At 42.5% G+C, this 208,193-nt stretch carries 153 protein-coding genes and 1 pseudogene (1 of these 154 only partly in view); 55 read left to right on the forward strand and 99 right to left on the reverse strand.

Going from position 1 to position 208,193, the window contains the following annotated elements; all coding sequences use genetic code 11:
* The 5 genes from B5Y40_RS22710 to B5Y40_RS22730 form a co-directional block, all read right to left on the reverse strand.
* Positions 1 to 1,383 carry the 5' portion of a glycoside hydrolase family 97 protein gene (locus tag B5Y40_RS22710; RefSeq protein WP_079689122.1) on the reverse strand. Its footprint begins 531 nt before the window's first position, so 1,383 of the gene's 1,914 nt are visible here — the first part of the coding sequence; its start codon is at positions 1,381 to 1,383; its stop codon lies off the left edge, out of view.
* A gap of 23 nt (positions 1,384 to 1,406) precedes the next feature.
* The gene (locus B5Y40_RS22715; RefSeq protein ID WP_079689123.1) at positions 1,407 to 3,962 is read right to left on the reverse strand and encodes a glycoside hydrolase family 95 protein; all 2,556 of its coding nucleotides are present in this window, start codon (positions 3,960 to 3,962) and stop codon (positions 1,407 to 1,409) included.
* A gap of 153 nt (positions 3,963 to 4,115) precedes the next feature.
* The gene (locus B5Y40_RS22720; protein WP_079689124.1) at positions 4,116 to 5,609 is read right to left on the reverse strand and encodes a RagB/SusD family nutrient uptake outer membrane protein; all 1,494 of its coding nucleotides are present in this window, start codon (positions 5,607 to 5,609) and stop codon (positions 4,116 to 4,118) included.
* 9 nt (positions 5,610 to 5,618) lie between these two features.
* Positions 5,619 to 8,792 carry a SusC/RagA family TonB-linked outer membrane protein gene (locus B5Y40_RS22725; protein ID WP_159453782.1) on the reverse strand — a complete coding sequence of 1,058 codons (3,174 nt, stop codon included), beginning with the start codon at positions 8,790 to 8,792 and terminating at the stop codon, positions 5,619 to 5,621.
* Between the two features lie 379 nt (positions 8,793 to 9,171).
* Positions 9,172 to 11,652: a glycoside hydrolase family 2 protein gene (locus tag B5Y40_RS22730; RefSeq protein ID WP_079689126.1), complete on the reverse strand. Its 2,481-nt coding sequence runs from the start codon at positions 11,650 to 11,652 to the stop codon at positions 9,172 to 9,174.
* 559 nt (positions 11,653 to 12,211) lie between these two features.
* On the opposite strand from B5Y40_RS22730, the gene B5Y40_RS22735 reads away from it, so the two are divergent.
* Entirely contained in the window at positions 12,212 to 16,342 is a 4,131-nt protein-coding gene (locus B5Y40_RS22735) for a hybrid sensor histidine kinase/response regulator transcription factor (RefSeq protein ID WP_079689127.1), read from the forward strand.
* Positions 16,335 to 16,661, forward strand: a complete 327-nt coding sequence (locus tag B5Y40_RS29455; RefSeq protein ID WP_143785887.1) for a hypothetical protein — start codon at positions 16,335 to 16,337, stop codon at positions 16,659 to 16,661. Before B5Y40_RS22735 ends, B5Y40_RS29455 begins: the two co-directional genes overlap by 8 nt.
* Before the next feature lie 81 nt (positions 16,662 to 16,742).
* Here B5Y40_RS29455 and B5Y40_RS22740 read toward each other — a convergent pair whose 3' ends face one another.
* Positions 16,743 to 17,219, reverse strand: a complete 477-nt coding sequence (locus tag B5Y40_RS22740) for a PepSY-like domain-containing protein (RefSeq protein ID WP_079689128.1) — start codon at positions 17,217 to 17,219, stop codon at positions 16,743 to 16,745.
* A gap of 214 nt (positions 17,220 to 17,433) precedes the next feature.
* On the opposite strand from B5Y40_RS22740, the gene B5Y40_RS22745 reads away from it, so the two are divergent.
* The 4 genes from B5Y40_RS22745 to B5Y40_RS22755 all read left to right on the forward strand — a co-directional run bounded on the left by B5Y40_RS22745 (position 17,434) and on the right by B5Y40_RS22755 (position 21,419).
* Positions 17,434 to 19,920, forward strand: a complete 2,487-nt coding sequence (locus tag B5Y40_RS22745) for an ABC transporter permease (protein WP_079689129.1) — start codon at positions 17,434 to 17,436, stop codon at positions 19,918 to 19,920.
* 373 nt (positions 19,921 to 20,293) lie between these two features.
* Entirely contained in the window at positions 20,294 to 20,512 is a 219-nt protein-coding gene (locus B5Y40_RS29460; RefSeq protein WP_143785888.1) for a hypothetical protein, read from the forward strand.
* Entirely contained in the window at positions 20,454 to 20,807 is a 354-nt protein-coding gene (locus tag B5Y40_RS22750; protein ID WP_079689130.1) for a hypothetical protein, read from the forward strand. The genes B5Y40_RS29460 and B5Y40_RS22750 overlap by 59 nt, the downstream gene beginning before the upstream one ends.
* 219 nt (positions 20,808 to 21,026) lie before the next feature.
* A complete protein-coding gene (locus B5Y40_RS22755; protein ID WP_079689131.1) occupies positions 21,027 to 21,419 on the forward strand; it encodes an SWIB/MDM2 domain-containing protein in 393 nt (130 codons plus the stop codon).
* Positions 21,420 to 21,506: 87 nt separating this feature from the next.
* On the opposite strand, the gene B5Y40_RS22760 is transcribed toward B5Y40_RS22755, so the two are convergent.
* From B5Y40_RS22760 to B5Y40_RS22795, 8 genes are all read right to left on the reverse strand, one after another.
* Positions 21,507 to 24,032 (reverse strand): leucine-rich repeat domain-containing protein, encoded by a 2,526-nt coding sequence (locus B5Y40_RS22760; protein WP_159453784.1) that lies wholly within the window; start codon positions 24,030 to 24,032, stop codon positions 21,507 to 21,509.
* The gene (locus B5Y40_RS22765) at positions 24,019 to 24,855 is read right to left on the reverse strand and encodes a hypothetical protein (protein WP_079689133.1); all 837 of its coding nucleotides are present in this window, start codon (positions 24,853 to 24,855) and stop codon (positions 24,019 to 24,021) included. Before B5Y40_RS22765 ends, B5Y40_RS22760 begins: the two co-directional genes overlap by 14 nt.
* On the reverse strand, positions 24,852 to 25,430 hold the full coding sequence (locus B5Y40_RS22770) for a hypothetical protein (protein ID WP_079689134.1): 579 nt from the start codon (positions 25,428 to 25,430) through the stop codon (positions 24,852 to 24,854). Before B5Y40_RS22770 ends, B5Y40_RS22765 begins: the two co-directional genes overlap by 4 nt.
* Positions 25,431 to 25,452: 22 nt before the next feature.
* Entirely contained in the window at positions 25,453 to 25,983 is a 531-nt protein-coding gene (locus B5Y40_RS22775) for a nucleoid-structuring protein H-NS (protein WP_245840713.1), read from the reverse strand.
* A 459-nt stretch (positions 25,984 to 26,442) separates the two neighbouring features.
* Positions 26,443 to 27,960: a calcineurin-like phosphoesterase C-terminal domain-containing protein gene (locus B5Y40_RS22780; RefSeq protein ID WP_079689135.1), complete on the reverse strand. Its 1,518-nt coding sequence runs from the start codon at positions 27,958 to 27,960 to the stop codon at positions 26,443 to 26,445.
* A 59-nt stretch (positions 27,961 to 28,019) separates the two neighbouring features.
* Positions 28,020 to 29,483: a SusD/RagB family nutrient-binding outer membrane lipoprotein gene (locus B5Y40_RS22785; RefSeq protein ID WP_079689136.1), complete on the reverse strand. Its 1,464-nt coding sequence runs from the start codon at positions 29,481 to 29,483 to the stop codon at positions 28,020 to 28,022.
* A 63-nt stretch (positions 29,484 to 29,546) separates the two neighbouring features.
* Positions 29,547 to 32,735 carry a SusC/RagA family TonB-linked outer membrane protein gene (locus B5Y40_RS22790; protein WP_079689137.1) on the reverse strand — a complete coding sequence of 1,063 codons (3,189 nt, stop codon included), beginning with the start codon at positions 32,733 to 32,735 and terminating at the stop codon, positions 29,547 to 29,549.
* A 280-nt stretch (positions 32,736 to 33,015) separates the two neighbouring features.
* On the reverse strand, positions 33,016 to 33,408 hold the full coding sequence (locus B5Y40_RS22795) for a response regulator (protein WP_079689138.1): 393 nt from the start codon (positions 33,406 to 33,408) through the stop codon (positions 33,016 to 33,018).
* Between the two features lie 421 nt (positions 33,409 to 33,829).
* Between B5Y40_RS22795 and B5Y40_RS22800 the strand changes: the two genes are divergently transcribed.
* Together B5Y40_RS22800 and trxA are read left to right on the forward strand one after the other, a co-directional pair.
* Complete coding sequence (locus B5Y40_RS22800; RefSeq protein WP_079689139.1) at positions 33,830 to 34,171, forward strand: hypothetical protein; 342 nt, start codon at positions 33,830 to 33,832, stop codon at positions 34,169 to 34,171.
* 90 nt (positions 34,172 to 34,261) lie between these two features.
* Positions 34,262 to 34,564 (forward strand): thioredoxin, encoded by a 303-nt coding sequence (trxA, locus tag B5Y40_RS22805; RefSeq protein ID WP_079689140.1) that lies wholly within the window; start codon positions 34,262 to 34,264, stop codon positions 34,562 to 34,564.
* Between the two features lie 7 nt (positions 34,565 to 34,571).
* Here trxA and B5Y40_RS22810 read toward each other — a convergent pair whose 3' ends face one another.
* The 8 genes from B5Y40_RS22810 to B5Y40_RS22845 form a co-directional block, all read right to left on the reverse strand.
* Positions 34,572 to 35,807, reverse strand: a complete 1,236-nt coding sequence (locus B5Y40_RS22810) for a metallophosphoesterase (protein WP_079689141.1) — start codon at positions 35,805 to 35,807, stop codon at positions 34,572 to 34,574.
* A 28-nt stretch (positions 35,808 to 35,835) separates the two neighbouring features.
* Positions 35,836 to 37,911, reverse strand: coding sequence for a polyphosphate kinase 1 (gene ppk1 / locus B5Y40_RS22815; protein WP_245840715.1), 2,076 nt, complete (start codon positions 37,909 to 37,911; stop codon positions 35,836 to 35,838).
* 110 nt (positions 37,912 to 38,021) lie between these two features.
* On the reverse strand, positions 38,022 to 38,375 hold the full coding sequence (locus B5Y40_RS22820; protein WP_079689142.1) for a cupin domain-containing protein: 354 nt from the start codon (positions 38,373 to 38,375) through the stop codon (positions 38,022 to 38,024).
* Between the two features lie 2 nt (positions 38,376 to 38,377).
* A complete protein-coding gene (locus tag B5Y40_RS22825; protein ID WP_079689143.1) occupies positions 38,378 to 38,998 on the reverse strand; it encodes an alpha/beta hydrolase in 621 nt (206 codons plus the stop codon).
* A 2-nt stretch (positions 38,999 to 39,000) separates the two neighbouring features.
* On the reverse strand, positions 39,001 to 39,954 hold the full coding sequence (locus tag B5Y40_RS22830; protein ID WP_079689144.1) for a ring-cleaving dioxygenase: 954 nt from the start codon (positions 39,952 to 39,954) through the stop codon (positions 39,001 to 39,003).
* 24 nt (positions 39,955 to 39,978) lie between these two features.
* Positions 39,979 to 40,914, reverse strand: a complete 936-nt coding sequence (locus tag B5Y40_RS22835) for a ring-cleaving dioxygenase (protein ID WP_079689313.1) — start codon at positions 40,912 to 40,914, stop codon at positions 39,979 to 39,981.
* Positions 40,915 to 41,076: 162 nt separating this feature from the next.
* The gene (locus B5Y40_RS22840) at positions 41,077 to 41,520 is read right to left on the reverse strand and encodes a DMT family transporter (protein WP_079689145.1); all 444 of its coding nucleotides are present in this window, start codon (positions 41,518 to 41,520) and stop codon (positions 41,077 to 41,079) included.
* An 81-nt stretch (positions 41,521 to 41,601) separates the two neighbouring features.
* Entirely contained in the window at positions 41,602 to 42,477 is an 876-nt protein-coding gene (locus B5Y40_RS22845; protein ID WP_079689146.1) for an AraC family transcriptional regulator, read from the reverse strand.
* A gap of 226 nt (positions 42,478 to 42,703) precedes the next feature.
* Here B5Y40_RS22845 and B5Y40_RS22850 point away from each other — a divergent pair, with 226 nt between their 5' ends.
* Both B5Y40_RS22850 and B5Y40_RS22855 read left to right on the forward strand, forming a co-directional pair.
* Entirely contained in the window at positions 42,704 to 43,414 is a 711-nt protein-coding gene (locus B5Y40_RS22850; RefSeq protein ID WP_079689147.1) for a pirin family protein, read from the forward strand.
* An 87-nt stretch (positions 43,415 to 43,501) separates the two neighbouring features.
* The gene (locus tag B5Y40_RS22855; RefSeq protein WP_079689148.1) at positions 43,502 to 44,068 is read left to right on the forward strand and encodes an NADPH-dependent FMN reductase; all 567 of its coding nucleotides are present in this window, start codon (positions 43,502 to 43,504) and stop codon (positions 44,066 to 44,068) included.
* Here the strand turns inward: B5Y40_RS22855 and B5Y40_RS22860 are convergent, their stop codons facing one another.
* The 3 genes from B5Y40_RS22860 to B5Y40_RS22870 form a co-directional block, all read right to left on the reverse strand.
* A complete protein-coding gene (locus B5Y40_RS22860) occupies positions 44,069 to 44,611 on the reverse strand; it encodes a YceI family protein (protein WP_079689149.1) in 543 nt (180 codons plus the stop codon).
* A gap of 67 nt (positions 44,612 to 44,678) precedes the next feature.
* A complete protein-coding gene (locus tag B5Y40_RS22865) occupies positions 44,679 to 45,296 on the reverse strand; it encodes an HD domain-containing protein (protein WP_079689150.1) in 618 nt (205 codons plus the stop codon).
* Between the two features lie 13 nt (positions 45,297 to 45,309).
* Complete coding sequence (locus tag B5Y40_RS22870) at positions 45,310 to 47,661, reverse strand: GAF domain-containing protein (protein WP_143785889.1); 2,352 nt, start codon at positions 47,659 to 47,661, stop codon at positions 45,310 to 45,312.
* A gap of 432 nt (positions 47,662 to 48,093) precedes the next feature.
* Between B5Y40_RS22870 and B5Y40_RS22875 the strand changes: the two genes are divergently transcribed.
* From B5Y40_RS22875 to B5Y40_RS22910, 8 genes are all read left to right on the forward strand, one after another.
* A complete protein-coding gene (locus B5Y40_RS22875) occupies positions 48,094 to 48,708 on the forward strand; it encodes a TetR/AcrR family transcriptional regulator (RefSeq protein ID WP_079689152.1) in 615 nt (204 codons plus the stop codon).
* A gap of 45 nt (positions 48,709 to 48,753) precedes the next feature.
* A complete protein-coding gene (locus tag B5Y40_RS22880) occupies positions 48,754 to 50,037 on the forward strand; it encodes a TolC family protein (RefSeq protein WP_079689153.1) in 1,284 nt (427 codons plus the stop codon).
* A gap of 11 nt (positions 50,038 to 50,048) precedes the next feature.
* On the forward strand, positions 50,049 to 50,948 hold the full coding sequence (locus B5Y40_RS22885; RefSeq protein WP_079689154.1) for an HlyD family secretion protein: 900 nt from the start codon (positions 50,049 to 50,051) through the stop codon (positions 50,946 to 50,948).
* 39 nt (positions 50,949 to 50,987) lie between these two features.
* Positions 50,988 to 51,911: an ABC transporter ATP-binding protein gene (locus tag B5Y40_RS22890; RefSeq protein WP_079689155.1), complete on the forward strand. Its 924-nt coding sequence runs from the start codon at positions 50,988 to 50,990 to the stop codon at positions 51,909 to 51,911.
* A complete protein-coding gene (locus B5Y40_RS22895) occupies positions 51,908 to 52,648 on the forward strand; it encodes an ABC transporter ATP-binding protein (protein ID WP_079689156.1) in 741 nt (246 codons plus the stop codon). The genes B5Y40_RS22890 and B5Y40_RS22895 overlap by 4 nt, the downstream gene beginning before the upstream one ends.
* A gap of 15 nt (positions 52,649 to 52,663) precedes the next feature.
* A complete protein-coding gene (locus B5Y40_RS22900) occupies positions 52,664 to 53,770 on the forward strand; it encodes an ABC transporter permease (protein WP_079689157.1) in 1,107 nt (368 codons plus the stop codon).
* Positions 53,767 to 54,885: an ABC transporter permease gene (locus B5Y40_RS22905; RefSeq protein WP_079689158.1), complete on the forward strand. Its 1,119-nt coding sequence runs from the start codon at positions 53,767 to 53,769 to the stop codon at positions 54,883 to 54,885. Before B5Y40_RS22900 ends, B5Y40_RS22905 begins: the two co-directional genes overlap by 4 nt.
* 266 nt (positions 54,886 to 55,151) lie before the next feature.
* A complete protein-coding gene (locus B5Y40_RS22910) occupies positions 55,152 to 55,637 on the forward strand; it encodes a retropepsin-like aspartic protease (protein WP_159453785.1) in 486 nt (161 codons plus the stop codon).
* A 15-nt stretch (positions 55,638 to 55,652) separates the two neighbouring features.
* On the opposite strand, the gene acnA is transcribed toward B5Y40_RS22910, so the two are convergent.
* A complete protein-coding gene (gene acnA / locus B5Y40_RS22915; RefSeq protein WP_079689160.1) occupies positions 55,653 to 58,409 on the reverse strand; it encodes an aconitate hydratase AcnA in 2,757 nt (918 codons plus the stop codon).
* Positions 58,410 to 58,632: 223 nt separating this feature from the next.
* Positions 58,633 to 58,860: a hypothetical protein gene (locus B5Y40_RS22920; RefSeq protein WP_143785890.1), complete on the reverse strand. Its 228-nt coding sequence runs from the start codon at positions 58,858 to 58,860 to the stop codon at positions 58,633 to 58,635.
* 370 nt (positions 58,861 to 59,230) lie between these two features.
* On the opposite strand from B5Y40_RS22920, the gene egtB reads away from it, so the two are divergent.
* Genes egtB through B5Y40_RS22945 form a run of 5 tightly spaced genes read left to right on the forward strand, consistent with a single transcriptional unit; the run spans position 59,231 to position 64,751 of the window.
* A complete protein-coding gene (egtB, locus tag B5Y40_RS22925; RefSeq protein ID WP_079689162.1) occupies positions 59,231 to 60,373 on the forward strand; it encodes an ergothioneine biosynthesis protein EgtB in 1,143 nt (380 codons plus the stop codon).
* A gap of 3 nt (positions 60,374 to 60,376) precedes the next feature.
* Positions 60,377 to 61,345 carry an L-histidine N(alpha)-methyltransferase gene (locus B5Y40_RS22930; protein ID WP_079689163.1) on the forward strand — a complete coding sequence of 323 codons (969 nt, stop codon included), beginning with the start codon at positions 60,377 to 60,379 and terminating at the stop codon, positions 61,343 to 61,345.
* Positions 61,346 to 61,386: 41 nt separating this feature from the next.
* On the forward strand, positions 61,387 to 62,781 hold the full coding sequence (locus tag B5Y40_RS22935) for an ATP-binding protein (RefSeq protein ID WP_079689164.1): 1,395 nt from the start codon (positions 61,387 to 61,389) through the stop codon (positions 62,779 to 62,781).
* Positions 62,782 to 62,802: 21 nt separating this feature from the next.
* A complete protein-coding gene (locus B5Y40_RS22940) occupies positions 62,803 to 64,461 on the forward strand; it encodes a response regulator (RefSeq protein ID WP_079689165.1) in 1,659 nt (552 codons plus the stop codon).
* 11 nt (positions 64,462 to 64,472) lie between these two features.
* Positions 64,473 to 64,751 carry a UBP-type zinc finger domain-containing protein gene (locus B5Y40_RS22945; RefSeq protein WP_079689166.1) on the forward strand — a complete coding sequence of 93 codons (279 nt, stop codon included), beginning with the start codon at positions 64,473 to 64,475 and terminating at the stop codon, positions 64,749 to 64,751.
* A 277-nt stretch (positions 64,752 to 65,028) separates the two neighbouring features.
* Here the strand turns inward: B5Y40_RS22945 and B5Y40_RS22950 are convergent, their stop codons facing one another.
* Both B5Y40_RS22950 and B5Y40_RS22955 read right to left on the reverse strand, forming a co-directional pair.
* Positions 65,029 to 66,522, reverse strand: a complete 1,494-nt coding sequence (locus B5Y40_RS22950) for a glycine betaine ABC transporter substrate-binding protein (RefSeq protein ID WP_079689167.1) — start codon at positions 66,520 to 66,522, stop codon at positions 65,029 to 65,031.
* Positions 66,519 to 67,304, reverse strand: coding sequence for an ABC transporter ATP-binding protein (locus B5Y40_RS22955; RefSeq protein ID WP_079689168.1), 786 nt, complete (start codon positions 67,302 to 67,304; stop codon positions 66,519 to 66,521). The genes B5Y40_RS22950 and B5Y40_RS22955 overlap by 4 nt, the downstream gene beginning before the upstream one ends.
* A gap of 135 nt (positions 67,305 to 67,439) precedes the next feature.
* Between B5Y40_RS22955 and B5Y40_RS22960 the strand changes: the two genes are divergently transcribed.
* Positions 67,440 to 68,768 carry an amidohydrolase gene (locus tag B5Y40_RS22960; protein WP_079689169.1) on the forward strand — a complete coding sequence of 443 codons (1,329 nt, stop codon included), beginning with the start codon at positions 67,440 to 67,442 and terminating at the stop codon, positions 68,766 to 68,768.
* A gap of 22 nt (positions 68,769 to 68,790) precedes the next feature.
* Here B5Y40_RS22960 and B5Y40_RS22965 read toward each other — a convergent pair whose 3' ends face one another.
* From B5Y40_RS22965 to B5Y40_RS23000, 8 genes are all read right to left on the reverse strand, one after another.
* Positions 68,791 to 69,096, reverse strand: coding sequence for an antibiotic biosynthesis monooxygenase (locus B5Y40_RS22965; protein WP_079689170.1), 306 nt, complete (start codon positions 69,094 to 69,096; stop codon positions 68,791 to 68,793).
* A 102-nt stretch (positions 69,097 to 69,198) separates the two neighbouring features.
* Complete coding sequence (locus B5Y40_RS22970) at positions 69,199 to 70,623, reverse strand: phytoene desaturase family protein (protein ID WP_079689171.1); 1,425 nt, start codon at positions 70,621 to 70,623, stop codon at positions 69,199 to 69,201.
* Positions 70,624 to 70,831: 208 nt separating this feature from the next.
* Positions 70,832 to 72,145 carry a TolC family protein gene (locus tag B5Y40_RS22975; RefSeq protein WP_221408978.1) on the reverse strand — a complete coding sequence of 438 codons (1,314 nt, stop codon included), beginning with the start codon at positions 72,143 to 72,145 and terminating at the stop codon, positions 70,832 to 70,834.
* 37 nt (positions 72,146 to 72,182) lie between these two features.
* On the reverse strand, positions 72,183 to 75,314 hold the full coding sequence (locus B5Y40_RS22980; protein WP_079689173.1) for an efflux RND transporter permease subunit: 3,132 nt from the start codon (positions 75,312 to 75,314) through the stop codon (positions 72,183 to 72,185).
* A 51-nt stretch (positions 75,315 to 75,365) separates the two neighbouring features.
* Positions 75,366 to 76,448 carry an efflux RND transporter periplasmic adaptor subunit gene (locus B5Y40_RS22985; protein ID WP_079689314.1) on the reverse strand — a complete coding sequence of 361 codons (1,083 nt, stop codon included), beginning with the start codon at positions 76,446 to 76,448 and terminating at the stop codon, positions 75,366 to 75,368.
* Positions 76,449 to 76,589: 141 nt separating this feature from the next.
* Positions 76,590 to 76,868, reverse strand: coding sequence for an ArsR/SmtB family transcription factor (locus B5Y40_RS22990; protein ID WP_079689315.1), 279 nt, complete (start codon positions 76,866 to 76,868; stop codon positions 76,590 to 76,592).
* 303 nt (positions 76,869 to 77,171) lie between these two features.
* Positions 77,172 to 78,263 carry an oxidoreductase gene (locus tag B5Y40_RS22995; RefSeq protein ID WP_079689174.1) on the reverse strand — a complete coding sequence of 364 codons (1,092 nt, stop codon included), beginning with the start codon at positions 78,261 to 78,263 and terminating at the stop codon, positions 77,172 to 77,174.
* An 82-nt stretch (positions 78,264 to 78,345) separates the two neighbouring features.
* Complete coding sequence (locus tag B5Y40_RS23000) at positions 78,346 to 79,248, reverse strand: helix-turn-helix domain-containing protein (RefSeq protein WP_079689175.1); 903 nt, start codon at positions 79,246 to 79,248, stop codon at positions 78,346 to 78,348.
* 98 nt (positions 79,249 to 79,346) lie between these two features.
* Here B5Y40_RS23000 and B5Y40_RS23005 point away from each other — a divergent pair, with 98 nt between their 5' ends.
* The 8 genes from B5Y40_RS23005 to B5Y40_RS23040 all read left to right on the forward strand — a co-directional run bounded on the left by B5Y40_RS23005 (position 79,347) and on the right by B5Y40_RS23040 (position 89,915).
* Positions 79,347 to 82,259, forward strand: a complete 2,913-nt coding sequence (locus tag B5Y40_RS23005; RefSeq protein WP_079689176.1) for a glycosyl hydrolase — start codon at positions 79,347 to 79,349, stop codon at positions 82,257 to 82,259.
* Positions 82,260 to 82,438: 179 nt separating this feature from the next.
* Positions 82,439 to 83,182, forward strand: a complete 744-nt coding sequence (locus B5Y40_RS23010; RefSeq protein WP_079689177.1) for an EcsC family protein — start codon at positions 82,439 to 82,441, stop codon at positions 83,180 to 83,182.
* A gap of 137 nt (positions 83,183 to 83,319) precedes the next feature.
* A complete protein-coding gene (locus tag B5Y40_RS23015) occupies positions 83,320 to 83,994 on the forward strand; it encodes a response regulator transcription factor (RefSeq protein WP_079689178.1) in 675 nt (224 codons plus the stop codon).
* Positions 83,991 to 85,259: a sensor histidine kinase gene (porY, locus tag B5Y40_RS23020; RefSeq protein WP_079689179.1), complete on the forward strand. Its 1,269-nt coding sequence runs from the start codon at positions 83,991 to 83,993 to the stop codon at positions 85,257 to 85,259. Before B5Y40_RS23015 ends, porY begins: the two co-directional genes overlap by 4 nt.
* A gap of 235 nt (positions 85,260 to 85,494) precedes the next feature.
* On the forward strand, positions 85,495 to 87,432 hold the full coding sequence (locus B5Y40_RS23025; protein ID WP_079689180.1) for an LTA synthase family protein: 1,938 nt from the start codon (positions 85,495 to 85,497) through the stop codon (positions 87,430 to 87,432).
* Positions 87,433 to 87,492: 60 nt separating this feature from the next.
* Positions 87,493 to 88,257, forward strand: a complete 765-nt coding sequence (locus tag B5Y40_RS23030; RefSeq protein ID WP_079689181.1) for a phosphatase PAP2 family protein — start codon at positions 87,493 to 87,495, stop codon at positions 88,255 to 88,257.
* A gap of 252 nt (positions 88,258 to 88,509) precedes the next feature.
* Positions 88,510 to 89,277: a phosphatase PAP2 family protein gene (locus B5Y40_RS23035; RefSeq protein ID WP_143785891.1), complete on the forward strand. Its 768-nt coding sequence runs from the start codon at positions 88,510 to 88,512 to the stop codon at positions 89,275 to 89,277.
* Positions 89,278 to 89,522: 245 nt separating this feature from the next.
* Positions 89,523 to 89,915 carry a response regulator gene (locus B5Y40_RS23040; protein ID WP_079689183.1) on the forward strand — a complete coding sequence of 131 codons (393 nt, stop codon included), beginning with the start codon at positions 89,523 to 89,525 and terminating at the stop codon, positions 89,913 to 89,915.
* A gap of 33 nt (positions 89,916 to 89,948) precedes the next feature.
* Here the strand turns inward: B5Y40_RS23040 and B5Y40_RS23045 are convergent, their stop codons facing one another.
* On the reverse strand, positions 89,949 to 92,525 hold the full coding sequence (locus B5Y40_RS23045) for an ATP-binding protein (RefSeq protein WP_079689184.1): 2,577 nt from the start codon (positions 92,523 to 92,525) through the stop codon (positions 89,949 to 89,951).
* A 72-nt stretch (positions 92,526 to 92,597) separates the two neighbouring features.
* Here B5Y40_RS23045 and B5Y40_RS23050 point away from each other — a divergent pair, with 72 nt between their 5' ends.
* From B5Y40_RS23050 to B5Y40_RS23070, 5 genes are read left to right on the forward strand one after another with little or no spacing between them, the layout of a single operon-like run.
* Positions 92,598 to 92,963 carry a response regulator transcription factor gene (locus B5Y40_RS23050; RefSeq protein WP_245840717.1) on the forward strand — a complete coding sequence of 122 codons (366 nt, stop codon included), beginning with the start codon at positions 92,598 to 92,600 and terminating at the stop codon, positions 92,961 to 92,963.
* Positions 92,964 to 92,966: 3 nt separating this feature from the next.
* On the forward strand, positions 92,967 to 94,091 hold the full coding sequence (locus B5Y40_RS23055; protein ID WP_079689185.1) for a HEAT repeat domain-containing protein: 1,125 nt from the start codon (positions 92,967 to 92,969) through the stop codon (positions 94,089 to 94,091).
* Between the two features lie 17 nt (positions 94,092 to 94,108).
* Positions 94,109 to 95,536, forward strand: coding sequence for a glycosyltransferase family 2 protein (locus B5Y40_RS23060; protein WP_143785892.1), 1,428 nt, complete (start codon positions 94,109 to 94,111; stop codon positions 95,534 to 95,536).
* 4 nt (positions 95,537 to 95,540) lie between these two features.
* On the forward strand, positions 95,541 to 97,970 hold the full coding sequence (locus tag B5Y40_RS23065) for an LTA synthase family protein (RefSeq protein WP_143785893.1): 2,430 nt from the start codon (positions 95,541 to 95,543) through the stop codon (positions 97,968 to 97,970).
* 1 nt (position 97,971) lies between these two features.
* Positions 97,972 to 99,237 carry a YaiO family outer membrane beta-barrel protein gene (locus B5Y40_RS23070; protein ID WP_079689187.1) on the forward strand — a complete coding sequence of 422 codons (1,266 nt, stop codon included), beginning with the start codon at positions 97,972 to 97,974 and terminating at the stop codon, positions 99,235 to 99,237.
* Between the two features lie 206 nt (positions 99,238 to 99,443).
* On the opposite strand, the gene B5Y40_RS23075 is transcribed toward B5Y40_RS23070, so the two are convergent.
* Complete coding sequence (locus tag B5Y40_RS23075) at positions 99,444 to 101,096, reverse strand: glycoside hydrolase family 140 protein (RefSeq protein WP_079689188.1); 1,653 nt, start codon at positions 101,094 to 101,096, stop codon at positions 99,444 to 99,446.
* 173 nt (positions 101,097 to 101,269) lie between these two features.
* On the opposite strand from B5Y40_RS23075, the gene B5Y40_RS23080 reads away from it, so the two are divergent.
* Positions 101,270 to 101,461, forward strand: a complete 192-nt coding sequence (locus B5Y40_RS23080; protein ID WP_143785894.1) for a hypothetical protein — start codon at positions 101,270 to 101,272, stop codon at positions 101,459 to 101,461.
* A gap of 125 nt (positions 101,462 to 101,586) precedes the next feature.
* Here B5Y40_RS23080 and B5Y40_RS29705 read toward each other — a convergent pair whose 3' ends face one another.
* Entirely contained in the window at positions 101,587 to 101,754 is a 168-nt protein-coding gene (locus tag B5Y40_RS29705; protein WP_159453786.1) for a hypothetical protein, read from the reverse strand.
* Between the two features lie 73 nt (positions 101,755 to 101,827).
* Complete coding sequence (locus B5Y40_RS23085; RefSeq protein WP_079689190.1) at positions 101,828 to 102,172, reverse strand: hypothetical protein; 345 nt, start codon at positions 102,170 to 102,172, stop codon at positions 101,828 to 101,830.
* A 316-nt stretch (positions 102,173 to 102,488) separates the two neighbouring features.
* Here B5Y40_RS23085 and B5Y40_RS23090 point away from each other — a divergent pair, with 316 nt between their 5' ends.
* On the forward strand, positions 102,489 to 103,886 hold the full coding sequence (locus B5Y40_RS23090) for a sugar MFS transporter (RefSeq protein WP_079689317.1): 1,398 nt from the start codon (positions 102,489 to 102,491) through the stop codon (positions 103,884 to 103,886).
* 98 nt (positions 103,887 to 103,984) lie between these two features.
* On the opposite strand, the gene B5Y40_RS23095 is transcribed toward B5Y40_RS23090, so the two are convergent.
* From B5Y40_RS23095 to B5Y40_RS23225, 27 genes are all read right to left on the reverse strand, one after another.
* Complete coding sequence (locus tag B5Y40_RS23095; RefSeq protein ID WP_079689191.1) at positions 103,985 to 104,971, reverse strand: glycoside hydrolase family 43 protein; 987 nt, start codon at positions 104,969 to 104,971, stop codon at positions 103,985 to 103,987.
* 32 nt (positions 104,972 to 105,003) lie between these two features.
* Entirely contained in the window at positions 105,004 to 105,378 is a 375-nt protein-coding gene (locus tag B5Y40_RS23100) for a hypothetical protein (protein WP_079689192.1), read from the reverse strand.
* A gap of 36 nt (positions 105,379 to 105,414) precedes the next feature.
* Positions 105,415 to 105,876: a GNAT family N-acetyltransferase gene (locus tag B5Y40_RS23105; protein WP_079689193.1), complete on the reverse strand. Its 462-nt coding sequence runs from the start codon at positions 105,874 to 105,876 to the stop codon at positions 105,415 to 105,417.
* Between the two features lie 127 nt (positions 105,877 to 106,003).
* The gene (locus B5Y40_RS23110; protein WP_159453787.1) at positions 106,004 to 107,449 is read right to left on the reverse strand and encodes a S41 family peptidase; all 1,446 of its coding nucleotides are present in this window, start codon (positions 107,447 to 107,449) and stop codon (positions 106,004 to 106,006) included.
* A gap of 155 nt (positions 107,450 to 107,604) precedes the next feature.
* Entirely contained in the window at positions 107,605 to 108,867 is a 1,263-nt protein-coding gene (locus B5Y40_RS23115; protein ID WP_079689195.1) for an Hsp70 family protein, read from the reverse strand.
* Between the two features lie 164 nt (positions 108,868 to 109,031).
* Positions 109,032 to 110,114, reverse strand: a complete 1,083-nt coding sequence (locus B5Y40_RS23120) for a glycoside hydrolase family 88/105 protein (RefSeq protein ID WP_079689196.1) — start codon at positions 110,112 to 110,114, stop codon at positions 109,032 to 109,034.
* A gap of 126 nt (positions 110,115 to 110,240) precedes the next feature.
* Positions 110,241 to 110,573 carry a sensor histidine kinase gene (locus B5Y40_RS23125; RefSeq protein ID WP_079689197.1) on the reverse strand — a complete coding sequence of 111 codons (333 nt, stop codon included), beginning with the start codon at positions 110,571 to 110,573 and terminating at the stop codon, positions 110,241 to 110,243.
* Positions 110,574 to 110,948: 375 nt separating this feature from the next.
* Positions 110,949 to 112,697, reverse strand: a complete 1,749-nt coding sequence (locus tag B5Y40_RS23130; RefSeq protein ID WP_079689198.1) for a PAS domain S-box protein — start codon at positions 112,695 to 112,697, stop codon at positions 110,949 to 110,951.
* On the reverse strand, positions 112,694 to 113,323 hold the full coding sequence (locus tag B5Y40_RS23135; protein ID WP_079689199.1) for a DUF6436 domain-containing protein: 630 nt from the start codon (positions 113,321 to 113,323) through the stop codon (positions 112,694 to 112,696). The genes B5Y40_RS23130 and B5Y40_RS23135 overlap by 4 nt, the downstream gene beginning before the upstream one ends.
* A gap of 481 nt (positions 113,324 to 113,804) precedes the next feature.
* The gene (locus B5Y40_RS23140; protein ID WP_079689200.1) at positions 113,805 to 114,317 is read right to left on the reverse strand and encodes a hypothetical protein; all 513 of its coding nucleotides are present in this window, start codon (positions 114,315 to 114,317) and stop codon (positions 113,805 to 113,807) included.
* Positions 114,318 to 114,339: 22 nt separating this feature from the next.
* Complete coding sequence (locus tag B5Y40_RS23145; protein WP_079689201.1) at positions 114,340 to 114,915, reverse strand: hypothetical protein; 576 nt, start codon at positions 114,913 to 114,915, stop codon at positions 114,340 to 114,342.
* A gap of 173 nt (positions 114,916 to 115,088) precedes the next feature.
* Positions 115,089 to 115,697: a hypothetical protein gene (locus B5Y40_RS23150; RefSeq protein ID WP_143785896.1), complete on the reverse strand. Its 609-nt coding sequence runs from the start codon at positions 115,695 to 115,697 to the stop codon at positions 115,089 to 115,091.
* 10 nt (positions 115,698 to 115,707) lie between these two features.
* Entirely contained in the window at positions 115,708 to 117,126 is a 1,419-nt protein-coding gene (locus B5Y40_RS23155) for a hypothetical protein (protein ID WP_079689203.1), read from the reverse strand.
* Positions 117,127 to 117,541: 415 nt separating this feature from the next.
* Positions 117,542 to 120,163, reverse strand: a complete 2,622-nt coding sequence (locus tag B5Y40_RS23160; RefSeq protein ID WP_079689204.1) for an MGH1-like glycoside hydrolase domain-containing protein — start codon at positions 120,161 to 120,163, stop codon at positions 117,542 to 117,544.
* A 60-nt stretch (positions 120,164 to 120,223) separates the two neighbouring features.
* Positions 120,224 to 121,036, reverse strand: coding sequence for an SDR family oxidoreductase (locus B5Y40_RS23165; protein ID WP_079689205.1), 813 nt, complete (start codon positions 121,034 to 121,036; stop codon positions 120,224 to 120,226).
* Between the two features lie 178 nt (positions 121,037 to 121,214).
* Complete coding sequence (locus B5Y40_RS23170) at positions 121,215 to 124,250, reverse strand: efflux RND transporter permease subunit (RefSeq protein ID WP_079689206.1); 3,036 nt, start codon at positions 124,248 to 124,250, stop codon at positions 121,215 to 121,217.
* A gap of 5 nt (positions 124,251 to 124,255) precedes the next feature.
* Positions 124,256 to 125,323, reverse strand: coding sequence for an efflux RND transporter periplasmic adaptor subunit (locus tag B5Y40_RS23175; RefSeq protein ID WP_079689207.1), 1,068 nt, complete (start codon positions 125,321 to 125,323; stop codon positions 124,256 to 124,258).
* 12 nt (positions 125,324 to 125,335) lie between these two features.
* Positions 125,336 to 126,709 carry a TolC family protein gene (locus tag B5Y40_RS23180; protein WP_079689208.1) on the reverse strand — a complete coding sequence of 458 codons (1,374 nt, stop codon included), beginning with the start codon at positions 126,707 to 126,709 and terminating at the stop codon, positions 125,336 to 125,338.
* 42 nt (positions 126,710 to 126,751) lie between these two features.
* The gene (locus B5Y40_RS23185; protein ID WP_079689209.1) at positions 126,752 to 127,384 is read right to left on the reverse strand and encodes a TetR/AcrR family transcriptional regulator; all 633 of its coding nucleotides are present in this window, start codon (positions 127,382 to 127,384) and stop codon (positions 126,752 to 126,754) included.
* Between the two features lie 138 nt (positions 127,385 to 127,522).
* Positions 127,523 to 129,199 carry a sodium:solute symporter family protein gene (locus B5Y40_RS23190; protein ID WP_079689210.1) on the reverse strand — a complete coding sequence of 559 codons (1,677 nt, stop codon included), beginning with the start codon at positions 129,197 to 129,199 and terminating at the stop codon, positions 127,523 to 127,525.
* Between the two features lie 44 nt (positions 129,200 to 129,243).
* Positions 129,244 to 131,814, reverse strand: coding sequence for a glycerophosphoryl diester phosphodiesterase (locus tag B5Y40_RS23195; protein WP_143785897.1), 2,571 nt, complete (start codon positions 131,812 to 131,814; stop codon positions 129,244 to 129,246).
* 13 nt (positions 131,815 to 131,827) lie between these two features.
* Positions 131,828 to 134,107, reverse strand: coding sequence for an FAD-dependent oxidoreductase (locus B5Y40_RS23200; RefSeq protein ID WP_079689212.1), 2,280 nt, complete (start codon positions 134,105 to 134,107; stop codon positions 131,828 to 131,830).
* Position 134,108: 1 nt separating this feature from the next.
* On the reverse strand, positions 134,109 to 136,103 hold the full coding sequence (locus B5Y40_RS23205; RefSeq protein WP_079689213.1) for a sialate O-acetylesterase: 1,995 nt from the start codon (positions 136,101 to 136,103) through the stop codon (positions 134,109 to 134,111).
* 2 nt (positions 136,104 to 136,105) lie between these two features.
* The gene (locus tag B5Y40_RS23210) at positions 136,106 to 138,124 is read right to left on the reverse strand and encodes a glycoside hydrolase family 2 protein (protein WP_079689214.1); all 2,019 of its coding nucleotides are present in this window, start codon (positions 138,122 to 138,124) and stop codon (positions 136,106 to 136,108) included.
* Between the two features lie 16 nt (positions 138,125 to 138,140).
* Entirely contained in the window at positions 138,141 to 138,986 is an 846-nt protein-coding gene (locus B5Y40_RS23215; RefSeq protein ID WP_079689215.1) for a sialate O-acetylesterase, read from the reverse strand.
* 42 nt (positions 138,987 to 139,028) lie between these two features.
* Complete coding sequence (locus B5Y40_RS23220; protein ID WP_185145743.1) at positions 139,029 to 140,516, reverse strand: RagB/SusD family nutrient uptake outer membrane protein; 1,488 nt, start codon at positions 140,514 to 140,516, stop codon at positions 139,029 to 139,031.
* 30 nt (positions 140,517 to 140,546) lie between these two features.
* Positions 140,547 to 143,579, reverse strand: a complete 3,033-nt coding sequence (locus B5Y40_RS23225; protein ID WP_079689217.1) for a SusC/RagA family TonB-linked outer membrane protein — start codon at positions 143,577 to 143,579, stop codon at positions 140,547 to 140,549.
* 196 nt (positions 143,580 to 143,775) lie between these two features.
* Here B5Y40_RS23225 and B5Y40_RS23230 point away from each other — a divergent pair, with 196 nt between their 5' ends.
* Positions 143,776 to 144,945: a LacI family DNA-binding transcriptional regulator gene (locus B5Y40_RS23230; protein WP_079689218.1), complete on the forward strand. Its 1,170-nt coding sequence runs from the start codon at positions 143,776 to 143,778 to the stop codon at positions 144,943 to 144,945.
* Between the two features lie 18 nt (positions 144,946 to 144,963).
* Here B5Y40_RS23230 and B5Y40_RS23235 read toward each other — a convergent pair whose 3' ends face one another.
* From B5Y40_RS23235 to B5Y40_RS23300, 14 genes and pseudogenes are all read right to left on the reverse strand, one after another.
* Positions 144,964 to 145,419, reverse strand: a complete 456-nt coding sequence (locus B5Y40_RS23235) for a hypothetical protein (RefSeq protein WP_079689219.1) — start codon at positions 145,417 to 145,419, stop codon at positions 144,964 to 144,966.
* A gap of 82 nt (positions 145,420 to 145,501) precedes the next feature.
* On the reverse strand, positions 145,502 to 146,890 hold the full coding sequence (locus tag B5Y40_RS23240; RefSeq protein WP_159453788.1) for a DUF4302 domain-containing protein: 1,389 nt from the start codon (positions 146,888 to 146,890) through the stop codon (positions 145,502 to 145,504).
* A 1-nt stretch (position 146,891) separates the two neighbouring features.
* The gene (locus tag B5Y40_RS23245; RefSeq protein WP_159453789.1) at positions 146,892 to 148,256 is read right to left on the reverse strand and encodes a zinc-binding metallopeptidase; all 1,365 of its coding nucleotides are present in this window, start codon (positions 148,254 to 148,256) and stop codon (positions 146,892 to 146,894) included.
* A gap of 22 nt (positions 148,257 to 148,278) precedes the next feature.
* Entirely contained in the window at positions 148,279 to 149,751 is a 1,473-nt protein-coding gene (locus tag B5Y40_RS23250) for a RagB/SusD family nutrient uptake outer membrane protein (RefSeq protein WP_079689318.1), read from the reverse strand.
* A gap of 16 nt (positions 149,752 to 149,767) precedes the next feature.
* Positions 149,768 to 153,340, reverse strand: a complete 3,573-nt coding sequence (locus B5Y40_RS23255) for a SusC/RagA family TonB-linked outer membrane protein (protein ID WP_221408979.1) — start codon at positions 153,338 to 153,340, stop codon at positions 149,768 to 149,770.
* Between the two features lie 264 nt (positions 153,341 to 153,604).
* Positions 153,605 to 154,687 carry a FecR family protein gene (locus tag B5Y40_RS23260; RefSeq protein WP_079689223.1) on the reverse strand — a complete coding sequence of 361 codons (1,083 nt, stop codon included), beginning with the start codon at positions 154,685 to 154,687 and terminating at the stop codon, positions 153,605 to 153,607.
* A 47-nt stretch (positions 154,688 to 154,734) separates the two neighbouring features.
* Positions 154,735 to 156,579, reverse strand: a complete 1,845-nt coding sequence (locus B5Y40_RS23265) for a T9SS-dependent choice-of-anchor J family protein (RefSeq protein WP_079689224.1) — start codon at positions 156,577 to 156,579, stop codon at positions 154,735 to 154,737.
* Positions 156,580 to 156,669: 90 nt separating this feature from the next.
* Positions 156,670 to 157,227 (reverse strand): RNA polymerase sigma-70 factor, encoded by a 558-nt coding sequence (locus tag B5Y40_RS23270; RefSeq protein WP_159453790.1) that lies wholly within the window; start codon positions 157,225 to 157,227, stop codon positions 156,670 to 156,672.
* A 271-nt stretch (positions 157,228 to 157,498) separates the two neighbouring features.
* Entirely contained in the window at positions 157,499 to 158,260 is a 762-nt protein-coding gene (gene cysQ / locus B5Y40_RS23275; RefSeq protein WP_079689226.1) for a 3'(2'),5'-bisphosphate nucleotidase CysQ, read from the reverse strand.
* Positions 158,261 to 158,274: 14 nt separating this feature from the next.
* Complete coding sequence (gene cysN / locus B5Y40_RS23280) at positions 158,275 to 159,534, reverse strand: sulfate adenylyltransferase subunit CysN (protein ID WP_079689227.1); 1,260 nt, start codon at positions 159,532 to 159,534, stop codon at positions 158,275 to 158,277.
* Positions 159,535 to 159,564: 30 nt separating this feature from the next.
* Positions 159,565 to 160,476: pseudogene (cysD, locus tag B5Y40_RS23285) on the reverse strand (sulfate adenylyltransferase subunit CysD); the annotation flags it as partial.
* A gap of 30 nt (positions 160,477 to 160,506) precedes the next feature.
* On the reverse strand, positions 160,507 to 161,103 hold the full coding sequence (gene cysC / locus B5Y40_RS23290) for an adenylyl-sulfate kinase (protein WP_317043570.1): 597 nt from the start codon (positions 161,101 to 161,103) through the stop codon (positions 160,507 to 160,509).
* A 548-nt stretch (positions 161,104 to 161,651) separates the two neighbouring features.
* Complete coding sequence (kdsA, locus tag B5Y40_RS23295; protein ID WP_079689230.1) at positions 161,652 to 162,473, reverse strand: 3-deoxy-8-phosphooctulonate synthase; 822 nt, start codon at positions 162,471 to 162,473, stop codon at positions 161,652 to 161,654.
* Between the two features lie 9 nt (positions 162,474 to 162,482).
* Positions 162,483 to 163,022 carry a KdsC family phosphatase gene (locus B5Y40_RS23300; protein WP_079689319.1) on the reverse strand — a complete coding sequence of 180 codons (540 nt, stop codon included), beginning with the start codon at positions 163,020 to 163,022 and terminating at the stop codon, positions 162,483 to 162,485.
* 88 nt (positions 163,023 to 163,110) lie between these two features.
* Here B5Y40_RS23300 and B5Y40_RS23305 point away from each other — a divergent pair, with 88 nt between their 5' ends.
* The 3 genes from B5Y40_RS23305 to B5Y40_RS23315 all read left to right on the forward strand — a co-directional run bounded on the left by B5Y40_RS23305 (position 163,111) and on the right by B5Y40_RS23315 (position 166,343).
* Complete coding sequence (locus B5Y40_RS23305; RefSeq protein ID WP_159453791.1) at positions 163,111 to 165,588, forward strand: penicillin acylase family protein; 2,478 nt, start codon at positions 163,111 to 163,113, stop codon at positions 165,586 to 165,588.
* Positions 165,585 to 165,935 carry a hypothetical protein gene (locus B5Y40_RS23310; RefSeq protein ID WP_079689232.1) on the forward strand — a complete coding sequence of 117 codons (351 nt, stop codon included), beginning with the start codon at positions 165,585 to 165,587 and terminating at the stop codon, positions 165,933 to 165,935. The genes B5Y40_RS23305 and B5Y40_RS23310 overlap by 4 nt, the downstream gene beginning before the upstream one ends.
* Positions 165,936 to 166,031: 96 nt before the next feature.
* Positions 166,032 to 166,343, forward strand: a complete 312-nt coding sequence (locus tag B5Y40_RS23315) for a hypothetical protein (RefSeq protein WP_079689233.1) — start codon at positions 166,032 to 166,034, stop codon at positions 166,341 to 166,343.
* A gap of 218 nt (positions 166,344 to 166,561) precedes the next feature.
* Here the strand turns inward: B5Y40_RS23315 and B5Y40_RS23320 are convergent, their stop codons facing one another.
* The 4 genes from B5Y40_RS23320 to B5Y40_RS23335 all read right to left on the reverse strand — a co-directional run bounded on the left by B5Y40_RS23320 (position 166,562) and on the right by B5Y40_RS23335 (position 172,695).
* On the reverse strand, positions 166,562 to 169,195 hold the full coding sequence (locus B5Y40_RS23320; protein WP_079689234.1) for an FtsX-like permease family protein: 2,634 nt from the start codon (positions 169,193 to 169,195) through the stop codon (positions 166,562 to 166,564).
* Positions 169,195 to 169,536, reverse strand: a complete 342-nt coding sequence (locus B5Y40_RS23325; protein ID WP_079689235.1) for a PadR family transcriptional regulator — start codon at positions 169,534 to 169,536, stop codon at positions 169,195 to 169,197. The genes B5Y40_RS23320 and B5Y40_RS23325 overlap by 1 nt, the downstream gene beginning before the upstream one ends.
* Positions 169,537 to 169,734: 198 nt before the next feature.
* Positions 169,735 to 171,144, reverse strand: a complete 1,410-nt coding sequence (gene ligD, locus B5Y40_RS23330; RefSeq protein WP_079689236.1) for a non-homologous end-joining DNA ligase LigD — start codon at positions 171,142 to 171,144, stop codon at positions 169,735 to 169,737.
* Positions 171,145 to 171,255: 111 nt separating this feature from the next.
* Complete coding sequence (locus B5Y40_RS23335) at positions 171,256 to 172,695, reverse strand: serine hydrolase domain-containing protein (protein WP_159453792.1); 1,440 nt, start codon at positions 172,693 to 172,695, stop codon at positions 171,256 to 171,258.
* 320 nt (positions 172,696 to 173,015) lie between these two features.
* On the opposite strand from B5Y40_RS23335, the gene B5Y40_RS23340 reads away from it, so the two are divergent.
* The 3 genes from B5Y40_RS23340 (at position 173,016) to B5Y40_RS23350 (ending at position 177,132) form a co-directional block, all read left to right on the forward strand.
* A complete protein-coding gene (locus B5Y40_RS23340; RefSeq protein WP_143785898.1) occupies positions 173,016 to 173,411 on the forward strand; it encodes a hypothetical protein in 396 nt (131 codons plus the stop codon).
* 281 nt (positions 173,412 to 173,692) lie between these two features.
* Positions 173,693 to 176,065 (forward strand): ABC transporter permease, encoded by a 2,373-nt coding sequence (locus B5Y40_RS23345; protein ID WP_079689239.1) that lies wholly within the window; start codon positions 173,693 to 173,695, stop codon positions 176,063 to 176,065.
* Positions 176,066 to 176,316: 251 nt separating this feature from the next.
* Complete coding sequence (locus B5Y40_RS23350) at positions 176,317 to 177,132, forward strand: DUF1206 domain-containing protein (protein WP_079689240.1); 816 nt, start codon at positions 176,317 to 176,319, stop codon at positions 177,130 to 177,132.
* Positions 177,133 to 177,255: 123 nt separating this feature from the next.
* Here the strand turns inward: B5Y40_RS23350 and B5Y40_RS23355 are convergent, their stop codons facing one another.
* From B5Y40_RS23355 to B5Y40_RS23405, 11 genes are all read right to left on the reverse strand, one after another.
* Complete coding sequence (locus B5Y40_RS23355; RefSeq protein ID WP_079689241.1) at positions 177,256 to 181,638, reverse strand: hypothetical protein; 4,383 nt, start codon at positions 181,636 to 181,638, stop codon at positions 177,256 to 177,258.
* A gap of 39 nt (positions 181,639 to 181,677) precedes the next feature.
* Complete coding sequence (locus tag B5Y40_RS23360) at positions 181,678 to 183,768, reverse strand: fibronectin type III domain-containing protein (RefSeq protein ID WP_143785899.1); 2,091 nt, start codon at positions 183,766 to 183,768, stop codon at positions 181,678 to 181,680.
* Complete coding sequence (locus B5Y40_RS23365; RefSeq protein WP_143785900.1) at positions 183,734 to 188,308, reverse strand: hypothetical protein; 4,575 nt, start codon at positions 188,306 to 188,308, stop codon at positions 183,734 to 183,736. The genes B5Y40_RS23360 and B5Y40_RS23365 overlap by 35 nt, the downstream gene beginning before the upstream one ends.
* A gap of 31 nt (positions 188,309 to 188,339) precedes the next feature.
* Complete coding sequence (locus B5Y40_RS23370; RefSeq protein WP_143785901.1) at positions 188,340 to 189,275, reverse strand: hypothetical protein; 936 nt, start codon at positions 189,273 to 189,275, stop codon at positions 188,340 to 188,342.
* Positions 189,276 to 189,282: 7 nt separating this feature from the next.
* On the reverse strand, positions 189,283 to 190,890 hold the full coding sequence (locus B5Y40_RS23375) for a tetratricopeptide repeat protein (RefSeq protein ID WP_143785902.1): 1,608 nt from the start codon (positions 190,888 to 190,890) through the stop codon (positions 189,283 to 189,285).
* A 117-nt stretch (positions 190,891 to 191,007) separates the two neighbouring features.
* Positions 191,008 to 191,208, reverse strand: coding sequence for a bacteriocin immunity protein (locus B5Y40_RS23380; protein WP_079689246.1), 201 nt, complete (start codon positions 191,206 to 191,208; stop codon positions 191,008 to 191,010).
* 271 nt (positions 191,209 to 191,479) lie between these two features.
* The gene (locus tag B5Y40_RS23385) at positions 191,480 to 191,821 is read right to left on the reverse strand and encodes a hypothetical protein (RefSeq protein WP_079689247.1); all 342 of its coding nucleotides are present in this window, start codon (positions 191,819 to 191,821) and stop codon (positions 191,480 to 191,482) included.
* A gap of 187 nt (positions 191,822 to 192,008) precedes the next feature.
* Positions 192,009 to 192,692 (reverse strand): hypothetical protein, encoded by a 684-nt coding sequence (locus B5Y40_RS23390; RefSeq protein ID WP_079689248.1) that lies wholly within the window; start codon positions 192,690 to 192,692, stop codon positions 192,009 to 192,011.
* Entirely contained in the window at positions 192,689 to 197,518 is a 4,830-nt protein-coding gene (locus B5Y40_RS23395; protein ID WP_159453793.1) for a fibronectin type III domain-containing protein, read from the reverse strand. Before B5Y40_RS23395 ends, B5Y40_RS23390 begins: the two co-directional genes overlap by 4 nt.
* A gap of 8 nt (positions 197,519 to 197,526) precedes the next feature.
* Positions 197,527 to 199,257 (reverse strand): porin family protein, encoded by a 1,731-nt coding sequence (locus B5Y40_RS23400; protein WP_079689250.1) that lies wholly within the window; start codon positions 199,255 to 199,257, stop codon positions 197,527 to 197,529.
* A gap of 475 nt (positions 199,258 to 199,732) precedes the next feature.
* Positions 199,733 to 200,059, reverse strand: a complete 327-nt coding sequence (locus B5Y40_RS23405; RefSeq protein ID WP_221408980.1) for a DUF2200 domain-containing protein — start codon at positions 200,057 to 200,059, stop codon at positions 199,733 to 199,735.
* 476 nt (positions 200,060 to 200,535) lie between these two features.
* Between B5Y40_RS23405 and B5Y40_RS23410 the strand changes: the two genes are divergently transcribed.
* Positions 200,536 to 200,748 (forward strand): hypothetical protein, encoded by a 213-nt coding sequence (locus tag B5Y40_RS23410; RefSeq protein WP_079689252.1) that lies wholly within the window; start codon positions 200,536 to 200,538, stop codon positions 200,746 to 200,748.
* 100 nt (positions 200,749 to 200,848) lie between these two features.
* Positions 200,849 to 201,391 (forward strand): hypothetical protein, encoded by a 543-nt coding sequence (locus tag B5Y40_RS23415; protein ID WP_079689253.1) that lies wholly within the window; start codon positions 200,849 to 200,851, stop codon positions 201,389 to 201,391.
* Positions 201,392 to 201,443: 52 nt separating this feature from the next.
* Here B5Y40_RS23415 and ltrA read toward each other — a convergent pair whose 3' ends face one another.
* Positions 201,444 to 202,760, reverse strand: coding sequence for a group II intron reverse transcriptase/maturase (gene ltrA, locus B5Y40_RS23420; protein ID WP_079689254.1), 1,317 nt, complete (start codon positions 202,758 to 202,760; stop codon positions 201,444 to 201,446).
* A 656-nt stretch (positions 202,761 to 203,416) separates the two neighbouring features.
* Between ltrA and B5Y40_RS23425 the strand changes: the two genes are divergently transcribed.
* The 7 genes from B5Y40_RS23425 (at position 203,417) to B5Y40_RS23460 (ending at position 207,730) form a co-directional block, all read left to right on the forward strand.
* Complete coding sequence (locus tag B5Y40_RS23425; protein WP_079689255.1) at positions 203,417 to 203,770, forward strand: hypothetical protein; 354 nt, start codon at positions 203,417 to 203,419, stop codon at positions 203,768 to 203,770.
* Positions 203,754 to 203,996 (forward strand): hypothetical protein, encoded by a 243-nt coding sequence (locus B5Y40_RS23430; RefSeq protein WP_143785904.1) that lies wholly within the window; start codon positions 203,754 to 203,756, stop codon positions 203,994 to 203,996. The genes B5Y40_RS23425 and B5Y40_RS23430 overlap by 17 nt, the downstream gene beginning before the upstream one ends.
* Before the next feature lie 99 nt (positions 203,997 to 204,095).
* Positions 204,096 to 204,635 carry a hypothetical protein gene (locus tag B5Y40_RS23435; protein ID WP_079689257.1) on the forward strand — a complete coding sequence of 180 codons (540 nt, stop codon included), beginning with the start codon at positions 204,096 to 204,098 and terminating at the stop codon, positions 204,633 to 204,635.
* 121 nt (positions 204,636 to 204,756) lie between these two features.
* Complete coding sequence (locus B5Y40_RS23440) at positions 204,757 to 205,194, forward strand: hypothetical protein (protein WP_079689258.1); 438 nt, start codon at positions 204,757 to 204,759, stop codon at positions 205,192 to 205,194.
* 398 nt (positions 205,195 to 205,592) lie between these two features.
* Positions 205,593 to 206,033, forward strand: coding sequence for a hypothetical protein (locus B5Y40_RS29855; RefSeq protein WP_143785905.1), 441 nt, complete (start codon positions 205,593 to 205,595; stop codon positions 206,031 to 206,033).
* A 798-nt stretch (positions 206,034 to 206,831) separates the two neighbouring features.
* Complete coding sequence (locus tag B5Y40_RS23455) at positions 206,832 to 207,347, forward strand: hypothetical protein (RefSeq protein ID WP_079689261.1); 516 nt, start codon at positions 206,832 to 206,834, stop codon at positions 207,345 to 207,347.
* Positions 207,348 to 207,403: 56 nt separating this feature from the next.
* Entirely contained in the window at positions 207,404 to 207,730 is a 327-nt protein-coding gene (locus B5Y40_RS23460) for a hypothetical protein (protein ID WP_079689262.1), read from the forward strand.
* A gap of 27 nt (positions 207,731 to 207,757) precedes the next feature.
* Here B5Y40_RS23460 and B5Y40_RS23465 read toward each other — a convergent pair.
* Positions 207,758 to 208,193, reverse strand: a 436-nt coding sequence (locus tag B5Y40_RS23465) for an integrase core domain-containing protein (protein WP_159453795.1), incomplete at its 5' end; no start/stop codon positions are given.

The following is a 208,193-nucleotide window of genomic DNA, read 5'->3' on the forward strand; positions in this document are numbered from 1 at the left end:
GCCTTCGGCTCCCTTGACAGATTCCATCGACACTACATGCGGATAGGTGCGCTCCCATCCTCTTGGCAATGTTGACCCATGAAAGTTCACCATGATCTTGTGATCAGCGGCATCGCGAAGTATATCATAATAACGCTGGATCACCGGTTGTTTATCGCTATCAAAAAAATCGACTTTTATACCTTTCACTCCCCACGCCTGGATCTTTTGAAATTCCTTTTTTCGTTCTTCGGGAAAGGCCATCAGGTTTGCATAGCTCAGTGTGTCTTTTTCGCGGCCCATGCCAGAATGATACCATAACACGATGCCTACATTTTTAGAATTTGCATACTTCACGAGATCCTCCATGCTACCACCTTTCATATCCGGCCAGCCTGCATCAATGAGTACATATTCCCACGTCATATCTGCTGTGAAATCTATATACTCTTTCTGTACATTGAAATCTCTTGTAGTACCGCCTGCTGACCACCAGCTCCAGCTTGATCTTCCTGGTTTAACCCATGAAGCATCTTCTATAACTGAAGGCGGATTCAGATTAGCTACCAACGAAGTTTCCTGGATCGTTGCCAATGAAGTACCAATCACAACAGCACGCCACGGTGTCGTCCAGGGTAATTGTGATGTTGGCTCGGGATCAGCACTACTGGTGGCTTCCTCCTTTTCAGGAAATCGTATAGTATATATAGCATTTCCGTTTTTATCTTCAAGGTGTGTACCGGGATAATGCTCATCAAGCGCTGCTTCCGTAATCAACAACCATAGGTTATTTACATTGAAGAGTGCCGGGAATGCCCACCCCGCAGGATTCGGAGAAGGACGGCCAACAGCGATTCCATTTTCATAAAATGCCTCATAGCAAGGTTTACTACGAACGTTGAGATCGTACGGCTGTATCCACGCCTTTGCTGTCTTCGGAACAGCGAACCCGGATTCTTCCTTCATGATCTTATGTATACCATCCGCAGCACCCGGAAAATGATAGCGGTATGCCATACCATCGTTGTATGCGCGCAAGATGATATATACTTGCTTTTTATTTTCATTCTCAAAGGTGAGCGTAAGTTCATTGGCATGATTGTGACACTGTAGTCTTCGTCCAACACTTAAGGTATATTTTTCATCTATTGTATTTTCCTTTTTGGAGACGAATTTCAGATTCGATGAAAACTGTTGATCATCACGTACAATGCCCAGCGGTGAAGACTCCAACGCAACACGTTTTTCGTAGCTAACGGTATAGTGTAACTGGTTCGATTTACTCGAAACGGTTACACAAACTTTCTTATCAGGAGACAACAGGTTCCACTCTTCGTTCTGAAACGCATCAGCATGCGCAGACATGAAGACCAGAAAGAAACATGCAATAGTTCGTATAAACATAGTATATAGTTTAGTAGGTATATTTATTGTGGTACAATTGTGTAACGCTTTCCTTTTTCAGTTTCAATATCAATTACATATCCCTTGGTGAACTCCAGCGCAGGAATTGTAGCAGCTTCACTTTTTTTATAGGCTGGTACTTTGGCTGCCTGTGTCAATGGATTCGGATTTATACCAACACTATTCTTTGTAGTCGTTTCAACAACCTTCACGGGAATGGAAGTACGTATGCGGCAAGTCCCTCCCAGCGTTGATGTAATAATAGCTTCCTGAAGCTTTCGCTCTTTCCAGCGAATGCTGACTTCAAAAGCTCCTCTTGCCCGAAGTCCTGTTACGCTTCCGTCAGGCCATGCATCCGGGAGCGCGGGCAGTATATTTACTTCGCCATCATGACTTTGAAGTAACATCTCTGTTATACCGGCCGTTGCACCAAAGTTTCCATCAATCTGAAAAGGCGGATGCGCATCAAACAGATTCGGATAGGTACCACCACCTCCCATTGTATCCTTCTGTAATTTGGGATCTATATAGGTAAGACCATCCTTGAAAATCGCGTACGCATGATTACCATCACGCAGTCGCGCCCACCAGTTTATCTTCCATGCCATCGACCACCCTGTACTTACATCACCACGGTGGATTAAAGACTGCTTTGCTGCTGCTGCCAATTCAGGAGTATATATAGGGGAAATCTGATTGCCTGGATGCAGTCCAAAAAGATGTGACAAGTGGCGGTGTTTATCATTTGGATCATCCCAATCTTTAAACCACTCTTGCAGCTGTCCATGTTGTCCTATATGATAGGGATATAGCTTCGCCAAAGCAGCCTCAACCCTCGCAGTGAAATCATCGTTAACGCCTAAAGTCTTTGAAGCACTCAGGCAATTTTCAAAGAGTTGTCGCGTGATGGCCATATCCATTGTTGTAGCCATGCTGATCTGAAATTCCTTACCACCGATTTTAAAAACATTTTCCGGAGACGTTGAAGGATTCGTTACCAAATATCCATCGAGTCCTTCTACAAGCCAGGCGAGTAAAAATTGTGCTGCACCTTTCATCAATGGCCATGCTTTATCCTTGAGATATAGCGTATCACCTGTAAATATATAGTGCTCCCATAAATGTGTACTGAGCCATGCACCACTCATAGGCCAACACGCCCAGCGGGCACGACTACGAGGATCCCATTCATAACCGCCCGGAGGAGAAGTCTTGGCCCACACATCAGCATTGTGATGGGCACACCAGCCTTCCGCAATTCCATAATTGATCTTGGCAGTCTGCGCACCGTTCACCGAAAGCTGGTATATAAAATCCAATAATGGTGTGTGGCATTCGGATAGATTGGTAGATTCCGCGAGCCAGTAATTCATCTCTGTGTTGATGTTAGTGGTGTAATTGCTTCCCCACGGTGGTTTGACATAATCGTTCCATATACCTTGAAGATTAGCAGGTATACCTCCAGGCCGCGAACTTGAAATCAACAGGTATCTTCCGAATTGATAGTATAAAGTTTGAAGTTGGGGATCAGGTTTACCTTCATTGAAACGCAGCATGCGTTTATCTGTGGGAAGCTTCAGCGCATCAGGATCCGCACCCAGATCAAGCGACACGCGGTTGAATAAATTCTGATAATCTGCAAGGTGTGATGCCTTCAACTGTGCAAATGACTTCTTCGTTACAGCATCAAGATTCGCCTTCGCTTCTATAGCAGGATCTTTACCCTCATGACCAGGTGATTTATTAAAACCATTAAAACTCGTAGCTTCCGTAATATATAGTGTAACCACATCTGCATTGGTGACAGCAAGCGAAGAATCCTGCTTCGTTACTATACCGCCTTCAGCTTTTACTTTCAGGTGTAATTCGAAATTCATTCCTTCACCCTGCCAGTCATCGTAAACAACTTGAAGGGGCTCTGCCTCCCGATTGGCTACATATAACGGAGCTTTTCCGTGAAGTACCAGGAGGTCATTCGCTATAGCACCGGTGGTATATTTTAATTTGCTCTGGAGTGACGCTTTGAATGTGATGCTCTTCTTCTTGTTTGCAGACAAACGAATTACCAACGTTTTATCCGGGTGGCTGATAAAAGATTCACGTGTATAGGTTACCCCTCCCGTTGTAAATGTGACCGACGCAATCGCTTTTGTCAGGTCAAGACTCCTTCGATAGTTTCGGACAACGGTATCTTTCAATGAAAAATCCAGAAAGAGATTTGCCATGTGCAGGTACCGTGCCGAGTATGGGCCTTGCATTTTCTTCCAGTATGTTTCTGCGGCAGCATAATCGCCCTCGTTTACCGCTCGCCTTACAAGTGGTAAATATTTTATACCATTCGGATTATTCCCCGGATCCGGATAACCTGACCAAAGTGTATTGTCATTAAGCTGAAATCTTTCGCGTATCACACCACCGAAGATCATCGCGCCAGTTTTTCCATTGCCCAAGGGTAACGCTTCCTCCCATGCAGTGGCGGGCTGCCTATACCAGATCGTAAGGAGATCCGGTACAGGCTGCGCCAAAGCAGTATATACCCAAGCATATATGAATACCAAACAAATCAATAGTCGTCTCATAGTAAAGATTCTCTCCTATGGACTATAAAATTCAACAGCTCCCTTACTCTCACTTCGTATTTATTTGTGTTTTTATACTATATGTTAAAAATGTACCCAGACGGTCAATGTATACTTATTCAATGGATAGATATTTACCGATAGCACTCCGTATTATTGCCAAGGCTCATTATTCTGCCAAACGCCTTGCATAATATCCATTTGAGATTGTGGTATAGGCCACAGGTATCCATCAAACTTGCGCTTGCTTCCATTCTGATGATACTGGATTGTTGGGATTACTTGTTCTGCGATTCCCCAACGAATCAGATCATTATAGCGAATGCCCTCATAAGCAAGTTCAACGCGTCTTTCATTGCGAATATTCTCTTGTGTCAATTCCGTTTTAGCAGGCATCTCCACACCGGGCCGTGCACGTACATCGTTCAATGCTTTCAACGCACGTTCATCTGTACCCTGACCGCTTTCAAACATAGCCTCAGCGTATAGCAGCAGTAAATCTGCGTATCTCATTTTTACTATATCCTGATCGCTCAGGTTTGATGAGTTAGCCGTGCGCAAGTTTGGGTCAATCCACTTTTTAAAAGCCATATTCGTAAAAGGTATAGCCCCTTCTGATACACGACCATCATTGGAGAAAGTCCCTGTCTTTGTATTGTTAACCCATGGATCACCGATTTGAAATATAGTCATCTTCAAACGCGGGTCCTTCTCTCCTGTATTCGGATCCTTTACTTCGTATGCGTCTCTCAACTGTGGCGTTGGGAAGACAGACATTCTGCTGCTCACATATTGATCGAGTTGATGATAATCATCCGGTGCAGCATATATAACCGAGAACATGATCTCCGGATTATTCTTTTGCTCATTGAAAAATATACCAGGATAATTTGTGTGCAGTCTGAATGGATTTTGTGGATCGCCAATTAAACTCCATGCCGTCTCCGCTGCCTCGCTGTAGCGTTGATTGTTCATAAGTATCCTAACCTTTAGCATGATGGCGCTACCGCGTACTGCGTGTCCATCCGTATAGGCAGCATTTGGCAAACCGGCTATCGCTATATCTATATCCTGTAAAAGTTGCTCTACAACCTCTGCTTTGGAAGTACGCGGTGTATTCATGTAATCGCTGTTCATATCCTGTGATGTCAACACCAGGGGAACAGCGCCATACAACTGAACCAGTTCATTATAAAAGTAACAACGGTTGAACAGAGCCTCACCTTTATACTTGTTATAGTTAGTTTCTGTTAATATACCTTTTACCTGGTCTATATTGTCCAGGAAATAATTACACTTGGCTATACCGTTGTAACAATCCGACCAGAACTGATTGATCGCACCACCGGTACTGGGGTTTATACCACCCTGCATAATTCCCTGGAACCCGACAAAACTCGATGTTATGATGGCATTGTCGGAGAGACTTTCAATATCAAACGCTATACCACCGGCACCGCGGGCGGACCCAAAAACACTGGTGCGATGCGCAGAGTACGTTGCTGTTAGTGCAGTTTGTGCATCCTGTTCCGTTTTCCAAAACGTTTCCGTACTCAACTGAGTCAAGGGTTCTTTATCCAGAAGATCACTACAAGCTGTGGACAATGTAGCCAAAGCAAAAGCTATATATGCTATTTTATTTTTCATTGATGTCAATTATAAAGTTGCTCTTACGCCAAATGAATATATAGTAGCTTGCGGATAAATAGCCGCACGTGCTGAATTCGTAGCAGTGCGTTCCGGATCTAATCCCTGGAAGAACTTTGTAAATGTCGCCAGGTTGTCGGCAGCCGTATATACTCGCAAGCTTTGTATTTTCACTTTCTGACTCCACGCTGCCGGGAACGTATAGCCCAGCTGTATATTCTTGATGCGCAGGTAAGAAGAGTTGCCTAACCAGAATGTTGAGTTTTGTGAATTGGGAGTATATCCGCTATCAACATATACATGCGGAATGGAGTTTGAAGTTCCTTCACCATCCCACGCGTCAGTCTTCCACCACGTTGGCGGTGCCGATGCCTGATTGAATGGCGAAACGCCCCAACCTGTAACATAAGTCTTTCGTCCATATACACCTTGCACGAAAACACTCAGGTCGAAATTTTTATAGCTGGCGGAAAGATTCATCCCGTAATTAAATTTCGGGAATACTCCTTCTACAGGGCTTCGGTCATAGGTGAGATCGATCCTGCCATCCGGAACACCATCAGGTCCGCTGATATCTTTATACTTCAAGTCACCGGGCTTCGGAGCTATGCTGGTATAGGATGGAACCGGACCACCATCAATCTCTGCCTGATTCTGATATACTCCATCCTGAAGCAGTACATAATAGGTGTTATAGGGAAGTCCTTCCTGGCGGATGTTGACACCGCTTATTTCGCGCGCACCAAAACGAATCAGTTTGTTTCTATACGTTTCGAGATTGGCATTTATGCTATATCCGAAATCGCCAATCTTATTTCTATGTCCTACACTGAATTCCCATCCTGTATTTTGCAATATACCATCATTTATAGTGGGAGCATTTACACCAATGTGATCCGGCACCTGAAGACTTCTCAGAATATCTTTGGTCGTTTTCTTATACCAGTCAACTGAACCAAAAAGTCTTGAGTTGAAAAACGCGAAGTCTAAACCAAAATCCGTAACGGTGGTAGTCTCCCATTTTATATTAGCATTGTTGATTGAACGCCTGCTGATTCCCTGTGACAATGTACCACCGAAGTTATAATCGAGCACTTCATCATCGGGCCCCATGGATATATAGAGTATATCCTGGTATGGATAGTTCCCTATATTCTGATTTCCGAGTTGTCCCCACGATCCGCGAAACTTTAATTCATCCAGCCAAGATATATCTTGCATAAACGCTTCTTCCGATATCCGCCAACCTGCAGATACTGAAGGGAACAATCCCCACCGATTTGATTTCGGAAAACGTGACGATGCATCATATCGGAAACTTGCTTCGAGAAGATATTTACCGGCATAGTCATAATTTACTCTGCCAAAAAAAGATTGAATGCCCCACTCGTAAGCATTGCTGCCGGTAGTTTGACTCGCCGCTGGCGCAGAGGCCAATTCCCAAAGTTCTTTCGATGGAAGTTTTGTACGATATGCATCCAGCCGATCATAGCGATAACTCTCCTGCTGATAACCGAGCAATGCACTTACATTATGAACGGTGGAAAAAGTCTTTTTATAGTTTAACGTTCCAAACAATGTATACTGGTTCTCGCGTGTATTTCGCTGCGCCAGTGATATAGCGCCACCATTCCATATAGCGGCCTGGTTATATACACCATTTGCATCCGGGAAAAATTCATATCCCACAGATGAAACAACCAATGCCTTGGCCATCTCTTCCTCAAAACGCACAGAACCCTTTACCTCTGCTGTGAGTTCATCAAGAATCTTTACATTTATATAGGGACTGAATAACAAATAGCTGTTGACAAATTCTTTGCCACCACCATCGGTAGCGATAGCAATCGGGTTTTTATTGCCTCCTTTATTCTGAAAAGCATACGCGGTAAATCTTCCGCTTCCATCAGCCAGCGTCGGTGTACTGGTTGGTGGCGCTGCATAAGCCGACAACATTTGATCTTCCGAAGTGTTCGCATCGATTAACTGCGGACCTGTATTTCCGGTTGTGATTGCTGTATCATGGCGCTTGCCTCGTGCCATAGAAATATTACTTCCGAATGTTACTCTTCCACCCAAGTTCGTTTTAAAATTAACCTGCGTGTCATATCGTTTATAGTCCGTGGCTAATAACAATCCGGTTTCATCCAGTACGCCTAAACCAACGTTAAACGTAGTGCCCGCTTTACCTCCATTTATACTTAGAAAATGTTTATGGATTGGAGCGCGTCTGATCAAATAAGAAGTCCAGTCTGCGCTGGGATATTGCGCAGGATTGTTTATAGCACCTTGGCGGTATAGTTCAATCTGTTCATCGGTATATCTCCATTGCGTTTGTCTTCCGGAATGATCGATTGCTTTATTCATTAATTCCATATACTCTACGGAATTTGTAACGCGGTCAATTTTTATTGACGGATCCTGTGATGAATAATTATAATTATAGTCTATACTTAATCTTCCCTCTTTACCTTTTTTTGTAGTAACCAGAATTACCCCATTGGCCGCACGTGAACCATATATAGCAGCGGAAGCAGCGTCTTTCAGTACTGATATATCTTCAATTACATTGGGGTTCAATAATTCGAGTTTACCCTCTATACCATCAATCAACACCAATGGATTACTTCCGGCAGAACTAAATGTACCCTGTCCGCGAATACGGATTTGATTACTTTCATCACCCGGCAACCCAGAGTTTTGTGTAATCTGAAGTCCAGGCGTTCTTCCCTGTAAAAGTGAAATTGTACTGGGTGCCTGTCTGCTGGTAATTTCCTCACCTGAAACCGTTGATACAGCAGCGGTCATATTTACTTTCTTCTGTGTGCCGTATCCAACTACAACCACTTCATTCAGGGTTTGTACATCTGCATGTAGTGTAACGTTGATAAAAGTCTTGTTGTCCACAGGAATCTTCTCGGTTTTATAGCCGATGAATGAAAACACCAACGTAGCATTGGGGTTATCTATAGTGAGTGAAAAATCACCATTAGCATCCGTTGAGGTTCCGGTCGCGGTTCCTTCTATCATTATACTCACACCAGGCAACGACTCACCTTCTTCAGAGATGATTTTCCCTGTGACCTGTTGTGCCCACGTGGCGTTACAAAAGAGAAGCAATACTACTCCGATTCCCAGAGAAGTATACATGCGGTCTTTAATCTTGCGTAATAGTTTATTCATACTCTTACTTGTTTTGGTTAGGGGCCGAGGTTCCGGTTTCAAAAATGCTGATGATTGCATCGTTTGAACCATGGCTCAATTTTGCACCGAAACGAGGATTATGAGGGTATAAAAACTGTTCAAATACAGGCAGAAATCGTTCGCAAAACGCTTTTATGAAGATTTTCGGATTGCTGCACACTGAAATGAATAGGATGTAAAACAGGTTTCGCGAAGATGGAAACGCAACCACTTACCATTTCACAATTGATTGGAGTTGGCGAGAAAGACACAAGCACAGATGGGACAATAGACTATATTATATAGTATCTGCATATAGTCATCGCATCCTAAAATCATTATTCGGGACGGCAAGTATAGGCGAGCAAAAAGGTATATATCAGGGAGTAGCTTTCTTTTTGTCTGTCAGATCAAGAAAAACTGTTTGAAGGCCTGGTGATTGGACACAAATTATGTTCTTACCAGAATTTGCTTTTAAGCGGATAATGGCTCTGCCGTTATACGCCTGCACTTTACGTGAGCCAGATGAAGTGCCGAGGTTATCAAACAATTTACCATCGCCCGTCAATGAAAAGTGAATCCACTGATTTGCGTCCAGGCACGGTATATTATTCTCGTCCACTAATTTTGCCTGCACCGTAGCGATATCATTATCATCCTCTATCTTCTCGACAACAAGTTTTGCAGGATTGGTCCACTTTTCCGTTTGATAACGTTGTGTGATCTGATCTTCAACTATCGTTTTGCCTCTACGCGCTACCACCCGAAGTGTATTATTACCTTCTGAAAATGGAACCTTCCATCGCAATCCGGCAGCGGGAAAATCCTGGCTGTTTCTTTTCTTGACTCCATAACTTTTACCGTTTACGAACAACTCCGCTTCTTCACAATTGGAATATACCTTCACCAGTTTTTGTTCTCCGGCTTCACCCCAACGCACGGGCCACGTGTGACTATAGATATATACCATGGGCTTCTCTGACCAATATGATTGAAAGACGTAATAGGATGATTTCGGAGTAAAGTCCCGCTCCACTACACCTTTTTGATTTACATATGGAACCGGGTTTTCAGGACGCACGGGTGTTGAAAAATCTTTGAAGGGCCAGTATGCAGTCCCGGTTAACCAGGGCATGGTCTCTTGTTCTTTTAAATGCCAGTCGATGAGATCGCAAATATAGGTCTCACTCCAGTCACCGTCTTTTGACACACGCGCACTACCACCGTGTAGTGAAGCATCGCCTTTGCGCTCATCTGCGCCAAGCCCGGTATTTATTTTCTTGACTACAGCTTCCGCTTCTTCTGCATGCCTGCCTGCATGACTATCCCCTCCCCACTCTACGTGCAGGAAATGATTTACAGCCTCGAATTCTTTTTTCGATACATCTTTATACTCAGTATAGCGTCCCCTATACCAACCGGCCCAGATCGAGGGCGAGTAAACATCCACTATATCTTTACAGAAATCACACCTGCGAATGGCAGTCTTTCGTGACGAATCCAACGTATGGGCTAATGTATTCAGCTCCTTCATGAAGGTCCGTATCTTCTCTTTATCGAACTCCTCGAAATCACCGGGCCAATCGTTCTCATTTCCCAATCCCCATATAATAACGGATGGGTGATTGTAATGCTGCTCGATCATATTCCGAAGCATTCTGCGTGCTTGTCCTTTATATATATCATTTCCCAAGCCACCGCGGCACCAGGGAATTTCCTCCCAAACAAATATACCCAGGCTATCACACAGGTTCAGCACAATACGCGATTGCTGATAGTGTCCCAGGCGAATAAAGTTTACCCCCATCTGCTTCATTATGATCATTTCCTTGCGGATCATAGACTCAGTCATTGCACCACCCGTACCTGCATGATCTTCATGACGATGCGTTCCTCGTAATAAAAGTCGTTTGCCATTTAAGGTGAAAGGACCATGATCTTCAAATACGAAGGTCCGTATACCTATATTTTCTTCCCGCACATGTATACCTGAAGCAGATATCAGCTTCATCTTGATTTTGTAAAGTGAAGGCTGCGATGGAGACCATAGCGTTGGCTTTTTTAAAGAGGAAGTCCACTCGTATACCGAATCCTTAAAGTCAACGGGAGCTTTATACTGCTGCACTATTTTTCCGGAAGGGTCTACCACTTGTATTTCCAGGTCAGCGTTTGGGAGACGGCTGGGATTGTAAAAGTCAGTTTTCACTTTCAGTGTAGCACTACCTTTATCGTTTACCTGAGATGATACATGAAGCTTATTTATGGAAACGGAAGGTATATATACCAGATTAAGATACCGTATGATCCCTCCGTATAGATTGAAGTCAGAGAGATCAGAAGGAATCATTTGCAGATCTCGCGAATTATCGCAACGAATCACCAAAGGGATTTTTCCGTTGAACGGTTTCCGGAAGGCTTCTTTCTTTTTGAATTCTGCTACGGCATCTGTGATATCAACAGTCCACTCATCGTAGCCTCCCACATGGCTTCCTACCTTCGTAGTATAGATATATACATCAGTCTTCTGCGCGGCCCCTTCAAAATGCAACAGAATTCGTCCTTGTTGATAACGAGGCTCCATGGCGAGTGTAGTGCGATACCACCCTGCACCCTGGTAATAATTTTTATCCGGATCAACCGCGTCTTCTGCGTTAAAGCAATGTGGTAACGTTACTTTTTCCCAATGAGGAACACTTTCGGGAGCGCCTTCAGCGCCAGACCGTACGGCTTCCCAAATGCCACCCAGGTCTCCTTTAAAAAATTCCCAACCGTTATTGAGGCGCGTACTATATTGTTCCTGGGCGAGTACCGGGATACTGGTTAAAAAAAATAATACAATACCGATAATACTTTTCTTCATGCTCTTACACGTCCGTCTCACTATATATACTTCATGTATTCAAATCAAAAACGATTTTAAAGACTAATGATAACCAGTACCATCAGCATTAATACCAGCAAAATCATAGAAACAATTTCTCGGATCTTTGCATCGCGTATCAGCTTATTTTCTTTCCTTTTGATGTACGGCATACCAACGGTTAATTATCACAGGGCAATATTCACTTTCATAATCACTTGGGGGTGGTGTAATTATTCGTTGAGGTAAATAAAACGTTCTAAAGGCTTTTATGCTCCTGTGGTTAGACGAAGATTGACACCTGACACCCTGATCAAATTGTTCACCTTCAAAAAATATTATCCTCCCGCACGAAGTCTCTACTATATATAGCAGTTCGCATAAACACTTTGCTGTCATTCATTTCCGCCATGATGCAGGTGGATAAATTGCTCTACGAGGTGCAAAATCCGTTCGCTCTGCCTCTTTTTAATCCTTTAGCCACTAACTGTGCTTTGCAAATTGACTATCCGGGTAAATATGGCTATTTTCGGTTGCGGCAACGTTTGATCTAACGGACATGAACAAAATCACCACCCATTTCATAGCTCTTTTCTTCCTGTTTTTCTTATCAGGAACAAGTTTGATTCGCGCACAAGGCGTGAACGAATTTACGTTCGATCACCTGACCATTGAAGAAGGACTTTCGCAAAGCACAGTGTTCGCCATTACAAAAGACGCGGATGGCTTTATGTGGTTTGGCACCCGTGATGGTTTGAATCGATATGACTCCAGGACACTTAAGATATATAATCACAACGGTAAGGATACGCGCAGTCTTTCAGGAAGTAGTGTCCATTGCCTGCTGATGGATAGCCAGAAACAACTTTGGGTGGGCACGAACGAAGGACTTAATATATACCACGCTGTAACGGACAACTTTACCAGAAGCAAACTCAACCCGGATTCACATGAAGGCCTTCACAACAATCACGTAGCCGCTATATTAGAAGATAAAAAAGGCGCCATCTGGATTGGTACACATGGTGGCTTGTCCAAAGTTATTTCGAAGGAACCGCTTCAGTTCCAGCATTTCAAACACGATGATTCCGATCCTGCCAGCCTATTGAATGATGAAATTCGTGCACTTTATACGGATCGTCAAGGATTCTTATGGGTAGGCACTACCAAAGGAGTATGCAAAGTTATAGAAGTTGCTCCGGGGAAATATAGCTTTAAAAATTATCCCTTATACTCCACACATATACAAGGAAAAAGCTGGATCAATTGTATTGCCGAAGATGACGGTGGGAATTTATTGATCGGCACCGAGCAGAACGGTATAAAACAACTAAACTTGAAAACAGGTATCATGTCCTCTTTTGAGTTAAAGAACAATACGGGTCGTGCCATCGAAACTGTTCGTGTGATGCAACGGGACGGGCGTACGCTGTTGATAGGAACACTGGAAGGATTATATATCTATAATCTCCATGATGATGCATTTCAACTGTATAAAAACGATCCGGATGATAACTTGTCATTAAGCGATAATTCGATCCGTTCTATCTATAAGGACGAATGGGGTTCGTATTGGATCGGTACATTTTACGGAGGCGTTAATTACTATAGTCCCTTGGCCCGCCAATTTGTAAAAATTAATTTAACCGACCAGCGTAATCAAAAGGTATATAAAATTGCCGGAGCCATGCTAACGGATCCTCACCGTAACCTATGGATCAGTACGGACGGAAACGGTTTGTTTTGTATTAACAGCAAGGGTGAAACCGTAAAACAATTTGTGCATCAGGCGAACAATTCCAATTCGTTAAGTCACAATAAAATTAAATGTTTATTGCTGGATGATGATAAAGGACTATGGATTGGTACAATCAATGGTCTCAACTATTATGATTTTAAAAGTGGAAAATTCGAGCGCTACTTTCATGACGCGAATGATCCGTATTCCCTTCCAGACGATCGCATTTACGACTTGAAGAAAGATTCGCAGGGAAACATGTGGATCGCCAGCTATAGGGGTGGCTTGTGCCTGTTGAACAAAAAGACCAGACGTTTTGAAAAGTTTACCTACAGCCCAAGTGACCCTTCTTCCTTGAGTTCGGATGGGATTACCTATATATATGAAGATTCCGGAAACAACCTGTGGGTTGGTACAGTGTCGGGACTGAACAAAAAACCAAAAGGTTTGAATACATTCGAGCGATTTGTGAACTCCGACAATCAAAACAACATGTACGTGTTGTGTATATATGAAGACAAGCAGAAACGGTTGTGGATAGGTACACGTGATACAGGTCTTAAACTAAAAGTAAAGGGAAGCAACGAATTCAAAACTTTCACAACTGCCAATGGATTGGCGGGTAATTCAGTCAATGGTATACTTGAAGATTCGCGAGGTGTTTTATGGGTGAGTACAGAGAAGGGTCTTTCCAGAGTGGATCCATCTACTTTTGCTATTAAGAACTACAATAAAAATGATGGTCTCATTTGCAATGAGTTTAATTTCAATTCCTTTCATAAAGACACGGATGGCTTCATGTACTTTGGCGGCTACAACGGCATTGTTAAATTTCACCCGGATAGTATTCGGGAAAATACAGCAGTGCCATTGTTGACATTTACCAAGCTGAAGGTATTTAATAAAGAAGTATATATTGATTCATCTGAGAACAGCATTTTGCGTCAAAGTCTCATAAAAACCAACAACCTTGAATTTGCCTATGCGCAAAACGTTTTCTCGGTGGAATTCGCTTCGCTGAATTTTATTCACCCTTCCAAGAATAAATATGCGTATAAATTAAGTGGCTTCGAAGATCAGTGGAATTATGTAAATGAACCAGTGGCCACCTATATGAATCTCAGTCCGGGCACCTATACTCTGCTGGCGAAAGGTTCTAACAATGATGGTATATGGAATGAAGAACCTATACAATTAACCATAACGATCTTACCGCCTATATGGAAGACATGGTGGGCCTATTGCATATATTGTATGATCATACTCGGCTTGGTATATGCGCTGCTGCTCTTCAATAAAATTCGATGGAGGCTGACCCACGATCTGAAGATCGAGCAACTGGAAAAAGAACAGCAGGAAAAATTACATAAGGCCAAGCTCAATTTCTTCACCAACATTGCGCACGAAATCAGAACACCGCTTACCTTGATTGTAAGTCCGCTGGAATTGGCAACAATGCCTGGTGTCAGCGAAACATTCCTACAGAAGCAACTTCAAATTGTAAAATCCAATACCGGCAGACTTACGCGGCTAATCAATCAGCTGCTGGATTTTCAAAAACAGGAATCCGGCAATCTGAAACTCAAACGCACAACGGGAAATATAGTGCAACTGCTGAAAGAAATTGCGTTCTCATTTTCGGAGTATGCTAACGCGCGCAACATTCAACTAGACTTCAATACCGACCTTGACACGATACAACTTAATTATGACCGTGACGAGTTGGAAAAAGTATTTTATAATTTACTATACAATGCTTTCAAGTTTACACCGGGCGGTGGCAAAGTATCAGTTATGGTCTCTGTAACAGGAGGAAAATACTCTCAAGACGGAAAAGAATATGTAAACATTATACTGGAAGATAATGGTATAGGTATATCGGAAGCCGACCTTCCCAAAATCTTTAACCGATTTTACCAGGTTGAAAATACAGGCATACGTGAATCGGGATTTGGTATCGGGCTTGCGTTAACGAAAGGAATTATAGACTTGCATGGTGGTACTATAGCTGTTGACAGTCGTGAAGCAATGCTTAGACAATCAGGGTATACAAGGTTCTCCATTACCTTGCCGATTGAACATCACGCATTCGTGGAAGAACCTTTGATCCATCACCAAGTTATAGCTGAGACCGTTGACCATTCATTTTTACCCTATCACGTTTCCGAAGAACCGGAGAAACAGAAACATGATCATCGCTATTCAATTTTACTGGTAGAAGATAATGAAGAGATCCGGAATTGTCTTAAAAATATAGTATCACCGTATTACTCTATTCTGGAGGCAGGTGATGGCGCAGAAGCTTTAGCCCTTGCAAACCGGTATCTTCCGGATATTGTGATCAGTGATATAGCGATGCCGTTAATGGATGGATTGGACTTTACACGACAGCTTAAGGGTGACGAACGCACGCATCACATCCCGGTTATACTGGTTACTGCACGCGGTGCTACCGAGCACCACATAGAAGGTATTGATACCGGTGCGGATGACTATATTACCAAACCATTTCATAGCCAGATACTGTTATTGAAAATCCGGAATCTGCTTGCTATGCGTGAGCGGTTGAAAAGCAAATATCAAAAGCTCGTTACCCTGGAGCCACGGCATGAAGAAGTAGAAGATCCGGATCATAAGTTCCTGCAGCGTCTGATGAACTTGCTGGATGCAAACATGAATGATCCAGAGTTTAATGTAGCCAAGCTTGTTACAGAAATCGGCATGAGCCGACCCGTGCTCTTTCGTAAGGTAAAAATGCTAACCGGTTTATCTGTTATTGATCTTATCCGTTCAACCCGCTTGAAAAAAGCGGAGATGCTCTTACGACAGAAGAAGATGACTATATCTGAAGTTGCTTTTACGGTGGGCTTTAATGATCCAAAGTATTTCAGCAAGTCATTCCATGCGCAGTTTGGGACAACACCTTCGAAATATATGGAGTCTATTGAATAAGCAGTCGCTATATAATACTATATATAGGAACAAAAATCAATTGTCGGCAGTGTGGCAATGCCTCCGGAGCTTCTACATCAAGTCTTGCCTACCAAGCCTCCTGTTCACTCGCACAGATCACAGACCGGTTGTTGTCCCTTGTGTTTTTTCTACGCTTGCCTTCATCGGCATCGACTTTTACTATGCACTCAGCGATACTATATCAGATATATACATGGCGGATGGTATTTTTACAAATCTGCTCCTGATCGGGTGGATTTACGTTGTGCTTGCAAATAGCAACGAGTTGAAATTGCCAGCCGAGCATGTATATAAATAAAAGCGACTACAGATTGGAAGATGACTAACAATACTGTTTTACCGAAATATCATTAGTCATCTTTATATAGTATAGGCAAGACTAAGAGCTTGCTTTCTTTTTAGCGGCTTTAGCAGGCTTATCAGACTTCTTCTTCTTTACAACTTTTCCGTCACCGCCAAAAACAGTCTCCCATTTTTCCGTATCATTCTTCAAGTCCATTTCATAAGTTATGGTATTGCCCTCCTGTACCTTGTTCACACCGGACACCTTGTAATTGCTATACTCTTTCTTCAGCGTTGCTGTAACAGCAGCAGGAAGCTCACTTTCCTTTATATCAGTTTTATGCTTTACGATTTTCCCTGCATTGTCAAGCCATGCTTTGTGGTCAACGGCACCTATATCAAACTTCACCGTATACGCATCTTGTTTTTTCTCCCACTTTACATCCGTTGCATTCGCAAATTCTTTTTTGAATGAACTCACTATCGCGGGAGGAACTTGTGCTTCCGGAATATCCTGTGCAAAAGATGTTACTGCCCATAGTAACATAGCGGTTATTAATGTTGCTTTTTTCATTAGTATTTCGATTATCAATATACTTCAAAGTAACTGCGCGATTTCCACAAATAAAAATACTATACGTCCGAAAACGACATGTTTCGTTGCGTAAGCGGACGGACTTATACTTAGTATAGATACACAACAAGTGTTTTTAGCTTTAGAACCATGATTTGGATTGTGGCACATATATTGGAAACGCGTTGTTCATCACCTCCCAAATCTTTATTCCATGCTAAAGAATTATCTCACTATTGCGATCCGGAATCTGATTCGAAATAAAGTCTTTTCATTGATCAACATTAGCGGTCTCGCCGTGGGTATGGCCATGTGCTTCGTGATCTATCAATATGTACAATTCGAGCAAAGCTATGATCGCTTTCATGCGCATGCAGACCGCATCTACCGAGTACCCATCGAATATTCCGGAAGCTTTTCATCACAGCCGATCACCGTTACCAACCACCCCGCTATAGGACCCGCGCTGAAAGCCGACTTTCCTGAAGTAGAAGAGTTTGCAAGGCTTGTGAGATTGAATCTCTTTATGAATGCTGCATCGTTGTCCTATGAAAGAAATGCAGAAGATATAGTCGCCTTTAATGAAAGCAAAATATATGTTGCCGATCCATCCTTTCTTACCATGTTCTCTTTCCCTATGAAAGAAGGCTCCGCAGCGACAGCATTAAAAGAACCTCAGTCAGTTGTGCTTACTGCCAGCACAGCCCGTAAATATTTTGGTGATCAATCTGCACTCGGCAAAGAGCTAAAACTCAACGGACAGAATGTATTGAAAGTTACCGGTGTACTGCAAGACCTTCCACAGAATTCACATTTACAATTTGATATCATAATATCCTTTGTCACCATGGGCGAAAAATGGGGCTATGATATCTGGGGATGGCCGGAATTCTATAACTATATCATGCTTACTGAAAATGCAGACCGTAAGCAAGTAGAAGCAAAGTTGCCCGCCTTTACAGAAAAATACCTGGGCGACATCATGAAACAGTATAACTTCAAGTCCATTTTTTTCCTTCAGCCACTCACAGATATACATCTGAAATCGGATTACTCGATGGAGCAGAGTATAAATGGAAGCGAACGCACGGTATATTTCATGAGCCTCCTGGCTATTTTTATATTGGTGATTGCGTGGATCAATTACATTAACCTCTCTACTGCGAAATCCCTTGAACGCTCCAAGGAAGTGGGCTTACGCAAAGTGGTGGGCGCGCATAAGTATCAACTGATTTCACAGTTCTTCTTTGATGCATTCCTGGTAAATCTCCTTGCGCTCTTTATAGCCATGGCGATTATTCCATTCAGCTTATCATTATTAGGTGACGTTGTTGGTAAAGATATATCCAGCTTTGTATACACTTCCGGATGGTGGTACAGCCCTACATTCTGGATGATTGTGCCGGGCGTTTTACTACTGGGTGTATTGCTCGTTGGATTATACCCTGCTATCGTCTTCTCGTCCTTCAGGCCTGCCGTTGTATTGAAAGGTAAATTCTACAAATCGGCTTCCGGCATTATGATCCGTAAATATATGGTGGCATTTCAATATGTACTGTCTATATTCCTTATCGCAGGCACCATTACCATCTACCGCCAATTATCCTACATGGAAAAAACGGACATGGGCTATGCGAAAGATCAGATCCTGGTACTAAAAGCACCGGCTATATTTGATTCTACGTTCAACTCAAAACTACAATACCTGAAGAATGAACTGAAACAATCCCCTTCGATCCGCCAGGTAACGGTGTCTTCAGATATACCCGGCAGTGCTATTACAGACCGGAACAAAATGCGCAAAACCAGTCAGGAATCGAAAGACGGATTCATCACCTATATACAAGGCGTAGATGCCGATTTTGTTTCTACGTTCGATGTACCACTGATCGCAGGCCGCACGTTCACCGAGGGTGAATCGATGAATCCTATATTTCGCCGCAGTGATGGACCGCCCAAGTCGATCAAAGTATTGATTAACGAAGTGGTTGCTGAAAACATGGGCTTCGAAAATGCAGAAGATGCCCTGCATGAAAAGATAGCTTTTGCCTATGGCCAGGGTGAGCATGAAGCCGAGGTGATCGGTATTGTGAAGAATTATCATCAAACGTCTCTCAAAGAAAAATATAAATCGATCCTGTATATCTATCCGGGCGATGTAACCTGGAAATATATAGCGGTCCGTGTCAACACTCAGGACCTGGCCAGTACCATTGCCGCTGTTGAGAAAACTTATCTGCAAACATTTCCGGGTGGTGTATTCGATTACTTCTTTCTGAACGATCACTTTGACCAGCAATATAAAGCCGATCGTCAATTCGCGACCATCTTTACAACGTTTACCCTACTGGCCATTTTTGTTGCTTGCCTCGGGTTGCTGGGACTATCTGTTTTTGCTGCAACACAGCGCACGAAGGAAATCGGAATCAGAAAAGTATTAGGCGCATCATTCACAACCATTCTCCTTTTGTTTTCAAAAGACTCTACACGCATCCTGGTTATATCCTATCTAATAGCGATCCCTGCAGTATATTTTGCTGCGAACAACTGGCTGAACAATTTTGCTTTCCATGTCGGTATGGGTTGGGAGATCTATGCATTGCCGCCTCTTTTCCTGTTGGTGATCTCGGTTGGTACCATCTGTGCTGTATGTTTACGAACGGCCTTCATGAGCCCTTCGCTTTCACTTCGTCAGGAATAACAAGATAATACCGTTGTTGATTATGGTTTAATGGTTATAAAAAACAGCCGGCTTATTTCCCCAAGTAAGCCGGCTTGTCTCGCATGCTGCCAGTGCGTTCCATGCATCGCTCTATGAAAAACAGCGGTCATGACATTGGATGGTCGTTGAAGAGTTGCCACAACTTCACATTATCTCTCACTCATTGGACAGGTAAATATGCCGCATTCATTGGGATTATTGTGTAAACAAGTAACCCCCTACCTAGGCTTCCTGCGCTATATAAAGACAAATCACCCAACGTGTGAAGCGGAAACATACGTGGTCATGTTTATCGCTGGTGGAATTTTCGGAATTATAGGGGTGCTTTATTGGAATATATACGAAGCAGTACATGAATATTGTTTTATTGGTGTCAGTCCATATAGTAACCGGTATCTCCACGGCAGGCATTAACCACATCGGGTTGAAGCTTGCACCGAAAGAATCGGCTATCGTTTACCTGACATGCAAGAATATCATAACTTCAATATTCTCCTCCATTGCTCCTATCCATGCTTGCCGATTTCTTTACGCATCGTTCATTGGAAATAGTGGCTACCTGGAAGAGTGATGCGTTCACCAAGTTCTTCAGACTTGCACTTCTTCACGAATGGAGTTTCCTTTTTTTGATCGCTGCTTTCCTTGCTTTCATTGCTGTCGAACTACTGTTACAGGTTACAGAAGTAGGCGAAGTTCATAAGGATCTGGTTGTAAAAATTATGAGAAGCAATCTTCGAAACAACCTGAAAGATCATTTTCTCATAGGGAATATGATCACTTGGCCAAAACATTTTTGGACGTTGATCAAGAAGCGATCAACACGAAAAAAACTAATTCATCATCATACGCATCACTCTCTCGAATAGCTTGAAACATGCGTCTTGCCTATAATTTCACGTTTTTTCATAGGGGAAATCAATTTTCTCATAGGAGAAATTGATGTTTTTTTCTTTTTTTCTTCCCTCAGATATGTAGTGATTTTGCTTTGCTTACAGAGGGGAAATGTATAGACATTAGGATAATTTAAACTACCTCTGTATTTTCGAAAAGTTAAGTTTAACTATTAACTACAAATTAAAAACGCTATGGCAAAAAAAGCGAAGAAGGCAGCAAAGAAAACTGCTACAAAATCACCTAAGAAAGCTGCTAAAAAAGTAGCTCCGAAGAAGGCTGCTAAAAAGGCGGCTCCTAAGAAAGCTGCTAAGAAGGCAGCCAAGAAATCTGCTCGTAAACCGAACGCAGCATTCATGGCACCTCTTACTCCTAGCCCAGCATTGGCAGAAGTAATCGGTACTAAACCAGTACCAAGAACTGAGATCATTAAAAAGATCTGGGACTACATCAAGAAGAACAAACTTCAAGATGCAAAGAACAGAAGAATGATCAACGCTGATGCTAAACTGAAAACAGTTTTCGCAGGCAAAGGTCAAATTTCAATGTTTGAATTAGCTAAGGTGATTAACAAGCACGTAAAGTAATTCATACCTTGCTGCAAAGTATAAAAGGTCATTTGTCTACGACAAATGACCTTTTGCTTTTGGATGATATATATACTGATCGCAGTGTCAGTAATATACTACATTACAATCCGGTTTCTTTTTCTTAAAGCTTTCAACACTTTTCTTCGAGACCTTGGTATTGTAGCACTTTAACGTTTTTATAGGCTGGTTCTCCAGCGAACTGATTTTCTTCACTCCTGTATTTGAACAATCTACAAATTCAATTGTCTGTAGCTTCTCCAAAGCATCCAGGTCATCAACCTGTGTTCCCGAACAATTCAGTTTTTTTAGATTGGATAGACTTCCTAATACCTTCAGCTCTTCCACCGGTGTATTCGATATGTCGAGGTCTTCTATACCATTGAGTTGCCCGAGTGGTTCTAATTTACGAACGGGGCTATTGGTAACGTGTAAAGATCGCAAGGTCTTCAAGGTGGTGAGTGGCGCCAGATCGCTTACCGTTGTTCCTGAGAAATGTAATTCCTTCAGACTTACAAATTCCTGCAAGGCAGAGAGATCGCTGATGGCAACGTCATTAAAGTGCAGTGCCTCCAACTCTACCAAGCGGTGAAGGTCATCGCGTCTTGACTTCGCCTGTATAGATACCTGCGTTTTAAAGATCCCCTTCCAGTCTTCGCTAAGACCCGTCCACCACCTTTCGAGGCTGTCGGTTTTATATACCACCAGGCACTGCGGATTCTTACTTAAGAAATCCTGCACATGAAGGTTATTTATACTGGTGCCCTCTACATAAAGCTTTTTAAGTGACGTGTTATCCGCAAGTGTTGTGATGTTTTGAACTTTACTATTATCGGCACGCAGCACTTGTAGCTTCTGGAAATGATCCAATGTAGAAAGGTCTTCCACCGGTGTATCGCTTATATCGAGAACACGAACCGATTTAAGTTCTTTGATTGGCGACAAGTCTCTTACGCCCGTTTTATTGGCGATGATCACTTGTAATTTCTGAAGCTTTCGTAACGGCTCAAGGTCGCGGATCTGACTATTGCCCGCAAAGTTTACAGAATCCAGGTTGGTAACTTTTGCCAGTTCCTCCTTGGAAGGATTCGATCCGGTTTTGATAGCCGCACTTAATATACTCTTCCATTTGTCTGAAAGTGTATCCCACCAGTTCTTCAAATCTTCGGAGTCAAAAATCACCAACACTCCCGGGTTCGCTGCCATAAATGCATCTGCAAGTGATCGGTCAATCTGTGTATGATCACAGTAAACTCTTTCCAATGCTGTAAGATTCTGCAGCGCATTGAGATTGCCGATCAATGTATAGTTTGCATAGAGAACTTTTAATTTCTCCACACCTGCCAGGGGCGCTATATCAGCTATCCGTGTACTGTCTATATGGAGTGTCTCCAACATCTTGCAGGTAGCGATCGGATTTATATCCGTGATCATGGTTCCCGAAACATCGAGTGTATTCAACTTGGCAAGTGTAGCGATGGGTGTGAGCGTTGTAATTTTAGTATCACGTACATTCAGGAGTTGCAACTCCGTAAGATTGCCGAGCGGTGTAAAATCAGCTATACCTGTTTTCTCTACCTCCAACTGCTCAAGCTTCGACATCTTTTCGATCACCGCTATATCTGTCACGGCTGTGTTATTGATGTTGAACTTTACCAGTTTATCAGAATAGCGCAGGGCAGATATATCGGAGACCTTTGTCCCTGACAAATTCAATTCCTGCAGTTCGGTAAGATTTCTCACCGGACTTAGATCTGTTATGGCTGTATTGGAAAGATTGAGCACGCGCAAGTTCGAAAGCTGGCCAAGCGCTTCTATATCCTGTATATATTTGTTATGGCTGAGGTCTAACGTCTCAATGGCAGTGATGTCTTGTATAGCGTCCAGCGTTACACTATCACGGATGTTCAGCTGCCTTTCGAAAATAGATTGCCACTCGTACGAGAGCTGGTTCCACCATTGTGTGAGCGCTTCTGTTTGGTTAAATTGTCTGGTATATATACTCACGATTTTAAGATCCTGGGCCTCCGGATCGTAGTTCACCTCTATATATCGTGGCATTGTATTGTTGATAGGCTTTCCTTCAGCAGTTGTGCCCTTCATGTTTCGCAGCAGCGATACTTTATAAAAAAGTTTATTATTCGAGTTTGTCTTTTCCTGTATATCCTGAATGGTGAATTCAAACTTTACGTTTTCAAAAAAGAAGTCTACATCTTTCAAATAGGCCTGTACATCTTTGTTCGTGATAACATTTCGCTTTTCGGCGAGATCATCCTCGATCTGTACTTTAGCATCACGAAAAATTTTGGTATAGCTTTCCGTAATCAACACATCCTTGTCACGTGAAGATGTACTGTTGCTCCCCAAGGTATTCAATACGAATTCCAGGAACGCAACCATGTCCTTTACTTTCTGCTGATGTTGTTGATTGGGATCAGAGGACGTAGAGGTTTGCGTAGTCTTCGACTGAGTTTGTGTAGTCTTCGGCTGCGTCTGCGTCTTTGCAGGTGTCTTCGACTTCGTTTTGGTTTTAGACTTTGCCTGCCCGTAGGCGCCTGAGGTATACAGGCAAAGCAAAAAGATTGTAACAAGCCACAGCTTACTTTCTTTCATAGTAGAGAAACTTTCTGAGAAGATTTTTTTCAGTCTCATTATTTACTTTCACAAGATTTGAAATAAGCCATCCTGTATTATAGCCAGGCCTGTTAAATTGAGAGAGCTCAAAATACCAGCCGTTGATCTGAAAGAAATGGAACTTCACTTCCTCCACAGTCTTAAATTTCAGATTTCCCCTCTTAATTTCATATAGAAATAATGAAAGATGATCCGGTATATATCGCTTGCTTGCAAACTGAACTACACTGTCACTATTCGCAAACGCCTTCCGGAGATTCATAAAATCAAGCTCATGACTCAATGGATGTATAAATTTACCGACTTTGGAAGTATCTCGTTTAAAATACGGATCAAACATATCAGCATGCACGCGGCTAATCACCCACTTGCTGCCAAGATGATCTTTCTCAAGTTCCATGAACAGAATCACCGTCTGGTTCTTTCCATTCATCGTAAAGGTAGTATGTACTTCCGAGAACCAGTTGCCACCGTGAAAATCCAGTATAGCAGGTTGCGCTTTGTCAAGTACATCTTTAGCGAATTGAACTTTCAGATCGTTGTTGATGCCGTTGTTACTGGCATCGAACAATATACCCAGATATTTCTTCCGAAGCTTCTCGTTCCGGTATAGCTTGTCTTTGGGATAGTAGCGATCGCCTTTCTCATCTTCTTCGCCATTGAATCGCCTGATAAACTGATTTACCTGCTTGGTCTGAGCGTAGAGCTTGCTCTCATCATCTTTATCACCTACAAGCTGTGCCTGCAGGTGATACGATGATATACATAATACGATAAAGGCAAATATACCGGTGATTCTCATGCACTCGTCTCCGTCACTTTGATATCGCCTAACAACACATCCCAGAATTCAACGATTCTCCCTTGGATCTGTGTCTTCTTCCTTTCGACATATATAGTTATATCTTTCTTTGTGGTGTCTTTATATTTTAAACCATCATCCGTTTGTCCTTCAAAGTGCTGATAGATGGTAACAACACCAACGTAGCGTCCATCCGGTTGGCGTTCCAGATCACTGATGTAATGTATATTATACCAGGTGATCGACACACGGTCATAATTCAACGCCATGAGGCGCTCAAAGTATTTCCGCACTTTATAGTAATTTACTTCCTTTCTGTTGAGTGAAGACACTCCCATCTCGCTATCCGGAGAAAAAAGTTCTTCTGCCCGATCCATCACGCGGTTAGCTTCCGAGAAGGGTGTCTTCTTGTTACCGATGATACTTATATACTTGCTGAGATCGCGTACTTTCTCCAGGGCCAGAGAATCAATCGCCTGTTTTCTTTCAGGACTTATATCTGCATTCTGTGCAGCTATATTTCCAATGGTAAACAAGCTGAAGAGTAACGCCACTACATATTTATGATGAGTCATGGTTCTTTGATTTTAATTTAAACTATTTCTGTTTGATCAATTCTAGTTCAGTAATTTTTCCGGAACTGTCGAATTGAAGATTTCCAATCTTGTTAAAATTTTTCTTTTGGTCTTTCAGATAATTGAGATAATCACGAATGGTAGTAGGCCGGTCATAATCTTTTTGTCCACCTGATTCGCTGATGACAATCAACACCGGAGTATCTGCGGAAGCAAACAATGACAACGCTTCGTTGATGCTGTTGTTCGCTGAAGATACATTGGAGGAGTTTGCTATAGCACCGAAATATTGTTCGAGTCTTGCCTTCGGCTCACGTGCCTTTGCTTCCGATTCTCTTCGTGCACGTTCTTCTTCCGCAAGTGCTCGTCTCCGCTCCTCTTCTTCCTTCTGCTTTCGAAGTGCTGCCTCTTGTTCTTGTTTTACTTTTTCCAGGGAAGCGGTGTTACTTGCCTCCATGGCTTTCTTTTTACTTTTACAACCTACTCCAGCCATCATAAGAATGAGGATGGCTGCCATGATCAATCTTGACGAATTTTTGATTTGAAGCATCATTTTCTTTTTTCTTGGTTTATGAGGAATCTTTTCCAAAGTATTCAGCAACCTAAAATACTATGCCAATTTTGGTTTGGGATTCAAAATATTTCAACCTAAACGCATAGTATGTTTCGATTATTATTTGAACACTTTTATATGGACGATGTGTAGAGAAACCCTACACTGTTGTGTATTGTTACGGAAGAAACCGTTTGGACAGAACGAATTACCGGTGAAAATTCGACAGTAGTATATATAACAGCGTTTAACCGCTGATCTGACCAGATAAAAATTCAATGACTTCAACTACACATTCACCGCAATCAAACCTGTAAACTCTTTTATACCTGATCTATACTATTTAGTATAGTTTATAGTTGATTTACCATAAATTAATTTATTGCCAGAAAAGAAAAGCCCTTCGGATTGATCAACAATCCGAAGGGCTTTAAATTATAGTTAATCCTGATAAGAAGTTCAGGACTGCAACTTCAACTCCGATAAACGGATCTCCTTCTTGTATACATTTTTAAACCGGTCGGTAGCTTGTACTATAATTTTATCCGCATTCGCGGATGGCTTTCCGAAAAACATGTGGTCCGTTAATACAGGATCAACCCAACCGCGCTTGGAAGGTTTCTCTGCACCTTCGTGCAACGCGACAGAAAGCGGATCGAATGTGATCTCCTGCTGAAGTTCACCCATACTCTTTCCATCTTCAAACCATTCTACTTTCCATTGCGGATCCCAATTCCAAACGTTCACAGAAAAATAATCAGGTTTGTCTTTCACCGCGCCTACCGGATAAATTCGCAGCTGGTAATCTTTCTCATGCCCAACAGCTTTGTGATACCATTGTATCTCACTGCCGTTCACTTCGTATACTGCATAACCATTAGGTGTTCCGTCATAACAGATCGGTCCTGTCCACCACGCTCCGCATACTGTACCATGCACGTGCTCTATCGTTCCTTCGTGAATTACTTTTTCATTGAAGTGCGTATGTCCTGACATGATGTGTGCTTTAAAAGGCTTGAGTAACCGGTATAGCTCTTTCCGGTTGGACACCACACCTCCGATCGGTTCTTCATCAAGTTTATTGCGTCTCTTCGCTCCTGTATTCACGGGTATATGCAGCGATACCACGACTGTAGCACCGGGTTTAACCTGCGCGAGATCCTGCTCGAGCCACGCAAACTGCTGCTCCGATATATACCCTATATACTTCTTGGAAGCACCTAAAAAGAATACATCGTCCAATGTAACATAGTGAACATCGCCACGGTTATACGAGTAATACGAAGGACCGAAATGTTCCTTGAATGTTTTGGATGAATAGTCATCGGTGCGCGCATCAATATCCATATCATGATTTCCAATCACTTGAAAAAATGGGATCCCTGTTTTCTTGACCGCTTCTTTATAGTCTGCAAACAACTCGAACTTGTCCCACACCAGGTCACCACATCCAATGCCATGGAAGAGCGTTTCTTTCGGATAACTATTCACCAGCTTAAATGTATCCGGAGCGGACTGTGAATTCAGCAATGCGGCATCTTCTGCATTTTGTATTTGAGGATCGGCCCACACGATGAAGTTATGTCGCGTATCGTCAACTGTCAATTTTTGTAAATCGAAATCTGCCTTAAAACTTCCCTTTGCATTTTCGATGCGCTTGTAAAAGCCGGTTATACCATGTTGATGATTAAACGCATATCCTTTCGGAGCTGATATATATACAAATTCGGCGACAGCGTTACTGTTCAGTATATAATTACCTTTTGCATCGGTATAAGTAATATTAATACCATCGGTTACTGCGACACCCGCCACTCCCTTTGCATTTGCACGCACCACTCCTGTGAGTTTAATCGCAGAAAGATCTTTGCGCACACCCTTACCAGCGGGTTTACCTTGCGCCATTGTTACGCTTATTCCCAGGCCTACTCCGCTTAAACCTAATGCGCGCAGGAATGCTCTTCTGTTTAATGCCATTATATGCTATTTAAAATTGAATATACTTACTAAAGTTATGAGACATGGTATATGCTATACTATTTTTCCCACCATACTTTGGTATTGATCTCATCTCCACCCATGGACTCTACCGCGCGGGCATAGTTCTCGGGATTGTTTGTCTGCACAACAATCGGGTATTCAAAACGTACTGGTACATTCTGGTCGTTTAGCATCGCGTCCGTCTTCGGTAATACCGGGAAGCCAGTACGTCTATATTCAAACCACTGTTGATAATCATTAAAGTATAGGGCATAATATTTCTGCAACATAATACGCTCCAGTGTGCCATCGTAGGCCGTTGCTTCATTTTCAAAATAACCTGCAGGCAGTACAGCATTCCACTGTTCGATGGCAGCTTTCACACCATTCTGATAATGTGTTTTGGCATCCGAACCAAGTATACCACGTTGCGCGAGCTCTGCTTTTATAAACTCCACCTCAGCGTACGTCATGATAACGGAAACCATAGGAGCTGTTACCAAGGCAATATTCAGGTTAGACGGTTGGTAGTCGAATTGAGAATCGCTTCCGGTATAGGCGCTTGGTATACCTTTATATCCGATCGTTGTCTTTCCATCTTTCGATTTCGCCTGTGTGTTGAACACAGCTCTGCGCGGATCATTAAAAGCATTCAGGTTATCGATGAAGAATGCAGCACCGGCACGAAACGTTGTGAAATCTATAGCGCGACCCCAAGGAGAAACATTGGCACCTACACCCGAAATCTTAATGATCGCAGATTCATCATTCTTTGTAAACACAGGGTACTTCACCGGGTCGTTGATCATCTCGGTCATCTTAGCAAATGAGTTCATCTCTGTACGCTTCGATACGCGCAACAGTAACCGAAGATGAAGGGAATTACAGAACATTCTCCACTTCTTTATATTTTTGCCATCTTTCACGTCATCGGCTGTATTGCTATAGAGTAAATCGGAGCCGAAGATCATTGGCTTGGTAGGATCGAACAGTGTGTTAGCACGGTCAAGGTCTGCCAGAATCTTAGTATATATCTCCTGTTGTGTATTGAAGGCTGGTTGAAATATACCTTCATCGCCACGCACAGCTTCATCCATCGGCACATCTCCAAAGCAATCTGTGAGTTGTGAATAGATCCACGCATTCAACGTAATGGCTACCGCCTCATAATTTACATCCGATGCGGCAATCGCAGCGGCCTTCATTTCCTTTACGTTATTAAGCCAACGGTAATAATTATTCCAGGTCGAGTTACCTGCCGTCTCACTGATATCATACCGGTGTACGCCACCCGAAACACTCGGATATGGCAGCGCTACCTGCATGATGTTAAAAGTAAAGTCGTCACTTTTCGTTGTATTAAAAGTAGACACTGAATAGAGTATAGGGTTCAGCAATGTACCCGGGCTGATCTTTTCAATCTTGTTAGGGTCCGTATTTACCTCTTCAAAACCATCGGTACAGGAGAAGCTAACCGCTCCCATAAGTATAAATGCTATTGATATTTTCTTGATGTTCATCCTCGTATATTATGTTTTAGGAACAATGGTTGTTACATGCTATATCTACATACCGTAAAGTGATTATAATTTAAGCGTGATGTTCATGCCGTACGTTCTGGGTGTAGGCATCTGTCCTATTTCAACACCGGGTAAAATGGTAGAACCATTTAATGCCGCAGTTTCAGGATCGAACATCGGGAAGTCTGTGATCATCGCCAGGTCGCGACCATAGAGTGCTATACTCGCTTTATTAATTGGTGTTCTGCTCAGCAACTTCGCAGGAAGATTATACTCGAGCCTCACTTCGCGAAGCTTTACATAAGAAGCATCAAATGAATTTGACTCCACATTCGCTCTTCTATAGTAATCGGCATAAAAGTCAGGAAGTGTTACCTGCTTTGTATTTGGGGAATACGTACCATCACCATTATCTACTACACCTTCGCCAATGATAAACCCGTCTTCACGTCCGCGTAGTGTATGTTCAAGCTTACCCTGCTCTGACATCTTGTGATGCGTCTGCGAATATACTATACCGCCATATTGGCCATCGATCAGGAAGCTGAATCTGAAATTCTTATAGCTGAACTCATTTAATAAACCACCCTTCCAGTCAGCATACGCGTTGCCTATATATTGAATAGCGTCTGGTCTTGCAGGAAGCCCATCCTTGGTATAGATGATCTGTCCGTCTGGGGCACGCTTGAATCCAAATCCATATATATCTCCGGTAGTACCACCTACGGTTGCTGCGATGGTAGCATTACCGCCATAGCCTATATCCATTCTGCCGCCAAGTTCTTCCGGCAGTGATATAACTTTGTTATAGTTCTTCGCCCACGTAAGCGTAGTATTCCATTTAAATGCAGTGGTGCTGATCGGGCTTCCATTCAGTACAAGTTCAACACCCTGGTTCCTTACCTTTCCTGCATTTAACACTGCGCTACTATAGCCGGTGGTAGGATCAACGGGTACATCTACAATGTGGTTGGTAGTGAGGTTCCGGTATAGGGTTATGTTCATGCCGACTCTGCGGTTAAAGAGTATATATTCAAGACCTGCCTCGTAGTTGGTATTGAGCTCCGGTTTAAAATCAGCATTGAACAACGTAGTGGATACACTACCGGAGCCCGGGAACTCGCTGGTTCCATAGTACTTCTTTGTTTTATAGGGATCGGTATCTCCACCCACGGCAGCAGCCGCAAGCCTGATCTTGGCAAAAGATATAGCCGTGGGCAAATTGAATACTTCGCTTAGTATAACGCTTGAACTTACTGATGGATAAAAATAAGAATTGTTCTTGGATGGCAACGTGCTGGCCCAATCGTTACGCGCAGTTACATCCAAAAATATTTTGTCATCGTAGGATAGCGAAGCCAATGCATACAGACTGTTGATCTTCTTGTCTTCATCATTGATCGATGTCATGGGACTACTTACACCGTTCGATAATTTATATACTCCGGGAATGACAAGTCCATCCACATATGAATTCGTCTGGTCGAGATTCCGCTCCATTCTGTTTCCACCTGCAGAAACACGAACATCGAAGCGTTCAGAGATCTTGTCTTTATAGGTAATTAAGAAATCTGTATTGATTTCGGAGTATCCTATATTTTGCAATTTGAAATATCCTTTCTGAAAATTAGCCGTGCTGAACGGTCTGCGTTGTTCACGCTCTTCCTGATTCAACGTAATTCCAGAACGAACCATCACTTCAAATTTCTTCGAGAGTTCATAGGTAGCGGAAAGATTTCCAACGAGAGAATTACTCTTCACCGAGTTCGTCATCTCATACGCAATCAGGTAAGGATTATCAATGAACGAACTAAACGGATGAATCTGATCAATTTGATCTTTACCATTTTTCCAACGCGGCTCATACCATTTCAAATCAACGTTTGGATTCTGGAAGATCATAAAATATGAAATCGACTGATTGTTATATCCAGTGGCTGGAAGGTTATCGCTTTGCTTGTTGGTATAATTTACTTTGCTGGCGATCTTGATCTTATCCGAAACTTTATGATTTACACTGAAGGCAGCAGTGAGTCTTTCATACCCGGTATTCGGCATGATCCATTCATTCTTGGTATGCGTGATGGATGCACGTGCTGAACTTTTATCGTTACCACCTTCTATAGATATATTGTTTGTGAAGGTTGAACCCGTGCGCCAGAATCCTTTGATATTATCTTTATACGGTTGCCACAACACACGCTCGGGTGAAGTTCCTTGTACGGTTGGATCGTATTGATAGTATAGTTGTCCATTGAACTTCGGACCGAATGCACTGCTGGTTCCACCTGTGCTTGCACCATCGGCCGTTGCTCCATACGAATAATATAGCTGTCCATCTGCATTGAAGGCCTTGCCTGTTCCCTGACCATATTCATATTGATAATCAGGCCACTTCAATACATCGTTAAAACTTAAATTTGAATTTATAGTTACACCCAACCCTTTGCCTGCACGCGAACCTGACTTGGTGGTAATGATGATCGCACCATTACCTCCGCGACTTCCATATAGGGCTGCTGCGCTCGCACCTTTCAACACGGTTATACTTTCAATGTCATCGGGGTTGATGTCTGCTATACCATTACCAAAATCGATTGGCACATCATTTCCTGAACCAGCACCGTATGCGTTGCTCACACCGGAACTTGCCATGCCTGTATTCATAGGCACTCCATCCAATACGATGAGCGCTGTATTTTTATTTGTCAGAAATGAATTATCGCCTCTGAGTTTTATGCGCGTTGAATTAAGCGGACCGGAACCTGACGAGAGAAGGCTTAGTCCTGCTACTTTACCGGAAAGTGCAGCAGACCAGTTATTGGAACGTGCATCATTTACAGCACTTTCATTTAACACTTGCGTGGAATACCCAAGTGCTTTTTCCTCACGCTTTATACCAAGGGCAGTAACAATTACCTCATTGAGCAACGCTTTATCTTCCCGAAGCTGAACGTCAATTTTTGTATTGTCGTTGAGTGCTACCTCTTGTGTTTTGAATCCTATAAAACTAAACACCAGCACACTGTTGTTGTCCAGTACCTGGTCCGTTGTAAGTATATACGTACCATTCGCGTTGGTTACTGTACCTATATTCGTTCCTTTTACTAGAACGTTTACACCGGGTAGCGGAGCGTTCGTACTGTCTGATACAATACCTGAAATTGTTTGTGCGCTGATGAAACTGCAACACATTAACAAGATCAACACGCTTAAAACTATTGATTTTTTGCGGGTAGAATTTTCTCTCATCGTTTGGTTTCGTTTTTTTTTGAAAACACAAACGTAAAAGCAGAGACATACTTTTAGTGTCGCGAGTCTATTATCAAATAATTAACTTATTATTAATTAGACTACAATAGCTTATAATAACCCAAAATAAGGTATTTGCAACATTTTACAAGTAGAGGCAGGGCAGATTGATGACGCGTATCGGGGCGGGTACCCCTGGCGTTGTGAATCAAAAACGAGTTCGTAAGAATGCTATACTTCTGTATGCGGATCACGAACGATCCGCATACAGAAAGCATAGTTACTGTAGAATTTCCTTCAACGTATCGGGAGATAGCGGCTTGCTGATATAGTCTTCAACTCCATAGGATTTAACTTTCGCTATATCCGATGGATTCTCTGAAGAGGATACAACAATAATTTTGATATCCTCCTTCTGGTCTCTTGGAAGTTTACTGAACTCTTCGAGAAATGAAAAGCCATTCATGATCGGCATGTTCAGATCTAGAAAAATATGTGAAGGTATATTATGCAATCCCTGAAATGATTCTTGCAAAAGTTTCATCGCCTCTCGCCCATTGAATACACTATATACCTCCTTCACCAGGTTTACTCTTTTCAATAGGCTCTCCGTTATAAAATTGAAAACGGGCTCATCATCGACTAACAATACTGTATGTGAATGTGCTACCATGTGTTTATATATTTAATTAGGACAATGTGTGCAAAGGATAATATTATCAAACAACCTACTACATACCAAGCGCTTATCGATATTTTATCATGGCATGAATTTTTACCACGGTAAAAAAAATGCTAACTGTAGAATAAATCTTCAGGACAACGACCATTTCTGCTGTCCAATTACAAAACACAGGTTGATTGAAAATGTTTTCAGCATTCCAAAGAAGAGAACATCTTTGCTGTCCTAAAGGCGTTATTGGACATCTTTTTTTAAAGAAAAAATTCAAATCAAGGAAACCCACGCTGCTGTGTATCGTTCAAATTCTTCGGATACCTCTTAAGATCATATTAAAATGTTTTAAATTTTCCAAGCGGTAAAATCGTATTGTCTTAATTTTTTTCAGCGTATAATTGAGAGAGTTCTATTGTCTATGCAAAACACCGATGCGGAGTTGTTATTGGCCAAATTATCTACTGAAAAGATAATTGAATTGGTGCGAGTTACGCGTAATAATTACATATTAGAATTCCTGGAAGGCGATGCGATACAGCAGTTTTTCACTGAGCACTATCACATGCCACAGCTCAGCACTATTAAAATCGAATTCCTGAAACGCGATCTTAAAATGTTACTGGGATCTTCCGTTGATCTCGTTCATTATGCGTCCGTTATCAAAGAAATTAAAGACTCCAATGTTCTGGAGGTAGCTCAACATCATCAGTTATTCTTCAATCGTGAATTTGAAGGGATCTTTAAAAAGTATATCTTCTAATACTGTCCAATCTCTAGTTTCTACAGAACTCTCTGCCAATTCTATTTGTTTTGGAATGCGTAGTGATGTCTCACATTATCAATATGCAGTATGGCAAAAGCAACATTTTCAGATTTAATCAGCAGTGATAAGCCCACTTTCGTGGATTTCTCAGCAGAATGGTGTGGACCGTGTAAAATGATGGCACCTATCCTCGAAGATTTAAAATCGCAGATAGGCGATAAAGCCAAGATCATTAAAATTGATATCGATCGCAACCCACAAGCAGCCGCTGCTTACCAGGTGCAAAGTGTTCCTACGCTTGTACTCTTTAAAAAAGGAAATATAGTTTGGCGTCAGTCAGGCGTGGTTCCAACAGAATACCTGAAGCGTGTGATCGATCAACACGCATAATATATTGCTACTCTTTTGTGATTCTGAAAAAATCAAACACGGAACCATCTTTCGTGTCTATAGCCTCAGCCCAAAGTTGTTTTCCTGACACATGAATTTGCATGAATGCCCACAAGTGTTTTGTAAATGCCACCAGGTTAGGATGCACACATTGAGAGGGGTTCGGTGTATAGGCAGTGGGATCTGATCCAAAGCCACGCAACTTTCCTCCGCTTCCTGCTGTGATGCTGATAAACCCTTCAGGGTTCCGGTATATATTACCTGCCCCTATATATTTTTTAATGGGCAGGCCTTTATCATTCATTGGGTTCAATCGCTCATAAGTATGTGCGTGACCGTTTAAAACAACATCAACTTTATATTTTGTAAACAGCGGATATAGTTCGACTACCTTTTTATTGTCGTCCTTATAGGTACAGGTTTTACCGTTGTGATGCAGAAAGACTATCAACCAATCATATTTACCTTGCGCTTTTTCCAGGTCTTCTATTAACCAGGCCCGTTGTTTCTCAAATTCATGGAAGTCACCGTTCTTCGAATCAAGTCCTACAAAATGAGTATTCCCGTAATCAAAGCTATAGTAATGCCCGTTGTTTGGTAGCTTCCATTCTTTCAAAAAGTTTTCTTCCGGATCTACAACCCAATCATGATTACCCAGCACAGCAAAGGTTGGTATGTTCGAAAAGACATCCTTAAAATACGGAAACAAATGTTTATCATATCCTTCACTCTCTCCATTGGGATATACTATATCTCCCAGCAACAAACCAAAATGAGGTTGCTGTTTTAGTTCCATAATTCCTACCGCCATTTTATCTGGCTTCCCTCCTTCACCAATGGGTTCTCCTATATCTCCAGCTGTAAAAAAAGTAAATGCTTCTGTGGCATCAACGGGAGCTCTGAAAAAAAGTGAATCCGATTTCAACAACTCTATATCATTTGTAAAAATCTTATACTGATAGCGCATTCCCTTTCTCAAACCATGAACGGTTACTGTGCTGCCATACCCGGCTCTTGCCTTTGTCACTCTACCTGAGATCGTTTGCCATACAGTATCATTCAGTACACGCACCATTGCTTTACAGGTTGTGGCTACATCCGTTTTCCAAAGAATACTGATGCTGTCGGCTATAGCAGTCTGCAGATAGGGCGCGCGAATAAGCTGAGGTATACCTTCCTGCTGACCTCTTGATGTATAAGCGCTTAATACCAGGATCGTTATGAAAAGAATTCTAGAATGCATGCTTGATTTCCGTTAGGGCAAATATATTTTAATAAATGTCATTCTGATTCTGTGCTATCAAACTACAAATCGCTTCCTGCGAACGAAGTGGTTTATCGCTCGTTACCGGTATATTATTCAAGTCGCTGTCGATGCGCACAGCCTGCAAAGTATCGGCTACCTGCAACGATAATATCTCAATCAATTCAGATTTTAATTGTGGATCATATACCGGGAAACACACTTCAATACGCCTGTATATATTGCGGTTCATCCAGTCGGCCGAGCCAAGGTATACTTCAGGGTTTCCATTATTCCCAAACAAAAATATTCTGCCATGCTCCAGGTAGCGATCAACAATACGGGTTACGTGAATGTTCTCACTCATGCCTGCGACACCCGGTACAAGACAACATATACTTCTTACGATAAGATTAATCTTTACACCAGCCTGCGATGCCTCATATAGTTTTGAAATCAATACCTGGTCTTCCAGATTATTGAGTTTGATCATTAGCGATGCCTGTACATTATTTTTAGCATATTGAATCTCACGCTCAATCAATCCGATGAATCGTTGCTGTAGATTGAACTGACCTACCAGCAGGTGCTCGAATTTCATTTCGTCTGAAGCCTTCGGTCTTCGTCTTTTCTTAAGGAATAAAAAAAGATCTTCAGCCTCTCTCAACATGGGTTGATGCGCGGTGAATAAAACATGATCGGTATAAAATCGCGCTGTGCTTTCATTGAAATTTCCCGTTGCCAACAGGCCGTTGTATTCATACCCTTTCGCACATTTCTTTTTAATCACCGCCAGCTTGGCGTGGACTTTCAGCGCAGGTATACTATCGATGATGGTGACCCCCGAACTCTTCATTCTTTTTGCCCACTTGATGTTGTTCGCTTCATCGAACCTCGCTTTAAGTTCTACAAATACCATCACCTTCTTTCCGTTGCGGGCCGCATTGATGAGTGCGTTGACGATGCGTGAATCGCTGGCTACACGATATAGCGTAACGTAGATCCGGGTAACATGAACATCAATAGCGGCTTCATTGAAAAAACGAAGAACCGTCTCATAGGAATGATACGGGGCGTGAAGAATGATATCTCTTTTTGTTATATCATCAAGCAGGCAATCCTTGTCGCTTGTTATAGTATATTTCTTTAGCGGATAGGGATTATATAGCAGCTGTGGATTGTGAATCTGTATCGATGACAGGTCTTTTAAATTATGATATACTCCACCCTTTATAAAATCAGCGCCTTTCAGACCAAACCGATTGCGGAGTAAATCTATAGTTTGTTGCTTCATCGCTGGCTCGTAAAGGAAACGCGTTGCCAGGCCGGAGTCTCGCTGTGCTATTTTCTTTTCGATCTTCTTGGCAATGTTTCCCTCAAATTCATCTTCAAGGTCAAGCTCGGCATCGCGGGTGATCTTAAAACTCTTGCATGACAATACCGGTTGATTATAAAACAATTTCCCAATGAACATCTTCATGATGTCATCGAGGAATACAATATAATGCGTGCCGTCATGCTGAACATTATAGAACCGTGGCAGGCTTTCTGATGGAACGTTGATCACAAAACTCGTCTCCTCTCCTTTTGTCGTGGCAACCGTGGCAGCCAGGTATATCCTGTTGTTCTCCGGAAAGAAATCTGTTGGTGACGAAATGTTTACAATGTGGATATAGGCGGCCACTACATTCATAAAGTAATCTTGCAGAAAACGTTCGATCGTTTCTGGTACAGGTTCGTTATATACCAGGTGAATGTTATGTTGCCGGAGTGCGGGAAGAATTTGCTCGCGGATGATCGAACCAAAAAATGTCTGTTGCTTCATCACAACACGATTGATCGTATCTACCTGTGAATCGTTTTCAGTATTTTTTTTATCGCGCGTTAACTTATGCAATGCCTTGAGAGCAGGAATGCGTACGCGGTAGAACTCGTCCAGGTTGGATGAATAAATTGCAAGGAACTTGATTCGTTCCATAAGAGGAACGGTATCGCGCGAAGCCTCTGTCAGCACCCGTTCATTGAAGGATAGCCAACTAAGATCACGATCAAAGAATGTATACTTAACTGCCTTGCCTTTTTTCTTCGCCTCTTGCATGTTCATAATATCTATCCTGAATAGCCGGTAAGATATAGTTCAAAGGGCTGGGCAACAACAAGGAATCTAAAAAAATTAACGGATTATGTGAACATTAACATTGGAGTAATATAAGTTCAAGGCAACACAATAAAAATGGATTTGCGTTTTTCTGGCAGAAGATTCCTGGTTTTATGTCCTTTACCCAAAGTATCTTCCACTAGTAAAACGTGTCCTGCGCTGAATGTTCTTGTATCACCCAACGATGTTTGTATCTCGATCGATCCGTCCAGCAGAATGATATACTGTCGCTGTGGGGCCGTATGAAAATCCCAATCATAAGAAGGCTCGACTTCGCGGAAGATGATTCCTTTTGTTGCAATCATCTCTGACAAGCTACCCACCATACCCGACTCCGTCAAGGGAATGGCTATATCTTCGAAATGGCTTTCGCCCGCTGCGTCACTATATATGCGTGTTACAGTAAACATGATCAGTTTACAAATACAAGTTTGTTTGCCTGATCGATCTCATCCTGGCTCACCGTATGTCCCATATTCTGATATACCTTTTCTGTTACAGCAGCATGCATGTTTTTCAGAACACCTGTTGTAGCCTGCACACGTTCTACCGGCACGTGCGGGTCCGGATTGCTAGTGCCTATAAATACAGGAGTGCCCGCAAAGTTCCCGGTATAGTTCTGGGTATATAGCTTATCGCCAATCAATCCTCCGGTAAACGCTACAATGCCTCCCCACTTCTTTGCGTTACGGGCTGTAAACTCCAGGGTAAGGCACGCGCCTTGTGAGAAGCCCGCAAAGTATATATTCTCCGAGGTAATACCAGCCGCATTCAAATCTTTAACGATATCACCCACCAACTGCAAGGCCGATGAAAGCCAGGGTTCATTGTGATCCGGATTCGCCATGAATGAATACGGATACCAGGTATAGTTTGTCGCCTGCGGCGCTACAAGCGCATACTCCTTTACATTCAAATGTGTTGCAAGCGAAAGTATATCTGACGCCTCTGCACCGCGTCCGTGTAACATGATCAACGCCTTCTTCGCTTCTTTTATATTTTTTCCTGCGGTAACTATTTCTTTTTTATGCATGACTATTTATACTTTTCAAGGTTAACCTTAACAGGTACTAATTCTTTTTCAATTTGTGCACGGTTGTGCTCATACCACGGCGGAAGTTTCAATGCTTCGCCAAGATGTTTCTCATCTTCATCTACTGAAAATCCCGGGCCAGCCGTTGCTATTTCAAAGAGAACGCCTCCCGGCTCACGGAAATATATAGATGTAAAATATTGTCTGTCCAGCACCGGTGTAGGATTCAGCGAACGCTGTACGATCTTCTCGCGCACCAGCAACTGCGTCTCTTTTGTCGGAGTACTAAACGCGAGGTGATGCACTGTACCGCTACCACTGAGTCCTTTGAGACTATCCGGTGAACAAAGTATATCTATATAATTGCCGGGCGAATTCTGCGCCGCGAACCTGAACCGGTTTCCCTTCTCAGCGATCAACACATGGTCGAGTTGCCCGGTTAATATAGCCGCGGTACGCTCATACCCTTCCTCCCATATTTCCACACTATAAAAACCTTTGATGGCATGCTCCAGGGGAATCAATCCATAGGTAAAACCGGGCCTTGTATCGATGTCGTTAAAGACAAGCTCCAAGCCGAGGCCGTCCATGTCCTCCAGGTATACCACGACTTCTTTCTCAAAACGTTCCTGCGGTTCCTGGAATTTAATATCAAAGCGTTTCAAGCGGTCGAGCCAAAAATCAAGGGCGCTATACGGAACGGAGAAAGCCGTTGTATTCAGAAATCCCTTTCCGTGACGGCCTTTTACCAAACCGCTATAGGGAAAGAACGTAAGGATGCTTCCCGGATTTCCCTGTTCATCACCATAGTATATATGATATACACCCTGTGCATCAAAGTTCACCGTCTTTTTAACAAGGCGAACGCCTAATATGCCTGTATAAAAATCTATATTCTCTTGTGCGCCTGACGCTATGGCGGTTACGTGGTGTATACCGGTGATGAGTTTTTCCATGGGAAGATCCTTACGTTTGTTTATTTATACTAATGCCGGAAGTACTTTTTCAATGGCTGCACGGTCGGCTTCATATTGTGCAGGTAGTTTCAAATTCTTACCTAATTCATTTACAGGTTCATCTACTGAAAATCCAGGATTGTCGGTAGCAAGCTCAAATAATACTCCTCCCGGTTCTCTGAAATATAGTGAGAAGAAATAGTTACGGTCGATTTTCTGTGTAATGTTAAATCCTTTCTTCACGACCTTATCACGGAAGTGCATTAATATAGCTTCATCTTTTACACGGAACGCAACGTGGTGAATGGTTCCGCTACCCCCTACTGAATTTACATCGGCAGTTGCTTCGATCAGGTCTACCACCGAGGCATTTTCAATGGCGTTGGTAGTATAGCGATAACGGTTGCCATCTTGTGCTTGCAATGTATAGTCAAATATATCTGTCAGCACTGCAGCAGTCGCCTTTACGTTACGCAACGTGAGGGTTATGCTATGAAATCCTTTGGTAGCAACATTTGCTTTTACATCCTGCGTTTCCCAAGGCTTACGCGAGTCTGCTTGTTTGGGCACGATCAATGCAAGCTTTAATCCGTCCGGGTCTTCGAATGATAAATACTGTTCGCCGAATCGTTCACCACTGCCGGTAACTTTCACGCTATACTGCTCAAAGCGTCTCTTCCAGAAATCAAAACTTCCTTCCGGAACAGCGTAGCCAATTTCAGTAGCCATACCCGGTCCTGTCTTACCAGTTGTTATACCCTCCCAAGGAAAGAAAGTCAGGATCGTTCCCGGTGAACCGATCTCATCACCAAAATAAAAATGATATGTACCCGGGTCGTCAAAGTTAACAGTCTTCTTTACCATGCGCAGACCGAGCACCGTGGTATAAAATTCATAATTACGTTTCGCATTGCCAGCGATGGCCGTTATGTGATGGATTCCTAATACCTTGTTTTCCATAAATTTCAGTTTGTTAAAACTTTTTGATTGATGATAGTAAAACGTTTTTACAGAATAAAAATCTGTGAAAACGTGGTCCATTATATGTACAATTGTCGGGATTGATTGTACAAATTATGGCAGATGCCTGAACAGTGGTAAAAACTGATAACGCTAACACTTTCAGAACTTACGAATAATGATTACACCGGTAACAATGAGTACGATACCGAGTATCCTCCAAAGGTTAATCGGGTGTTGTTGCGCCACTAATATATTGAAGTGATCGAGGGCTACAGCAATTACCATTTGTCCTGCTACTACAAGTCCGAAGGTCATAGCCGGACCAATACGCGGAAAAGAAAGAATGATCGCAGTAACGTAGAAGGCTCCTAATATACCACCCGTCCATGCATAGTACGGAGCGGTACGCATACTTGCCAGCGAAACTGATTCGCGGGTAAAAAGTATATATAGGATAATAGCCGTTGCGCCTACAACAAACGATATCATGGATGCAAACACAGGGCTCTCCAGCGACTTGCCCAGCTTCGTATTTAATCCGGCTTGTATCGGCAGAAACGCTCCCGACAGAAAAGCAATGCTAAACCAAATAATTTTATTCATGGGATTTTTTTACAATAATACTATAGATGCTATATAAATCAATAACCGTTGTAGAGTAATGATAATCCCCCGGCTAAGGTTCTATTCTAAATGATTGGCAACTTCCTTTTTATAGTCCGTAAAATTTATACCGGATCCATTTTTAAAATACTTGCTGAAATGTGCGAGATCATCAAAGCCGAGGTCGAATGCAATCTCTTTCATACTCGTATCAGTATATATAGCGTGTCGCTTGGCTTCCAGGATAATCCGTTGCTTAATGTGGTCACTCGCAGGTAGACTGGTAATCTTCTTTACGGTCTCATTTAAATGATTCGGTGTAACGGATAATGCATCGGCATAGTAACTCACCGTCTTTTGTTTTATAAAGCTCTTCTCTAGCAGATCGAGAAAATTTTTAACAAGCTCCATACTCTTCATATGCAGCGCATTTATATCAGACTTATGATATTGTCTCGTCAGGTAGATCAGGAATATTTTCAGAAAGCCTCTTAATATTTCGCTTCTCAGCAGGAAAAAATTGCTATACTCCTTCATCATTTTCTGAGTAACCTCAAGCATCTCAGCACTCATTTCTTCTGTTACGCGAATACCAGAGCCCGGCAATTTATAGAACAACCCGGTGTTGAAAAGCAGATCGTAATTATCTTCCGTGAGACAAAAAAATTCTGAAGTAAAGGAAATTACATAGCCTTCTATCGCTGCGTCTGCCTTTAGTAAATGCACTTGTCCTGGAGTAAGACAATAGACAGTATCGTCATGAATTTCAAATTTGTCAAGATCGATCAAATGTGTTCCCGAACCTTTTCGAATCCAAAGAATAACAAAGTAGTTATGTTTGTGAGGTACTGAATTTTGTTCTGCGCGATTCTTTTCTATCCACTCCATCGTATGGATTTCAAACGGAGTATTTTTTACCGGATCACCAAGCTCTAATATTGGAGTTGTTTGTTGCATATACTTTCAGACGCAATGTTAAATTACAACAGCTTTCAAATTTACATCTTTTATGATAGTCGGTAACATCAAGAGGCAGAAAACGGTCTCCCCGCATTCATTTCTTAACCTAGTTCAACGTCACTACCGTACCAAGGGCTGTAGTTTTACGATCTATATAGAGCTATAGCTTTTGTTCGTTCATAAGCACGGCTTTTTTTAAAAACAACATAACGGAAAGAACAACATGCACTATCAAATTTATAAACCAGCCGAACGTGGCGTGAAAGACATTGGCTGGCTGCAAAGTAATTTTACATTCAGCTTTTCAAATCACTACGACCCTATACGCAGTGGCTTCGGACTATTGCGCGTTTTTAATGATGACTTTGTTAAACCTGAAAATGGTTTCGGTCTGCATGCCCATACAAACATGGAGATCATTTCCATTATGCTCAGCGGCTCAATGAATCATATAGATTCTCTCGGCTATAAAGAGGTGGTAACAAAGGACTGGGTACAGATCATGAGTGCGGGAAGCGGCTTGCGCCATGAAGAGCATAACGTTGGTACGGATGACGTAAACTTTCTGCAGATCTGGATTGAACCCAAAGTTCAAAATATAGCACCGCGTTATCAGCGGAGATATTTCCCGGAAGAAAAAAGATTGAATAAACTGGTGACGGTAGTGAGTTCTGAAGAAGGACAAGGCCACTGCTGGATCAATCAGAATGCAAAGCTATCGCTCGGCCTTTTTGAAAAAGGACTCGAGGTGAAGTATACATTCAACCCGGTCAATAAAGCTGTATTTATATTTGTGATCAGTGGTTCCATTCAGGCTAATTCACAACCGGTAGGCGAACGACATGGTATAGGAATCTGGGATGCTGATACAATCAACCTGAATTTTTTATCAGAGAGCAGAATTATTATCATTGAAACTCCGATCAATCCATAAGTATATAATGTTGACCTCTATAAGTATATCTTTTGGTCGACCTTAAATTGGATGCTTAAACTAAAAAGAAGCTTTTAGCTATATATCATGTACAAACTTAGAATTATTACCTCGACCACACGCCCTGGCAGAAAAGGAGAATCTATTGCAGAATGGACACAAGAAATTGCAAAATCGCATCAGGACTTTGATACCCGTATACTGGATCTTGCCGAGATAAATTTACCATTCATGGATGAAGCAGCACATCCACGCTTGCAACAGTATGAACATGAGCACACTAAAAAATGGAGTGCACAGATTGAAGAGGCTGATGCTTTTATCATTGTATTGGCAGAGTATAATTATGGCTTCCCTGCTCCTATTAAAAATGCACTTGACTTTCTGCACAATGAATGGGCCTATAAGCCTGTTGGTTTTGTTAGCTATGGAGGACTCTCCGGTGGAACGCGTTCGGTACAGATGCTAAAAGAAGTGGTTACTACACTTAAACTCGTTCCACTCACCGAAGCTGTAACAATACCTTTTTTCTCTAAGTATTTTGATGATCAGGATACTTTTAAAGGGGATGAATCGCTGCAGAAATCAGCACATATACTCTTTACTGAACTTGCCCGCTGGACGAAAGCACTGGCAACCTTGCGCACAAAGTAACTAAGTGTTTACTTTTAAGAGTTGAACATCGCAGGCCACCGTCACCATATCATCTATCAGAACACCTTGTTTATCAAAGAAAGTATTCCAGGTGATATTAAAGTCCTTTCGGTTCAACACCAGGTTGAACCGAAAGCCTGCTTTCAGATTTCCCATCGGGTCTTGTGTAATGCCCGCGAATTCAACCGGTAGGGATACCGTTGCTTCTGTCCCTTTGATACGCAGACTCCCTTCTACCATTAAGCGGGTGTTATCTTGTTGTACTTTACCTGAATGAAATACAATGGTAGGAAACCGATTTGCATCCAAAAAATCTGCAGATCGTAAATGAGCATCGCGCTCGTTGTTCCCAGTAAAAACAGAATGTGAATAGATCGTTATGTCGATCTCGCACTCCCGGAAATCATCATGCTCTGTGATCACAGAACCTTCGAATTCCAGGAACCATCCTGAAACAAAAGTCAAAAGCAAATATTTTGTTTCGAACCTGATCTTCGAGTGAACAGGATCCACAATCCATTTCTTTATAGTTGAATCGGTCATGGCTGTTTCTCCGGTTGAAATTTATTCCAACGAATATATATTTATTCAGGATAAATTCAGGCGGTTCCTATTGTTTTAGTTTAGCACGAAGCCAGGCTATATTCTTTTCTTTACCACCTTGCTGTTGTACCTGAGCATACGTTGTATGAAATGTATGGCTGGACAACAATGCGAGCGATTTACTCCGCCATGCATCCTTACTGATTTTTTTCTTATAAAGAATCTGATACTCCTTGCGCATCAGTTTACTTCGATCCTTGAACTCTTTGGTGCCAAAGTGAAACAGATCAGCATCACATAAAATCTGTTCCAACAGATCATGAGGCCGCTGCGGCAGGCGTGTAGCCAGTATACAACTTTTAACACGGGCTATATTTACAGGGTCAACTTGTTTTGCTGCAAGAAATCCCTCTACGCGGAGTGCTCCCTTTTCTTCATGGTGAAAGGGATCATCAAAATAACCAATATCGTGAAACCAGGCCGCGGTAATCAATATAGTATAATCTTCATCACTCAACTTGTAATGTTCTGCAATTCGCTTCGCGGCTTTTACAACGGACTTTGTATGATACAGGTCGTGATACTGCAAAATCGATTTGTCATGAAATTTACCAAAGATAGTCTTGACATACTTCTTCGATGATTCTATAATACTGGAATCAACAGAAAGACTCTTGGTCTTCATACGTATAGAAATTTTAGTGATATTTAACTCCCACACGTAACGCCTTCAGGCGGTTTACGCCTTGCAGTTCTTCGAGATCAAGGTATTCAATATGATCTTCGAGTAAACCCGTTTTCTGCAGCTCTTGTATATAGCCTACATATTCCTGCGCTTCCTGCTGACTAAAATATACCATCGCGATCTTGCCAGGCTGGGTCAGGCGTTCTTTCGTGTTCTTGATCAATACCTTGTCGATCCGCTTTTTGATCACCTCATATCGTATGTTGTACGCTCCTTCTACATCGAAACGTCTTTCATCATTCCGAAAACTTATATCGATCGGGTTGGCATGTATAAAGATCAATTGTGTAGTGTGCAGTTGCCGGCTCATCTGAGGCAACAACCGTTGTGTGAGTCGCGCAATCTCAGCCATAGATTGTAATTGCCACCTGCGGAGTTGCTTCAGGAAATCATGTTCAAAATGTTTATCAGGCGCAATCGACTGGCCTATGTATATATCGTACTCTATACCGTCTGTTCGGAATTTCTCGAAGTAAAAAGGATATATAGTTTGAAGTTCTTTCTGAGCATTGTCGAAGTACTGATTTACCTTCGTGTTTATAAGCTGTAAAGAAGTTTCCAACTCCCATCGGTTTTTAAAAGCAGAGCCTTCACGCTCATCAATTGCAGTAAAATATGTATCTATAGCATCACTTGTTTGAGGATACGTCTTTTTCATTTCCAGCAGATACGGATTCACTTCGGACTCGAGGAAGTGATTCAACGCTACTTCATCCTTCGAATTGAAATAACCATCTATATGTTCCGACCACCGTCTACATTCATCACTCAAGGCACCATCCGTATGGTTGGCCTTAGCATTCTGAATGGTTTCCAACGTGGCTGACAACACTGTGAGTTGATTTTTGATGTCTTCATGAATAGCACGGTTTCGTTCCGAAGTAGAGTTCCGAACATCGATTGCCCCATACAATGGGTATACGTCTTCGAACCGTACCGTTTCTATTCCAGGATTACTCAGGTCACTATAATTCTTACGCAAATGCTTCCAGGCAGCTTCATTGAATTTCCATTGAACCGATGGCTGCAATGAGGTAAACTTGTCACGGATAATATTTTCGATCTTTGCATTAAACTCATCGCGGCTAAACTTCAGCAGCTGGGCAATCAACGGCAGGGCCGACTGTACTTTGGAGAACAGACGTTCATCAAACAACACCCGATGCATCGAGTATATCTCCAGTACACCGGTTAATTGATTATGATAAAATACAGGAAGCAACGCATACGAATCAACACCGGTCGGCTTCAACAGTAAAAGCAAAGGATCGTTCGAATCATTTTCTTGTGATATAGCATTGTATGCCACCACCTTTGGATTCTCCTGATACTCCTTCAGCATCGCGCTTAAGGATTCTTCCGTGCGGCCGGAAGCGATTAATGCATTAATGAGTATACTTTGAATATTCTCATCGTTGGCAGCAAAGATAGATTTGCCATTTACACCTACAATGGGCGCAAGACGGAACTCGATCATTGCATTGCCTGCTATATTTTTAAGCGTCTGCGCGATCTGCAGGTACTGATCATTGCTATAGGAATGCTGTACCATCACATCACGGATGTTCTGCAGAGAGTGTTGAAGCGTTACATCGGTTAACGTAACAACCGTAAATCCATCGAAGGTGAATTTATCAAGCGGCAACATTTTCTTTAACCGGCAAGCCAGTGCTTCAGACTCCGTGCCATCGTGTAGATATATAGCCAGCAGGTCGTAGTCCAATACGGGAAGCTCGCCCTCAACCTGTATATCGATGAACTGCGTGTCTACATGTACTTTGTAAAACTTCGAAAGTTTTGTTTTTGAATCTTTGTATGAATACACTATATCATTCTTGACCAAAGACGAAATGTTGTAAAATCGCTCGAGTACAAGTCCATACATAAACTGCGTTTCCTTGCCAACACCACAGCTGTCATTGGAGGGGCGTTTTTGTTCCTTGCTTGTATTGTTATCAGCCAGGAATTTTGAAAGACTTTCAGTGCTAAAGAACAGTGAACCCGGAAGAGGCGTGCTTAGTCCCCAGAAGGTCTCACGCTCGTCCGCGACCAGCGGAGTCATCACAAAGTATACAATTTCAAAAAGCTCCTTGTATTGGGAAATATCTTTGACTGCCAGGCTTGAACTCCAGGACGGATTATTTTCAAAGCGGTCAATTATATACCGGTAGTATTCAGTTTTAACCGTACGTTCGGTTTGAAGACGGTTTCGTAGATATTGTAAAAAAGGCCTAAAAGACAACGTGACCTGCGCCTGTTGGGAGACTAGGTCGAATTCATCAATGGGGACTAAAGTAGTTTGCATAGTAGCTTTCTCATCATTCTGTACGTTTAAACTGATGAACGGCTAACTTTAATTCCCGTATGGCGATAATAATTTGTATAGCGCTGATTTTCATTGGAAAAAATGCCTTGCGCACTTCATGATTGCTATTTACAAAACTGAACACACGGACAATATTTTCCATGCATTTGCTATTCTGCGCATAGCTTGCAAGTTGATTTCATTCGTTGCCAATGCCCCAATATAGATCTGGATGGCTCTTGCTTGATCGATGAGACCTCAGGCTTATGAAGCACCATAGATTTATGGGAACCATTTCATTACCAGCAAGTCCTTCGCCTATAGCCTAAAAAATGTACCGTCATTAAGTCAAAAATTAATCATTTGATTAAATCTTTTGATTAACATGTAACATTTCTATCTTTACACCCGTACTTGAAGGTATTACCGAACATGGCAAAAAAGAAAGTTGTAGAGGCTGATAAGACGACAGAAGAAAAAATAAAGGAAGCTGCCCGTACGGTATTTATGAAGAAAGGATATGCTGGCACGCGCACACGTGACATTGCAGAAGAGGCCGGTTTAAACCTCGCCTTGCTCAACTACTATTTCCGTAGCAAGGAGAAGTTGTTTGAAATTGTTATGATGGAAAAGATGCAAAAGCTCTTTGGCATTATTGCACCCATTCTGAATGACAGTACGACCACGCTTGAAAAGAAAGTAGAGCTTGCTGCTGATACCTATATACATATGCTATTGGAAAATCCTGACCTGCCCATCTTTGTTCTTAGTGAGATTAGAAATAATCCGGAGCGATTTGCCAGCAAGGTACAAGCAGGCAAGCTGATTCAGGATTCACATTTTGTAAAGCAGATCAAAGAAAAAAGACCGGATATGAATCCGCTGCATTTTGTGACGAGCTTTTTAGCACTGATTGTGTTTCCATTTATAGCAAAGCCTGTTTTACAGGATGCGGCTAACCTCAGCCCGAAAATATTCAACGCTATGATGGAAGAGCGGAAGGCATTGATTCCGCTTTGGTTCAAGGCGCTGATGAAGGCCAAGTAATTTTTTTGAACATTATTTAATCAAATGATTAAAACAAATAATTAAATGAACGCTATACATTCAATCACACTTACCATAGGGATGTTGTGGGGCACAGTGCTTCCCTCCTTTGCACAATCCCCGAAAGTCCTGACCATTGAGGAGTGTTATGCGCTGGCCGAACAGCACTATCCGCTGACGAGGCAGCGTGACCTCATTTCGAAAACACGCGACTACTCGCTCGAAAATGCAGCGAAAGGATACCTCCCGCAATTTAGTATTAATGGACAGGCAACGTATCAATCTGCCGTAACACAAATTCCCATTGCTATACCCGGATCCGATGTACCTGTGCTGAGTAAAGATCAATATAAACTATACGCTGAAGTAAACCAGACTATATATGATGGTGGCGCCATTCGTCAGCAAAAGCAAACGCACGAAATAAACGCAGCCATAGAAGAGCAGAAGCTGGCCGTAGAACTATATAAACTCAAAGAACGAATCAATCAATTATACTTTGGCATTCTGCTCACCGATGAGCAGCTGAATCAAAACGAATTACTGAAGAGCGATATTCAGCTTGGAATAAAAAAAGTACAAGCTGCCATTGACAATGGTGCTGCTTTTAAAAGCGATGCTGATGCATTGAAAGCAGAACTGCTAAAGGCCAATCAACGCACGATTGAACTGAAGGCCACCAGGCTTGCTTACCTGGATGTACTTGGAATGTTCGTCAACCAAACACTCGCCGAAAACACAACGCTAACCAAGCCGCCCATTCTTTCTGTCTCGCAGGAAATTAAACGACCCGAGTTAACGCTATATGATTATCAGAATAAAAGTATTGATGTACAGTACCAGATGCTCAATGTTAAAAATAATCCGCGTCTTGGATTGTTCCTGCAAGCTGGCTATGGCCGTCCTGCATTAAATATGCTGAGCAATGATTTTGAAGGATACTATATCGGTGGTGTTCGTCTAAGCTGGTCTCTATCCGGATTATATACTCTTAAAAAAGATAAAGCACTGCTGGAGAATTCACGCAACACCATTGCGCTTCAGCGCGAAACATTTTTATTCAACACACAATCGACCGGCAGACAACAGCATGCAGAGATCACGAAGCTACAGGAATTAATAGGATCGGATGATGAGATCATTGCACTGCGTGAAAGTGTAAAGAAAGCATCCTCTGCGCAACTGGAAAATGGTGTAATTACCACCAACGATTACTTGCGTGAAGTAAGCGCAGAAGACCAGGCCAGGCAATCTAAAATTCTTCACGAGGTACAATGGCTTCTCGCACAATACACCCATCAAACCACAACAGGAGGACTAAACAATTAAAATATAGTGTCATGAAAAAAATAATGATCATAGCTGTTACTGCTGCGTTGCTTGCGTCTTGCTCCGGCAATGAAAATCAATACGATGCATCCGGTACATTTGAAGCCGTGGAAGTGATCATCGCAGCGGAAGCGTCTGGAACAATTCAGGCTTTGAACCTGGAAGAAGGACAAGTTTTGCAAGCGGGACAAGCTATAGGAAGTATAGATAGTATACAGCTATACCTGCGCAAGAAACAACTTCTGGCACAGATCGCAGCGGTGTTAAGTAAACGCCCGAATGTATCGTCACAACTGGCAGCATTGCGCGAACAGTTGAAACAAGCTGAGCGTGAGCAACAGCGCATTACGAATTTGCTAAAAGCAGATGCCGCTACACAAAAACAACTGGACGATGCCAATACACAGATCGCAGTAATAAAAAAGCAGATCGAAGCGCAACAGTCGTCACTCAATATAACCGCTGCCAGTCTCAATGAAGAAACGCTTCCATTAACGGTGCAGGTGGAGCAACTCAATGATCAACTGAAAAAATGTACGCTCATAAATCCTGTGAACGGCACCGTGTTAACAAAGTACGCAGAGACAAATGAAATGGCGGTGAACGGCAAACCACTTTATAAAATTGCTGACCTCTCTGTAATGATACTCCGTGCCTATATTACCGGTGATCAATTTGCGCAGGTAAAAATCAATCAGCCCGTAAAAGCTCTGGTAGATGCTGCCGAAGGTAAATATACCGAATACACCGGCACGATAGAATGGATTAGTGATAAGGCAGAGTTTACTCCCAAAACCATTCAAACAAAGGAAGAACGTGCAAACCTGGTATACGCCACCAAGATCAAAGTCAAAAATGACGGACGCCTGAAGATCGGCATGTACGGAGAGGTAAAGTTCTTTGATAAATAAACACCTGTAATACCAACACAATTAATAAAACATAAAGCCATGGCAAGTCATCCAGCTCTTGTTGTAAATGACCTTACCAAAGTATATGGGAAGGACAAAGCCGTTGCTGTTAACAAAGTATCTTTCACGGTTGATCGCGGTGAACTATTTGGATTGATGGGTCCTGACGGAGCCGGTAAAACGAGCATCTTCAGGATGCTTACAACGCTCCTCCTACCGGACGGAGGAAGCGCATCTGTGGATGGCCATGATATAATCAGGGATTATCGTCAGATCAGAAATACAGCCGGTTATATGCCAGGTAAATTCTCATTGTATACTGACTTAACCGTAGAAGAAAATCTGAATTTCTTCGCTACAGTGTTCAACACCACGGTTGAGGAGAATTACCATTTGATCAAAGACATCTATATTCAGCTCGAGCGCTTTAAAGACCGGAGGGCCGGTAAGCTTTCCGGTGGTATGAAACAAAAACTGGCATTGTGTTGCGCTCTGATTCACAAACCTACCGTGCTGTTTTTAGATGAACCTACAACCGGGGTTGATCCGGTTTCCCGAAAGGAATTTTGGGAAATGCTGAAACGTTTGAAAGATCAAAACATTACCATCCTGGTTTCAACGCCCTATATGGATGAGGCAACGCTTTGCGACCGCATCGCGCTGATCCAGCAAGGCAGCCTATTGTCCATTGATACCCCGGAAAATATAGTGAAGTCCTATCCGGATATACTATATGCCATACGCGCTTCAAAAATATCTTCACTTCTCAAGGTGTTAAGTACCAATGAAGAAGTGGCCAGTGCCTATGCATTTGGAGAATACGTACACGTAACGTTCAAGCATGAAGGGCCACACGAAAAAGATATACTCGCTTTTCTACACGAACAAGGTTTGGAAGATATAGAGATCAAGCCTACAGAGCCCACCATTGAAGACTGTTTTATCAAACTATTAAAAAAATGAGCGAGACGGTTATCCATGCAGAGAATCTTACCAAGCGCTTTGGCGATTTCGTTGCTGCCAATGCATTAACGCTGGAAGTATATAAAGGAGAGATCTTCGGTTTTCTCGGAGCCAATGGTGCCGGTAAAACTACGGCGATGCGCATGTTCTGCGGATTATCTATACCTACCTCGGGTAAAGCCACAATTGCAGGATATGATGTATACCGGCAGACGGACCTTATAAAAAAGAATATAGGGTATATGAGCCAGAAGTTTTCACTATATGAGGACCTTACTGTACTGGAAAACATCCGGTTCTTCGGAGGGATCTATGAACTCAGCAATGCGCAACTTAAAAGCAAGAGTGATGAACTGATCACGCAGTTAGGTTTGCAACACGAAGCCAAAAAATTAGTATCTGGTTTACCCTTGGGATGGAAACAGAAACTATCATTCTCAGTTGCCCTGTTGCATCAACCTAAAATTGTTTTTCTGGATGAACCTACGGGCGGTGTCGATCCGGTAACCCGCAGACAATTCTGGGACTTGATCTATGATGCCGCTGACAAGGGCGTCACCATTTTTGTGACCACACACTATATGGATGAAGCTGAATACTGCAACCGTATCTCCATTATGGTTGATGGAAAAATAGAAGCACTCGATAGTCCGGGAAATTTGAAAAAGCATTTCCAGGTTGACTCGATGCATGAAGTATTTTATCAATTGGCACGCGGTGCAAAACGGGGCGAGTAACATTATTATATAGCAATGAAACAATTACTGGTATTTATAAAGAAAGAATTCGCGCACGTGCTCCGTGACAGGAAAACTTTGTTGATCCTTTTCGGCATGCCGGTCGTTCAGATTCTTATTTTTGGTTTTGCACTCACCAACGAAGTCAAAAATTCAAAGATACTAATCGTTGATAATGCTAAAGATATAGTATCACAACGGCTCATTACACAACTTGAAGCGAGTCGTTATTTTGAAATAGAAAAAGCTGCAAGGAATCATGATCAGATAGAAGAAGGCTTCAAAGCAGGAAAGATAAAACTGGCCATTGTATTCCCTGCTAATTTTCAAAATGAACTCCTGCATCAGAATTCTGTACAGGTACAGATTCTCGCAGATGCGTCCGATCCGAACAATGCAACAACGCTGATCAACTATGCATCATCTGTTATACAAGACTATCAATCGCAGCTTAATCAAACAGCAACGGTTCCATACCGAATTATACCCGAGATGAGAATGCTCTATAATCCACAGCTAAAAGGTGCCCATAACTTTGTGCCTGGTGTAATGGCGCTTGTACTTATGCTCGTCTGTGTGATGATGACGGCCGTCTCCATTGTGAAAGAAAAAGAAACGGGCACCATGGAAGTACTACTCGTCTCTCCTTTCAAACCGATCCTGGTAATTTTGGCAAAGGCAGTTCCGTACTTGTTACTTTCATTGATCAACGTGGTGTCTATACTATTGCTGAGTGTATTCTTGCTGGATCTTCCTATACATGGCAGCATCCTGTTACTCTTTGCCGAGAGTACATTGTTCATTATTACATGCCTGACGCTGGGGATTTTTATTTCCGTGAAAACTGACTCGCAGCAAACAGCCATGCTTATATCATTGATGGGAATGTTACTTCCTACCATTCTGTTCAGTGGCTTTATGTTCCCCATTGAAAATATGCCTTTACCGTTACAGATCATTTCAAATATAGTGCCTTCCAAATGGTTTTATATCATTGTGAAATCAATCATGATCAAAGGGCTCGGTATAGCAGCCATCTGGAAAGAGACACTGATACTGGTTGGTATCACTTCGTTTTTGTTAGTGATCAGTTTAAAGAGCTTTAAAATCCGACTGTCATGAAAGTGATAAAATTCTTACTTGAAAAAGAGTTCAGACAAATATTTCGTAACCGATCTATATTGTTGCTCATCATGGTGATGCCTGTTATCCAATTGATCTTGCTACCGCTGGCGGCAAATTACGAAGTAAAAAACATCAATCTCTCCGTTGTGGATCATGATCACTCTTCCTATTCACAAAAACTGATTTCAAAAATTACCGCGTCCGGATATTTTAAACTGACCGGATACGAGCAATCGTATAAAGATGCTTTTCACTTGATCGAGTCCGATAATGCAGATCTCATTCTGGAAATTCCGAATGGATTTGAACGCAACCTGATCCGTGAAGACGAACAAAAACTATTGGTGGCGGTCAATGCAATCAATGGTGTAAAAGCGAATTTAGGAGGCGCATACCTGGCCAGCATAATCCGGAATTATAATACAGATATCAGGTTCGAACTATTGCCTTCAGAAAAATTCAACCAGGTTCCTATGATTGACATCACATCCTCAAACTGGTTCAATCCATTGCTCAATTATAGAGTATATATGGTTCCGGGTATATTAGCGATCCTGGTAACCATGATTGGAGGTTTCCTGACGGCATTGAACATCGTGAAAGAAAAAGAAGCAGGCACGATCGAGCAGATCAATGTTACCCCTATAAAAAAGCATCACTTTATACTCGGCAAGCTTATTCCGTTCTGGATATTGGGAAATATAGTGTTCATCATCGGACTGCTGGTATCCTGGTTAATATACGGTATAGTACCTGTGGGAAGCCTCGCACTACTCTTTGGTTTTATTGCTATATACTTGCTCGCGGTGTTAGGGCTAGGCCTGCTTATCTCCACGTTTTGCGATACGCAACAACAGGCCATGTTCATCATGTTCTTCTTCATGATGATCTTTATACTGATGGGTGGCTTATTCACCTCCATTGACAGCATGCCTGATTGGGCAAAGACTGTTACCCGATTTAATCCCGTAAGTTACTTGATATCGGTTATGCGTATGGTGATTCTGAAAGGCAGTAGCCTGTCCGATGTATTGCCACATTTAGGAGTTGTAGCACTGTTCGCTATTGGACTGAATGGCTGGGCGATTCTGAATTACAAGAAAGCAAATTAATATAGCGAACGATATTTATATAGGTATATTTTACGATCGCAATCGCACAGCTTCGTTCAATACCGATCGAAGTAAATTTCAGGAAACTCATTTTCTGAACCTTAATCATTCTTTTCAAAGATGGCATCGTTCTTGGAATGCCTATAACGGTATAGATGTAGTGTCCAAATATAGGAATACATCTGTAACTCGGTTCTAGTACCAAACGTCTAAGTATATATGATTCATTAAATGCAGGATTGCCAATGGCTCTCCGGTTACACGCTATGAAAAAAAAATACCTCATCAAATTCTGTCTGTGCTGTCTTGTCCTTGCAGGCGTACTCGAGTGTCTTGCACAGGATACTATCGCCTTCAAGATCATTCGCAATGTTGCCATTATAGAGGGTGACATCAATGGAACGCTGGCCCTTTTTATAATCGATACCGGTGCCAGCATTACGCTGTTGAATGAATCACTGTCGACTCTTTATAATTTCAGGGTTGTCGATAATAAGTACTTCGCCCGAAGACATATCGTAGGACTAGGTGGCCGATCCATGATTAAAGAAGTCCGATCGGCCACAATAAAGATTGGTGCTATTGAAATCAAGTTCATCAACAAGGCGTCTGATCTGGATAACCTGACCGCTTACTTTGACGACCGCGAGGTAAAGATCGCAGGCATTCTCGGCACCGATGTGATGACTGCACTTGGAGGCAAAATTGACTTTAGCACGAGCCGAATTATATTCACTTGCCTCCATAAGTAAATATAGTATACCGCATCAGTTACGGATCAACAACTGTCGCAACATATACTGTAAGATACCATTGTTGCGATAGTAGTCGATCTCGATTTTACTATCGAGCCGACAAAGCACCTTGAATACTTTGGGAGATGTACCATCTTGTGAATCTGCCTGAATTGAAATTATCTGGAATGGCTGAATGCCTTCGCGAAGGTCAGGAATAGAATATACTTCTTTACCTGTGAGACCAAGACTGGTATAGCTTTCCCCTTCCAAAAACTGAAGTGGCAGCACGCCCATACCCACCAGGTTGCTTCGGTGGATCCGTTCGTAACTCTCCGCTATAACTGCCTTTATGCCCAAGAGAAATGTACCCTTCGCAGCCCAGTCGCGCGATGAGCCGCTGCCATATTCTTTACCCGCCAATACGATCAAAGGCGTGTTCGTCTCTTTATACTTTACAGAAGCATCGTATACAGTCATCTCCTCACCGGTGGGTAGATATACTGTATAGCCACCCTCTCGTGATACGAGTTTATTTTTAATCCGCACATTTGCAAATGTACCGCGAATCATCACTTCATCATTTCCTCTTCGCGATCCATATGAATTGAATTCGCTTGCAGGAACACCGCGACTTAGCAGATATTTACCTGCCGGAGATTTTTCGGTGAACGATCCTGCAGGAGAAATATGATCGGTGGTAATTGAATCCCCTAGCATCAACAACACGCGAGCCTGTGTGATCGGCTGTATCGATGCGGGTGTCTCCGGAAGATCCACGAAGAAAGGAGCTTCCTTCACATACGTGGATTCAGCATCCCATTTATAGGCTTTACTCTGTGGAGCTTCAAGCTTCGCCCAACGTTCATTGCCATCGAATATCTCTCCGTAATTCTTTTTGAAATGTTCTTTTCTAACCACACGATTCACCACCGAATGAATTTCCTCTTCGCTTGGCCATACATCTTTCAGGTATATATCTTCACCTTGTTTGCCTTTGCCTAGCGGCTCGTTATAAAAATCTATATCCATCCTTCCGACAATCGCATATGCGACCACCAGCAGAGGCGACATTAGAAAATTCATTTTCACCAACGGGTGAATGCGTGCTTCAAAATTTCTGTTGCTTGAAAGCGTTGCCCCTACCATCAGGTCATACTCCTGTATAGCATCTGCTATGGGTTCTGGCAGTGGTCCTGAATTTCCAATACAGGAAGTACATCCATACCCTACTACATTAAATTTCAACTGCTCAAGTTTGGACAGTAAATCTGCTTCAAGCAAATAATCCGTTACAACTTTAGAGCCTGGTGCGAGACTTGTTTTTACCCACGGCTTGGTTTGCAACCCATGGGCTAGTGCTTTTTGTGCGAGCAACCCTGCGCCAATCATAACATCGGGGTTCGAAGTATTGGTACAACTCGTGATGGCCGCAATTACTACAGCGCCATCTTTCAGATCAAACGTCTCTCCCTGGTACGTAACCCGCGCCTGATGAACACCCGGATGTTCAATTCCCTTTGCTGTCGGTGGCAGTATATTTCCGCCCTCTCCTTTCCACTTGGATACGGTTTGTCCGGAGACAGGTTTAAGTTTTGATGCATACGCCTTCTCAAGTATATCATGAATCGCTTCCTTTGCCTGACGCAGGTTGATTTTATCCTGCGGCCGACTTGGACCTGCAATGGAAGGCTCCACTGAATTCAAATCCAGTTCAACGACCTGACTATACGTTATAGCATCTTCGTTCTCACGCCACAATAAATTCTCTTTGGTATAGCGCTCTGTCAATTCAACAATGCGTGCGGGGCGATTGGTCTTCTCCAGGTATTCCAGTGTTTTTCGATCGATCGGAAAGTATGTAATGGTACAACCAAACTCCGGAGACATATTTCCAATGGTAGCACGGTCGGGCACCGATAGTGAATCAAGTCCTTCACCAAATACTTCTACAAACTTGCCAACTACTTTTGTTTTACGAAGTAAATTTGTGATGGTCAGTACCAGATCAGACGCTGTGCTTCCTACAGGCAATCTGCCTTTCAATTTCAATCCTACAACTTCAGGCACTGTAAAAAAATGCGGCTGTCCCAACATAGCTGCCTCTGCTTCTATACCACCTACACCATACGCTACTATACCGAGTCCATTTACCATGGGTGTATGCGAGTCGGTGCCCACCAGTGAATCCGGGAAAACAACTCCGTTACGTTCAGCGACACAGGTTGAAAAATATTCCAGGTTCACCTGGTGACATATACCCATCCCCGGAGGGACTACTGAAAAATTATCGAATGCTCCTTGTGCCCATTTTAAAAAGCGATAGCGTTCACTGTTGCGTTCATATTCGCGGTCTACATTTAAACCGTATGCATTGTTATCTCCGTAGTAGTCTACTTGCACCGAATGATCGACTACAAGATCAACGGGTATAAGCGGATTGATACGCGACAGGTTTTTCCCCTTGCGTGCCATCTCACTTCGCAGTGAAGCTATATCAACAATGGCCGGCACTCCAGTGAAGTCCTGCATCAACACACGCGTTGGCATGAAGGGGATTTCCTTCTCCTCAGGATTGGGACTCCAGTTCAACAACGTACTCACGTGATCTTTACTTACAACGTAATCATCAAAATGCCGGATCGCATTTTCAAGCAGCACGCGAATACAAAACGGCAACCTGGAAATGGCATGACCCTGCTGTTGTAACTTCCGAAGGCTATAAAAAGAAAATTTAGTATTGTCTATTGTCAGGTGGTCTGTGATATTCAAATAGTCTTGTGTTACCATGATCGTGTTCGTTTAATGACGAGTATAGTATAAAATCCTGCCAGCGAAATCAGGCTACAACGGAACCGAGAGATTACAATATCCCGTAGGACAATAGTACTATAAATTCATTATAATTGTCAAAAACGGAATGATGCAGAAGTGATGGGAATGGGATGAGCGGTAGGAAGTATGTATGAGACCGCGGAAGCTAAAAATGTATCTGGGGCATTGCCGCCTCACCTCAGTACTTTTTACCTATAGCAAGCAGGGCAAGTGTAATCGCATTTATTTTCAATCCTCGCTGCAGCATGAGTTTTCTTGCTGATCGAAATTGAGAGCACATTCTGAAAAGGACATTCCAGTTTTCACGATCCTTATCAAGCCATTCAAATAAAAGATCGTCTTCGTCATCACAAGATATATACATAGCAAACTTGCGACAAAGAATAGTATAGTAGTTTTCGCGCACAGGGTTTAGTCTTTTAAAATTTTATATGTTCCTCGGAACGAAAACAGATTGATACAACCAATTTCATAAATCGAACATGGAAGCGTATTGTAAAGCTCGTTGTATACTATGAAACCGTGGTTACGAACAGATTAAGATTCTGCAAACTTTCCCAATCAGTTGATACAAAAATATTACCATAGCACCGAGACATCTTCCAGGATTCATACAAATCTGTCGATCCATAATCGCCCCTATAACTACAAACACAATATTGTTGCTATCGGTTTAATAAAATGCTTTATTTTCACGCACTGGCATTATAATTTAAAAAAGTACCAGTAAAATTCAGGTAAACCATTCCAGTTACGTTCCTGTTATATTTTCCAAAATGAAGCATCACTATCAAGCTATACGGAAGTTATCAGAAAAAATTTGTGCCCCGCTTCAGAAAGAAGACTATGTGGTTCAGCCAGTTCCGGATGTAAGTCCGCCAAAGTGGCATCTGGCACATACAACGTGGTTCTGGGAAGAATTCGTTCTTTCACAGCATGTTAAAAACTATAAACGTTTTCACCCACGGTACGCTTTTTTGTTTAACAGTTATTATGATAGCGTAGGCGAACGTGTGCTCCGTCTCCATCGCGGCAACATGTCACGGCCAACGGTTGATGAAGTATGGGCGTATCGCGCGCATGTTGATGAGCAGATGATGGCGTTTCTTCCATCAGCATCGGAAACCGTTATCCGCCTGGTCGAACTAGGACTCAACCATGAACAGCAACACCAGGAATTACTCTATACGGATATAAAATATATTCTCGGACACAACCCGCTTTTTCCTCCGTACCTGGAAGATTTTAAGGAAACACTTTTCATCGAGCAGGATCATAGCTATATACATATCCCGCAAGGATCATATTCAATCGGCCATGACACTACTTGCTTTTCATTTGATAATGAACATGCGCGTCATGATATACAGTTACCATCTTTTGCAATCCGGAAAAGTCTGGTTACAAATGGGGAATATATAGAGTTCATCAAAGACAACGGCTATAAAAATCCACTCCTCTGGTATAGCGATGGTTGGGCATGGGTAAATGAATTTAAAATTGATAGTCCGCTATATTGGTATCCAAAAGAAGGTAACTGGTATCGTTATGCACTTTCCGGTTTCGAAAAAGTAAATGAAGCTGAGCCCGTCACGCACATCAGTTTTTATGAAGCTGCTGCATTTGCAGAATGGAAAGGTATGCGATTACCAACAGAATTTGAATGGGAAGTAGCCAGCGATCAATTTCAATGGGGACAACGATGGGAACATACTAATAGCGCTTATCTTCCTTACCCGGGCTATAGGAAACCCGCTGGTGCTGTTGGAGAGTATAATGGGAAGTTCATGATCAATCAAATGGTTTTGCGTGGCGCATCCGTGGCTACACCACCGGAGCATTCACGAAAAACGTATCGCAATTTTTTTCATCCACCGCTGCGATGGCAATTCAATGGCATCCGGCTTTGCCAAAAATAAAATATGATTATAGTTGACGACCACCACACCGTTGTAGCACGTGCTGTAGAAGAAGGCTTTGCTAAAAACCCAAAGCGATTGCCTAGCTGGCTTTTTTATGATGAAGCTGGCGACAAGATTTTTCAGGCGATCATGCGCATGCCGGAGTATTACCTTACGGGATGTGAATATGAGATTTTGCAAATGAACAAAGAACGTCTTCGTCAGCGCTTTGTTGACGATGGAAGTATATTTGATCTGATTGAGTTTGGCGCTGGAGATGGATTCAAAACCGAAATACTACTTCGTCATTTCAGTGACGCTTCTACCCTGTTCAACTATTTGCCGGTAGATGTTTCTGCTACGGTATTAAGTCAGCTCACCAAACGCCTTGCACTCTCCGTTCCTTCGCTTGCTATACAACCGATCAACAGTCGGTATGATGACGCTATACATATACTTCAGGAGGAAGACAAGAATAGAAAAGTATTTTTATTTTTAGGCGCAAACATCGGTAACTTTACCACCCCAGAAGCAGAACAATTCGTGTCCACCATTTCAAACGGAATGGAAGCAGGAGATCAGTTGCTCATTGGGTTCGATCTCAAAAAAGATCCGCGTCTCGTACAAGCAGCGTATGATGATCCGCATGGTATTACCCGAAGTTTCAATATGAATTTACTCTTGCGGCTCAACCGTGAGTTGGGCGCCAATTTTCAACTCGATCAATTTAAACATTATCCATATTACGATCCTGAAAGCGGCATGACGAAAAGCTACCTGGTAAGTTTGCGCGAACAGGACGTTACGCTGGAAGTATTAAACAAAAGTATACATTTGAATCGCTGGGAGGTCATTCACACGGAAGTGTCACAAAAGTATGATATACCGATGATTGAAAAGATCGCGGATCGCACTGGACTGGAGATCACCGATTTCTACTACGATTGCAAACATTATTTCTCCGATGTACTGTTCCGCAAGAAAAGCTGAGTTACCTTCGGAGCAGTCATTAAAAAAGTATATATTTTATCATGGATATTTTAACCGCGCTTAGAGCAGTTCCCGAGTTCAAAGACCTGGCAGAAAGCCATTTGATATGGCTGATGGAAAAAGGCACTGTCTCAACTCTGAAAGAAGGTGAAAAGTTTTTTACCTATGGCGATCCCATTGATACCATGGCTATCGTTCTGGAAGGAGAAGTTGATCTATACCGTGCACAAGGTAACGGCTCGCGATATCTCGGAGCAGTGGAGAAAGGTGAGATCACCGGTTTACTACCATACTCCCGTTTGAAAACTGCTGCTGCAGAAGGTATCGCATCACGTGATTCAACCATCTTTTATCTGCACAAAGATAATTTTATGGAACTTGTGCGTGAGCATTCTCCTCTCGCAGAAATCCTTGTGCATACCATGACGGATCGTGTTCGCGACTTTACTCACCAGCAACAACAAGATGATAAAATGATGGCGCTGGGTAAACTATCGGCAGGTCTTGCACATGAACTGAATAATCCTTCAGCTGCTATAGTTCGTAGTGCGCAAGAATTGAAAAGACATTTAGGCAACGCTCCTGAAAAGTTCAAGAGTGTTATCAAGATACAAACCACAGCAGACATTGTAGACAAGGTTAACGAATTTATAGTGGCCAAGTTGGATGAGACAACAAGCCAGCAGCCTTTGTCGATGATGGAGAAATCAGAGCGTGAAGATGCTATGGCGGACTGGCTCCAAAATATAGGGCTCGAAGATGCATATGAAACTGCCAGTATATTTGTCGACTTCCATATTCAACCAGAAGATATGGAATCGCTGAATAAGATCCTGCGTCCCGAAGATCGTGTAGCGGTGATAAACTGGATCGGCCAAACGTTTACAACGGAACGGCTGGTGAACGAAATTGAAGAAGCTTCGCGAAGGATCAACGTTCTTGTTACTTCCGTTAAAAGCTATACACACATGGACCGCGCTCCTGAAAGAGAACGCGCTGACCTGCGAGCAGGTATACGGAATACACTTACTATGCTCAATCACAAGATCAAAAAAAATCAGGTCACCGTTGTTGAAAATATACCGGATAATTTTCCACAACCCTGTATATATGTAAGCGCTATGAACCAGGTTTGGACAAACCTTATCGACAATGCATTAGACGCTTTAGAAGGAAGACCAAACGCTACACTGGAGATCAAGGTCGAAAAAGATCGTGAGTTTCTGATCGCTTACATCATCGATAATGGCCCGGGCATTCCTGCTGATATACTGGATAAAATATTTGACTCGTTCTTTACGACTAAACCTATAGGAAAAGGAACGGGCATTGGCCTGGAAGTAGTACGCCAGATCATTCTTCAGCATAATGGAAAAGTAACCGTTAAATCAGAACCCGGCCGTACTGCGTTTGCCGTTTGTATCCCTATTGACTAAAACCAAGACACGACTCACACTATGAAAAAACCGATACTATTTATACTCGATGACGACATGCAGGTTCTTCGTGCCGTAGTGCGCGACCTTCGGAATCAATATGGGAAGGACTATCGCATCGTAAGCACTGCCTCTGCAAAAGAAGCGCTGGGTTCGTTAACAGATCTGAAAAATAAAAATGAAGCTATAGCTTTATTTCTCTCCGATCAACGGATGCCAGAAATGCTAGGCGTAGATTTTTTACAGCAGGCAAAAGAAATTTTTCCGGAAGCCAAACGTGTGTTGCTGACGGCATACTCTGATACTGAAGCGGCTATCAAAGCTATCAACGATGTGCAGCTTGACTATTACCTCATGAAACCGTGGGATCCTCCGGAAGAAAAATTATACCCTGTACTTACGGATCTACTGGACGAGTGGCAGAGCAATCATATTCCTGATTTTCAGGGTATACGTATAGTTGGATTTCAATTTTCACCACGCTCACATCAAATCAAAGATTTTCTTTCGGGGAATCTTATACCGTACCAGTGGCTCGACTTTGAATCAAACACTGGTCGCGACCTTGTGGTATTAAATCAAATTGAAGCGAAAGATCTTCCTGCTGTATTTTTTGAAGATGGATCTTTCCTGTTGAATCCGGATATACGTGAGGTTGGTGAAAAGACGGGCATGCGATCCAAAGCATCCAAGCCTATGTACGATGTTACAATCATAGGCGCAGGTCCATCAGGATTAGCGGCAGCAGTATACGGTGGCTCGGAAGGACTGGCTACCGCGATCATCGAGAAGCGCGCACCGGGCGGACAAGCGGGAACAAGTTCACGCATCGAAAATTACCTTGGGTTTCCCAATGGTTTAAGCGGATCAGATCTTTCAAGACGGGCGCTTTCGCAAGCCACCCGCTTTGGAGTTGAATTTCTATCACCACTCGAGGTGATCAGTATATCTGTAAAAGATCATTATAAAATAATTGAACTTGCTGATGGCAGCACGCTCAACACAAAGAGTGTAATCATTACCACAGGCGTTGACTATAGAACTCTTGAGGCTATAGATGTAGAGCGTTTCACCGGAGCGGGTATATATTACGGCGCTGCTACAACGGAGGCGCACGCTTGTCGTTCGAAAGATGTATATGTAGTCGGTGGCGGAAACTCGGCAGGGCAAGCGGCAATGTACCTTGCAAACTTTGCCCGTGAGGTTCACCTCGTGATTCGAAAGGAAGACCTTAACGCAACGATGTCGAAGTATCTGATTGATCAGATCGGTGCAACCAAAAATATAATACTTCGTCCACGCACGGTGATAAAGCAAGTATTCGGTGGCGACCGGCTTGAAGAAGTTGAACTTGAAAATATAGCAACCGGTGAAAAGGAAAAGGCACAGGCTGCAGCACTATTCATTTTCATTGGTGCACGTCCGGTCACGGACTGGATCACACTGGATATTATAAAGGACGAAAAAGGTTTTATTGAAACAGGGCGTGAACTGTTAAAGTATGAATCGTTTAAAAAAGCATGGAAGCTCACACGCGAACCGTATCTGCTTGAAACCTGTAGTCCTGGGATATTCGTTGCCGGAGATGTACGCTCCGGTGCCATGAACCGTGTAGCCTCTGCTGTAGGCGAAGGCGCTATGGCAATTAAATTTGTTCATCAATACCTGGCAGAAAATTAACGCTATACTATATGGCAAACGAACAAGAAGGATTGTGTAAGCATTTGCAGGAGCTTCACACCTTAAAAAAAGAAAAAGAACATGTATGCGAAGAGTGCATTAAGACCGGTGATGAGTGGCTACATCTGCGTACATGCCAAACCTGTGGCACTACACTTTGCTGCGATTCCTCGCCCAACAAACATGCATCACAACATGCTCATAAAGCCGGACATCCAGTCGCTATATCTTCCGAACCTGGAGAGCGCTGGGCCTGGTGCTATATAGATGAGCAAATTGCAGAGTATTAACTTTTCCAATCTCAATTGCCTCGGGATTAATCCCGAGGCAATTGAATGAGGTTTTATTTAATGTGCGACTATAGAGTTAAATCTGGAAAAACATTTCTTCGCACATGCAGCAAGATTTCAATCTGCTATTTTTAAAAATTACACACTAAGCGCGGATCAACCATTGTGCTCTTCACATATGCGCAGGCCGCCCTAAAACATATATACAAACATCCATTGCCTCGGGATTAATCCCGAGGCAATGAATAAATTTCTAGTATATATACTACTGAATATATTATAAACTCCTTTGTCGCAGATGGCGGGGAATGAGGATCCATTCCAGTCCTTCGAAGATCAATTCTAAGGTGATGGCTAATAATGCTGATGGGATGGCGCCTTGTAGGATTAACGATGTGTTGTTAAGGGCAAGTCCTGTTACTATGAATTCACCAAGACCTCCAGCGCCTATAAATGCTGCGAGTGTTGCCGTACCTACATTGATCACGGCTGCGGTGCGAATTCCGGTAAGGATCATCGGCATGGCGAGGGGCATTTCTACGAGCCTCAGCCTTTGCATGCGGGTGAGGCCTATAGCCAATGCTACGTTCTTTAATGGAGGATCTACTGAAAATAGTCCGATTACGGTATTGCGTAAAATGGGAAGCAGTGCATAGAGAAATAAAGCGATGATGGCGGGTATAGTGCCAATGCCGGCCAGTGGAATCAACAACGCCAGCAGTGCTATGGATGGAATGGTTTGCAATATACCGGTTGCATACAAAATCGCTTTTGAAAAAAGAGGGTATAGATATAGCAATATCCCTAATGGGACGGCCAGCAAAATAGCCGCGAACAACGCGAGAAATGTAAGCTGTATATGTACCCACGTCTTCTGCAGAATGATGGCTATATCTGTGTCTGATGCCACTGCTTTAGTTTTTCCAATAAGGTTCTTTGTCAAAAGGAATTCCTGTGCGATAGTGCGATGCGATTTTTTTTCGAACAATGCCTGAGAATTCAGGCGCTGCATGGTTTCCTCATTTATAGTACCTGTTAATTTATCAAGCAACGTACGCGCCCTTTCAGGCAACGACAAGGTATAAAATGAGACAGCCTGGTAATCAGGAAAAAACTTCTTGTCATCTTCCAGCACAAAAAGGCTATAGCGTTTGATTTCACCATCGGTTGAATATGCATCCGTTATATCAATCTTATTCTCAAGGATTGCCTGATACGCCAAACCATGCTCAAGGCCTGTTGGCTTTTGTGAAAGTGAATAATGTTGTGCAAGATTTATCCATCCATCAGCACGCTTCAATAGTTCGAAGCTGAGTCCTATCTTTAGTTCAGGGTGTTGCTTCAAATCGGAAATAGTCTTCACATGAAGTTTATCAGCCGATGCAACGGGAAGTACCAGCGCATATGTATTATTGAAACCGTATGGTCTTGAAATGCAAAGCTGAAATTTTGTACGCAGTATATCAGCGGCCTGTTGCATGTCGAGCGTTCGGTCTGCCTGCAGGATCTCTGCTGCAATGGTCCCTGTATATTCAGGATATATATCTATAGCTCCGGTGCGCAGGGCTTCAAAACTAACAGCAGTTCCTCCCAGATTAAATTTACGTTCTACTGTAAAACCACCATCTTCGAGAATAAGCGCGATCATCTCACTCAATATATACCCTTCGTTAAAGTGCTTGGCACCAACGCGAATAACAGTAGTATCCTGACTTTGTGCCATACCGACAACAAAATGCACAAACAGTATAATGATTAGAATTCGCTTCATTTTCTGCTTGTATAGTTATACTTGGTTTGCTCAATCGTAGCTTTATCACCAGTGGTTTTGATCTTCCCATGCTCCAGCAACACAAACCTGTCAGCAAGAATCTGTGCTTCTTCCCAATCATGGGAAACCAGCAAGATCGTGCGGGGTTCACTTTTCTGAATATCAATTAAGTGATCATAGATGGAATGCTTTGTCTCATAATCCAGAGAAGCAAAAGGCTCATCCATCAGTAAAACCGGAGGCTCAAGCAACATAGCGCGACACAGCCCGGCACGCTGCTGTTCTCCTCCTGAAAGCTGATACGGATATTTATCAAGATGTAGTAACGGAAGTTGTACCATATTCATGAGCTGTTCCACTCTTTTCCGGATTACATCGGTAGGCCTATGCGCAATCTTTCCAAGCAACGCTATATTCTCATAGATGGTAAGATGCGGGAACAAACCAACCTGCTGCACTACATATCCAATCTGTAAACGCATTGCCTGGATATTACCGTAATCAATAGGCTTTCCAAAAATTTTGACCTCGCCTTGGTCGGGGCGAATCATTCCATTGATGATCTGCAGCAATGTAGATTTACCACTGCCGCTTTTTCCTAAAATAGCGGTGATACATTCAGGCGCAAATGCCAGGGACACATCTGAGAGGATCCGCACCGTTGTATAGTGATGCCGTATGTTTATTAACTCAACCGGATACTGTGTCGTCAAAGGATGTAAGTTTGGATAAATATACACGCTGGCCACAACGTGAACAAATCGTGAATCGTTCCTTTCCATCGTTTACGGTGTAGCTATAAACGAATTTTAATATCTATATTTTGACGGCCGTATGATTATTCGATTATACTCATTACTTTTCGCGCTTGCAAGTTTAGTGTCGTCATCACAATCAAAGAGTCCTTTCTCATATATATGAAATTAGTTCATTCTCTCCTTGTCCTTTGTATTTCAGCGCAAGCTATATATGCACAAACGAAATCGCCAGCAGTAAAACAAATTGAAGAGTTCACTAAGGGACAATATCCCTCCCTTGAAAAGCTATACCGCCAACTTCACCAGAACCCGGAGCTTTCGCTTCATGAAGAAAAAACTTCTAAAATCATGGCAGCGGAATTGCGTGCGCTCGGTTTTACCGTCACTGAAAAATTAGGTGCTTTTGGATTGGTGGGTATATATTCCAATGGAAAAGGACCAACCGTACTGATCCGTACCGATATGGATGGTTTACCACTCGAAGAAAAAACAGGTTTACCCTATGCCAGCAAAGCACGCGGAGTAAATGCTGCGGGAGCAGAAGTTTCGGTAATGCATGCCTGTGGTCATGATATTCACATGACTGTATTTATAGGTACAGCACGCGCATTAATTGAAACTAAAAAGAATTGGAAAGGAACACTTGTAATGGTAGCACAGTCTGCCGAGGAAAACGGTTTTGGTGCTGACCTGATGTTTAAGGCCGGGCTATATGATAAAATTCCGACACCGGACTATGCTATAGCACTACACGACCATGCAACATTGGAAGCAGGCAAAATCGGTTACCGCTCCGGTGCGTTCATGGCCAGTGTCGATATGATGAACATTACTATACATGGTAAAGGTGGACATGGTGCTGCTCCTCATACGACCATTGATCCGGTGGTGTTAAGTGCTGAAATGATTATGGCCTTTCAGACTATCGTTAGTCGTGAGATCAACCCGCTTGAGCCGGCAGTAATTACAGTTGGTTCTGTCCACGGCGGTGCAGTTCATAATATTATACCGGATGAAGTGAAACTCCAGCTTACATTGCGCTCATATTCACCAGAGGTCCGTCAACAGATTATTACTGCTATACACAGGTTGAGTAAGCAACTTGCTTTGGCGGCAGGACTTCCGGAAGATAAAATGCCGGAGATTACAATCAACGATCCGCAGACTCCAGCTACCATCAACGATGCTGCGTTGACCGCGCGACTGGTAAGTATATTTCAGCAAAACTTTGGTAAAGAGAATGTACTTGAAATGCCACCGGCTATGGTGGGCGAGGATTTCAGTCGCTTTGCTTTACAGGATAAGAAAGTGCCTATCTGTATGTTCTGGCTTGGAACAATCGATCCTGCTATAGCGAAAGATGCGCGAGATAAAGGCATTATACTTCCCTCCTTACACTCCTCCACATTTTCACCATCACCGGAGCCAACGATAAAAACAGGTATTACAGCTATGAGTGCAGCAGCATTGGACCTCTTCAAAAAATAGTTATGGTGAGATATAGGTAAACCTATTTCACCGCGAAGGTTTCATAGTGCTTAACGTGTGGTTCAAATTCGAGTAGAAAATCTTTGTCCTCGGGATAGTAACGGGCTATCGTAACATCTTCGCCTGCAAACATCTTGATACTCTCGAAGTTTTCCCATGTCGATACCGTCCAGAAGTGCGCTATATCGCCTTCTATTTCTCTCCATATCTTTACTTCGATATTTCCGGGAGTAGCCATATAGTCTTTAATGCCTGAATCATACAAAAATTTTAAATAACGCTCTGCATCAGAGGCTTTCGTTCTGCCATGCCATACGCGGGTGATCATATTGAAATTGTTTGTGTGCTATACTAAAATATCGAACCATGTATAGGGCTTCATACCCATCGATTTCTCTAGCGGACAGCACTGGCAATTCAACAGAAGTCGCTAGGTAAAAATATCTTTCAGTGCCCGTTTCGCGGCATGATGTCCGCACATGCCATGAACACCTCCACCCGGTGGCGTTGACGATGAACATATATAGATTCCTTTAGCAGATGTCCTATAGGGAGAATAACGAAGCGCAGGACGTGTAAAGAGTTGCCCTATATCCTGAACACCACCATTGATGTCGCCTCCTATATAGTTGGGATTATACATCTCCATGGAAGCGGCATCCATTGTATGCCGCGCGAGGATTAATTCCCGAAAGCCCGGAGCAAAACGTTCGATCTGCAGCTCGATGGCCTCCGTCATATTTTTTGTCGAGCCGCTGGGAACGTGACAATATCCCCACGCAGTATGCTGATCTTTGGGAGCACGTGTCGGATCAAACAGACTTTGCTGAGCCAGCAACACAAATGGTTTATCGGTATGTTTTCCCTTTGATACGGTATACTCGGCATCGGCTATCTCATGAAAGGTATTGCCTATATGTACCGTACCAGCCAATCGGCATTCAGGGGCTTTGAAAGGGATAGGCCCTGCGAGTGCCCAGTCTATTTTATACACACCCATTCCGTACCGATAGCGATTCAGCTGCCAGGTGTATAGGGATGAAAATGTATAGCCTGCAATCTCCAGCAACTGCCGGGGAGTTACATCCAACAATATAGCTTTCGCGGAAGGCAATTCTTTGAGTGATGATACCATCCAGTCAGTACGAATCGCCCCTCCGATAGAAGTGAAGTAGGAAGCTAGTGCATTCGCGATCGACTGCGATCCTCCTTTCGGTATAGGCCACTCTCCCAAATGTCCATTTGTCAAAAGCACAAGACCTATAGCAGCAGACGCTATATTTGTCAGCGGCTGCATGGCATGTGCTGTCATTCCACCCCATAATCCACGGGCATGTTCGGTTCGGAACCGATTTGCAATTTGCTTTGCAGACCAGATGGCGTTCAATCCAAATCCCGCCAGCGCTATAGGATGCTTCGGGATACCAAGCGGTCCTAATATATACTGCGAAATGGCTGGCCAGTGGTCCCGTATAGGTTCTATAAGTTTCCGGTATGCATTTTCATCAGGCCCCAGACTTCTGGCCGTAATTTCCAGCGAATGCTCGAGTATAGCAGCTGTACCATCATCGAAAGGATGCGCAGCCGAGAATGTGGGCGATATATACTCCAACCCGTGCTTATGCAGCGGAAGCGTTGAGAAAAAGGGAGAAGCTTTTGCAAGTGGATGAATGGCCGAGCACACATCATGAATAAATCCGGGTAACGTGAGTTCTTTGGAACGGAGCCCGCCTCCGATCGTATCTTTCCCTTCAATCAGTAAAACAGATAGACCTGCCTGTTGCAAAGTGATCGCAGCGGCAAGTCCGTTTGGCCCTGAGCCTACAACAACGGCATCATATTCTGTTTTATTCACGGTTTGTCTGCAGCACTTAATTTGCAGTAAGTAAAGCAAACATACTTAAAAATCAGTAAGTATAATATCGGGTTGTACATTCTCGCTGAACCTAAAGCGTGAAAACCTGTAACCCCTACTCGTTTCACATCTCTCTTTACAGGAGAATATACAACCCGATATATTAAAAGTCTATAGGCATCCGTACCACGGACCCAACTTTCGCTCCCTATTCAACCGTACCCATGATGCGGAGCAATACAATGCGCGCATTGAGGTAATCGTATACTGCTTCCAGGTAATTCGATTGAGCGGTAGACAGTGCCAGTTCAGCATCAGTAAGTTCAAGCCGTGATGCAATGCCATTCTTATAGCGATACTGAATTATAGTATAGCTAAGCTGAGCAGTTTCCTTTACGATTGCCGTATTCTGCAAGCGAAGGAGAGACTCCCTACTTCCTGCTATAGCTTCATGAACTGTAGCACGCAATTGCTCGTGCGCGTAATTTAAAGTGAGGCCGGATTGCTCTTTACTTAAACCCGCCTGCCTTACTTTGGCCTGCGTGCTGAAGCCTGAGAAAATAGGAATGGAAAGTTGAAGTCCTACGAAAGAAGAATTAGGATAATACGCATTTCCATATTCAAAATTACTCGTCTGCGATTGCACCTGGTATTGCGCTACAGCTGAGAGTGTCGGCTTACGCAACGCAGAGGCTGCACGCGTATTCTGATGACTGATCTGCTCCTGCAAAGCCAGCACCTGGAAATCAGGGTTCTTCGCTTTTGCTTCGTTATATACTTCTTCCTCCGAAGGAATAGATTCGGGTGCAGGTACAACCAATGAGTCTGTAAGTACAATATCTTTTAGAGAATCTATACCGATCAGTGTTTTCAATTGAAGCTTACTGGTCTCGACTGCATACGATAATTTTACAAGCTCAGGTTCCAGGTTCTTTACAGAAGTATAGGCGCGCAGTGTATCAACACGCAAGCCTTTTCCCTGGAGAAACAGTGATCTTGAATCGCGCAGTACGCGTTGATTCCGATTTATACTTTCCTTCTGCAATTTAATCCGCTCGTTCAACACCAGTATCTGGAGATACGTTTGCTTGATCATTGTTTGCACTACCAACTGCTTACCACGTGACGTTGCTCTACTCTCTTGCTCTTGTAGTCGTGCGCGTTGAAGAGACGGATATGCGAGCGGATTATACAAAGGTTGCACCGCTGCAACGGCTACAGCGAGTTGATCTTCGCCTCCGAATCGTCCATAGGGAATTTTACCTTCCGATGTTGTTTCTCCAAATCCAAAGAATGGAGTCAGCCGGAAATAATGGTTTGCTTGTGCATTGGCACTTACCGTAGGTAAATATAGGCTTCGTGCAACGATGCGTTGTTGCTGCGATTTACTGATCTCCAGTTCACTGGATTTCAGTTCGGGATTGGAGGTTAATGCCAGGGTAATAGCCTCCTGCAACGACAGTTCCTGCTGCTGCGCACTCACCGGAGATACCAGTGAGGCGAGCGCAAAAACTATATACATGTAATATATATTTGATTTCATGATTCTTGAATGATACTTAAGCTATAGCAGCTTGTTCTTTATTAATTTCAGATGCAGGGCTTTCACCGTCTTTCGCTTTGTGTACGTGTGCCCTTGAGAAGTACGAGTATACTGATGGAATAACATAGAGTGTAAGTACACCAGCAAAGATCAACCCTCCTACTACGGCAATTCCCAGTGAAGTACGACTGCCTGAAGAGGTTCCCAACGACAGGGCTATGGGCAACGTACCAAAGATCATGGCAAGTGTTGTCATGAGGATTGGACGGAAGCGTGATGAAGCTGCTGCGAGTACAGCATCGCTTACCGACATGCCTTCTTCTTTTCTCTGGTTGGCAAATTCTACGATGAGGATACCGTTCTTGGTTATCAAACCGATCAGCATAATAATCCCGATCTCACTGAATACGTTGATCGATTGACCCGTTAACCACAAGCTGAGCAATGCACCGGTAAGCGCCATCGGCACAGTAAGTAGAATGATGAATGGATCGATCAGACTTTCAAACTGTGCGGCCAACACCAGGTATATCAAGAGTATGGCGAAGATGAAAGCAAATACCAGACTGGAGCTACTCTCAGCGTAATCACGGCTTTGTCCTGCAAGAGCAGTACTGAATCCAGCAGGCAAAATGCCTTTGGTGATACCGTCCATTTCCTTGATCGCTTCTCCCAGACTTACTCCCGGTGCCGGTGTTGCAGAGATCGTTACGCTATAGGCTTGGTTATACCTATATATAGCGGGTGGACTCACACTTTCATTCATGGTCACCAGGTTATCAAGCGATACCATTTCTCCGTTCTGTGCTTTCAAGAACAAGGAATTAAGGTCAGCCGGTGCAGAGCGTTCTTTTCTGTCCAATTGCCCGATTACTTCATACTGTCGGTCATTGTATATAAAATATCCATAGCGTCTTCCACTCAGCGCGAGTTGCAACGTGCGGCCTATCTCTTGTGTAGAAATTCCTACTTGAGCAGCGCGTTGTCTGTCGATGGTTATACCAATCTCCGGACGGTTGATTTTAAAATCAGGATCCTGAAAACTGAGTTTTTTACTTTGGTATACTTGTCCCATCAGCTTCGGCATTACATCGATGAGACTTGGCAGATCAGGTGCCTGTATAACATACTGCAACGGCTGTGAGCTTGAGAATCCACCAATGGTAGGAATCTGGATGGGTATAAGAATTACATTTCTAAATCGTCCGGAGGCTGCTACCAGCTTTTCATATACCTGTTGTTGCGAAAGACCACTGGCACGGTCTGCCGGATCTTTCAGGAACACCCATTGGAAGCCACCGTTTACAGGCTGCACCAACGTTCCTATAGATGCAGCTATACCTGCATAGGTACGATTACCATTCAAATCCGGCACAGAGTCAGAAACGAAGTTGTTTATCTCCTTCATGGTTTGCTCCATACTCTCATACGATGTTCCTTCCGGTGCAATCACTGCAAGACCAATCATCGAGCGATCTTCTAACGGAGCGAGCTCAGAAGGAAGTTTCGGTAACAGATACCAGGCTATACCAAATGATAATAGCAAGAGTACAAATCCTAACCAGCGGAATTTAAAAAATGCGTGAAGTGATTTTTCATAGCCGCGATTCAAAGCTTCGAACCAAGGCTCTGTCTTTCTGTATAACCATCCTTGTGATGCACTCGCTTTCAGCAAGTATGCACTCATCATCGGTGATAACGTCAAGGCAACAAAGGCTGATATCAATACAGAACCAGCTACAACAATCGCGAACTCCTTGAACAGTCTGCCGGTAATTCCTCCGAGGAAAAGTATAGGAAGGAAAACGGCGGCCAGTGTTACCGTTGTTGAAATTACTGCAAAGTATATTTCATCGGCTCCTTTTCGTGCTGCTTCGATCGGGCGCATGCCCTTCTCAATCTTGCTATATATATTTTCCAGTACTACAATCGCATCATCCACCACGAGTCCAATCGCGAGTACCAGACCTAACAAGGTGAGCACGTTAATCGAAAAGTCTGCTATATACATAATAAAGAATGCAGAGATGATCGATACCGGTATAGCAACCAGCGGAATGATTGTACTTCTCCAGTCACGAAGGAATATAAAGATGATGAGTGCCACCAAAACGAAGGCGAGGATCAACGTCTCCTCCACTTCGTGAAGCGAGTTCCGTACCGGTACAGTAAAATCTTTACCCAGAGAAATGATATAGTCTTTTGGTGCATTCTTTACAATTTCATCGAAGCGATTCTTGAACTCGTCTACAATGGCGAGTGAGTTCGCACCACGCTGAGGCTGTACGCCCGTACCTACGCCATAGCGCGCGGTCGGTCCTTCCCCTACAATCATCGCGGTACGTTCATTCTGAGACGACATGATCGCTGTACCTATATCTTTGAAGCGTACAATCGCGCCTTCTTTTTGAAGAATGATCATGTTGTTAAAATCATCTTCGGTTACAAGTCTTCCTTGTGTACGGAGTGTCACTTCCGTGTTTTCGCCTTCAATACGACCGCTTGGTAAATCTACGTTCTCACGTTGCAGTGCTGCCTGTACATCAGCGGGTGTTAAATTATAGGATGCAAGTTTCAACGGATCCATGCGTAAACGCATCGCACGCTTACGTCCGGCATATGAATCTACGAGTCGTACTCCGGGTATAGATTGTAACCTTTCTTTTATATTGATGTTAACAAAATCGGTTACATCTTCCAGGCTGCGTGTATCGCTTTGCACTGTGAGGAAAACAAGGAACTCTGCAGGTCCTGACTTTTCTACAATGGTAGGTTCTATATCTGCTGGCAATTGTTGACGCGACTTCGAAACTTTATCGCGCACATCGTTGGCAGCGGCTTCGAGGTCGGCATCCAAATTAAATTCAACGGTAATGATACTTACCTGCTCGCGTGATACCGAAGACAAAGCGCGTATACCGTTTGCTTCTGCTATAGCCTCTTCCAGAGGTTTTGTTACCTGTGACGCAATGATGTCTGCACTAGCGCCTGGGTATACCGTTGTAACCATAACGATCGGTGAATCCGTTACCGGATATTCGCGTGTGCCCAGAAAGGTATAGCCTACTATACCAAACAAAATTAACAGCACCGACATAACTCCCGCCAAAACCGGGCGGGATATACTTACTTGTGAAATTGCACTCATGAAATATTGAATTGAATAATCATTAGAAGAATAATGGGTTGTTGGGGAAGACTATTTCACAGATACAAGTTGCACGGGAGCACCAGGGCCCAGACGGAGCAGGTTGCTGACGATGACCGTATCACCTTGATTTAATCCTTTTGTTATTTCAACAGAACCTGTACTGCGTTGACCAATTACTACAGGTATTGCTTCAGCTTTATTTTTGCGTGATACAAATACAGAGTAACCGTTCGAGGAAGGTATCAATGCTTGTGACGCCACGGTAAGGGCACTGGACGAAGTGTTCAATGATAAAGTAAGTCTCACACTTTGACCGGGTAATAACTTACCCTCCGGGTTTGATGTAGCGCCTCTTACTAACAGTGTACGTGTGTCGTTGCTAAGGCTCGCACCGCGTGCTACAACTTTTGTTTTATACTGTTTTGAATCAGAGATGACTGTAAAAGTTTGTTCGCTGCCTGTCTGGATGATGTTCGTATATTTTTCAGGAACAGAGAATTCAACTTTTACGACACTATTGTCTTCGATGTTTGTTAATATAGTGTTCACTGAAACAATCGCTCCGGGATAGGTATTGATCATTCCGATCTGTCCATCAAATGGTGCTACGATTCTGGTCTTGTCGATCATCACCTGGAGTTCAAGGATCTGTGCCTGTAATACTTTCAGATTTGTAGAAGCCTCATCGTAATCCTGTTGTGCTATAGCTTCCTTTTCAATCAGATCTTTCAAGCGAACTTCATTGAGCTTTGCTAATTTTTCCTGCTGGCGAAAGCGTTCAAGCTGTGCCTGTAAATCTGAATCATCGAGTTGAAACAAGAGTGTGCCGCGCTTTACTTTACTTCCTTCCTTTACATTTACGCGCACAACTTTACGGGTAAGTTCACTGGCTATATCTACTTGTTGATTGGCTACGATCGTTCCTGTTACTTCAAGTTCATCGCGAACTATACCGGGCTGTACAATAACAGCATCTACCGGAACTCCACTCGGCACCACTGCCGCTGTTTTTGTTTCACCTTTCAAGTCGTCAGCTTTGGAAGTACAAGCTGCTATAAAACCAGCCAGAAGAGTATATCCGGCTATTGAGAGAACAAGGGTGCGTAACCGCTGTTTGTTTGAATCATTCATACGTTTGGGGTTTACATTTATTGATTTATTTAAAAGTTTCGATACGTTTTTGGATAAGGGGTGCGAAGTAAAACTCATATTTATTCAGAAGCTAGTATTTATTGATATATTTAAATTAATCGATTATTGAAAAGAAAAAAATTAGTCTTTCTTCAACGCTTCCAGGAACTTGATATACTCATCGAGCACCTTGTTGTTAAGCTTGTACTTAACATTCCTTCCCTCCTTTTCCGCAAGTATAATCTCAGTATCTGTCAATTGTTTCAAGTGATGACAGATCGATGGTTGCGCCAGATCAAGGATATCATTGATATCCACACAGTATAGACAATCCTTCGTTTTTTTAATCTCCTTCAAAATGAGTAATCGGTTAGGGTCAGCCAAAGCTTTCGAGATCTTCTCTGCCTTCTTAGAGTTCATCGCTGGTGGATTTGGCGCTAAAATACTCATTTATGTATTGAAATTAATCGATGTAACGAAAAAGAACGTTTTTAGTTTTCTATAGGCCTAACTACATCGATCTATTCCAAAAAGTTTCTACATAGTTTAAATTTTATAAAAGAATTTTCCGCAATCGATAATTCTGAGGTTTATTTATACTCCTTCTTGATGTTTACTATATATTAAAGAATGTTATCACATCTATATAATATTCGTTTTCTTTAACCTACCGTATGTAAGCATGCCAATCCAAAATGATCAACATGCTTATTGGATCAATATTTATTTTACTGCTTCCTCTTTATAGAACAGATAGCCTCCATGGTGAAGAACGCCTTCACGAAAATCGCCTGATGCGGTAAATCCTGTATCATCTATATATTCAATGTGGTCACCATCTATAGTATAGCTCCCGGTGTAGGCGCTCTTCTTCGTACCACGCGCCTCGTCATACCTACCACCTGGCAAAAGCTCCTGACGAATATGGCCGTCTTTTGTAACCCACATACCTATATATGATTGTGCTCCCTCCTTGGCAAACCCTGTTGACACCGTTATATTTTTCCAGGTTTCAATTTCCTGCTGAAGCGTTGCCATCTTTTGCAACGCCATGGTATAGGCGTCTTCACCGAGCAACAAATGCAGCGGTGGATTTTTCTCTTTTGCTATAGCAATCAATGCATCTGCAGCTTTATCAGGGTCACCTTGCTGATTACCATTCAACGTATTCTGATGAAGGCTTTGTGACTCGCGCACATTCTTATACTCATCAATCTGATGAGCAGGAACTGCCATCGAGCTTGCAGCAAGAAAATTCGTTCTGAAATATCCGGGCTCTACTACGGTTACATCTATACCAAAAGCCTTTGCTTCTTCCGCAAGTGATTCTGTTAAACCAGATACTGCAAATTTAGTAGCACAGTATATTCCCCAGCCTGGAAACGCTCCCGTAAATCCACCAATAGAAGATATATTGAATATATGACCGGAGCGCTGGCCGCGCAGATAGGGCATTGCCTTCCGGATAACATTTAATAGCCCGAACACATTGATCTCAAAATTACCACGTACTTCCTGATCACTCAGTTCCTCTATACCACCTGCTAAACCATACCCGGCATTATTCACAATTACGTCCACCCTGCCAAAGCGATTTACGGTTTGATCTATAGCATTACCGACACTCACTTCTGAGGAAAGATCTACTGCTATTGGCAGAAAGTTGCCGTTGCGTGTACCCACTGCGTTGTTCAAGTCCTCAACCTTACGCGAGGTTGCCGCTACCTGATATCCTTGTTCCAGTAATTTTTTTACGATGGAGAGTCCCAAACCTTTTGAAGCTCCCGTCACGAACCATACTTTTTTTGTTTTCATATTTTATTCCTTTTGACAGGAACAAAATTAGACTACTGCAACAGGCTGGCGATTACTTCTTTCAAACCAATGCTTGCAAAATTCAAACAATTCTAAAAGATGAAGGGGTAACGCTTGTTTGCTTTTTGAAAAAGTTATTGAAATGAGAAGGTTCTTCGAACCCAAGGCTATAGCTGATCTCTGAAATATTCCAGTTGGTATGTTTCAATAATGCTTTCGCTTCAGCGGCAAGGCGTTCTGAAATGTGGTCGGTTGTTGTTTTACCGGTGGTTACCCGAATGGCACGGTTCAGGTGATTAACATGTACTGCCAGTTGCTCTGCGAAATCTTTTGCAGAACGCATGGAAAATCGTTGTGCCGGTGATTCAATCGGAAACTGACGCTCAAGCAACTCAGTAAATATAGCCGTGATCCGGGAGTTCGCATCTGTATGCTGATATAGCGTTTCCGTAGGCTGCATCTTTAATGCATAGTGAATCATCTCCGTTACATAGTTCCGAAGCAAGTCGTATTTATATACATACTCGGAATCAATTTCTTCCAGCATCTTCGTAAAGATCTGACTCACATGTTTATCCTGACTCTTATTTAATATATACGATGGTTTACTGCCCATCGTAAACATAGGTAGCTCATTTATATTACCGCGCAGTCTTTCTGTAAAAAATGCCTCTTTAAAAATACAGAAGAAACCGGTTTTATCATCCGAGAGAGATTCCCAGGCATAGGGAACATGCGGATTAAAAAACATAAGCGTTGTACCGGCTATCTCTACACTCTTATCTGAATAGTGATAAACGTTCCGGCCGCGAATTAAGCTTATCTTATAAAAGTCTCTGCGACTATATTGCACCGGTACAGCATTGGGTCCCACGCAGTCTTCCAGGCGGAATACATTGAAGTGACCTATATCCTGCTGCAGGTTGTCAGGCAGCCAGTTGAATTTCTTTTTATAAAAATCTTCGAGCGTTTCTATGTTTGACATGCAGCAAAATTACAAAATTCAAATATGATTCGATAACTTTAAATTTTAAGCTTCAAGTCCTGAGCTTTAACCACGATTTTTTTACTGAATATTAAGATATGTTTTCACGAATAATATTGTCCAGCCTGTCCATGTTGATGGTTGCGCTCCTGAGCACCGGATTTTTCAATATAGAGAAGAGTGGGGTTTCGGGTATCGGATCTGACAGCGACTCAACTCTGGCGCGTCACTTCAAACAACCGCCACAACAATATGGCATTCGTTGCTGGTGGTGGTGGCTGAATGGCAATGTTACGAAGGAAGCTATAACACGTGACCTTGAAGAAATGAAGCTGAAAGGCTTTAGCGGTGCATGTATAGTAGATGCTGGTGGCCAGACACAACAAGGGAATGGTGATGTACCGGAAGGGCCTATGTTTGGGAGTAATGCGTGGCGTGATTTATTTGTTCATGCTATAAAAGAAGCAAATCGTCTCGGACTCGTGATCAGCCTTAACATTCAGAGTGGATGGAATTTAGGAGGACCCGATGTTACTCCGGAAGAAGCAACCAAACATATTACATGGTCTGAACTTACCGTGACAGGACCATTGAAAACAACGCAACCTCTCCCCTTACCTCCTGTGCATGATAATTACTATAAAGATATAGTGGTAATCGCATTTCCGAAAAGATATATACCTGCAGAGCGTGCACCTATCAGAAGCCTGGACGTGAAAGCTGCTTTTAAGGAAGGAAGTCGTTCCGGGTATGATACAGAAAAATTACTGGATGATGTTCCGTCTTCTATACATGAAGAAGATGCTGTTCTTCGCGATATCGTTGTGCTTCACAATAAGCTTGACGCGAATGGAAAACTGCAATGGCAGGTACCGGCAGGTGAATGGACCATCATGCGCTTTGGTTTTACCACCAGTGGAGCAGAAGTTTCAACGTCCAGCGGAAAATGGCAGGGCCGCGTCATTGACTATATGAACGCTAAATACTTTAATCGGTATTGGGACACTTTCGTGGATCCATTGCTTCAATCGATCGGTCCGATGGCAGGCACTACACTTCGCTACTTGCAAACGGATAGCTGGGAATGCGGTGGTATAAATTGGTCCGATCAATTTGCAGAAGAATTTAAAAAACGCAGAGGGTATGATCTATATACCTATTTGCCGATAGCAGCGGGCAAGATCATTGAGAATCGTGAGGTGAGCAATGCATTCCTGGCGGACTTTCGTAAAACTATAGGAGACTGCATAGCAGACAATCATTACCGTGTCTTCTCGGAGCGTGCAGCGAAATATAGCATCGGCATTCAACCGGAATCTGCGGGGCCGCATGCAGGACCATTGGACGGCCTGAAAAATTATGGATTCAATGAAATTATGATGAGTGAATTCTGGTCGCCCTCGCCACACCGCTCACGCCATGAAGAACGCTTTTTTGTTAAACAGGCATCGAGTGCAGCACATATATATAATAAACAGCTTGTCGGTGCAGAGTCCTTTACTACCATCGGCAGACATTGGAATGATGTACCGTGGGCAACCATGAAGCCTGCATTCGATCATGAAGTTTGCTCCGGTCTCAACCTGGTCGTGTTGCATACGTTCACATGCTCTCCGAAAGAAATGGGACTTCCCGGTCAGGAATATTTTGCCGGCACGCACATCAATCCAAACATAACGTGGTGGCATCTTTCAAAAACCTTTTTCGATTATCTAAAGCGATGTCAATATATACAACAACAGCCCGGCACCACGGTAACGGATATACTATATTATTATGGCGATCACGTACCCAACATTGGTCACCTCAAAGAACATGATCCTGCCAATGTATTACCAGGCTACGATTATGATCTTATCAACGAAGACCGGCTTTTGGCGCTAGAGGTAAAAGATAGTAAGATCGTACTGCCTCATGGTGTCTCTTATCGCGCATTGGTATTGCCTACGCATAAAGTATTATCACTTGCAGCATTGCGTAAGATCAAAACACTGGCGAGCAACGGAGCCATCATTATAGGTGCAAGGCCTGAACGCCTTGTTAGTCTCTCCGGAAATCCGGGAAGTACAACCGAATTTAAAAACATTGTCAGTGAACTATGGGGTAATGGTATAGATACGGTTGGAGCAAAGAACATTGGTACCGGGAAAATCATCTGGGGAAAAGCTGTACGGGATGTACTGGCAGAAAACGGAGTACCTCCCGATTTCAGTGTTATCAACAATGAGAAGAATGGAAATTTCGACTATATACATCGCGTTGTCAACGGTGACGATATATATTTTGTAAGCAGTCAGAACCAGGCGGAGTCTGCCGCAAGCTTTTCATTTCGCACCACTGGAAAACAGCCTGAACTGTGGGACGCTGTAACCGGTACTATACAAACAGCAAAGGCTTTCCGTGAAGAAAATGGGAGAACTATACTTCCATTAGAATTCGATCCCTATGGCTCTATGTTTGTTGTCTTTCGCAATAACGCAAAACCATCTACAGCGGGTACATCTACGACCAATGCTTTACACTATAAGAATGTACTGAACGTAAAGGGGCCCTGGAAAGTAAAACTGGACACATCTATGGGAGTACCTGCATCGCTAAACCTTGATACGCTTACAAGTTTAACACAACGCCTTGAAGCGGGTGTGGTAAATTACTCAGGCAAAATTATATATACCTCAGCATTTGATTTCCCCAAATCCAAAAAGGACACCCGGTATTTCATTATACTTGGAAATATACAGGATGTCGGGATTGCCCGGATAAAACTAAACGGTGAGGAGATTGGTGTGACGTGGACGCCTCCATTTAGAATGGAGGTAACCAAACAGCTTCGGAAGAAGGGAAATCAATTGGAGATAGAAGTTGTAAATTCATGGCGAAACAGACTGGTGGGTGATCGTGGGCTACCTGCCGATAAAAGATATACTCAAACCAATATCACCATCAAACCAGAATGGCAACGGTTGGATGCAGGGTTACTCGGACCGGTACATCTTGCGACAGGTAATTGATATCGCAGTAAAAAGTTATGGATTGTTATTGACCTCATCAACCTATATACATTCATATGATGATAAATCTCTACACACCATAAAAAGCATGCTTTGTTTTAAAGAAGCAAATGCTTTCTGCAACGGGCACGACATTTCTATACTCTACATGAATTCATAACACTTCAACAAAATATAGTATGCGCGCTGAAAGTAATCTTACCACTTCGTACGATCAGCAGGTTCAGAAAGAACTTTCGCAGTGGCAAAAGCGCATGCAAAAAAAACCTTCTTTCCTGAACAGGTTCTCCAAGACCACACAGGAACGGATCAATCGCATCATTCCTGAAAAAATACATGGAACCATTACTACCGCGATCAAACAAATGACACGCGCGCTGATTTTTGGTATTGGTATAACTTCGAGTAAACCTTTGGTTCTCGCCACACTACAAGAACGGGAAGCAGCTGTATTGGAAACGATTCGCAAACATCGGAATACGGCTACTGCTGAAGGCGCTATTACCGGTGCCGGAGGACTGCTACTCGGACTAGCAGACTTTCCAATCTGGCTTACTATCAAAATGAAAATGCTGTTTGACATCGCAGCACTATATGGCGTTGATGTAAAGGATTACAAAGAACGTATATATCTGCTTCATATTTTTCAGCTTACGTTTTCCAGTCAACAACACCGTAACAGAATCTATACTACAATAGCAAATTGGGAAAAAGAAAAACTTCTCTTGCCAAACGATACTAATCAATTTGACTGGCGCAGCTTTCAACAAGAGTATCGTGACTATATTGACATTGCTAAACTTCTACAACTCGTGCCTGGCATTGGCGCGGTGGTAGGAGCATACGTTAATCACAGGCTCACGGCCAAGCTGGGCAAATATGCGATGAATGCTTTTCGGATGAGGATGATTCCTTCTCTATAAATATCCAGTTCAGGATTTATTCAGAATCCTTGTTGAATTTTACTCCTGTTCCAGAATACAAGACGTGACCGTTAAACTACTGGATTCCAAACACGCTTTATGGTATATTTCCAGCGGATATTACGCTATTCAGAATTATGAAAGTGCTTATTGTTGAAGATGAAATTGAGCTTGCTCAAAGCATGGCCAAGTTTTTGGGTTCTGAATCTTTCATATGTGAACAGGCCCATTATTACGATACAGCACTTGATAAAATTACGGTTCACGATTACGATTGTATCTTATTGGATATTTCTTTGCCTGACGGAAACGGTCTTCTGCTTCTGGAGAAATTAAAAGCTCTCAAGAAAAATAACGGAGTAATTATTGTCTCTGCTAAAAATTCCATCGATGACAAAATCAATGGCCTGAACCTGGGAGCTGACGACTACCTGGCAAAGCCGTTTCACATGGCAGAACTTGCTGCACGGGTACAAGCCGTTGTACGAAGAAGATTATTCAACGGTCGCGATATACTTGAATTCAATGAGATAAAAATCGATACTGCGGCCATGGCGGTCACGATATCGGAGAAAGCAGTACCCCTCACACGAAAAGAGTATGAACTGCTGATATTCCTGCTGTCCAATAAAAATAAAGTCATCTCCAAAAATGCTATAGCGGAGCATTTAACCGGAGATATAGCAGAAGTAATGGATAACTTTGACTTTATATACGCGCACATAAAAAATCTAAAAAAGAAATTAGCCGATGCCGGGTGTCCGGATTATATTAAAACGATCTACGGACTAGGATATAAATTTACCACATGAGGTTACTAAATGTAAATCTGAGAAGTTTCCTATATTATTCATTATTACTGGTACTTATCGGAGTGCCCTTATTCTTCATCACCATTCGGGAAATCCTCGAACAAGAGATCGATAAAACACTGCATCTTCAACGCGAAGAGTTCATCAACCACTTACGCAACTATGAATATTTGGAAGACCTTGAAGTGGATCTCCACGTCTTTGATGAACTTGCATATGACATCAGCATTCAACCGGCATCGTCCGGCAGTAAAGATGAATTCTATGAAACCACTTCCCTTTATGATAGCATCGATCGTGAGGCAAAACCCTATCGCGTAGCAACTTCTTACTTTATTGTTAAAGGTAAGTGGTATAAACTCATCATGCGCATGTCGCTTGTAGAAAGCGAAGATCTGGTTTTGGTGATTGGCCTCGTTCAAACTTTGTTAGTCTTATTTTTGCTCGGTGGTTTCTTATTGATCAACCGCTCGCTGTCCAAAAAAATCTGGCAACCATTTTATAAAACACTTACCAAACTAAAAGCATATGAACTGAATAAATCTGAATCGTTTCAATATGAAGAAACGCGAATCGATGAGTTCGATGATCTGAATGCCGCCATACGTTCACTTACTAATAAGAACATGGAAGTATTTCAGCAGCAAAAAGAATTTATTGAGAATGCATCACACGAACTGCAAACACCACTCGCCATTTTACAATCCAAGCTTGACTTGTTGATGCAAGATGAAGCATTAACTGAAGAACAAGCTGCATTGGTAAAAGACATGACCAATACAAACCAACGTCTCTCTAAATTAAACAAGAGCTTGCTGCTGCTTTCCAAAATAGAAAACCAACAGTTCATTGATAAAGAAGACGTTGATATAACGCAGATACTGCGTGATACAATTTTGAATTACCAGGAACTCACAGCAACCACAGCTCCGAATATTTTAACGACTTCACCATTTATACTTCAGGGAAACAAAGTACTTTTGGAAATCCTGGTCAACAACCTCGTACTAAATGCATTTCAGCATACAACACATCACGACCAAATTAAAATCAAGCTACAAGATGGAATTCTCACCATCGAAAATCCGGGAGAACCCTTTAAGCAAGGCTCAGAAAAAATATTTGAAAGATTTCATAAAGAAAGCACCAACCGCTCCAGCACGGGCCTTGGATTGGCAATTGTAAAAAAAATATGCGACCTCTCGGGGTATAATCTTACATATGCATATCAATCGGGGGCGCACTATTTTAGAGTAAAATTCTGATTCAGAATTTCTTCAGAATTATTACAAGTCTTTTTTCTTAAAGTCTTTAGCCCTTAATGGTGTATATTCATTTAAAATATACCCGCTAAAAATCGGTAACAACTTACATAACTATAGTATTCCACATATTATACTCCCGTTACAAGATAAATATATAGCATTGCCATAGTAAAATAAACGTTCAGATTAAATTCAGAATCTATAGGTTGATTTGCAGGGTAAATACTTCTGATCAATGTCTACCAAAAAATCAATCGCTGCCTTTCTGCAACGATTCACCAAAAGCCGGTTCAGCAACCTTCTTCTTCTTATCGGATTGCTCGTCAGCATTTCAATGATCACACGCGTAGTGTTCCTGATCCAATCAATCCAGGGAGTTGATATAACAATCCTCAATATAGCAGGCATCTTTATACTGGGACTTTTTTACGACCTTATCAACGCAAGTTATTTCATTATACCCTTATTGTTCTATATATGGATCACGCCACAACGTATATATTCAAAAGCGTGGAGTAAATATATACTTTACGGATTCTTCTCTCTATTAACATTTATTCTCTTGTTCAATGCAGTTGCAGAGTGGTTCTTTTGGGATGAGTTCGGTGCGCGCTACAACTTTATAGCGGTAGATTACCTGGTTTATACCAATGAAGTATTAGGGAATATTAAAGAATCCTATCCGGTTGCCTGGATTGTCGCTGGTGTTATTACGCTCTGTCTTCTTCTTCAATACGCATTACGAAACCGGATCAGAACTACCGATACGTTGCCTATGAGCTTGAAAAAAAGAAGCAGCATTGCTCTTGTATTCATTCTCCTGCCTATAACTTTCTTTTTTACCGTAACAAACCGCGGCCATCATTTTAGCAGCAACGCGTATGTAAATGAACTTGCAGCGAACGGTATGTATGAACTCTTTGCTGCTTACCGAAACAATGAACTTAACTACGAACAGTTTTATAAAAAAATACCGAATGAAGAATCATTTATAGAAGTAAAAAAACTTATTCATACAGCAGAGTCACAATATATATCGAATGAAAAGCACGATCTCACTCGTAAAGTAACACATAGCGGGAAGGAAAAAAGGCTCAACGTGGTATTGATCTCGGTAGAAAGTCTGAGCGCAGATTTTATGAGCACCTTCGGAAGCACAAAAGGGATTACACCTTTTCTGGATTCATTGGCTACACAAAGTCTGTTATTCACAAAGGTATATGCCACCGGCACGCGCACCGTTCGCGGCCTCGAAGCATTATCGCTGTGTGTACCACCTACACCGGGCCAGTCCATTGTAAGAAGACCACACAACGAGCACATGTCATCGTTGGGAAAAATCTTCGAGCAAAAAGGTTATGAAAGCAAATTCATCTATGGAGGCTACGGCTATTTTGACAATATGGGCTACTTCTTTGCAAACAATAGTTATAGTGTCGTTGACCGTAATGAATTGAAGGATGAAGAAATTGACTATGAAAATATATGGGGTGTTGCTGACGAAAATCTTTTTACACTTACGCAACACGAAATAGAAAAAACCATCGCCGCTGGCAAACCTGTATTTGCTCATGTCATGACAACGTCTAATCATCGCCCGTATACATATCCCGAGGGACGCATCAATATACCCTCGCATACATGCCGGGAAGGTGCAGTGAAATATACCGACTATGCAATTGGCAAATTCATCAAATCTTGCAGCCATAAAAGCTGGTTTGCCAATACAGTCTTTGTGATCATCGCAGACCACTGCGCGTCCAGTGCCGGGAAATCAGAATTACCAATTCAGAAATATCATATACCATTATTAATCTATTCACCATCAAATATACCGGCATCACATATGGACAGACTTATGAGCCAGATCGACCTGGGCCCTACCCTGCTTGGCTTGCTGAACTTTTCGTATACCAGTAAATTTTATGGTTACGATATATTTGCGCTGGAACCGGGACGCGAACGGATCTTCATCAGCACGTATCAGAGTCTTGGGTATGTACGCGACAATAAACTGATCGTACTATCTCCTCAACAGAAAGAGCAAACCTTCCTGGTAAATTTCAAAACTAATTCACTTAGTCCAATAGCCAATGACAGTAAACTGACCCGTGAGGCAATTTCATGGTATCAATCGGCAAGTTATGCGTTCCGCAAAGGACTTATGCATTAGTATACATATTAACTGATAACATAACAATATTTCAAATCCGTAATCTATATACTTATTCATATGAAATATGGTATCCTGATCGTTCTTCTCTTGCGTATCTCGCTATGCTTTGGTCAATACAATCTGCGAAGCAAGAACTATACGTCCATCAACCTTACTTTACAGAAAGAACCAATACATAAAAAAAACGTATGGCTGCAGGCAACATATGTACCACTCACGCTTGTGGCACTGGGTGCTTTAAGTACACAGAACAATAACATCATCGACCGGCACGAGATCCGTGAAGAGAGAAATGAATATACACCAACCTTTCACCACAAGGCCGATAATTATTTACAGTTTGCTCCTATACTGGCAGTATATGGTTTGAATGCTGTTGGTATAAAAGGGAAAAATACCATGGCAAACCGCACAGCCATTTTAATAAAAGCAGAATTGATCATGACAGCTTTAACATTTTCATTAAAGAAGATAACAGCAGTGCCCAGACCCGATACTGGTCATCCTACATCATTTCCGTCCGGGCATACGGCACAAGCATTTGCTGCAGCAACCTTTATGGCAAAGGAGTATGGTGACCAAAGTATATGGTACCCCATCGGGGCGTATACCGTTGCTACAGGTATCGGTGCTATGCGGATCTTGAACAATCGCCATTGGATATCCGATGTGCTGGCCGGAGCCGGGATTGGTATATTGGCTACCAACATCGCGTACCTTACACATGGCTATAAATGGGGAAGCAAGAGAAAAAATACAATGATTGTGCCTTCGTATAGCGGATCTGCAGCAGGATTATATATCCGCTACCAGTTCCGGTAGGTATAAACACTGAATACCCCATCCACAGTGAGCGTTGTGGCAGGTAAAAAATTGGGGCAATTTGGCCTGTTCTTTGCTTTTATGCGAAGCAAAAAGATTCAAAAATCTGCATTTTGGACAAGCTAATGCATACTATAATTCCTTTTTGGAAGTTATGATGCATGTACTTTTCAGATTTAGTTTTCCCTTTTTCAATTAACAAATGATGCGTATCTTGATACCTTGATACGCCCGGGAATCAGCGACAGCATTATGAAATTTCAACCTCTAGCCTTATTTGTAAGTATTTGTCTTACTTTCCAAGTATGCAGTGCCCAGATTAATCAGCAGAAACGCAGCTATGATGATGCGAACCTGGGTCTTCCCGATCAAAAACTCAAACGGAAAAACAGTCTTTTCCACGCGGTAAAGGTTCCGGTGACACTCATCGCGCTGGGTATATATGCAACGGCCGACCACAAGGTTATTAATCGATACGAGATTCGTGAAGAACGCAATGAGTACATGCCGAACTTCCGCAGCAGCGTTGATAATTACCTGATGCATGTACCGGTATTGGCAGTATATGGATTAAACATGGCGGGTGTAAAAGGCAAACATGATTTCAGAAACCGCTCGCTGTTATTGATGAAATCTGAAATGATTATGGCGGCAATGGTATTCTCTGTAAAACAATTTACACAGGTTACGCGCCCGGATGATAGTAATAACTACTCATTCCCTTCCGGACATACTGCACAAGCTTTTGCTACGGCAACGTTTATGTCTAAAGAATATGGCGACCAAAGTATATGGTATAGCGTAGGAGCTTACGGCATGGCCACTACAGTTGGCGTTATGCGCGTTCTTAACAACCGCCACTGGATCTCCGATGTGCTGGCTGGAGCTGGTATCGGTATTCTTTCCACCAATCTCGCATACCTTACCCATCGGTATAAATGGAAGAATAAAAACAGTGATCTGACCATCATTCCGATGTATACTAATGGCCCTGGAATATATCTGGGATATACTTTATAACAGCAACAATCCTGGTATAATATATTGCTGAAATGAGACAGCATGTTGCATCAAATTAAATTTCTTCTCGTGTTCAAACACACAACGGATGGCCTAGCGTATTTGAAACGCAGGTAAAAAAATATTATCGCCTGACGTCTTTTACTCCGTTCACAAATTCGTTATCTTCAACTACCCTTCCATACAACATGTGAACAGGATAGAAATTTCACAAGTCGGTTTTCGATGTATTTAATATATATACCATGAAGAAAATTCTGCTAGTTGATGACGATCAAATCTGTAACTTAATCAGTAAGAAAACACTTCAGCGCATGGGCATTGTAAATGAAGTGCATACTGCATTGAATGGTGAAGAAGCGATCACGCTGTTGAATGATTATTTCAAGGGAGCACTTTCCTTGCCGGATGTTATATTACTGGATCTGAATATGCCCATTATGGATGGCTTCAGTTTTATAGAGGCCTTTAACAGACTTAAGATTCCAAATAAAGAGAGTATGCGAATCGTAATCGTTACCTCGTCACAAAACCCAAACGACATCAGCAAAGCCCGAGAATTAGGTGTTACATCTTTTCTCACAAAACCGGTTACAGAAACAAACCTGCGTTCTGCCTTTGAAGAACTCATCAGCTGATACAATTACTCAGATAAATCGTATCTCCGGAAGTTATGTCGGTTGTATAGTATACGTCTTATTCATTTCATCTTTCAGGAGTATCACTGCTTCATCACAGGTTTTATAAAAGTGTACACGCAGTGCCTCCGGAAATGAATCATTACCAGGATATATAGCCGTCATTTTTTCGCGGGCATCATTGATTGCTTCTGACAAAGGCTTATGGTTAATAACACTCACGGTTGTTTTACTCTTATGCACACCGGCACGAAATATATCAGCATTTCTTTCTGTTACAGCTTTTTCAAAAGCTGATTTTAGTTCTTCAAGGTTATCTATGAACTGCCGGATCAATTCTCTTTTAAACTCTATATTTCCCTCGGTATATAAATCAAGTTGGTTAGATATAGACACTGGTGTAGCCTCGAACTCTCCATTCAGAATATATTTCGCAATGATCCGCTGTAGATCCGCAGGATGGAATGGTTTGCTCATATAGTCGGTCATACCTGTCATCATTACTTTATCGCGCATCTCAATCATGGCAGAGGCCGTCAAAGCAATGATCGGGATATTTTTAAAGTATAGATCATCCAACGCACGGATGGCCTGCGTAGCATCATAACCATTCATTACCGGCATTTGCAAATCCATCAAAACCAGGTCATATCTTTTTTCAAGGATCAACTCAAGCGCTTCTTTTCCATTGCTCGCCACAACGGTATGGATACCCCAACTTTGTAAAAAGTTTATAGCAACAATTTGATTAACGCGATTGTCCTCTACCAGCAGTACACGAATATTTCTATTCTTCAACATGGTAACAAGGTCACTGTTGGCAGTCTCTCCTTCCAGGGGCTTCTCACCTTCTTCCAGCGTGAGCGTAAAATAGAATTTAGAACCTTTACCTGGTATACTCTCAACGGCAATATCACTGTCCATAAGCCGCAGCAGCTTTCGCGTAATGGTAAGGCCCAATCCCGTGCCACCAAATTTCCGCGCACTGCTATCGCCTGCCTGTGAGAAGCTATCAAAGATCGATTCTATATTTTCGGGAGGTATACCAATGCCTGTATCGCTAACACTGCAATATAAAGTCACGGCACTTCCGGTATTCTTAATTTTCCGGATGGTGAGTATAACTTCTCCCTCCATTGTAAACTTTACTGCATTCCCCATCAGGTTTGTAATAATCTGAGTAATGCGTACGGGATCGCCCCTAAAGTATTGCGGAAGTTCATCGTCATACTGAGCCGATACTTTTACATTCTTTCCGAAGGCATGATACTCCATCATCTTGACTATGCGCTGAACAATCTCCTTCAGATCAAAATCAATTGTATTGATTTCGATTTTGTTCGCTTCAATTTTGCTGAAGTCCAGAATATCGTTAATGATCGTCAACAGGTTTTCACCTGAAAACTTCAGCAGCTTAAGATTCTCGGCCTGTCCATTGTTTCGTTTTTCTTCAAGCAAAAGATTTGTCAATCCAATGATCGCGTTCATGGGAGTACGGATCTCGTGGCTTATCATGCTCAGGAATTTACCCTTTGTTTTTGCTGCTGTCTCTGCTTTTTCTTTTGCTTCCATCAACGCTTCTTCCGTTTTTTTGCGCTGTGTAATGTCACGTGATGACATCTGGAATCCATCGAGTACACCAGTCTCAGTATAGGTGGCCATTATATAAGCCTCCATCCAGATACTCGCACCGTCCTTCCTCACCATGCGATATTCCATACTTTGTACATCATGCGACCCGGAAGCAATTTCCGAAAAACCTTTTTGCAAGCGATCACGATCTTCCGGATGAATGAACCGGTATATTTCCTGTCCCAAAAATTCACTCGTGCGATAGCCTGTGATATGCTCGACAGAAGCGGAGATAAATTTATACCGGACTTCCGGAGTATAGAGACAAATAAGGTCTTTCGTATTCTCGGAGAGAAGACGGTATAACTTTTCACTCTTCACCAACGCATTAGCCTGCCTGGACAATTTTTTATTATTGGTCCGTAACCGGTTTAGCACGGGAAGAAATATATAGATAAATTCGAATATCAGAATGGCAACCGCTAGCCCAGACAATGCCAGTTCTATCTTTTTTAAATAGTATAATTTTTGTTCAGCTTCATATTGATAGGTGTATACCGTCTTCTCCATCAACAGCAGAAACGGTAGCTCATCCGTTGTAATCTGGTCAATTGCCTGCTCGATAACAGGAAGTGTGGGAGTTTCAAGTATATTTCGGGAAGCTGCCGCAATGGCTGCGAGGTGACTTGTATTCAACTGTAACAGTGAATCAATTGCTTTACTTCTAGCATTGTTCTTGTTCTGATCAATCAATGTACGGTGCACATTTTCCCAGCTATCAACCAGGGTGCGCAAAGTATCCAACCGGTTAAAACGTATAGCTCCGGTTTCTACAATATCATTTTTAAGGTAAAGTATCAGTTTGGAAATTCGCTGACTTAACATGCGCTGCCGACCTGCCGTGTTAATGAGATGCGCGTCTTGATTTTGCCGTTGCAAGTCATACTGGATAATTGCCTGCGTAGCGATAATCGTTAACACAACGGAACCGATAAACAAAATGTAGCGCCCTTTCAAAGAGCGTGGTGTTGTTTTCATAAAGAAATTTAATAAATTAATAAATGTTATTTACTCGCCAGCGCACTGGAATAATTTTTTAATAAGAGGAACATGATGAAAATTTTAGTCTGTGATGATGACGAAGCATTGGTTAGCATGGTACGATTCAAGCTCTCTCGCGAAAATTTCGGTGAAGTATTTAAAGCCGCTGACGGTCGCGAAGCAAAACGTTTACTGGATGAGAATACATTTGATCTTATTATCTCTGATATTCACATGCCCTTCCATTCAGGACTCGAGATCGTAACGCATGTGCGGCAGGTACTAAAAAAAAATACGCCGATTATCATTCTCTCTGCTGAAGGACTTGAGGAAACAGTATTGCAGGCTTTCGATATGGGTGCAAATGATTTCATCACAAAACCATTCAGTCCGGCAGAACTTGCTATACGCGTGAAACGCCTGCTAAATTTATGATGCATGATGTATGAACAATGGCTACATGCTTACGGGATCACTGATGAAGAAAAAGTATTCACCTTCATTGCGATGTTCTTTTTCATCGCCGCCTTCCTGTTCATCACATTTATACTTATCAGTCGATTTACCAAGAACAACCGGCAGCAGCATGAAGTAGCGTTACGCAATCATTTTCAACGCTCACTGAATGCCATCATCATTATGGAAACTACTTCTGCGGTTCCCGATTCATCTTATCGTTTCAAGATTGAAAGTCTGAAAAATGTGATGAAGCAATCTTCTTTCGCGCGGCAGGTCATGATGAATCAATTGGTAGCGCTGAAGAAGACTATATCCGGTTCCACTTCGAAAATATTGGAGCGAATATATATAGAGCTTGACTTGCACAGCTATAGTATTCGAAAATTGAAACGCGGTTCGTGGAAAATGAAAGCGCAGGGAATCCGGGAACTAACCGAACTTAATTATACCGATGCTATACATTCTATCCGAAATTTTCTGACTGCTAAAAATAAAACGCTGCGGGAAGAAACATTTCTGGCGCTCGTGCGGCTTGACCAGGACAAGCCACTTTCCTTTCTGGATCATTATACCGGTGAACTCACACCGTGGATGCGCATCAATATACATTATCACTTGTCGAAGTCTGATTCACGCAGAATACCGGATTTCAGCCAATGGTTTACAAGTAGTAACCTAGACGTTGTATTGTTCTCTCTAAGTATGGCACGTCAACTGAGGCAAACTTCTGCTGTAACGAAGTTACCCGAACTTTTATCGCATAGCGACGTGCGTGTAGTATCCCTCACGTTCGAAACGATCACTGAGTTAGAAGCGTACGATCTGGCAGATGTTGTAACCGCGAAAACAGATACATTCTGGAACAATGAAAAGATCAGCGCACGGCTGGTACGATGCCTCGGAAGAATCAGTTATACGCATGAACACAAGCAAGCGATCCTTACCTATCTTGACCACCCGGACTATCACGTGCGTTTTTACGCAACGAAGGCTTTATATACACTGGACGATGAAGCACGAAACATGCTTCAAGATTTCAATACAGAAATGAATGGTATACTTTCCGGTATCATCAACCATATATCGGAACCGCTTTTACAATAACTGTAATCAACCGTTGAATGTGGAATATTATTTACCAGGTCGTTAACACACTTATTCTCGCTTATGCCGTTACCATCGCAGTGAGTTACCTGGTGCTTGCCATCATTTCCATGATTGAAATGCATGCCTATATCAGAAGAAATTATTTCATAGATTATAAATATATCCTTTCATCACCCTTTGCTCCAGGCATTTCGCTGATCGCCCCGGCTTATAATGAAGGACTCACCATCATCGACAATGTGAAGTCGCTGCTTTCGATCATGTATAATAATTATGAAGTGATCATTATCAACGATGGCAGTAAAGATGATACGCTGGCAAAACTGATTCCTGCATTCGACCTCGTGAAAGTAAATTATGATCTGCAATATACCGTAGCCACAAAACCGGTACGCGGTATATATAAATCCAGGAACAGAGCTTTTAAAAAACTCACTGTAGTGGACAAAGAGAACGGTGGAAAAGCAGACGCATTGAATGTGGGGCTAAATTTCTCCAGGAAAGATCTCGTGGCCTGTATAGATGTAGACTGTATCATTGAACCAGATGCGCTTCTGAAAATGGTAAAACCTTTTCTGGAAGATCGCACCGTTATTGCTTCCGGTGGTGTAGTGCGCATTGCCAACTCATGCATTATAGAAGAAGGAAGATTGATTGAAATAAAACTCCCGGTAAGTCTTCTTGCACGCATGCAGGTGTTAGAGTATATACGGGCTTTTCTATTGGGCCGTATGGCATGGAGCAAATTGAATGGACTACTGCTCATTTCAGGAGCCTTCGGCTTATTTAAGCGTGAGACTGCCTTGAAAGCCGGTGGCTATAATCACAAAACCGTGGGCGAAGATATGGAACTCGTGGTACGCATGAGAAGGTATATGCAAGACCAGGGACAGCGTTACCGGGTTGCCTATATACCGGATCCGCTTTGCTGGACAGAAGCACCTTCCAGTGCTACGATCTTAAGCCGACAGCGTAACCGTTGGGCACGTGGTACTTTTGAGACTCTATCACTCCACAAGAAGTTATTCTTCAATCCTAAGTACGGAGTTATGGGAATGCTCAGTTACCCGTTTTGGTTTTTCTACGAATGGCTCTCTCCCTTTGTAGAGTTTATAGGGCTCGTGTTTTTCCTGCTCCTCGTTATACTTGGTAAAGTGAATTGGACTTTTTTCATTTCATTGACCTTTGCCGTTTATTCATTCGCGTTTTTCATTTCCATGTTCTCTATGTTAGCAGAAGAGACATCTTTCTTTAAATACACGGCCAAGCGTGATATATTCAAAATGATTGCCATTGCTTTACTCGAACCGATCTGGTTTCATCCACGCGTAGTGTGGTGGTCTATAAAAGGAAATTATGATCTGATGAAAGGAAAAAAATCCTGGGGTGAAATGACGCGCCAGGGATTTGTTCAGTATAAGCGTAAAGAGAAAGTTGCATAGCAGCATGAAGCATACGATAGCCGAATCACTAAAGAAAATTTTACCAGCAACACTCTTGTTCGCGGTGGTATCTGTATTCATCCGGCTATATGAATATATTGTTGTAACCAGCAACTATAGTACCCTCAACGTGGCAGCCTTTGAACTGCGCGGTATAGGTTATGATGTAATTGTATCGCTTTCTTTTGCTTCCGTTGTCATGCTTGTGCATCTCATGCTTTCACTCTGGTCGCTTCGTATAGCGTACGTGGTGAGTTCCGTTTTGTTTACAGGACTTGTGATACTATCGTTTTGCATCACGCATTACTTTACCGTGACGCTGTTCCCGTTGAGCACTGATCTATATGGATACTCACTCCGAGATATTGCCACAACGATACGCTCTTCGGGAGGAACAAGTGTAAGCGCCCTGATTACCTTTATCCTTATACTCACAGGCTTTATAGCAGCACTGTACTGGATTTACCATGCAAATTTTCTTCAAGGTATATCAGCTTTTGCGGCGTTATGCTCGCTCGTGATTTTCATTTCGTTGATTCTTCCACACCATGCAGCGCCCGAGAATTTTGATCGGGATATAGATTACTATTTAGCCGTTAACAAAACCTGGTATTTCACTGATCGAACAAAAGACTATATCCGCGACAAATTTATACAAGAGAATTTTGATCCGAATGCATATCCGTTTCTACACCGCGTTGAGTATACCGATAGCCTGGGCCAATATTTTCATAAAGCACCAGAACCGCCTTCCATAGTAATGATTATCGTGGAAGGCCTTGGTCGCGATTTTACCGGACCGCAGGCACCCTATGGCGGCTTCACACCTTTCCTCGATTCACTGTCACAACGGAGCCTCTACTGGGAGAATGCTGTCAGCAACGCTGGTCGTACATTTGGTGCACTGCCGAGTATACTCGGGTCGCTGCCTTATGGGAGCGAAGGGTTTATGGGCTATGGCGCTTCTCTACCAGATCATCAAACTTTGGTGAGCCTTCTTAAACCCCACGGCTATAGATCCAGTTTTTTTTATGGTGGTTCCGCACATTTTGATAACCAGGATATCTTCCTGGAATATCAGGGCATAGATCGGTTTATAGATGAAAGTAAATTCCCGGCATCGTATCGACAGACGACACATGTATCATCGTGGGGGTTTGCGGATGATGAAGTCTTTACCTTTGCTGCACAGGAACTAAAGCAAGAAAAGGCTCCGCGATTGGATATATACCTCACACTTACAACGCATGAACCCTTTATTTCTCCGAATCCGAAATTTGATACCCTGCTCTCCAGGCATCTTGAGAATCTTTCCTCCCCAATCTTAAAAAAGGAAGTGCAGGAGAATAAAGGAATCTTCTCGTGCCTGCTATATACCGATAATGCGATACGAAATCTGTTTCGGCACTATCAGTCGCGTGCCGACTTCAGTAATACTATATTCATTGTAACGGGTGATCACCGGCTTATTCCCATGGCACCTGGTAATAAGATTAAACGTTTTCATATTCCGCTCATTGTATACTCGCCACTTCTCAAGCAAGAAAAAAAATTTGCTTCACTCGCGGTCCATTCGAATATCACGCCAACCTTGTTAAACTACCTTGCTGCAAATTATAACTTTGATTTTCCTGACGAAATGCCTTTTATTTCCGGGCCTTTGCACTTTGATTCTACATTCTCCAGTAATCTGGACGTTGCACTCACCCGAAGTAAAAATGAAATACGCGATTATGTAGACGGTGAATATTTCTTGTCCGATGACAGACTATATAAGATTTTACCAGGGCTGAACCTGGAACCGATTCAGAATGAGACAATCAAAAAGAACGTGATTGAAAAACTGAAACGTTTTAAAGCTAAAAATACATTTGCGTGCGACCACAACAGGGTTGATAAACGCTCTGCTCCAAAACTTGTGTTGTTCACTTTTTCAGCAAGTGAGCAACAAATACTGGATGATTTGAAAATCGAGTCACTGGATGTTGATCAGCAATTTATAAAAGCACGGGATGTTGCATTTGAAAAACAATATCTTCAGAGCCGTACCATCCTGAAATATCTCCTGAATAAAAATCCGAATTACCACGATGCGCGCATCTTACTGGCCAGAACCTATGCCTGGGATGCACGCTACGATAGCGCCATGCTATATATACAGCAGGCACTACAACGCAGTCCGTATTATGCAGATGCATATGTAGCCTGGGGCGACCTTGAATATTGGCAAGGGCATCATCAGCAATCTGCACACGCCATCAAAAAAGGTCTGAGTATTGACAGCAGCAATATAGACCTGCGTGCACGCCATGCGCGTGTGCTGATACTGGAGGGAAAAAATAAAGACGCGGAAAAAATACTGCTCGAGGTATTAGCAAAAGATCCCAACCAGGAGATTGCAAAGGACTTGATTCGTAAACTAAAAAAAGAATAGTATGGCATCCCCGAAATGTTTCATATACTATATGTTGTGTATGCTTACAGCATTTTCCTCCACAGCACAGGAATGGAAGGCATTGGGTGTTGATGAGCTTTTCGAAAAGGCACGTCAGACCGCCTTTGATGGTAAACGGGAAGAAGCACGGACTATGCTGATCACTATTCTCGAACGCGCTCCAGACTATACGGATGTACGGATTTTCCTGGCGCGCACTTATGCGTGGGACGAACAGCGTGCGCAAGCTCGAAAAGAACTTCAAACGGTTTTGGCGAAATCGCCTTCACATGAAGATGCGCTCAACGCATTAACAGATGTAGAAATGTGGGATGATAACTTTGCGCAAGCCCTTACCGTTGTAAATACCGGTCTCTCCTATTATCCTAATTCGGAAGATCTTTTATACAAAAAGGCACGTATACTAAAATCACTTGATCAGCCGGAAGAAGCTCAACGTGTACTGAATCACTTACTGTCCATTAACCCAGCGCATACCAAAGGCCTTGAGTTATCGGAAGATTTTCGTCTGGCACGCATGAAATATACTGCCGGTGTATCGTATGACCTCGATCTTTTCAGTCGCACCTATAATCCTGCGCACTCATTGGCTGTACAACTTGCGCGTGCAAACCGGTGGGGTTCATCCATTATCCGGTTAAATTATGCGCATCGCTTTTCTTCCAATGGAATTCAACCTGAAATTGATCTATACCCCCGGATCGTACAGGGTGTATATGCTTACCTCAATTATGGATATTCCGATAGCGACTTGTTTCCGCAACATCGCTTTGGTGCAGAGGTGTTCACCAAGCTCCCTTTAAGCTTCGAAGCATCGGCAGGTCTCCGGCATTTATACTTTGGGACAACCAGCAAAGTGACGATCTACACAGGGTCTATCGGCTGGTACTATAAAAGTTACTGGTTCTCGTTCCGTCCCTATATTACTCCGGGCGAGCCGGGTACATCGTTCTCCTCCACGTTAACGGTCAGGAAATATTTCAAAGATGCAGACAACTATATCGGACTCACCGGTGGCTATGGGTTCTCTCCGGACGATCGCAGGATTCAAAGTTCTACCGGCCTGAGTGCAGATCGCATTTATATTCTGAAATCACAACGGGTGGGATTTGCCTGGCAAAAAACGCTGAAGCGAAATTTTATACTAAACATCAGCCTGGGACTGTCCCGCCAGGAATTATCTTTTGATGAAGGTAAATATGTGTGGATCACAAACACGGTTGTGGGTTTACGCAAAAGGTTTTAACCGTATACCTATAATACCGCAAGTTTTGTTTAATGAAAGCAACATCATCTTAAACGGCTTATCCTCAGCATATCGTAGCCTATATCTGATTCATGCTTTAAGAATATAGGTAAATATCTGAGGCAGCCAACTACAGCACTACATGAATATGTAGGCAAAATGCTGAAGCACCAAGACCTGCCATACTATGTTTATACATCCAAATGCTATAGCTTTCGCTCACCAACAATCAACACCCACGGATTGTTATCGGGGGCTATAAATGTATTCTCTTGCCGTGATGTTCTCACATTTACAAATGCTCCGGTTTTGGGATTGAACCAGTGATGAGGAAGATTAGCCGGTATATTTCGGATCGTTATCGCTCCGCCTTCCGCGAGGTATGCTATATAAAACGTGCCCTCTTTCGCAAGCAACGGTTTATTACCTTCGGTGAGGTCAAAACGTTTCTCCATATCCGTAAAATCAAAATGCTGAAAGGCTTTTGATACGAACCCTACATATTTACTTCCTTCAAGATGTATAGCCTCGCGCCAGGACACCGGCTGATCAGTCCACGTGTCCCATCCCGCTTCATCCGGCTTTACTTTCCATTGCCAAAGACCGGCAGCACCATATACTACACCCATGGTTCCTCCGTGCATCAATTGTGTCCATGCCTCTTCACCTTGCCACCATCCCAATCCCAGCGTGCCCCCACCCATACCTTCGTATGTTGGCTCTCCGTTAAGGACAGCCTTCACAGGTTTATTACTATACATCTCCTCCACCTTGTAGAGTATATGTTTGCCTTCATGTCCGCTTTGGGCCCACTGGAAGTCAAGCCAGGGTTCAGCCTGATGCGAACGGTTATAGTGAAAACACTTTGTGCTGTCGTCTTGCGCCCAGGGTGCGAGGTAATTGTCTGCAGGATTATAGTGAATACCCGTGGGCTGCCTATAACAATCCCACGCTTCAATGGCTATACCACCAGGCTCTACTCCGGGATCAAGCCCTGTGCCATCGGCACTTACAAGCCAACATGCAGGCATACTTCCGTAACGTGCTATTAGGTATTTACAATACCGAGCATACTCTTCGGGAACAGCTGTAGTACCCAGTACTGTTTTACCTTTCCAGCCGAAACCATGAAAGACCGGTTGATATACCGGTACTATACCATGGTCCACCAGTATAGTCATCAACGAGTCGAGATACTGAAAGTAATCAGGCTTTAGTATATTCAAATGTCCTTGCGGGAGATCCTCAAAAGCTCTGTCAAAGCCAAATATACTATCACGCGCTTCGGGGCCTTCCGCATACCGATCCGGTTGGACAGACATCAGCAGCGCTGTGTTATAGCCTTTTTGCTTACGGTCATTAGCATATATCTTTACCTGATCGGTAGTGGCCCGGAACGGAATAGCCCAAGGTGTATCCCCTATAACCAGAAAGGGTGTGCCATCATGATGTACTATATTTCTCTTTTCGGGAGATATTCGAAGCAAACCATGTTTCAACAGGGTGTTATTGCCCGTATATACTACAGATTTAAGTTTACCATGCTGTCTGGATAAGCCGGCATCATTACCCGAAGTATAGGTTGTCCAACTCCATACTGTTGCGGTATCGGGTGGCGTAAACCTTATCTTCCAATACTTATCGCCGTCCCAAAATGCGGGCCTCTTTAAAGAATCTCCACGATTATTGGTAAATACAGCCCATATATCTATATCTGTATATGGGTTTTTATATATATTCTGAGACGTTAGGGTAATTTCATAAGTTGTCCACTGCGGAATATGGGGTATAATTTGATCTTTAGGGCCGCATTGTGTGAAAATTATATATACTATGAGGATAAAGCGACAGTTTTTCATATATATGGGGGTTTTGAGATATATGAATTTAAAGATATTCTGGTATAAAAGAAGCTATCTTTATAGATAGTATATGAAAAAGTATAGTACTTTTTATGTATATATTATTTCATTCCAATACAAATCCGTATAATTGCACCTATAATTATATTTTTAACTTAAATAATCTGAAAATGGCAAAGAAAAAACTCCCAGACAATCACGGTAAGCTTGTTACTAAAAAAGAACTAGCTGAGATTAAAAGACTGGTTAAAGCAGGAAACAATTCAACTAAAGTTGCTAAAGAAGTAGGCCGTACACTTGGTTCACTTCGTAAGATTGCTTTTGACAATCAGATTTCTCTTCGCGTTAAAAAAGCAAAATAATCGTTGATTTAGTATAATCAGATCTGTTCTTATTACTACTGGTTAGATAATAAGTAAGCAGTTCGTAGCCCTGCATCATACTGATGCAGGGCTATACGGACGCTTAAAGTCTCCTCTCCTCTTAATTATGATTGCTGAATCTCCTGCAATCTGTTTCTTTCAACAGCCATGATACTTGGCCCCGGCAATTCAACACTGTAGATTGTTTTAGATCGGTTTACCGGCTTAAGGATTACCACAACTATTTTACCGTCCAGTAAATACTGACGGCCTGCTACCAATTCATTGTTCATTCTATTACTATACTATTTGTGAAAGCTTGCATACAACATACTATCCTTCATATCAACGTTGGAAGTTGTTTGATTATGATGCGTAAATATACTTTTTGATCATCCTGTCCAGCTCACGGTAGAATAATTTACCATGATCGCCTGTGAAAGATACCGTACCACTCGCGTTAAAATCTTCTATGATCTCACGGTATAGCTCGCCATCTACCGGTTCAGCCAGCATTACTTTAAGATCACGTCTTATGAATTGAATCTTTACAGGCGATAGTTCCACCAGTTTATACTGCTGTGCTACATATGCTACCAGATTTCGTTCATCCAGAAAATCTTTTATCAGATCATTTCGATGCTGCTGTATAAGTTCAATTATACTCCGCGGGTCTTGTTGTTGTGTCGACAGATCGCTTTGTTTTTGCATGGTGCAAAAGTAAACTATTCAAGCCCGTGTTTGTGTGCTATTTGTTCCAAAAAGGTATATGCTTTCACTATTTCACGATAAAATGCGGATGATATAGCCCGAATATTCAAAAAATCCATTGCAATAACTTGAATTATAGGTGTTCGATGACCCAAGCGGTAGATTTTGTTTTGTACATCCGTGGATTGGAATAATCAGCCTGAAATGTATTCAACTAGCCACGTAAGTGTATCTATTACACATTTTCTATTTCAATTTTGACTTTTTTTACATAATCCGAAGATGCAAATTGGCCGCTCAATTCTTAATAAACCTTATGGCGTCCATCATATCATCTTCCACCGCCTCATCAAACAATGAGAAGGGTAATTATACCTTACCACTCATCATTCTTACAACCTTGTTTTTTATGTGGGGTTTCATAACCTGTATGAACGATATTCTTATACCATATCTACAGGGCATCTTTAAACTTACGCCTGCTCAAGCCGGATTTATACAATCCGCTTTTTTTGGTGCTTACTTTTTTGTATCGCTGATCTACTTCCTGGTGTCTATCAACCTGGGCGATCCGCTTGCCAAGATTGGCTATAAGAACGGAATTATTGTAGGACTGATCACGGCAGCCATTGGTTGTTGCCTTTTCTACCCGGCTGCAGAATCGAAAGCTTATGGTATATTTCTGCTTGCACTTTTTGTGTTGGCCGGTGGTATTACCATTCTGCAAATGGCGGCTAACCCATACGTTGCGTTGCTCGGCAACTCGGAAACTTCCTCCAGTCGTCTTACGCTCACACAAGCATTCAATTCTTTTGGAACTACGATCGCTCCGATCATTGGAGGTAAACTGATCTTTAAAAGTGTTGGTGGAAAAGAACACATGACTGCCGAAGCCGTGAAGACTCCCTATCTCTTTCTCGCTGCTACATTGATTGCCTTAGCTGTAATCATTTCATTGTCCAAGCTTCCGAGATTTACCGGTGAAAAAATTGAAAAAGGACTTGAAGTATTGAAGTTCTCTCACCTTACACTCGGTGTGATCGGTATCTTCATGTATGTAGGTGGTGAAGTCGCTATAGGAAGCTACCTGGTAAAATACTTTGATGAGCTGCTTGGTTTCAAAGAAGCAACGGCTGCCACATATGTTGCTTTCTATTGGGGAGGTGCCATGGTAGGCCGATTTATAGGGGCAATCTCATTGACAAACCGGAATCAAACTCAAAAATTCTTATTGATGGCCATGATCACGCTCATTGCCGTGGTAGCAGTATTTATGCTTATGGAAAGTGTACTGTTTGCTTTGATTATCCTCGGACTGGTTACCGGTAACTGTATAGCATTCATACTTGGTAAATCTGTTCCAGCCAAGACCCTGGCTATATTCTCAATCATCGTTGTAGGGCTTTTGATAACGACTGTATTTACATCGGGCGCTGTAGCGATGTGGTCTGTTCTTGCCATTGGCTTATTTAATTCTATTATGTTCCCTACGATCTTTACGTTGGCGATCAAAGATCTCGGGAAATATACCAGTCAGGGTTCTTCTTTGTTGGTAATGGCAATTGTAGGCGGAGCGGTTCTTACACCGGTAACAGGTATTATTGTAGGTGCTATCGGGTATCAGAAAGCATTCCTGTTTCCGATCATCTGCTACCTTTTTATATTCTACTATGGTGTAAAAGGACACGAGGTTAAACGCAAGGCCAGCGCCTGATCACCGCGATCTATACTTGTAACTATACAAAACAAGAAAGGCTTCGAATTGATCGAAGCCTTTCTTGTTTCATCAGGTGTTGATTGCTTTTGATACTATTACTTGATCGTCTGTGCGGCTACACCTTCTGTTGTGATCTTTATAGGCTTGATAAATCCTTTCTCATCAAAATACATTTTGTCAATGCATGTAACACGATGATCAGCATGTGTTTCACTAAGTGGTCTTCTGTGGTATACAATATACCAGGAGTCTGTCTTAGGAACATGGAGAACAGAGTGATGTCCTGCTCCGGTCGCTACAGCGGGATCTTGCTGCAATATTTTATCAACGCGTTTGAACGGACCTAATGGAGAGTCTGCTATAGCATATGCTACTGAATAATCCGGTCCGGTCCATCCTCCTTCTGACCACATGAAATAATACTTTCCGTCTTTGATGAACATGAACGGACCTTCTACATAACCTTCGGGAGTGACTTCTTTATAGATGCTGCCATCAGCAAAAGGTACAAGCCCGGTGAATGAATCGTTAAGCCTCGCCACATTGCAGTGACGCCATCCACCGTAAAAGATATACCATGCACCATCTTTGTCTTTAAAGATAAACTGATCGATAGGCTGTGCACCATTGTGAAATTTATCAATCAACGGTTTGCCTAACAGGTCTTTGAACGGACCTTCCGGGCGATTGGCAACCGCTACACCTATACCACCATATTCATTGTCATTCTGAATATCATTCGCACCAAAAAAGATATAGTACTTACCGTCCTTTTGAACAACAGCCGGTGCCCATACGGCACGCTTTGCCCACTTCACAGAAGCAGTGTCCAATATCCGTTCGTGCTTTGTCCAATGCACGAGATCACGGGACGAAAACGCATCGAAAAAAACCTGCTTCTCATACCGTGCCGAATACGTAGGGTATATCCAGTATTCTTTTCCGAAGATCACGGCTTCAGGGTCAGCATACCATCCTTCGAAAACAGGGTTACCCGATTTCTGTTTTTTCTGTTCAGTGGCCGATTGTCCCGAAGCGCTACACGCTATACATAAAACATACAGTATAAAAAGGTTCCTCATAATAAAAGGTATAAATGATTGATGTGATGCAATCAGAACTCATCAGGCGTGCGTTCCGGCTGGTTCTCTCCTGCTATCATAACCGTTTGGTTATCCAGGTCTATATGAAATGAACATATCATGCTTTCCCGATTATCCGTTGTGATGTCATCGCATGCAAAGAAGTAGGAAACTTTATATTTCACCACAAATATTCCATTGGCGGCAGTCTGAAACCGGATACTCGCATCATCAATCGCAAGATCTACAACGCTTCCTTTCTTTGAAAACCAATAGCCTTCGATCATGGACTGCAGTGCTGACTGATGTTGATGTAAAAATTCGGTTATCGCAAGCGTTCTGCCGTCTTCCTGATGTGCAACAGCGCCTAATGATTCTGTGGTCTTTAATGTGATACTTTCCTGCATGATATCTCAAAGATAGCACAAGAGGCGCTCATAAATTTACTCGATGTGAATCAGTGCCTTGTGCATACACACGGAGTGATCTATACCTACATATTGACCGTAGTTTTCGGTAACCGTAAATCCGCTTTTCAGATATAGCGCAATGGCTTCGGGCTGATACGTTCCTGTTTCCAAAATACAATCGGTATACTTTAATTCCGATGCCCATGCTTCAAGCGCATGTACTATGCTCCGACCAATGCCCTGTCCACGAAACTCACTGGATACAAACATGCGTTTGATCTCAGCCGTTCGGTCTGTATAAAGTTTAAATGCACCACATCCCACGGGTACAGTATCGCTGTACGCGACAATCACATTTTTGATCGTGTCCAATGAATTGAACTGTGCAAAGAAACTTTGCTCGGCACCATATCTACTCAGAAGATCGCGATCGAGCATCTCCACCAGTTTCCTGAAATCATGGTTACCGGAATCTGTTCTGACGAGCTTTACCATTTGATGCGTGATTATGTAAATGTAAAAAAACTTTCATTCACGTTCGGTGGCAACATCATGGCAAGTTGCGCACAATAAAAAAGGATGCTACAAAAGCATCCTTCTAAAATATAGGATAAATGAATTGCTAATGCAGCAATATTTTCTTTACATCTATACCGTCTACCGTCAATGTAAAGCCACGTGCTTTTCTATCCAGCGAAGAGCCTATGAATTCTTTCGTCTCCTTCTCTCCTTTTCTTCCGGATGACGCCAGCCCTGTGATCTGCTCCATCGCCAGGCTCAATAACGTTTCGCGGGTATCGCCCAATGGATAAAGTAATGTGCTGTTATCCGCATTGTATATATCCGGCACAAAACCGCTGGCGTAGTCAGATTGATTAAGGCTGTTATATACCTTCAAGACTATAGGCTGCATGCCCCACGTATTTTTGGAATCATTCTCTTCGTACAATGAAATCGAGCCGACATTTTTCCCATACGTTGTGTCACCAATGACGAAGACTTCCATATAGGGCTTCAGTGCATTGATCACAAGTTCACTGGCAGACGCTGTGCGTGAGCTGGTGAGTACATATAGTCTGCTGTTCTGAAGCTGATTTCCTACATTCGAGGTTTTCGCTTGATAGTAGCTGGTCAAATAAGCTTCGCCCATGGAAGGCGTATTGATGATCTCTTCCTCTACATCGTCATTATACTCACGCTTCAGAAATATACTGCTTGTATTTACACCGGTTCCGATCAGGCTCGCCAGGTTGTTCGCAGAAGTTTCCGAGCCGCCACTGTTATAGCGAAGATCAAGTACGAGGTCTGTTATACCTTGTGCCTTGAAATCGGCAAAGACAGATTCCATTTCGTCATCATACGTAGTGCTTTCTGAATCCGCACCGGTTGCAAAAAAGTTATATACATAGTATCCCACTTTATGATTATCGCTTTCGATAACCGTGTGCATATAGTTGGGATCCTCCTGGTACTCCGTTGTGGTCAACGAAAGGGTTGTCTCTGTGCCAAACTGTTCCTGGTCAATAAGGAGTGGACGGTAGCGGACCGTGTGATTTTCACTTATCGCACCCAACAACGTCTGGTAATTGGATATGGTAATCTGTTGTTCATTTATAGCGGTGATCACATCGCCACGTTTCAAACCTGCTTGCGCTGCTGCCGATGCCGGCTTGATGTAAACGATCTGTGCTATAACATTGCTGTTCGATGAACTTTCTCTGTATAATTTATACTCATACCCCGCTTCCTTGCTAACGCCTTGCAGCGAATTCAAAAGTTCCTGATAGTCTGCCTGAATCCAGGAGAACCGATCTTCGGAGGATAGCAACGAATTAAAAAACTCCTCAGGTGCAAGCGTAAGGTCGGGTGATGCAGGAATCTTATCATGCCACAAATACCAAAAATTCATGTTCTCCAATATCCAGTTATTGACATAACTATTTTCATCACTGGTGGTCGTGTTGGTTGTGGGTGTAACTTCATCATCCTTGCACGTTGCCAGTAAAAAAATCATGGCAGCACCGAGTACCCATCGTGTAAACAAAACTCTATCAATCTTAATTTTCATAATCATATTGTATTCTGTATTCAACGTTAAAACCATGGCATCTATTACAAAACATTGCGCAGCCTGGTCTACTGATTCATCGTATTGGTCTATACATAAAAGCAATTAACCTTTTTATAGGCTGAGGTTGTTTTTCCACAAGTATAGTTAAAGAATTATCGATACTGATATTTATTCTGACTATCGTACGCGAGGCCTAGTCCAACACTGGAAAGTTTATTCTCATCAGCCAGCGCTGCATTGGGGAAAAGTTTTTTGAATTCTGATTGTATTAACGGAACTTCCGTGGAGCCACCGGTAAGGATCACAAGGTCTATATCTTCTTTTTTTACCTGGGCTTCACGCAAACATTGCATCACAGAGTCGAGAATTTTATCTACCTCGTAACGAATCGCTTCTTCAAATTGTTCACGTTGGATGGGTATAGATAAACCTTCTTCTAGAAAATCGAATGGCGTATTATATTGAGATTGCGCTGTGAGTGCGATTTTAGTGTCTTCGGTAACGGCTAACAATGCATGTCCTCGTTCCTGTTCAAGTACCTGCAGCAATCTCGAAAAGCGCTTCCGGTCATGCGAACTGTTTAACAACTGCCGCATCTGCGTGATGATCTTGGGAGTATACAGGAAATTTACTTTACTCCATTCAGCCAGGTCGTGATACGGCTTGAGGGGCACCTCCAGGTGTTTGTCACCGTATGTACTTTTATACCCGATCTCCGGCATGATGGCTGCGAGACTAAGGTCTTTATCAAAGTCGTTGCCACCAACACGTATACCGGTGTTTGCTAATATATCTGTGGTGCGATCAGTCTTACGAATATTCTGGTTCGACAAACGGATCACCGTGAAATCGGAAGTTCCTCCTCCAAGATCGGCCACGATTGCCAATTTCTCTCCTGTGATCTTTACTTCGTGCGCGAAAGCTGCTGCGATTGGTTCAAACTGAAATTCAATATTTCTGAAACCAACACTTCGCGCTATATCTCTCAACTCCTGCTCTGCACGGCTATCGGCATCCGCATCATTATCTATGAAATGTACCGGCCGGCCCATGACTACATTTTCAATTTCGTGCCCGGTATATGCATCTGCTTTTGCTTTGAGGTTCCGGAGAAACAATGCAATGATCCGGTCAAACTTCATCAGCTTTCCATTCACGATCGTACCTTGTTTCATCAGCGATGTTCCCAGTACACGCTTCAGACTTCGCATGAATCGTCCTTCACGTCTTTCGAAAAACATGGTGACAGCAGTACGACCGTAGGAAGGTATATTACCATCCTGCGCAAAAAAAAGTGCACTTGGAATTGTTACATGCGAGCCTTCTACAGGTGTGAGCGTTATAGTACCCTGGTTGGCGATGGCTACACTGGAATTGGATGTACCGAAATCAATTCCACAGGAAATCTCTGTCATCTTATATCATTTCAACGTGCAATTTGCAGGATGTAAACGGCTCTTCAAAATCGGCATGAAGCTGAAGAGCCGTTGATCATTCAAGTACTATGATTTCAAGGTTTTATCAATTAAAAATTTTAGTCATAGTCAGTATTTTGGTCGAATCCAACTGACGGGCTATACTATTTCAGCTTGGTTAATTCGCTTCCTGCCAACAGAAATGCACCCGATCCATATTCCTGGAAATTATCGATCGTAACTTTATCAGGTGCTGCTCCAATCGGTTGTACCCACTGAAGTTTACCTTCTGCGGTAACATATATATTTAAACCTTTCCATGCTTTTTGTACCACCGGAAGATATTCATTCTTGTCAAGTATACCGTTGTTAATCCCCCACGTCAATGCATAGCAGAAGAATGATGAACCGCTTGTTTCGGGGTGTGGTACTTCGCTTTCATCCAACAGGCTTGGTCTCCATAAACCATCTTTACTTTGGATCTTTTTTACAGACGCAGCCATCTCCTTCAGCAACGTTACGTATCGGTTATACTGCGGATGATCTTTCGGGAGGTATTGCAATACGCGAACCGTACCTGCCATTACCCAACCATTGCCACGAGCCCAAAAAGTTTTTTTACCATTGGGCGTTTTCTTGTCGAAGTAACTCTTATCGCGATAGAACAGATGTTCCTCTTTGTCATAGAGAAAATCATACGTGTCCCAAAACATCGTATTGAGATAATCTATATAGCGCTGATCTCCTGTTGCTGCTGCCAATCGCACCAACACAGGTGGTGCCATATAGAGAGCATCACACCACCACCAATCCTCTCTTCCTGGTTTCGGATCCAGGATGAGTGAATCAAATGTAATCTTAACATCTTCGATCATCTTCGGATCTTTCTTAACTTCATAGATCTCGAGATACGTTTGTCCTTTTGCATGATCATCAGCATGCCGCAGACGCTTTGCCAATTTCCAGTCGAAAGATTCAGACCACGCTATAGCAGCATTCAGATACTTTTCATCATTCGTAGTGCGATACGTTGCCATCACTCCGGTATAAAAGGCCGCACGCGCCCAATCATTATCATTTTTCTCGTTGATGGTAACCGGATTACTTAATTGCCAATCGCATACCTTTCGCATCTGGTCTGTGATGAAGGATTTGCTATAGATGTTCTGTTCTTTCTTTTGACATAGCGCGGCTGTACTCACGAGCATTGTGAGCATGACGCCAAGAAAACAAATAGGTAATTTCATGAGGGGTACGTTTTATGAAGTTGGGTTGTATTATATACTTCTGTGAAGCCAAAATATAGCGTCACGGAAAGTGAAACCAATCTACTAAAAAGTCATTAGCATACCGCAACTCTGGGATAAGCGGAACTATAACTGGCGCACCGGAAGAATAATTTCAAACGTAGCACCTATACCTTCTTTACCATGCGCGGCAATAAGACCTTGATGCTTCTCAATGATTTTTTTGGTGATTGCCAGACCAATGCCTGTTCCTTCAAATGAATCACGAGGGTTTAACCGTTGAAACAGTTGAAATATATTCTCAGAAAATTTCTCATCGAAGCCAATTCCGTTATCCTCCATCGCTATTTTACAGTATTGGCCATCCGGCACTGCCGGACTCTGGAATAATTTACCGGCGATATGCCTCTGATGAGGGTGCGAACATTTTCCCCTTGAAAACTTAAATAAATTGTTGATGACATTGAATTGCTGATGATGTTTTGAAACACCTGAATTACATAGTACAACTGTTTTTCAAAAAAGAGCAGAACTTACCCATATACCATGGCATGAATTTTTATAAGCAGCAACATGCGTGTTATGAGAATGTATTTCTACAACAATTGTGTATAACTATCGGATGGTTAAACGCATTTTATAAATACATATATATACAACGGAGTCAATAACATATTTTTTTTATGATAGTTGCAATTGCTATTTAGATTTATCTATATTCGAGCATCTATTGCCTACAGGTAGGCAGGTTAGGATTAAAAACCGATAATTCCAGACGGGATGTTATCGGTTTTTTCGTTTATAGTATATACCGTTATAAGGGTTAGCGTATCTTCAGGCAACGGTTTGGAGCAATCGAATTTTGTGAGCCGTAATGTCGGTTGCAAGTTTCAGAACACGCAACGGCTTTCCGTTCCGGTCGCGGATCGCGGAGTAACTTCCATGGATATATACTTGCGAACCGTCTTTCTGAACCCGTTCATATTCACCCGGACGCGCAACACCTGCTACAAGATCTTGCCAGAATTGTTTATACTCTTCTGTTCTCGCATACTGTTCATCAACAAAAATACGATGATGCTTTCCGGCTATCTCTTCCAGGGTATATCCCATCAACTTAAGAAAGGATGAATTTGCAGTCAGAATGATTCCATCCAATGAGAATTCGATGGATGCTATACCACTGACATTGATCGCCTCAATTCTGCTTTCCATCTCCGTGGTATTACGCTTCATCTCTTCCTGTGTTGCAGAAAGCTCTTCCATGTTCTGCCGCATCTCCTCTTCCTGCGAACGCATTTCTTCTTCGCGCTGCTGTGACTCTGCCAGCAACATCCTGATTCGTTCGGTAGTTTTCACAGACAAGAAAGAGGTCGCGATAGCTTCTGATGCTTTCTTCATAAATTCAATTTGTCCATCACTATAGGGAGTAAAGGAGGCGAACTCCATAACTCCTGTAACATCTCCATTTGCAAGCAGCGGCACAATAATGATACAGGTAGGTGTTGCCAACCCGAGACCGGAAGTGATTTTTACATAATCACGCGGAACCTTTTTCATGATGATGATTTCTTTTTCCAGAAAGCACTGCCCTACAAGCGAGTCTCCTATAGCAATTCGCTTCTCCATATACTTCTTCCGATCGTATGCATAACACGCTGTTAGCTTGAGATACTCACTTCCATCGGTATCTTTATCAAGGAGAAAAACAGCGCCCTGACTTGACCCGGTATATTTGGACATCTCATTGACAAGCTCATACGAAAGTGTGTCAAGCGTATCCGTATGCTTCCGCAGAATTCCACCGATGGTAGCAATGCCTGTCGTGATATACTTATCTGCCTTGTCGCGTATATTTGCTTCGATCAGGTTGTGTTGCATTTTGAACAATGATTTCCCAAGTTCATCATCATCCGATGACACGTTGTAATCGATGTTGAGATTTCCTTTACTGATCTCCTCCGCAAAAAAAATATTGCGTTTTATGTTCTTAACCTGTGCCTCCAGTTCTGATTTTGCCTGCATCTCGCTGAACGTACGTATACCTAAATTATATCCCCACAAAGCGTTGATAAAAAGAATTATACCGGCTACGGCCGCGTGAATTACAAACGCTTGCAAGTTCATATAATCCAGTTGTGTGAAATATATACCTTTCATACCGCTATATTGGAGGTACGCGAATATACTATGATGCAGCAGTACAAAGACGAGTAGTGGAATCTGGAGCTTCCAGTTTTGAAATGTGATGAGGAGCGCTGATCCTACAAAAAAGAAAAAATGCATCTCAAACATACCATGCATCTGGTAAATATATTGTGCTGAAAAAATACCAACGATTACCGCGAGCACATACCGGTATAATCCGGAGTCTGGCAAGATCGTTTTTGTGGTATAGTAGCTCACGAGACTAAGGCCTCCCACTCCCACCGCTATCAGGTAGGTATCGTAAAAGAATGCGAACACAATACCGAGAATAAAATATAGCGCCAGCGCTATATTCATAATGCGATCTGATTTCTTGTTGATGTCGGCAAACACACGGGTTCGTTGGGTTGCAAACACTTCAGGTGATACGTTCATTGAAAAAGGTTCATTAGAATACCGGACTTACTCTCAGCGGTTGGAAATTCACAACCGTACGGCTTGGTGGCGAGCTGATCAAAGACGGGGGGATTTTTACCTGCGACCAGTGCCCTCAATGAGATCTCTACAAAGTTGGTTTCCCGAACATTGCAGTATCGCGATGTATTGTAGTTGCCGCGATAAAATAATTTTTGATTTTTATCAATGATCACCGCTTGAGGTGTTGCGTAGACACCGCAGGCATGCGCTAAGGAATCGGCTATATCTTTTATTACCGGAATGTTTTCGTCATCAATCATGACGCGCGCCTGGTTGACATCTGCATACGCGGGAACGACAGCAAAGATCTGCACGCTATCGCTGAACGTTTTTACAAGGTGACGAAAATGCTGAATATTAAAACGTGAACACGGACAATCGGGATTAAAAAAATGAATATATACTGGTATATTTTTTCGATAACCTTTCAGTGCATCAACGTCTATATGTTCATGTATACTGCGTTTCGCAAAATTCGCAGGCACGGGTGTGGGCAATGCGTATTTTAATTCCTGCGACCAAAATAAGGCAGCAATACCCGCTGCCGCAAGTACCAAAACACAGCTTACAAATACTTTTCTCATCTCTCTTCAATCAATCGACATACGAACTAAACCCCGGGGACGGATCTGTATCGCTTATAAAAACAGCAATGTTGATGGATTGTTTAAAAGAAAAATGAAAATATGTAAAAAAGTGCTTATTGAAAGCAGCGGCCTTGCCTTCACTCGACTACAAAAAACAACGCTAAAATCTTTTTAAGCTATATCTTTTACATACCGATCTATATCATTTATACTGGCGTTTTTAACAAAATCTGAATGCAAGAGCAGTTAGAAAAGATAAGCCTTTCATGAGTATTGACATTTAATGATCTTCATGATCGTACTATTTAATCAAGACTTCCGAATTTTTGTTTTTATAACGATTGGCAATATCCCTAACTTCATCGTCAGTAAAATCTTTCTTTGCTAAAATTATATTGAATAATTCGCCCCATTGTTTTTTATAAGCGAGCATTCCTTTTAGAACTAAGACCTCTGCGTCATGAGGTTAGGATACGCACTATCTTAATGATTCCTTAGAATACCACTCATTTTCATAAAGCGAGATAATCTTTTCAATATCTTCCCATTCAGTCATTGCCCGGCAATCTTCTTTACGGTTATATAGTTGATAGGTGAGGTTTCTGACGTTACTTCCATGAATTATATAAAAGCTTGAAAAACCCAGATCTGTATATTCAGGCACTTTGTTATCAGTTCTTAATTTCTTCACATCTTTTTTAAGTTGAGATTCCTCCTCCATTATAAAAAGGCTGTAAGTCGTAAGTTTTTTTAGAAAAGATTCTCTTTCAATTTTTCGGCAAACCTTTTTAAGAATGATATTCTTTTCAACAACATCCGGGTCTCCTTGAGAGTATAAAGAATCCACTTCAATAATGCCTCTTCTTATTTCAATTTTCTCCCACTGATCTCCCTTAAGAGCGAAATTTTTATCAAAATTTGGAAACTTGTTATTATCCTGCTGGGAGCAGCAGGATAATGCAAGAGCAATTAGTACGGGTAAACCTTTCATTAGAATTGAAATTTAATTATCTCTAGTGCTTGTTGATATACCATTTCTCTTCGAATAATTTTTCGATTTTTAATATACACTCCCATTCCTTTATACTTGAACATTGGGATTGTCTGTCGTAGGAATCATAATAACTCAAACTCCTTACTTTGTCACCAGAGATTATTTGAAAATAGGTAGTTGACGCATCTGCAATGACGAATGGAAGTTTCTCTGTTTTTAAGGACTGTTTGCATTTGTCTAAAATCACTTCCTCCTCGTCAATTTCAAATAGATGATATTGCACAAGTTTATCTATAAGGTATTTACCTTCATTTTCTTCAAGTTGCTTTGTGATTATTATATCTTTTAGTACTATTTCCGTAGAGTCACCCTCAGCCACACCGGTTCTAATCTCAATTTTTTCCCATCGATCGTCAGTAAGTGTCAATATTTTGTACCATCCATTATCGGCTTCTCCCCATTTAAAATAAACAACACTAAAGTCTTTTTTCTCTACAATAGATCTCACTTTAGTATATATATCTTTTTGACTTCCATTCGAAGAATAAGATGGAATTAACTTGTTTGTCTCCTTATGACAACCTACTAAAATCATAAATAGTAAAAATGAGTACCGCATAATATTTTTCAGAAGTTAAGAGTACATAATATTTTGAGTAATTCTTAGCAATGGTGAGTTCATAGATTCCCTTTATCATAAACCAGTTCAGAATAAAACCGGCTTATGATGAAAAGGCAAGTGCAGCGATGTGCTTCTCTACAATATTTCTAATGCATAAGTGAATCTGGAAGCCACTCTTTTTTAAATAACTCCTCAATCTTGTAGATGTTTTCCCTCTGTCCATCTAGGCATTCGTAAACACCAGAGTATTTTAAGCTTCTTACTTTATTTCCTGAAACAATGTCAATGTATGTGCTTCCTATATCTGCAATACCGCTATCCTTACATTTTTTAAAGAGGATTTTCTCCTCCGGCAATTCGAACAATCCATAACTCTTGAGTTTCGATAAGAAAGAGTTCGCTTCTTCGAGCTTACAGAGTTTTCTTGTTGTTATGTCTCTAGCTATATAGTATCCGGGGTCTTTTCTCATCTGTTCTTCATCCATAACATTTTGCTGAATGTCAATCTTCTCCCAGTTATCACCTTTTAGCGAAAATATTTTATACCATCCGTGATTGATGTTGTCTCTAATACAAAAAATGACACAAAAATCGCTTTCAATGGCTATTTCTTTAACATCCTTATGTATATCATCAATACTGGCATTCCCTTCAAATTTGGAATTCCATTGGTTATTATCCTTGTTTTTTCTATCATTATTCTTGCAGCAACTGCATATTATTGTAAGCAAAACTAAAGTATAAAGACTTTTCATAATGTTGATTTTAGTTGCAGGAAGTACCTGATATTCCATTTTTATACCGCCTCTTGATTTCATCCACTTGACCCTCTGTGAATCCTTTCTTTTTTAGAATTATATTGAATAATTCGCCCCATTGTTTTTTATAGTCGAGCATTCCTTTTAGAATAAGCCCTTGTGCTTCGCGAGAATTGAGATTAGGGTACGCACTTTGCAGCCCTTCAGCTACTAAATCCAGGTAAGTTGAGAATATTGCAATATGATCATCCGTAGGTGTATTCTTAAACCAGTTATCTCTATCAAAATAATGCACTACTGCATGGAAGGCTTCGTGGCATACAGTAGCTGCAATGAACTCCTGAGAAGTATTAGAAAGATTCTGAGGATGAAGCTTTATAGTTACACCCACTATACCGTTGTATAATTCTACTGGTTCTGTCCAACCGTATGTATTATTTAACTCTGGTTTTTTTCTTATATCTTCGGCTGTCCCTTCCTTCAGAATCAAATTTACCTTATCATTTTTATTAAATATATCCTGTATCAGTTTATTATACTTATTTGCTATAGCAGGATTCAATACTTTTTTAGCAACCATTTTCAAACAAGGATCTTTCAACTGATTCTCTATACAGGCCACACAGTTGTCGCCTACGTAAAAGTCGTTTTCAGGCACTACTATTACTACTGGTTTTTTCGGGACTGGTTTTGTAGCACCCGTATTATTGCCTCCGCTTCCACCTGCCTTGGGCGATGGCCCGCTACCCATCGCTACATACGTACCTCCACCACCAGCCGGAGGTACAGCTATCATATCATCGCACATGCCCATGTTAAACGAAAAAGTGCATACGCTACTCAGTTGTGTCTTACGATCATATTGGCAATGGCAAGGATAATCGGTAACGGTTTCGACTTTGTAGGTAGTTACACAGTTTTGTTCAATGCTTTTAACACATTGATTAACCAATTGTGTTCTTCCACCTTTAGATATACTATCTCGCTCAAAGGGAATTGAAAATTCTCCGATCAGGTTGCCTTCCAGATCAAATTGCTGAAGGCTCCCTCTAAAAGGCTCATCTTTGGTATAGCTTTCATCCGGTATATAGCGGTATATAAATCCATAAAACCCGTCATCATACTTTGATAGAACCATGTTTTCAAAATAATCCGGTGAGTCGTCAGGTAGCGGAAAAGTATAATTCAGTACTCCACTATCAGGATCTTCGTATTTAAAAAATGCATCTTTAATTTCGAGGCTGCTTACTCTTCCGTTTGCCGCATTGCCTTGCAATTTTGATAGCAGGTCTTTGGCAATTGGTTCATGATCAAGGTCTGTAATGACAATTTTTTCATCAGGAGTCTTCGAAACGGGTGTCTCTTCATTACAGGATGAAGCCCACAGGAAAAGAATGGCGAAGAAAACAGGTAACCGTTTTTGCATACTTATATAGTTATGGTATAAATGGGTTCTTCACCAAAGCGCATTGCGCATAACAGATTAAAAACAAAAGGGCATGCTCTTATCAGAACACGCCCCTCTTAACCCCTCAACACTTTCTCTTTCTGTTAAAACAAAACTATATAGCAGGGCATAATAATGTAAAGAGGGCTTTCACGGAGAAGCATGTACAGAAAATATAGATAGCCGTGTCTGTATTAGTACGGAGAAATGGACACTGGATTTTGTAGGTATGTAGTATAGCTGCAAGCTATATAAGCGTTGCAACTTACATCAGATCAACATCATTTGCAATACTAATTGTACTGTTTGTTGGCTTAGCAGCAATTCTAAATATCCATCAAATCGAATCGCTTGTACAGGTGACAATGAACTTGGTCTCCACAGTACTAGTGCATTATGTATTCTTAGGTTGAATCAATTTCGCGACAAGCCCTGTCCAGCCGGTTTGGTGTGTGGCGCCTACTCCCCTCCCGTTGTCGCCATGGAAATACTCATAGAACAATATATACTTGTTAAAATCAGGATCGTTTTGAATACGCTTCTCATGATTATATACCGGGCGCATTCCGTCTTTATCTTTCGTGAAAATACTCACGACACGTGCTGATAGTTCATCGGCTATTTCAAGTAACGTCCGCATTTTACCGGAGCCTGTAGGATGTTCTATTTTAAAATCTTCTCCATAATATTGATAAAAGCGTTGAAGAGATTCGATCAGCAAATAATTTACCGGGAACCAGATGGGTCCGCGCCAGTTTGAATTACCGCCAAACATTCCCGAATCGCTTTCGCCTGGTATATATTTAACCGTAAGGTTATTCCCGTTGCTGTTAAAGGTATAGGGCTTGGCGTCATATACTTTAGACAACGCACGTATACCATATGGAGAAAGAAACTCCGTTTCGTCCAGCATTCTTTTCAGGATACGTTTCATCCGGTGACCACGCAACAGTGATAACAAGTGGCGTTCTTTTCTTCCCTTCTCTGCCCAACGTGAAATAAGGTTTGCCAGGTCAGGTCTGTTCTTGAGGAACCATTCTAATCGTTCAGTAAACTCGGGATTGGATTCAAAAACCTCTTCATCGAGAATCTCTACAGCAAACAACGGAATCAATCCTACCATCGACCGGACTTTCATCCGGATATCTTTATCATCGGAAGTATGCAGAACATCGTAGAAGAATTCGTCTTCTTCATCCCACAGGTCAATACTTTCATTACCAATGTTTCGCATGGCACCCGCTATATATAGGAAGTGCTCAAAGAATTTTGTTGCCAGACTCTGATACGTTGGATTTTCTTTCGCGAGCTCAAGCGATAAGCGCAGCATGTTTAAGGTAAACATCGCCATCCAGCTTGTACCATCGGTCTGCTCAATGAATTCTCCTGCAGGCATTGGCGCACTCCGATCGAATACACCAATATTATCCATCCCGAGGAATCCTCCCTGGAAAATGTTATTCCCTTCGTGATCTTTTTTATTTACCCACCACGTAAAATTCAGCAGGAGTTTGTGAAAGACTTCTTCGAGAAATTTCCGGTCGCCTTTGCCGTTTTGTTTCTCATCAATCCTATATACTCTATACGTTGCCCAGGCATGTACCGGTGGATTCACATCGCCAAGCGACCATTCATACGCAGGCAATTGCCCGTTGGGATGCATATACCATTCCTTTGTAAACAACAACAATTGCTGCTTGGCAAATTCTGCATCTACCAACGCAAGCGGTATAGTATGGAAGGCTACATCCCACGCGGCATACCAGGGATATTCCCATTTATCGGGCATCGAAATAATATCTGCATTGTGTAAATGCATCCATTCATGGTTTCTTCCCTTCTTGCGTTGTGCCGGTGGTGCCGATTTTCCCGGATCACCATTCAACCAACGCGCAACATCATAGTAATAGAATTGTTTGCCCCATAACATGCCGGCGAAGGCTTGGCGCTGTATGTCTTTTTTATCTTCGTCTGCTATATTTTGTTGCAACTCCTGGTAGAACGCATCGGCTTCTTCTACTCTGCTGTTCCATATAGTATCAAAATCACTGAAAGGTTTTGCACTAAAATTATTGGTGAGGCGGAGTCGGTGTGTAACTGCCTTTCCTGCCGGTACAGTTACATCATAATTAAATGCAGCCCGGGTACCCCGCGGACTCCGGTTTAATGTTCCTTTCTTTTTATTAACGATATAGTCGTTGATGCCATCTTTAAATGTACCCGTGGATGGGTAATTATAGAGCCGTGCTGTGTTCGTTTCATTCTCACAAAAAAGAGCTTCACCTTTTTCTTCTGTGAAAAGATAAAATCGTCCGAGCTGCGGATGAATGATGAGAATTGTATGCGCATCGTCCAGGTACATCTCAGGCCTGCGTGATTCGTTATTCCACTGCCATGTATTCCGAAACCAGATGTGCGGAAGTATATTTACGGCAGCATCTTCTGCTCCTTTGTTGTGTACAGTAATTTTGATCAGCAGGTCATCGGCATCTGCTTTGGCATACTCTATAAAAACGTCAAAGTATTTTTTATCATCAAATATACCCGTGTCCAATAGTTCAAATTCCGGATCATTTTTACCCCTGCGCTTGTTTTCATCTTTAAGCCACTGGTATGGATACTCCCGCTGTGGATATTTATACAGCATCTTCATATAGGAGTGTGTGGGAGTGCTGTCGAGGTAATAGTATTGCTCTTTGCAATCTTCTCCGTGATTGCCTTCGTAGCTGGTGAGACCAAAGATCCGTTCTTTCAGAATAGGATCTTTCTTATTCCAAAGTGCGAGTGAAAAGCAAAGCAACTGTTCATCATCGCTGATGCCACCAATACCTTCTTCGCCCCACCGATACGCTTTACTTCGTGCTGCATCATGCGAAATATAGTCCCATGCATTTCCGTCAGCACTATAATCTTCACGCACCGTTGCCCATTGACGTTCGGTCAGATAGGGTCCAAATTTTCGCCAGTTCTTTTGTTTAGCATGATCCTCCTGTAGACGTACTTTTTCTGCGGTCATTAAAATCAAATGGTTAGGAAAGAAATGATGTGTAAGACAAATCGCGTGTAATATAGAGTACTAACCATTATCTTCAAATCCTGGATACAGCAACATGCCTCCATCAACAAATAAAGTAATTCCGTTTACATACTCGGAGTCATCGGAAGCAAGCCATACCGCTGCGCGACCAACATCTTCGGCTTCGCCGATTCGCTTGGCAGGAATAAGTTTCAGCAACTGATTATAGGCCTGTGGTGTTTGCCATGCAGCGTAATTAATAGGAGTACGAATTGCGCCCGGGCCAATGCTGTTCACACGAATTTTCAGTGGAGCATATTCCTGCGCGATAGTTTTCATCAACATCATTACTCCTCCTTTAGAGGCAGCATAGTTTGCATGCCCTGCCCACGGAATTACTTCGTGCACCGAACTCATGCAAATAATTTTCCCGGCAGACAATGAACGTTCCGGTGATACACCGCGCTTTATAAATTCTTTGATGGCTTCACGCGCACATAGAAACTGGCCGGTGAGATTTATACCGATCACGTGATCCCATTGTTCCAGTGACATCTCGTGAAACTTTGCATCCTTCTGCAAGCCCGCATTGTTTACCAGGATGTCAACGGTGCCATACCGTTTTATAGTTTCGCTGAACATCCGAAGCACATCTTCTTCTTTACTAACATCTGCTTTTATAGTAAAGCCATCACCACCTTCACCCTTTATTTCTTTTAGTACCTCTTCTGCTTTATCAGCACTGCTGGAATAATTAACAACCACTGCTGCACCGGCTGATGCCAACGCTTTTGCAACGCCCGCTCCTATTCCTGAACTGGCTCCGGTAACAATGGCTACCTGGCCCTGAAGCTTCTTTGTTTTTACGATCATGTTGATCTTTTTTTAATGATTTACAATTATTCCTGATTTTCTGCAAGACAACATCGTGCGAAAGAAAAAATTGCACCTGCTACGAGTAGCGAAGTATCAACATGCTCACGATCTCATATATAAAAAAAGCGGGATAATTTTCCTCAAATTATCCCGCTGCATTTCTTTACTGATCAAACTATATACGTGGTGGAATAAGTTTATATACTACCGGTGTTACAATGCGTGAAAGCAATGTTGAGCTGATCAAACCTCCGATCAATACAATCGCCAGCGGTGCTATCAACGGATTGGTTGATAAAGCAATCGGCAACAACCCTCCAATGGCAGTAAGTGATGTCAACACGATTGGAAGAAATCTTACTTCACCCGCTTCGCGAATAGCTTCGTCTACGGATTTACCTTGCATTCGTAATTGATTGGTGAAGTCAACCAGCAGAATGGAGTTCTTTACCTCTACTCCGGCCAGTGCGATCAACCCGATGATGGCTACAAATGAAAGCGGATTGCCGGAGATTAAAAGTCCTAACAACGCTCCTACTATACCGAGCGGTATAACACTGAGTACGATGAGCATACTCTTAAATGTTTTGAACATTAAAATGAGCACCGCGACAAACATGAAGACCGTCATGATGATGATTGTACCGAGTCCTCCAAAAGAATCGTTGCTGGCTTCTACATCACCGCCCATCATATAGCTATAGCCTTCAGGAAGTTTCATCTTCTCCATCTTGCTCACTACATCACTGATCACTACACTATTCAGGTATCCTTTTTCCACAGATGACGATACCGATACCATGCGTATTTTATTATAGTGATCGATACTCAGTGGTGATGTCTCTAATTTTAATGAAGCGATTTGATCCAGCGGCACCGGTGCACCGAGGCGTGTATTCACAAACAGGTTATCAAGCGATGCGAGGGTAGCACGTTCCTTCTTGGGTGTTGTCAGGTATATATCATAATCCTCTCCATCGGCATCTGTGAAATTGCCCATGTTAAGACCCGCTACAGCAAGTCGTACAGTGCGATCTATATCTACGGTATTGATACCCGTCATTCGTGCTTTATCCTGATTGATCACAACGCGCATATCACTTTTCAGATTGTTCACCGGGTTGTTCACATACAATGTACCTTCGGTTTGCTTCATCATGCTTTCAACGCGTGCTGCCAGTGTGCGAAGTGTATCGAGGTTGTCACCAAATAACCGAATCTCAACCGGTGCTACTATCGGTGGACCTTGTTCGAAATTTTTTACTTCAATTTTAGCACCGGCATGTTGATTAAATTCATCGCGGAGCTGGTTGATGATTTCAAGCTTACGATCTGGCGATGTGTGCTCGTCCAATTGAACAAAAGTCTGTGCAAAATCTGTACGCTCATTCTCCTGCGTTACGTTATAATATACCCTTGGATTTCCTTTCCCTACATTTGAAGCATAGTATTTCACTTCCGGAATTTTACTTACCGCTTGCTCTACATATCGTGACACAGAATCGGTCGCCTCTATATTAGTTTGCAACGGTGTAATCGTATTGATGATAAACTGTGGCTTTTCAGAGGCAGGAAAAAGACCAAAGCCTATGATCGGGAATAATTGCAGTGACCCTATGAAAACAACCCCTGCCACCACCATGGTGATAATGGGATGTTTCAGTGCTTTATCCAGCAATACAGAATAACTTCCATGAATCAATTTCTGCATGCCGCGAAGAAATATATTTCCTTCAGCATTTTCATGACTCTTTAAAATGCGGCTCGATAGAAACGGAATTACTGTAATGGAAACAAGCATCGAAGCAAGCACCGCCATAATTACTGCAAGCGGCAATCCGCGAATAAAATCACCGGCACCCTCCGGCAAAAATACCAGTGGCATAAAAGCGATGATCAGTGTTACTGTACATCCCACCACAGCAAGACCAATCTGGCGTGTAGCCTTCAGCGTTGCGTCCAGTCTGGAATGTCCTTCACGCATCCATCGCTCTATATTTTCAACCACCACAATGCTGTCGTCTACCAATAAACCCAAGGCTACCACCAGCCCTACTATACTTAACTGATTCAGACTGATTCCAAAAAGGTTCAGCAATACCAGACCAATCGCCAGGGATAATGGAATAGAGATCATCACTATAGAAGCAGCTCTCCATCCTAATGGCAACAGCGTGATCGATACTAACAAAATAGCAATGAGAAAATCTTTTCCTAAGCCAGCTAATCTTCCATTCACATTATCAGCCTGATCGAAATGGTGTACCATGTCGATGTTGGAAGGCAACTTTTTAGCGAAAGATTCCAATACGGGTTTATATACCTTCTGTGTGTTGGTAATGTTCAATCCTGATTTTTGTGCAGCGATGACAAATACGCAACGGTGTCCATTCAACCTGGTGATGTGTTTGGTCTCATCAAAAGTAGTATAGGCGTCTGCTACATCTTTAAGAAGTATATTCTTTCCATTGGCAGAATATACAATGGTGTTCTTGATTTCTTCGAGTCCTTTATAGTTACCACTGGTTTTGATGCTGAACGACTTTGAACCCGCAACGATACTTCCTCCGGGAATGTTGGCCATTTCGCTTTGCAAACTTCCTGTGATAGCATCCAGCGGTATATGCATTTGCGCTATCTTTTCAAGACGCAATTCTACCCGCACGATCTGTTCAGGAAGTCCTTGTATTTCTACATTCTTCAACAGCGTGATTTTTTCCAATTCATCCTTCAACGCTTCGGCATGAAATTTCAATTTTGTACGCGATGCATTTTCTGAGATCAACGCGATCTGCAAAATATTTACATCCGAGGGTTGAAACTTGTTGATCTCCAAACTAAATATATCCTCGGGTAATTCAGGGCGAAGACTGTTTATCTCGCGTACAATTTCCTGGTATTTTTCATCCGGATCACTTTCATATTTATACTCGACACGAAATACTGCAAGCCCATCGCTGATCGTGGTGCGAATACGCTTCATGTCTTCAAGCTCATTGATCCTTTCTTCAATCGGATCAACCACCAGTTCTTCCATATCCTTCGGACTGGTGCCGGGATATACCACTATAACTGCAAACTGAGGAGACTCCACATCCGGGTCTTCACTACGGGGCATGGTAAAGAGCGTGGTTATACCCAACGCTATTGCCATCAGAAACATCACCAGTGTAAACTGATAATTCTTCACGGCATATTCTGAGATTTTCATACAGGCTATTTCAAAATGTTGATAGGAGAATTGTCGGTGAGATAAGCGCTTCCGGAAATGATCAGCGCTTCTGCGTTTTCAAGTCCTTTGCTGATGCGTATACTCTTGCCGTTGAATGATTCTATAATAACGGGTTGCTTGTGTGCTGTTTTGTGATCGGTTGTGATGAACACAAACCCTTCATTGTCATTGGCATCTAACACGGCTTCATAGGGAACGCTCCACGAAGACTGCGTCTCACCTGTTTGAATAACAGCAGATCCAAACATACCAGTAGCAAGTCGCGCACCTTCATTTTTTATTTGCAGCTCCAGTGTAAATGTACCGGTCTGCGCATCTGACGTTTCTGACTTACGACTCACAATAGCCGGGAACGTACGACCGGGAAATGCATCTATATGTATAGCAGCTTTATCATGCAGCGAAACAGAACCCCATTGCTTATCACTCACACTTACTTTGAGAATCCAGTTTCCACTAGCCGCACCGTTGGTTAACAGGATTGGGTCACCAATGCTTACTACTTGTCCGGAGTTTACAAACTTGCGCAACACATAACCACTCTCTGGTGCATGAATCTCGGAGAAGCTACGATTGAAGTCCGCAGCTTGCAATTGCTCTTTTGCAACTGCCAATGCTGTCTCGGCATTTTGCAATTGCTCCAGTGTAGCAACGCTATCGCGATATAAACTTGTTACGCGTTTAAAATCGCGTTCTGCTTTTTCATAACCATGACGAGCCTGTGATACTTGTGTATTGATCTCGGTAAGATTCAGTGTAGCGAGCAACTGTCCTTTCTTTACTTTATCACCTTCCTTTACAAGCACCCGGTTTACTATACCACCAATCTTGAATGCCAATGTAGTTTCATCATCTGTTGTAAGTTGACCGGAAGCATTGATCGCACTTACATCTGTAGATTTTTGCAGTGACATTACTTTCACGGGGATTGGCTCAGCACCGGAAGGAACAGAGGCTTCTTTTCCTTTGCTGTCGGTGCAGGCTTGCAGCACTATCAGTAGCAATGTCATAACCAACAGGGTTACCGTAAAATGTGTTGTGAATTTTTTCATAAAGGTTAATGATTAGTATTGAAGAGTATAAGATGCTGTTTCGCGTTCCAGTTTTGCTTCGGCAGTAAGCATTTCGAATAACCGCAGACTTTGCTGCAGTTGTGAAGAAGTTAGTTGATTGCGTGCGTCCAGAAATTCGATCAACGTGTTAACTCCTTGCTGATATCCTTTCTCAATCAGGTTAAAGTAACTTTGCGCTGATTTCAATTGCTCGCGTGATGCGAGATAATTTTGTACGGTAGTTTGAAGATCATTCTTCGCTACAGACTCTGCGAGCTGTAGCTGTCGCGTTGTATTGAGCAGATTATATTCTGTCTTTTGAATTTCAAGTTTACTCTGACGGATGGTGGTTGCGTTACGAAACCCCTGGAACAACGGTAACGATAGCTGTACACCTACGAGGTAATATCTCGAATCGTTATTATACTTCCAGTCTGAAGCCTGTGAGCCAAGATCCAGGAATGCGTTTACTTTGGGCACGCGCGTAAGCCTGTTCAAACGCAACGTTGATTGATTAATGTCACGTGCAGTCTTGATCAATTGAAGTTCTTCACGCTGTTGAAGTGAGATAACCGTTGTATCAGGTATAGATGTCGTTTCGAGGTTTGTAATATTTATATCTATAGTGCTATCGAGATTTTTGTTCAATAAAAAATTGAAGTATTTCTTAGCATTTGCTTCCGTGTTCCTGGCGCTGTTCAATTCTGACTTTACGCGCTCGGCTTCACTTTTCGAACGCAGGTAATTTGCAGGCAGGCTTCTTCCGTTGCGCAGTAAAGATTCATTGATCTCTACATTTTTATTTACGAGAGCGAGTCCGCTTTCATAAATTTTAATAGCAGCTACAGCAGTGAGATAGTTGAAGTAGGCGGTCTTGATATCAAGCACAAGCTGACGCTTGTATATATCTACCTCGAACTCTCGCATCATCACCTGTTGTCCCTGGATTGTTCTATTCACATAGAGGTCAGTATTGATGATTGGCAAAGAGGTGCGTACACGTGCATCGTAAAAATTCTTCGGAAAAAAATTCTGACTTACGTTATCGATTTGTGGAAACTGATCGCTCTGCGTCATCTGGTTTAACGATGTATATACCGGATTGAGCAGATCCCCTACTGGTATAGATATACTCCGTCCCCCGGATCCGGAAGTATAGTCACCCAACAAGGTTACAGAAGGCATAAAATAACTCTTCGCGATCTGCAAAGACTGCTGAGCCTGTTGCAACGAAAGGTTTCTTTGCTGCAACAACAGGTTGTTCTTGAGGCCCTCATGCACGTAGTCGTCCAGGGCTGACTGTGCTTGCAAGGACATCGGAATGATCGCGAATGCCGCCATCACGAAGAGTTTTGCAAGCTTGATTTTGGGGTTAAAAGTTTCCATTGATATTTAAGTTTACACTGTTAAGTCGTAGAGCAAAAAAATTTATTGTATGTTTTTAGGGTGCATGCGCTCAAATATTTCAATAATAATAGCACACGCCTTATCAGAAAGGCCCTGACGATTCTCTTCACTGATCACATCACAGCGATTACGAATCTCCAGCGAACACACACCATGCACCATAGACCAAACTGTAAAGGCCAATACCTCCGGATTCATTCCTTTGAAGTATCCCTTCTCTATACATTCTGTAATGGTACCGGTCAGAAATCCGAAAGCACGCTTACCTTCTTCCCACTTGGCATCTTCCTTATTAATTGAATTTATAGGAGATCGGTTTATGAACATTAAATCATAAAATTCTCCATTTTCTACAGCGAAATTGATATATGATTTTGAGATTGCCTTCAAGCGTTCGAATGGATCTGACACATGCTCGAGTGCGCGGAAATATTGATTCAGGAGTATAAATCCTTCCAGGTGCAAAGCGTGGAAGATGTCGTCCTTATCTTTAAAGTAGAGATATATAGTGGTTGGAGAATACTCAATTCGTTCAGCGATATTCCGGATAGATGTTTGCTCGAAGCCGTGCTCTATGAACAATTCCTTCGCAGTTTGAAGGATTTTAGCCCTCAATTCCTCTTTCTGGCGCTCTTTTCTCGTGGAAATAGTCATAACCTTTTTGAATTGATATTTTACTTAACGGTGTAAAGTTAATTAGAGTTGCGTAAAAAACTGCCTTTTCCTTAAAAAATTAAACGCAACCGTTAATTCAGCGCCAGTCCAAGCTAATTAGCTCTTCTGAAGGATGTGTTATTTCCTGCCAGCCTTAATTTTGATCAGGGCGATTAATGAGAGAAAGAGAATCCCTGCCCCTACTGTCATAACAATAGAATTTACATCGGCCGCCCAGCCTAATACAAATATACCAAGCCCTACAAATGCAGACGCAAATACAATCACGCTTACACCGAAACGATTCTGACGCTCGGCTTCCTGATGGTCGTGTGCATGGCCATGGCCTGTCTGTGCATGTTTCAGTATATGCTTTTCAATAATAAGAGCACCCGGATCAATGTGCTTGCGTGTATAGTAGTATATTTCAAAAAGTGCCAGCAATAACAACGGTATCCCTACACCCAGAACTGTTTCTATAGTACGGCTCAGCTTTGTATGAAAAATTACAGGCACTATAACTTTAAAGAAAAGATTAACCGTAAGTGCCACCACTGTAGTCGTGATCACTGAAACGGAGGTCTGGCGTCTGGAAAATAAAGACCAGATCATCGGCGCGAACAAGGCTCCCCCTGCAATCGCTGCTATACTCAGCACTACTTCCACTATACCACCTGCCAGTGGAACGAGCATGGCGACTACGATGGTTCCTGCGCCAAACAGCAACGTAAATATCCTGGCGATCAACACCAATGTTTTATCGGTCGCTGCCGGATGAATAACTTTTTTGTAAACATCATTCGCAAATACAACGGCTGCCAGGTTGATCGTGGTGTTGGCCTTACTCGATGTAGCGGATATCATGCCCGACAGAACAAGTCCTATTAAACCTGCCGGCAATATTTTTTGACAGAGCATCATATAGGCACCTTCCGGTTCGAGGCCTTGCAGATCCGGATTGATAACGCGATAGATCATAGGAGGCAACATCCAGATAACAGGGCTTACCAGGTATAGTATAGAAAACAGGTACGCAACTTTGCGCGCGTTCCGTTCACTCGACACGCTGGTATAGCGTTGCACATAAGCCCAGTTGCCTCCAATATATACCGTCTGGTATCCTATAAATGCGAGCATGAAGCCAGCCGTATAATCGTTGCTGAAAGGTTCAAAGAAATCTTCCGGAGCTTTTTGAACAAAACTGTCGAAGCCTCCTACATCTCCGAGTGCAGCGGGTATAACAATGAGTACCGCTGCCATCAGTATAACAAATTGCACGACATCCGTTACCAGTACTGCCCACAATCCTCCGGCTGCTGTATACAGAACAATGATAATACCAATCGCGATTATACAGGCATTCAGAGAAAAAGGCGTAGCCACATATACCATTTTCCCAACCGGGTATAATACAGCGCTGGTGTTTACCAAACTCAAAACAAGGATGAGGTATGTATAGAACTGTTGTGCACTTGTGCCAAACCGCAGGCCTATATATTCAGCAGCGGTGCGCGTACCGGTGCGTTTCCATCGGGCTGAGATAAACATGGCTGTTAAAAGTCCGCTGATTGCCATGGTAAGCTGGATCATGTTCGCTACGAGTCCGTGCTTATATGCGATCGATCCCCAAACCACAAATGTACCTGCTGAAAAATAACTGATGAATAAAGAAAGCCCATTGATCCACCAGGGCGTTTCTCCTCCGGCTTCAAAAAATGCCTGACTGTTTTTACTTCCTACTCGTGTGAATGCAAGTCCGATCGAAAAAATAAGAAAGGCAAAAACTGCCATCACCACAAAATCCAATTGCGCCATGTGTGCTATAGTTCAAGATGTAGAATGAGTCGTGTTCGCCACGATCACTCGATATTAATTTTTAAAACCTGAATTCCATACGCGTTCAACTTAAATATTGTGTTAGCCGACAACGTAATAGATTTACCGGTGCCTACATCCTGTGTATCCTTTATTTTCAGGGAAGGCTTGAGCTTCTGTATATCTATAGAGACACGTACATCTTGCCCACGACCGATGTCGTTCATCAAAATAACAAAAAGATTTTTCTGATCTGTTGAAATGGCCGTGAGTGCTTCTATGTTAGGATTGTCCGTCACTACAAGTCCATCGCGCAGAATCAGGTTCGCATCATGAGTATATATTTTGCCTGGTTCAAATCCATAGGATTGGTGCGGTCCTACTTTTGGAGTAACAAATCCGCGTGGAAAATCTATAGCACCATTCGAGCGCAGCTCCGCTTCTGCCAATAAATAGTCGGTGATCCAACCAATCTGCCACCACGCATGGTGCGGGTATGGACCAGATCCTTTGTTCATGGCATTCCAGTAATAAGAAGCAACCTGTGTTTTAGGATCAACAAATGCATCGCGTCCAATCGCTGCCGAGCGCGCCATCGTCAGAAATAACGAGTCTTTTGTCTGTTGAAAAACACGAACAAACAATCCTGCGTGACTGGCTAATTGTATAGGCCCATGCCGTTGTGCCGACCCCATGATACCACCATGTTCGAAGCTTAATCCGGATTGCGTAATCTCCCAATCCTCACGTGCTATATCTTTTACTTGCTTAGCAGCAGTACTGGCAACCGGATGCGTATATATAGAAGTAGCATAAAAGCGTGCGGCTTCGAGGGCTGCATCTTTATACTTACCATCATTTGTTAAATCGAACAGATCAAGCAACGCCTGGGCTGTCTGTCCTGTAGCAAAATCAGGTGCGTAGCGTGCATCACCGCATACACCTATAAAATAACCGGGCTTGACGCCATTCTCAATCAACCAGTCGGCTCCTTTACGAGCAGCATTTAAATACCGTTCATCTTTTAAAATCCGATAGGCTACGAGTAAACCATAAAATGTAGGACGCAGATCTTTTATATCCTTAAATATAGGCTGCTCCGTATGGCGGTCGTAAGCTACTTCCCAACTACCATCTGCTTTCTGCCATTTTAATAGCAGGTCAGCGCCCAGGCGTAGGCGGTTGCGAAGTTCTGTATTTTGCGGCTCGAACAAGAGTATATTTCCATCATCCAGCATCGTATAATATGTAAGACTGATCGGCTCTACAAACTCACCCCACTCCTCAACAAACTTTTTACTCTTCGCTAAATAATACTGCCCTATAGCAGCACCTTTAAAAAAGCCAGGAGTCATTTGCTGTTGCGCAAATTTAAAATTAAGCGCATACGGTAACACCTGTCTCTTTAGTATAGGATCTTCCGAGGCATTCGCCAGCATCCACATCGCACCATAGTCTGAATTCTTCATGGCATCGCCAGAAGAACCAACAACACCTCCCAGGTAGGATTGTCCACCGATCTTGCGACCTTCAAACGCTTCAATATTCCACAACGATGTCTCTCCATTGATAAGGTAATGACGCATGGCAGCGACACGGCTGATCAGCGATTGTTTATTTTCGCGTAAGTCAAGTGTATTATCAAATTGGTATATATCATTTACCGTATGCTTCAGGCTCTTATACCAATCACCGTTTGTTACACTGAATCGAAACTCATAGGCAAGTGTATCGCCTGCTTTCAGTTTTGAAGCAGGTTCACCCAATACGGGATAATACAACGTTGGGGACACAGCTCCCTTCCGATTCATGTGCGATAGGCCAAGCTTCCATTGGGCGTGAGTGTTGTGATCTTTCTCCCATGGATCACGCGCCAACCCCGGGGCAGGTGTCACTGCTATAGATATACCCTTGCGTGTAGTAATAATTGGAGAGAGCGTGCTTGCCGTTCGATCCGGGTATATAACAGGAAGTTTAGGAATCCCGTGTCCGTAAGCATAGGCCAGTACAAAGTTGTCCTGAAAATCACTTCCCTGAAAATATCCGGGAATCGTAGCCCATGCGAGGTCGTCTTTTTCAACGGTTGCGAAAGAGGGTGTAGCCAATGAATAATAGCCATCTTGTTTGGCGATCAAACTTTGTTTCACCAATATATCGGTGGGATATAGCGGATCAAATTTCCAGGAGGCCGTAACGACCGCCACCGAAAGTTCCTTTGTAAAACTGATTTCATTTTCAACAGACTTTATATCTTCCGGATAAAAATGAAAGGCCTCCCCTGCTGTATTCAATGTCACCGGTGACGTTGATTTTTTCCAATGGTCAATTTGATATTTATAGATTGGCTCAGGAAATACTACTCCTGTGATAGCCTTAAATATAGTAGGCGTACTGTCGGGTTTATCTTTACTATATAGTAAAGTATATTCTCCTGACGGAATCTCTAAGGATCGCTGCGATGAGTCATCTTTCAAAGTGATTGCTGTGATCTTCCATCCGTTGTCGTTTGACCAATTTATATGCAGATGATCATTCTTTAACTCCACTGGACGCTGGCAACATAATACCAGTGCGGCACTGCATACAAACAGAATGTTATATAATATTCTTTTCACGTGGTAATAGATGTTAAGCATAGCACTGAATTTCAAATACGGAGGCAGGTATATGTTGTGATGGGTGATTCACTTCAAGCACCAGCTTGTGTGTATGTATAGCTTTGTCGAGGATGATCCGGTTAACCGTCTGGTAGTTATCATTCTTTTGATAGAGTACATTTCCATGTTCATCCAATAACCTGAATGTACGAACACAAAACGGCATCACCGATTCAGGATGTCCCATCAGTACAGTTTCCATTGGATGATCGAAGTCTGTATCAAACTTGAGTATGATCTCACGGATGGAAACTTCTTCACGCCAAGTAAATTCGAGTCGAGGTGAAGCATCGCTTAAATCCGCTACCCATGCATTCGGTTGTAGCACGGGGCGATCTATACCATTCCGTATGTTTACAGCCTGAAAACAATTTAAACCTGGATTTATCTTCATCGCTACATTCAGTCCATCCGGTCTTCGCAGCGGACACCAGAATTCAAAAGCATCCACACCAATGTCTGGTGGTGGTAGTTGTTTACCATAGTTGGAAACAGCTTCGTTAATGTGATTGAAAACGGAAAGTATACCAGTAACGCGTTGCAGTGAATAGTGTAATCGTATAGCAGCATTTTTCCTGAAAACGACAAATGCATATCCGGAATCCATCCATATACTCTTGAAAGACAACTGCACACAATTTCGTCCGGGGACCAAAGGTATAGATCGTGATTCCAGTAAAACATCAGGCGTAAAATTACCGGGCCGTTGGCTTAGAAACAGCTCGACCTGTAAGGTTGTATCAACATCGGCTTCAGCATGCAGACTCAGATCCGGAACTTTACCTTGCTGCAGGGGCAATAATTGGGCTACCGCAGGATCCAGATTCCTGGTGATACCTGACTCGGATAGTTCCCTTAGTATATATTCGCTTGAGGCTTTAATGGTAGCAGCACGAATCAGGTCTTTTGAATTTACATGTGAAATTTCCGGAATATAGTGTCCAATAGCAGCGAGACCCTGTTGCAGTTCAGCGATGGTTCCATTTCGCAGCACTTCGTTAGGAAGTATATTCTTTTGCACACAAAGCGCAGCGGCCATACCAACAGCTTGTCCGCCATAAGCGCTCGTTCCCATCACGCGTGTCGAACCGAACGCAACGTGTGTTACACTGATGATACGCCCCGCAAGAAACAAGTTCTTTATATTCCGACTATAGTAACACCGAAAAGGAATCTGATAAATTCCCTTGCTGTGCCATTGATTACAACCCGGCTTTTCACTGAATACGCCATCGGCCGGGTGCAGATCGATCGACCAGCCTCCATACGCAACGGCATCGGTATACGCTCGTTGCTCAACGATATCCTGCTGTCGTAATATATAGTCTCCTTCGAATCTCCGGCTTTCACGTTTACCCGGAATTGTCCCTACCCATTCCAGCGTCAGATTCTGTGCCTCGGGAAAGTTGCCGGAGTTCTTGATATAGTTCCACACGCCATACACAACCTTCCATAGCTCCCACTTGATATTCTCGGTGTCGTGTACTGTATCCAGTCTGCCACCATACTCAATCCACCACAGCTGACAGCCCTGTTCTTTGGCAGAGAACTTTTTATACTTTGGTATCTTCGTAATATCATCGAGCGCATAGGACGGTGGAATGAAATTAACCGGTTTACCTATATCTTTGGTATAGAAGTATATCGAGTGCCCGAGCAATTCGCCATACTCTGCGGATGGCGCGAATTGTTCACCGAACTCATCCCTGGACTCAGCGCCCATGCGAAACGCAGCACCAGAAAGAAATCCTACTACTCCATCACCGGATGCATCACAAAACAACGGAGCGGATATACTATATTCCGTAGCATTCTGACTGCAATAGGCTCGCACCGATGAAATCGTATCGGCATTCTTTTTACCAACTTCTATCACGGTAGTATTCAACAATAGCGTGATGTTCGGCTCACGTACAACTTTATCCAGCAACACGGTATCAAAGATCACAGCGTTACCTTCCTTGTTCCTATACATATTCTCCACCAGGATCTCATCGATCACGCCACCTTCACGCGACCACCGGTTGTTGTTACCCATGTGCGAGGTTGCCCCCAATACCCACAGCCGTACTTCACTGGAGGAATTACCACCCAGCACGGGACGGTCTTGTACCAGTACGACTTTCAATCCTGCACGCGCCGCTGTAATAGCACAGCATGTACCTGACAAACCACCACCGACGACAACGAGATCTACCTGTATATCTTTGCGGAGAAAAGATCGAGATAAACTATCTTCAGATTTTAACATTCTATTTTTTATTTAACGTTATACCTTCCCACGAATCCGTTCGAAACGACATGACCGGAAAACCTTCTATACTATATACATTGGCACCGTTGCTTTCCACCGGGCTTCCTGCCCACGCGTAGCGTACAGCAACGGGATTTTGTATTTCTTTACTCCATACGCGTACTGTAGCATTTTTAATGATTGCGTCAGCCCATACAAATTTCTTATCGGCTGCCGCAATAGCGAAGCCTTTCACTTGTGCTCCTCTGGACTGTAGTCCCTTGCCTATATTTGTAAAATGTATAATGATTGTGTCGCCACTTTTTTCGTTTGATTTATAGCGCGGTGATGTATACAAATCGCTTTTGCCATAGGTAACTTTGAGAGCTTCCTGTGCAAGTCGTTTCCCTACGACTTGCTTTTGTGTGGGATGGACATCGTAAGGATCGCCAACGTCATGGCTAACCGCCAATCCGGTGTTGGGCATTGATAAAGCCATTGCCTGTGCTTCGCGTAATTCTGCCCAGGTATTGTCCACCGGTTCTTCGGCGAGTTTACCATAACCGGAGATTTGAACGATCATGAACGGGAGATCTCCCTGATGAAATTGCTTTCGCCAATCGTTGATCAGTAAAGGAAGCAACGATCGGTACTGATACGCCTTTCCCGAATTACCTTCTCCCTGGTACCAGGTAAATCCTTTTATACCCAAACGGGTAAAGGGGCCAATCATCGCGTTGTACAACACCGCTATATTTCTGGAAAGTCCGATCGTGGGTGTCTTTACAGGATAGTCTTTTGCAAGCAAGCCTGCTTTATACTCCCACTCACCTGCCAACGGAACGGTTATTGGATTATCCGATTCTGCCAGTTCAAATAATCGCAGGTCTCCTGCAGTGTGCGTTTTAAAACATCCGTTTCCTGCCTGATGTTCAAGACGAATCACGATTGTGTTCGCGCCTGCGTTCAGCAGGTTCTTCGGTATAGTATATATTCTCCGGGATGGCGCCCACGTACTACGCCCGATCTCTACACCATTGCAGTACGTAATGTCCATATCATTGAGAATCTCCAGGTTCAACACCAGATCCCGTGTAGCAACTTCGGCAGACAGATTAAATGTTTTACGCAGCCAGAGCGACCCGGCATAATTTGCAAACTCATGATCGGCACCGAAGTCAGGTGCTATAAATTTCTTCCAGCCGCTTTCGGATGTGGGCTCGCTATACCAACGCTCGCTTAAACCCGGGTCTTTTTTCTCCAGTGCATTCCACCATTGCAAAGACGCTTCCGCATTTTTCTTTTCGAGATTTTCCACCGAACGATCTTGTACACGGGTCAGGCGAAATGTATCGACCTTACCGCGAAAATCAGGATGCTGGTATAGCGCATCAAGACTCGTCCACGATGCAATAGCAGTACCACCCCATGAGGTATGAATAATTCCGATCGGTATATTTAGCTCTTCGTGTAATGTACGTGCAAAGAAATACCCTACGGCTGTGAAGCTTGCGGCTTCAGCTGGTGTACACACTTTCCATTGTGCAGGCTCTGTATCTTTTAAAGGATAAGACGATACCTTCCTGCTGACAGTGAAAGAACGGATCTGTGGATAGTTCGCGTGACGCAATTCATAAGAAGCATTGAACGTCCGAAGTAAAGGCCATTCCATGTTGGACTGCCCTGAGCAAATCCAGACATCTCCCATGGCTATATTCGTAAAGGTATAGGAGCTATCCGTATGTACTGTGAAAGTATATGGACCACCTGCTTCAAGCGCGGGATATACTGCGCTCCACTCCCCCATTGCATTTGCTTTAACTTTCTGCTTCTTACCATTGAATGTTACTGCGAACGAAGACTTCGCTGGAGCTGTGCCCCAAAACGTAATCGGCTTTTGCCGCTGCAACACCATATCGCTGCCGAAGAACGCAGGCATTTTGACGCGCTGCGCATACATACTTTCTGCTACGAGTACAATAAAGATGGCCGCTATATATTTTATCCCGACCATCTTTACAGGCTAAGCGTTTTCTTAAGAATTACAAAACCTCCAGGCTTTTGAAGTTCAATGGAAACACTCTTGTTTTCTCCTGCTGGTGATGCTAAATCAAACGATTTGCTTTCACCTGGCTTCAGTATATCTATAGTATAAGATTTCCCTGAAACCATGAGCTTGTAGTTTCGTAAGGTATAGCTTGGAAAATCTTTTCGAGCAGTTACCTGTATGGCGGCACCAGTACCTCGCTTTACTATTTCTACGATTGCCGGAGAGAATTCTTCCTGCCATGTAGTATACATGGCGCGCGGCTCACGCTCTGGAGTAACTAATCCCCAGGGGCGATACCCATTTACATTTGTACCCGGGAAAGAACTTTCGTAATCATTAAAAGTCCATACGGACGCACCGATAAGAAAATCGCATTTGCGAAAATCTTCCATTGCCTTCTTGAGATGTAGTACACGTTCCTCTTCGCTGCCGACAGCATCCGTACGAATTCCAAATTCACTAACGTAGACAGGTTTGTCAGGATACAACTCATGTACGTGTTGCAAATGCTTAAGATGCGCACCATATATATTGGCGCTAACAAAGTCAACATATTGTGACGCTTCATCCTCGGCCTTTTTAATATGATCATTAAATACGATCATGCTTGCAAATGTTACGAGACGTGTAGGGTCAACCGACTTTGTAAAAGCATACATATCTTTTGTCCATGCTTTGCCTTCGGGAGTTTGTGACTGGTATTCATTTCCAACGCTCCAGGCAATTACGGAAGGATGGTTCCAGTCGCGTTCCACCATCTCCTGCATTTGTGCCTGAAATTTTTTTCGCATCAGTGGATCTGCCATTTGCGTGGGCGTCATCTGCCAGTTACCGGCTTCACAAATGATGAGCAGTCCATGTTGATCAGCCCAATCCAGCAACTCAGGTGAAACAGGATAATGGCTGATGCGCGATAACTCCATGCTACCATTCTTGATTAGCATAAGGTCTTTATCTAAAACTACTTGAGGATCCATGGATCCATGTCCCGGAAAATCAAGTGGCCGGTTACAACCTCCCATGCGGATAGGCTCACCGTTGAGTAAAAGACTTGTGCCCTTGATCTCAATTTTACGAATACCAAAGGTTGTCCGTACAGTATCTTTTCCTACAACAGATTCAGCCTCATATAATATAGGTTCGTCATGATTCCAAAGCTTAACATCTTTCGCTGCAAGTGTCCCTTCCAGTGTGAGCAAGCCTTGAGTTTGACTTGTTATAGCATCACCGGTTACTTTTAGCTTTACAGGGATTTTCTTCCCGGAATGATATATAGTTGTTTTCAGATCGCCCGGTTTGATAGACTGCGCAGATTTATTTTGCAGATATATTCCTATTTTCACATGGGCTGTCTTTTTTACGAGATCAGGTATAGCCACTATTCTCACTTTATCCTGATAAGCTGCGGGGCGAACGATCAACTTTACATCTCTCGTTATTCCTCCATAATTGATCCACGGAAATAATTGAGAGACGTTCGTGCCTTGATAATCAACCTCGGTTTTGGAGCCGGGTATAGTGGTTGTGTCCCACGCATTATTCACACGCAATGCAAGTACATTTTCATCAGACAAAAATTCTGTGACGTCCAATTCAAACGGCGTATAGCCACCTTCGTGCTCGCCCATACTTTTTCCATTGAGCCACACGTGTGCTTTATAAAACACCGCTTCGAACCGGATGAAAGCTCTATATCCTTCCGGAAGTGTAATCTTATTCAACTTTCGGGTATACCATGCGGTACCGGTATAGTAATGGTAGCGTTTGTCAATGGTATAACTATGCGGAACGGTTACCTTATCCCAACGGCTTGAGTTAAAGTCCGCGCCATACCACTTATACTTCTCGCCAACCTCAACCGGGTCTAGTGCAAATGACCATTCACCGTGCAACGATGTTTCCCGTACGACACCTTGTGCAAAAAGTTCCGTTGTCGCAAATGCGAATACCCATACGGCTATACTATACTTCCAAATTTTTCTCATCTCGATATACTTCCTGTTAGTTTAATTTTTCACTGATTGTTTCTGCTATGGCAGCGCCTATAGCATTCAAGCCTTGTTGATTGTAATGGATGGAGTCTTTCAGCCAACCTCTTTCTTCAAATAAGTTTGTATCGGTATACACAATTGATACATTGTTCACTTCATTTGCTATCGCTTGTTGTTGCTCGCGAACACAATTAAATCCATATACATCATGGTCCTTATAATAACCGGTAAGGACCATATAAAAAGGTATATCCTGGTTTAATTCCTTTCTAAATCGGCTGACCAGGTTTCGAAGTGCGTCCTTATATTCTTGTGGCGTCAGCTTTTTATCGTTGATCGCATTGGCATCACGTTCTCCCTGAAGCCAGATAATTCCGCTCAGAGGTACACGAGTCTTGTCCATAGCACGCTTCACTTTTTCAACGGCATCTGAAAACAACGGAAGTCTTCCTGCAACGGACCAGCTACCGTACGGATCCAGCTCTGCTTTCGCATGACATGAACTTCCGCCACGAGCGGCTGATACGATGATCACTTCATGGCCGGTGATGTTGTGATACGTTAAGGCAAATGACGGGCTTATACTTCCGGTATTTGCTTTTTCAAAATGCAATTCATTACGGCCAGCCGGATCCGATAGTGGTAGCAATGAATCTGAATCTATACTATATTCAAAAGCGCTTCCCGGTTTACAATATACAGACCCATGCATATCGCCCTGCCCTACTGCGTTGCTTTGCCCTGCTATTAAAAAGAGCCGTTGATGTTGTGCCTGTACTGTCATTAGAGAAAGCAGTTGCATGGTAACGAACAGGCCTGAACCTATTACCAATCTTATAGCCTCTTTTGTCACCATGCGTTTACTGCTGCATTTTTAAGAATATATTCTATACTGTGGTTATTTCCAGGGATCATTCTGATCGATCAATGGGTTCGCATTGATTTCGTCTTGCGGAATCGGAAAATACTTGTTCTTGGGCTGTACCGTTCGTGCAGGGTATACATCATTGACAGCTGCCGGTATAACGGTAAGGAATTTATCCGTACGCGTAAGATCATACCAGCGATCGCCTTCACCAAAAAATTCCCAGGAGCGCTCTTGTATAACGGCATCGATAAAATCCGTTTCGCTTAACCCGGAGGCAAGCTCCGGTAAACCTGCGCGATCGCGCACAGCCTGGATAAAATCGTACGCCGCTGTAGTAGCACCATTCAATCGTGCTTCTGCTTCCGCGGCAATCAGGTATATATCTGCCAATCGCAGAATAGAAATATTGCACGATGTGTTACTGCCTACACTATTTTCCTCCTGGTATTTCTTTACAAGTACAGCTTTCTGTGTAATGGGTGTCAAACTTTTTTGAGGTACAGTCTTGCCTGTTTTATCTATATAGGTAGTGTCAAGCAAGAGTCTGCGTTCATCGTCCGGGTCAAACGAATTGTAAAAAGACTGGTACGCGAATAGTGATCCAAATGTAGTTTTACCATAGGCAGGAGCGCCACTACCGGGAGGGCCATAAAGCCCCAGCAACTGGTGCGACCTTCCAGGAACGGTGGTCTCAGCTTCAAAGGCCCACATGTTTTCGATGCGTGCTATATCCTCCGTTTGTGGACGGTATAAATCGCGGGGATCATCTACCAGACTATATTTCCCTGAAGCGATAACATCGTTTGCCTTCTGCAGAGCAGTCGCCCAATCTTCATTGTATAGCGCTGCCTTCGCATATAGCGCTGATACAACTTCTTTAGACGGCCGCCCTTTGGCAACGTTCGGGTACGAAGCCAGTGATGTTGCTAAAGCCTGATCCAGGTCTGCGTAGATTTGCGCATATACCTCCGCTTTCGTTTTCTTTTCAGCATAGGCTTCCTCTTCTGTAATGCTTGGCTTTGTTTTTATAATGACATCTCCAAAGTTCTTGGTGAGCATCCAGTGGTAGAAGGCACGAAGAAAATAAGCTTCACCGAGAATCTGACTCTTCCGGTTTTCATCCATGTTGGTAGCCGGAACTTTCTCGAGGATCCAATTCGACTTTTCAATTCCATCATAACAGGAACTCCAAACCTGTTGTGGTGATTCAAATGTCCTGGTAAAACTCTTCTGCGTAGTATAGTTTGCATCATAGGAGAAAAGCGTAAGTGTATTTCTTCCTACAACCGCGCGCGGATAAGTTTGATCGGCACTGAAATCGGATATCAGCACAGCAGCCGGACCGCTATACATATCTCCGATCGGATCGTATGCTGCTGTAATAGCAGCTTCTGCGTCTTGTCCTGTCTTATAAAAGTTTTCGGTAAAGATCGAAGAGTATACAGTTTCGTTCAGCTCGCATGAAGTAAGCAATGCGGCTGTTAAAACAATGAGTTGAGTATAAATATGCTTTTTCATTTTCATTCCAGTATAATTTATCAGCACGGTTTAGAATGTGATTTGAACGCCTCCCAGAAATGTTTTCGCGGCAGGGTACACGAGGTTATCAACACCGATCGCTGTGTTTGATCCTCCATAGGAATTTACTTCCGGATCGAATCCGCTATAACTCGTAATGGTGAACAGGTTGTTGGCACTGATATATATTCGAGCACGGTTAATGCCTTTGATCTCCGGCAAGGTATAGCCCAAAGAAATATTTTTGCAGCGCACGTACGATCCATCTTCTACAAAGCGATCACTAATCGGTAAACGCCCTCCAGGAAACCCGCTGACATATTCATTATTCGGATTATCCGGTGTCCAATGATTAGCTGTTTCTTTCAGCAGGTTGCGTTGTCCTAATGGATTCTCGAAAGAATAACGGCTCAGGTTATAGATTTCGTTTCCATAACTGCCCGACAGAAAAATGCTGAAATCGAAATTCTTATAGCGCAGGTTCGAAGAGAATCCAAAGATGAAATCAGGATTCGGATTGCCGGTAGTGACCTGGTCTGCTGCTGTGATCGATCCATCGCCATTATAATCTCTGACCTTTGCACCGCCTGTGCGGCCATCAGATCCCGGCAGGAATGCTTCACCGGTTTGGTATACGCCATCAAATAAATATGTTTTAAATAATCCCAACGGAGAGCCTACGCGCAATACAGTATAATTGGTAACAAAACGTTCATTGGTTGTTCCTCCATCTAGATCTACGATTTTGTTACGGTTGAAAGTTGCGTTGGCAGAAACATTCCATTGTAATACACCATCCAACACCCGTGCGTTCGCAGCGAGCTCCAGTCCTTTGTTTTCAAGCTCAGCGTAGTTCCCCGTAATACTTCCATAGCCTGACGATAACGGAAGAGATTTTACATAGAGCAAATCTTTTGTGCTCTTCTTATATACATCGGCAGTCAGATTAAGTCTGTTTTCAAATATACTTATATCCAAACCTATATTCAGCTGTGTAGACTTCTCCCAGCGAAGATCAGGGTTTGCAATACGATCGGGGTTTATACCGATGGTATACGTATGATTAAATTGATAATCGCTTCCTGAAGATGATACGGTTGCCAGCGACTGATAAGCACTCAGTGCCCCAGAGTTACCGGTTAATCCATAGCTACCACGAAGTTTCAAATCACTTATCGCTGTTACATTTTGCATAAAGCCTTCTTCAATGATGCGCCATCCTGCAGCTACCGCTGGGAAGAATCCATACTTATGATTTGCTCCGAATTTACTTGAACCATCTACGCGTGCTGTGAAATCAACAAAGTACTTGTCTTTAAAACCATAGTTCACGCGCCCCATATAGGAGTCGAGGCGTTCAGCGGCACGGCTGCTGCCAACGGTACGGTTAACCGCCAATTGCAACGCTTCATTTTTAGTAGCATCATTCGGGAAACCGTTCGCGTTGATACGGTTGTTGTTAAACATGTTGCTTTGTGTGGCAAAGACACCGGTGAATTTTATACTATGCTGCGATGCAAAAGTTTTAGAATAGCTAAGTATACTTTCGTGCAACAATACTGTGTTGTTAGAATTTGTTTTAGCTGCAGAACCTGAGTTTGCATTCAGATCGTTCTTCGCGATTATATAGAGTGGCGAGTAATAATCGTTCAGGTTACTTTGCAAGTCTACATTGAAAGAAGCCCTGTAGCTTAATCCTTCAGCAAGTTTAGCTTCACCGTATAGGTTTACCAGTGTTCTTTTAATCGCGGTCCGGTTTAATACCTCTGCCAACCCAAGCGGATTCGTTACCTCACGGTAGCGCCCATCGCGTTGTTCACCAAACGGAAATATAGTACCATCGGCACGATAAGGTTGCAGCGTTGGCGGTGCACCTATGGCAGCCCCTACAATGCTGCTTAATATAGCTCCGGCATCAATATCTGTCGAACCAGTAGTGGTACCGTTGTTAATGGTGTAACTGCCCAGAATACTCGTTCCAAACTTGACCCGGTCGCTGATTTTATGATCTATATTCAACCGCAATGAATACCGCGTAAAATTTGAATTGATAATGATACCGTCCTGATTGAAATAGTTTGTAGAAAGCGCTAATTGTGTTTTATCATTTCCACCGCTGATTGAGAGCTGGTGATTTTGAATGGGTGCTTTTCTGAAAATCAAATCCTGGTAATTAACGCCTTGTCCTTCTCCGGCAGGGTCTGCGTATACTGCTGTCTTGTAAATTTCATTTTCGAGCTGTGCAAATTCAGAAGCGCTGAGTACATCGAGGGTCTTCGTTACCTCCTGCACACCATAGTATCCATCATAGGTTACACGCGTAGCTCCGCTCTGTCCGCGCTTGGTAGTAATGAGCACTACACCATTCGCACCGCGTGATCCATATATAGCAGTCGCGGAAGCATCCTTCAATACTTCTACAGACTCTATATCACTGGGATTGATGGTTGATAGCGGACTTACTTCGTTCACACCACCGCTGTTGGAGATCTGTATACCATCCACTATATATAGCGGCTCAGACGTTCCGTTGATGGAGTTGGTTCCGCGCACACGTACACTGATGTTCCCTCCTGGTGCAGCGGAGTTTTGCGTGATTTGTACACCGGCCATGCGTGCCTGCAACCCTTGGGCTACATTGGTTACCGGAGTTTGAATGATGTCTTCTGCTTTTACAGAAGCGATGGCACCGGTAGTTTCAATTTTACGCTGTGTACCATAGCCGACAACGATCACTTCACTTAATGTTTTTATATCTGGCGTAAGACTAACATCAATGGAAGTTCTGTTTCCAATGACGATCTCATCTGTATTATACCCGATGAATGAAATGACGAGCACATCTTCACTCAATACATTTTCGAGTATATATAGTCCTTCAGCATCAGTAACAACACCTTTGGAAGTACCTTTTACGAGCACGTTAACACCAGGCAAGGGGTCGCCTGTTTCGGAAGAAATTTTACCCCGGATAGCAAAAGTCTGTGCATGCACGGACGACCAGCTTAGCAGCATGACTATGGTTATCACGAAGTAAGAAGATCCTGTAGACATTTTTTTCATAGGCATTTGATTTGGTTCGGAAAAATACCAGTTGAACCATTTTCTGCAATAACAAACGATTGAAAAGTGGTAACAAGAAGTACCGGGAACGCTTTCGCAACCGGTCACGATATATTTCGGGTTCATTGGACCTGGTTTTGCAACGGTTTGCAAGTGTCTTTTTAGATCGCTATTTTTTCAGAAATATTCGGTTCGGATGATCAAGTGTGTTAAGTGCAGTGATGTAGATGCCATTGCCAAAGCGGGGATAATACGAGGCAAACAACGCTACTATTGCGGCCGGTGTGATTACTATTTCACGCTTCCCTCTTTGGAAGTTCCGCTCGTAGCGGTCTCGTCTAAAAAGCATCAGCCCACCATTGTAGATATAGCGCGCGAACTTCAGATATCAAAGTCTACCGTATCGCGGGCACTTCACGGCCACTCGGATATCAATGAAGAAACTCGAAAGGCTGTGCTTGATGTCGCGAAGAAACTTGATTATCAACCCAACTTGCTGGCATACGGGTTAGCAAAAAGTAAAAGCCTTACGATCGGCATCATCGTTCCTGAATTCATTAACAGTTTCTTTCCGTATGTAATTATAGGGGCGCAGGAAATTGCAAACCCAGCAGGATATCATGTCCTGATCTGCCAGTCCAATGAGTCGTATCAAACCGAAATTGACAATACAAATGTACTCATGTCGAGCCGGGTGGATGGTATATTAGTATCCCTTACGGGGAAGACTCCCAACGTTGAGCACTTTCGAAAATTTGAACGTGCTGGTATTCCTATAGTATATTTCAACCGGGTAACGACTGACGTGTGTGCCTCAAAAGTTATTGTGGATGATTATGATGGCGCGTATAAAGGTGTACAGCATCTGATTCAGAATGGATGCAGCCGCATCGCCCATATAGCTGGTCCGCAGAATTTGCAGATTTGTAAAGACCGGCTTCAAGGATATCAGGACGCGCTGTTGCATCATGGGATGGAAATCAATGAATCGCTGATTATATACCACGACCTGAATCCGGAAAGTGCATTGCATTGCGCACAGCATTTACTTGATCTACCCGAGCGGCCTGATGGATTGTTTGCATTGAATGATCCCGCTGCCATTGCCACCATGCAGGTTGCAAAAGAGAAAGGTATACGGATTCCCGAAGAGCTTGCAGTAGTAGGCTTTAGCAATGAGCCCACCTCTGCGCTGGTTGAGCCAGGTCTTACAACACTGGCTCAACCGATGGCAGAAATCGGCAAAACTGCTGTTAATCTTTTATTCAAACAGATGAATGATGTGTCGGATTGTTTTATACCGGAGACTAAGATTCTAAAGACGACTTTAATTGTGAGAAAATCATCGCTTAAAAAACAATTCTGATCTTACACTATATCTATACTATTGCCGGGTGAAGGTAAACTTCCAGTTGCCTGAAACTCCTTCCGTTCTCCCTCCTTCTTCCTGATATGTAAATTCCATTATAAGAGAAGTGTCGGTAACAGAATATTGAATGTTTACTTCATCTTCCCGGATCAGGTATATAGCAGGATTCCGCTCGTCAAAAAATAAGCGACCTCCGGATGCTGAGATCCAAGGACTACGATCGGGACTATAGGAAATGGTATAGCTTACACTCGCAGCAGTGTTGGCCATAATACCCATCGTAAATGCATCGTAACCGCCTTGAGCAACATCGTCCAGGGTTACAGCGGTAGCTTTCCACGAGCCCTTGAGTTTTTCAATTTGTTGCTCTGCGACAGAAGGGTCATTTTTGTCGTTATCACTGCAACCAGCGAAGAGTATAGCTGCAGCTGCGCTTATAAAGATTGAAAATATAGTTCGTTGTACATTCATATAGCTTGACTTTAAAATAAGTCTGCCTGACTTAACGCCCGGCAGACTACCACTAACCTAACCTACTTAACAGTAAGTATCTTTATTGATTCAACAAGTATCCTGAAAAAGAATATTCCGGACTTTTCTGACTATAGAAGCCTCCTATCAATTGAAATCCTCCGGCTATATATTCGAGCTTGAAAGTATCTTTATCAAAGTGCTGAAGAATTACACGCAAGTCAAAGGAAATTACCTGGGCATTGTCATTTGAACCAATCGCAGTAAATTTCACATCGCCTGTATCATTTACTTCATACTCGTAAACAAATTTTGCCAGGAAACGACTCGTTACACCATTGCGTGTCTGCGCTATAACTACATCATAGTACATCAGTTTGTTAACCGGATCAAAAACATAACTCATCTCCTGGAGGGTAAGCGCGTAGGGACCAATCAGTAAACTGCCCGCGGCCTCGTTGTACGCTTCAATGAATGCATCGGATTGTCCCGGCAACCTGTTCACGCCTGGATTCTCTGGCATTAAAGCTCTTTTATAGGTGCGTCCAATCACACTATGCAACGGCGTGGCTGGATGAAAAAAGTAGGGCTCTGTATCATTCACCAAATCAACCGGATTGGACAGTTGTACCGTATAGAGTCCTTTATCTTCATTCCAGAACAACTCCCGGAAACTATATGCTCCTATAGTAACGGGCGATTTCAATACAATACCGTCCAGTGAAAAAGTAAAGGGCGATATAAAGGTCTCAATTTTACTCTCATCCGAAGAGAGATATTGTGCAGCAAACAGCTTGCTCCCTACATCGATCGCCAAAGGGACAGTGGTGTTGTTTGGTAACAGGAGCTTTAAACCTGTGTTGTCCTCCAGGTATACCGTTGTGCTTTGAAGAACATCTTCAATTCCATCCTCTAAAATCCGGGATGTCTCTTGCTCGGTCGCTTTCAGCAGATATAGCTCTGTGCTGTGCTTCAAGCCTTTCATAATGATACTATCTCCGGATACTCTCACGAATGTAAATTCAAAATCAGACAGCAATCCTTCACCGCTTGTACCACCGTTAACATTGCCATCCGGATCGGCCGGTAAATGTATATAGGAGTATGTATCAAATGTCAAAGTGGGTTTCTGCAAGGCCTTCAGTACCCACGTGCCGTCCATGGGCTGAGCAGCAGATGTCTCATTGAAGTCAGACACCATATTTACAGTACCATTTTCATTAAAATCAAAGTAATAAAAATAGCCACCACCTGCCTTGGTATATAGCATCGCCTTCCAGCCATGCGGAGCGCTGCGCAATAGTGTATTATACTCCGTCAATGCCTCTTGCACACGCTCGTCGGTAGTTTCATTGAAGATCGGTTCATATTCATTGTCGCAGGCTGCCATTAGGATGACAACCCCGATCGCGAACAGAACACTGCGTAATTGATTATTTTTTCTCATGCGCATTGCAATAAATAATTTCATATTAGTTACCCAGTATTCCATATGTATAACCTTCATTCGGATTGCTTACAGGATAGAATCCAACAAAGCTGCTGGTAGGACACGATGATCGCTCCCACTCAATGTCGTATGTATAGCCCGCAAAAAAGTCGAGTATATTATATACACCGTAATCCTCTGCCAGCATACGCGCATTCTCATCGTTATCTACATACCAGAATCCATAATGTCCGTCCTCAGTCTGGAATACTTCGAGAATAAAATTCGCGACATAGTATATTCGTTCGCCTGGCCCATTGGTATGATAATGCAATTGCAAGTGCACATGTGTTTCGTCAGAATAATATAGTCTGAAGTATGTATCGAGTCCATAACCTTTTGTCGTCAACAGATTGAAGTCTGTGAAAAAGGCAGTTGCAAATCCCGAAGGGTAACTATAGAAATTAAAATCGAATCGTATCGCGGTGGAATCTTTTCCGTAGCCAAGTATATCGAAGAGTGGTGTTCGCTCTTCTACTGGCTCGCCCGGTGCAATCGCATTGATTGCTTCTTGTACTTTGGTTTGCAGCGCATAAAAATCAATATTATACTTTGCGCGAAAATATTCCACTACATATTGCTCTTTCTTCTTCAATAATTGTCGGGATGACGTATTGGTTTCACATGCTAAAATTCTTTCATACCCTTCTTTACCTTCTACTAACATGGTAGCAATCATTTCTACGAAATCTTCATCGGTGCTTGCCATGGCATAGCTTGTGATAAAACCCCGAGCCCTGGCTTCGCTTAAAGAAACCGAACTCCAGTTGGCAGTATAGTTACCGGCTGTCACTTCCTTGAACTCAGGCTGATAGGATATATTTTGATTGAGGATGTGTCCAAATTCATGCTGTACAGTATGGATAAGTTGTTTGACACCGGCATTGTTGTGAGGATCAAAATCGTTAACAACAAACAGCACTACTTTACGTCCGCCTTCTGCAGTACCAATAGTGGTCGATCCATCATAATTATAGTTGGCACTGCCTACCAGCACAAATTGTTTAGGACAATATTCCTTTATAAAATTTGTAGCGGCTACCTGGTTATACGTTTCGATCCATACCTTCTTCACAACGTCCATAACACCTTGCACCTTCGTAACTGCAGGTGGTGTCAGGTTTTTGTAAGGGTCCAATTCGGAATTATCCCAGCGATACTTTACCTGTATATTATAAGGTGTGGTAAAATTATCTGTAAGCCAGTTGTCCAATTCTGTAGGTTCACGTGTGTCGTCATTTGTAACATAATCAGGATCGGACGTGTCATTTTCATTATATGGATCATTGCAGGCAGCACCTGTAAGAGCCAGTATAATCATGATTGCAATTATATTCTTGTATTTCATAAATCTCATCCTTCAAAATTTATTACCGTGGATTAGGTTCAAGTCCGCCCAATGAAATTGCTTCTGCCGGTATTTGTAATACTCTTCGCGGATCACCAGCGGACAATACTATACCTTCACCATCGCGGATCAAATGTTCAACCGGAAGATCGTGTCGAAGTATATCAAACCAGCGGAGTCCTTCATGCAAAAATTCCGCCCTGCGCAAATCCAACACAGCAAGTAGTGTGGCTTCCTGATTAATGCTTTCCTGGTAGAAGTTATAGAGCTTGTGTGCATTGAGGTTATGGTATTCCGGTACGTAATTCGTGATCCGCTTACTCACGAGTACATTCATATCGTCCAGTGCTGCTGACAAGTTGTTTTGCATGGTATAGGCTTCAGCACGATTGAGCAATACTTCTTCAGCAGAGAAAAGTGGTATCACGGTATAGGTAAAACCCGTATTGGCATTTGTACCGGTGCGAACAAAGTGATCTTTAAATTTCGGCACAAAATATACCTGGCTAACCGAGCTATAGTATACCCAATAGGAATATTGGCCTTGTGTGGCATTGTAATCCAGAATGGCTGCCTTTGTGTTTACACCGGTGGTATATTTTAGCGTGTTGTAGGTAAAGGCCCAATCAGACAATGTCTCGCTCAGCAGCAGGTTTGCCTTTTCAGTAGAACGGGTATAGGTAGTGATCAACTCATTCATGGCATAGCCTCTATATGTTGAGTTCCACGGACGCAGGCCAGCCGCTATATCCGTATTGGAAAATACCTGGTTCGCGTGTTCTATTACTTTGTTATAGTCTCTTTTGAATAAATAGAAACGTGTTGCAAAAGCATGTGCTGCTGCGCGTGTAAAGTGATAGCTCGGAACGCCATCGGCATCGGCATCCTCGGTGTTATAACTTTGATCGTCAATCAACGGAAGTCCATCGGTGAGATCTTTCTCAATCATGGTATATACATACTCTACTGTATGCCGATCGTACTTTTTCAAAGATTCAGTTTCGGGTTCCGTTACATACGGTATACCGGGATAGTATGCCGCTGTAGCAGCCTTATAGGTTTTAGCAAAAAGTGCTACCAGCATAAAGTGTGCATAGGCGCGTGCCACCAACGCTTCACCGCGTTGCGCATCATATACCGGAAAATTGCCTTCGCGTTCTATGGCTTGCAAGGCATGGTTCGCTGCTGCGATCGCGGTATAGCATGAGTTCCAGTAGTTCTCCGGTGTATCCTGCGCTGTTGAATTTACATTGCGCCAAAAGTATGGATCTGTATTCCGCACATCCTGCGATTGAGACGGATTATCTTCTACGTTATCGGACATTGCTTCGCAGAATGGTATATAATTCCCTTCGGGATACGCAGTCACCAATAGCTCTGCGATCTTTTCCTTCGAATCGAGAATGGTGCGATTGTCGGGTACCTTGGAAAGAAAGTCCTCGCATCCGCTTAGCGCTATACTTAGTACGAGCAGGCTGACTATATATTTTTTCATGGCTACCTTCATTTCGTTAGAGGTTGAGTTTTATAGTTGCTGTAATCTGCTTCGGCACTGGCATGGCCACACCACCAGACGAATAGAATTCAGGATCCTGTCCGTATAATTTCTTATCAGCGTATAGCAACAGTAAATTAGTTCCAGTCAACGTAAGCGATGCGTTGCTTAACCCAGTGTTTGCAAGTAGTTTGGAGGGCAGCATATAGGACAATGAAATCGTACGCATGCGAATGAATCCTCCGTCCACAACCCGGGCCGTTGAATAGTTATAGTTATTGTATGGATATATAGATCCCAATCGGCTAAGCGAAGTGAGATCCAGTATAGAAGGCACATTCGTATGCTGCTCATCTCCCGGCAATACCCAACGGTCGAGGAACTCACGTGGCATAGCATCGAGATCAGAGTAACGTGTTTTGAATGCAGGATTCAACCGGATCTTATTACCAGCCTGGTATGTGAGGAATATATTCAGTGTGATATTCCTATACTTGAATATATTTGATAAGCCACCGGTTACAGTAGGATCAACGGAGCCCTCATACTTGAGGTGTTGGATGTTAGGACTTTGCAAAAATACATCTGAGCTTAAATTTCCATCCTGGTTGATAAACAACGGCATGCCGGATTCAGGATCGAGTCCTTTATAGTCTACCGAGAATAATCCTCTCACCGGATATCCTTCCATGGCGCCTCCTTCCGGAAATACAAGGTTGAAAATGCGCGGTTCATTACGCAGGTTCGTGATCTTACTTTTATTATAGCTGAATACATAGTTTGTATTCCAGCTCCACTGCGTGCGATTAAATATAGTTGCACCTATAGTCAGATCCACTCCGCGCGATTTCATATCAGCATAGTTGATCGCTTTATAAGGCTCGCCTCCTATACCGGATGTTTTTATAATGCTGATCAGGTCGAATTGATTGCGTTTATAAAAGTCAGCAGTAATCACAAGCTTATTGAAGAGACCGGTGTTGAAGCCAACGTTCATCTCGTATTGCTTCTCCCAGGTGAGATCCGAATTTTCAAGGCTTTCTATACCGATCAATGATTCACCTTCATTTAAATAAGGCCTTCGTGTAGCAGCCGTTCGAAATACAACGGAGGCATTGTTGGCATTACCGGTGTTGGCGGTAAGTCCATAGCCCGCTTTCAGTGTGAGGAAATCTATAGCTTGTGCGCTTTCCATAAAACGCTCGCTATCTATATTCCATGCACCACTCACATTCCATGTAGGCAACCACCGGGCTGTACGCGATTCACCCAGACGATTTGATCCGTCCATCCGCACAGTGGCGTTGAGTACATATTTACTCTTATACGAATACGTGGTGCCCGCATAAAAACTTGCATAGCGTTCATAGCCATAGCCCATACCGAAGTAGTTAAAGTTTCCTTCGAGCAATTGTTTGATGAGCAGATAATCGGTATAAGGAACACCACCTCTGCTATATTGATAGCCATAACCGTTGGCAAATGAAGTCTGGCGATCAACCTGACGGATCTCCTGCCCTGCCACCAGATTTATGCTATGTATACCTGTGAATGTATGATTCCAGGTTAACTGATTTTTAAAATAGTAACTCGCCATCTTGTCATCTGTACGATTATAGAAACCGCCTTGTGGCAACACCACTACCGGGTCTACATTCGGATAATCCGGATTAACGTACAGAAATTTATTTCCCATACGAATAATCTGTGAACCATCGGCCCTATAGGCTTCCGCCATGTTCGAACCTTCTTCAACCTTGTGTTCCGTTACTGTACTCACGGAGCGCGCTGAGCCTATAAAATCGTACTTCAATTCTTTCAGGAGCTGATAACTGAATTCACCCTGTAGTTTGAAATCAAGCTGGTTAAGATCTATATAGTTTTTATTGACTTCGTTGATGATGTTGAACGGAGCATAGTTGCGTGTGAAGTATTCCAATTTACCTTCTTCATCATAGGCGGTTAATACACGACTCGTATTCAATGCATAGCTAAATGGGTTGATATCAAAATCGCGATCGTATCCACCTTCTACTACATTCGTTTGACGAGACACTGTACCGGGTGCACGCTGATCGCGCACCGAACCGGAAGCTATAATTCCCAGACTTGCTTTATCGGAGATCTTAAAATTACCACGAGCGTTCGCGGTATAGCGTTTTACATTGTCAGCAATAGACCACCCGTTGTCATTGTAATAACTGGTAGAGAAATATAGTTGTGACGCTTCAGTACCTCCGGAAACACCTAATGAATGTTCCTGTACAAAAGAGTTATCGAAGAGTATATCAAACCAATCGGTGTTGGCGGTTGCATAACGTTGCAGGAACGCACGCCTGCCCGCATCTGTGTTGGGAAGGTCGAAATCATCCGAGCCGTTATTATAAGAATCGTTTATGATGTTATACATCTTGGTATATACACCACCGTTGGGCAGATTCGCTACATCAGCATGGTTCAACAATCCCTTGCGTTCCATCTCGGTATATACCGACATCTGGTCTACGGAATTCAGAATATTATAGTCGTTATAGGAAGGCCTGAGGTATGTTGAAAAATTACCGGTATAGGTGATCTGCGGTTTTCCAATGCGGCCTTTTTTAGTTGTGATCACGATCACACCATCTTTAGCGCGAGCGCCATACAACGCAGTGGCTGAAGCGTCTTTCAGAATCGTAATGTTGGCTATATCATCCGCATTGAGACCAGCCACGGATGAACCGATCAGCGTGCTGGGATCTCCCGTGGTCAATTGTTCTGCCGATACATTGACAACATCTTCGAGTACAACACCATCAATTACCCAAAGTGGTTTATTATCTCCGGTGATAGATGTGGCTCCGCGCACACGAATCTTCGGAGCTGCACCAAATGTACCGGATACGTTTTGAACCGAAACTCCGGCCGCACGTCCCTGTAACATGCGGCTCAGATCAACGGTGCCTTCAGTTTTTATATCTTGTGCCGAAAGACTTACAACGGATCCTGTAAAGAGTCGTTCATCAACAACCTGATACCCGGTTGATACTACGGATACTTCTTTCAGTGTTGTGATATCTTCCGTGAGCTCTATATCTATACTGCTTTGATTGTTGACGACTATATCTATAGGTGCATACCCGATGAAGGAGAATGTTAACGTTGATCCCTTCTCTACTTCAAGGGAGTATTCACCATTCGCATTGGTTATTGTTCCGCGAGGCGATCCCTTTACGGTAACATTTACTCCTGGTAGTGGTTGCTTATCCGTAGAGGATACAACCCTGCCGCGCACAATGATCGACTCCTGTGAATTCTTCGGGGCTATAACAATCAGGTTGCCCTCCAGAATTTTATAGGTCAGATTTGTAGGTGCAAGCAATTTCACCAGTACATTCTGAAGTGATTCATTCTTTGCCGAGACCGAAACTTTTTTATTCAGATCAGCAAAAGAATCATTGAAGAAAAAAGAATATTCACTCTCTTTCTCAATGACGCGAAACACTTCGCGTAGCGTAACGTCTTTCAGTTCAATGCTTAGATCCTGTGAACTCGCATTCGATGCAAGGGCAACACCTACAGGAATCAATAAAAAAAGCCAGATTCTCATAACCACCGTTATTTTATTCAATACTGACCGGACACAGACTTGGCCGTATCTTATTTTTTTCATAGAATTAAATGGGATTTGGTTAACAAAAAGGAGTATTGCCTCCGCTTGAAAAAGCGTGGCAGACTGTTTACCAGTCCTTCAAGGATCAGGAGATGTGACAGCATCTTTTGATCCCCTTTTATTTTATGGCGTTGGTCAGCTGTGGTGTTGGTATAAACTATGCATGATGTTGGGTTTAGGGTTCGTGTATATATAGTTTCGTTACGGAACTTGCAAAGAGTTGTATTTAGATTTTGTCGATTGGTTCTCCCGAAGCGTTACTGTTTTCTCCGCAATGGTAAATTCAATAGGTGATGTGAGTGATAATGCTTTCAGCACCTGCTCCAGACTAAGCTGTCGCAAGCGACCCGTATATCTATAGCGCTGCAGTTCCTCATCCTGAAAATTTATTTTGATATCGTAAAGCCGTTCGATCTTTTTTGCAAGTTCATTCAGCGACTCACCTTGCACTGATAACCATCCATCTTTCCAGGCAGTCTCCATGGCTGCGTCAACTCCCCGCTCAACCTGAAAGGTATATTCTCCCGCAAAGGCTGCACCTCTATTGCTTGTTCTTGAAGCGATGAGTTTCTCATTGGGTTTTAACGGAGTAACTTCAGTTTTACCTGCCTTGGTCGTGCGCTCGATGTTGATCAGTCCACGTACAAGCGTGGTGGTTGCACGGTCATCGTCACTGTACGCTTTGATGTTAAAGGCTGTTCCCAGTACCGCCACGGTATACAACGGTGTCTCTACACGAAACGGAACTTTCATTTTCACGACATCAAAAAAAGCTTCGCCTTCCAATCTTAAATGACGGTTCTCTGCTCCGAAATCTTTATTGAAAGTAATTTTGCTTTTAGCATTTAACCACACGTGAGAACTATCGGGTAAGGTTACATACGTCTTGGAGCCTGCCGGTGCTTCTATTGTTGTGAGTTGCGCAGTGTTGTCTGAATTTGAAAGTATACCGCTAAAGCGAGCCCCTATAAAAAAAGATATAGCCATGCATACAAGGAACACCGCGGCATAGCGAAGCCACGGTATCGCTGTACGTTGCTCGCGGACTGGCACCTGCTGACGTATCGTGTCCCATACGAGTTTCCAATCTTTTTCTGCATTGATCTGTTGATAGGGCAACCCGTCCATCTTCAGCCAATACTTTTCAACCAATGTGAACTCTTGCTGAAAGGCAAGATCATTTTTCAATGCTTCCCATTCTGCTTGTTCATCAGCATTCAATCCACTGGTTAATACCTTGGTGGCCAGGTACCATTTTCGCTCATTCAATTCGTGCTCTTGCATACGGTATATAGTATAGGGTAACTGTTTATAGTTCGGACATATATATTCTATCGCGTAACGATAAGTTTACGGGTTGTATCCATACCGTGACCCGCTACACGAATCAAATACGCCCCGGGTGTCAGTGCCGAGGCATCCAGCGTTACGGTATGTTTGCCTGCCGTATATCGTTTACGTTGTGTCAAGACTTTTTTACCAACCATATTCTGAATGTCAATTGTTACTTCACCGGGTTTATATACCTCGAGATCAAAAGACGCATTGGCATGCGCGGGATTCGGATACGGCACGGATACACGTATCGCCTGAAAATCATCCTCCACTCCCACGGGTGTTGTAAATGTAAAATCCATGATCACCACACCGGCTTCATGGTATGAAGTTCCGCCAAAGCCACCGATGTCACTTACCCGTACATATATCTTCTGCCCGGCAGTTACCGGGTACCCAGAAATTATAGATTGGTCTTGATTATCATTGATGTCGTCATTGCAGGCAACCTGCGACATGTTCTCATCGAAAAATGCAACGATCGTATTGAATCTGGATTCAGAGAGATCAGCAGTAATCAGTCCATTACCGGGCGCTATAAAATACCACCATACTGAATGAATCTCCTCAAAACCTGTATTCTGGCAATAGGCCAGTATATCATGATCCTCTTCATACGTAGCGGGATATGTAGATGATCCGTAACGGGAAACTGTTGGCGTGATTTGTATAGCATCTGCAAAATTATCATTGATCACATCGGGGGGTACTACATCAATGGCTCCAAAGTATGTGGTTACAGAAGGAGTATATTCCTGGCCATTGGCTATATATTTCTCAAACGTAATATCAATTTGCGGATACGGAAATACAAGTTGTCGCGAATCATCCAGGACGTATACAATCCAAAAGAAATGGACGCTGCCTAACTCCATCGCTATATTTCCAGTAACTTCAAAGGTCTCGGATGGATTCTCCAATGAACCGAACAACGGTACCAGGCCGGCTATAATATCTTCTATCACAACATATTCGTCAGTAGTATAGTATACTTTCACTTCTTTTATAAGCGAAACGTCCGTTGTGCCTTGCGTAGTGAAGGTAATGGACGAAATATCAACGTTACCATAATCGCCATTCACTACAAATTCAAGCGTGCCCGGAAATGCAACATCGCCAAGCTTTACCGGAGGTTGAGGCGGAGATGTAGCTTGTCTGAAAAACGTATCGTCAATATAGGCCGCCTGCTTCGGGCGAACTTCCACGTCATCCATGAACCATATACCGGATACTGCTTCAGGACCAACATTGGCAACGTGGACAAAAGATATATAGATTGGTATACCGGCATAAGCAGAAAGGTCTACCCGGATTTTTCCATTTACCGGATCAACGTATTCTGGTAAATCCTCTTCCGCAAAAGTGGCCAGCGTTTTTGTAAAAGCATCCGGAGCTTTACTCGTTGTGGTCGAGATTTTAATATAGAACATATCACCGGTGAGAAAGACAGATCTGCGTGTATTAAACATCAGGAAATCACCGGCTACAGGTGTGATCTGCGGAGTGATCAGCCAATCCTCATCGGTCATGCCTTCGCGACCGGGTTCTGCATCACTGATTACATATTTCTCTACACCAAACTGATTATACTTCCATACACTCCAATGTATAGGGCCAGCGCCTCCGCCATTCTGCCATGAAGTCCATCCTTCGGGAAGATCACCTTCATCCGCTTCATCGAAACTTTCGTAGAACGTTACTTGCTGTGCCTGCGCTATAGCCGTTATGAATACAAAAAAGCAAAGGACAAGGCAATGGCATGTTGTTCGTATACCTATAGATGGAAGAATATATTTACTGCGCCAGGAATGCGGTTGTAATAGGGAGTAAAATCTCTGCATAGAGTCTGAGGCTTGGGTAAAAAATAAAATCGCCCTATAGACCGGAAATCCTGTCGCAACCCTTAAAAGGTTTTAAAATATTTTTTTTGCCTATGAAAAAAGGAACAGGAAAAGAGAAAGCAGCAGATCCCGTAATCGTTTTAGAGCAATTGAAATCTGGGCTTCTACTGTTTTTATCGAGAGTTGTAAATGATCGGCTATAGCCTGGTTGGAAAGTTTCTCCATGCGACTGAGAAAAAATATCTCTCTGCATTTTTCCGGAAGACGATCGATAGCCTGCATTAACAGTTCTTCCTGTTCTGCAGCCAGCATATTTTCAAGCGGGTTGTCGCTCGATAAATCTGATTTACCATAGTTACGCATGTGCCGTTGTACAACTTTATTCGATTCAATAAAATTAAGACAGGCATTGCGGACACCGTGGTATAAATATGTTTTCAGTGAAAAGCGAATGTTGATGGCTTCATGCTTTGTCCAGAAACGAACGAAAAATTCCTGTACAATTTCTTTGGACTCCTCCACATCTCCCATATACTTCATCGCAAAAAGTGTGAGTGGACGATAATATTGATCAAAGACAATCCTGAAAGCGTCTTCATGACCTTCTTTCAGATGTTTAATAAGATCGTCTTCGGAGTACGCTTTCACCTTCTTTATACCTCAAAATTCATTTTGACCTATATATGACGATAAGCCTGTTTAAGCATAGGCGTTCCGTTGAATCCGGTGGACGCAATATAAAGATGCGGTGTTCAGGTTATTATTTCAACATTACACGTCAAGACAATTCCAAACAACCGATTTTTTTATTAACGGTATTCTTTCAAGGTTGTACTGTTATAGAATTTCTGCAGAAAATATGCCTGTGTTCATTCGAACAATGGATTATTATTGGCAGGAATCGCCATCGTGCTTTATTTCAGCGCACGAAAAAATATGGATTCAGAAGGTTCTCTTTATTATACAAGAGTTCTTCATCCTTGTCGAGTTGAAGTACTTTTAGCCCTATCTCTTTTAAAATGGCGTGTGCAGCCGCAGTGTCCCACTCCATGGTTGGCGCATAGCGCGGATATATATCCGCTTGGTTTTCTGCCAGCAGCATAAATTTGAGGCTGCTGCCTTTCGATACAAGCGTTGGCGCCTGCAGGGATTCTATGAATGCTTTCGTTTCCTCGTTCATGTGCGAACGCGAAGCAACCACGCGCAGACCGGGTTGAGTGAGATCAATCGGAGTACGCGCGGGAAGTTGTGACGTTTTATTTTCTCTTTTTACAAATGCACCAGAACCTTGTGCTGCAAAATATACTTCACCTGTAACGGGTATCGCCACAACGCCGAGTACAGGTATATTTTTGTGAATGAGTGCGATGTTTACGGTGAACTCATCATTGCGTTTGAGGAATTCTTTTGTCCCGTCCAGCGGATCGACCATCCAGAAGTAAGGCCAGGCTTTGCGTTCTTCGTATGCTATTGCCTTCCCTTCCTCACTCAACACGGGAAAGCCAGTAGCCTGCAGCCGTGAAGCGATCACTATATGTGCTTGTTTATCCGCCAGCGTTAGCGGGGAATTATCGCCTTTGGCTTCCGCCTGAAAATCTCCGGAATGGTATACCTGTAGTATGGCTTTACAAGCTTCTTCGGAGGCTTGAATGGCCAGGGGTAAAAGTGATTTGATATCCATCCGAAAATATACACTTATACAATCATTCCCGCAGCAACTGTCTCGTTCGTTCCTTCATCTACCAGAATCAAACTTCCGGTAATGCGGTTCTTGCGATAACTATCAAAAAGCAACGGTTGGGCTGTGCGGATCTTTACCCGGGCTATCTCATTCATCGTTAATTGATCAACATTCTCCACACGATGAAGTGTATTGATATCCAGCTTATACTGAATTTCTTTCAAAACACCTTTTACTTCTTTCGATGTATGGCGTACATAGAACTTTGAATTCAGGTTGATCGGTCGCTGGTTCATCCAGCATAACATTACATCAACATCTTGTTCGGACTGCGGATGATTGTTGGGCTTAGCGATAATATCTCCTCTGCTAATATCAATTTCATCTTCCAGTGTAATCGTAACGGACATAGGCGCAAATGCCTCCTCTAATTTCTCATTACCAAAGTGTATATCTTTTACTTTGGACTGAAAACCAGAAGGCAACACCACTACATCATCGCCCGGGCGAAATATACCTCCGGCAACGCGTCCTGCATATCCTCTGAAATCGTGATACTCCTTAGACTGTGGACGAATAACATATTGCACCGGGAAACGGCTGTCGATATGATTGTGATCGCTCTCTATGTGTACTGTCTCCAGCATGTGCAATAATGTAGCACCCTGATACCAGAGCATATTCTCGGAACGGTTCACAACGTTATCGCCCGCCAGAGCACTGATCGGCACAAACTGTATATCGGATACCTCCAGCTTGGAAGAAAATGCTTTATATTCTTCCATGATTCTTTCGAATACATCTTCCTTGTAATCCACCAAATCCATCTTGTTAATACAAACAATGATGTGCGGAATTTTCAGCAACGATGCAATGAACGAATGGCGATAGGTTTGTTCAACAAGTCCTTTGCGTGCATCGATCAAGATGAGTGCAAGATTCGCTGTTGAAGCGCCCGTTACCATATTACGGGTATACTGTATATGGCCGGGTGTATCGGCTATAATGAATTTACGTTTAGGCGTAGCGAAGTAACGGTATGCTACATCGATGGTGATGCCTTGCTCGCGCTCCGACTTCAATCCATCCGTTAACAAGGAAAGATCAACGTAATCAAATCCTTTCTTCGCGCTGGATGCTTCCACTGCTTCGAGTTGATCTTCAAAGATAGATTTACTATCAAACAACAAACGACCGATCAATGTACTCTTGCCATCATCTACACTGCCGGCTGTAGTGAAACGAAGAAGTTGATTATTTATATAGGAATTCATTTCGAGTATATATTAACGATGCGTGATTGATTAAAAGTAGCCCGACTTTTTGCGGTCTTCCATAGCGGTTTCAGAACGCTTGTCGTCTGCACGGGTACCGCGTTCGGTTTTACGTGACGCTGCCACTTCTGCAATGATCTTCTCGATCGTATCGGCATCCGATTCAACAGCACCGGTGATCGGCATATCGCCACATGTTCTGAAGCGTACGATCTTCTTTGCAGGAATTTCATCCGGTTTCAATTTCAACCAGGGTGATGTCGATAAAATCGCACCATCACGCATAATCACTTCGCGCTCGTGCGAATAATATAGCTTAGGGATGGGTATATTTTCGAGGTGTATATATTGCCATACATCCATCTCTGTCCAATTGGAAATCGGGAACACGCGGAAGTGCTCACCTATATGTTTTCTTCCATTGAATACATTCCATAATTCAGGACGTTGATTTTTAGGATCCCATTGTCCGAACTCATCACGGTGTGAAAAGAAGCGTTCTTTCGCGCGGGCCTTTTCCTCATCGCGTCTGGCACCACCCATGGCAGCATCGAATTTATACTGCTCGATGGTATCCAGCAACGTTACGGTTTGAAGTGAATTACGACTGGCGTTATAGCCACTCTCTTCCTTGGCGCGACCTTTATCTATACTTTCTTGAACAGAACCAACGATCAGCTTTACACCTAATTCATTTACAAGCCAATCGCGATACTCCATTGTCTCCGGAAAATTATGTCCCGTATCAATGTGTACCAACGGAAAGGGTATACGTGCAGGAGCAAATGCCTTGCGTGATAAATAGGCCAGCACGATGGAGTCTTTGCCTCCTGAAAATAACAGAGCTGGTTTTTCAAACTGGGCTACTACTTCACGGATCACAAAGATCGCTTCGGCTTCCAGTTCTTTTAAGTGACTTAAATAATATTGGTGGCTCATCTTGTTGTTTCTTTTCCTTGTCTCAAATGCCGCTTAAGAAGTCACGGTAACTTTTGGCAAAATATACTTCATCAACTGATCGATCGACTCTTCAACACTTACCTGGTGAGTCGGTATTATAATGTCTGCTTGCAGTGGCGCTTCGTAAGGCGAATCTATACCGGTAAAGTTTTTTACTTCTCCGGCACGCGCTTTCTTATAGAGTCCCTTTACATCGCGTTGCTCGCATACTTCCAAAGGCGTATCTACGAAAATCTCGATATAGTTTTCTTCCCCTACAATATGTTTTACCTGTTCGCGGTCTGCATGAAAGGGAGATATAAATGCTGATAACACAATGATGCCTGCGTCCAGAAAAAGTCTTGATACCTCTCCTATCCTGCGAATGTTTTCTACGCGGCCTTCATCGGTAAAGTTCAGGTCTTTGTTGATGCCCGCGCGGATATTGTCGCCATCGAGCAGATAGGTTTTAAAACCCTTAGCGTGGAACTGAGCTTCGAGCTGAACAGCCAAAGTTGATTTTCCTGAACCTGATAAACCGGTGAACCAGATCAGGCGGGCGTGTTGCTGAAACAACTGCTCGCGTTGCTGCCTGCTTACTTTTGTTTTAATGGGATATATATAATTCAAGATCGAAAATGTTTTAGTTGATACGAATAGCGTTGTAGCGTATGCTGGTAACTACCAACAACAGAGCAATTTACAAGAATGCAAACGGCATCTAACCGATCCATCTATTCTGTACACACCGGTGTGATGTGCTTCAAAACATTTATTACCTGAATGTGAACGATCCATAAACCACTAATTCTGTAGAGTAATGCGGCAAAGGTAAAACGAATGGCGAAGTCTACAAGGAGATTCTGGAGATCGTGATTAATTTTCTTGATTTACAAACAGCCGTTTGGGTTTGGGTGGGCCTATTTTCGAGAGAATTGCGAAATGTTCAAAACTTGCCCAATCTAATCTTATTGATTACAGCTAAAAACTTCTGGGACTGACTTAACGAAGCCTTTCAAATTTTTCACAAAAGACGTTGTCAAATGGGCACCTACTCCCGAGAAGTTGTGTACTTAAGTATTTCACACTTGAGTTCCTTTAAGCCGACACCAGTTAATCGTTACCCGCTATAGATATACTATAGAACAGATAACGATTAACAAGCAACCAATAATGGCTTAGCGAATCTCCCAATAACGCTTGAGCATTTTGAGGAAGTCTTCCATCTGGTGCAATGGAATCATATTGGGGCCGTCACTTAATGCAACTTCAGGATTTGGATGTGTTTCGATGAAGAAACCATCTACTCCAGCAGCGGCAGCAGCACGAGCGAGGAACGGAGCAAACTCACGTTGACCTCCGGATGATCCGCCTTTGCCTCCGGGTTGTTGAACAGAATGTGTTACATCAAAGATCACCGGAGTATATTGACGCATGATAGGCAACGAACGGATGTCAACAATCAAAGTATGATATCCAAAACTTGCACCGCGCTCCGTCAGAAATACATTGTTATTATTTTCTCCGCGTACTTTATCAACGGCATACTTCATGTCTTCAGGAGCCATGAACTGACCTTTCTTAATTTTTACAGCTTTACCTGTACGAGCCGCAGCCTTTAGTAAATCTGTCTGGCGACATAAGAAGGCAGGGATCTGTAATACATCAGCAACCTCTGCAGCTTCTGCACATTGATACGATTCATGAACGTCCGTTACGATGGGTACATTCAATTCTTTTTTTACACGCGCCAGTATTTCGAGACCATCTTCTTTTGACGGTCCCCTATAGGAACCTGACGAAGTTCGGTTTGCTTTATCGAATGAAGACTTGAATACATATTGAATGTCCAGCTTCTCGCAGAGCTCTTTTACTTTGCTTCCGGTTTGAATACATATTTCATAACTCTCCGCTGCACAAGGACCGCCAAACAAAACCATCTTGTCTCCACCCAGCGTGATCTTGTCTGCGATCTGAACTTTATCCTTGAATATTTCCATGTTTATAGTTTACGCTTCTAAAATCTTTTCAAACTCACCTCTTGCAGAAAGCACCAGGTCCGCCACTTCACGCAATACACCGTTGCCTCCTTTGGTCAGCGTTACAAGGTCTACACGATCTTTTATATACTGAAATGTATCCGCGGGACAAACACTGAGACCTGCCAATCTGAAAACAACAAGATCATTAATATCATCCCCGATGAATGCAACTTCTTTGGATTTTAATTTATAGTGCTGCACCAACTTTTCGAAAGTAGATGCCTTATCAAGTATTCCCTGGTGACAGAAGTCGATCTTGAGTTCTGCACATCGTTTTGTTGTTGCACCGGATTCTCTCCCGGATATAGCACCTGTAATAATACCCGCCTTTCGAAGGTGGCTGATGATCTGGCCATCCTTCACATTGAAGTTCTTGATCTCCTTACCAGTCTCATCGTAGATGATCTTTCCCTCCGATAACACACCGTCTACATCGAAAAAAATAGCTTTAATGTTACCAGCTTTCTTTACCTGTTCTTTGGTATACTTTGCAAGAATCTGTTTCAAACGATTGATGGTTGTGTTTTATTCACGGAATTGTGTTCCGAAAATTAGAAAAAGGTTTTTACTTTCAAGCACCAAACCTAAACTGTCAATGAAAGTTTTTAAGTTCCTCATCTCTCTTCTCATCACTGTAGGGCTCGTATACGTTCTGGATAACAGCTTGGTGGTGAAGGGAAACCGACTTCCCCCGTTAGGGAGATTCCTCGATCCGTTTCATGGATTCTGGCAAAATATCGAATCGAAAGATGCACGTGTTCCCGAACAACCGGATATTCCGGGGTTAAAGGGCAAGGTCACGATCGTGTTCGACAGCCTGATGATCCCGCATATATTCGCGGAGAACGATGAGGATCTTTACCTGGCGCAGGGTTATGTTACCGCCATGCACAGGCTTTGGCAAATGGAAATTCAAACGCATGCCGCTGCAGGAAGAGTTTCTGAAATTGTGGGAGAAGTAGCACTCGACAACGATAGGGCTAACCGAAGACTCGGGATGGTATATGGTGCTGAGAAAGCGTTGGCCGGTATGATGAAAAATCCTACCACCAAAATGATGGTGGAAAAATATACCGAAGGCGTAAATGCCTATATCGCGTCACTCAATGATAAGACACTTCCGTTCGAATATAAATTACTCGATTACAAACCTGAACCGTGGAAACCCCTGAAGTGCGCTTTGCTGTTAAAAAATATGGCGAAAACACTTTGCATGGGCGACAAGGATATGGAGATGACCAATACCCTGAAGCTATACGGTAAAGACGTAGTGGAATTGCTATACCCGGATCGCGAACCTATCGGTGATCCTATTGTCGACCATGCGAATGCTTGGAAATTCAAACCCATTACTTTTGATAGTATATCACGCAGTGTACCCGAAGAGTATATCAACGTAAAAAAAATACCTCCCTCCGATCCTACTGCAGGCAGTAACAACTGGGCTGTAAGCGGAAGTAAAACTGCGAGCGGTTCGCCTATACTGTGTGGCGATCCACATCTTAATTTGTCGCTGCCATCTATCTGGTATATTGTTCAGTTGCATGCACCCGGCACCAATGCGATGGGCGCTTCCTTACCAGGATCTCCTGCTATCATTATAGGCTATACGGATTCCGTTGCGTGGAGTGTTACAAACGCTCAACGCGATCTTGTCGATTGGTTTGCTATTGAATTCGAGAATGACAAGAAGGATAAGTATATGTTCGATGGTAAATGGACAGAAACTAAAAAAGTGATTGAAGAGATCCACGTTCGTGGGAAAGATATAGTGTACGACACCGTGATCTATACGCACTGGGGTCCGATCACGTACGATGAAGATTTTCATGGAGAGAATAATCTTGTGCAGCATGCTTTCCGATGGATGGCGCACGATGAATCGGAAGAACTCATGACGTTCTATAAACTGAATCGTGCAAAAAATCATAATGACTATACGGATGCCCTTCATCATTACGCTACGCCACCGCAGAATTTTGTATTCGCTTCTGCTTCCGGAGATATAGCGATGCGGGTGCAAGGTAAATTTCCAGTGCGAAGAGTATATGAAGGAAAATTTATACTCGATGGCAGTAAAAGCACTAACGGCTGGCAAGCCTATATACCAAACGAACAAAACATACAGTATAAAAATCCGGAGCGCGGCTTTGTAAGCTCGGCAAATCAATACCCGGTAGATGCCACTTATCCCTACTACATCACAGCTTCCAATTTCGAAGCCTATCGCAACAGAAGAATAAACACTGTACTTAATGGATTGACTGGAATTACTATTGAGGACATGATGAAGCTGCAAAACGACAACTATAATTTAAAAGCAGCCGAGAGCCTCCCTATATTTCTAAGTCACCTGGACTCCACGCATCTCACCCCACAACAGGCCCGGGCGTTTCAAATTCTTAAAGATTGGAACTATATAAATGATAAGGATTCAGAAGGCGCTTCTTACTATGAAGCCTGGTGGGATGTATTGATGCCGTTGATCTGGGATGAGCTCGATAAAAACAAGACTGCACTTACGCGTCCGACTACCTTTAATACCATCCGGTTGATCAAAGAGAAACCTGACCTTGTTTTCTTTGATATACAGGGAACGCCAGAAAAAGAAATGGCGGGAGATGTACTCCGAAAAGCTTTTGCACTGAGCGTTGAAGATATTGAAAAATGGAAACAGGAACGGAAAGCTAAACTTGCAACAACAGCCAGCACCGAGAAACCAAACGATGGTGCCCGGTGGTCGGTATATAAAGATAGTTATATAGGACATTTACTTCGCCTGGAACCTTTGAATGTACGGGTGCTCACCGGTGGTAATCACGACATCGTTAATGCGCATTCCAAAACCAACGGACCTTCGTGGAGAATGATCGTGAGCCTGGAAAAATCCGGGGCCAAAGGATGGGGTGTATATCCTGGTGGACAATCAGGAAATCCTGGAAGCACCTACTATAGCAACATGGTTCCAGCCTGGAGCACAGGGAAATATTATAGCCTGGGCTTCTTTCAAAAACTGGAAGATGCCGGTTCCGAAAAAATCACCACCCTTCAACTCAATCCTGCAACCAAATGAAATTTATCATACAGGTAATCGCTATAGTTATATTGGCATTTATAGCTGAGTCATTTCTTCCCTGGTATAGCCTTGCAATAGCAGCTGCTATAGCCGGGTACTTTTTAAAATCGAGGGCCAACTTTCTCGCAGGGTTTCTGGCCATCGGATTCCTGTGGTTCATCAACGCCTGGATGATCGACAGTGATGCTGCCGTTGATCTTGCCGGTAAAGTAGCGTTGATCTTTCCTTTGAAGGAGAAAAATCTGCTTATGCTTGTAACCGCTTGTCTCGGAGCAATTGTTGGCGGCTTTGCTACCCTCACCGGGTCGCTACTAAAAACTGAGAAGAAGAGAAACTACTATTAATTTTTAGTTAAACTGTTTGAATTTGGACACTTGTATACGTGTTAACGCTTTAGAATATACTATATTGAGTTAAATAAAACCTAAACACGTACCTATATGAAAACAAAAAACGTACAGGCGGCATTCTTAATTAGTGCTATAGCATTTAGCTTATTCAGCTTTATAGCAGTGCAACAATGGGTAGAGCTGGGCTCTCGCAAAGTAAACTTTGGACTGGACCGTGATGTGATCAACGTGTCCAATCGTGATGGCTATTTCGAAGCCATCAAAATTGTAGTTCGCGGAGGCGCGCTAAATATGCACCGATGCACCGTTCATTTTGAAAATGGCGGCACACAGGAAGTTGAGTTGCGTCACAATTTTGCGAAGGGTTCTGACAGCCGCGTTGTTGATCTGAAAAGGAAATAAGCGCTATATCGATAAGATCGAATTCTGGTATGATACTAAAAATGCTGCTAACCGCAAGGCAGAAGTTGTTGTCTGGGGCAAACGTTAATTTCTCTAAAATAGAAAAAAATCACCTATATAGATATATAAGTAAAGCCTCGAAGTTAAAATAACTTCGAGGCTTAGCTACGGTAAATTATATATACAACCGGATCTGCATCTATAGCATATCGCTATAATTATTCCATTCGCAGTGATTTTACCGGGTTTGCAAATGCTGCTTTCATTACCTGGTAGCTAACGGTGAACAGTGCAACCAACAATGAAGATCCTATCGCGAGTACAAAAAACCATGCGCTGATCTCTACCTGAAACTTAAAATTCTGCAACCACGTGCGCATCAGCCACCAGCCCAGCGGACCGGCAATCAAGAACGCAATCATTATAAGTCCTGCAAATTCCTTCCAGAAAATCCAAAGTATATTTCCCGCACTGCTACCCAATATTTTACGAATACCTATTTCCTTCGACTTTTGCGTCACGGTGAAAGACACTAGTCCATATAGTCCAAGGCATCCAATGAAAATTGAGATAAGTGAGAACGTCTGGATCAATTTGAGCATAGTCTCTTCACTTTCATAAAACTTTGCTATACTATCGTCCAGAAATTCATATTCAAAAATCTGATCAGGATGTTGCTGGCTCCATACTCCTTCAATGGCAGACAAGGTAGATTTTGCATCTGACAAATTCAGTTTCACCGCATAGTTTTCATAATCACCGCTATACGTGGTAATGAGTATAGGACTTATTTCTTCATGAAACGATTTATCATGGAAGTCTTTCAGCACACCTACAATAGATGCTACCATTTGACCGCCATTGGCTACAATTACTTTTCCTATAGCATCTTCAGGAGACTCAAGTTCCAGCTTGCGTACCATGGCCTCATTCACTAACATTTCTCTTACTGTATCAGAAGGTGTAAGATTTCTTCCGACAACAAATTCCAATCCGAACGTAGAAGCATAATCGGCATCAGCAGATTTTATGCTGGTTCTGAAATTGACTTCTTCCGAGCTATTATTAAATTTGATAGAGTTGCCCCAATCTTCTTCAGACGCAGGTGCAGTATAGCAGAGTGACACATCTTGAACTCCGCGTATCCTGGAGATTTCATTTTTCAATGCTTCCTTACTGGTCGGACTAGCATCGTTGCCTGTCGCGATCATTACAATCGCCTCCTGATCAAAACCCAAATCAGATTCTCTGGCAAATCGTATTTGACTAACAACCACGATCACTCCTATAATTAGTATCTGAGATATCGCAAACTGCGATACGATCAGCGTGCGACGCACATTGAAGCCACCAACATTTTGTTGTGTAACTTTTCCTTTCAATGCTGTTACGGGTTGAAACTTCGCTAAAACAAGTGCTGGATAATATCCGGCCAGAAATGTAACCACGACACCAAGCGTCACTATAAAATAGATCAACAGGTAATCCGCAAATGGATTTAGTGTCATGTGTATATTAAAAAGACTATTCGCATAAGGAAGAATCAGCGAAGCCAACCCTATAGCCATGACTATACCAATCCCGCAGATGATTGCTGTCTCAAAAATGAACTGCCAGAAAAGTTGACGCCTCAGGCTTCCCAAAACTTTCCGTACACCAACCTCCTTCGAGCGCTTTAAAGCTTGCGCTGTAGCCAGGTTCACAAAGTTTACGCATGCTGTTGCGATTAAAAATAAACCTACGATGGATAGTATATATAGCTTTTGTCTTTCCATAGCACCACCATACCGTGCATCGAAGTGAATCTCTTTCAGAGGTTGCAATTTATAGTGGTGTACATTCTTGCTGGTGGGGCGATGTTTCTTTACATACGCAGGCATAACACTTTCTACCTGTGCAATGGAGACGTTGGGCTGAAGCCGTGTATAGCATTGCATACCATCGCGAATGCCTCCCCATCCATCGGTCTCATTTGCCAGCCACGGATTATAGGATTTTAACGTGACATAGGATACAAAAATTCCTGCCTTTAAATCTGTATTCTCGGGAAAGTCCTTGAGTATACCTGTTACCGTGAATGGAAATTTATTTCCAAGCCAAAATGTTTTACCAATCGGATCTTCATTGCCAAAGTATTTTCGCGCAATGGCTTCGGTCATGACCGCAGTATTGGGATCAACAAGCACGGATCTTTCATCACCTTTCAATAAAGGGAAATTGAATATCTCGAAGAATGTTTTCTCGGCAAATGCAAGTCCATCCGTTTCATTGTATTTTAATACTTTGTCTTTTTCCTTCAGCGTAATAAGCACATCACGCTCGGTATAGACACGCGCTACCTTTTCGCCAAATGTATAGTCATTTCGGAAAGACTCTCCTAACGGTGATGGCACACAGTTTCTATAGGCCACTACATCGCGGTGCAATTCTGTAACGATTCTGTAAACACGGTTTGAATCCTTGTGGAAGTTATCAAAACTAAGGTGATGCGTCACAAAAGTAAAAATTAGAATACCACAGGTCATGCTGAGTGCAAGACCTGCTATATTAATAATAGAATAGGCTTTATTACGTTCCAGGTTTCTCCACCCGATCTTAAAATAACTTCTGAACATAGTATAGTTGTTTACATGTATATATACTTCGGCTGGACGGATTATTCCAGGTCGGAAAAGCAGCAGCACATCGATGATGAACAGTATATCTGCTTTCCGTTTGCCGGATTTCTTTAATCGCCTTTCATAAACTTCCAGGAGATCGCCTTCGATGTAGTCCTGCATCTCGGGATGACAATACCAACGAAAGAAACGCATGAAGAGCCCCGGAGGTGACTGAATTGATTTTTTGCGCATCAGCCTGCCAGGTTAATTTGAAATATAGTCTTGGGAATAGCCCGCCAAAGTTCTTCGCGGGTTTCTTTTGCATGTAACATGGCTTTCTTACCCATGGCGGTAATTTCAAAATATCGCTTAGGTCTCCCCGCTCTTTCATCACTGGACTCCCCAGCGTACGATTTAAGATAGCCTTTGTCTTCCAACCTTTTCAGCGCGGTGTGCAGCGCTCCCATGCTCACGGTTCGTGAAAGCCGGGATTCGATTTCATCTTTTATCGATACACTATACGCTTCGTTGTTAAGTATACCAATCGTCAGGATTACTATTTCTTCAAACTCCCCTAACTGATATTTTTTCATCTCCGGAATAATTTAATCCAAATGTAGGAATAATAACTATGCCAGAAACTAAAACCCCTATATATACCCATCTGTGACACTGGATTACCGGGTCAGTGCACGCAATTGAACAATAACTGATCGAATCTGGTCGGTCGCGAATAAGTTTTTACACTGTTGGAAAAAGTAATCTATAATTTGCCCGGCAGATGGCAATTTTTAGAAAAGGAAACCATAATTATCTTCCAATCTTTCAAGTAGTTCATCCGCATTCACTTTCTTCCTGAAAAAATTTTCGAACGGATCACCAACGTTTTTGAGCCTTGTAAAGATGGTTTCTGTATTGAAGTCTTCCAATCTTAACCCCTCCTTTATTTCTTCCCATAGAAGCGGAGTTGCAATCGTGGCCAACGGTCCGGCTACCAGAGAGTATGGAGCGACAATACTTTTTCCTTCCTCATTACATGTATAGTCTAACGACACCTTCCCATACACATCACCACCCGATCCCTCACGGACTACATCATTTGGGATTTTCAGGCTGATAAGATTACAGATATATTCGGCTACAGCTTTCGCGGTTTCAAACTTACTTTTGGAATCGAGTGGTATATAAACATGCAGCCCAGATTTACCATCTGCCTTTATAAAAGAAGGTAACTTCAATCCATCTAAAATCTCCTTGGCCGTGAGCGTTACATCCAAAGCCTTTACAAGTTCAAATTCCGGAGAATCAATTACAATAAGAATATAGTCTGGCGTGGCAGGCTGCTTTACTTTCGCGTGCGCAACATTAAACTCGATATATCCTCGTTCTACATACAGTAACACATGCTCTTTATCATTGCATAAAAGTATAGACTGTGTTTTATCCTTCGGCATGGTAATCGGTTTAATCCAGTCAGGCATCTCCTCTTCGTCACTTTGAAATAGTGATGCTACGTTTAATGCTACCGGAGCACGTAAACTTTCAGCTTGTTGGCGTACCCATAAGGGGCGATCCTTCATATAGGGTAAAATATATTCCGATATTTTGTTATAGTAATTCAGTACATCTTGTTTGTTCAACCGTGGTTGCCTGAAAATGATTTTATCAAGATCTGTAAATTGAATCTTGTGCCGCAGTTTGAAATCAGGTTGCCGGGGCGCTTTCTCAACGATCTTGATTTCCTTCGTTGGAGCACGAGCCTTTTCTTTTTTCGTTACAGCTGGTTTCTCTTTCGACTTAGGAGCAGGGAAATCATATTTCCTAGCTTTCTCTTTTTTTCGAACGACAGGAAGTTCGGGAAGCGAACTGAATTCCTTCTTTATCGCTTCGTCAAATTCGAATGGTGCTTCATCCCATATTTTATTCGAACTGCTATGAAAGTAATATATACCAGAAACCTCATCACTACTATTGAGCTGATGGTTGGATGATTCAAGATTATTCAGCACCGTTTCATAGCCCATGTCGTAAAACAATTCGGCATCGCCTTGGAGTCCTTCAACGCTTATCCGCTCATCTATAGACTGACCTGCCTTGGTGATGTAAAGCCGTATCAGCTTTTCGCGGTCTGCCCTGTCTTTACAGTCTTTGACCAACTGAAGAATCGTCTTGAATGCTTTTGTGTTCTTGCGAATTAACATCGTGCGAGTGCTTGATTGTCCAAATATAAAATTAAGCATTCACGATGTTCTGCGTACACTATTTTTTAGCCGAAACTATATTTAATAGCTTGGCTTTTTTTGTCAATACGCTTATTTGATGCGCTTGAATTTGACATTCTTCGCTCCGAAATTTGAAATCTTAAATCTGGTCACTTCCTTTCCTTTCCGTATGAACTCCAGTTCGAAAGCAAACGTGTTTACGCCTGAAAATTTGTCTTTCCCTATGGGAGAAAGTTCCATATCACTCAGCCGCGGATGCGTCATTATCAATGTATCCTTTATAATCTTGAATCTATATACTGTGGTCAGCTCGTCACTTTGATAAGCACCTTCAAAGTCGGTTAACCGGTTGCTATACTTCTCTGGTTCCGCAGGAGTTTTACTTGCGCTCTGTGTAGTAATAACATTGGGCACTTCTATAAATTTATCCTGAAGGTACAAATCTATCAGTGGCGTAACTTTCCCCAGCATTGTATAGTGTTCATTGTTGCTCAACGTAATTACAGCCAGGTTGTTTTCAGGAAACCTCATCAGCACGGCTCTATATCCGGCAACATGTCCGCCATGACTGATAACCGGAAGACCTTTATGCTTTCTGCGTAATTGACCTTTTGCATGATATATAGTATCCTCTTGACTCATGGCCCATACAACGGGTTCGTTATTGTCCAATACAGAAATTTCGTTGAACGCCTTAATCAATGCTTGATCGCCTACGATCGGATTATCAAAATTGTTGACCCACTTTGCCAGGTCTTCCGCAGTTGTCAATAAATTCGAGGGGCCAACGTTGGAATGGCTCTGTTCCATTTTTGTGAACTTGCCGTCTTTTAACTGGTATGAATACGCGCGATTTTTTATGGTCTTATGGTAATCATCATAAAACAGTGAGTTGGTCATTCCCAGAGGTTCAAAAATATTTGCTCTCGTAAAATCAGAAAAAGACTGCCCGGTGATTCGACTGACCGCTTCTGCTAAAAGAGTATAGCCTGTGTTGCAGTATCCGAATGCAGTTCCTGTTTTGAAGTTCAGTTCTTTCTGTATTGACGCCAGCTTTAAAATCTGTTCTGTGGTTATTACATCTTCCTCATGCCAGCCCGCCAGTGCATGTATAGCCCATTGATCGCGCAGGCCACTTGTATGCGCCAGCAGGTGTTTGATCCTGATCGGACTACCATAATCGGGAAGCTCCGGTATATATTTCCGAATGTCATCCTCGAATGAAATTTTCCCTTGTCGCTCTAACAGGTATACTGAGAATGCCGTGAACTGTTTGGAAACGGAACCTATATGCATCGGTGTTTGTGTCGTGACGGGAATATCATATTCGAGATTGGCCATTCCATATCCTTTTTTAAAAACTATCTTTCCGTCCTTCACCACTACCACGGCAACGCCCGCGGTTTCTGAATTATATTCCGAGAACAAGCTATCGATCTTCTTCTCGATCCATTGATCAGGAAACTGCGCAATAGCATTGTATGTGATTAGCAACAGAATGATGGAGGTTGATACCGTTCGTATTTTCATGGTATATATTTTCATGGATGGAGCGTAGCACTATAATTTTATACGATCGAAAAATAATATCAAAATTTATCGGACGAACTACACGCAGAGGATGCCAGAAGACGGTTGAAATTATACTACTACTGATCGCAAATCGCTCTTCGCGATGTAAACATAAAAATCGGGCATCTGCCTTTTCCTTCATCCGCAATTAGGCGCTCTTTTTACGGGGAAAAACTCATTGCTGCCTTACAAAAAAAGATTTTGTGCGTTTGGGGGTGGCGGCCATTTTGCGTGCTATAGAGGAAACATATGTGCTAATGGGCTTGTCTAAAATTAAAATGCTTACCACAATCGCATTTCTGGCAATTGTGGTCATTCAGGGTAGCGCAACAACCATGCAACCTTGCGCAACGGATCGGCTACAGGACAGTTTGTACCTGCCTCCGCTTCATAAATTTGTAGGGAACGAAGTTCAAAGCCTGCTTGTGCTGATCGATTCTGATAATTACGAAACATTCTATATCCGGGAATCCAAGGGAGTTGAAACAGGTATCATTCTTCAATTCAAAACAAGTGGAATCTCCCTTCATATATATTGCACAAATAATGATCCGGACGGCCTGGACTCCGATAGAAGTCTTTCCGATTTGGAAAAAATAAAAAAACAGAAGATCACGCGAATCGAAATTTACAATGAACAGAAGTTTGTTACCCTATTCGATCAAGGGGATTGATATGTGCCGACCATAAAAATCTGCTTATAGCCAAGAAGCTGCTTCGAATATAGCAGCGGCCTTGGTTTTACCTCTATGCACACATTCAGCTATATCCTGAATGTCCTGATGTTCATCCCAAAAGACAGTTTCATTCGTTAATAATCGAATCAATTTATTAAATTGGTTCTACTGTAGTTTATTTTCGATCCGAAATCATTCATATCATCTCAAAAAAGTGCTGACGGCCGTGCAACATTAAACTATATCCACGCGTCTTAGCAGAGCAACCCATTAACTCCATGATCAGAAACTATATCAAAGTCGCCATCCGGAACCTTCTGCGTCAGAAAGGTTTCTCATTCATCAACATCTTAGGACTTGCACTCGGTATTACTTGTACTGCGCTCATTGGTATGTGGGTGAATGATGAGTTGAGCTATGACAAGTTCCATACTGATTATAACCGTATATACCGTATTACCTCCACTCTTCCCGAGATGAAGGTGCATGCCGCGGTAACCTCTGCCCCACTGGCGCCCGCGATAAAGAATGAGATTCCCGAAGTGGAAGATGTAGTGCGAACCAGTGGTTTGAACCGTGAACTGATACAGGTTGGCGATATCAAATTCGAAGAGCCGGGAATTATGTTTGCCGATTCGAATTTCTTCAGGATGTTCACCTTTCAATTTATCCGTGGTGATAAAGAACACGCTCTCGAAAATCCGGAAGGAATTGTTATCTCGGAAGAGATGGCCAGAAAGTATTTCGGCAGTATTGATGTGCTTGAAAAAACGATCCGGAAAAATAATAAAGAAGACTTTACGATAACGGGTGTTATTGCCAATGTACCGGATAACTCCCACCTTCAGTTTGATTTTGTTCAACCGATGAGTTTTCTCGCGCGTACCAACAACGATTTCAAGAATAACGTCTGGGACAATTTCAACTGGTATACCTATATAAAGCTTACTGATAAGGCGAAGCAATCCGAATCAACCATTAAAGAACTGGAGACAAAAATCCAGGCAATCTACAAAAAGAATGAATCGTTCTTAAAAGTAAGTTTCGTGTTGCAGCCCCTTGAAAAAATTCATCTTTACTCCAACTTTCTGGCTGACCTCGCAGGACATGGCAACGCACAGAATGTATATATCTTCATGATCGTTGCTGTATTTATACTCGTGGTTGCCTGCTTGAATTTCATGAATCTCGCTACAGCGCGAGCTGCTCGCCGTGCAAAAGAAGTCGGACTTCGAAAAGTTGTGGGCGCTATACGGCCGCACCTGATGGGACAATTTCTTGCAGAGTCGCTGGTCGTTGCGTTGCTATCCTTGATGCTCGCATTACTGGTTATCTTTCTTGTTCTACCCTATTTCAATACACTCGGAGGAAAAAATCTTTCGCTTGACTTCACCAACATAAAACTTATGGGTGGTCTGCTTGGTATAACTATCATTACAGGTTTATTGGCAGGCAGCTACCCGGCACTATATCTTTCCGGGTTTGTACCGGCCACTGTATTAAAAGGGAATTTTGCATCGGGTACATCGGGTGGCTTGTTCAGGAACGCGATGGTAGTGATCCAGTTTACTGTTTCAATTTCATTGATTGTCGGTACCACCATAGTATATCGTCAGTTAAAGTATATCCAGCAAATGAATCTTGGTTACGATAAAGAGAACCTGCTATATATACCGATGACAGGAGAAATGTGGTCGAAATATGAAACGTTCCGTACTATACTTGGTAACGAAAGGCTGACTACTAATTATTCGTTCATCTCCGGCCTCCCTACTTCTTCATCCGGTGCAACCGTGAGTGTGGAGTGGTCAGGGAAAGATCCGAACTCTCAACCTCTGTTTTACAATACTGCGATTGATGAAAATTTCGAAGAGGTTTTCAAAGTAACATTCGTTGATGGCCATGGCTATGGTGATAATGCCAAAGCTGATTCCGTGAATATTATTGTAAATGAAACAGCATTAAAAACAATGGACATGCCACTTAAGTCTGCAGTGGGAAGCAAGATCAAAATCTGGGGCACCGAGAGAACGATCATTGGCGTTGTAAAAGATTTCAACTTCAAGCCTGTACAAGAGACTATAGGACCGATGTTCCTGGATCGGAATACCTGGGGCGGCTACCTCATCGTGAGAACTTTACCAAATGAACTTGAAAGTACCATCGCTAAACTTGAGCAAATCTGCAAAGAGATTAATCCGAGCTATCCATTCAATTATAGTTTTATTGATCAGGATATAGCCAACATGTATAAAGCCGAGCAACGACTGAGCAGTCTCTTTAATGTGTTTGCTATATTGGCTATAGTGATTTCCTGTCTTGGACTCTACGGCTTATCTGCATACCTCGCGGAAAGGCGCACACGTGAAATGGGAATACGCAAAGTGCTTGGCGCTTCCGGATTCCAACTGGTATATCTTTTATCGGCTACATTTACACGGCCGATCATGATCGCTACTGTCATCGCTGTTCCTCTCTCCTGGTATGGAATGAGTCGCTGGCTTGAGGGGTTTGCCTATCACGTGTCAATCGACTGGACAATTTTCCTGATCGCGTTTTTTGCAGCACTTTTCATTGCATGGCTCACCGTAAGTTTTGAATCGATCAAGGCTGCAACTGCAAATCCGGTAAAATCATTGAGGTCAGAGTAGCGCTCGATTCAGCGATATGCTTACAGGTTAGCGGAAAGCATACAGTAAGAAGAGCCGGTGAAACTATATATAGTTTCACCGGCTTTCTGTTTTACGATAAAGGATTTCCTCTGAGAAATATAGAGTTCGATCATCTATAGTTATATAGCAGATAGAATTGCTTCTTAACCAATGCATATTTTCATAATAGAAAATGCAATTTGGTCCACAGAAATGCTTATAATGGACAGCGATTCCACAAAAAGTGACACGTGACAATTACAAAACGAAAAAAATCATTTATACATTACTTCCCGGTTTACGGTTGTATCTCAACCGCGCTTATCTACGCTGCTGTAGGTGTGATTGCGCTACTTTCTTTTTTTAAAGTGAGAGACGGAGGTGCTGATGAAAGCAGTATGCTGGCATTAGTCAACGACTACCTCGTAGGGAAGATCTTTATCTATGTCATTCTCACAGGCACATTGTGTTACGTTATCTGGAGATTTTACGAAGCTTTCACTGATCCATATAGATATGGCTCACATGCTTCCGGCATTGCCAAGAGAATAGGTGTGTGTCTCAGTACCCTTGCCGATATCATGATCGCCTATACTGCGATTCGTGTACTCTTCCATGCAGGTAATATTATGCTGAATGGTGAACCCCGCGAAGAGCAGCAACGTGTAGCTTCAATTTTGCAAGAGCCCTGGGGTAACGAAATTATTATCCTCTTTGGATTTCTGATTATCGTCACGGCTATAACACAATTTCTGTACGGTGTAACAAAAGGCTACAAGGAACGCATTGATATCGATCACTACAGCAAGGCCTTCAAAATCTTTACAACGATTATGGCGTGGTCAGGCTTTATTGCGCGCGGTGTCATCATCGGAATTATAGGCTTCTTCATGATAAAATCCGGCATTACAGAGAATGCTAAATTAGTGGTCAATACCGATAAAGCGTTTGACTTTATCGGAGATCATGTCGGCCATATATACTTTATAATTGTGGCATTTGGCACAATCTGCTATGGCGTCTTTATGTTTATTCTCGGTGTCGCTTACGATACTGATAGGGATTAAAGTGTTATAACGAACATCAAGTATACTTTCCTATATATATAGTTTGCTGGAATCCGGTAGTCGTTGGTACCGAAGGACCTATTCACAGATGTCGACTTCATGGTTAGCCAGCGCGTTAATAGCTCAATTTACTACAAACCGTATATACTTCTTCCCCTTGTCATAGTCTAATCGTAATATGTAGGTTCCAGAACTCAACGGCCGCAGATCAAAGTATATTTGATAAAGTCTATCGCCACTCTTCTGAATTTGCCTAATCAAAAGTCCAGTTGGTGCATGCCAGACGCTTACCGTAATGGGAGTTTCTTCGCTGAGCTCTATACCTACATGGAAGGAGCCATTGTTGGGATTAGGATGTAGTATAAATTCCTTTACGTATTCCTCGTATCCCAAGCGGCCGCCCTCAGGATCTTCTCCTTCCTCCAGGATGATAATGGTTTTACTTACCTTGTCGAAACACTCTCCCAAATGTGTTGCCAGACTTACTTCATACGTCCCCGCATTTCTAAACTCGCCATATAGCACGTCTCCGTTATCCTGTAACTTGGTCATTTCAAGAGGATAGTTCCATTCAATTTTTTCTGGCAACGGCCACGATATATCAATCATTACAACGGTATCGCCAGCAACAGCTTCCTTTGGAATCATAAAAGATGCCTTGAGCAAATCGTATGATGTCTCCAATAAGAACGTATCCTGAGCAACACATCCCTTGTCACTTACCGCCTTAATCCAATAGCTTCCGGCATCTTTTATCACTACGTGTTGTTCCTGGCTGGTAAAGCCATTGTTGCTTTCCCATGCAATACTAGACCAATCTGGTCCCGCATTCAGTGTATAGGTCTGTCCAACACACAGCGTAACACCGCCCCCGAGATCAAGTGGCAATGCAGGTGTATTGTCGAGTATAATCGTGCTCTCTCCTTTACAACCTTTTGCATCTGCAACGGCTACGGTATAGGAACCCGGGCAAATATTGGTTTTAATGTTCGAGTTTCCACCGCTCGCCCAGATATACTCATATCCTCCGTTACCCCCGATAGCAGCAACTTCCAATGAGCCGTCACATCCATCTCTACAGGTTGCCAGCGTTGATTTGGTGACGGTTATTTCAATAGGGTCTGGATGTTTTAGTTCGATGTCTTGTGTCAATGTACAATTGTTACCGTCTTTCAAAACAACCGGATATATCGCTGCGCAGAGTTGTGTTTGTGTTGCTCCGGTTTTGTTGTTCCATTCATATCTATAATTTCCAACACCTCCGGATGCTTCCAGCGTTAGTTGCCCATCACAGACTCCGTTACAGGTCGGTATTGTTGCGCTCTTAACTTTTAATGCCAGCGCATTGGGTGCCGGTATATCTACGGTTTGAACAACTGTACAGCTATGACCATCAGTAATCAATACATCATAGAGACCTTTCTTCAGATTCATACCTTGCAGGTTACTTTGTCCATCAGGCCATTCAATCACAAACGGGCCATCGCCTTCCGTAATCGTAATTGCTGCGCTGCCATCCGATGAATCAAAACATTTCGTGGCCGTAGCGATGTAGTCGGACTTAGCACCGTCAGTACTGGTTATACCGACACTGCCTGTCATAGGACAAGCATTGTTATCATGAACGGTTAACGTATATATTCCTCCCCTTGCACTGGATAGCGTAGCATCCACGTCAATCACGTTGGCTTTTGAATCTTGCCAACTATAGGTATATCCGTTCACACCTCCCGTAACAACGGCCCGTGCTGTTCCGGCAGGGTTACCACAGAATGCAGGCTGTATATCTGTAAATGAGATATTGATTTTGGCCGGCTGCATCAATGTTGATGCTACTGTTTTTTCACACCCGTTACCATCTCGTAGGGCGATTGTATAACTTCCTTGTTTGAGCAAGCTAAATATATTCTCGGATTGCCATGTTGCTTTGTTATCTTTTGAATAGCTATAATCTTGTACACCACCGGATGCCTGTAGTTTTACAAATCCGTCATTGCCATCGAAACATGAAATATTCTTTTGATCAGCGATGGTAAATGCAATCGCTGTAGGCGTTGTGATGGTTTGCGCAACGGATTGCTTGCATCCATTATTATCGGATACGACCAGCGTATAATCTCCGGCTGATAAATTCGCTATAACGGCAGTAGTTTTTCCATTTGACCACATATAGGTATAAATACCTGTTCCACCCGAGCTAACCGAAGCTATCGTACCGTCACTCGAGCCGAAGCATGAAACACCGTAGCCTGAATAATCTGAAACATCAGTTATCTGTGCTTGCACCTGTATTGGATTTTCGAGCGCCATTGATCCACTTCCGGTACATCCATTAACATCTTTCACATCAACAGTATAGGAACCCGCTCCTACACCAGATAACAAAGAACCAGTAGCTCCTGTATTCCAGGTGAAGTCAAGCGTACTTGTTCCTCCACTCGCTATAGCATGCAACTTTCCATCAGTCATATTATAACAGCTGATAACCTGACCGTTGTAATTGCTGGCCTGTGATACGGCTACTGTAACCGGATCAGGATCGGTAAGAAAATATGATGCTTCCGCTTTGCATTGATTCCGGTAGGTAATAATGACTTTATATAGCCCTTCACCAAGATCTTTAACGGAAGAGAGTGTTGGGCTTTCACCTAAGGTTGTCTCATTTTCTGTCCATGAATAATTCTGTGCAGTTATAGTGTTGTTATTTTCGTCTTTTACAAGGGCTGCCAGTATACCATTGGTATCACCATTGCATTTGATAACGCTTCCATTGAAGTTTGACTGTGCTACTATGGATACAGTATTAGCCACTGGTTCATCAAGTGTTATTGATTTATTTGTGCTGCATCCCTGATCATCGGATACAATCAAGGAATATGTACCAGCCCCTATATCTGCAACGCTTGCTGTCGTTTCTCCGGATGCCCATTTATAGTGTACAGCCCCAATGATCGTAGCGGCAACCGGCTTGGCTTCCAGTATAGCGGTTTTATCACCGGGGCATGTTAATGTTGTGAGTTGATTAATCGCAAAATCTATTTTAGGCGGTGCAGTTAATGCCAGACTTGATGAAGCGGTGCAACCATTGGCGTCCGTTACGGCAAGACTATAGGCATTGACACCAAGTCCTGAAACAGAACTTGTATTGGCTCCAGTAGACCATCGATACGTATAGCCTTCGGTTGTTATACCATTTGACACCGTGCTTTTAATAGCTCCATCACTTTTGTCCCAACAACTTACCGGGTAACTATTATAATCTGTAGCCTTTGACAGAGCGACTTGTAACTTTACTGGTTCTTGTAAAACCACTTCATTTTTTGCTTCACAATCATTTGCATCTTTCAAGGTAACGGTATATGTACCTGCTTTAATTCCGGATATATTTTCCGTTATTGCTCCCGTACTCCAGCTAAAGTCTTTATAGCCACCTACACCCCCCGAACCTATAGCTGTAGTTTCTCCGGTGCTGCCTCCGTTACATTTTATAGCATAGCCATTGTAGAACTGAGTTTTGAAATCAACGGATACTTGTGTAGGTTCCAGAACCGTATAGGTAACATTAGTATTACAGGCACCATACGTATCCTTTACATAATTATTGACTACCTGAAAACTCCATTTACCAGCCTTTAATCCTGTAATCTGATAGGTTCCCGTGGAAACGGTCGGCTCAACCATTAAACCTCCGTCTTCATGATAGCCATTTATATAAAACTGATTTACCTGTGATACAGTATTAGATATCTGAAGCGTTACCTTCCCATTAGCATCACCTTTACAGATAACATCAGTGCTACCGTTGATAGAAACGCTTGGTGATGGTGCGTACAGATTAAAAGCCAATGCAGGTAAAGTTCTGTCGGATAAGCCTGGATCAATCACACGCACATACTTATTACTATATGGATCAGAAAAACCGATACTTACAATTTCTGCCGGTGTTAATGTGATGCTTTCTGTAATTTTCCCGATTGTTTTCCAACTTGCATTATCGTCTGACAACTCCCATTTATAACTTCCTGTTGACGAACATGAAGACGCATTCAATGTAATTTTGTCACAGGTTCTTGTTGAGTCAACTTTAAGTATAGGGTAGAATTGAATGGTAGTGGTTGTACTTCCACCAGGGTTTGTACCAGTTGTTTTAAACGTTGTACTACTGCAGGCTGTATTAAATATCGCTAAATCTGTAGACGAGAATACATCAGAACAAGTAGCCTTGATTGCTATATATATTTTTTTATCAGCTATAGATGACCACCCGGTTCCTTTGATGACTACGTTTGCCTCATTACCTGAAACATCAGCCCCTTGTTCCCCTAGTCCTATCTGAGTTGTCTTGCCATTAAAGACACAGTGACCAATATCAATCTTCTCGGAAAAGGAACATGTTGGATTTTTATATACAATCCGAATCTTCATTATCCATTCATATCCTTGCGCCAAGCTTGAAGTACATATACCAAGCATTAAAAATATCAGTAGGTAAAATTTTATCTTCATAATAATATTAATTCGTTATGATCACAATAAATCGTAAAATCAAAAACTTACCTCTAATTCTTTACTCATCTCTGAAAAAGCTCCGTTACCAAATACAGCCATAACTTTATAACTATACTGGCCTCCTACTATCATTCCGCTATCAATAAACTGCTTCTCTTTTATAGTACGATATAATTGCATCGCTCCGTCTTTGGTCTTTTTGTAAATGCGATACGAGACAACGTCTGCTTGCGTGCATGTCCAGCTTAGTATTATCTTTTTGGTTACCCGATCTATAGTTGGTGTAGCCAAATCAACCGGAGGTTTGGGTTGGGGAAGTATGAACCCGGTAACCACTGGCGCGGGGGGCGATTCAAGATTAGCTTCATCTATAGCAATAACGGTATAGTGCTGTACATTGCTATTGGTGAGGTGCGCATCGGTATAGGTATATACCGAATCTGAACCGGCCATCTTTGTAGTCAATCGTATCCATTGCCCCTGATCGCCTTTACGATATACTTCATACTTCACTACATCCTGACTCCCACTCGGCTCCCATCGGAGGATTACACCTTCCCTAGTCGATTTAACCGGCAACCACACTGCGGGCATTGGCGGAACTTTATCCGGTAACGAAAGACTTAGTATAGCAGATAGACCGGAGTGATTCTGATTCTTATCGATCGCCATTACCTGATAGTGGATTTTCTCATTCAGACTTTTCAATTCTACTTTGTCTGTAAACGTTGTGTCCTTTACCACTTCGCCTGTCATCAACGCAAACTCTTCGCTTTGATAATAAGCCCTGTAAATACGGTAACCCAATATATCTGCATCCGGGTTGGGCTTCCAGCTTATACTTACGTTTCCGTAATCATCTACTTTACCTTTCATGCCGACAGGTATAGCCGGAGGTATACTATCTACCAGCAAGGTGAGATATGGCATGGATGTAATCTCGGTTCCATCCTGCGTTTTTGCTTTCAGTTTGTAATAGTTGGTTTGCTGCGGCGTGGTATCTTTAAATGCTCTTACCGATGGAGAAAGTATATCTTTATGAACTGTTTTGTATGGCCCGGAGGAAGTAACCGAACGCGTTACTTCGAAACCTTTCAGTGCTTCATTCTCTGCTTCCGGAAATTCCCACTGTATATCTATACTCTTATTATCCATACTCAAGGCTGAGGTAATGAACACACTTGACGTTACTACTTTATTGCCTTTGACTTTCACTATATTTGATATAGGTCCAAACTCACCAAATGGTGTTATTCCTCTTATGCGGTAGCTATATTCTTTTCCAAGCACAGCAAGTGTATCCGATGCGTACTGGTATTTAGCATCCTCACCTTTCTTGCTGAGGGTAACCCCCGGTATATCGGTGACCTGCACGAATGGCTTTCCATCCTCTGAACGCTCGACAGAATACGTGGTATAAAGCGTTGCATATTCTAATTGGTTCCAGCGCAAGATCACCACATTGCCAGTAGCCTGCGCAGTAACTCCGGCAATGGAAGGCAATTGATACTTCTGCAATGGATCGATGAAGGCGCTTCCGCGTAGAGTATCCGTTGGCGTAACCACGCTGATCTGGTACAAATATTTTACATTCTTCTCAATTTGTTTATCGCTGAAATATAGTCCTTGTGCTTTCGCTATCACCGGAGACATATCGGCACAAAACAAGGCAATCGAAAAACGTTGTTCATTCTCCTTCGCCTTATTTACAATTTGCATAACATCGGTGTGCTCGATGTTTAATTCAAAGGTTTCACCATAGAGGGCCTGCGCGGCAACCATTCCATACTTGTTATGTATATACTTCTCCCATTGTTCTTCCGGCAACGGTTTTAAAGGTGAAGGTGTTAACACCTTTCTTTCCGATGGACGCAGTACTTTTCCATTGCGCACCAACACAATCCGTTCAATAGTATATCCATACTTGTTGGCTACTTGCCAGTGGTCAACTGACAGCGGTGCCCACCGTAGTGTAATGGAATCGGTAGAAGGACGAACAATCACAGCAAGTTCGTCTTCGTTTTTTATAGTTTGCTGTGCCGAAGCGTGAATAGCCAATAACGCCACCATGCCAACCACACAACACAGGATTCTAATCCGGTATGGCATTGTATAACTCCCAATCATAACTGCTTGTTGTTTTATTGATTCCCGGTATTCTATAGTATACCCTTACATTGTATTTACCCTGACGGTAGAACGGGAACGGTTTGGTTAAAATCGTTTCAAGTCTATCCGTTAATCGCTCTGGTCTATCCACTACATAGTTGGCAACCTGGCGCTGTATGCTCCGGTAATCGGTTAGCATCGTGCGCATCAGGTCATAGCGCATATACCCGCTCAATGGCGCTGCGATAACTGATGTTGCTTCTGTCATTTCCGGCCCTTCCGCAATTTGTTCAAGAAATGCTGCACGTATAGCAGGCAGACCAAGCAACGATGTATCGCGTGTTGTTTTGATAGAGCCAAGCAATGGATATCCTTCATATACCAGCGGATATACTCCTTGCTCATACCATTTATTGTTATCAAGTATAGCGGCAGTGGTTACGAGAGCCGCATATTCATTTTTACCTTCCAATTCGAAACGATCAAAAGGTTCTGGCCCTGTCAGGTATGATTTTAATTCCGTCATATCGCCTGCCTGTGAAGGTATATTCATGGTAATGCTCAATTTTATACCTGCCATTTTATCCCGGAAAGTATTGTACTTGCTCGTGCGGAATGGTGAACTATATACAGTCTTAACATCGCGCAATGCCAGTTCTCCTTCTATTCGTTTGGTGGTAAGTGTGTCTCCTCCCTGGAGCTCGGTTTCTACATGCTGAACGTTAGCATCCAAAACAGCCTGCTGCCTTGGGAAATTCAGAATCGCTATTGTATATACTTTATCATTGAGAAGTCCGGATGGAACAGAGAAATTTACCCGCTTCGAAGAAGCATCATAGCTAACCGTTGTTTCCTTATAGTCCTGACTTTCTGTACTCGTCAGACGCAGTAACTGAATCCACTCAGCGCCCGGAGTAAAAAGTTCCGGCTGGCCTTGTTTAAGCTGAATAAAACCTTGATTATATTCTTGCGGATAAAAATTATATTGTCCTGCTATCGGGTATGAGATCTTCACGTTTGATGCAGGTATATGATCAGGAGCTTTACCTGTTGTGAAGCTCGTCTCTTTTACTTCTTCTACTTCCTTGCCTTCAAACACCACAGCTTTCCATGTACCGTTCACAAGCTCTTCAAAAGTAATCTTTACCATTACATCTATTTTCTTTTCAGAAGGAAGAATATCATGTGAGTCAAACGCAGCTACATCCGATTCATCATTCCAGCGAACTGTTCCTTCTACAGGTGTACTTCCATCACTCACTTTGAAATCAACCAACTTACCGCGGAATGATCGTCTTCGATTTTCGATATCCGTAATGGTAAAGACTTCACCGATCGGAATGTTGAAGGCAGCCTGCGGTGCATTGAATACATCTACATTATTTTCTCCCTTCACCGGATTTACCTCAGCAATGATGTCTATATCTTCCAAGGGATTGCTGTTACCAACAATCGTACATTGTTTACCTATCTCAAATTGGAATTTGCAATTACCCTTTACCAAGCCACCCAATATTTTATAATAGCCACCTACGATACCACGCATCCAGAAAGGATTAGGACCTTTCGTTTGAAGTATGGCAGCGGCACCTATACTGAGTATATCATAGTTACCTTTATAGAAGCGCAGCTTCACTTTGATACCGATCTTACCCTCTATATATGCATACGCCTGACCGTTGGCAAACCAACCATTGATACCGATCGTTTCGTCTGAACCTACGCAATGATATTCCTTTGCGTATTTCTTGATCATAAAATCTGTACCTATGCCGGCAGCGAATCTGCCATAGAACATCAGGAATTTCAAATCTCCCGTATCCATACTGAAATCTAATCCGAAGGCAAACCCAAAACCAGATTCAGCTGCATTCAGGTCGCGCATATAGTCAAGATCAGCAGAGGTAATACCAAGTATTTCCGAAACCTGCCTGGGTGGTGATGGACTACCCGGAAGATTTTTACCCATCATGAAATAACTCTTCATCTTCAACAACCAGAGTAATTCAATACCAACCGGATCATTGGGCGTACCCACCAACATATACCACTCGTCTTTTGAAAAATGCATCACCGCCCAACCCGCTCTGTTGTTCGGGCCTATACCTTTAATGATACCTCCAACTACATTGATATACATTTCCATGTTGGCATGGAATACATCATTCACATTATCAAACAATATTTTAACACTGGCTGATACCTGCCCTTGCAGTGCTTCCATAAGCTTGCTTCCTTTACCACCTACAGCAGCTGCAGCCATTTGTTTTATTTTATCGAGACCTCCCGGTAGGGCTGGAGACATCACTACTATATTTCCGGTAAACGTGACAGAGTTTATACCACCATGTCGGTTCAGCATTACCTCCAGCGCTACATCTCCATTATAAGGAGCCTGACTCGGAGTTGCTCCGAATTTTACGAGCGCTTTTATACCGATTGTGTTTTCATCTGGTATATAAGTAATGCCCGAAGCATTTCTACCCAACGAACTACCTTCAACACTTTGCTTCATCTTTGAATAATAGCCACCACCGAAACCATACGCAGAGAAGCCTGGAAATAGAGGAAGTCCACTTTCAAACTCTACAAGAGCATCGGCATACCAGTAGCGGAAGTCCGGAGTCTTACCAAACAGCGCTTCAACTTTTAAGGATATAACCTGAATTTTACCTGCTATAGATCCTTTGAACCCATCGCCATATATAGGATCGTCTTCAAAGAAGTTGATCATACCCGCGATCTCAATAACACCGCCCTTCTTAAAGTTGACACCTATACCTGTTATTTCTACTTTGTCAAATTGCCAGCTCCCTTTTTCCGTGCCGCTAACTTGTCCTTCCGGAGACGTAACATTCTCCGTCTCGCGTTTACCCCAGACGATAAGTCCTGCTGTTCCGCCAAAACCTTCCTCAGAAGATTTACCCGCTATATTAATTGTGATCTCAAAACCAATACCGATACGATCTGCGCCATCCTTCTTTAATAGTATATTATTAATCACCAACGGATATTTGGAAACTGATTGCTCTTTCCCTTCCTTACCAAAGCTTACCTTTTGTATATCGAAATGCGGTGCTTCTGTGCTGATCCGCAATCCTTCAAAACCTATACCATTGAAACTTGCTTTCGGGCCTTTACTTAAAGCGCTTATGGTAAGCTCACCGTTGAGTATAGCCGTTGGGTAAAACTTATTATCTTTTTCCTTTACTATAATGGTAGAACCTGGTCTCAGGTTAAGATCCGCCACCAGCAACGGCAATCTGAGTTCATCCTTTATTGTTACTGAAAATATATAGTTACCATCAGCACTACGCCCAGCCAGATAACCAAACTGTGTCGCACTGTTATCCTTTTTCTTTTTGAGATTTGGAACTGAAATCATGCCTCTCAATTCAAAACCTTTAACCTGGTTGGTAACAAATGCAAGTTCCACATGGCTGATGGTATAGGCCCATCCACTCATATCACCAACAGACAGTACATTATCGGCAAACACTTCTCCGGTAAATCCCTGGTCATCCAGGATCATGTGCTCTACCCCTAGCGTTATACGCGACTCATCGCCCTTCTTTTTTGCAAACGAGGGTGGCAAGCGCACCTCAAGACGTTGCATATAAAAGCCTTGCCACAACAACGGTTGGCCGCCCTGAGTGAAGGGAGATGGATAGTCCTTTGGGAAATCCATACCCGGAGGATTGGCCAGATCACTCCAGTCCATAAAAGCTTGCGTTACCTTAAAACCAAAACCACTAAGTCCATTGATCTGGAAAGCCGGTATATTTACACCTACCATCAGATCGTTAAGATTCTGGGCATACGTTGTAAAATTTACCTTTACCCGTTCCTTGTCATTCGTACTTGCTTTACCTTTTTCATCTTCGGGTATAATCAGGCTTCTGGAAAACTCTACTTCGGCTTCAATGCCAATGCCTTTGAATCCATTGCAATCAAACTCGACATAAGTATTGTTACTTCCGCGGATCGTCAACAATGATTTGCCGTTTAATTTTATAACATGATCGCCAATCAGGTATACTTTGGCATTGCCTGCTATACCACCTTTCTTCGATAAGGGAATTCTGCCATGAAAGGCTATACGATCACTTGTTTTTGGAAACTGAAGTGAAACATATACATCCATTATATTTCCCTGTGGTGTCACCGTCATGCGATCAATCAGGATGCTATAGTCAACAGCTCCACCTGAACGCACAACGCCTACCGGCAATTCTATTTCTGCAAGAGCATCCAGGCTCTCGATGAACCGTTGTGTACCTTGTACTTTATCCAGCAATGTCTGTGCATAGGCACGTTGGTCCTGGACTGAATCAGCAAGATTACCTTCAGGTATAAGAATAGGATCGTATGCTGCATCGATTGACTGTATGTAGTTCAATTCATCAAACGTTCGGTATACCGCTGCCTTAACAGAAGTTGGTAGATCTTTGGGAGGCAATACCACTTTCGTGGAATCGGTGTATGCTGCCCCCGGAAGTATATATAGAAACTGAATTGCAAAAAACAGAACTGACACCAACCGTACATGTATCCTCATATCATATAACATCTTTCTTACTCCCAATCGCTCAAAACCGATCCCGCAGAATCCTATAGTCTTTGTGCTTTATAAACCATTCGCGCGCTTTCTTCAAAGCTGCTGTATAATCTTTTGTTTTTATATCACCGCTCTCATCAAGCTCCAACGGGTAGCCTTCAATTACAGGCGCCAACTGCTCCATAATGCGATAACCACAGGGAATAGGTTCTTCTCTTTCTGCATCTGCTGATAAACAATTTTTGTCATCGCTTTGCATGGCTTCTACCATATAGCGGATGGCTTCTGCGTTGCGGGTATATACCAGGTCCGGGAAAATTTTATACACAACATCATCATTCATTGGAAGTTTACGCACACGCTTCATTACTTCATTTATAGCAGAAACATCATTCATCCGCGATAATGAAACCAGTGCAGCCCAACGGATGGACTGCGCGTTTCCTGCCTGCGTATAGGGACGAATGGTTTCTTTCAGATCCGTTAGTTCCAGAAAACCTGCGAGCTTCAATACCTGATCAAAGTGTGCTGTTTTTTTACTTACCAGATTTCGTATACTATCTTTTGATGCTGGCGAAAAATCATCTTTCCGAAATGTAGTCAGGTAATCCAGTGAAAGGCCGGCATTGCCACTATCTTTATCTTTACAACCTTGCACAAGGTGGCTTACTGCTGTCTGTCGAAGTGTACTTTGCTTCACACCACCACCGACCTGTTGGAGCATGGTATATACTTTAGAGCGCACCATTACGAGTGTATCATACTGATATACTGGTAATGCTGCTAATACACTTTTCGCATTTTCAGGAAGCGGAACCTGCGCAGGTATAGAAGGATTCTTACCTTCGCGGATTTCCGCAAAGTATATCTTTAACAATCCTTCCGGTTGCTGACCGTATGATACCAACGGAAATGCTATTGCTATAAACAATATGATTATCCACCAACGATTTAAACTTTGCCCCATAGCTATATCATCCTTTCGGTTTACTCTTTGCCCATGCATTATACTCCTTCATCACCTTCACAAAATCCTCACGCTGGTATGCTCCGCTCTTCACGCGCTCCGACAGCTCCGGATAATCGGCAACAAGCTTCGATACGCCTCTGTTAAAGTTCAGGAACATGACTTCCAGCAACTGATCACCTTTTTTATAGTATATGGTAGACTTTACTATTTTCTCAGTATGATCGCGCATACTGGTAGTAACGTAACTATATCTATATACCGGGATTGCTCCACTCAACACTCGCTGGCAGAATTTCTTCTCATATAACCACGGTGTTACGTTCATATCCTTCACCCAGGTGAGTGATTCGCGGACGATGCCTTTATAACAATAACTATGTATCTGAGAAGGGTATATTTCAACACGATTATTGTCCTTCATAACAACAATCTGATCTTCCAGCCACAACGTATCTCCAAAAGGCATAACATCATGTGAGGGTATAATGAAACGGACGTTAACAGTATCCCCAGGAGTGATTACAATATAATTGCGGGCGGGGGCTGCACTTGCGCTACCTATAGATGTTGGCTGATTGGTTGACGCAGTCGCTGCAGGCATGCCTGCGATCAAGCCATTGGCGGCAAACCGTGCGCGTTTGTCCTGTAACATTCGCCTCAGAGAGTGTGCCACCCGCTCAGTTTCACTGGCCGCCTTACGGATTTTTTGCAACCATTCTTCGGCTTTGTCAAAATCATTTAAGCCATAGTATGCCAAGGCTATATTGCACTGTATCATTGCTGTTACTTTCTGATCAATGCGTGCTTTTTTATCTTCGCTCGATTCAAGCAACGCCTTCTCCCACATAGCAATAGCTTCGTTTACTTTTGTTTTAAATGTGTCATCAACATAATCTTTCTTCTTGTCAGCATAAGTATAGGCTACATATAATAAAGTAAGTGCTTGGGTGAGGTCGCTATACTCATCATTTTTATCTTTTATATAGCCAATCTCAATCCCCTCTAAAACCAAACCATACCCGTAGTTACTGAACAGCCAGCTACGGATTTCTTCTTTTCGTTGACTTATGCGTTCGGAACGAAGATTATTTTTAAAGGTGTAATCACGATCGTACTCTTTTTCCAAAGCTGTTAGTGAAGACCTGTCAGTCGGATAGAATTTGGTATTAAAGAAACCCGTCAGATCCTGCTCGGTAATTGTCTGCCCTTTTGAAACTACACGAATCTTCATTGGGAAGGAGTAGGTAACGTCATACCAGTACTGGTGCAGTGTAGATTTCTTACCGTTCTGCTCCGTCTCCAAAGGCTTATCTCTCGTTTCTCTGTTGGTAATGGAAAGCTCATTCACAATCAACTCCAACTGCACATCACCGTTTTCCCGCACATTTGTAATACCCGGTATACTCATAGCGCGTTGAAGTGTATCACGTTGCCACGGTGAAAGATCATCACCTAAATCCTCAAGCCTGCACGAATACGTCCTGACTGACTTATCCAACGGCTTCATCGGGTAACGATAAAAGTATATACCCTTTGATTCGTACTTAACGTTCTGAGAAAATGTAATTCCGATAGCCAGGAATAAAAGGCAGGTTGTCAGGATTAAGCGCATGTTACTATTTTGATTGCTTCATTGTTGTATTCAATTTTTTGGGTCTTTTAATTCTATCTTATTCCATACATATTAAATGAACTACTTCCCGGCTGTATACCACTATAGAAGGTAAAACTAAAGTTGAAAAGGTTTATAATTCAAGGCTTTATCAATTACTTCCTCAGCAGTTAGATTCTCAAAGTATATTAAATCAGTTACAGCAGGATGACGAACATTCTTTTCCAGAATGTCAATCAATTCATTAATCTCATCCTCTGTTTTTCCCTTCGGGCTTGTAATTTCCTTTACAAGTTGAATCAGTTCTTCTCTCGTCATCGTCAGTATTCTTTAATATCCATATCCATAATGACAACAGGCTCAATATTTCCTTATGATATTTCGGTGTATATAGATTATCCATATCGCTAACTGCGCCTCTTTGGTTGAATTGGTGTCTTATGTTGAAGAACGTAATTTCTCAGTCTCCCTAATTTTCAATTGAGAAATATCACCTGATGTATTTAGTGAGTATAGAGAGCCAATTTCATCTTTATTTCTTCTTCTTAATTCGTAATACGCCTTCATTCAAGTCCAATGATTTTAAATCTTATATTGACGAAAAATCAACTTCATACTTTTTAAATTCAGATATACTCAATCCCTTTAAATTGCTAACCTCCAATTCATTTTTAACTTTTTCGTTCACAAAAATGCTATAGGCATGGCCCCAGAATATATCGTATTCAGTTTTATAGAAATACCGTTCACTTTCATAAAAAAAATCAGTGGTGGTAACAAGCTCCTTTTGTTTATTTCTAAAGTCCTTATAGTCCGAAAAAAGAACAGGTTTATTGTCAATTTCGACCTTCTCTTTTGTCAACAAATCATACTTTAAAAAGGATGTTTTTGCATAATCAAGTTCAACTTTGTTATCATATAATAAATGCAATAGAAAGTAGTCAGCCGTTTCAGTATTAGATGATAATGTGATACTACGGAAAGAATGAAGAGGCAAACGAAAGCAATCGATGATACTCTTCAGCTTAGCTGAGATTGTCTTTCATTCCAACATTATAAATGGCACCATAGCTATCCTTAATACTAGGTTCCAACCGATATTTTATTTGCATTCTCAACTATGGGATTACTTTCGAATACATAATTTTATAAGTATTAAATTCTATAAAATCTAAGACGAATGATTGATCTTCCATTTTTTTTCGAGTGAGTTCATTCACTAAAATTAACGTTGAGAAACCCCATAGCAAATCAAATTCACGGCGATACACTATTGTATCAAAAGATAATGTCTGCGACTTCTCTGATACAAGGAGTGATCGTCTTTGTATAAAGTCGTTCTTATTCAAAAAAGCACCTTTCTCAAAGTAACCTTCATTAACATCATTCATAACATTCTTTTTAAAGAAGATTTGCTCAGAATAATCTATTAAATCAAAAGTGTCCCCTAACAGATGAAAGATAAAATACTCTCCAACATCTAAATGTTGAGTCCTAATTTTATAGACTCTGAATGCAGGTAGGTTCAACATTTTAATAAACTCCATTAGTCGATTCGAAACTATCAGAACATGTGCATTTGGACGACCCTTTTGCCAGTAGACAAGATCCCCTAATCTTTTCTTTCCAGTTCCGGTTTTAGCATCAATCTCCATTAAGATTTCCGACTCCTTAGGCAACGATTCATTTTCAATACTCTTCTTTATCTCATTCAATTGAGAAATATCACCTGATGTATTTAGTGAGTATAGAGAGCCAATTTCATCTTTATTTCTTCTTCTTAATTCGTAATACTTTGTCATCGCAAAATTTGGGTAAAATGTAGATCATTCACTTTAACTGTACCATTTATTGAATTTTCAATTAGAACATTCTTTAAAGTTGCTATTGTCTCTGTCAAATCTGCATGTAATCGTTGAGCGATTATTCCTGCATCAAGGCCATCATTTACATAGTTTATATATTTTGTGTCAATATAGTTATTGATTTCAAATGTATAATCAGGATGATTTCCATGTACACCACCAATACCTTCTCTATACTTCTCAACCATTATTCCGTTATCAATATGATTGAATTTAAGTATATCGTCACCATCATAATGATTAAAATAATGTTGCATGGCTTCACTGTTTTCCAGTAATTCTTTTGGGAGTATATGATGAGCCTCGTAACCTTCTATAAAATCGTCCCAGCTCTTTCCGGAAGCAATCCACTGGTCGTTTAATATTCTCTTCGTCTCCGCGAGGTTTTTAATCCTATTACGTATAGAAGCGCCGGCTTTATAGGCATTAGCACACTTATCACAATTTTGTCGGATTGATCGTATTTTCGCTTCTAATTTTTCTTTTCGGACCTGCGATGAACTAAGCGGTTGCTCGGTTGTTGTAATCTCTACTTCATCGCCATTTCTTTCTACGCTGGCAATAACCTCTTCTGTTGCTTCACCCGCATCATCAACACCAGACTCTACTATATTAATTACATCCGATTCGTTTTGAACAATCTCTAATCCAACATTCTCAGCTTCCGTTAATACCCTCGCTACATCTTCCGTCTTGTTCAGCGCCTTCCCTGCATTCTTCAATGCTTTAAGACGGCTCATAAGTGCACCACTCTTCACAACCACCCATTCACCAGCGGTTAATACTATAGGTACTAACATTACTGTTACCTGACCGTACCTATAGGGGCACATGTCTGCGCAATCGGTAAAGTAAAATTTCACAAAGTGGCCGCCAATCTTTACCACGGCCTTGTAAGCTGCTACTTGTTGGCGAAGACCAGGAGGCATTAAACGTTGCAGCAATACTTCCTCGGAAATGCTGGTATTATTCTTAACATCGGTGAAGGTCCGCCGTACATCTGAGATATAGGAGGCATAGCTATCTATATTTGATTTTACTACTTGCTTGGCCAGCTGTGCGAGACCAGACACCATTTCGGCAACGTCTACTGTAGCAATCAATTCATGCACTGCGCCTGCTATATATTTGGTTGCATCAGAAGATTTCTTTACTGCTTCCTCGCTGGTGGCACAGTAAAATACGCCAAACACGCCCCGGTATATTACAGTGCTATATTCAGCGATAATCTGCTGGTCAACCGTTGCCGTCTTATATACAATTGAATTATGAAGTGTCGTAAGGCCTTCGCCTATATATTCATCTGCACAGGAATTGGCTATGTTAGGGAACAGATCGGATAGCCAGTCAGGAGGAGTAAAACTATACTGCATGGCCACGGTTACCGTAGCATCTGTGCCTTTGCTGAGGGTAACAATGCTCTTACCTGGTGTATTATCACTTTGTGCCTGTGCGAGCAGCTCGGTATACTTCGGATTTTCTTTGTTCAACACATAGACCTTACCACTGATCTCGAATTGTGTGTTGATGTCTGATACTTGTTTCTCCAGATCCTGGCGACTGGCCTGACTTAACAACGAAACACCGTCTTTACCCTGAGAGTAATCGATCACTACAATACCATTGGATGAAGTTCCACCAGCTTCACCATTCAATGGTATCTCACCTTTCAAATCATTTACACAACCATTGATTGAAACAAATTTAGTTTCTGATGGTACAGTATATGCAAGCGATGTCAGGATTGCGTTGCTGGTATTATTTACCTTTGTATAAGATACCAGCAGCAATGCGGCAGTACAATTACCAGCATTGTGTACCAGTCTTACCTTCCCTATATTTTCTGAATTATAGGCGTTGGTATAGGGCTTGTTATCGGAAGTTTTATAGCCATTAAAAATACCACCGGCCATATCGGCCATATAGTCAATACCTTTCAGACGAAAGCCTAATAAAGTACCGTTGGCATGTGTTGTTTTGGAAGTCTCAAGGATTACATCGCCAGGTTCTTCACCATCACCGTTTTTAAACTTGAAAGGTTTTCCGGCCGGATCAAGATAACAATAGCTCGTATTAATACTTGCCGCATCCTCATCATCCTCAAACAATCCAATTACCTTCTGCGGATCATGAATATGATCCCATTGATATTTATAGAGTGTAGGTCCGTTCGGATAATCCATCAGGTTATCCGTACTCCCCTGACTCAGAGATGGGAATTCTTTAAATGTATGTTGAAGATTAAAGGCTCCATGTCCAATTTCATGGGCGATGGTATTTACAACATTTGAACTATTGAGTTTATCTGCGAAGATGAATCCGGCCTGCTTACTGCGTGGCATATAGCCGAGGGTAGCACCACTCTTCGGCTTGGTTACTAAAAATATATAGTATGTTTTATCCAGCAGGTTGCCATAGGCTTTGATCACCTTCTTCATGTCACCTGTATAATTGGTGAGCAGGCCGCTTTCGCCATCGTCAAAGTATTCATCCAATGACACGGTGATAGAAGGCTTGATCTCTACGTTCCAAGCTGCTACCGCTTGTCCATATATATCTGTGAGTTTTTGTGAAAGTATACTTCGCGTTATTGCACCCGGGACGGTGGTTCCGTTTACCGGTACGATAACCAGGTCGCGGGTGATCTTGTCATAGCTTACTAAATTTAGTTTACCTAATACATCGTCCTTCGAAGTATCAGTGGGCGCATAGAGCGCCAGCAGCTCCAATACCGTACCCTCTGCGCCACCGCGGACGTTGAGTATATAGTTATCACCGTTATTTGTGGCTACAATAGGTGAAGCGTTTATTTCAAAACGTACTTTTTCCGGATCAATGTTTGTTCCTTCTAGCGTAGCTGCTACAGGATCACTAAGTGAGTTGGTAACGGCCTTCCAAGGTATATACTGGCCACCATCGAGTTGCTGATAGTATCCCGATAAAGCCTCATACTTTTTTTCATCAAAGCCTAATTTGCCATCCCCTTTCGTAAAGGTGAGCGTAATGGTATAATTACGATCACCACGTCCCGCAGCTTCTCTGGCTTCTTCGGCGGTGGTCTTGGTAATATTGCCTTTCTTGTCTACTACATACCCGTTCCCTACTTCGTCTGCTATGGAATAGCTTTTACCTTTTGGAAGAACTTTCTTTTCTCCATCGGTAGTATATACTTCAATATTACCTTCTTCATCCTTTGTTACTGTTGCTATAGCTGCACCAGTAATTTCAATCAGCGTTTCAGTAGCAACAACTGTAACCGGAATTTCTCCAACCAACGGAGCATTGGTAGAATCAACTTTCTTAACTGACTTTATCAGGAACTTACTTTCGGCATTCCATACACTTTTAATTTCTCCTGCTGTAAGCCAGTGCTGCTCATTTACACGGATGTCTTTAAAAGTCATACGCACTTTGGCAAACTGGAACCAAGGCACAATCATCATCCCAGAGCCGGTATATGTACCGCCTTGATTGGCTGTGATCTCGCGCACCAGCACTTCATAATCAGCGGCATGGATGGTATCGTTGAGAACTAGTTGCCGTGCGGCTGTCGTGTTGGTGGGTGCTGTAGGCGGTGATACATCGCTCTTACAAACAAATTCATTGGCTCCTGCTATGGCAGTTTTGAAAACCTTAACCGCGCTATAGTCGCTTACCTGTGTGCTTTGCTCGGCTCTTACTTGTACCTCGTATTCGGTATTTGGTTGAAGGGAGGAAATTGTATTCCATTGATCATCTGTCTTTGTTTCATACCATTCATCGTGACTACGGTTATTACGAGGCCTGTAGCGAACTCTGTAACGAACAGTATCTGTTCCTGCTGTTAGTTGTTCCCATCGTACAATAAGCGAAGATGGATTTGAAGTTTGCAGCGATAGATTCTCGGGTATACCCAATGCATCACCAAACTGAAATACATATACTTCACTCCTGCCATCGTTCGTAAACAAATCTCTTCCATCAACATCTTTAGCCTGTACTTGCCACGCATATTTTCTACCTGCTATCAAAGCCGGCTCGGCCGAGCCATATACAATTTGATTGCTGTTCGTTGTCGTTTCATACAAGGGCTGCTGACTGAGAAAAGCATCATACGGATTACGCGTTATCGGCCATACTTCTACCAACCTGAATATATACTCTGCAGTAAAGGCGGAGTTAGGTGAAGCTGTGTGACGTGGCGTCCAGGTAAAGGCGATGTTTACAGGGTCAAGAATTTTTACTTTGGATTCTGTCCTGGGCAAGTTTAGCAACGGCGGATCATTGAGAATGATCCATGCTACAGCGGTTCCTTTATTGCTTACGAGCGTGCTTCTGTTATAGTCCAGTACTTCTACTGTAAAGCGATATACACCTTCGGGAAGTTTGGCTCCTTTCTCATATTGACTCCGGGTAAACCCGGCAAAGTCAAGGTTAGCGGGATTAAGATACTCTTCGAGATCCTCGCCATATGCAATCAGCGATTCGCCACCATACAAGATTAAAGGTTGCTGTGGTATAAAGCTCTGTTTGGTTCGGATGGTGATCCCTACACCTTCTATTGTAATTCGAAGCTTTCCGCGATATTCGGTAAGTGTCGGATCGTTCAATAAAAAACTTACCATGAACCGCTGTGAACCAACAGCAGAAAGATCACTTAAATATGGAGTGAAAGGTGGTGCGAGTTGTGCCGTGACCCTGACGGGATATGTTTGAGCATATAGCCTTACCGTGCACGTGGCTATAATCAGTAATACGATCGATATTTTAACAGCTAACTTCAAGGTGATTCTCATTTTATTCCGAAGGCATAACTATAGCCGAGTGTACCGGTAAACTCTGTAAAGGATTGCCCGGAAGTTTCGCTCTGACTTTCACGATTGACAGCTACAAGGCTAAGGTTCAGATTGTGCTTCTTTTGTATAGTATAACTTCCGTTCACGCGACCGTTCAGAATCGTGCTTACGCGTTTCGAATTTGTATAGCTATTATTATAGGAGGATGATAGTGTAGCACGAAGCTTACGATCAAAAAATGTCTTACTCACCGAAGCGGTAGGTCCCATTGTTTTTGTACTGATGGCGGGACTTTCATTTACATTGCCATTGAATGCCAGTGATACGGTAAGGTTCTGCGGGACTATATTCAGCGAATACGCTGCATTAACATTATAAAACTGACTACCCGAATTCTGTGTAACCTCTCCTTGCTTGTCGGCAGCGTCCTGAAAAGATACATTCAGATTTATACTCTGCCTCCGCTCTTTTGAGTTGCCAAGAGTATACATAGCTGTAGCTGTAGCATTCTGGGAAATTTGAGTGTAGTTGAGAGTATCGAGATTATCGTAAGGAGTAATGCTGTTGATCGTTGTAAACTGAGATCTGATATTGGTATAGGTCTGAAAACTGGAATAGGAAGCAGACAGATTTAATTTCTGCGTTGGTATATAATTTACGTTTACAGACCCAACCATTCTGCGCATAGTACTTACTTTGCTTTTGTCCAGATTATCACGTTGCGTTCCGGCACTGACCGCTATATTAATTTTACCCTGCACGATAGCGGCTGAACCATTTACGGTAATACTTTCCAGGTCACTATTAAAGTAGTATGCTCCCAACGTACGATACTGCGGATCGACTCGCTCATAGCCAACCCCTATAGTATATCCCTCCTGTTGATAATTAAGAGATGATTTAAACGTCTTGTAATAGGAAGACGATAGACGTGGTGTATATAAAAACCCAGCGTTTCCGAGTACATTTGAATGACGCCCCTCTTCTGCACGTATATCGCGCGAAAGTGCACTGGAAGCAACCTCGGCTTTGAGTAAAAAATTATCGAAGAAAGTCTGCCCTACGCCAATACTGACAACGAGATTTTCCTGTGGTAAAATAGTCAAGCTATCAGGCGGAGAGCTTATGGAGCTTATATCATCCTTTGCATGAAACAGAACAAGATCAACGGACGTGCCGTCTTTGGCATAGCTGGTTTTAAAACCATAGCCCATCCGTTTGAAAGAAGGAGTGTTGATAACTATTTTGCCCGTGTCCATTTCAGGCTGCACAGCCTTTAAGAATCTTCCGTATAGTACACTGAACTTCCAGTTACCTTCCGGAGCCAGATCAACTGCTCCACCTAAGAATATATGTCCATTCACCGTATAGGGTGAATACGACATACTTATATACCCCGCATGTGCGGTTACGAATTTATAGGTTGGATGTAAACTATATTGATTGAAGGGTTGCTGGAAAGATGTATTTTGATTGGACAGACTAAAGCTTAACGGAACGCTCCAACCATATAAAGAGAAGTTTACATTGCCGGACGCAAAGTATGTATAAGGATCGCGCCTGTTATTGATGCCATTGGCAGTATAGAAGATCTGGTTTAAGGAAACTCCACCTGTTATTGTAATCGGCGTCTCTTTACCGATGGACTCAAGATTCTGCGCTACAACAGTAGATGAACTTAAAAGAAATAATACGCAAAAAACACTCGCAGAGTATAATTTCCTCATAGGCTAACAGGCAAGTCAACAGATTTCAGGCACAAACTATTTTACAAGCCATTCGGCTGTAAATCATTTCCAAGTATAAAGGAAAATCAGGAAATTAAATTTGGGAATATATAGTCATTTAATACAAGCGATATATGCGGTATGAAAGCACTAGGCAGTCTCTATTTTGAACTGAACAGTCGAAGTTTCAGACCTGAGCATTGTAGAAATTACCATTAAGCACTACGACATTACACGACCACTGTAGTAGCTCTTGAAAATATATAGATGATGATGAATCATCACCAATAAACGGCACTTGCATTTATATACGTATTTATACTGATAGTGGCGTCAGTGTTCAAGCTTGTATATACAGCTGAGAAGAGACTTGATGATTTCTATATAAAACTATTAACCGAATTTACATGTAGTTATACTTACGGTACAATCTGCGGATGTCTCGTTACTTTGGTGGGTTGGCTAACAGTACATCCTACTTCCTCAAAATCTTCTCCATTGATTTCCCTTTTGCAAGTTCATCAATCAGCTTATCCAGATAGCGAACTTTTTGTATCAACTCATCTTCGATTTCTTCCACGCGATAGCCGCAAATGACGCCTGTAATTTTTGAAGCATTCGGATTGAGTTGAGGTGCTTGAGCAAAGAAGTTTTCAAAATCGGTCTTCTTTTCTATTTGTTGCTGCAGCATTTTTGCATTGTATCCTGTCAACCAAAATATGATTTCATCAACCTCCGCTTTTGTCCGTCCCTTTTTCTCAGCTTTTTGAATATAGTGTGGATAAACACTTGCAAATGACATCTTATATACCCTTGACTTGTCCATTCGGTCTGTTATTAACTTTCTCGAATTTCCGAAAAAAATATTTATGAATACGGGATTTTACAAATGGTATAATATGAAATGTAGGATGAGCTGGGGCTATGCTTCATTATTAAACAAAGGCTGTGGAGATGAAGCTAACACAGTTATGAATCCAAGAGAAGGCATATCATTGAAAGTAATTTCGATAGATCAAAATCTGCCAGGCATAAAACAAAAAAGCTTGCAGATTTAAAATCTACAAGCTTTTCTTTTTGTGCGTCGGGGTGGCCAGATTATACCCTCCCCCTGCAAACTATTTGTAATCAGAAACTTGTAAGAACAATCTCAACTCGGGTCACCGTTCAGTTCTCAATTTCTTTGAATGAATTTGATGCCGGTTATCAATCTAAATTTACAAAATATAGCACCTCGAATCATAATTTAGGTTAAACATTTTTTCAATCCGGATCGAAATGCCTATCAAGGGACAGTGGCCACAGTTCCATAAACACGGCGTAGTGATGATCACTGCGCATCAATCAGGAAACTCGAATTATGAAGAAGCCGAGTCCATTCCCCGCGAGCTAGTTGTGCAGTTGGTGACGGCTATCGAGCCGATATTTGAAGCCAACGATATATACCCCAACCCAACAGGAGGAAGTTATAATACATATGCTATATCGTAGGTTCTTAACGTGCGTGCTATTAAATTTCGTCAGCAACGTGGGACAAAGACGCAGGTATCTACATGCATACGTCTTATAGCTCGGCGTTGTAAAGCATTACATGGAAGATAGCATGAAATCAGTGTTAGAAAAATTAAAATTGATTGATCACTTAACTACGGAACTACCGATAGAGAAATACGAATTTGTCGAGAAGTTAAGACGCAATGTTGATCAAGGTGACACAGGAGTATTTCTTTCTCCTTTTGAAGCGTTTAGCTCCAGCAAAAATGAGTACAAAGGAACAGTCACTTTTGACTCCTTCAAAATACGGAGGCGGAGAAGGTTTTTTGATATGGCCATGAATTTGGCGGTGGCTGAGGGAAGTTTCAGGCAGCGCGAAAATTTGCTAATAATAGAATCTACTATAAAAGGATTTCGAAGCGTTTTTATTCTCTTTATAGGTTTCATGTTTTTAGTTTACACAGGTATCATTGCCTCCTTCGTTTCTTCAGACACTCCAGGAGATCCGGGCTGGTTTTTTGTGCCTTTTATCTTCATTCATGCTGCAATTATGTTTGGGATCCCGTATTTCGTAATGAGAAGAGGAGTTGCCAGAATGAAGTATGAATTGGAACGCGATTTCTTTTATATGACGAAATAGCAACGCCCTACAATCGAGTAGCCCGCCCCACTAATTTAGCGGGGGGAGGCTCTCACACCACTGTACGTACGGGCCTCGTATACAGCGGTTCATTAAGTTGTGGAGATACTTTTTCGTAGTAGGATAGCATGGATTCATACCCCCTCTTGACAAGCCTTTCGATTGTTATCGTTGTTACGAGTATAGGGCTTTGGGCTACAGCCCATCCACCCATGCGCGTTCGGCTCCATGCATATGCCTGACCATTGTGAATACCTAAACGAATCAGGTTCTTTCTTTTCCGTTCGGGCTTCTTCCAGTCTTCCCAAATGCAATACCTTAATCGGTTGCGCAGCCAACTATCAAGTTCTTTCAGTTTGGTTTGTATACTCGCCATGCGGAAGTAGTTAATCCATCCGCACTGAATTTCTTTTAGTTGGGCTATACGCTCATCAAAGGAAAGCGGTGTTGTTTTCTTCGTTATCCGTTTTAGTTCTTGTTTCAGCGCCCTCCACTTCTTATCGACCACCACCACCTGATACTTGCCTTTATCGCCCTTCTTATAGGTGGATACAAATTGATGTCCGAGTAATTGAAATTGCACGGGCCTTCGTATACCGCTCTTCTCACGGTTAATAGGAAGTCTCAGTTTGTTCTTTAAGAACAAAAAGATACTGTTGCCTACTCTGCGTGCTGCTTTCTTACTTTTAGTATATATACTAAAGTCATCAGCATAGCGAACATAATGATGCTTTCGCTTCTCCAACTCTTTATCCAGCTCATGTAACACGATGTTAGACAGCAATGGACTTAGCGGGCTTCCTTGCGGAACCCCTTTTGTGCGCTTGATTAACTTTCCCTCTATTTCAATGGGTGCAGTTAACCATTTACGAATAAGTCGTAAGGTGATGGGGCATGTCACCTTGGTATACAGCAGCTGTAGAAGAATGGTATGATCCACTTCATCGAAGAAGCTTTTCAGGTCTATATCTACTATATAGGTATAGCCTTCCTGGATATTCTTCTGTGCTTGGTGTATAGCTTGGTGAGTGTTTCGATGTGGACGGAAGCCATAGCTGTGTTCTTTAAAATCCAGCTCGAACCGTGGATAGATAACTTGATGAACGGCTTGTTGCAACACTCGATCGACAACGGTAGGGATGCCTAAGAGACGTTTCTTCCCGTTCTCCTTAGAGATTTCAATCCCTAAGATGGCTTGTGGAAAGTAACGACCGGTATATATAGCAGTAGCTATATCATTCCAGTTTGTTTTCAAGTATATCGGTAATGCCTTTACAGACATACCGTCTACACCTGCCGAACCGTGGTTCGATACAACCTGTTTGATTGCTCTGTTCATGTTCTGTCGGCTTACAATCCTCTCAATCATCGTGTACGATTTTGCTTCTCTGTTCCGCTTATCGTAGGCTAGTCAGCAACTCGGATACTCCCTTTAGCATTGCTAACCTCCTTACAGCATTTGGAACAACTTCATGTTCAGTCCTTCATTGATTTGTGAGACCTCCGATCTTTCCATCGGCTCGTTGCGATCAACTACTATGACTTCTGCTGACTTCTCCTATACCAACACGTGGCACAGAGACCTCCCCAGGTAAGGGCATATTCCTTCTTCCGATTCCTGCGGTATCTACTGATAAAAGATTGTTGGTTACGGACCTTGTGAAGTTGTGCTCATTTATCCTCTTTCGCCAGCCTCAGTATACCGTTCCTGTTCGTCAGTACCGGAGTTTGTAGTCTCGCTTCCTTCAGTGCATGCCTCGCAGCAAACCACCTTGCGACTTACTAACAGGCTTCACCAACTCGCCTGTGAGAGACTTGCACTCTCTGGAATATTCACGGTATCTTCGATACCTTTGCCCATGCTGGGCGCACACACAAAATATAATGCATGCTTTGCACTTTGATTTGAACAAGCGGAGTTTAAATTGAAACATCACGGCTGAATTGGTGATGCGTTTACTGAGGGGCGCGCATTATATTCAAACGTTCTGCACCTTTTTTTAGTGGACAGATTTAGATTTGACCATGGATGAATCAATGAATTTTTGGAATTGGTTTAAGATAAACTGCAAGGATCTCCATTCCGAGAAATATCCAAACGACGCGTTTAATGAATTGGACGAAAGAGTTTATTCCATGGGACTCTATTGGGAAGTTGGACCAGGTGTAAAAAAAGAAAATTTATTAACCATTTCAGTTAGTGGACGGAAAGAGCGACTTCACAACGCAAAAAGTCTGTTGGCTAAAGCGCCAATGCTTGACGACTGGGAATTTGATATACTAAAAAAACCAAAAGCGAATTGGGACACACTTGAAATACCCAATCATAATATCAAGGTTTCCGCCTGCAAACTGGACGTATGTGTTGCTGAAGTATAAAGACGGCAAAAAAGAAATATTGATTAAGGCGGACACACTTTCGGACTTTGAAAAGGGTAAAAAAATTGAGTTGGCGGAAATAGTTTTGACTAATCTTTTAGGCGAGGAGAAAGTAATGAATGAATTGGACTACTTAGACGTACTCGAAATTGATGAGTCGCCCTACAACACACAAGGTATAAAGGATCTAGATAAACATTTAGACCATTTAAAAAAAGACGCATAACAATGCATACAAATCATGCCGGCTGAGTTTGATGATTAATTATTAATTTGGACTGCCGGGCACGCTTTATATGCGAACGTTGGCAGTAATTGGTTCCCAATGGACAAGAGTAAAAAAAAGGAAATTTTAAATAAATACAAGAAAGACGAACTTGAAAAACTAAGTCAGTCAGACAACAAGATATTGTCGGACTTTGCAAAAAATAAGTTGGGATTGAAGTCAGATCGATTGAGTCTTGAAAGATTGAAGAATATCCCAGACGACAAATTGATTGCAACGATTACAGAAAAAATAAACGAAGTTTTAGAGACCAGATACAAAAACGAGCCCAAGAAGTATAAGAATGCTGATAATGTTATCCCAGAGTTGAACGAATCGTTGAGGGCAATTCACTTTACTTGTAATTTTGAAATGTATGTGGTAATGGGTGACAACGATAAATTTTTTACAGGGGCAACTTCGTTTGAGCTAACAGAACTAATAAATGGATATCGTCTTCTTAGGCTCGAGAAAATTGCGGACAAGATTTACCTTCGGACAATAGATGACATTGAAAAAGAATTGAGTGAACAGGAGAAAATTAAAAGAATCAAAATAGAATATATAAGAGGACACTTGAAAGAGTTCGAGTTGAACTAACGTCCGCCAACAAAATGTATAATCCATTGTGCTGACAAGGAGGACATTTTTGTTTTTGCCCAGCGCCACGCCTTATACATAAACGTTAGTGACAATGCCGTTGGACAAAGTCTGACATTATATGAATGAAGGAGAAATTGTAACTGTCGACAAGTTAAAAAAGGAATGGGACAACGTCCTTTCGTTATATGACTTGTTTATCAATGGAGGACACAACCTCCGGCCTATAAGATTTATAATAAGACATATAATTGAAAGGGGTTATAACATGATCATGTTTCCTGGCACATCGATGTACACCTTACTCATTTCACTTCCCGAAGACAATAAAGTGAACTACAACAAGACTTTGAGAATTGAGTTTGATCAAAGGACTGAAAACTTAAAATTCAGATTTAGCGACTGGACTGGAATTGACCGACAGAATGCGGATCTTAAAAAGCAAATCAAATGGGAAGAGACCTGTCAAGCCACAGAAGGTAGTTCTCTGCTAGAAAGTTTTTTGGCTGACAATATGGACTTTAGGAGAGCAATAAAGAACGAAACGAGAGCTGAGTAAACGGCGTTAGCTCTAACACAATGTAAGGGCGCTGAAGTAACGTTCATCCAATTGTTTTACAACCGCCTAAAAACATTCAGGACAGACATAGAGAGAATTTTATCAGCTCATTCATTGCTTGTTGACGAAGAGGTGATTCTTAAAATCAGCAACTTTGCTTTGACATTAGACAGGTGGAGATAGACTTTAAAACTAACTTCAGACACGATGACCTGTTGCAAAGACCAACACAGAAAGAACGGGCTTTTTTGGACTGAGTAAGCTCCCCAAGATTTATGAGCTGCATTGTAGGTTCTTAAAATGCGTGCCGTTAAATTTTGTCAGCAACGTGGGACAGAGGTGTAAGTATTTAAACGCATACGTCTTATAGCTAGACGTTAGCAGTAATTCATTCCGACATGACATCTAAAAAACTCTTGATTTTTCCTTTGTTTTTTGTGACTTTGCTTGTATCAAATTCTTGCGTGTCCAAAGTGGATAAGGACGAATTTCATCAAACGTGTGAGAACAGCGATAGACTTATAGTAAAACGCTACGATTTAGGCACTGACTCTAGCGTGGTACGCAACCTACATGATGTTGTATGGACTAATACTATTACAGATTCAAAAAGGATTGGAAAAATCAACCATCTTTTTTCATCAGTCAAAGACGGTGGATATTGTTGCTGCATGAAAACTCATTACACAATGACTTTTTATAAGAATAATACTGAACTGGGAGTTTATTCTGTAGATACTACAGAGATAAAGGACAAAATTGTTCTTTATGGCAAAAGTTACCAGACTTCGTATATAGTTGAATTAAAGGACTTACATGCAATCATTTCGGACAAATGAACTACTGCTACTAACAAAGTGCATATGCCATTGCCGGGGTTCAGAGTAGTTTTGTTTTCAAATAAGGTTCGGTCACGATGGACAGATTGAGCGGGTCGCAATAAATATTCCTATCGTCATTATTTAAATGCTCCTACATCCGGCAACGTCATATGCACCAACGTTGTGTGCAAGGCGTAAGTAAAATTCTTCATGGCTGACAAAAGATGACGACTGACTATTTAGAATTTAGGACAAAGTATATTAAGGGGTTTGACATGATTGCATTGACTGTGTTAGCTGCTTCAGTTTCTGCTCTGTCAATTTGGATGATTATCCTTGTGCCTAGCGTATGGATAATTCTGATTTTCATATTGCCCTCCTTGTATCTTCCTTTATTTGTTTCTTTTATTCGAGCTAGTAAAGTTCGACTTGGATCCGACTACGTTGAGACCGTTTCATTTTTAGGAAAAAAGAAAATCTACTTATGGGACGTAAAGAAATTTGGGATATTTTTTAGAGGTAGATCCTTTGGGACTAAATTGATAAGTCAAAAGAATATAGATGAAAGTAGCGATGACGAACTATTGGGACATGTAATTTACCTGACAACGAATCATGAATTTGACTTGGACTCTTTCCGACCTATGAAACACCTAAGATTTCACTATCGTAAAGATTTATACTTTAGAATTAAAAAAATGATCGAACAGACTGAGCAGACGCCCAGCACACAACAAAGTATATAAAACATGCCTGTTGACAGCTACGACAAAAGAATGAATGACAAAAGAATAGTGACAATTTAACTTTACAACTTTGGAAGAGCTTCGGACAAGCATTTTTGAAAAGAATAAGGAAAAAAGTAAAAAGCGCATACTCTATAATATTGGAATCTTTGCAGCTATTGGGGCAATCTGGGTCTTATACTTCATTGGACTTCCAATCATTGGACTAAAAACATGTATTGGCTTTACAGTTGTTATGATCGGTATTAAACTGTATGATGACAAGTATATGGGAATTAGTGCTTATGGGGAACGAAAGGCTAATCTCGTAATCGCAGAGGAGTATCTAGAAATTAGGGATGTTAAAATTTCATATACTGACCTTACCGATTTAGTAATATACGTTGACGAATACTTAGGAATGCCAAAAGAGATTTTCGGTATTCATCACGGTGGTAACAATAAGATTGAGTTTAATCATAAAGGACGACTTGTTTCAATTAACTACGTCATAAAAAACAAACAGGACTATGACAGGGTTTTACGACAGGTTACAGGAATAGAAAAAAATCCAAGTCTAAAGAGAAATTTGAAAAAACTTGACTAGTTGACGTGGGACAGTGACGCGCTTCGAAAACCCAAGCCGTCATAAACATAAACGTTGTGGCCAATGCACTAGGACAAGTAGACTGCCTGAAAGAAAATATACAAATGACAAAGCCACCCAAATCAATTTTTGACCTAATTGACACGGAGGACTTTAGGAAAAAGACAGCGATGTACATTGGTGATAAAAAAATTACGACTTTAAAATCTTTTATTGATGGATACTTTTACGCCACATGGACAAATGACATCGAAGTTGATGACAAGATAAGGTTTGATTACTTTCACGATTGGGTTGCTACACAATTTAAATGGAAGGAATCAACAGCGGGTTGGTGTAAAATCATTTTAGACGAGTGCAAAGGAGATGAGGAACTTGTGTAAGCTTCCCATATTTAGGACGTCCACAAATTAGAAAATTTCATTTATAGTTGTAGTTATAGTCCGCTGTGGATTTGTGGGAAACTCTTCCGGAGTTTTCCATAAATCCACGGCTAGCATATCCACTGGACTGCGCCCGTTGAGCGCATCGTGCGGACGTTCATAGTTATAGTCCTGCATCCACTCGTCAGCCAGGGTTCTTACTTGACTGAGCGTTTCAAACAAGTAGGCATCAAGTATATCTTTCCTGAAGCTTCCATTAAAGCGTTCGATGTATGCGTTTTGTGATGGCTTTCCAGGCTGAATAAATTGAAGGTTAATCTGATGTTCTTCACACCAGAGGCCAAGCTTGCTGGAGACGAATTCAGGACCATTATCAACCCTAATTCTTTGCGGCTTACCTCGCCATTGAATCGTTTGTTCAAGTATGCGCACCACGCGCTCTGCTGGTAGCGAAGTATCAATT

Origin of the sequence: Ohtaekwangia koreensis (assembly GCF_900167975.1) — a bacterium.
GTDB classification, from domain to species: Bacteria; Bacteroidota; Bacteroidia; order Cytophagales; family Cyclobacteriaceae; genus Ohtaekwangia; species Ohtaekwangia koreensis.

Bases quoted from the DNA above. Each gene is read 5' to 3' on its own strand.
- B5Y40_RS22715 (WP_079689123.1), bottom strand. From the start codon at position 3,962: ATGAGACGACTATTGATTTGTTTGGTATTCATATATGCTTGGGTATAT.
- B5Y40_RS22720 (WP_079689124.1), bottom strand. From the start codon at position 5,609: ATGAAAAATAAAATAGCATATATAGCTTTTGCTTTGGCTACATTGTCC.
- B5Y40_RS22725 (WP_159453782.1), bottom strand. From the start codon at position 8,792: ATGAATAAACTATTACGCAAGATTAAAGACCGCATGTATACTTCTCTG.
- B5Y40_RS22730 (WP_079689126.1), bottom strand. From the start codon at position 11,652: ATGAAGAAAAGTATTATCGGTATTGTATTATTTTTTTTAACCAGTATC.
- B5Y40_RS22735 (WP_079689127.1), top strand. From the start codon at position 12,212: ATGAACAAAATCACCACCCATTTCATAGCTCTTTTCTTCCTGTTTTTC.
- B5Y40_RS22740 (WP_079689128.1), bottom strand. From the start codon at position 17,219: ATGAAAAAAGCAACATTAATAACCGCTATGTTACTATGGGCAGTAACA.
- B5Y40_RS22745 (WP_079689129.1), top strand. From the start codon at position 17,434: ATGCTAAAGAATTATCTCACTATTGCGATCCGGAATCTGATTCGAAAT.
- B5Y40_RS29460 (WP_143785888.1), top strand. From the start codon at position 20,294: ATGAATATTGTTTTATTGGTGTCAGTCCATATAGTAACCGGTATCTCC.
- B5Y40_RS22750 (WP_079689130.1), top strand. From the start codon at position 20,454: ATGCTTGCCGATTTCTTTACGCATCGTTCATTGGAAATAGTGGCTACC.
- B5Y40_RS22755 (WP_079689131.1), top strand. From the start codon at position 21,027: ATGGCAAAAAAAGCGAAGAAGGCAGCAAAGAAAACTGCTACAAAATCA.
- B5Y40_RS22760 (WP_159453784.1), bottom strand. From the start codon at position 24,032: ATGAAAGAAAGTAAGCTGTGGCTTGTTACAATCTTTTTGCTTTGCCTG.
- B5Y40_RS22765 (WP_079689133.1), bottom strand. From the start codon at position 24,855: ATGAGAATCACCGGTATATTTGCCTTTATCGTATTATGTATATCATCG.
- B5Y40_RS22770 (WP_079689134.1), bottom strand. From the start codon at position 25,430: ATGACTCATCATAAATATGTAGTGGCGTTACTCTTCAGCTTGTTTACC.
- B5Y40_RS22775 (WP_245840713.1), bottom strand. From the start codon at position 25,983: ATGATGCTTCAAATCAAAAATTCGTCAAGATTGATCATGGCAGCCATC.
- B5Y40_RS22780 (WP_079689135.1), bottom strand. From the start codon at position 27,960: ATGGCATTAAACAGAAGAGCATTCCTGCGCGCATTAGGTTTAAGCGGA.
- B5Y40_RS22785 (WP_079689136.1), bottom strand. From the start codon at position 29,483: ATGAACATCAAGAAAATATCAATAGCATTTATACTTATGGGAGCGGTT.
- B5Y40_RS22790 (WP_079689137.1), bottom strand. From the start codon at position 32,735: ATGAGAGAAAATTCTACCCGCAAAAAATCAATAGTTTTAAGCGTGTTG.
- B5Y40_RS22795 (WP_079689138.1), bottom strand. From the start codon at position 33,408: ATGGTAGCACATTCACATACAGTATTGTTAGTCGATGATGAGCCCGTT.
- B5Y40_RS22800 (WP_079689139.1), top strand. From the start codon at position 33,830: ATGCAAAACACCGATGCGGAGTTGTTATTGGCCAAATTATCTACTGAA.
- trxA (WP_079689140.1), top strand. From the start codon at position 34,262: ATGGCAAAAGCAACATTTTCAGATTTAATCAGCAGTGATAAGCCCACT.
- B5Y40_RS22810 (WP_079689141.1), bottom strand. From the start codon at position 35,807: ATGCATTCTAGAATTCTTTTCATAACGATCCTGGTATTAAGCGCTTAT.
- ppk1 (WP_245840715.1), bottom strand. From the start codon at position 37,911: ATGAACATGCAAGAGGCGAAGAAAAAAGGCAAGGCAGTTAAGTATACA.
- B5Y40_RS22820 (WP_079689142.1), bottom strand. From the start codon at position 38,375: ATGTTTACTGTAACACGCATATATAGTGACGCAGCGGGCGAAAGCCAT.
- B5Y40_RS22825 (WP_079689143.1), bottom strand. From the start codon at position 38,998: ATGCATAAAAAAGAAATAGTTACCGCAGGAAAAAATATAAAAGAAGCG.
- B5Y40_RS22830 (WP_079689144.1), bottom strand. From the start codon at position 39,954: ATGGAAAAACTCATCACCGGTATACACCACGTAACCGCCATAGCGTCA.
- B5Y40_RS22835 (WP_079689313.1), bottom strand. From the start codon at position 40,914: ATGGAAAACAAGGTATTAGGAATCCATCACATAACGGCCATCGCTGGC.
- B5Y40_RS22840 (WP_079689145.1), bottom strand. From the start codon at position 41,520: ATGAATAAAATTATTTGGTTTAGCATTGCTTTTCTGTCGGGAGCGTTT.
- B5Y40_RS22845 (WP_079689146.1), bottom strand. From the start codon at position 42,477: ATGCAACAAACAACTCCAATATTAGAGCTTGGTGATCCGGTAAAAAAT.
- B5Y40_RS22850 (WP_079689147.1), top strand. From the start codon at position 42,704: ATGCACTATCAAATTTATAAACCAGCCGAACGTGGCGTGAAAGACATT.
- B5Y40_RS22855 (WP_079689148.1), top strand. From the start codon at position 43,502: ATGTACAAACTTAGAATTATTACCTCGACCACACGCCCTGGCAGAAAA.
- B5Y40_RS22860 (WP_079689149.1), bottom strand. From the start codon at position 44,611: ATGACCGATTCAACTATAAAGAAATGGATTGTGGATCCTGTTCACTCG.
- B5Y40_RS22865 (WP_079689150.1), bottom strand. From the start codon at position 45,296: ATGAAGACCAAGAGTCTTTCTGTTGATTCCAGTATTATAGAATCATCG.
- B5Y40_RS22870 (WP_143785889.1), bottom strand. From the start codon at position 47,661: ATGCAAACTACTTTAGTCCCCATTGATGAATTCGACCTAGTCTCCCAA.
- B5Y40_RS22875 (WP_079689152.1), top strand. From the start codon at position 48,094: ATGGCAAAAAAGAAAGTTGTAGAGGCTGATAAGACGACAGAAGAAAAA.
- B5Y40_RS22880 (WP_079689153.1), top strand. From the start codon at position 48,754: ATGAACGCTATACATTCAATCACACTTACCATAGGGATGTTGTGGGGC.
- B5Y40_RS22885 (WP_079689154.1), top strand. From the start codon at position 50,049: ATGAAAAAAATAATGATCATAGCTGTTACTGCTGCGTTGCTTGCGTCT.
- B5Y40_RS22890 (WP_079689155.1), top strand. From the start codon at position 50,988: ATGGCAAGTCATCCAGCTCTTGTTGTAAATGACCTTACCAAAGTATAT.
- B5Y40_RS22895 (WP_079689156.1), top strand. From the start codon at position 51,908: ATGAGCGAGACGGTTATCCATGCAGAGAATCTTACCAAGCGCTTTGGC.
- B5Y40_RS22900 (WP_079689157.1), top strand. From the start codon at position 52,664: ATGAAACAATTACTGGTATTTATAAAGAAAGAATTCGCGCACGTGCTC.
- B5Y40_RS22905 (WP_079689158.1), top strand. From the start codon at position 53,767: ATGAAAGTGATAAAATTCTTACTTGAAAAAGAGTTCAGACAAATATTT.
- B5Y40_RS22910 (WP_159453785.1), top strand. From the start codon at position 55,152: ATGAAAAAAAAATACCTCATCAAATTCTGTCTGTGCTGTCTTGTCCTT.
- acnA (WP_079689160.1), bottom strand. From the start codon at position 58,409: ATGGTAACACAAGACTATTTGAATATCACAGACCACCTGACAATAGAC.
- egtB (WP_079689162.1), top strand. From the start codon at position 59,231: ATGAAGCATCACTATCAAGCTATACGGAAGTTATCAGAAAAAATTTGT.
- B5Y40_RS22930 (WP_079689163.1), top strand. From the start codon at position 60,377: ATGATTATAGTTGACGACCACCACACCGTTGTAGCACGTGCTGTAGAA.
- B5Y40_RS22935 (WP_079689164.1), top strand. From the start codon at position 61,387: ATGGATATTTTAACCGCGCTTAGAGCAGTTCCCGAGTTCAAAGACCTG.
- B5Y40_RS22940 (WP_079689165.1), top strand. From the start codon at position 62,803: ATGAAAAAACCGATACTATTTATACTCGATGACGACATGCAGGTTCTT.
- B5Y40_RS22945 (WP_079689166.1), top strand. From the start codon at position 64,473: ATGGCAAACGAACAAGAAGGATTGTGTAAGCATTTGCAGGAGCTTCAC.
- B5Y40_RS22950 (WP_079689167.1), bottom strand. From the start codon at position 66,522: ATGAAGCGAATTCTAATCATTATACTGTTTGTGCATTTTGTTGTCGGT.
- B5Y40_RS22955 (WP_079689168.1), bottom strand. From the start codon at position 67,304: ATGGAAAGGAACGATTCACGATTTGTTCACGTTGTGGCCAGCGTGTAT.
- B5Y40_RS22960 (WP_079689169.1), top strand. From the start codon at position 67,440: ATGAAATTAGTTCATTCTCTCCTTGTCCTTTGTATTTCAGCGCAAGCT.
- B5Y40_RS22965 (WP_079689170.1), bottom strand. From the start codon at position 69,096: ATGATCACCCGCGTATGGCATGGCAGAACGAAAGCCTCTGATGCAGAG.
- B5Y40_RS22975 (WP_221408978.1), bottom strand. From the start codon at position 72,145: ATGTATATAGTTTTTGCGCTCGCCTCACTGGTATCTCCGGTGAGTGCG.
- B5Y40_RS22980 (WP_079689173.1), bottom strand. From the start codon at position 75,314: ATGAGTGCAATTTCACAAGTAAGTATATCCCGCCCGGTTTTGGCGGGA.
- B5Y40_RS22985 (WP_079689314.1), bottom strand. From the start codon at position 76,448: ATGAATGATTCAAACAAACAGCGGTTACGCACCCTTGTTCTCTCAATA.
- B5Y40_RS22990 (WP_079689315.1), bottom strand. From the start codon at position 76,868: ATGAACTCTAAGAAGGCAGAGAAGATCTCGAAAGCTTTGGCTGACCCT.
- B5Y40_RS22995 (WP_079689174.1), bottom strand. From the start codon at position 78,263: ATGAAAACAAAAAAAGTATGGTTCGTGACGGGAGCTTCAAAAGGTTTG.
- B5Y40_RS23000 (WP_079689175.1), bottom strand. From the start codon at position 79,248: ATGTCAAACATAGAAACGCTCGAAGATTTTTATAAAAAGAAATTCAAC.
- B5Y40_RS23005 (WP_079689176.1), top strand. From the start codon at position 79,347: ATGTTTTCACGAATAATATTGTCCAGCCTGTCCATGTTGATGGTTGCG.
- B5Y40_RS23010 (WP_079689177.1), top strand. From the start codon at position 82,439: ATGCGCGCTGAAAGTAATCTTACCACTTCGTACGATCAGCAGGTTCAG.
- B5Y40_RS23015 (WP_079689178.1), top strand. From the start codon at position 83,320: ATGAAAGTGCTTATTGTTGAAGATGAAATTGAGCTTGCTCAAAGCATG.
- porY (WP_079689179.1), top strand. From the start codon at position 83,991: ATGAGGTTACTAAATGTAAATCTGAGAAGTTTCCTATATTATTCATTA.
- B5Y40_RS23025 (WP_079689180.1), top strand. From the start codon at position 85,495: ATGTCTACCAAAAAATCAATCGCTGCCTTTCTGCAACGATTCACCAAA.
- B5Y40_RS23030 (WP_079689181.1), top strand. From the start codon at position 87,493: ATGAAATATGGTATCCTGATCGTTCTTCTCTTGCGTATCTCGCTATGC.
- B5Y40_RS23035 (WP_143785891.1), top strand. From the start codon at position 88,510: ATGAAATTTCAACCTCTAGCCTTATTTGTAAGTATTTGTCTTACTTTC.
- B5Y40_RS23040 (WP_079689183.1), top strand. From the start codon at position 89,523: ATGAAGAAAATTCTGCTAGTTGATGACGATCAAATCTGTAACTTAATC.
- B5Y40_RS23045 (WP_079689184.1), bottom strand. From the start codon at position 92,525: ATGAAAACAACACCACGCTCTTTGAAAGGGCGCTACATTTTGTTTATC.
- B5Y40_RS23050 (WP_245840717.1), top strand. From the start codon at position 92,598: ATGATGAAAATTTTAGTCTGTGATGATGACGAAGCATTGGTTAGCATG.
- B5Y40_RS23055 (WP_079689185.1), top strand. From the start codon at position 92,967: ATGATGTATGAACAATGGCTACATGCTTACGGGATCACTGATGAAGAA.
- B5Y40_RS23060 (WP_143785892.1), top strand. From the start codon at position 94,109: ATGTGGAATATTATTTACCAGGTCGTTAACACACTTATTCTCGCTTAT.
- B5Y40_RS23065 (WP_143785893.1), top strand. From the start codon at position 95,541: ATGAAGCATACGATAGCCGAATCACTAAAGAAAATTTTACCAGCAACA.
- B5Y40_RS23070 (WP_079689187.1), top strand. From the start codon at position 97,972: ATGGCATCCCCGAAATGTTTCATATACTATATGTTGTGTATGCTTACA.
- B5Y40_RS23075 (WP_079689188.1), bottom strand. From the start codon at position 101,096: ATGAAAAACTGTCGCTTTATCCTCATAGTATATATAATTTTCACACAA.
- B5Y40_RS23080 (WP_143785894.1), top strand. From the start codon at position 101,270: ATGGCAAAGAAAAAACTCCCAGACAATCACGGTAAGCTTGTTACTAAA.
- B5Y40_RS29705 (WP_159453786.1), bottom strand. From the start codon at position 101,754: ATGAACAATGAATTGGTAGCAGGCCGTCAGTATTTACTGGACGGTAAA.
- B5Y40_RS23085 (WP_079689190.1), bottom strand. From the start codon at position 102,172: ATGCAAAAACAAAGCGATCTGTCGACACAACAACAAGACCCGCGGAGT.
- B5Y40_RS23090 (WP_079689317.1), top strand. From the start codon at position 102,489: ATGGCGTCCATCATATCATCTTCCACCGCCTCATCAAACAATGAGAAG.
- B5Y40_RS23095 (WP_079689191.1), bottom strand. From the start codon at position 104,971: ATGAGGAACCTTTTTATACTGTATGTTTTATGTATAGCGTGTAGCGCT.
- B5Y40_RS23100 (WP_079689192.1), bottom strand. From the start codon at position 105,378: ATGCAGGAAAGTATCACATTAAAGACCACAGAATCATTAGGCGCTGTT.
- B5Y40_RS23105 (WP_079689193.1), bottom strand. From the start codon at position 105,876: ATGGTAAAGCTCGTCAGAACAGATTCCGGTAACCATGATTTCAGGAAA.
- B5Y40_RS23110 (WP_159453787.1), bottom strand. From the start codon at position 107,449: ATGAAAATTAAGATTGATAGAGTTTTGTTTACACGATGGGTACTCGGT.
- B5Y40_RS23115 (WP_079689195.1), bottom strand. From the start codon at position 108,867: ATGACAGAGATTTCCTGTGGAATTGATTTCGGTACATCCAATTCCAGT.
- B5Y40_RS23120 (WP_079689196.1), bottom strand. From the start codon at position 110,114: ATGAAATTACCTATTTGTTTTCTTGGCGTCATGCTCACAATGCTCGTG.
- B5Y40_RS23130 (WP_079689198.1), bottom strand. From the start codon at position 112,697: ATGAACGTATCACCTGAAGTGTTTGCAACCCAACGAACCCGTGTGTTT.
- B5Y40_RS23135 (WP_079689199.1), bottom strand. From the start codon at position 113,323: ATGAGAAAAGTATTTGTAAGCTGTGTTTTGGTACTTGCGGCAGCGGGT.
- B5Y40_RS23140 (WP_079689200.1), bottom strand. From the start codon at position 114,317: ATGAAAGGTTTACCCGTACTAATTGCTCTTGCATTATCCTGCTGCTCC.
- B5Y40_RS23145 (WP_079689201.1), bottom strand. From the start codon at position 114,915: ATGATTTTAGTAGGTTGTCATAAGGAGACAAACAAGTTAATTCCATCT.
- B5Y40_RS23150 (WP_143785896.1), bottom strand. From the start codon at position 115,697: ATGAAAAGTCTTTATACTTTAGTTTTGCTTACAATAATATGCAGTTGC.
- B5Y40_RS23155 (WP_079689203.1), bottom strand. From the start codon at position 117,126: ATGCAAAAACGGTTACCTGTTTTCTTCGCCATTCTTTTCCTGTGGGCT.
- B5Y40_RS23160 (WP_079689204.1), bottom strand. From the start codon at position 120,163: ATGACCGCAGAAAAAGTACGTCTACAGGAGGATCATGCTAAACAAAAG.
- B5Y40_RS23165 (WP_079689205.1), bottom strand. From the start codon at position 121,036: ATGATCGTAAAAACAAAGAAGCTTCAGGGCCAGGTAGCCATTGTTACC.
- B5Y40_RS23170 (WP_079689206.1), bottom strand. From the start codon at position 124,250: ATGAAAATCTCAGAATATGCCGTGAAGAATTATCAGTTTACACTGGTG.
- B5Y40_RS23175 (WP_079689207.1), bottom strand. From the start codon at position 125,323: ATGAAAAAATTCACAACACATTTTACGGTAACCCTGTTGGTTATGACA.
- B5Y40_RS23180 (WP_079689208.1), bottom strand. From the start codon at position 126,709: ATGGAAACTTTTAACCCCAAAATCAAGCTTGCAAAACTCTTCGTGATG.
- B5Y40_RS23185 (WP_079689209.1), bottom strand. From the start codon at position 127,384: ATGACTATTTCCACGAGAAAAGAGCGCCAGAAAGAGGAATTGAGGGCT.
- B5Y40_RS23190 (WP_079689210.1), bottom strand. From the start codon at position 129,199: ATGGCGCAATTGGATTTTGTGGTGATGGCAGTTTTTGCCTTTCTTATT.
- B5Y40_RS23200 (WP_079689212.1), bottom strand. From the start codon at position 134,107: ATGTTAAAATCTGAAGATAGTTTATCTCGATCTTTTCTCCGCAAAGAT.
- B5Y40_RS23205 (WP_079689213.1), bottom strand. From the start codon at position 136,103: ATGGTCGGGATAAAATATATAGCGGCCATCTTTATTGTACTCGTAGCA.
- B5Y40_RS23210 (WP_079689214.1), bottom strand. From the start codon at position 138,124: ATGAGAAAAATTTGGAAGTATAGTATAGCCGTATGGGTATTCGCATTT.
- B5Y40_RS23215 (WP_079689215.1), bottom strand. From the start codon at position 138,986: ATGGTGACAAAAGAGGCTATAAGATTGGTAATAGGTTCAGGCCTGTTC.
- B5Y40_RS23220 (WP_185145743.1), bottom strand. From the start codon at position 140,516: ATGAAAAAGCATATTTATACTCAACTCATTGTTTTAACAGCCGCATTG.
- B5Y40_RS23225 (WP_079689217.1), bottom strand. From the start codon at position 143,579: ATGAAAAAAATGTCTACAGGATCTTCTTACTTCGTGATAACCATAGTC.
- B5Y40_RS23230 (WP_079689218.1), top strand. From the start codon at position 143,776: ATGATCAAGTGTGTTAAGTGCAGTGATGTAGATGCCATTGCCAAAGCG.
- B5Y40_RS23235 (WP_079689219.1), bottom strand. From the start codon at position 145,419: ATGAATGTACAACGAACTATATTTTCAATCTTTATAAGCGCAGCTGCA.
- B5Y40_RS23240 (WP_159453788.1), bottom strand. From the start codon at position 146,890: ATGAAATTATTTATTGCAATGCGCATGAGAAAAAATAATCAATTACGC.
- B5Y40_RS23245 (WP_159453789.1), bottom strand. From the start codon at position 148,256: ATGAAATACAAGAATATAATTGCAATCATGATTATACTGGCTCTTACA.
- B5Y40_RS23250 (WP_079689318.1), bottom strand. From the start codon at position 149,751: ATGAAAAAATATATAGTCAGCCTGCTCGTACTAAGTATAGCGCTAAGC.
- B5Y40_RS23255 (WP_221408979.1), bottom strand. From the start codon at position 153,340: ATGAGAATCTGGCTTTTTTTATTGATTCCTGTAGGTGTTGCCCTTGCA.
- B5Y40_RS23260 (WP_079689223.1), bottom strand. From the start codon at position 154,687: ATGCAAGAGCACGAATTGAATGAGCGAAAATGGTACCTGGCCACCAAG.
- B5Y40_RS23265 (WP_079689224.1), bottom strand. From the start codon at position 156,579: ATGCAGAGATTTTACTCCCTATTACAACCGCATTCCTGGCGCAGTAAA.
- cysQ (WP_079689226.1), bottom strand. From the start codon at position 158,260: ATGGATATCAAATCACTTTTACCCCTGGCCATTCAAGCCTCCGAAGAA.
- cysN (WP_079689227.1), bottom strand. From the start codon at position 159,534: ATGAATTCCTATATAAATAATCAACTTCTTCGTTTCACTACAGCCGGC.
- kdsA (WP_079689230.1), bottom strand. From the start codon at position 162,473: ATGGAAATATTCAAGGATAAAGTTCAGATCGCAGACAAGATCACGCTG.
- B5Y40_RS23305 (WP_159453791.1), top strand. From the start codon at position 163,111: ATGAAAGTTTTTAAGTTCCTCATCTCTCTTCTCATCACTGTAGGGCTC.
- B5Y40_RS23310 (WP_079689232.1), top strand. From the start codon at position 165,585: ATGAAATTTATCATACAGGTAATCGCTATAGTTATATTGGCATTTATA.
- B5Y40_RS23315 (WP_079689233.1), top strand. From the start codon at position 166,032: ATGAAAACAAAAAACGTACAGGCGGCATTCTTAATTAGTGCTATAGCA.
- B5Y40_RS23320 (WP_079689234.1), bottom strand. From the start codon at position 169,195: ATGCGCAAAAAATCAATTCAGTCACCTCCGGGGCTCTTCATGCGTTTC.
- B5Y40_RS23325 (WP_079689235.1), bottom strand. From the start codon at position 169,536: ATGAAAAAATATCAGTTAGGGGAGTTTGAAGAAATAGTAATCCTGACG.
- ligD (WP_079689236.1), bottom strand. From the start codon at position 171,144: ATGTTAATTCGCAAGAACACAAAAGCATTCAAGACGATTCTTCAGTTG.
- B5Y40_RS23335 (WP_159453792.1), bottom strand. From the start codon at position 172,695: ATGAAAATACGAACGGTATCAACCTCCATCATTCTGTTGCTAATCACA.
- B5Y40_RS23340 (WP_143785898.1), top strand. From the start codon at position 173,016: ATGCTTACCACAATCGCATTTCTGGCAATTGTGGTCATTCAGGGTAGC.
- B5Y40_RS23345 (WP_079689239.1), top strand. From the start codon at position 173,693: ATGATCAGAAACTATATCAAAGTCGCCATCCGGAACCTTCTGCGTCAG.
- B5Y40_RS23355 (WP_079689241.1), bottom strand. From the start codon at position 181,638: ATGAAGATAAAATTTTACCTACTGATATTTTTAATGCTTGGTATATGT.
- B5Y40_RS23360 (WP_143785899.1), bottom strand. From the start codon at position 183,768: ATGATTGGGAGTTATACAATGCCATACCGGATTAGAATCCTGTGTTGT.
- B5Y40_RS23365 (WP_143785900.1), bottom strand. From the start codon at position 188,308: ATGAGGATACATGTACGGTTGGTGTCAGTTCTGTTTTTTGCAATTCAG.
- B5Y40_RS23370 (WP_143785901.1), bottom strand. From the start codon at position 189,275: ATGGGGCAAAGTTTAAATCGTTGGTGGATAATCATATTGTTTATAGCA.
- B5Y40_RS23375 (WP_143785902.1), bottom strand. From the start codon at position 190,890: ATGCGCTTAATCCTGACAACCTGCCTTTTATTCCTGGCTATCGGAATT.
- B5Y40_RS23380 (WP_079689246.1), bottom strand. From the start codon at position 191,208: ATGACGAGAGAAGAACTGATTCAACTTGTAAAGGAAATTACAAGCCCG.
- B5Y40_RS23390 (WP_079689248.1), bottom strand. From the start codon at position 192,692: ATGACAAAGTATTACGAATTAAGAAGAAGAAATAAAGATGAAATTGGC.
- B5Y40_RS23400 (WP_079689250.1), bottom strand. From the start codon at position 199,257: ATGAGGAAATTATACTCTGCGAGTGTTTTTTGCGTATTATTTCTTTTA.
- B5Y40_RS23405 (WP_221408980.1), bottom strand. From the start codon at position 200,059: ATGTCATTTGCAAGTGTTTATCCACACTATATTCAAAAAGCTGAGAAA.
- B5Y40_RS23410 (WP_079689252.1), top strand. From the start codon at position 200,536: ATGCCTATCAAGGGACAGTGGCCACAGTTCCATAAACACGGCGTAGTG.
- B5Y40_RS23415 (WP_079689253.1), top strand. From the start codon at position 200,849: ATGGAAGATAGCATGAAATCAGTGTTAGAAAAATTAAAATTGATTGAT.
- ltrA (WP_079689254.1), bottom strand. From the start codon at position 202,760: ATGATTGAGAGGATTGTAAGCCGACAGAACATGAACAGAGCAATCAAA.
- B5Y40_RS23425 (WP_079689255.1), top strand. From the start codon at position 203,417: ATGGATGAATCAATGAATTTTTGGAATTGGTTTAAGATAAACTGCAAG.
- B5Y40_RS23435 (WP_079689257.1), top strand. From the start codon at position 204,096: ATGGACAAGAGTAAAAAAAAGGAAATTTTAAATAAATACAAGAAAGAC.
- B5Y40_RS23440 (WP_079689258.1), top strand. From the start codon at position 204,757: ATGAATGAAGGAGAAATTGTAACTGTCGACAAGTTAAAAAAGGAATGG.
- B5Y40_RS29855 (WP_143785905.1), top strand. From the start codon at position 205,593: ATGACATCTAAAAAACTCTTGATTTTTCCTTTGTTTTTTGTGACTTTG.